This is a genomic window from Streptomyces sp. NPDC104226, from assembly GCF_055584085.1.
Genome location: NZ_JBVJMS010000016.1, coordinates 1 through 172788, shown reverse-complemented (window position 1 = coordinate 172788; position 172788 = coordinate 1). Strand labels below are relative to the sequence as shown.

Annotated in this window: 163 protein-coding genes, 1 pseudogene and 1 riboswitch; of the genes and pseudogenes, 65 read left to right on the top strand and 99 right to left on the bottom strand. The window is 72.2% G+C overall.

The features are described 5' to 3' along the window. Positions 1-236 (bottom strand): hypothetical protein (locus tag ACZ60J_RS37375; protein ID WP_469688635.1); only part of this gene is annotated, 236 nt, incomplete at its 3' end. Positions 237-412: 176 nt separating this feature from the next. Next, complete coding sequence (locus ACZ60J_RS37370) at positions 413-1054, bottom strand: DNA-3-methyladenine glycosylase (protein WP_469688634.1); 642 nt, start codon at positions 1052-1054, stop codon at positions 413-415. Between the two features lie 143 nt (positions 1055-1197). Here ACZ60J_RS37370 and ACZ60J_RS37365 point away from each other — a divergent pair, with 143 nt between their 5' ends. From ACZ60J_RS37365 to ACZ60J_RS37355, 3 genes are all read left to right on the top strand, one after another. Beyond that, positions 1198-1980, top strand: a complete 783-nt coding sequence (locus tag ACZ60J_RS37365) for a sporulation protein (RefSeq protein WP_274552572.1) — start codon at positions 1198-1200, stop codon at positions 1978-1980. 85 nt (positions 1981-2065) lie between these two features. Further along, positions 2066-2599: a YbhB/YbcL family Raf kinase inhibitor-like protein gene (locus ACZ60J_RS37360; protein WP_469688633.1), complete on the top strand. Its 534-nt coding sequence runs from the start codon at positions 2066-2068 to the stop codon at positions 2597-2599. A gap of 162 nt (positions 2600-2761) precedes the next feature. Continuing rightward, a complete protein-coding gene (locus ACZ60J_RS37355) occupies positions 2762-3265 on the top strand; it encodes an HNH endonuclease (protein WP_254387938.1) in 504 nt (167 codons plus the stop codon). Between the two features lie 79 nt (positions 3266-3344). Here ACZ60J_RS37355 and ACZ60J_RS37350 read toward each other — a convergent pair whose 3' ends face one another. From ACZ60J_RS37350 to ACZ60J_RS37335, 4 genes are all read right to left on the bottom strand, one after another. Then, positions 3345-4115 carry a sulfite exporter TauE/SafE family protein gene (locus ACZ60J_RS37350; protein WP_469688632.1) on the bottom strand — a complete coding sequence of 257 codons (771 nt, stop codon included), beginning with the start codon at positions 4113-4115 and terminating at the stop codon, positions 3345-3347. Between the two features lie 154 nt (positions 4116-4269). Beyond that, positions 4270-5268 (bottom strand): SPFH domain-containing protein, encoded by a 999-nt coding sequence (locus ACZ60J_RS37345; RefSeq protein ID WP_469688631.1) that lies wholly within the window; start codon positions 5266-5268, stop codon positions 4270-4272. 144 nt (positions 5269-5412) lie between these two features. Continuing rightward, complete coding sequence (locus ACZ60J_RS37340) at positions 5413-5844, bottom strand: NfeD family protein (RefSeq protein ID WP_469688630.1); 432 nt, start codon at positions 5842-5844, stop codon at positions 5413-5415. Between the two features lie 65 nt (positions 5845-5909). Then, complete coding sequence (locus ACZ60J_RS37335) at positions 5910-6704, bottom strand: ABC transporter ATP-binding protein (protein WP_469688629.1); 795 nt, start codon at positions 6702-6704, stop codon at positions 5910-5912. Between the two features lie 144 nt (positions 6705-6848). Between ACZ60J_RS37335 and ACZ60J_RS37330 the strand changes: the two genes are divergently transcribed. Then, positions 6849-7628: a hypothetical protein gene (locus tag ACZ60J_RS37330; protein WP_469688628.1), complete on the top strand. Its 780-nt coding sequence runs from the start codon at positions 6849-6851 to the stop codon at positions 7626-7628. 287 nt (positions 7629-7915) lie between these two features. On the opposite strand, the gene ACZ60J_RS37325 is transcribed toward ACZ60J_RS37330, so the two are convergent. The 3 genes from ACZ60J_RS37325 to ACZ60J_RS37315 all read right to left on the bottom strand — a co-directional run bounded on the left by ACZ60J_RS37325 (position 7916) and on the right by ACZ60J_RS37315 (position 10108). Beyond that, positions 7916-8161, bottom strand: coding sequence for a chaplin (locus tag ACZ60J_RS37325; protein ID WP_250742336.1), 246 nt, complete (start codon positions 8159-8161; stop codon positions 7916-7918). A gap of 128 nt (positions 8162-8289) precedes the next feature. Continuing rightward, positions 8290-8958 (bottom strand): response regulator, encoded by a 669-nt coding sequence (locus ACZ60J_RS37320; RefSeq protein ID WP_469688627.1) that lies wholly within the window; start codon positions 8956-8958, stop codon positions 8290-8292. Beyond that, positions 8951-10108, bottom strand: a complete 1158-nt coding sequence (locus ACZ60J_RS37315; RefSeq protein ID WP_469688626.1) for a GAF domain-containing sensor histidine kinase — start codon at positions 10106-10108, stop codon at positions 8951-8953. Before ACZ60J_RS37315 ends, ACZ60J_RS37320 begins: the two co-directional genes overlap by 8 nt. A 1276-nt stretch (positions 10109-11384) precedes the next feature. Between ACZ60J_RS37315 and ACZ60J_RS37310 the strand changes: the two genes are divergently transcribed. Next, the gene (locus ACZ60J_RS37310; RefSeq protein ID WP_469688625.1) at positions 11385-12083 is read left to right on the top strand and encodes a transglycosylase SLT domain-containing protein; all 699 of its coding nucleotides are present in this window, start codon (positions 11385-11387) and stop codon (positions 12081-12083) included. A gap of 113 nt (positions 12084-12196) precedes the next feature. Here ACZ60J_RS37310 and ACZ60J_RS37305 read toward each other — a convergent pair whose 3' ends face one another. Next, positions 12197-14758 carry an ABC transporter ATP-binding protein/permease gene (locus ACZ60J_RS37305; protein WP_469688624.1) on the bottom strand — a complete coding sequence of 854 codons (2562 nt, stop codon included), beginning with the start codon at positions 14756-14758 and terminating at the stop codon, positions 12197-12199. A gap of 464 nt (positions 14759-15222) precedes the next feature. Between ACZ60J_RS37305 and serB the strand changes: the two genes are divergently transcribed. Then, the gene (gene serB, locus ACZ60J_RS37300) at positions 15223-16422 is read left to right on the top strand and encodes a phosphoserine phosphatase SerB (RefSeq protein ID WP_469688623.1); all 1200 of its coding nucleotides are present in this window, start codon (positions 15223-15225) and stop codon (positions 16420-16422) included. A 95-nt stretch (positions 16423-16517) separates the two neighbouring features. Here the strand turns inward: serB and ACZ60J_RS37295 are convergent, their stop codons facing one another. The 4 genes from ACZ60J_RS37295 to ACZ60J_RS37280 all read right to left on the bottom strand — a co-directional run bounded on the left by ACZ60J_RS37295 (position 16518) and on the right by ACZ60J_RS37280 (position 18952). Continuing rightward, entirely contained in the window at positions 16518-17036 is a 519-nt protein-coding gene (locus ACZ60J_RS37295; RefSeq protein ID WP_469688622.1) for a SixA phosphatase family protein, read from the bottom strand. A gap of 130 nt (positions 17037-17166) precedes the next feature. Next, the gene (locus tag ACZ60J_RS37290; protein WP_469688621.1) at positions 17167-17382 is read right to left on the bottom strand and encodes a hypothetical protein; all 216 of its coding nucleotides are present in this window, start codon (positions 17380-17382) and stop codon (positions 17167-17169) included. 149 nt (positions 17383-17531) lie between these two features. Beyond that, entirely contained in the window at positions 17532-17651 is a 120-nt protein-coding gene (locus tag ACZ60J_RS37285; protein WP_469688620.1) for an SGM_5486 family transporter-associated protein, read from the bottom strand. Between the two features lie 5 nt (positions 17652-17656). Continuing rightward, complete coding sequence (locus ACZ60J_RS37280) at positions 17657-18952, bottom strand: CynX/NimT family MFS transporter (protein WP_469688619.1); 1296 nt, start codon at positions 18950-18952, stop codon at positions 17657-17659. 99 nt (positions 18953-19051) lie between these two features. On the opposite strand from ACZ60J_RS37280, the gene ACZ60J_RS37275 reads away from it, so the two are divergent. After that, complete coding sequence (locus tag ACZ60J_RS37275) at positions 19052-19765, top strand: FadR/GntR family transcriptional regulator (RefSeq protein WP_469688618.1); 714 nt, start codon at positions 19052-19054, stop codon at positions 19763-19765. Here ACZ60J_RS37275 and ACZ60J_RS37270 read toward each other — a convergent pair. From ACZ60J_RS37270 to fabG, 3 genes are all read right to left on the bottom strand, one after another. Continuing rightward, a complete protein-coding gene (locus ACZ60J_RS37270) occupies positions 19746-20177 on the bottom strand; it encodes a hypothetical protein (RefSeq protein WP_469688617.1) in 432 nt (143 codons plus the stop codon). The two genes, ACZ60J_RS37275 and ACZ60J_RS37270, sit on opposite strands and share 20 nt — an antisense overlap. 212 nt (positions 20178-20389) lie before the next feature. Further along, complete coding sequence (gene fabI / locus ACZ60J_RS37265) at positions 20390-21163, bottom strand: enoyl-ACP reductase FabI (RefSeq protein ID WP_469688616.1); 774 nt, start codon at positions 21161-21163, stop codon at positions 20390-20392. Positions 21164-21168: 5 nt separating this feature from the next. Further along, positions 21169-21888 (bottom strand): 3-oxoacyl-[acyl-carrier-protein] reductase, encoded by a 720-nt coding sequence (fabG, locus tag ACZ60J_RS37260; RefSeq protein WP_469688615.1) that lies wholly within the window; start codon positions 21886-21888, stop codon positions 21169-21171. Positions 21889-22074: 186 nt separating this feature from the next. Between fabG and ACZ60J_RS37255 the strand changes: the two genes are divergently transcribed. From ACZ60J_RS37255 to tyrS, 3 genes are all read left to right on the top strand, one after another. Next, entirely contained in the window at positions 22075-23598 is a 1524-nt protein-coding gene (locus tag ACZ60J_RS37255; RefSeq protein ID WP_469688614.1) for a TldD/PmbA family protein, read from the top strand. Then, positions 23595-24995 carry a metallopeptidase TldD-related protein gene (locus tag ACZ60J_RS37250; protein ID WP_469688613.1) on the top strand — a complete coding sequence of 467 codons (1401 nt, stop codon included), beginning with the start codon at positions 23595-23597 and terminating at the stop codon, positions 24993-24995. Before ACZ60J_RS37255 ends, ACZ60J_RS37250 begins: the two co-directional genes overlap by 4 nt. Before the next feature lie 94 nt (positions 24996-25089). Next, the gene (gene tyrS / locus ACZ60J_RS37245; RefSeq protein ID WP_469688612.1) at positions 25090-26355 is read left to right on the top strand and encodes a tyrosine--tRNA ligase; all 1266 of its coding nucleotides are present in this window, start codon (positions 25090-25092) and stop codon (positions 26353-26355) included. Positions 26356-26460: 105 nt separating this feature from the next. Here tyrS and ACZ60J_RS37240 read toward each other — a convergent pair whose 3' ends face one another. Then, a complete protein-coding gene (locus ACZ60J_RS37240; RefSeq protein ID WP_469688611.1) occupies positions 26461-26739 on the bottom strand; it encodes a GlsB/YeaQ/YmgE family stress response membrane protein in 279 nt (92 codons plus the stop codon). Between the two features lie 232 nt (positions 26740-26971). Between ACZ60J_RS37240 and ACZ60J_RS37235 the strand changes: the two genes are divergently transcribed. Then, positions 26972-27250: a DUF3099 domain-containing protein gene (locus ACZ60J_RS37235; RefSeq protein WP_469688643.1), complete on the top strand. Its 279-nt coding sequence runs from the start codon at positions 26972-26974 to the stop codon at positions 27248-27250. A 168-nt stretch (positions 27251-27418) separates the two neighbouring features. Then, positions 27419-27658: a hypothetical protein gene (locus ACZ60J_RS37230; RefSeq protein ID WP_469688642.1), complete on the top strand. Its 240-nt coding sequence runs from the start codon at positions 27419-27421 to the stop codon at positions 27656-27658. A 48-nt stretch (positions 27659-27706) separates the two neighbouring features. Here ACZ60J_RS37230 and moaA read toward each other — a convergent pair whose 3' ends face one another. The 3 genes from moaA to ACZ60J_RS37215 all read right to left on the bottom strand — a co-directional run bounded on the left by moaA (position 27707) and on the right by ACZ60J_RS37215 (position 30910). Beyond that, positions 27707-28696, bottom strand: coding sequence for a GTP 3',8-cyclase MoaA (gene moaA / locus ACZ60J_RS37225; protein WP_469688610.1), 990 nt, complete (start codon positions 28694-28696; stop codon positions 27707-27709). A gap of 196 nt (positions 28697-28892) precedes the next feature. Then, entirely contained in the window at positions 28893-30548 is a 1656-nt protein-coding gene (locus ACZ60J_RS37220) for a solute symporter family protein (protein ID WP_469688609.1), read from the bottom strand. Next, a complete protein-coding gene (locus ACZ60J_RS37215) occupies positions 30545-30910 on the bottom strand; it encodes a DUF485 domain-containing protein (RefSeq protein ID WP_469688608.1) in 366 nt (121 codons plus the stop codon). Before ACZ60J_RS37215 ends, ACZ60J_RS37220 begins: the two co-directional genes overlap by 4 nt. A 254-nt stretch (positions 30911-31164) precedes the next feature. Here ACZ60J_RS37215 and ACZ60J_RS37210 point away from each other — a divergent pair, with 254 nt between their 5' ends. Beyond that, complete coding sequence (locus ACZ60J_RS37210) at positions 31165-32715, top strand: S8 family serine peptidase (RefSeq protein WP_469688607.1); 1551 nt, start codon at positions 31165-31167, stop codon at positions 32713-32715. A gap of 104 nt (positions 32716-32819) precedes the next feature. Here ACZ60J_RS37210 and ACZ60J_RS37205 read toward each other — a convergent pair whose 3' ends face one another. Genes ACZ60J_RS37205 through ACZ60J_RS37195 form a run of 3 tightly spaced genes read right to left on the bottom strand, consistent with a single transcriptional unit; the run spans position 32820 to position 35518 of the window. Next, positions 32820-33863: a zinc-dependent alcohol dehydrogenase family protein gene (locus tag ACZ60J_RS37205; RefSeq protein ID WP_469688606.1), complete on the bottom strand. Its 1044-nt coding sequence runs from the start codon at positions 33861-33863 to the stop codon at positions 32820-32822. Between the two features lie 18 nt (positions 33864-33881). Further along, on the bottom strand, positions 33882-34607 hold the full coding sequence (locus tag ACZ60J_RS37200; protein WP_469688605.1) for a lysoplasmalogenase: 726 nt from the start codon (positions 34605-34607) through the stop codon (positions 33882-33884). Further along, a complete protein-coding gene (locus ACZ60J_RS37195) occupies positions 34604-35518 on the bottom strand; it encodes a sterol desaturase family protein (RefSeq protein ID WP_469688604.1) in 915 nt (304 codons plus the stop codon). The genes ACZ60J_RS37200 and ACZ60J_RS37195 overlap by 4 nt, the downstream gene beginning before the upstream one ends. Positions 35519-35645: 127 nt before the next feature. Here ACZ60J_RS37195 and ACZ60J_RS37190 point away from each other — a divergent pair, with 127 nt between their 5' ends. Then, positions 35646-38663, top strand: coding sequence for an NACHT domain-containing protein (locus ACZ60J_RS37190; protein ID WP_469688603.1), 3018 nt, complete (start codon positions 35646-35648; stop codon positions 38661-38663). A 112-nt stretch (positions 38664-38775) separates the two neighbouring features. On the opposite strand, the gene ACZ60J_RS37185 is transcribed toward ACZ60J_RS37190, so the two are convergent. Genes ACZ60J_RS37185 through ACZ60J_RS37170 form a run of 4 tightly spaced genes read right to left on the bottom strand, consistent with a single transcriptional unit; the run spans position 38776 to position 42994 of the window. Continuing rightward, positions 38776-40017, bottom strand: a complete 1242-nt coding sequence (locus ACZ60J_RS37185) for an amidohydrolase family protein (RefSeq protein WP_469688602.1) — start codon at positions 40015-40017, stop codon at positions 38776-38778. Continuing rightward, positions 40014-41300, bottom strand: a complete 1287-nt coding sequence (locus tag ACZ60J_RS37180; protein ID WP_469688601.1) for an amidohydrolase family protein — start codon at positions 41298-41300, stop codon at positions 40014-40016. The genes ACZ60J_RS37185 and ACZ60J_RS37180 overlap by 4 nt, the downstream gene beginning before the upstream one ends. 12 nt (positions 41301-41312) lie before the next feature. Further along, the gene (locus ACZ60J_RS37175; RefSeq protein WP_469688600.1) at positions 41313-42197 is read right to left on the bottom strand and encodes an SDR family NAD(P)-dependent oxidoreductase; all 885 of its coding nucleotides are present in this window, start codon (positions 42195-42197) and stop codon (positions 41313-41315) included. Next, positions 42197-42994: an acetoacetate decarboxylase family protein gene (locus ACZ60J_RS37170; protein WP_469688599.1), complete on the bottom strand. Its 798-nt coding sequence runs from the start codon at positions 42992-42994 to the stop codon at positions 42197-42199. Before ACZ60J_RS37170 ends, ACZ60J_RS37175 begins: the two co-directional genes overlap by 1 nt. Before the next feature lie 126 nt (positions 42995-43120). Here ACZ60J_RS37170 and ACZ60J_RS37165 point away from each other — a divergent pair, with 126 nt between their 5' ends. The 6 genes from ACZ60J_RS37165 to ACZ60J_RS37140 all read left to right on the top strand — a co-directional run bounded on the left by ACZ60J_RS37165 (position 43121) and on the right by ACZ60J_RS37140 (position 49616). Next, entirely contained in the window at positions 43121-43747 is a 627-nt protein-coding gene (locus tag ACZ60J_RS37165; RefSeq protein WP_469688598.1) for a TetR/AcrR family transcriptional regulator, read from the top strand. 141 nt (positions 43748-43888) lie between these two features. Next, positions 43889-46525 carry an MXAN_6230/SCO0854 family RING domain-containing protein gene (locus tag ACZ60J_RS37160; RefSeq protein WP_469688597.1) on the top strand — a complete coding sequence of 879 codons (2637 nt, stop codon included), beginning with the start codon at positions 43889-43891 and terminating at the stop codon, positions 46523-46525. Positions 46526-46578: 53 nt separating this feature from the next. Further along, positions 46579-47568: a DEDDh family exonuclease gene (locus tag ACZ60J_RS37155; protein WP_469688596.1), complete on the top strand. Its 990-nt coding sequence runs from the start codon at positions 46579-46581 to the stop codon at positions 47566-47568. Between the two features lie 133 nt (positions 47569-47701). Continuing rightward, positions 47702-47935 (top strand): hypothetical protein, encoded by a 234-nt coding sequence (locus tag ACZ60J_RS37150; protein ID WP_266577931.1) that lies wholly within the window; start codon positions 47702-47704, stop codon positions 47933-47935. A gap of 117 nt (positions 47936-48052) precedes the next feature. Next, positions 48053-48850, top strand: a complete 798-nt coding sequence (locus ACZ60J_RS37145; RefSeq protein ID WP_469688595.1) for an SURF1 family cytochrome oxidase biogenesis protein — start codon at positions 48053-48055, stop codon at positions 48848-48850. Positions 48851-48860: 10 nt separating this feature from the next. Beyond that, positions 48861-49616 (top strand): SDR family oxidoreductase, encoded by a 756-nt coding sequence (locus ACZ60J_RS37140; protein ID WP_469688594.1) that lies wholly within the window; start codon positions 48861-48863, stop codon positions 49614-49616. Positions 49617-49637: 21 nt separating this feature from the next. On the opposite strand, the gene ACZ60J_RS37135 is transcribed toward ACZ60J_RS37140, so the two are convergent. From ACZ60J_RS37135 to ACZ60J_RS37100, 8 genes are all read right to left on the bottom strand, one after another. Further along, positions 49638-50186, bottom strand: a complete 549-nt coding sequence (locus ACZ60J_RS37135; protein WP_469688593.1) for an Asp23/Gls24 family envelope stress response protein — start codon at positions 50184-50186, stop codon at positions 49638-49640. Further along, positions 50183-50713 carry a DUF6286 domain-containing protein gene (locus ACZ60J_RS37130; protein WP_469688592.1) on the bottom strand — a complete coding sequence of 177 codons (531 nt, stop codon included), beginning with the start codon at positions 50711-50713 and terminating at the stop codon, positions 50183-50185. The genes ACZ60J_RS37135 and ACZ60J_RS37130 overlap by 4 nt, the downstream gene beginning before the upstream one ends. Beyond that, a complete protein-coding gene (locus ACZ60J_RS37125) occupies positions 50710-51072 on the bottom strand; it encodes an Asp23/Gls24 family envelope stress response protein (RefSeq protein ID WP_469688591.1) in 363 nt (120 codons plus the stop codon). The genes ACZ60J_RS37130 and ACZ60J_RS37125 overlap by 4 nt, the downstream gene beginning before the upstream one ends. Then, positions 51069-51281: a hypothetical protein gene (locus tag ACZ60J_RS37120; RefSeq protein ID WP_469688590.1), complete on the bottom strand. Its 213-nt coding sequence runs from the start codon at positions 51279-51281 to the stop codon at positions 51069-51071. The genes ACZ60J_RS37125 and ACZ60J_RS37120 overlap by 4 nt, the downstream gene beginning before the upstream one ends. 10 nt (positions 51282-51291) lie before the next feature. After that, positions 51292-51732, bottom strand: coding sequence for an Asp23/Gls24 family envelope stress response protein (locus tag ACZ60J_RS37115; protein ID WP_469688589.1), 441 nt, complete (start codon positions 51730-51732; stop codon positions 51292-51294). 197 nt (positions 51733-51929) lie between these two features. Continuing rightward, positions 51930-52709: an enoyl-CoA hydratase/isomerase family protein gene (locus ACZ60J_RS37110; RefSeq protein ID WP_469688588.1), complete on the bottom strand. Its 780-nt coding sequence runs from the start codon at positions 52707-52709 to the stop codon at positions 51930-51932. Positions 52710-52879: 170 nt separating this feature from the next. Beyond that, positions 52880-53101, bottom strand: a complete 222-nt coding sequence (locus ACZ60J_RS37105; RefSeq protein ID WP_469688587.1) for a helix-turn-helix domain-containing protein — start codon at positions 53099-53101, stop codon at positions 52880-52882. Between the two features lie 351 nt (positions 53102-53452). Next, positions 53453-55051, bottom strand: a complete 1599-nt coding sequence (locus ACZ60J_RS37100) for an ABC-F family ATP-binding cassette domain-containing protein (RefSeq protein WP_469688586.1) — start codon at positions 55049-55051, stop codon at positions 53453-53455. Positions 55052-55349: 298 nt separating this feature from the next. On the opposite strand from ACZ60J_RS37100, the gene ypfJ reads away from it, so the two are divergent. Further along, positions 55350-56240, top strand: a complete 891-nt coding sequence (gene ypfJ / locus ACZ60J_RS37095; protein ID WP_469688585.1) for a KPN_02809 family neutral zinc metallopeptidase — start codon at positions 55350-55352, stop codon at positions 56238-56240. A gap of 70 nt (positions 56241-56310) precedes the next feature. After that, entirely contained in the window at positions 56311-56706 is a 396-nt protein-coding gene (locus ACZ60J_RS37090) for a VOC family protein (protein WP_469688584.1), read from the top strand. Between the two features lie 28 nt (positions 56707-56734). Here ACZ60J_RS37090 and ACZ60J_RS37085 read toward each other — a convergent pair whose 3' ends face one another. Together ACZ60J_RS37085 and ACZ60J_RS37080 are read right to left on the bottom strand one after the other, a co-directional pair. Next, positions 56735-58174: a hypothetical protein gene (locus tag ACZ60J_RS37085; protein ID WP_469688583.1), complete on the bottom strand. Its 1440-nt coding sequence runs from the start codon at positions 58172-58174 to the stop codon at positions 56735-56737. Between the two features lie 165 nt (positions 58175-58339). Next, positions 58340-59491 carry an alpha/beta hydrolase family protein gene (locus ACZ60J_RS37080; protein WP_469688582.1) on the bottom strand — a complete coding sequence of 384 codons (1152 nt, stop codon included), beginning with the start codon at positions 59489-59491 and terminating at the stop codon, positions 58340-58342. A 321-nt stretch (positions 59492-59812) separates the two neighbouring features. On the opposite strand from ACZ60J_RS37080, the gene ACZ60J_RS37075 reads away from it, so the two are divergent. The 7 genes from ACZ60J_RS37075 to ACZ60J_RS37045 all read left to right on the top strand — a co-directional run bounded on the left by ACZ60J_RS37075 (position 59813) and on the right by ACZ60J_RS37045 (position 68591). After that, positions 59813-61090: an inorganic phosphate transporter gene (locus ACZ60J_RS37075; RefSeq protein WP_469688581.1), complete on the top strand. Its 1278-nt coding sequence runs from the start codon at positions 59813-59815 to the stop codon at positions 61088-61090. A 28-nt stretch (positions 61091-61118) separates the two neighbouring features. Next, positions 61119-61340, top strand: coding sequence for a hypothetical protein (locus ACZ60J_RS37070; RefSeq protein ID WP_469688580.1), 222 nt, complete (start codon positions 61119-61121; stop codon positions 61338-61340). A gap of 166 nt (positions 61341-61506) precedes the next feature. Continuing rightward, a riboswitch (cobalamin riboswitch) is annotated at positions 61507-61595 on the top strand. Between the two features lie 59 nt (positions 61596-61654). After that, positions 61655-62632, top strand: a complete 978-nt coding sequence (locus ACZ60J_RS37065; protein WP_469688579.1) for a cobalamin biosynthesis protein — start codon at positions 61655-61657, stop codon at positions 62630-62632. Continuing rightward, positions 62629-64191: a cobyric acid synthase gene (locus ACZ60J_RS37060; protein WP_469688578.1), complete on the top strand. Its 1563-nt coding sequence runs from the start codon at positions 62629-62631 to the stop codon at positions 64189-64191. The genes ACZ60J_RS37065 and ACZ60J_RS37060 overlap by 4 nt, the downstream gene beginning before the upstream one ends. A gap of 283 nt (positions 64192-64474) precedes the next feature. After that, positions 64475-66574, top strand: a complete 2100-nt coding sequence (locus tag ACZ60J_RS37055) for a putative cobaltochelatase (protein ID WP_469688577.1) — start codon at positions 64475-64477, stop codon at positions 66572-66574. Next, positions 66574-67173 carry a cob(I)yrinic acid a,c-diamide adenosyltransferase gene (cobO, locus tag ACZ60J_RS37050; protein WP_469688576.1) on the top strand — a complete coding sequence of 200 codons (600 nt, stop codon included), beginning with the start codon at positions 66574-66576 and terminating at the stop codon, positions 67171-67173. Before ACZ60J_RS37055 ends, cobO begins: the two co-directional genes overlap by 1 nt. Beyond that, complete coding sequence (locus ACZ60J_RS37045; protein ID WP_469688575.1) at positions 67167-68591, top strand: cobyrinate a,c-diamide synthase; 1425 nt, start codon at positions 67167-67169, stop codon at positions 68589-68591. The genes cobO and ACZ60J_RS37045 overlap by 7 nt, the downstream gene beginning before the upstream one ends. A 26-nt stretch (positions 68592-68617) precedes the next feature. Here ACZ60J_RS37045 and ACZ60J_RS37040 read toward each other — a convergent pair whose 3' ends face one another. Next, a complete protein-coding gene (locus ACZ60J_RS37040) occupies positions 68618-69364 on the bottom strand; it encodes a ZIP family metal transporter (RefSeq protein ID WP_469688574.1) in 747 nt (248 codons plus the stop codon). A gap of 134 nt (positions 69365-69498) precedes the next feature. On the opposite strand from ACZ60J_RS37040, the gene cobC reads away from it, so the two are divergent. Then, positions 69499-70923 carry an Rv2231c family pyridoxal phosphate-dependent protein CobC gene (gene cobC, locus ACZ60J_RS37035; protein ID WP_469688573.1) on the top strand — a complete coding sequence of 475 codons (1425 nt, stop codon included), beginning with the start codon at positions 69499-69501 and terminating at the stop codon, positions 70921-70923. 113 nt (positions 70924-71036) lie between these two features. Next, a complete protein-coding gene (locus ACZ60J_RS37030; protein WP_469688572.1) occupies positions 71037-72272 on the top strand; it encodes a CapA family protein in 1236 nt (411 codons plus the stop codon). Between the two features lie 21 nt (positions 72273-72293). Here the strand turns inward: ACZ60J_RS37030 and ACZ60J_RS37025 are convergent, their stop codons facing one another. Together ACZ60J_RS37025 and ACZ60J_RS37020 are read right to left on the bottom strand one after the other, a co-directional pair. Then, a complete protein-coding gene (locus tag ACZ60J_RS37025) occupies positions 72294-73217 on the bottom strand; it encodes an SCO1860 family LAETG-anchored protein (protein WP_469688571.1) in 924 nt (307 codons plus the stop codon). A gap of 306 nt (positions 73218-73523) precedes the next feature. After that, positions 73524-74639: an amidohydrolase family protein gene (locus tag ACZ60J_RS37020; protein ID WP_469688570.1), complete on the bottom strand. Its 1116-nt coding sequence runs from the start codon at positions 74637-74639 to the stop codon at positions 73524-73526. Positions 74640-74736: 97 nt separating this feature from the next. On the opposite strand from ACZ60J_RS37020, the gene ACZ60J_RS37015 reads away from it, so the two are divergent. Next, positions 74737-75825: a pyridoxal-phosphate-dependent aminotransferase family protein gene (locus ACZ60J_RS37015; RefSeq protein ID WP_469688569.1), complete on the top strand. Its 1089-nt coding sequence runs from the start codon at positions 74737-74739 to the stop codon at positions 75823-75825. Between the two features lie 163 nt (positions 75826-75988). Here ACZ60J_RS37015 and ACZ60J_RS37010 read toward each other — a convergent pair whose 3' ends face one another. From ACZ60J_RS37010 to ACZ60J_RS36975, 8 genes are all read right to left on the bottom strand, one after another. Further along, positions 75989-77047, bottom strand: coding sequence for an aminotransferase class V-fold PLP-dependent enzyme (locus ACZ60J_RS37010; RefSeq protein ID WP_469688568.1), 1059 nt, complete (start codon positions 77045-77047; stop codon positions 75989-75991). An 83-nt stretch (positions 77048-77130) separates the two neighbouring features. Continuing rightward, positions 77131-77841: a DsbA family oxidoreductase gene (locus ACZ60J_RS37005; protein ID WP_469688567.1), complete on the bottom strand. Its 711-nt coding sequence runs from the start codon at positions 77839-77841 to the stop codon at positions 77131-77133. Positions 77842-77931: 90 nt separating this feature from the next. Beyond that, complete coding sequence (locus ACZ60J_RS37000) at positions 77932-78426, bottom strand: GNAT family N-acetyltransferase (protein ID WP_469688566.1); 495 nt, start codon at positions 78424-78426, stop codon at positions 77932-77934. 64 nt (positions 78427-78490) lie between these two features. Then, complete coding sequence (locus ACZ60J_RS36995; RefSeq protein ID WP_469688565.1) at positions 78491-79945, bottom strand: penicillin-binding transpeptidase domain-containing protein; 1455 nt, start codon at positions 79943-79945, stop codon at positions 78491-78493. A gap of 62 nt (positions 79946-80007) precedes the next feature. Beyond that, positions 80008-80703, bottom strand: a complete 696-nt coding sequence (locus ACZ60J_RS36990) for a response regulator transcription factor (RefSeq protein ID WP_469688564.1) — start codon at positions 80701-80703, stop codon at positions 80008-80010. A 32-nt stretch (positions 80704-80735) separates the two neighbouring features. Next, the gene (locus tag ACZ60J_RS36985; protein WP_469688563.1) at positions 80736-82010 is read right to left on the bottom strand and encodes a sensor histidine kinase; all 1275 of its coding nucleotides are present in this window, start codon (positions 82008-82010) and stop codon (positions 80736-80738) included. Between the two features lie 13 nt (positions 82011-82023). Continuing rightward, positions 82024-83076: a hypothetical protein gene (locus ACZ60J_RS36980; protein WP_469688562.1), complete on the bottom strand. Its 1053-nt coding sequence runs from the start codon at positions 83074-83076 to the stop codon at positions 82024-82026. A gap of 148 nt (positions 83077-83224) precedes the next feature. Further along, positions 83225-84010 (bottom strand): IclR family transcriptional regulator, encoded by a 786-nt coding sequence (locus ACZ60J_RS36975; RefSeq protein ID WP_274552515.1) that lies wholly within the window; start codon positions 84008-84010, stop codon positions 83225-83227. Between the two features lie 157 nt (positions 84011-84167). Here ACZ60J_RS36975 and ACZ60J_RS36970 point away from each other — a divergent pair, with 157 nt between their 5' ends. Further along, positions 84168-85691, top strand: a complete 1524-nt coding sequence (locus ACZ60J_RS36970; RefSeq protein ID WP_469688561.1) for an aldehyde dehydrogenase (NADP(+)) — start codon at positions 84168-84170, stop codon at positions 85689-85691. 78 nt (positions 85692-85769) lie between these two features. On the opposite strand, the gene ACZ60J_RS36965 is transcribed toward ACZ60J_RS36970, so the two are convergent. After that, positions 85770-86123, bottom strand: coding sequence for an SHOCT domain-containing protein (locus tag ACZ60J_RS36965; RefSeq protein ID WP_469688560.1), 354 nt, complete (start codon positions 86121-86123; stop codon positions 85770-85772). A 12-nt stretch (positions 86124-86135) separates the two neighbouring features. Then, a complete protein-coding gene (locus tag ACZ60J_RS36960; RefSeq protein ID WP_469688559.1) occupies positions 86136-86582 on the bottom strand; it encodes a DUF6325 family protein in 447 nt (148 codons plus the stop codon). 126 nt (positions 86583-86708) lie between these two features. Here ACZ60J_RS36960 and ACZ60J_RS36955 point away from each other — a divergent pair, with 126 nt between their 5' ends. The 3 genes from ACZ60J_RS36955 to ACZ60J_RS36945 all read left to right on the top strand — a co-directional run bounded on the left by ACZ60J_RS36955 (position 86709) and on the right by ACZ60J_RS36945 (position 88599). Further along, positions 86709-86936 (top strand): hypothetical protein, encoded by a 228-nt coding sequence (locus tag ACZ60J_RS36955; protein ID WP_469688558.1) that lies wholly within the window; start codon positions 86709-86711, stop codon positions 86934-86936. Between the two features lie 138 nt (positions 86937-87074). Beyond that, positions 87075-88328, top strand: coding sequence for a TerD family protein (locus tag ACZ60J_RS36950; RefSeq protein ID WP_469688557.1), 1254 nt, complete (start codon positions 87075-87077; stop codon positions 88326-88328). A gap of 103 nt (positions 88329-88431) precedes the next feature. After that, the gene (locus ACZ60J_RS36945; protein WP_243338429.1) at positions 88432-88599 is read left to right on the top strand and encodes a hypothetical protein; all 168 of its coding nucleotides are present in this window, start codon (positions 88432-88434) and stop codon (positions 88597-88599) included. A 110-nt stretch (positions 88600-88709) separates the two neighbouring features. On the opposite strand, the gene ACZ60J_RS36940 is transcribed toward ACZ60J_RS36945, so the two are convergent. Both ACZ60J_RS36940 and ACZ60J_RS36935 read right to left on the bottom strand, forming a co-directional pair. Further along, a complete protein-coding gene (locus tag ACZ60J_RS36940; protein WP_469688556.1) occupies positions 88710-90170 on the bottom strand; it encodes an alkaline phosphatase PhoX in 1461 nt (486 codons plus the stop codon). A gap of 166 nt (positions 90171-90336) precedes the next feature. After that, a complete protein-coding gene (locus ACZ60J_RS36935; protein WP_469688555.1) occupies positions 90337-91869 on the bottom strand; it encodes a hypothetical protein in 1533 nt (510 codons plus the stop codon). 239 nt (positions 91870-92108) lie between these two features. On the opposite strand from ACZ60J_RS36935, the gene ACZ60J_RS36930 reads away from it, so the two are divergent. From ACZ60J_RS36930 to ACZ60J_RS36920, 3 genes are all read left to right on the top strand, one after another. After that, positions 92109-93950: an endonuclease/exonuclease/phosphatase family protein gene (locus ACZ60J_RS36930; RefSeq protein WP_469688641.1), complete on the top strand. Its 1842-nt coding sequence runs from the start codon at positions 92109-92111 to the stop codon at positions 93948-93950. Between the two features lie 92 nt (positions 93951-94042). Further along, complete coding sequence (locus ACZ60J_RS36925; protein WP_469688554.1) at positions 94043-94504, top strand: GNAT family N-acetyltransferase; 462 nt, start codon at positions 94043-94045, stop codon at positions 94502-94504. Between the two features lie 155 nt (positions 94505-94659). Continuing rightward, entirely contained in the window at positions 94660-94914 is a 255-nt protein-coding gene (locus tag ACZ60J_RS36920) for a hypothetical protein (RefSeq protein ID WP_250742297.1), read from the top strand. A gap of 153 nt (positions 94915-95067) precedes the next feature. Here the strand turns inward: ACZ60J_RS36920 and dapD are convergent, their stop codons facing one another. Together dapD and ACZ60J_RS36910 are read right to left on the bottom strand one after the other, a co-directional pair. Next, the gene (gene dapD, locus ACZ60J_RS36915; protein ID WP_112449505.1) at positions 95068-96048 is read right to left on the bottom strand and encodes a 2,3,4,5-tetrahydropyridine-2,6-dicarboxylate N-succinyltransferase; all 981 of its coding nucleotides are present in this window, start codon (positions 96046-96048) and stop codon (positions 95068-95070) included. Between the two features lie 9 nt (positions 96049-96057). Next, a complete protein-coding gene (locus ACZ60J_RS36910) occupies positions 96058-97287 on the bottom strand; it encodes an MFS transporter (RefSeq protein ID WP_469688640.1) in 1230 nt (409 codons plus the stop codon). A 95-nt stretch (positions 97288-97382) separates the two neighbouring features. Between ACZ60J_RS36910 and ACZ60J_RS36905 the strand changes: the two genes are divergently transcribed. After that, positions 97383-98258 carry a winged helix-turn-helix transcriptional regulator gene (locus ACZ60J_RS36905; protein WP_469688553.1) on the top strand — a complete coding sequence of 292 codons (876 nt, stop codon included), beginning with the start codon at positions 97383-97385 and terminating at the stop codon, positions 98256-98258. Positions 98259-98285: 27 nt separating this feature from the next. On the opposite strand, the gene ACZ60J_RS36900 is transcribed toward ACZ60J_RS36905, so the two are convergent. Next, the gene (locus tag ACZ60J_RS36900; protein ID WP_469688639.1) at positions 98286-98834 is read right to left on the bottom strand and encodes a TetR/AcrR family transcriptional regulator; all 549 of its coding nucleotides are present in this window, start codon (positions 98832-98834) and stop codon (positions 98286-98288) included. A 203-nt stretch (positions 98835-99037) separates the two neighbouring features. Here ACZ60J_RS36900 and ACZ60J_RS36895 point away from each other — a divergent pair, with 203 nt between their 5' ends. Continuing rightward, complete coding sequence (locus ACZ60J_RS36895; protein WP_469688552.1) at positions 99038-100702, top strand: hypothetical protein; 1665 nt, start codon at positions 99038-99040, stop codon at positions 100700-100702. A gap of 58 nt (positions 100703-100760) precedes the next feature. Here the strand turns inward: ACZ60J_RS36895 and ACZ60J_RS36890 are convergent, their stop codons facing one another. Beyond that, positions 100761-101084, bottom strand: coding sequence for a DMT family transporter (locus ACZ60J_RS36890; protein ID WP_469688551.1), 324 nt, complete (start codon positions 101082-101084; stop codon positions 100761-100763). Between the two features lie 121 nt (positions 101085-101205). Here ACZ60J_RS36890 and ACZ60J_RS36885 point away from each other — a divergent pair, with 121 nt between their 5' ends. Next, on the top strand, positions 101206-102102 hold the full coding sequence (locus ACZ60J_RS36885; RefSeq protein ID WP_469688550.1) for a hypothetical protein: 897 nt from the start codon (positions 101206-101208) through the stop codon (positions 102100-102102). On the opposite strand, the gene ACZ60J_RS36880 is transcribed toward ACZ60J_RS36885, so the two are convergent. The 11 genes from ACZ60J_RS36880 to ACZ60J_RS36830 all read right to left on the bottom strand — a co-directional run bounded on the left by ACZ60J_RS36880 (position 102089) and on the right by ACZ60J_RS36830 (position 112656). Further along, complete coding sequence (locus ACZ60J_RS36880; RefSeq protein WP_469688638.1) at positions 102089-103396, bottom strand: DUF3616 domain-containing protein; 1308 nt, start codon at positions 103394-103396, stop codon at positions 102089-102091. The genes ACZ60J_RS36885 and ACZ60J_RS36880 overlap by 14 nt on opposite strands. 122 nt (positions 103397-103518) lie before the next feature. Then, positions 103519-104943: a hypothetical protein gene (locus tag ACZ60J_RS36875; protein ID WP_469688549.1), complete on the bottom strand. Its 1425-nt coding sequence runs from the start codon at positions 104941-104943 to the stop codon at positions 103519-103521. Positions 104944-105135: 192 nt separating this feature from the next. After that, positions 105136-105480 (bottom strand): metal-sulfur cluster assembly factor, encoded by a 345-nt coding sequence (locus ACZ60J_RS36870; protein WP_030009139.1) that lies wholly within the window; start codon positions 105478-105480, stop codon positions 105136-105138. Next, positions 105477-105938, bottom strand: a complete 462-nt coding sequence (sufU, locus tag ACZ60J_RS36865) for a Fe-S cluster assembly sulfur transfer protein SufU (RefSeq protein ID WP_469688548.1) — start codon at positions 105936-105938, stop codon at positions 105477-105479. Before sufU ends, ACZ60J_RS36870 begins: the two co-directional genes overlap by 4 nt. A gap of 29 nt (positions 105939-105967) precedes the next feature. Next, positions 105968-107224, bottom strand: coding sequence for a cysteine desulfurase (locus ACZ60J_RS36860; protein ID WP_469688547.1), 1257 nt, complete (start codon positions 107222-107224; stop codon positions 105968-105970). Beyond that, the gene (sufC, locus tag ACZ60J_RS36855; protein WP_250742307.1) at positions 107221-107988 is read right to left on the bottom strand and encodes a Fe-S cluster assembly ATPase SufC; all 768 of its coding nucleotides are present in this window, start codon (positions 107986-107988) and stop codon (positions 107221-107223) included. Before sufC ends, ACZ60J_RS36860 begins: the two co-directional genes overlap by 4 nt. A gap of 7 nt (positions 107989-107995) precedes the next feature. Further along, positions 107996-108325, bottom strand: a complete 330-nt coding sequence (locus ACZ60J_RS36850) for a bifunctional 3-phenylpropionate/cinnamic acid dioxygenase ferredoxin subunit (protein WP_469688546.1) — start codon at positions 108323-108325, stop codon at positions 107996-107998. Further along, positions 108325-109503 (bottom strand): Fe-S cluster assembly protein SufD, encoded by a 1179-nt coding sequence (gene sufD / locus ACZ60J_RS36845; protein ID WP_469688545.1) that lies wholly within the window; start codon positions 109501-109503, stop codon positions 108325-108327. Before sufD ends, ACZ60J_RS36850 begins: the two co-directional genes overlap by 1 nt. Before the next feature lie 59 nt (positions 109504-109562). After that, positions 109563-110978, bottom strand: coding sequence for a Fe-S cluster assembly protein SufB (sufB, locus tag ACZ60J_RS36840; RefSeq protein WP_469688544.1), 1416 nt, complete (start codon positions 110976-110978; stop codon positions 109563-109565). Further along, complete coding sequence (locus ACZ60J_RS36835; RefSeq protein ID WP_469688543.1) at positions 110975-111745, bottom strand: helix-turn-helix transcriptional regulator; 771 nt, start codon at positions 111743-111745, stop codon at positions 110975-110977. Before ACZ60J_RS36835 ends, sufB begins: the two co-directional genes overlap by 4 nt. A gap of 119 nt (positions 111746-111864) precedes the next feature. Then, on the bottom strand, positions 111865-112656 hold the full coding sequence (locus ACZ60J_RS36830) for a formate/nitrite transporter family protein (RefSeq protein WP_469688542.1): 792 nt from the start codon (positions 112654-112656) through the stop codon (positions 111865-111867). Positions 112657-112789: 133 nt separating this feature from the next. Between ACZ60J_RS36830 and ACZ60J_RS36825 the strand changes: the two genes are divergently transcribed. The 4 genes from ACZ60J_RS36825 to ACZ60J_RS36810 all read left to right on the top strand — a co-directional run bounded on the left by ACZ60J_RS36825 (position 112790) and on the right by ACZ60J_RS36810 (position 116690). Next, positions 112790-113716 carry an ABC transporter ATP-binding protein gene (locus ACZ60J_RS36825; RefSeq protein ID WP_469688541.1) on the top strand — a complete coding sequence of 309 codons (927 nt, stop codon included), beginning with the start codon at positions 112790-112792 and terminating at the stop codon, positions 113714-113716. Continuing rightward, entirely contained in the window at positions 113713-114480 is a 768-nt protein-coding gene (locus ACZ60J_RS36820; RefSeq protein ID WP_469688540.1) for an ABC transporter permease, read from the top strand. The genes ACZ60J_RS36825 and ACZ60J_RS36820 overlap by 4 nt, the downstream gene beginning before the upstream one ends. Before the next feature lie 79 nt (positions 114481-114559). Then, positions 114560-115696, top strand: coding sequence for a hypothetical protein (locus tag ACZ60J_RS36815; protein ID WP_469688539.1), 1137 nt, complete (start codon positions 114560-114562; stop codon positions 115694-115696). A 4-nt stretch (positions 115697-115700) separates the two neighbouring features. Further along, positions 115701-116690: a COX15/CtaA family protein gene (locus tag ACZ60J_RS36810; RefSeq protein ID WP_469688538.1), complete on the top strand. Its 990-nt coding sequence runs from the start codon at positions 115701-115703 to the stop codon at positions 116688-116690. Between the two features lie 94 nt (positions 116691-116784). On the opposite strand, the gene ACZ60J_RS36805 is transcribed toward ACZ60J_RS36810, so the two are convergent. The 3 genes from ACZ60J_RS36805 to ACZ60J_RS36795 all read right to left on the bottom strand — a co-directional run bounded on the left by ACZ60J_RS36805 (position 116785) and on the right by ACZ60J_RS36795 (position 119414). Next, the gene (locus ACZ60J_RS36805) at positions 116785-117894 is read right to left on the bottom strand and encodes an amidohydrolase family protein (protein WP_469688537.1); all 1110 of its coding nucleotides are present in this window, start codon (positions 117892-117894) and stop codon (positions 116785-116787) included. A gap of 141 nt (positions 117895-118035) precedes the next feature. Further along, positions 118036-118386, bottom strand: a complete 351-nt coding sequence (locus ACZ60J_RS36800; RefSeq protein ID WP_469688536.1) for a hypothetical protein — start codon at positions 118384-118386, stop codon at positions 118036-118038. Between the two features lie 80 nt (positions 118387-118466). Next, entirely contained in the window at positions 118467-119414 is a 948-nt protein-coding gene (locus ACZ60J_RS36795; protein ID WP_469688637.1) for a heme o synthase, read from the bottom strand. A gap of 268 nt (positions 119415-119682) precedes the next feature. Between ACZ60J_RS36795 and tkt the strand changes: the two genes are divergently transcribed. From tkt to pgl, 5 genes are all read left to right on the top strand, one after another. Further along, positions 119683-121770 carry a transketolase gene (tkt, locus tag ACZ60J_RS36790; RefSeq protein ID WP_469688535.1) on the top strand — a complete coding sequence of 696 codons (2088 nt, stop codon included), beginning with the start codon at positions 119683-119685 and terminating at the stop codon, positions 121768-121770. 35 nt (positions 121771-121805) lie between these two features. Beyond that, on the top strand, positions 121806-122924 hold the full coding sequence (gene tal, locus ACZ60J_RS36785; RefSeq protein ID WP_469688534.1) for a transaldolase: 1119 nt from the start codon (positions 121806-121808) through the stop codon (positions 122922-122924). 5 nt (positions 122925-122929) lie between these two features. Further along, positions 122930-124459: a glucose-6-phosphate dehydrogenase gene (zwf, locus tag ACZ60J_RS36780; protein ID WP_469688533.1), complete on the top strand. Its 1530-nt coding sequence runs from the start codon at positions 122930-122932 to the stop codon at positions 124457-124459. Next, a complete protein-coding gene (gene opcA, locus ACZ60J_RS36775; protein ID WP_469688532.1) occupies positions 124456-125499 on the top strand; it encodes a glucose-6-phosphate dehydrogenase assembly protein OpcA in 1044 nt (347 codons plus the stop codon). Before zwf ends, opcA begins: the two co-directional genes overlap by 4 nt. A gap of 237 nt (positions 125500-125736) precedes the next feature. Further along, complete coding sequence (gene pgl, locus ACZ60J_RS36770) at positions 125737-126519, top strand: 6-phosphogluconolactonase (RefSeq protein ID WP_469688531.1); 783 nt, start codon at positions 125737-125739, stop codon at positions 126517-126519. Between the two features lie 73 nt (positions 126520-126592). Here pgl and pgi read toward each other — a convergent pair whose 3' ends face one another. From pgi to ACZ60J_RS36705, 13 genes are all read right to left on the bottom strand, one after another. Next, complete coding sequence (gene pgi / locus ACZ60J_RS36765) at positions 126593-128245, bottom strand: glucose-6-phosphate isomerase (RefSeq protein WP_469688636.1); 1653 nt, start codon at positions 128243-128245, stop codon at positions 126593-126595. A gap of 164 nt (positions 128246-128409) precedes the next feature. Then, positions 128410-128745: an RNA polymerase-binding protein RbpA gene (locus ACZ60J_RS36760; protein ID WP_007263454.1), complete on the bottom strand. Its 336-nt coding sequence runs from the start codon at positions 128743-128745 to the stop codon at positions 128410-128412. A gap of 178 nt (positions 128746-128923) precedes the next feature. Further along, positions 128924-129154, bottom strand: a complete 231-nt coding sequence (gene secG, locus ACZ60J_RS36755) for a preprotein translocase subunit SecG (protein ID WP_327309495.1) — start codon at positions 129152-129154, stop codon at positions 128924-128926. A 148-nt stretch (positions 129155-129302) separates the two neighbouring features. After that, a complete protein-coding gene (tpiA, locus tag ACZ60J_RS36750) occupies positions 129303-130091 on the bottom strand; it encodes a triose-phosphate isomerase (protein ID WP_243338366.1) in 789 nt (262 codons plus the stop codon). Between the two features lie 6 nt (positions 130092-130097). Then, positions 130098-131309, bottom strand: coding sequence for a phosphoglycerate kinase (locus ACZ60J_RS36745; RefSeq protein WP_469688530.1), 1212 nt, complete (start codon positions 131307-131309; stop codon positions 130098-130100). Between the two features lie 140 nt (positions 131310-131449). Then, positions 131450-132454, bottom strand: a complete 1005-nt coding sequence (gene gap / locus ACZ60J_RS36740; RefSeq protein ID WP_469688529.1) for a type I glyceraldehyde-3-phosphate dehydrogenase — start codon at positions 132452-132454, stop codon at positions 131450-131452. A 208-nt stretch (positions 132455-132662) separates the two neighbouring features. Then, positions 132663-135620, bottom strand: a complete 2958-nt coding sequence (locus tag ACZ60J_RS36735; RefSeq protein ID WP_469688528.1) for a M14 family metallopeptidase — start codon at positions 135618-135620, stop codon at positions 132663-132665. A gap of 153 nt (positions 135621-135773) precedes the next feature. Then, complete coding sequence (gene whiA, locus ACZ60J_RS36730; protein ID WP_112449750.1) at positions 135774-136775, bottom strand: DNA-binding protein WhiA; 1002 nt, start codon at positions 136773-136775, stop codon at positions 135774-135776. Continuing rightward, entirely contained in the window at positions 136766-137821 is a 1056-nt protein-coding gene (locus tag ACZ60J_RS36725; protein ID WP_469688527.1) for a gluconeogenesis factor YvcK family protein, read from the bottom strand. The genes whiA and ACZ60J_RS36725 overlap by 10 nt, the downstream gene beginning before the upstream one ends. Continuing rightward, positions 137818-138813, bottom strand: coding sequence for an RNase adapter RapZ (rapZ, locus tag ACZ60J_RS36720; protein WP_469688526.1), 996 nt, complete (start codon positions 138811-138813; stop codon positions 137818-137820). The genes ACZ60J_RS36725 and rapZ overlap by 4 nt, the downstream gene beginning before the upstream one ends. Beyond that, positions 138810-140861 (bottom strand): excinuclease ABC subunit UvrC, encoded by a 2052-nt coding sequence (gene uvrC / locus ACZ60J_RS36715; RefSeq protein ID WP_469688525.1) that lies wholly within the window; start codon positions 140859-140861, stop codon positions 138810-138812. Before uvrC ends, rapZ begins: the two co-directional genes overlap by 4 nt. Positions 140862-141020: 159 nt before the next feature. After that, positions 141021-141851, bottom strand: a complete 831-nt coding sequence (locus ACZ60J_RS36710; protein ID WP_469688524.1) for a hypothetical protein — start codon at positions 141849-141851, stop codon at positions 141021-141023. A gap of 4 nt (positions 141852-141855) precedes the next feature. Beyond that, positions 141856-142503: a papain-like cysteine protease family protein gene (locus ACZ60J_RS36705; protein WP_469688523.1), complete on the bottom strand. Its 648-nt coding sequence runs from the start codon at positions 142501-142503 to the stop codon at positions 141856-141858. A gap of 249 nt (positions 142504-142752) precedes the next feature. On the opposite strand from ACZ60J_RS36705, the gene ACZ60J_RS36700 reads away from it, so the two are divergent. Continuing rightward, positions 142753-143751: a hypothetical protein gene (locus ACZ60J_RS36700; RefSeq protein WP_469688522.1), complete on the top strand. Its 999-nt coding sequence runs from the start codon at positions 142753-142755 to the stop codon at positions 143749-143751. Positions 143752-143799: 48 nt separating this feature from the next. Here the strand turns inward: ACZ60J_RS36700 and ACZ60J_RS36695 are convergent, their stop codons facing one another. Continuing rightward, a complete protein-coding gene (locus ACZ60J_RS36695; protein WP_469688521.1) occupies positions 143800-144231 on the bottom strand; it encodes a Rieske (2Fe-2S) protein in 432 nt (143 codons plus the stop codon). 74 nt (positions 144232-144305) lie between these two features. Here ACZ60J_RS36695 and ACZ60J_RS36690 point away from each other — a divergent pair, with 74 nt between their 5' ends. Next, entirely contained in the window at positions 144306-145205 is a 900-nt protein-coding gene (locus ACZ60J_RS36690) for a carbohydrate kinase family protein (RefSeq protein ID WP_469688520.1), read from the top strand. A 97-nt stretch (positions 145206-145302) separates the two neighbouring features. Beyond that, positions 145303-146043: a hypothetical protein gene (locus ACZ60J_RS36685; RefSeq protein ID WP_469688519.1), complete on the top strand. Its 741-nt coding sequence runs from the start codon at positions 145303-145305 to the stop codon at positions 146041-146043. Between the two features lie 89 nt (positions 146044-146132). Here the strand turns inward: ACZ60J_RS36685 and uvrA are convergent, their stop codons facing one another. Next, positions 146133-149126, bottom strand: coding sequence for an excinuclease ABC subunit UvrA (gene uvrA, locus ACZ60J_RS36680; RefSeq protein WP_469688518.1), 2994 nt, complete (start codon positions 149124-149126; stop codon positions 146133-146135). A gap of 187 nt (positions 149127-149313) precedes the next feature. Here uvrA and ACZ60J_RS36675 point away from each other — a divergent pair, with 187 nt between their 5' ends. From ACZ60J_RS36675 to ACZ60J_RS36665, 3 genes are all read left to right on the top strand, one after another. Beyond that, entirely contained in the window at positions 149314-150009 is a 696-nt protein-coding gene (locus ACZ60J_RS36675) for a maleylpyruvate isomerase family mycothiol-dependent enzyme (protein ID WP_469688517.1), read from the top strand. A 9-nt stretch (positions 150010-150018) separates the two neighbouring features. Next, on the top strand, positions 150019-150675 hold the full coding sequence (locus ACZ60J_RS36670; protein ID WP_469688516.1) for an MBL fold metallo-hydrolase: 657 nt from the start codon (positions 150019-150021) through the stop codon (positions 150673-150675). 161 nt (positions 150676-150836) lie between these two features. Beyond that, positions 150837-152168, top strand: coding sequence for an MFS transporter (locus tag ACZ60J_RS36665; RefSeq protein WP_469688515.1), 1332 nt, complete (start codon positions 150837-150839; stop codon positions 152166-152168). 10 nt (positions 152169-152178) lie between these two features. Here the strand turns inward: ACZ60J_RS36665 and ACZ60J_RS36660 are convergent, their stop codons facing one another. The 5 genes from ACZ60J_RS36660 to uvrB all read right to left on the bottom strand — a co-directional run bounded on the left by ACZ60J_RS36660 (position 152179) and on the right by uvrB (position 159612). Next, entirely contained in the window at positions 152179-153402 is a 1224-nt protein-coding gene (locus ACZ60J_RS36660) for a serine hydrolase domain-containing protein (RefSeq protein ID WP_469688514.1), read from the bottom strand. A gap of 140 nt (positions 153403-153542) precedes the next feature. Beyond that, positions 153543-154526 (bottom strand): TerC family protein, encoded by a 984-nt coding sequence (locus tag ACZ60J_RS36655; protein WP_469688513.1) that lies wholly within the window; start codon positions 154524-154526, stop codon positions 153543-153545. Between the two features lie 265 nt (positions 154527-154791). Continuing rightward, complete coding sequence (locus ACZ60J_RS36650) at positions 154792-156723, bottom strand: TerD family protein (protein WP_469688512.1); 1932 nt, start codon at positions 156721-156723, stop codon at positions 154792-154794. 76 nt (positions 156724-156799) lie between these two features. Next, the gene (locus tag ACZ60J_RS36645) at positions 156800-157378 is read right to left on the bottom strand and encodes a TerD family protein (protein ID WP_469688511.1); all 579 of its coding nucleotides are present in this window, start codon (positions 157376-157378) and stop codon (positions 156800-156802) included. Positions 157379-157464: 86 nt separating this feature from the next. Then, positions 157465-159612 (bottom strand): excinuclease ABC subunit UvrB, encoded by a 2148-nt coding sequence (uvrB, locus tag ACZ60J_RS36640; RefSeq protein WP_469688510.1) that lies wholly within the window; start codon positions 159610-159612, stop codon positions 157465-157467. A gap of 243 nt (positions 159613-159855) precedes the next feature. Here uvrB and ACZ60J_RS36635 point away from each other — a divergent pair, with 243 nt between their 5' ends. The 3 genes from ACZ60J_RS36635 to ACZ60J_RS36625 all read left to right on the top strand — a co-directional run bounded on the left by ACZ60J_RS36635 (position 159856) and on the right by ACZ60J_RS36625 (position 162833). Next, positions 159856-160740 (top strand): glycerophosphodiester phosphodiesterase, encoded by an 885-nt coding sequence (locus tag ACZ60J_RS36635; RefSeq protein WP_469688509.1) that lies wholly within the window; start codon positions 159856-159858, stop codon positions 160738-160740. Positions 160741-160813: 73 nt separating this feature from the next. Continuing rightward, complete coding sequence (locus ACZ60J_RS36630; protein ID WP_469688508.1) at positions 160814-161383, top strand: methylated-DNA--[protein]-cysteine S-methyltransferase; 570 nt, start codon at positions 160814-160816, stop codon at positions 161381-161383. A 142-nt stretch (positions 161384-161525) separates the two neighbouring features. Beyond that, the gene (locus ACZ60J_RS36625) at positions 161526-162833 is read left to right on the top strand and encodes an MFS transporter (RefSeq protein WP_469688507.1); all 1308 of its coding nucleotides are present in this window, start codon (positions 161526-161528) and stop codon (positions 162831-162833) included. On the opposite strand, the gene ACZ60J_RS36620 is transcribed toward ACZ60J_RS36625, so the two are convergent. After that, positions 162827-163204: a cupin domain-containing protein gene (locus ACZ60J_RS36620; protein WP_469688506.1), complete on the bottom strand. Its 378-nt coding sequence runs from the start codon at positions 163202-163204 to the stop codon at positions 162827-162829. The genes ACZ60J_RS36625 and ACZ60J_RS36620 overlap by 7 nt on opposite strands. Before the next feature lie 586 nt (positions 163205-163790). Between ACZ60J_RS36620 and ACZ60J_RS36615 the strand changes: the two genes are divergently transcribed. Then, positions 163791-164735 carry a pseudouridine-5'-phosphate glycosidase gene (locus tag ACZ60J_RS36615; protein WP_469688505.1) on the top strand — a complete coding sequence of 315 codons (945 nt, stop codon included), beginning with the start codon at positions 163791-163793 and terminating at the stop codon, positions 164733-164735. Continuing rightward, a complete protein-coding gene (locus tag ACZ60J_RS36610) occupies positions 164732-165673 on the top strand; it encodes a carbohydrate kinase family protein (RefSeq protein WP_469688504.1) in 942 nt (313 codons plus the stop codon). Before ACZ60J_RS36615 ends, ACZ60J_RS36610 begins: the two co-directional genes overlap by 4 nt. A 20-nt stretch (positions 165674-165693) precedes the next feature. Here ACZ60J_RS36610 and ACZ60J_RS36605 read toward each other — a convergent pair whose 3' ends face one another. Together ACZ60J_RS36605 and ACZ60J_RS36600 are read right to left on the bottom strand one after the other, a co-directional pair. Then, on the bottom strand, positions 165694-166332 hold the full coding sequence (locus ACZ60J_RS36605; protein ID WP_469688503.1) for a hypothetical protein: 639 nt from the start codon (positions 166330-166332) through the stop codon (positions 165694-165696). A gap of 189 nt (positions 166333-166521) precedes the next feature. Next, complete coding sequence (locus ACZ60J_RS36600; protein ID WP_469688502.1) at positions 166522-167220, bottom strand: nucleoside/nucleotide kinase family protein; 699 nt, start codon at positions 167218-167220, stop codon at positions 166522-166524. A gap of 92 nt (positions 167221-167312) precedes the next feature. Between ACZ60J_RS36600 and ACZ60J_RS36595 the strand changes: the two genes are divergently transcribed. Then, positions 167313-168758 carry a WGR domain-containing protein gene (locus ACZ60J_RS36595; protein ID WP_469688501.1) on the top strand — a complete coding sequence of 482 codons (1446 nt, stop codon included), beginning with the start codon at positions 167313-167315 and terminating at the stop codon, positions 168756-168758. Here ACZ60J_RS36595 and ACZ60J_RS36590 read toward each other — a convergent pair. Further along, positions 168722-169129, bottom strand: a complete 408-nt coding sequence (locus ACZ60J_RS36590; RefSeq protein ID WP_469688500.1) for a cupin domain-containing protein — start codon at positions 169127-169129, stop codon at positions 168722-168724. The genes ACZ60J_RS36595 and ACZ60J_RS36590 overlap by 37 nt on opposite strands. 140 nt (positions 169130-169269) lie before the next feature. Between ACZ60J_RS36590 and ACZ60J_RS36585 the strand changes: the two genes are divergently transcribed. Continuing rightward, complete coding sequence (locus ACZ60J_RS36585; RefSeq protein WP_469688499.1) at positions 169270-169953, top strand: DUF2293 domain-containing protein; 684 nt, start codon at positions 169270-169272, stop codon at positions 169951-169953. Here ACZ60J_RS36585 and ACZ60J_RS36580 read toward each other — a convergent pair. Both ACZ60J_RS36580 and ACZ60J_RS36575 read right to left on the bottom strand, forming a co-directional pair. After that, entirely contained in the window at positions 169946-170203 is a 258-nt protein-coding gene (locus tag ACZ60J_RS36580) for an LPXTG cell wall anchor domain-containing protein (RefSeq protein ID WP_469688498.1), read from the bottom strand. The two genes, ACZ60J_RS36585 and ACZ60J_RS36580, sit on opposite strands and share 8 nt — an antisense overlap. Beyond that, positions 170200-170607 (bottom strand): chaplin, encoded by a 408-nt coding sequence (locus tag ACZ60J_RS36575; RefSeq protein WP_469688497.1) that lies wholly within the window; start codon positions 170605-170607, stop codon positions 170200-170202. The genes ACZ60J_RS36580 and ACZ60J_RS36575 overlap by 4 nt, the downstream gene beginning before the upstream one ends. A gap of 205 nt (positions 170608-170812) precedes the next feature. Between ACZ60J_RS36575 and ACZ60J_RS36570 the strand changes: the two genes are divergently transcribed. Continuing rightward, entirely contained in the window at positions 170813-171358 is a 546-nt protein-coding gene (locus ACZ60J_RS36570) for a hypothetical protein (RefSeq protein WP_469688496.1), read from the top strand. Here the strand turns inward: ACZ60J_RS36570 and ACZ60J_RS36565 are convergent. Further along, positions 171339-172547 carry an SWIM zinc finger family protein gene (locus ACZ60J_RS36565; protein WP_469688495.1) on the bottom strand — a complete coding sequence of 403 codons (1209 nt, stop codon included), beginning with the start codon at positions 172545-172547 and terminating at the stop codon, positions 171339-171341. The two genes, ACZ60J_RS36570 and ACZ60J_RS36565, sit on opposite strands and share 20 nt — an antisense overlap. Continuing rightward, positions 172544-172788 (bottom strand): annotated as a pseudogene (locus tag ACZ60J_RS36560) (DEAD/DEAH box helicase); the annotation flags it as partial. The gene ACZ60J_RS36565 and the pseudogene ACZ60J_RS36560, both read right to left, overlap by 4 nt.

The following is a 172788-nucleotide window of genomic DNA, read 5'->3' as shown; positions in this document are numbered from 1 at the left end:
AGGTCTTTTTTCAAAGGAACCTCATCCACCGAAGTGGACGGGGTATCAACTTTTTGGCGTTGATTTTTGGCACGCTGTTGAGTTCTCAAGGAACGATCGCTTCCTTTGTTCCTGTTTCCAGGCCCTCCGGGCGCTTCCTTCGTTTCCAACTCTACCAGATCATTTCCGCTGTCGTTTCCGACCTGGATTTGAATTCGGTGACCGTTGGGGGTCTTTGCCTTTCGGCGCTCCACCACATTAGCGCTTATCCCGTGCGGCGCATAATCGGCCGTTCGGAATCGAATTCGGGCATGCCGAATAAGACCCCGCCAGGGGTAAGTCGTAGGTAGTGGGTTGGCCGCTCCGGGGGTCTGCTGATAGCAGTGCCCCGTTCAAGCGGCTCGGGCTACGTTAGGCGTCCGCCGGCGCCGAGTCAAGTTGAGCGGCGGCGCGGCGCGTGGGCCCGGTACGGGCTCACGGTCTGGTCGTGGGTGATCCAGTAGCGGTACGGGTGGGCCGCCCCGGCGCCGCCCACTCCGGTGCGGGGGCCGTGGCTCCGCAGGTCGGGAGAGGTGGGGGTGCCCGTCAGGAGGGACAAGGGGGAATCCGGTCCCGCGCAGAGGTCCGTACCGTCCAGGGAGCGGTCCACGTCCAGGGCGGTGGCCAGACGGGCCGGCCCCTTGGCCAGTTCGCGGTCGTTTCTGGCTGAAACCCGGCGTTTGCGGGCCAGCTCCGCGCCCACGGTGACCTCCCCCGCCCGGAGCAGGACACCGCTCGCGTGGCCCGGGGGGCCGCAGACCAGGTTGAGGCTGAACCACATGCCGTAGATGAAGTAGACGTACGCGTGTCCGGGCGGACCGAACATCGACGCGTTGCGCGCCGTGCGGCCGCGGTAGGCGTGGGAGCCCGGATCGGCTTCTCCCTCGTACGCCTCCACCTCCGTGATGCGCAGTTCCATGGGGCCGTCCGGGGTGCGGCGGACCAGGGTGCGGCCGAGGAGGTCCGGGGCCACGGTGAGGACCGGGCGGTCGAAGAAGGACCGGGGCAGGGGCGTACGGTCGGGGCGCGCGCTCATCCGGTCGAGCGTAGTGGACTGGGCACTCCTGCAACCGGGGCCTAAGGTTCCGCGTTTGTAGGGGTAGTACCGCGCCGAGTCGCGCGCGTCTTGCCGAGCAGGACTTTTTCGAGCACGTCGTAGTCGTATAGGGGAGTCAGAGCATGGGGTTCAGGAAGCTGTTCGCGAGCCTGGGTGCCGGTGGTGCTTCGGTCGACACCGTCATCACCGAGCCGAACGTCGTGCCGGGCGGGATCGTCCAGGGCGAGGTCCGGATCCAGGGCGGATCCGTGGAGCAGCAGATCGAGGGGCTGTCCGTCGGACTCCAGGCGCGGGTGGAGGTGGAGGGCAACGACCAGGAGTACAAGCAGGACGTCGTCTTCACCAAGCAGCGTCTCGGCGGTGCCTTCCAGGTACAGGCGGGCGCCCTGCACGTGGTGCCGTTCGGGCTGGAGATCCCCTGGGAGACGCCGATCACCCACTTCGGCGGGCGTCATCTGCACGGCATGAACATCGGAGTCAGCACGGAGCTGGAGATCGCGCGCGCGGTGGACGCCGGCGACCTCGACGCGATCAACGTGCACCCGGTGCCGGCGCAGCAGGCAATCCTCGACGCCTTCGCCCAGCTGGGCTTCACCTTCCGCAGCGCGGACATGGAGCGCGGGCACATCCGGGGGACGCGGCAGACGCTGCCCTTCTACCAGGAGATCGAGTTCCTGCCGCCGTCGCAGTACCGGGGGCTGAACCAGGTCGAGCTGACCTTCGTCTCCGACGGGCGCGAGATGGACGTCGTCCTGGAGATGGACAAGAAGCCGGGTCTGTTCAGCGAGGGCAGCGACACCTTCCGCTGCTTCCAGGTGGGGCTGCAGTCCTACCAGGGCACCGACTGGGCGGCCTACCTGAACCAGTGGATCTCGTCGGTGGGTTCGCAGCGCAACTGGTTCTGAGCCGCTCTAGGCTCGGTGCCGGTGCCGGTGCCGTAAGGGCGCCGGCACCGGTCAGCGTCGACTCGATCCAGCAGGAGGTTCCGCAGTGGCCGAGCAGAGCAGGGCGCCGCTCCCCCACGATTTCCATCCGGCGGTGCACGCGTTCACCGTGACCAGCACGGACCTGGAGCCCGGGGCGGACCTGGGGTCCGACCAGGTGCTGTCCGGCGGGAACCTGTCGCCGCAGCTGCGGTGGGAGGGGTACCCGGAGGGGACGAAGAGCTTCGCCGTGACCTGCTTCGACCCGGATGCCCCGACGGGCAGCGGGTTCTGGCACTGGGTGCTCTTCGATCTGCCGGTCTCCGTCACCGAGCTGCCGGCCGGGGCGGGCAGCGGGAAGTTCGAGGGGCTGCCCGCCGGGGCCGTGCACGTGCGCAACGACTACGGCACGCAGGACTTCGGCGGGGCGGCTCCCCCCGCGGGTGAGCGGCACCGTTACGTGTTCACCGTGTACGCGGTGGACCAGGAGAAGCTCGGCCCCGGTGCGGACGTGTCGCCGGCCGTCGTCGGGTTCAATCTGCGTTTCCACGCGCTGGGGCGTGCGCAGCTCGTCGGCGAGTACGAGGCTCCCGCGGGCTGAGCGTTTACGCACTTCGTTCTCCGAGCGTTTGCCCGGTCCTGGTCTAAAGACGGCCAGGACCGGGCATTTTTATTGCGTTGTCCCGCGTGGCGCGCGCGACCAGAGTGGTTGCGGGCCCTGCCGCCAGGGTGGTCGCGGGCCTGCACACGGGAGGTGGGCGAGATGCGGGACACGCTGGTGCTGAACGCGAGCTTCGAGCCGCTGTCGACGGTGACGATGAACCGAGCCGTGGTCCTGGTTCTCCAGGACAAGGCCGTGGTCGAACAGGCGCATCCCGAGTTCCGTGTGCGCGCGGCCACGATGGAGCTTCCGCTGCCGCGGGTGATCAGACTCTGCAGGTACGTCCGGGTGCCCTTCCGGAGACACGCTCCCTGGTCACGGAGGGGGGTGTTGATCCGGGACCAACACCGCTGCGCCTACTGCGGGAAGCGCGCGACGACCGTGGACCACGTACTTCCGCGGGCTCAGGGCGGTGGGGACACCTGGCTGAACACGGTGGCCTCCTGCTCCGAGGACAACCACCGCAAGGCGGCCCGGACTCCGGAGGAGGCGGGGATGCCGCTCCTCCGGAAGCCCTTCGTTCCCTCGCCGGCCGACGCCATGCTGCTCGCGCTGGGGGTGGGCGGGCGGGAGGCGCTGCCGGAGTGGCTGGAGCGTTCCGCCTAGGGCTGCCCGTGATCGCGTAGGGCGGGTTCGTCCCGCCGGGTAGACGGATCCGCTGGGCGACGTACGTCTTCTACGTCGCTCAGCGAAGCAGCAACTGGACGATCGCGATGATCCCGACGGTCACGATGACGGCCCGCAGAGCGGTGGGAGGCAGTCGGCGGCCGACTTTGGCGCCGAGCTGGCCGCCGATGGTGGAGCCGACGGCGATGAGCAGGACGGCCGTCCAGTCGAACTCCGCGACGAAGAGGAAGACGACGGCCGCGATGCCGTTCACCATCGCCGCGACGACGTTCTTCACCGCGTTGATCCGCTGGAGGTCCTCGCGGAGCAACAGGCCCATCAGGCCGAGGTAGAGCACGCCCTGGGCGGCGCCGAAGTAGCCCCCGTACGCGCTGGAGAAGAGCATGCCCGTCAGCAGCAGCGGGCCGCCGTCGGGGTGGCCGGTGTCGCCTCCCGCGGCCTCCTGACGCCTGCGCAGGGCCGCGGCGAGCCGGGGCTGGAAGACGACGAGCACGAGGGCCAGGCCGATCAGGACGGGCACGATCGTGTCGAAGGAGTCCGACGGCAGGGTGAGGAGCAGGATCGCGCCGGCGATGCCGCCGACGAGGGAGACGGCGCCGAGCCGGATGACGCGGGCGCGCTGGCCCTGGAGCTCCTTGCGGTAGCCGATGGCTCCGCTGATGGAACCGGGCACGAGGCCCAGGGTGTTGGAGACGTTGGCCGTGACCGGTGGCAGGCCGGTGGCCAGCAGCACCGGGAAGGTGATCAGCGTGCCGGAACCGACGATGGTGTTGATGGTGCCGGCGCCGATGCCGGCCGCGAAGACCGCGAGTGATTCCCAGACGGACATGGGAGGGGTCGTCCCCTTTGCATGAGTGAGTCGCCTCCCCGCCATGAAGGTCGGGGGGCCTCACTGATCATGCCGGAGGGGACGGCCCCTTCGGACCGGTCAGGCTGCTTTGACCGCTCAGCCCGCTCAAGCCCGCTCAGACTCCTGCGACCGCTCAGTCGATGGTCGGCTGTTCGCGGCGGTCCGCGGCGTCCTTGTCCCTGGCGGCGGGGATCCCGCCGGCGTCCTTGGCCCCGTCCTTGCCCCCGGGCTGCGGGTTGAAGCCCGAAGCGGCGCCCATCGGGCCGAAGTTGCCCATCGCTCCGGAGAGGCCCTTGAGGGCGTCGCCGATCTCGCTCGGGACGATCCAGAGCTTGTTGGCATCGCCTTCGGCGAGCTTCGGGAGCATCTGGAGGTACTGGTAGGCGAGGAGCTTCTGGTCGGCGTCGCCGGCGTGGATGGACTCGAAGACCGTACGGATGGCCTGGGCCTCGCCCTCGGCGCGCAGGGCCGCGGCCTTGGCGTCACCTTCGGCGCGCAGGATGGAGGACTGCTTCTCGCCCTCGGCGCGCAGGATCTCGGACTGGCGGACACCTTCGGCCTGGAGGATCGCGGCGCGCTTGTCGCGGTCGGCACGCATCTGCTTCTCCATCGAGTCCTGGATGGAGGTCGGCGGCTCGATGGCCTTGAGCTCGACGCGGTTGACGCGGATGCCCCACTTGCCGGTGGCCTCGTCGAGGACTCCGCGCAGGGCCGCGTTGATCTCCTCGCGGGAGGTCAGGGTCCGCTCCAGGTCCATGCCGCCGATGATGTTGCGGAGCGTGGTGACGGTGAGCTGCTCGATGGCCTGGATGTAGCTGGCCACCTCGTACGTCGCGGCGCGGGCGTCGGTCACCTGGTAGTAGATCACCGTGTCGATGTTGACGACCAGGTTGTCCTGGGTGATGACGGGCTGCGGCGGGAAGGGGACGACCTGCTCGCGGAGGTCGATCCGGTTGCGGATCGAGTCGATGAACGGGACGACGATGTTGAGGCCCGCGTTGAGGGTGCGGGTGTAGCGCCCGAACCGTTCGACGATAGCGGCGCTGGCCTGCGGGATCACCTGGATCGTCTTGACCAGTGCGATGAAGACCAGAACCACCAGAATGATCAGAACGATGATGATCGGTTGCATGCGGTTCCCCGTGCCCTTCCGGCTGTCTGTGCTGCCCCGTTCAGCGGAGTCTCGCAGACCCCGGGGCCGCGGGTCGGCTGCTTGCCCACATGCGGTGTGCACGCGGTGGGTTGCTCACGTGCTGGTCCGTCACGTGACGTCGCGTCACATGACGACGGCGGTCGCCCCGTCGATCTCCACGACGTCGACGGACTGACCCGGTTCGAAGGTGCTGTCCGCGTCCAGGGAGCGCGCCGACCAGATCTCTCCGGCCAGCTTGATCCGGCCGCCGCCACCCGCGTCCACGCGTTCGAGCACGACGGCGCTCCGGCCCCTCAACGCGTCGATTCCACTGCGGTGTTGGGGTTTTTGGCTGCGGTGCCGGTTGGCGATCGGGCGGACGACCGCGAGGAGCGCGACCGACACGACCACGAAGACCAGGATCTGGGCGACCACTCCCCCGCCGAGGGCCGCCGTGACGGCCGCCGCCACCGCTCCGGCGGCGAACATGCCGAACTCGGGCATCGCGGTGAGGACCAGGGGAATGCCCAGTCCGACCGCGCCTATGAGCCACCACACCCACGCGTCGATGTCCACATGGTCATGGTAGGTCGGGTGGGCGCGGTCCGGACAGGGTGCGGGAGGTCCGGCCGGTGCCCGGACTACCGCAGGGGCAGGCCCTGGGCGGTCCAGCGGTCGCTGCCGTTGCGCTCGACGACGAGCGGCAGGCCGAAGCAGAGGGAGAGGTTGCGGGAGGTCAGTTCGAGGTCGATGGGGCCGGCCGCGATCACCTTGCCCTGACGGATCATCAGGACGTGCGTGAAGCCGGGGGCGATCTCCTCGACGTGGTGCGTGACCATGATCATCGACGGGGCGAGCGGATCGCGGGCGAGCCGGCCGAGGCGTCGTACGAGGTCCTCGCGGCCGCCGAGGTCGAGACCGGCGGCGGGCTCGTCGAGCAGCAGCAGCTCGGGGTCGGTCATCAGCGCACGGGCGATCAGGGTGCGCTTGCGCTCGCCCTCGGAGAGCGTGCCGAACTTCCGGTCGAGGTAGGGCGTCATGCCGAGGCGGTCGAGGAAGGCGCGGGCGCGCTGCTCGTCGATCTCCTCGTACTCCTCCTGCCAGGTGGCCGTCATCCCGTACGCGGCGGTGAGGACGGTCTCCAGGACGGTCTGGCGCTTGGGCAGCTTGTCGGCCATCGCGATGCCGGCCATGCCGATGCGGGGGCGCAGCTCGAAGACGTCCACCTTGCCGAGGGTGCTGCCGAGGATGGTGGCGGAACCCTTGGTGGGGAAGAGGTAGCTGGAGGCGAGGTTCAGCAGCGTGGTCTTGCCGGCGCCGTTGGGGCCGAGGATCACCCAGCGCTCCCCCTCCTTGACCGACCAGGAGACCTGGTCCACCAGAGCCCGGCCCTCGCGGACCACGGATACGTCCACCAGCTCCAGAACATCGCTCATGAGCGTGTCGTCTCCCCTTGCAGTCTCGGTTCGTCTGTGCGCCGCCCCGTGTCGGTGGGCGCAGCCCCAGGGGAAAACCTACGCCACTCGGGGAGCGGTCCGGTCCCGGGCCCGGGTCCGGGGGGCCGTCCGTAAAGTAGGGGGATGCTTTTCGAACCACGTTCAGGGCGGCTGGCCGCCTGGGGGAACGCTCTGCTGGCCGGTCTCGTCTCGCCCGACGAGGCCGTGTTGTCGATCGTGGGCGAGGACGCCGTGCACCGGGTGGAGGGGCTGCCCGGGGAATCCGGCCCGGTGGGTCTCACCCTGGCGCTGGGCCGGCTGCGGGTGCTGGGCGTGACCGGGCTGCGGATCGCGCTGCCCGCGCCGGGACATCCGCTGGGGCTGAGCGGGCCGCCGGAGTTCAACGCGAGGGCGCTCGACGCGCAGGAGGCGGTCGTCGCGGTGGGTGCGGCGCTCGGGCTCGTCCCGGAGGTGCACGAGGCCGGGCCGAAGGGGGACGTACACGTCTCGGTGACCTGGCACTGCCTGCCCGTACGGGAGGCCCCGCCGGCGGACGTGCCGTCGCTCGGCGAGGCGGAACGGGAACTCGCGGAGGCACTGCGCGAGGCCACGGAGGTGCTGACCCGGCTGGACGTGGCGGGATCCGGGCCGGTCGCGGAGGCGGCGCTGTCCGCGTACCGGGCGCGGACGGAGGCCGGGCGGGACGCGCTGGCGCCGGGGTATCCGGCGCGGGCGGTACGGGTCCTCTCGCTGGCGCAGCGGGTGGACCTGATGGTGTCGCTGGCGACCGAGCGGGGGCACGGAGCGGCAGTGGCCGCCTCGGAGATGGCGGCCCGGGCGGAGGCGCTGCGGCCCGTGGAGCGGGTCGCCCGGCGGGCGCTGGTCGCGGCGTACAACTCGGCCGTCGAGGAGCGGATGCGCTAGCCGCTTGGTGCCGGGTGTGGGTGCGGCGACGTTGCGCGAGCGTCCCCGGCTGCGCCGGGCTTTCCGGGGCGCCGCCCCGGACCCCGCGCCTCAAACGCCGGCGAGGCTGATTCTGACGGGATCGGCCCCGCTTCCCAGGGAGAGGGGGGAAGCGGGGCCGAGGTTTCCGGTCGCTGCTCGGGAGCCGCGGCTCGGCGGGCCCGGCTGTCCTGCCGGCCGGAGGCCGGGGCAGCGGGGTGGAGCCTGCGGGGCGGTGCGGGCAGCGCGTGGAAGAGTGCGGGGTGGGGTCAGTTGTTGACGCCCGTGTTGCCCCAGGCGCCGTTGAGCAGGCCGATCACGTTGACCGAGTTGCCCACCACGTTCGCGGGGACGTGGACGGGGAGCTGGAGCTGGTTCCCCGCGGCCACGCCGGGCGAGTTCAGGGCCTCGCCCTCCGCCGACGCACCGCCGTGCGCCGACGAGACACCCGCGCCGGCGGCGAGGAGGCCGCCCGCGATCATGGTGACGGCGGTGGCCTTCTTGAAGTTCTTCACGTTCTCGTCCTCCAGTACGTCTGCCGCGACCAGCCGCCGCGGCACGTCATGAAGAACGCTCATCCGACGAACGGGATACGCCATGTGGGCTACATGCACCCGACCGAATGAATCACCGCCCGTATGAGTCACTGGGCGATGCCGTGTCGTACCGCCCACAGCGCCGCCTGCGTACGGTCGGCGAGGTCCAGCTTCATCAGGATGTTCGAGACGTGCGTCTTCACCGTCTTCTCCGACAGGACGAGCGCGCGGGCGATCTCCCTGTTCGAGCGCCCGTCCGCTATGTGGTGCAGCACCTCGCGCTCGCGGTCCGTCAGGTTGCCGCCGCGGCCGGCTGACGGGCCGGGGCCTTCCTCGGCGAGCAGCGCCCCTGCGACCTCCGGCTGGAGGAGGACGTGGCCCGCGTGCACCGAGCGGATGGCGGCGGCGAGGGCGTCCGGGTCTATGTCCTTGTACACGTAGCCGGCCGCGCCCGCGCGCAGGGCGGGGACCACCGTGCGCTGCTCGGTGAAGCTGGTGACGATCAGCACGCGCGCCGGGTTCGCCAGCGTGCGCAGCCGGCGCAGCGCCTCGATGCCGTCGGTGCCCGGCATCTTGATGTCCATCAGGATGACGTCGGGGCGCAGCTCCTCGGCGCGCTCGATGCCCTCCTCGCCGTCGGCCGCCTCGCCGACCACCTCGATGTCGTCCTGGACCTCGAGGAAGGTGCGCAGGCCCCGCCGGACGACCTGGTGGTCGTCGACGAGCAGTACTTTGATGCGGCTGCCGCCGCCGCTACGGCCCGGCGTGTCAGCCACCGGGTACCTCCAGTTCGATCGTGGTGCCGGCGCCGGGCTCGGACCGTACGGTGAGTCTCCCTCCGACACCGGCGGCGCGGTCCCGCATGGAGACCAGGCCGAGGTGCCGGCCCGCCCGGCGGACGGTGGGTGGGGAGAAGCCGGTTCCGTCGTCGGTCACCCGGAGCAGGGCTCCCCCGGTCTCCCCGCGGGTGAGGGTGACGTCGATCCGGTCGCCCGCGGAGTGCCGCAGGGCGTTGTGCAGGGCCTCCTGGGCCACGCGCAGGACCGCCTCCTCCTGGGCCGCGGGCAGGGCCCGTACGCCGTCGCAGGTGAAGGTGACGTGCGCGGTGTGGGCCCGGTCCAGGACGCGGACCTGGTTGCGCAGGGTGGCGACCAGGCCGTCCTCGTCGAGGGCGGCGGGGCGGAGCTCGGTGACGGCCGCGCGCAGCTCGTCGGCGGCCTCGGCCGCGAGGAGGGCGACCTGCTGGAGCTCGTCCTTGGCGCGGGCCGGGTCGCGGTCCACCAGGGCGGCGGCGGCCTGCGCGGTCAGGCGGAGCGAGAAGAGCTTCTGGCTGACCGCGTCGTGCAGCTCGTGCGCGAGGCGGGAGCGCTCCTCGGCGATGGTCAGCTCGCGGCTGCGCTCGTAGAGGCGGGCGTTGGTGAGGGCGATCGCCGCGTGCTGGGCGAGGAGGGAGAGGAGCTCCTCGTCCTCGTCGGTGAAGCCGTGCCTGCCGCCCGGGGCGCCCCGCTTGTTGGCGAGGAAGAGGGCGCCGAGGGTCTCCTCGCCGTCCCGGATGGGCAGCCCGAGGAAGTCGGACATGTCGGGGTGGGCGGCGGGCCAGCCCTCGAAGCGGGGGTCCTTGCGTACGTCGGCCAGTCGCTCGGGGCCGTCCTGGTGGAGCATCGCGGCGAGGACGCCGTGCTGGCGGGGCAGCGGGCCGATCGCCCGCCACTGAGCCTCGCTGATGCCGTCCACGACGAACTGGGCGAAGCCGCCGTGGTCGTCCGGGACGCCCAGGGCCGCGTACTCGGCGTCGAGCAGTTCGCGGGCCGAGGCGACGATCGTGCGGAGCACGTCGCGGACCTCCAGCCTGCGGCTCATGGCGAGGAGCGCGGTGCTCACGGCGGCCAGGCCGCCGCTGCGGGGGGCTCGGGGTCCGGAGTCCATGGCCTCACGGTACTCGCGGCGCCGGGGGCGGCGGATCGGGCGCGGGGCGTAGGCCGCGGGCGGGCGCGGCGTAGGTCCTCGCCCTAGGGCGAAGGGGCGTGGAGGTGCGGCCGGCGGCCGCGGCGGTGGGGCGGTAAGGGGGGCGGAACCGGGACCCACGGCAAGCGGGGGCGGCCCGGTCGTCGCGGTGGAGGGGCGGTGCGGTGGGTGGGGTACGGGAGAAGGGACTGTATATAAGGGACATTCCGCCGGGTCTTGCGGCCCGGGTTCCCGCTGAGGAGCGGGGTCGGGGCGGGACTCGGTGCGGTTGCGCTCGTCTCGCGGGGCGCCTGCGAGGTGGGGCTGCCGGGCGGGTGGCGCCTCGGACCGGCTGCGGTGGGCGCGGTCCGCGCCGCCGCCGGGGCGTCGGGCCGGGGTCGTACGGGCGGCCGATCCGGTAGCCCTGAGCGGGAGCAGCCGCTCTCGGCGCATCAGGCGGCCTGTGTGGTGCCCCCGGGCCGACGGGACGGTTCGGCGGAGATGCCCAGCGGGGGACGGCCCTTCACCGCGGAGCTGGTGCGCCGGGGGTGCGCTTCGCACACAGGGGCGGCTTAGCAGGAGGCACACGAGCCGCCGCATCCGGAGCGGTAAGAGGAGCCTGGGGCCACGGCTCGGCCGGCGAACGCGGCCAGGTCGTCTCTTTCGGATCTGTCGGCCGAGTCCGCGGCATCTGGTGCCGCGCCTGGGCGTGTGATCTCGGGAGCGCTCGCGTACATGGGCGTACGTGGTCGCCTCGGTAGTGCGGCCAGGCGCGGTGTCAGGCGCCGCGGGCCTGTTCGGCGGGCGGGTGACCGGGGTGGGTGGGCTGCCGATCGGGCCGATGGGGCTGGACGCCGTACTGCTCGGGTATGCCGCAGCCGTAGCGAAGCTGTGCCTCTGGCACGAGTTCGGGGACGTTCATCTGCTACTCAAGGATGAGAACCGTCACTGAATGGATTGCTGACGCAACGGTTGGTGAGATTGATACGTGACCGATGTGAGCCCGCACATAGGACGCACATCACTTACGAAGCTCCCTAGTGGATGAGTAAGGGTGCTGTTAGTGCTGGCTCGCGTGGACCGTGCCCTGAATTCCGGGCCGGAGTCGGGCCCCTGATCCACTAAGCGGGATCGTACGTCACACCTTTGCCACAGGTTTTTGCCACCGCTAAGAATTGCTCTCGCCGCACAGCGCCGCGGATCCCGGATCCGGCAGGCGCTTTCCTGCGGCCCCCGCTATTCGAAGAGGTTGCTACGCATGACCGAGACCAGCACTCCCGGCCACAGTCGTCGTCTGACGATGACGAAGGCGCACAAGCTTTCCATCGCCGGTGTAGCCACCCTGGGCACCGCCGCCCTCGCCTTCTCCCTCGTCCCGGCCTCCGCCGGCGAGACCTCGACCGTCGTGGCCACGGCCCCCGTCGCCTGGTCCAAGGTCGTCGACGGTGCGCAGGCCCAGGCCGTGCAGCAGCACCTCACCGTTCAGCAGGTCATCGCGGGCCAGCAGGCCAAGGTGGCGAAGGACGCGAAGGCCGCCAAGGACGCGGCCGCCAAGGCCAAGGCCGAGGCGGACGCGAAGAAGGACCGCGAGCAGAAGGCGGCCGCCAGCCGTTCCGCGACCCGCACGCCGGTCTTCGCGAACAACCTGGACGGCTGGATCAAGGAAGCCCTCTTCATCATGAAGCGCGAGGGCATTCCGGGCACCTACGCCGGGATCCACAAGAACATCATGCGCGAGTCCAGCGGTAACCCGATGGCGATCAACAACTGGGACATCAACGCCCAGAACGGCATCCCCAGCAAGGGTCTGCTCCAGGTCATCGCCCCGACCTTCAAGGCGTACCACGTCAAGGGCACCAAGTTCGACCAGTACGACCCGGTCGCCAACATCGTCGCGGCCTGCAACTACGCGGCCGACCGCTACGGCTCCATGGACAACGTCAACAGCGCCTACTAGGCCTCCGGCGTCCGCGTCCGCACAGCCCCCCATGCGCCTCAGGGCGGCCCCGGTGATCCGGAGCCGCCCTGAGGCGTTCGTGCGTGCCGCGCGTTGCGTGCGCGGTCCCGCGCTTACTTGCCCGCGCGCATGACCTCGGGCTCGTGGCGGCGGAGCAGGCGCTGCACGGCGAAGCCGCACGCGACGCCGAGGAGCAGCAGGACCGTGATGTTCAGGCTCCACTGGCCGACCGTGGCGTCCCAGAGCGGGTCCGTGTTGGTCGGGTTGTCCTGGTCCCACGGCGGCATGAGCACGCCGAGGTTCAGCGTGGTGCCGGCGGCGGCGATCGCCCAGCGGGACGGCATCAGCCAGGCGAACTGCTCCAGGCCCGGGGAGTCGTAGACCTGGAAGAGGATGCCGGTGAAGACGACCTGGACGATCGCGAACATGACGAGCAGCGGCATGGTCTTCTCGGCGGTCTTCACCAGCGAGGAGATCACCAGGCCGAACATCATGGAGGTGAAGCCGAGCGCGATGACCGACAGGCAGATCTCCACGGCCGGCGGCATCAGCAGGCCCTCGGCGGGCAGGTCGCGCGGGTAGAAGCCGATCGCGCAGATGATCACGCCCTGGACGGCCGTGATGACCCCGAGGACGATCACCTTCGAGGCGAGGTACGCCGACCGGTACAGGCCGGTCGCGCGCTCGCGCTCGTAGATCACGCGTTCCTTGATCAGCTCTCGGACCGAGTTCGCGGCGCCGGAGAAGCACATGCCGACCGCGAGGATCAGCATGATCGTGCCGGCGTCGCCGTTGAAGCGGGACGGCGCCACGGGCGGCGCGAGTCCGAACTTCGCGGGGATGACGACGGAGACCACGCCGAGGACCGCCGGGAGGATCAGCATCAGCCCGATGAAGCCCTTGTCGGACGCGATGACCGACATGTAGCGGCGCATCAGGGTCCAGAGCTGGGAGCCCCAGCCCTGCGGCTTCGGCGGGCGGGTCGACTGCGCGGCGGGCTGCACCGACTGGGGGGCGACCGCGTCGATGTCGGCGGCGTAGAGCTGGTAGTGCTGCGAGCCCTTCCAGCGGCCGGCCCAGTCGTAGTCGCGGTAGCTCTCGAAGGCGGAGAACACGTCGGCCCAGGTGGAGTAGCCGAAGAAGTTCAGCGCCTCGTCCGGCGGGCCGAAGTACGCGACCGAGCCGCCCGGGGCCATGACCAGCAGCTTGTCGCAGATGGACAGCTCGGCCACCGAGTGCGTGACGACGAGGACCGTGCGGCCGTCGTCGGCGAGGCCGCGCAGCAGCTGCATGACATCGCGGTCCATGCCCGGGTCGAGGCCGGAGGTGGGCTCGTCCAGGAAGATCAGCGAGGGCTTGGTCAGCAGCTCCAGGGCCACCGACACGCGCTTGCGCTGGCCGCCCGAGAGGGCGGTGATCTTCTTGTCCTTGTGGATGTCGAGCTTGAGCTCGCGCAGCACCTCGTCGATGCGGGCGGCGCGCTCGGACTCGGCGGTGTCGCCCGGGAAGCGGAGCTTGGCCGCGTACTTGAGGGCGGTGCTGACCTTCAGCTCCTTGTGCAGGATGTCGTCCTGCGGGACCAGGCCGATGCGCTGGCGGAGCTCCGCGAACTGCTTGTACAGGTTGCGGTTGTCGTAGAGGACGTCGCCCTCGTTGGCGGGGCGGTAGCCGGTCAGCGCCTTGAGGAGCGTCGACTTGCCGGAGCCGGAGGGGCCGATGACGCCGATCAGCGACTTCTCGGGGACGCCGAAGGTGACGTCCTTGAGGATCTGCTTGCCGCCGTCGACCGTGACCGTGAGGTGGCGGGCCGAGAAGGAGACGTCACCGGTGTCGACGAACTCCTCGAGGCGGTCGCCGACGATCCGGAACGTCGAGTGGCCGACGCCGACGATGTCGTTCGGGCCGAGCAGCGCGGTACCGGACTTCGCCAGCGCCTGGCCGTTGACGTAGGTGCCGTTGTGGCTGCCGAGGTCGCGGATCTCGAAGCGGCCGCCCGGCATCGAGCGGAACTCGGCGTGGTGGCGGGAGACCTGGAGGTCGGAGACCACCAGCTCGTTCTCCAGCGCACGGCCGATCCGCATGACGTGGCCCAGCGCGAGCTGGTGGAACGTCGTCGGGCTGCGGTGGTCGCCGTAGCCCGGGGTGCCGCCGGCGGCCGGCTGCTGCTGGTGCGGCTGCTGCTGCGGGAAGGGCTGCGCCTGGTGCGGCGACTGGGCCTGCTGGGCCTGCTGCTGCGGGAACGGCGGGGCCTGCTGGACCTGCTGCTCCCAGGGCTGCCGGCCCTGCTGCTGCGGCGCCTGCTGCTGGGCCTGCGGCTGCTGCGCGTACGCCTGGGCGGGCGACTGCTGCGCCACGGCCGGCTGCGGCGCAGCGGCGGCGCCCGCGCCCGCGACGGGATTCAGCCTCGGCCCGTCGGTGGCGTTGCCGAGGTGCACCGGCGTGCCGGGTACGAGCTCGGCCTGCTGGACCCTGGCCCCGCGCACGTACGTGCCGTTGGTGCTTCCGTGGTCCTCGATTCCCCAACCTCGCCCGTTCCAGGCGATGGTGGCGTGCCGCCACGACACCCGGGCGTCATCGATCACCACGTCTCCCTGGGGGTCGCGCCCCAGCGAGTACGACCTGGACGGATCGAGCGTCCAGGTCCTTCCATTCAATTCCAGTACGAGTTCCGGCACTCCAGCCCCACTTAAGTCCCCCGAGAATCCCCCATGACGTCTGGGAGTCTAGGGATGGCGAACATCCGGGGGAACTATTTCAGGCGCACGGCCACAAGGGGAATCCGGGCCACTCGGCAGCCTCCTCGGAGGCCGGCCGAGGGGGGCGAAAGCATCCCCGAAGGTGCTTTTCGGGGCACTCCCGCACCCCTCCGGCCGGGCCGGGGCACCGCCTTCCCCCGTCGGGCGGGCCCGTGGCCGGTCCTCGCCCCGTGTTCCGCGCGGGGCCCGCGGCCGGCCGGCGCCGTCCCGTCCCGGGATCTCCACGCACCCGCCCCGGGGCCCGTGCACGACCATCGCATGGCCATTGCACGACCTCCACACGTCCGCAGTGCGGCTCTCGCACGTCCGTACGGAGCGAAACGGTTCCGCCAGGTGGGACGGGGCTCCGTGCGCACAGGCCGGGGAGATACGGTGAAGGCACCATGAGCGCTTCGCAGACCTCCGACGTCCCCACCCTCCTCGTCAAGATCTTCGGCAAGGACCGTCCCGGGATCACCGCCGGGCTGTTCGACACCCTCGCCGCCTACTCCGTCGACGTCGTCGACATCGAGCAGGTCGTCACCCGAGGCCGCATCGTCCTGTGCGCCCTCGTCACCCATCCGACCGCCGGCACCGAGGGCGAGCTGCGGGCCACCGTCCACAGCTGGGCCGAATCCCTCAAACTGCAGGCCGAGATCCTCTCCGGCACCGGTGACAACCGGCCGCGCGGCAGTGGCCGTTCGCACGTCACCGTGCTCGGGCACCCGCTCACCGCCGAGTCCACCGCCGCCATCGCCGCGCGGATCACCGCGACCGGCGGCAACATCGACCGCATCTTCCGGCTCGCGAAGTATCCGGTGACGGCCGTGGAGTTCGCCGTCTCCGGCACCGCGACCGAGCCGCTGCGCACCGCGCTGGCCACCGCCGCCGCGCAGATCGGCGTCGACGTGGCCGTGGTCTCCTCCGGGCTGCACCGGCGGGCCCAGCGCCTCGTCGTCATGGACGTGGACTCGACCCTGATCCAGGACGAGGTCATCGAGCTCTTCGCCGCCCACGCCGGCTGTGAGGCCGAGGTCGCCGAGGTGACCGAGCGGGCCATGCGCGGGGAGCTGGACTTCGAGCAGTCGCTGCACGCCCGGGTCGCGCTGCTGGCCGGGCTGGACGCCTCCGTGGTGGACAAGGTCCGCTCCGAGGTGCGCCTCACCCCGGGCGCCCGGACGCTGATCCGCACCCTCAAGCGCCTCGGGTACCAGGTGGGCGTGGTCTCCGGCGGGTTCACGCAGGTGACGGACGATCTGCGGGAGAAGCTCGGGCTGGACTTCGCCTCGGCCAACACCCTGGAGATCGTCGACGGGAAGCTGACGGGCAAGGTCACCGGCGAGATCGTGGACCGGGCCGGCAAGGCCCGGCTGCTGCGCCGCTTCGCCGCGGAGGCCGGCGTACCGCTGGCCCAGACGGTGGCCATCGGTGACGGTGCCAACGATCTGGACATGCTGAACGCGGCCGGGCTGGGCGTGGCCTTCTGTGCCAAGCCGGTGGTCCGCCAGGCCGCGCACACCGCGGTGAACGTGCCCTTCCTGGATGCCGTGCTCTACCTGCTCGGGATCACCCGCGAAGAGGTCGAGGCCGCCGACCTGGCGTGACGAAGACGTCCGTCTCCCTACGACGCAGCGGGCCCCGGCACTGTCGAAGTGCCGGGGCCCGCTGCGTCGGTGGAGTGGCGGAGTCGTCCGGGGCGTCAGCTGTGCGGGGTCCAGAAGTCCAGCAGGGTGCCCACGCCGTGCTCCACGGACTTCCACGAGCCGGTGAAGGAGACGACGGCGATCCCGGAGGTCGGGAAGCCGCTGCGGTTCATCCGGGCGAGCACGTCGCCCTGCGCGCTGCCCGCGAGGGCGTCGGCCAGTGCGTGCATGCCGGGGTTGTGGCCGATGACCAGGAGGTTCCCGACCTCGTCGGAGGTCTCGTTGACCAGGGCGATGAGCTCGCCCAGCGAGGCCTCGTAGAGCCGTTCCTCGTACGTGGTCTTCGGCCGGTGCGGCAGCTCCTGGACGGCCAGCTTCCAGGTCTCCCTGGTCCGGGCCGCGCTGGAGCAGAGGGCCAGGTCGAAGGTGATGCCGGTCTGAGCCAGTTTCTGGCCGGCGGCCGGGGCGTCGTGACGGCCGCGCTCTGCCAGGGGGCGGTCGTGGTCCGTGCCGTCCGACCATTCGGCCTTGGCGTGCCGGAGGAGGACGATCCTGCGGGGTGTGTCGGCGCTCATGGCTCCCAGCTTCGCATGAATCGAGCCACGGGGTGCAGGGTGTTGAGGGGGTCCCCCCGCAGGTGTGGTGGGCAGGGTGCGTCCCCCGGTTCGCGGCCGCGCGGTCGGGTTCCGGATGGCTGGCGGGCCGTCAGCCGACGGCGCTCAGCAGCCGTTCGGTGACCTGGACGAGCGCGGAGCCTTCGCCGGAGGCGGCGTGCGCCTCGCCGGATCCGGCGAGGAGTATGAGCAGGAAGCCGAAGGCGAGGGCGGGCAGGGCCAGCGCCCACCAGGGCAGCCGTGCGTCGGCCCCGGCGGCGCGGGGTGCGGACGGGTGGCCGGGGGCCAGGTGTGTGGGGGCCGACATGGCCGCCTCCGTGGGGTGCGTCGGGCGGGCTCGCTCTTGCTCTTCGAATCTATGGATCCGAGCAGGCGGTTCCCATCCGGGACGCACCCCAGATGTCCCTGAGCCTGACCCCCTAGGGGTTGGGGGGTTAACCCCACCCCCCGGGGCCCCTACGGCGAGGCGAGGGTGGCGAGGACGGCGATGATCACGGTCACCAGCAGCATCGCGCCGAGCACGAGGCCGAGCTTGCGGTGGCCGTTCGGGGGGGTCGGTTCAAGTACGGGCGACATGCCGGTCAGTCTCGCATGCCGCATTCGTCCTCGATCGTGCGGTCCCGGCCCGCCAGCACGCCGAGCGCGATCTGCGGGACGAGCAGGCCGGCCATCAGGGCGAGGGGCAGGTCCCAGCCGCCGGTGTGCTGGTAGAGGGTGCCGATGAGGAGCGGCCCGGGGATGGAGATCAGGTAGCCGGTGCTCTGGGCGAAGGCGGACAGCTTGACGACACCGGCCGGGGACTTGGCGCGCAGTCCGATCATGGTGATGACGAGCGGGAAGGCGCAGTTGGAGACGCCGAGCAGGAGGGCCCAGGCCCACGCACCGCCGGCGGGGGCGAAGTAGAGCCCCAGGTAGCCGACGAGGCCGAAGAGGCCGAGGCCGACGGCGATGGGGCCCTGGTTCTTCATCCGGCCCGCGAGGCCCGGGATGACGAAGGCGAGCGGGACGCCCATGACCATGGTGACGGCGAGCAGGATGCCCGCCGTGGAGGCGGAGACCCCTGCGTCGCGGAAGATCTGCGGGAGCCAGCCCATGGTGATGTACGCACCCGTGGCCTGGAGTCCGAAGTAGCAGGCGAGGGCCCATGCGGTGCGGCTGCGCACCACGCCGGGCCCGGCGTCGGGGCGGGCGGCCGGTACGCCCGTGGCCGCGGCCTTCTCCTTGCGGGCGGCCGTCGCGATGGCCAGCCAGGGCAGGACGGCGGCCAGGGCGAGGAGGGCCCAGATCAGCAGGCCGGTGCGCCAGCTGCCGCCGAGGGCCTCGGTCATCGGCACGGTCGCCGCCGCGGCGAGCGAGGTGCCGGCGGCCAGGGCCATGGAGTAGAGCCCCGTCATGGTGCCGACCCGGTCGGGGAACCAGCGCTTGACGATCACCGGCAGGAGCACGTTGGTCAGGGCTATGCCCGCCAGGGTCAGGGCGCTGGCCGCGAGGAATCCGGCGGCGTTGGTCGCGAAGGGCCGGATCAGCAGGCCCGCGGCGACGGCGGCCATGCCGGCGCAGACGACGGCGGCCGGGCCGAAGCGGCGGGAGAGCCGGGGCGCGGTGACGCCGAAGACGGCGAAGCAGAGGGCGGGTACGGAGGTGATGAGTCCGGCGACGGTCCCGCTCATGCCGAGGCCTTCGCGGGTCTCCTCGAACAGGGCGCCGAGGCTGGTGATGGCGGGCCGCAGGTTGAGGGCGGCCAGCACGATGCCGACGAGGAGCACGGGTCCGAGCCACGCCGGCTGCGGGGTGGCGGCGGGGGCGGAGGGGGGCTGCTGGGATGCCGTGCGCGCGGCCTGGGGCCGGTTCAGGATCTGGACTTCATCGTCGGACATTCGACCATCATAGAATCATGGGATGATTGGCTGTCCACCCCGCGGCCGTATCGTTCCCGTCACGCGCACCGTTTCCGTCCCGAGAGGAATCCCGACCGCATGCCGCTGACCTCGCCCCGGCGATCCGCGCTCGTCGACCAGGTGATCGCCCAGCTCAGGAACCAGATCACCACCGGCGAATGGCCCGTGGGCTCCCGCATCCCCACCGAGCCGGAGCTCGTGGAGCTGATGGGCGTCGCCCGCAACACCGTGCGGGAGGCCGTCCGGGCGCTCGCGCACAACGGCCTCCTCGACATCCGCCAGGGCTCGGGGACGTACGTCATCGCCACCAGCGAGCTGGCCGGGGTCATGCACCGCCGCTTCGCCGGCGCCGATCCCCGGCACATCGCGGAGCTGCGCTCGACGCTGGAGTCCTCGGCGGCCCGGCTCGCGGCGGAGCGGCGGACGGCGCGGGACCTCGTACAGCTGGACGCGCTGCTGGCGCGGCGCGAGGAGGCGTGGGCGGGCAGGGACGCGGAGCCGTTCATCGCGGCGGACGTGGCCCTGCACATGGCGGTGGTGGCGGCCTCGCACAACGACGTGCTCATCGAGCTGTACGCGGACCTCGGCGATCTGGTGGCCGACTGGCTGCGCACCGACGTGGGCACCGAGCTCGACCCGGCCTCACACCTGGACCACGCCCGGCTGATCGAAGCGATCCGGCGCGGGGACGGGGACGCGGCGGCCTCGGAGGCGGCCGGCTATCCGTTCGTCTGCCTGGCCGAGGGGCGGCGGCCCGTGGGGGCCGTCCACGTCACTGCCGCTGGTGGCTGACCCAGGCGGAGCGGACTTCCTTCCAGCAGCGGCCGGAGAGCTCCACCCGGCCCGCCGGGCCGAGGGCCACGGCGGCGCCGTCGCCGTCCACGTCCCACCAGCGGTCGCACTCCACGTGCAGGCGGACCAGGTCGGTCTGGGGATAGGCGTTGTGGCAGAACGCGACCACCTGCGAACCGTTGATCTCGGTGTCGCAGTCGGCCCCGAAGAGCTCCCGGGCGGCGGGCTTCGCGGGCTGTACGGGCGGTTCGGCGGGGATCTGGGCCAGGTCGACCACGGCCGGAGCCTGGACGTCCGTCCCGGGCGCGGGGGCGGGCACCTCGTCCTGCGCGACGGCTCCCGGGAGCAGGAATCCGGTCAGGACCACCGAGGTGACCAGCAGGGATACCGCTCGGCTCCGCCTCGCGCGCACTCCCGTACCTCCTCCCCGCAGGAGCCGGGAAGATCCCGACGGGCCCAGTTTGCAGGGAAATGTCCCGATTCTCGACTCGGGAAGATCCGGTCCGGGGGCGGACATCTGATCGAGTCGCCCCGTACGGTCCCTGCCCCGCGCGCCGAAACGGCGGCGGCCGCGCCTCCCGGAAGGGAAGACGCGGCCGCCGCCGTACGAATGGAACGCGGGGGTCAGGCACCCACCGCGTGCAGGCCGCCGTCGACGTGGACGATCTCGCCGGTGGTCTTCGGGAACCAGTCCGACAGCAGGGCGACGACGCCCTTGGCGGCCGGCTCCGGGTCCGACATGTCCCAGTCCATCGGGGAGCGCTGGTCCCAGATGTTCGCCAGGCCGCTGAATCCCGGGATGGACTTCGCGGCCATCGAGCCGATCGGACCGGCCGAGATCAGGTTGCAGCGGATCTTCTCCTTGCCCAGGTCACGGGCGAGGTAGCGGCTGGTGGCCTCGAGCGCGGCCTTGGCCGGGCCCATCCAGTCGTACTGCGGCCACGCGTACTGCGCGTCGAAGGTGAGGCCGACGACCGAGGCGCCCTCGTTCTCCGGGAACAGCGGCTTGCAGGCCATGGTCAGCGACTTCAGCGAGAACGCCGAGACGTGCATGGCGGTGGCGACCGACTCGAAGGGGGTGTTCAGGAAGTTGCCGCCGAGCGCGTCCTGCGGCGCGAAGCCGATGGAGTGGACGACGCCGTCGAGGCCGCCGAGCTCCGCACGGACGACCTCCTCCACACGGGCCAGGTGCTCGTCGTTGGTGACGTCGAGCTCGATCACCTTGGCGGGCTTGGGCAGCTTGCGGGCGATGCGCTCGGTCAGTGTGGGCCGCGGGAACGCGGTGAGGATGACCTCGGCGCCCTGCTCCTGCGCCAGCTTGGCGACGTGGAAGGCGATGGAGGACTCCATCAGCACCCCGGTGACGAGGATGCGCTTGCCGTCGAGAATTCCACTCATGGTGATCAGTGACCCATGCCCAATCCGCCGTCAACGGGAATGACGGCACCAGTGATGTACGCGGCGTTGTCGGACGCCAGGAAGCTGACCGCGGCCGCGATCTCCTCGGGCTGCGCGTAGCGGCCCAGGGGCACCTGGCCGACGATGCCGGCCCGCTGCTCGTCGTTAAGCACCTTCGTCATGTCGGTGTCCACGAAGCCGGGGGCGACGACGTTGAAGGTGATGTTGCGGGAGCCCAGCTCGCGGGCGAGGGAGCGGGCGAAGCCCACCAGCGCCGCCTTGGAGGCGGCGTAGTTGGCCTGGCCGGCCGAGCCGAGGAGGCCGACGACCGAGGAGATCAGGACGACGCGGCCCTTCTTGGCGCGGAGCATGCCGCGGTTCGCGCGCTTGACCACGCGGAAGGTGCCGGTGAGGTTGGTGTCGAGGACGGAGGAGAAGTCGTCCTCGGACATGCGCATCAGCAGCGTGTCCTTGGTGATGCCGGCGTTGGCCACGAGGACCTCGACCGCACCGTGCGCCTCTTCGACCTGCTTGTACGCCTGGTCGACCTGGTCCGAGTCGGTGATGTCGCAGCGGACCGCCAGCACGCCCAGAGCCGTGAGCTCCGCCGGGGGCTCGCCCGACCGGTACGTGATCGCGACCTTGTCCCCTGCTTCCGCGAAGGCTCGGGCGATGGCGAGGCCGATGCCCCGGTTACCTCCGGTGACGAGAACCGAGCGGCTCAACGGATCACCCTTTCGACTAGCGGTCTGATTACCAAAAACCTATAGGTCAAGTACCTCTTACGGAGAATCCGGCTCCGACAGGGCCGCGGTACGCGCTCTGTCGAGTCCCTACAGAAAGATGTAGGCACCGCGAGCCCCGGCGCGACATGATCGTGCCAGCTGCCCCAACCCCCCGGGAGGACCTCCGTGCCCCATTCCATCGACGCGGCCTTCACCGCGCTGCCCTTGCGGGCGCTCGCCGACGCGGCGCTCGCGCGGGCCCGCGCGCTGGGCTCCGACCATGCCGATTTCCGCCTGGAGCGCATCCGCAGCGCCTCCTGGCGACTGCGTGACGCCAAGCCCTCGGGCGGGTCCGACACCACCGACCTCGGCTACGCGGTCCGCGTCGTGCACGGGGGCAGCTGGGGGTTCGCCTCCGGAGTGGACCTGACCATGGACGGTGCCGCCAAGGTGGCCTCGCAGGCCGTGGCCATGGCGAAGCTCTCCGCCCAGGTGATCAAGGCGGCGGGTTCGGACGAGTGGGTCGAGCTCGCCGACGAACCCGTGCACGCCGACAAGACCTGGATCTCCGCCTACGACGTGAACCCCTTCGAGGTCCCGGACGCCGAGAAGGCCGCGCTGCTCGCCGACTTCAGCGCGCGCCTCCTGGCGGCCGACGGGGTGGCCCACGTGGACGCCTCGCTGCTCGCCGTCCACGAGAACAAGTTCTACGCGGACACCGCGGGCACCTCCACCACGCAGCAGCGGGTCCGCATCCACCCGGAGATCACCGCCGTCGCGGTGAACGCCACCACCGGCGAGTTCGACTCGATGCGCACCATCGCCCCGCCGGCCGGGCGCGGCTGGGAGTACCTGACCGGCACCGGCTGGGACTGGAACGCCGAGCTGGAGGCGATCCCCGGGCTGCTCGCCGAGAAGATGCGGGCGCCGAGCGTGGAGGCCGGGCGCTACGACCTGGTCGTGGACCCCTCGAACCTGTGGCTCACCATCCACGAGTCCATCGGCCACGCCACCGAGCTGGACCGGGCGCTGGGCTACGAGGCGGCGTACGCCGGGACCTCCTTCGCCACCTTCGACCAGCTGGGCAAGCTCGCCTACGGCTCCCCGGTCATGAACGTCACGGGCGACCGGACGGCCGAGCACGGACTGGCCACCATCGGGTACGACGACGAGGGTGTCGAGGCGCAGAGCTGGGACCTGGTCAAGGACGGCACCCTGGCCGGCTACCAGACCGACCGGCGGATCGCGAAGCTGACCGGGCTCGGCCGCTCCAACGGCTGCGCCTACGCCGACTCCCCCGGGCACGTGCCCGTCCAGCGCATGGCCAACGTCTCGCTCCAGCCGGATCCGGGCGGTCTGTCCACCGAGGACCTGATCGGCGGGGTGGAGCGCGGGATCTACGTGGTCGGCGACCGTTCCTGGTCGATCGACATGCAGCGCTACAACTTCCAGTTCACCGGGCAGCGCTTCTTCCGCATCGAGAACGGCAAGCTCGCCGGTCAGCTCCGCGACGTCGCCTACCAGGCCACGACCACGGAGTTCTGGGGCTCGATGGAGAAGGTCGGCGGTCCGCAGACCTACGTCCTGGGCGGCGCCTTCAACTGCGGCAAGGCCCAGCCGGGCCAGGTCGCGGCGGTCTCGCACGGCTGCCCGTCCGCGCTGTTCCGCGACGTGAACATCCTGAACACCACGCAGGAGGCCGGACGATGACCTCGTCGAGTCGTACCACCAAGCCCCACGAGATCGTCGAGCGGGCGCTGGAGCTGTCCACCGCGGACGGCTGCGTCGTCATCGCCGACGAGCAGTCGAGCGCGAACCTGCGCTGGGCGGGCAACGCCCTGACCACCAACGGGGTCACCCGCGGCCGGACCCTCACGGTCATCGCCACCGTCGACGGCAAGGAGGGCACGGCCTCGGGGGTCGTCTCGCGCTCCGCCGTCACGGCCGCGGAGCTGGAGCCGCTGGTCCGGGCCGCCGAGGCGGCCGCCCGCGGCGCCGGACCGGCGGAGGACGCCCGGCCGCTGGTCACCGGCACCCCGTCCTCGCCGGACTTCACCGACGCCCCGGTCGAGACCTCCTCGGCGGTGTTCGCGGACTTCGCCCCGGCCCTCGGCGAGGCCTTCGCGCGGGCCCGCGCGGGCGGCCGCGAGCTGTACGGATTCGCCAACCACGAGCTGGTCTCCACGTACGTCGGCACCTCTACGGGGCTGCGCCTGCGCCACGACCAGCCCAACGGCACCCTGGAGGTGAACGCGAAGTCCCCGGACCGGCAGCGTTCCGCGTGGGCGGGCCGTGCGACGCGGGACTTCAAGGACGTGGACCCGACCGCGCTGGACGCGGAGCTGGCCGTACGGCTCGGCTGGGCGGAGCGGAAGATCGACCTGCCGGCCGGGCGGTACGAGACGCTGCTGCCTCCCACGGCGGTGGCCGACCTGCTGATCTACCAGATGTGGTCGGCGTCGGCCCGGGACGCGGCGGAGGGCCGGACCGTCTTCTCCAAGCCCGGCGGCGGCACCCGGCTCGGCGAGCGGCTCTCCCCGCTGCCGCTGAACCTGCGCAGCGACCCGAACGCGCCGGGCCTGGAGTCCGCGCCGTTCGTGATCGCGCACAGCTCCGGCGACGACGCGTCCGTCTTCGACAACGGCCTGCCGGTCCCGGCGACCGACTGGATCAAGGACGGCGAGCTGGCCCGGCTGACCACGACCCGGCACACCGCGGAACTGACCGGGCTGCCGGTCACCCCGTCCTTCGGGAACCTGATCCTGGACGCCGGCGGTGAGAAGTCTCTGGAGGAGATGGTGGCGGCCACCGAGCGCGGGCTGCTGCTGACCTGCCTCTGGTACATCCGCGAGGTGGACCCGGCGACGCTGCTGCTCACCGGGCTGACCCGGGACGGGGTCTACCTGGTGGAGGGCGGCCAGGTCGTCGGCGAGGTCAACAACTTCCGGTTCAACGAGTCCCCCGTGGACCTGCTGTCGCGGGCCACGGAGGCCGGCCGGACCGAGAAGACCCTGCCGCGCGAGTGGAACGACTGGTTCACCAGGACCTCGATGCCGGCCCTGCGCATCCCGGACTTCAACATGAGTTCGGTGAGCAAGGGAGTTTGATCAACAAATCGTCAGAGGTGCCGGGGTTCCCCGCCTAGACTGGCGGGGAACCCCTCAGCTTCGTGTTCCACCTCGTTCAAGGAGACCCAGAACCGTGACGGACATCGTCGACGAACTGAAGTGGCGCGGGCTCTTCGCCCAGTCCACCGATGAAGAAGCGCTGCGCAAGGCCTTCGCGGACGGTCCCGTCACGTTCTATTGCGGCTTCGACCCGACCGCGGCCTCGCTGCACGTGGGGCACCTGGTGCAGGTCCTCACCGTGCGCCGGCTCCAGCAGGCGGGCCACCGCCCGCTGGCGCTGGTCGGCGGTGCCACGGGTCAGATCGGTGACCCGCGGCCGACCGCCGAGCGCACCCTGAACGACCCGGAGACCGTCGCGAACTGGGTGGCGCGCCTGCGCACCCAGATCGAGCCGTTCCTGTCCTTCGAGGGCGAGAACGCGGCGCTCATGGTGAACAACCTGGACTGGACGGCGGGCATGTCCGCCATCGAGTTCCTCCGGGACATCGGCAAGCACTTCCGCGTGAACAAGATGCTGACGAAGGACTCGGTCGCCAAGCGCCTGGAGTCCGACCAGGGCATCAGCTACACGGAGTTCAGCTACCAGCTGCTCCAGGGCATGGACTTCCTGGAGCTGTACCGCCGGCACGGCTGCGTGCTCCAGCAGGGCGGGTCCGACCAGTGGGGCAACCTGACGGCCGGTCTCGACCTGATCCACCGGGTGGAGCCGGACGCGCACGTCCACGCCATCGCGACCCCGCTGATGGTCAAGGCGGACGGCACCAAGTTCGGCAAGTCCGAGAGCGGCGCCGTCTGGCTCGACCCGGAGATGACCACCCCGTACGCGTTCTACCAGTTCTGGCTGAACGTGGACGACCGGGACGTCTCCACCTACATGCGCATCCTGTCCTTCCAGAGCCGCGAGGAGCTGGAAGTGCTGGAGGCGCAGACCGCCGAGCGGCCGCAGGCGCGCGCCGCCCAGCGGGCGCTGGCGGAGGAGCTGACCACGCTGGTGCACGGCGCGGACCAGTGCGCCGCCGTGATCGCGGCGTCCAAGGCGCTGTTCGGCCAGGGCGAGCTGGCGGACCTGGACGAGGCCACCCTGGCCGCGGCCCTGTCCGAGCTGCCGCAGGCGCAGGTGGCGGAGCCGGGGCTGGTCGTCGACCTGCTGGCGGAGACCGGGCTGGTCGCGAGCAAGTCGGCCGCCCGCCGGACCGTGAAGGAGGGCGGCGCCTACGTGAACAACGTGAAGGTCACCGCCGAGGACGCGGTCCCCGCCAAGGAGGACCTGATCCACGGGCGCTGGCTGGTGCTGCGCCGCGGCAAGAAGAACCTGGCGGCCGTCGAGGTCACCGGCTAGGCGCCGGCTCACAGGCACGACGGAGGGGCCGGTCCGGACGCACTGTCCGGGCCGGCCCCTCCGTCGTGCTCCGTCGTGCTCCGCCGCGCGGCGGAGCGGGAGCCCTCAGGTCATCTGCTTCTTGTTGCCCCGCATCGAGCTGTAGATCATGTCGCCGAGGCCGACGATCACGACGGCTCCGGCGAGCTGCAGCAAGTGCCGGATCCAGTCGATGCCGCGGGTTTCACCGACGCCGATCCACGTGGCCACGGCGTTGCCGAGGACCGCGCCGATGATTCCGAAGATGGTGGTCAGCCAAAGGGGCTGGTGCTGCTTGCCCGGCAGGATCGCCCGGGCAATCAGTCCCAGTACAAAGCCGACGATGATCGCCCACAACCAACCCATGTCGAGCCTCCTCCTGGCGCGTTGTGCGCATGTGGGCCCAGTCTCGACCCGTCCGGCCTACTGCGCATTTCGGACACGGCCATTCGGGGGACACCCCCTCTGCCCGTCCGCGGGCACGCGGCGTACCGTGGAGGAGTCCGGGCCGGGGAGTGTCCGGCGGTCGATCGGGTGGTGGGTTGTGGAGCGGACGAAGCGGAACGGGTCCGAGGTCTTCCGGATCACGGGGGCGCGGATGGGCCTCGCCGAGGACGTACGGGGGCGCCAGCGCCGGTACGTGATCTCGATGTTGATCAGGACCCTGTCGGTCGTCGCGACGATCGTCCTGTGGAACGTGCAGCGGCCCGTGGCCGTCGTGACGCTCGTCGCGGGGGCGCTGCTGCCGTACATCGCGGTGGTCATCGCCAACGCGGGGCGCGAATCGACGCCCTCCCTGCCGTCCCACTTCATGCCGGCGCCCGTGCGCCCCGCGCTGGGTGACGGGAACCTCAAGAAAAGCTCAGATCAATCATGAAGTTCCAGTGCACCGCACCGGGTCCTGCGTGACATACTGCCTACGCGCTCCGCATCCCCCGTCGGAGCGACGGACCGACGCCGGGCAGCTCCCCCCGTGGCTGCTCGGCGTCGCCATTCCGTCTCGGTCCGCCTTAGGGTTTGAGCCGTGACTCCCCTTGACGCACTGATGAACGACGCTTCGGCCGCCGACGTACCCACCTGTTCCGCCAAGGCCTGCCGCGAGGCGGCCGTCTGGGTCCTGGCGTGGAACAACCCGAAGCTGCACACCCCCGAGCGCCGCAAGACCTGGCTGGCGTGCGAGGAGCACCGCGAGCACCTGTCCCAGTTCCTGGGGGTCCGCGGTTTCCTCAAGGACGTGGTGAAGCTCGACGAGTGGGAAGCGCCCGAGGGCTCGCAGCGGCCGTAGCCGCTGCGAGCCCTCGGGGTCGCTCGGAGCCGTTGCCGGCGGTGGAGGTCAGCCGCCGATCGCCGACATCGGGCGGTCGGGCTGCAGGAAGGTCGGGTCGTCGAGGCCGGATCCGGCCTTCTTGCCCCACATCGCCACCTTCCACAGGCGGGCGATCTCCTCGTCCGGGGCGCCCGAGCGCAGGGCGGCGCGCAGGTCGGACTCCTCGGTGGCGAAGAGGCAGGTACGGATCTGGCCGTCGGCCGTGAGGCGCGTACGGTCGCAGGCTCCGCAGAAGGGGCGGGTGACCGAGGCGATGACGCCGACGGTGGCCGGGCCGCCGTCGACGACCCAGCGCTCGGCCGGGGCGGAGCCGCGCTCCTCGGACTCTTCTTCGGTGAGGGTGAAGCGGGTGCGCAGGGATTCCAGGATGTCGCCGGCGGTGATCATGCCGTCGCGCTTCCAGCCGTGCTGCGCGTCGAGGGGCATCTGCTCGATGAAGCGGAGCTCGTACTCGTTCTCGACGGCCCAGGCCAGCAGGTCGGGGGCCTCGTCGTCGTTGAGTCCGGGCATCAGGACCGCGTTGACCTTGACGGGGGTGAGGCCGGCCTCGCGGGCGGCTGCCATGCCCTCGATGACGTCCTTGTGGCGGTCGCGGCGGGTCAGGGTCTTGAAGACCTCGGGCCGCAGGGTGTCCAGCGAAACGTTCACCCGGTCCAGGCCGGCGGCCTTGAGCGCCTGTGCGGTGCGCTTGAGGCCGATGCCGTTGGTGGTCAGCGACATCTTGGGGCGGGGCTCCAGGGCCGCGCACTGCTCGACGATCCCGACGAGGCCGGGGCGCAGCAGCGGCTCGCCGCCGGTGAAGCGGACCTCTTCGATCCCGAGCTGGGTGACCGCGATGCGGATCAGGCGGACGATCTCGTCGTCACTGAGCAGATCCGACTTGCCGAGCCACTGCAGACCCTCCTCGGGCATGCAGTACGTGCAGCGCAGATTGCACCGGTCGGTGAGTGAGACGCGCAGGTCAGTGGCCACGCGGCCGTAAGTGTCGAGAAGCACTGTGAGCCCCCTCCCCTGTCCGGTTTGTAGAGGTTTGCGCCATAGCGGATGAGATTACGAGCGCTACTGACGAGCCTACGCGAAGCCCGTGACGTATAGGGATGCCCGAATGAACGAGACGAGGCGTGGCCGTGTCGTAGGGAAGTACGACACGGCCACGTTGGGTGCTCGGAGGATCTCGCTCAGGTGCTGCGTGTCAGTGCGCGCCGACTCCGGTGAGTGAGCGGACTTCCAGCTCGGCGAACTTCTGCGGGTCGGCCTTCTCCTTGGAGAGGACGGTTCCCAGCCATCCCAGCAGGAAGCCGAGCGGGATGGAGATGATGCCGGGGTTCTCCAGGGGGAACCAGTAGAAGTCGGCGCCCTTGAACATCGAGGTGGGCTTGCCGGAGACCACCGGCGAGAAGAGCACCAGGACGACCGAGGAGATCAGGCCTCCGTAGATGGACCACAGGGCGCCCTGAGTGGTGAAGCGCTTCCAGAAGAGGCTGTAGAGGATCGTCGGCAGGTTGGCGGACGCGGCGACCGCGAAGGCCAGGGCGACGAGGCCGGCCACGTTGAGGTCGCGGGCCAGGGCGCCGAGCCCGATGGCCACGGCTCCGATGACCACGGTCGACCAGCGGGCCGCCCGTACCTCTTCCTTCTCGGTGGCCTTGCCCTTGCGGATCACGTTGACGTAGATGTCGTGCGCGAAGGACGAGGAGGAGGCCAGCGTCAGGCCCGCGACGACCGCGAGGATCGTGGCGAAGGCCACCGCCGAGATCACGGCGAGCAGGACCGCGCCGCCGGTGGAGCCGGAACCGCCGCCGATCTCCTGGGCGAGCAGCGGGGCCGCGGTGGTGCCGGCCTTGTTGGAGGCGATGATGTCGGCCCGCTTGAGCAGGGCCGCGGCGCCGAAGCCGAGGACGATCGTCATCAGGTAGAAGGCGCCGATGATGCCGATGGCCCAGTTCACGGACTTGCGGGCGGCCTTGGCCGTCGGGACCGTGTAGAAGCGGATCAGGATGTGCGGCAGGCCCGCGGTACCGAGGACCAGGGCGAGGCCCAGCGAGAGGAAGTCCAGCTTGGAGAGCGAGTCCTTGCCGTACTTCAGGCCCGGCTCCAGGAACTTCACTCCCTGTCCGCTGTTGTCGGCGGCCTTGCCCAGCAGGTCCGAGATGTTGAAGTTGAACTTGAGCAGCACCAGGAAGGTGATCAGCAGCGTGCCCGCGATCAGCAGCACGGCCTTGATCATCTGGACCCAGGTGGTGCCCTTCATCCCGCCGATGGTGACGTAGAGGATCATCAGGACGCCGACCAGGGAGACGATCACGACCTTGCCGAAGTCGCTGGTGATACCGAGGAGCAGCGAGACGAGCACGCCGGCGCCGGCCATCTGGGCGAGCAGGTAGAAGATCGAGACCACGATGGTGGAGGTGCCCGCGGCGGTGCGTACGGGGCGCTGGCGCATCCGGTACGCGAGCACGTCGCCCATCGTGTAGCGGCCGGAGTTGCGCAGCGGCTCGGCGACCAGGAGCAGGGCCACCAGCCAGGCGACGAGGAAGCCGATCGAGTAGAGGAAGCCGTCGTAGCCGAAGAGCGCGATGGCTCCGGCGATGCCGAGGAAGGACGCGGCGGACATGTAGTCGCCGGAGATGGCCAGGCCGTTCTGGAATCCGGTGAACTGGCGGCCGCCCGCGTAGAAGTCGGCGGCGTCCTTGGTCTGGCGTCCGGCCCAGACCGTGATGGCCAGGGTGGCGACGACGAACAGCCCGAACAGGGTGATGATCAGCGGGCGGTGCTCGGAGGCGCCGGCGGCGGTGGTCGTACCCGCCGTGGCCGCCCCGGCGACCGCCACGTACAGCGGGGCGCTCATTCGCCCGCCTCCATCCTTGCCTTGATGGCCGAGGCCTTGGGGTCGAGCTTGGCCGCCGCGTGACGCGAGTACAGCCAGGCGATGAGGAAGGTCGTCGCGAACTGGCCGAGGCCCAGGACGAGTGCGACGTTGATGTTGCCGAAGAGCTTCGTCCCCATGAAGCCGCCCGCGTAGTTGGAGAGCAGCACGTAGAGCAGGTACCAGGCGATGAACGCCACGGTGAGCGGGAAGGCGAACGAGCGGTGGGCGCGGCGCAGTTCGGCGAACTCCGGGCTCTGCTGGACGCGTACGAACTCTTCGGCCGCGGGGGCCGCCGGCGGCGCTCCCGGACTGCCCGGAGGCGGCGCTGCTTCGGTGGTCACGGGGGACTCTCCTTGTGACGCGGGGGCGGTGGGGACGACGGACAAAACAACCTCCGTGGGGGGATGGTGGTGCCGATCCCCCTGTCAACGGCACGTCCGGCGCGTCGGGGTGGTTCAACACCTGTTGGTTTCGGCGGGAACTGATTCCTCGAACTGATGGCGCGAAGTCGAACGTCGGCACTAGGTTCACGTGACATGAACCCGTCGGGCGCGACCGCGCCCGCGCGGCTTTTTCACGATGATGTGGAGAACCCATGGCTCATCTGGGAACCGGTAACCGGCGGCGCGCTCTCGCCGTTCCGGTCGGCCTGGCCCTCACCGCCTCGCTCGCCTTCCTGCCCACGGTCGCGGCCTCCGCCGCTCCGCTCGGCGTGACGGCGGACGCCTCGGCCACCGCCAAGCCCGACACCTCCGGCCCCAAGCTCTCGTACGTGGCGAACGTGACCTCGCACGGAAGCGTGAAGCAGGCGAAGAAGGCGATCGAGCGGGCCGGTGGCACCGTGGTGATCGCATATGAGCAGATCGGCGTGGTCGTAGCCCACTCGCAGAACCCGGAGTTCGCCAAGCAGCTGCGCGCCCAGCGCAGTCTGTTCGTCTCGGTGGGCGCCACCCGTACCGCCCCGCTCTCGGTGGTGCAGACCACCGAGGAGGGCACGACGCAGCGGCTGAGCGACTCCGACGCCGCCAAGGCGGCGGCGCAGGCCGAGCCGGGTCAGGAGCCCCTGGAAGCGAACCAGTGGGATCTGCGGGCGATCAAGGCCGATCAGGCTCACAAGATCAACGATGGCAGCCGCAACGTCACGGTGGGCGTCATCGACACGGGCGTGGACGACACCCACCCCGATCTGGCCCCGAACTTCTCCGCCGGCCAGTCCGCGAACTGCGTCGGCGGGGTCGCCGACACCACCGCGGGCGCGTGGCGTCCGTACGCGGACGGCAGCGACCACGGCACCCACGTGGCGGGCACCATCGCGGCCGCGCGCAACGGCGTGGGCATCAGCGGCGTGGCACCCGGCGTCAAGGTCGCGGCGATCAAGGTCAGCGAGCCCGCGACCAGCCTCTTCTTCACCGAGGCGGTCGTCTGCGCCTTCATGTTCGCCGCCGAGAAGGGGATCGAGGTGACCAACAACAGCTACTACGTCGACCCGTGGCTCTACAACTGCAAGTCGGACGACGACCAGAAGGCGCTGGTGGAGGCCCTCAGCCGGGCGACGCAGTACTCCGAGCGCAAGGGCGTGCTCAGCGTGGCCTCGGCCGGCAACTCCAACCACGACCTGGCGTCCGACGCCATCGTGGACGACACCAGCCCGGACGACGTGGAGACCCCGGTCACCCGCACCATCGACCCGCACGTCTGCCTGGACCTGCCCACGCAGCTCCCGGGAGTGGTCACGGTGAGCGCGACCGGCAACCAGGGCTTCAAGTCCTACTACTCCAGCTACGGCCTGGGCGTCGTCGACGTCGCGGCCCCGGGCGGCGACAAGTGGCAGATACCCGCCACCCCGGACGCCAACGGGCGCGTGCTGTCCACCCTCCCGGGCGGCGGCTACGGCTACAAGCAGGGCACCTCGATGGCCGGCCCGCACGTCGCCGGCGTCGCGGCCCTGCTCAAGAGCCGGCACCCGTGGGCGAGCCCGGCGCAGCTCCAGCTGCTCCTCAAGGTCCAGGCCACGAAGACGGCCTGCCCCGAGAAGGTCTACGACGCCACGGGCGCGCTGGTCGACGCCGCCACCTGCAACAGCAGGTGGGGCCAGAACGGCTACGACGGCTACGGCGTGGTCGACGCGCTCAAGGCCGTGAAGTAGGGCCGTGGAGCAAGGCCGTGAAGGCGTAGCGGCCGGGACCTGACGTACGGAGGGGCCGGCCCGGGGATCGTCCCGGGCCGGCCCCTCCTGCGGGTCGTGGACCCCTACGGCTTGATCATGACCTTCAGCGCGCTGCGGTCGTCCATCGCCCGGTAGCCGTCCGGGACCTCGTCCAGGGTGACGGCCCGGTCGAAGACGGGCGACGGGTCGATCGCACCGCTGAGCACGTCCTCGAGCAGCTCGGGGATGTACGCGCGGACCGGCGCGACACCGCCGCGCAGGCTGATGTTGCGGTCGAACATGACACCGAGGTCGAGTCCGGTGCCGCTGCCGTGCGGGACGCCGACGTAGCCGACGGAACCGCCGTCGCGGGTGATGTTCACGGCGGTGCGCATGGACATCTCGGTGCCGACCGCCTCGATGACCGAGTGGGCGCCCTGGCCGCCGGTGAGCTCGCGCACGGCCGTCTCGGCGGCCTCTCCGCGCTCGGCGACGACGTCGGTGGCCCCGAAGAGCTTCGCTATGTCCGTACGGACGGTGTGCCGGCCCAGTGCGATGATCCGCTCGGCGCCCAGGCGCTTGGCGGCGAGGACGCCGCACAGGCCGACCGCGCCGTCGCCGACGACGGCGACCGTGGAGCCCTTGCGGACGCCCGCGCCGAGCGCGGCGTGGTGGCCGGTGCCCATGACGTCGGACAGTGCGAGGAGCGCGGTCAGCAGGTGGTCGTCGGAGACGGCGTCGGCGGGCAGCTTCACGAGGGTGCCGTCGGCGTGCGGCACGCGGACGGCCTCGCCCTGGCCGCCGTCGTGGCCGACCGAGCCCCAGAAGCCGCCGTGCTCGCAGGAGGTGTACAGGCCCTCGGTGCAGTAGGCGCAGGTGCCGTCGGACCACATGAAGGGGGCCACGACGAGGTCGCCGGCGCGCAGGCCGGAGACGGCGGAGCCGGTCTCCTCGACGACGCCGAGGAACTCGTGGCCGATCCGCTGGCCCGGCTGGCGCTTGGCCACGCCCTGGTAGGCCCAGAGGTCGCTGCCGCAGATGCAGGCGCGCAGGACGCGGACGACGGCGTCCTCGGGGCGCTGGATCGCAGCGTCGGGCACCTCCTCCACGCGGATGTCGTGCGGGGCGTGGATGACGGTGGCGCGCATGGTGGTGCAGTCCTCCGGCTAGGAAATGGTTGAGCCCTGTAGGGCCTCCCTACCGTACGCCCGCCGCGGCGCGAGTGCTCCCGTGGCCAGCAGGTACTGGGCCGCCACGTACGTCGCCATGACCCAGAAGTCGGGGCGGGGCAGCTGGGGCCACTCGGCGACCCCGGTGGCGATGAGCGTGTCGGAGAGCAGGAACAGCGCCCCGCCGAGCCCGGCCCGCCGCCCCAGGGCGCTGGAGCGGTAGGCCATGGCGGTGAGCAGCAGGCTGTACCCGGCGACCGGGATCCGCAGCTCCGCGGGCAGGTCGCCCCAGAGCAGCGTGACGGTGGACAGGAGCGCGGCGGCGTACGCGGCCCCGAGCAGGGGGCCCGTCCGGCGACGGCCGAAGAGCACCAGATAACAGACGTGCCCGGCGGCGAAGGAGCCCATGCCGATCAGGAAGGCGGGATCGGCGTCGAAGAGCAGGGCCAGGTCCCCGCCCCAGCCGAACAGCAGGGCAGCGATCAGCAGGCGGGGGGCGCGGCGGGTGATCACGTAGGCGACGAGCAGCGGCATCAGCAGCGGCTTGGCGACGAGGTGCCCGGTGTGCCAGCCCGCCAGCAGGGATCCGAGGTCCACGGCGGTGGCGGCCGCGAAGGCGACGAGCAGTGCCCGGGTGGCGGGGCCGGAGCCCGGGGGGAGGGCGGGGCGCGCCCAGGACGGCGTACGGGACTGCGCGCGGTCGGTGGAGCCGGCGGCGCTCACGCGGCGTGCTCCGGGGCGGGCGCGGAGGCCTCGGCGGGGGCCGCCTGCGCGGCTTGTCCGGCCTGGGCGGGCTGGGCCGGCTGGGCCGGCTGCCAGCCGGGGCCGCCGAAGACGCGTCCGGCGCGCTCGCGCCAGGTGGTGGCCCCGCGTACGTCCCGGGCGATGGAGGCGTACTCGTGGGTGGCGACGCGCAGCGGGTTGTAGGTCTCGATGTTCTTGGTGAGGCCGAAGACGGGCCTGTCGGTCTCCCCCACCCAGGAGCCGAACATCCGGTCCCAGAGGATCAGGATGCCGCCGAAGTTCCGGTCCAGGTAGCCGCCCTGGGAGGCGTGGTGGACGCGGTGGTGGGAGGGCGAGTTGAAGACGAACTCGATGGGCCGGGGCAGCTTGTCGATGCGCTCGGTGTGGATCCAGAACTGGTAGACGAGGTTGACCGAGTAGCAGAACGCGATGGCGGCCGGGTGCACGCCGAGCGCGATCATCGGGAGGTAGAACGGCCAGGAGGTGGCGCTCGTCCAGGGCTGGCGCAGGGCGGTGGTGAGGTTGAACTTGCGGCTGCTGTGGTGGACGACGTGGCAGGCCCACAGGATCCGGATGACGTGGTGGCCGCGGTGCTGCCAGTAGTAGAGGAAGTCCTGGGCGAGCAGCATCAGCGGAACGGTCCACCACAGGACGGGGACGCGCAGCGGGGTGAGCTCGTAGACCGCGGTGTAGATCGCGACGATCGGGATCTTCCAGAGGAAGTCGAAGCCGAGGCTGCCGATTCCCATGCCGAGGCTGGTGACGGCGTCCTTGGTCTCGTACCCGGCGGCGTCCTCGTCGGGATGGATGCGGTAACTCACCAGCTCTATGACGGTGAGCAGGACGAAGGCGGGTATGGACCACAGCACGACATCGGGCAGGTTCGGCATGTCCGCACCATAGAGGCGGGTTCGGGGGCTCGGCTAGGGGTTGTTACCGATCGGTATCCATCGATGTTACCGACGGTTCACGAGATGCTTCCGGGTGCGGGCGTCCGGGCAGGGGGAGGGCATGGGGATGACGGACTCAGGGGCGGGATTCGGGGCCGCGGTCTTAAGGACGGCCGAGGCGGTGGCGCTGGCCCTGGCGAGGTCCCGGCCCGGTCCGGCGCGCCGGCTCAGGCCGGCGAGGCCGGGCGACGCCGCGGTACGACGCCTCGCGCACGAGCTGGCGGGCCGGCTGGCCGGGGCGGCCGCCGGGCTCGACGAGGCCGACCGGCTGGCGGCGGTGACCGCCGTCGGCGAGGTGTTCGCCGCGCTGGGCCCGCGGGAGGCCCGGGCCCTCTTCGCCGCGGACCCCGGCCCGGCATCCGCGGCGGCGCCCCCGCCGGACGCCCCCCTCGGCCCGGCGGCGGCCACCGCCTACCGGGAGCTGTTCGCCCTGTGCCGCGCGGCCGGCGGGAGCCCGGCCGGCGCGAGCACGCCGGGCGCGGGCGACGGAGGGGACGAGGCCGCGGCCGACCGGGCGGCCCGGTTCGAGGAGGAGTACGCCCACCACGTGACCCGGGCCCAGGCACGGATCCAGCTCTTCGGGCTGACCTTCAGCCGGGACCGCCAGGACTGGCCCCTGGACCTCGCCTACATCAGCCTCGCCGTCAGCGGCGCACAGCTCCTGGAGGAGCCCGGCCTGCGGACCCCGGTCAAGGTCGAGGTGGCCCTGAACGCCTCGGAGCGGGTCCTGCTGCGCGGCCCCGCCGGCTCGGGCAAGAGCACCCTCGTCCAGTGGCTGGCCCTGAACGCCGCCCGCCGCAGTTTCGGCCCCCAGCTGCCCGACTGGAACACGCTGGTCCCCTTCGTCCTGCCGCTGCGCTCCTTCAACTCACCCGCCGGGCTGCCCAGGCCCGGGGACTGGCTGACCGCGACCGGGGTCCCGCTGACGGCCCCGGAGGGCTGGGTCGAGCAGCTCCTGTCCGCCGGGCGCGCACTGGTCCTGGTCGACGGGGTGGACGAGGTGCCACCCCGCCTGCGCAGCCGGACCGAGTCCTGGCTGCGGGAGCTGCTCACCGCCTACCCGGCGGCCCGCTTCGTGGTCACCACCCGCCCGTCGGCCGTACCGGAGGACTGGCTCACCGCCCAGGGCTTCTCCTCGCTCGCGCTGCTGCCGATGGAACGCGACGACGTCGGCGCCTACATCACGCACTGGCACGACTCCGCCCGCGCGGAAGCCGGCGGCGAGGGCGCCGGTCTGGAGCGGGAACGCGCACTGCTCGACCGGTACGAGAAGGCGCTCCTGCAGGCCGTCGGCACCCGCCGGGACCTGGGCCGGCTCGCGACGAACCCGCTGATGTGCGCCCTGCTGTGCGCGCTGAACCGGGACCGCCGGATGCACCTGCCGCGGGCCCGCAAGGAGCTGTACGACGCGGCACTGGACATGCTGTTGATCCGCCGCGACATCGAACGGGACATCTCCGGGGTCGAGGGCGTCTACCTCAGCCGGGACGAGCAGACCCTGCTGCTCCAGCGGCTCGCGTACTGGCTGATCCGCAACGGGCAGGTGGAGGCCTCCGCCGAGGAGGCGATCGGGATGATCGCCGAATCGCTCGACGCCATGCCGCAGGTCAAGGCGCAGGGCACCGCGCAGACGGTGTTCCGGCACCTGCTCATCCGCAGCGGGCTGCTCCGGGAACCGGTGCCGGGCTCGGTGATGTTCGTCCACCGCACCTTCCAGGACTACCTCGGCGCCAAGGCGGCGGTGGAGGCCAGGGACTTCGGCGTGCTGGTCCGCAACGCCCACGAGGACACCTGGGACCACGTGGTCAGGATGGCCGTGGGGCACGCCCGTCCGGACGAACGCGCCTCGCTGCTGCGGCAGCTGCTGCGCCGCGCCGACCAGGCCGAAGCCGACCGGAGCCGGCTGGTCCTGCTCGCGGCCGCCTGTCTGGAGCACGCGCCGGAGCTGGACCCGGAGGTCTGGCGCGAGGTGGAGGAGCGCACGGCCCGGCTGCTGCCGCCGCGCTCCCCCAGCCAGGCCGGGGAGTTGGCCAAGGCGGGCGAGCTGGTCCTGGAGCTGCTGCCGGAGCCGGCCGGGCTGACCGAGGAGGAGGCCGCCGCGACGATCCGTACCGCGGCGCTGGTCGGCGGGGACCGGGCCCTCCAGGTGATCGCGGGCTTCCGGACCGACGACCGCTACGAGGTGGGCCGCGAACTGTCCGACGCCTGGGGGCGGTTCCCCGTGGACGCCTACGTGGACACGGTGCTCGCGGACGCCCCCATGCGCACGGCCCACCTGCACGTGCGCACCGCCGGACAGCTCCGGGCCCTGCACCGGCTGCCGCACGTCCACCGGCTGCACGTCACCTGGGACGGCCCGGTGCCGCGGGAGATCTCGGAGCGGCGGGACCTGGAATCGCTGATCCTGCACCGCAACGCACGGCTGGCCGACCTGTCCCCGCTGGCCGGCCGGACGACGCTGCGGCACCTGGGCGTCCTGGACTGCCCGAAGGTCACCGGGATCGACGTGGTCGGCGAACTGCGGGCGGACAGCCTCGCCTTCGGCTACCTGCGCGACGACCTCTCGCTCGCCCCGCTGGCGGGCGCGGCCGGCCTGCGCTCGCTGGTCATCGGCTTCGAGCCGGAGCAGCGGCGGATCGGGGACGTCCCCGCCGCGGACACGCTGACCGCGCTGCACCTGTGGCAGGGCGCCCGCCGCATGACGCTCGACGGGATCGAGCGCTGGCCGCGGGTGGAGACGCTGACGGTCGCCGGGAGCGGTCAGTACCGGCACCTGGTGCGCTCCCTGCCGCTCAGGGGACTGACCGGCCTGCAGATCCGGCACGCCGCACCCGTCTCGGCCGGCGCCCTCCTGCCGTACGAGCGCCTCGACCGGCTCGTCCTGATCCGGTGCGCGCTGGAGGGCACCCTGGAGGCGCTGCGCGATGTCCCGGCGCTGCGCCGACTGGTGCTGAGCGAATGCCTGGGGACCGTGGACCTGTCGCCGCTGGCCCCCTTGGAGGAGCTGGTGATCGAGCTGCGCGGCGGCACGCACGTCACCGGGGCGGAGCTGATCCCGCCGGAGCGGCTCGTCCGCAGGGACTGAGCCGCTCCACCGGGAGCCCGGAGCACGCGGAGCCAGGAGCACGCGGAGCCCGGAGCGCCGGGACCGCTTGGTCAGGCGGCCCCGGTACTACGGGGCGTCCGCGCGCTCCCGGTCACCAGACCCGGACCGAGCCCCCGCGGGCGAAGGCCGGGCTGGTGGCTCCCGCCGGGACCTCCGTCAGGGGCTGCGCGACCTCCGAGACGAGGGGGCCGTGCTTGGCGGCGACCGCGTCCAGGAGGGCGAGGTCGAAGCCGTACACCCGGGCGGCGTTGCCGCCGACCATGGCGGCGACCTCCTCGCGGGGCAGGCCCGCGTAGGCGATCCGCAGGCCCTCGCGGGAGTAGGGCGTGGTGCCCTCGTCGTGGGGGTAGTCGCTGCCCCACATGATCTTGTCGAGGCCGATCCGGCCGCGCAGCGGGACCTCGTGGGGGCGCATGAAGCTCGCTCCCACGAAGCAGTTCTCCCGCCAGACCTCGCTCGGCCCCTTGCCCATGGACTCCGCCAGCCCGGCCCCGAACTTGGCCTCGGCGGTGGCCGAGGCGGCGACCAGGCGGCCGTGGTAGTAGTCCAGCATGTCCATCACCCCGGGGATCCAGCCGGAGCCCTGCTCGGTGAGGACCAGCTTCAGCCCGGGGTTGCGCCGGAAGGCCCCGCCGAAGATGAGGTGCCACAGGGCCCGGTGGGAGAACCAGGTGGTCTCCACCATGAAGACGGCCCGCGCCGCCGGCTCGTCGCCCAGCGGTGGCGAGGCGGAGCCGCCGTGGTGGTTGACCGGGACGTCCAGCTCGTCGCAGACGGCCCAGATCGGGTCGTAGACCTCCGAGTAGAGCTCGGGGATCGAGGAGCCGGGCGGGACCCCGGGCAGCAGGATGCCGCCGGTGAGGCCCGCCTCCCTGGTGCGGCGGATCTCGCGCACCGCCTCGTCCACGTCGTTCAGCAGGATCTGGACCACGCCCGCACGCCGTCCGGGGGCGTCGTCGCAGAAGTCGGACAGCCACCGGTTGTGGGCCTGGAGACCCGCCCAGCGCAGGGCGAACTCCTCACGGGTCGGGGGCTGGGCCATCAGCGAGGACTTCGGGAAGAACGGCGGGATGGTGTTGGGGAAGAGGACTTCCGCGACGATCCCGTCGGCCTCCAGGTCGGCCAGCCGGCGCTGGGAGTTCCAGTTGGCGTCCGCCGTGTCCGCGAGGAGGTCCTCGTACGGGTTGACGTAGGTGGCGGCCCAGGCGTCGAAGGCCTCGTGGTGCTTCTTCTCCAGGTAGGGCCGGTAGTCCAGAAGGTCGGCGCCCGCGTGGCAGTCGGCGGAGATGACCGTGTAGCGGTCCTCCCCCGCGGCCGGGGTGTCGGGACTCACGGGTTCACCCCCAGCACCGGGAAGTCGTTGTCGGTCAGCCAGTGCCGGCCCACGTCGCGCGAGCGCGCCCAGGAGGCTTCGACGGCCGCCTGGTCCTCGCTCTGGCCGAGCTCGGCCGGGGTGGGGCCGATGCGGCGGGCGATCGGCGCCAGCTTCTCGGTGTCGAAGCCGAAGACCTCGGCCGCGGCCAGGCCCAGCATCCGGCGGGTCTCCTCGACGGGGATGTCGTGGAAGGTGTTCTTCAGCCAGGTGCGGGTGTTGGGCCAGGTCCCCTCGGGGTGCGGGAAGTCCGAGCCCCACAGGATGTTGTCCACGCCGATCTCGTAGCGCTGGGCCAGCTCGCGCCGCTTGGTGTTGGTCGCGCAGACGAACACCTGCCGGTCCAGGTACTCGCTCGGCGGCCGCTTCAGCTCCTCGAAGGGCGAGAGCTTCTTGCCGCCGTGGGCGCCGAGGTAGAGCCGGTCCATGAACCAGAGCTGGTTCGGCAGCCACCAGCAGCCGGACTCGGCGACGCCGAACTTCAGGCCCGGGTGCCGCTCGAAGACCCCGGACCAGAGCAGGAACCAGAGCGGGCGGGCCGGCCACCAGGTGACCTCGGAGACGAAGATGCCCAGGTGGTCCCCGTACTCGTGGCGCGGCGAGGAGCCGGAGTGGGTGACGATCGGCATCTGCGTCTCGGCCGCCGCGGCCCACACCGGGTCGTAACGGCGGTCGTGGTAGGGGGCCTTGTCCACCCACATGGCCGGGATCATCAGGGCGCCGAGCCCCGATGCCTTGGCCCGGTATATCTCGGCGACGACCTTGTCGGGGTCGCCGGTGATGGGCAGCAGGGCCACCCCGCAGTGCCGCTCGGGGTTCTCCGAGACGAACTCGGCGAGCCACCGGTTGTGCGCCTGGGCGCCGGCCATGCCGAGCTCGGGGTCCTGGTCCCCGGAGAGGCCGAGGCCCACTCCGAAGGGGGCGGCCGTCTGGCTGTCCACCGCGTCGGCGTCGGGGAAGACGACTTCGGCGGCCACGCCGTCGCCGTCGAGTTCCTTCAGCCGCTGCGTGACGTCCCAGCCGCCCTTGAGGCCTTCCTCGTGGTCGTGGAACCACTTCTCGGCGAAGGCCTCGTTGCGCACGCCGAGCTTGGTGGCCTCGGCGCGGCGGGCGTCGCGCTGGCCGAGGAACTCGTCGAACTGCGGGTGGAAGGCGCTGTCCAGGTAGGGGCGGTACTGCTCGGTGGGCAGCCCCGCGTGGCAGTCGGAGGAGATGATCAGGTACGGGTCTTCGTACGCACTCACGATTGAGGCTCCTCAGTCGAGGATGAAACTTTCCAGGTAGCCGGGGTTGGCGCGGTCGAGCATCGACTGCGACCGGGCGCGGATCTGCCGGTCGCTGTGCTCGCTGTCGGGCAGCATCCAGAAGCGGTCGGCGCGGATGCCGTCCACGACGTGGTCGGCGACGTCCTCGACCGGGGTGAAGGCGACCTCGTGCCCGGCCTCCTTCATCGCGGCCTCGAACTGGGCGATGCTGCGGTACGGGGACTTGCGCGGGCGCTCCTTGGCGTACCGGTCGGGCCGGTTGCGGTGCGACTCCCACAGGCCGGTGCGCAGCATGTGCGGCCCGGGGAAGAGCACGGAGGCGCCGATGGCCGCGCCCTCCGCCTTGAGGTGGGCGTAGAGCGACTCGGTCATGGTGACCACGGCCGCCTTGGTCACCGCGTAGACGGAGGCGGTGGGCAGCGGGGCGATGCCGCCGTCGCCGGAGGAGGTGTTGACGATGTGGCCGGGTCCGCCGCCCGCGATCATGCGGGGGACGAAGGCCTGGATGCCGTGGAAGACGCCCCAGACGTTGACGGAGAAGGCCCATTTCCAGTCGTTGGGCTCGTGCTCCCACATGCGGCCCTCGGCTCCGGAGCCGACGCCGGCGTTGTTGCAGAGGACGTGCACGGCGCCGAAGGTCTCGTAGGCGGCGTCGGCCAGCGAGATCACGGAGTCGCGGTCGCTGACGTCGACGAGTTTGGCGAGCACCTCGGCGCCGTCGGCGGCGAGCTCGTCGGCGGCCTTGCGCAGGGCGCCCTCCTCCACGTCGGCGAGGACCACCTTCAGCCCCTCGGCGGCGAAGCGGCGGGCCATGGCGAGGCCGATGCCGCTGGCGGCTCCGGTGACCACGGCCACCTGTCCCGGTTCGAGTCGCATCAGACGCTCCCCTCGGGCGGTCCGTCGAGGATCTGCATCGGGTCGTCGTAGCGCTGGTGGATGTACGGGAGCAGGGCCTGGGCGCTGACCCGCTCGACGACCTTGCCCCGCTGGTCGGTGGTCTTCTCGCCGATGGTGAGCTCGACGAGCCGGCGGACGGGGAGATCGGCGATCGGATCGAACATCGACTCGCGGAGCACCACGTCGCCGGTGATGTGCTCCAGCTTGCGGACCTTCTCGTTGCGGGTGCAGTGCACCAGCACCGGATCGGCGTCGAAGCCGGAACCGTCCACGGCGGGGAGGAACTTGAAGTAGAAGTCGGTCTTCACGGTGGGCTCGGGCAGCGGCAGCTCGCGGTCCACCGCGCCGCGCACCTCCACGAAGGCGATCCCGTGCCGGGCGAGCGCGGCCCGGACCACCAGGCCCTCGCGCTCGACGGTGATCTCGCCGAGCTTCTTCGGCTCGCCGAAGACCTCGCGGCCTCCGACCAGGGCACGCTCCATGCTCATCGGCATGACCAGCGGGTACCAGCCCTCGACCCCGTCGTGCTGGGCGGCCACGGCCACCGAGCCGGCACCGAGCGGGTAGCCGGGCAGGTCCACCTTGCTGATGTTGGCCCGTACGAGGGGCCGCTCCGTGGGCTTCAGCGGCGGCGGCAGGACCGCCGCCACCACGTCCGGGTCGGTCTCCCAGACGGCCACCACGCCGGTGGACCAGATGTCGGGGAGCTTGGAACTCTTCTCTCGCGAAGCGGCGATCTCGGCCTCGGTGCGCGCTCCGTACCGTACGCGTGCCATCTCTCGCACCATCCTTCGTCTAGGACGCAGTCGGTTCTGTAACACAGTTACACCGGGACCGATGAAGGGTAAAGACCCCTGCACGTACCTGATCTGACGGATCGACAGATAGTTGGGACGGTCACCATGGCCAGAACCACGCTGACGCGCGACGAGGTGCTGGACGCCGCCGCCTCCCTCGTCAAACAGCACGGCCCGGCCGCCCTCACCATGCGCAAGCTCGCCGCCGAGCTGGGCACCGCGGTGACCTCCATCTACTGGCACGTCGGCAACCGCGAATCCCTGCTCGACGCCCTCGTGGAGCGGACCGTGGAGGAGGTGGGCGCCATCCGGCCGGCCGGCCGCACCCCGGGCGACCGCATCCTCTCGGTCGCCCGCATCCTGCGCCGCGAGCTGCGCGAGCGCCCGCACCTGATCGCGATGGTCCACGAACGCGGCCTCACCGAACGGATGTTCCTGCCCGCCCAGCAGGCCCTGGTCCACGAGGTGCACGCGGCGGGGCTGCGCGGGACCCGGGCCGCGGACGCGGTGCGCGCGATCCAGTTCCAGATCATCGGCTTCGTCCTGGTCGAGCGCAATCGCGAACGCTCCCCCGCCCAGTCCCCCGCCGAAAGCGAGCTCTGGGACCCGGCCGACGCCCCGCACGACCCGCCGCTGGCCCGCGCGCTGGCCCGCCCGGTCGATCCGGAGCGGCTGTTCCAGCTGACGCTGAAGGCCCTGGTACGGGCCCTGCTGGCGCCACCGGCCAGGTAACCGGCTTGCCGCCGCGCGGCCGCCCGTGATGGGATCGGCTCCACGGGGGCGGCTCCCCGGCGCGCATCCTCTCCCTTTCACGGAAAGTCCGCGCGACCTCTCTCCGCCCCCGTTTTTTGTTCGCGGAGGGAAACAAGGACCGTGCCCGTCACCCGATCCGCCGATGAGCTCATGCTGCGCCGGCTCCGGACCGTCTACCTCGACCGGCCGCCCGCCGCCGCCTCACCCGGCACCACGGGGGTCCGCCCGCTGGAGGGCGAACTCCTCGAACGCGGCTGGACCATGAGCCGGGAGCTGTACGCCGCCCTGGCCGTCCTCGCACCGACCGACCTCGCCGAGGAGCGCTCGCGCCTGCTGGCGCTGACCGACGGCCTCACGGGCACCGAGCGGGGGCCCCGGCCGGCCTTCCGCCGCTTCCCCTTCTCCGTCCCGCACGACACCGAACGCTGGTACGCCGCTCGCGTCCTCACCCTGCTGCGCCTCGCCCCCTCCCGGCCGTGCGCCCTCTGCGGCCGGACCCGCCCGGTACACGCCCTCGACCCGTGCGCCCATCTCGTCTGCGGCTCCTGCCGGGACGGCGCCGACCCCACCGTCTGCCTGGTCTGCCTGCATCCCCTCGACCCGGCCGCTCCCTTCCTCTCCGCGGACTCCCCCGCTACGGAGCACCCCGCGCCGGACGGCGACGGGAGCGGGATCCCGCCCGGCCCGCTCCGGCTGCTGCGGCTCGGCACCGATCCCGCGGCCGACGCAGCCCGGGTGCTGGCCCCGCTGCTCGCCGGGCCGGCGCCGCTGTCCCCCGAGGACCACGCCGACCTGCCGACGCTGCTCGCGCTCGCCCCGGCCGGGCTCGACTGGCTGCCCGCACGGATCCCCGTACCGCGGACCCGAGCGCTGGTCCTGGCCGGCCTGCTGACCGGAACCGCCCCGCGGGACGCCGTACTGCCGCTGCTCGCCGGGTGGTTGACCAGCGCCACCGACGTGCTGCGCCTCCTCACCGCACTGTCCGGCGGGGACCCGGAGCCGCTCGCTCCCGGGCCGTCCCGGTTCCGCTCCCCCGACCGGCCGCTGCGCCGCGCGCTGCTCGGCGCACTCGACGCGCTGCCCGTCGCCGGCCTCGTCGAGGAGCTGCTGCGGTATCCGACCGCCTGGAAGCGGGCCGCCGAGACCCTGCACCCCTTCGAACGGTCCGCCCGCCATCCCCGGGCGGCCCTGGCCTTCGCCGCGCTGCGGGGCACGTCCTCGTCCGGCGCGCTGGGAGCGGCCCTGCGCGAGACGGCCGCCGCCCATCCGGACGCCGTACGGGTCGAGGGCGGCCGGATCCGGCCCTTGACCTGGGCCGGGCGACTGGAACGGGCACTGGCCGAGGGCGACCCCGGGGCCGCCGCCGAGGTGGCCGGGGAGCGCCCGGAGGAGCTCGTCCTGCGCCTCGACCACCTGCTGCGCCTGCACACCGGCGACCAGCCGGCCCCCGGGGTCGCACGGGAGCTGGCCCGCGCGCTCCCCTCCGTCGGCGCCGGCCCACTGCTGGCCGCGCTCGGCGCGCTGCGCGGGCGCGCGGCGGACCGGACCGGCTCGCCGCGCGTGTTCTTCCCCAAGGGCCCGGCCGGCCACGTCCGGTCCGTGACGGAGGACCGCCCACCGCTGCCGGGCCCGCTCGTCGCGGCGGCCACGGCCCTGCTGGAGGCGGAGGTGCTGCGCAGGTTCGCGTTGCGCGAGGGGGAACCGTACGAACTGGCCGTCTTGGACTCCGGGCTCGCGGAACTGCCCGTACCCTCCGGCGGGACCGACGGCGCTGTGCCCCGGGGCAGCTTTCCGGCGCTGCCCGCAGGCTCGGAGCTCCGGCTGTTCCTGCACTGGAGGGAGGCCCCGGAGCAAGTGGCGCTGCTGAACCTGGCGGTGGCCTTCTTCGACGCCGACTGGCGGTTCACCGGCCTGTGCGACCGCGAGCGTCCGGCCCACGGGAGGCCCGGGGCGGGCGCCGTGCATGCGGGCGGCCACGGCTGGGCGCCCGTACCGCGATCCGTGCCGGAAGGGGAGACCGAGTACGTCGACCTGGACCTCGCGGGGCTCGCCGGGAGCGGGGACGCGTTCGCGGTGGTGCTGGTGTCCGGCTACGCCGGGGTGCCGTTCGAGGAGCTGGCGCGGGCCTTCACGGGGTTCACGTCCCGGCCGGCGGACGGCACGGGGGCTGAGGGCCCGGTGGTGGACGGCCGGCACTTCGGGCTGACCGGCCCCGCGACGCGGGCCCGGGTGGCGGTGGTCGTGGACCTCGCAGCGCGGCGGGCGCTGTGGGCGGACCTGCGACTGCCGCCGTCGGGCGCCTTCGAGAGCGTCACCCCGCGCGGCGACCGGGTCGCGGCGCTGGCCTCGGCCGCATGGGCGCACTTCGCCTCCGGCACCCGCACCACCCTGTGGGACCTCACCGTGTGGCGGGCGGCGGCGCGTACCCGGGAGGTGGTGGTGATCCGGCGGGGCGACGAGAGTTCGGACACCGACGAGGTGTGGGTCTACCGGGCCGCGGAGGGCGAGAGCGCGACCGCCTTCGCCGCCCGGATCGGCGCCTTGGCGCCGCCCGAGGAGCGCCGGCCCCGCGCCGACGCCGACGCGGAGGCCGCCGAACTGGCCGCCGGCAAGCGCGCGTTCCTGGCGCTGACCAGCGCGAGCGTGGCCCCCGACGGGGGTTCGGGGACGGCCTACCGGCTCTTCCCCGGACCCGCCGAAGTACCCGGGTCCTTCGACCGGGTGACGGCCGGGGACCTCGTCGCGGAGCTGGGCTGAGCCGGGCTGAAGGGCCGTAAGGCTCCGGGTGTCGGCGCGGGCCGATATCCTCTGTGACCATGCTCGCCGACCGTACGACCGCAGAGACGACGTGGCCGACCGCGTACCCACAGGGGTACGCGGTCGTCGACGTGGAGACCACCGGGCTCGCTCGCGACGACCGGATAATCTCCGCCGCCGTCTACCGGCTCGACGCTCAGGGCAACGTCGAGGACCACTGGTACACGCTGGTCAACCCGCTGCGGGACCCCGGGCCCGTGTGGATCCACGGTCTGACCAGCGACATGCTCCAGGACGCGCCGCTCTTCAAGGACATCGCCGGGGAGTTCGCGGACCGGCTCGCCGACCGGGTCCTGGTCGCGCACAACGCGATCTTCGACTGGCAGATGATCGCCCGTGAGTACGCGCGGGCCGAGGTCACGGCGCCGGTGCGCCAGCGGCTGTGCACCATCGCCCTGTCGAAGGAACTGAACCTCCCGCTGCCCAACCACAAGCTGGAGTCGCTCGCCGCGCACTTCGGCGTGGTCCAGCAGCGCGCCCACCACGCGCTCGACGACGCCCGGGTCCTCGCGGAGGCCTTCCGTCCGTCCCTGCACGCGGCCGCGCGGGACAACGTACGGCTGCCCCTGCTGGAATGCCGGCCGCTGACGGAGTGGTCGGACACCCCCGCCGCCCCGCGCGTCGGGTACCAGGCCTCGTACGGGGCGGGCGGCGCCGGGTCGAGCTGGCGGCCCTCGCGCAAGCGGCCGCCGTGCCCGTACCCGAACCCGGGTCGGTGGACGGACGGCACCCCGCTCAAGCAGGGCATGCGGATCGCGTTCTCCGGCGACACCTCGGTGGACCGGGAGCTGCTGGAGGACCGCGCCGTGGAGGCCGGCCTGCACGTCGCGACGAGCCTGTCCCGGCTCACGAGCCTGCTCGTGACGAACGACCCGGACTCCTCCACCTCCAAGACGGTGAAGGCGAAGTCCTTCGGAACCCCCGTCGTCGACGAGGCGGCCTTCACCCAGCTGCTGCGGGACGTGGCTCCGGCGCAGGACTGACCCCGGGGCGGATCGCGGGCCTGGGGCCGAAGGGCCTGGGGCCGGGCCGGATGTTGGGCCGGCCGGGTGCACGCTCGGCGACTCACCCCGGTGGATCTTGTTCCGGCGGTCCGCCCTGCGCAGCATGCCGCGCATGGCACGTTGCGAAGTCTGCGGGAACGATTACGGCATGTCCTTCGAAGTACACGCACAGGGTGCTGTGCACGTCTTCGACTGCTTCTCCTGCGCCATCCACCGCATGGCGCCCATCTGCGAGCACTGCCGGGTCCAGATCATCGGGCAGGGCGTCGAGGTCCAAGGACAGTGGTTCTGCGGAGGGCACTGCGCCCGCGCGGAGGGGAAGGTGGGCATCACCGACCGCGTCTGATTCCCGTCCCGTCCTCCCGCCCGGATCCCCCCTCCTCCCCCTCCCTTTCCCTCCGCCACGACCCCGGACGGCCACCCGGCCGCCGGGGTCCTCGCCGCTGGGGGTACCGTCGTGGGCGTGTACCGCTTTGTGCTGACCCGGCAGTGGGTGTGCCTCACCCTCATCGGCCTCGCCCTGATCCCCGCGATGATCAAGCTGGGGTTCTGGCAGTTCCACCGTCACGAGCACCGTGTCGCGCAGAACCAGCTGATCGAGGCGAACCTGCGGGCGAAGCCGGTCCCCATGACCGAGGTCACCTCCCCCGGCCACGTGGTCCCGCGCTCCGACTACTGGCGCGCCGTGACCGCCACCGGCACCTACGACTCCGCGCACGAGGTCGTCGTACGGATGCGCACCGACAACGACGACAAGGTCGGCTTCCACGTCCTGACCCCGCTGGTCCTCCCCGACGGCCGGGTGGTCCTGGTCAACCGGGGCTGGGTGCAGGGCGGCGACGACCCGCGCGCCTACCCGCCGGTGCCGGCCGCGCCCACCGGCGAGGTCACGGTCACCGGGCGGCTGAAGGCCGACGAGACCAGCGGCGGCAGCGGCATCAAGGACCGCAAGGGCCTGCCGGACCGCCAGGTGATGCTGATCAACAGCGAACGGCAGGCGCAGTACCTGGGCAAGCCCGTCCTCGGCGGCTACCTGGAGCTCACCTCCCCGGTCCCGGCCGACGGCAAGCCCGAGGTGGTCGCCGAGCCCGACCACGACTCGATCGGGGCGCACATGGCGTACGCGGTGCAGTGGTGGCTGTTCGCCTCCGCCGTGCCGGTGGGCTGGATCGTGCTCGTACGGCGCGAGAAGCGCGACCGCGAGGCGGCGGCAGCCGCCTCGGCCGCCGCTTCCGAGCGGGAGCCGGTGGCGACCGCGTAGCGTGTCGGGCATGGATCTTGGACTGAAGGACCGTGTCTACGTAGTCACCGGCGCCACCAGGGGCCTCGGCTACGCATCCGCCCGCGAACTCACCGCCGACGGCGCGAAGGTGGTGCTCACCGGCCGGGACGCCGCCCGCGCCGAGGCCGCGGCCAAGGCGCTGGGCCCGAACGCGGTCGGCGTGGCAGCCGACAACTCCGACCCCGGGGCCGCCCCGCGGCTCGTCGCCGCGGCCCGTGAACACTTCGGCCGCCTCGACGGCATCCTCATCAGCGTCGGCGGCCCCGCGCCCGGTTCGGCGGCGGACAACACCGACGAGCAGTGGGCGGCGGCCTTCGAGTCGGTCTTCCTCGGCGCGGTCCGCCTCGCGCGGGCAGCCGCCGCCGAGCTCTCCGACGGCGGGGTCATCGGCTTCGTCCTGTCGGGCTCCGTGCACGAGCCGATCCCGGGCCTCACCATCTCCAACGGACTGCGCCCGGGCCTCGCCGGCTTCGCGAAGTCCCTCTCCGTGGAACTGGGCCCGCGCGGCATCCGCGTGGTCGGCCTGCTGCCCGCCCGCATCGACACCGACCGGGTCCGCGAGCTCGACGCCCTGTCCGGGGACGCGGACCTCGCGCGCACCCGCAACGAGGCGGGGATCCCGCTGCGGCGTTACGGCACCCCGGAGGAGTTCGGCCGCTCGGCGGCGTTCCTGCTGTCCCCGGCGGCCTCCTACCTGACCGGCATCATGCTCCCGGTGGACGGCGGCTCCCGGCACGGCTTCTGAGCCGTCGCCCGGGTCTCCGCCTCACGTCACCCGCCGCGCCCGGCGCGGAGTGACGTGGAGGCGGGCCTCCGCCGGGAGGGCCGGGAGCGCCGCCGAGGTGCGGGCCCGGCCCAGTACCGGTCCGGCGAGGGCCGCCAGTGCGTCGGCCGGCACCGCGTGCGGCTCCAGTTCCAGGGCGACCCGCAGGGCCGGGGCCCCGCGCCGCCCGCACAGGGTGACCCGGCACCGCGCCACGCCCTCCACGGCCTCCCGGACATCGGCCTCGACGGCCTCCTCCAGCGCCCGCCCGCGCAGCACGGCGAAGGCCCCGTCCCCGGTGTCCACGAGCACCGCCGCGAGCCGGGGACGCCGCAGTTGGGACAGCAGCCACCACAGCGCCAGCACGACGCACACCCCGAGCGCGGCGAGCACCGCCCACCAGGGCCCGAACCGGCCCGGACCCTGCGGGGACAGCAGGGGTTCGTCGCGGCCTTCGAACGGTCCGGACGCGGTCAGCACCGACGCCCCCGCCGCCAGCAGGGCAAGGCCGAGCAGCGCGAGCAGGATCCGGTTCACCGTCCCGAGGGTCACCGGCGGTTCACCCGTACCCTCGGCCGTACCGTGTGGGCCAGGCCCAGTTCGTCGACGCCGACGGCCAGCACCGCGTCCAGGTCGGCCCGTACGTCGTCCAGTTCGCGGAAGTGGGACACGGCCCGGACCCCGATGCGGGACCGGCCCACCCTGACCCGCACCGACCGCACCCCGGACACCTCCATGACCCGGTCGCGCAGTACCTGCGCGGCGGCCCTGCGTTCCAGTCCGCCCCGGACCTCCGGGTGCCCGGAGGCCATCGGGAGGATTCCGCGCAGGCCCGGGGTGAGGGCGTACAGGAGCAGCGCGGCCCCGGCCGCGGCCAGGATCCCGCCGCCGATCAGCACGCCGGGGTCGGCCGGGGTGTGCCGTTCCAGTGCGCGGGAGAGCTCGTCGCGCCAGCGCATGCCCGGGCGGTGCGCCCGTACGGCGGCCAGGTCGTACAGGAACAGCCCCGCAACACCCAGGACGGCGAACGCCCCCACGGCTGCCGGGAGCCGCCGGGGCGACCGGAAGCGGGCGCTCACCGGACCCGCCGGTCCCGCCCGGCGGCGGCCCGTGCGGGGCGCAGGTGCTCGATGTCGACGTCCACCTCGGGTACGGCCATCTCCGCGTACTCCTCGACGCGCCGGGCGACGCCGCGGCGCACGGCCGCGCACTGGGCGGCGAGGTCCGAGGGGTAGGGGAGCTCCAGGACCACCCGTACGCGGGCGATGTCGTGGTGCACGGTGACCGTGGCGTGCGGTGGGGCCGCGTCCGGAGCGGGCCGGGTCAGGGCCTCCCGGGCGGCCCGGGCCGCGATCTTCGCGACGACCCGGTCGGCGATCCGGGTGGCGCCCCGCTCGGCGGCGGGCACCCGGGGCGGGGTGGCCCGGGGCGTGCTCATCGGTCCCGGTCCCGGTCCCGGGTCCGGTCGCCGGGGTGGCCCCGGGGGCGGAAGAAGTCCCCGGGGTCCAGGTCCCCGTCGAAGAACCGGCCCACGACGAAGCCGATGGCCCCGAGGGCGGCCACCAGCAGGAAGGCCCCGAACCCGCCGAAGTACCCGGCGAACCCCAGTGCCATGCCGGCCACCAGGCCGACCACCGCCATGCTCATGCGGGCTCCTCTACTGCAGTCGGGACTCCGGCTCCTCGTCGTCCTCGTCCGGCAGTTTGACGTCGCTGACCGCAATGTTGACCTCGACGACCTCGAGGCCGGTCATCCGCTCCACCGCCGAGACGACGTTCTCACGGACGGCCCGGGCCACGTCCCTGATCGACACGCCGTAATCCACGACGATCTCCAGGTCGAGGGCGGTCTGCACCTCGCCGACCTCCGCCTTCACGCCCCGGCTGACGGTGGACTTGGCCCCGCCGGGGACGCGGTCGCGGACGGCCCCGAAGGTACGGGAGAGGCCGCTGCCGCTGCCCATGGCGTGGACGCCGGACACCTCGCGGGCGGCGAGACCGGCGATCTTCTCGACCACGCCGTCGGCGATGCTCGTGCGGCCGCGGTCGGCGGGGGGCTTGGCGGTGCCGGTGCCGCCGGCGGGGGCGGATTCGGTCATGGCGGATCCCTTCGCGATGGGCTCCCGACCACGGTAAGTCGGGACCGCTCCCGCTGCGCGGGGAGAGAGTCCCCTACCCGCCCTTCGCCCGGACCCCTTCTGGGGCTCCGCCCAGACCCCGGTCCTCAAACGCCGGACGGCTGGAGTTGCCGCTGCGCGGCAGTCCAGCCAGTCCGGTGTTTGCCGTGGCGGCGGGGCTAGTCGGAGAGGCCGGCCAGGTCGCGGAGGCGGCGGGCCTGCGCGGCGCGCTCGGCCGCGCGCTGCTCGTCGTACGGACGCGACACCGCACCGCGCAGCAGCGCCTTCGTCTCGACCACCGCATCCCGCGGCGGTGCCAGCAGCGCGGTGGTGAGGTCCTGGACGGCCGCGTCGAGCTCACCCGCGGGGACGACCAGGTTGGCGAGGCCGATCCGTTCGGCCTCCTCGGCGTGGACGAAGCGTCCCGTCGCGCAGATCTCGAGCGCGCGGGCGTAGCCGACCGCCGAGGTCAGCGGCTGGGTGCCGCCGAGGTCGGGCACCAGCCCCAGCCCGGTCTCGCGCATGGCGAACTGCACGTCGTCCGCGACGACGCGCAGATCGCACGCGAGGGCAAGCTGGAAACCGGCACCGATCGCGTGCCCCTGAACGGCGGCGACGGAGATGATGTCGTTGCGCCGCCACCAGGTGAACGCCTCCTGGTACTCGGCGATGGTGGAGTCGAGCAGTTCCTCCGAACCGCGCGCCAGGTCGAGGAATGACGGCTCGCCCTCGAAGCCTTCGGGGGTGAACGCCTGCCGGTCGAGCCCTGCGGAGAAGGACTGCCCTTCGCCGCGCAGCACGACGACACGGACGGTGCCCGGCAACGACCTTCCTGCCTCCGTCAACGCCCGCCAGAGCGCGGGGGATTGAGCGTTTCGTTTGGCCGGATTGGTCAGTGTCACCGTGGCGACCGTGTCGTCGACGGTGAGCCGTACGCCGTCCTTGTCGAGCAGAGCCATCTGTGTGCCTCCGGTGGTTGTGCCGTCGTTCGGCCGCGATCTCGGCCTAAGTGACTGCACAGTAACCACCCAGCCGGCCACGGAGCCGACCGGGGGGTCACCGAAGGACGGTGGAAATGGAACCGTGAAGCTGATTACGGAAAACCGTTGGAACCGAAGGAACCAAATGGTCAGGCCGTAGCCGCCTTCTTGCCGCGCGTCGCGCCACCGCGACCACGCAGCGTGACTCCGGACTCACTGAGCATCCGATGAACGAATCCGTAGGACCGGCCGGTTGATTCGGCCAGCGCCCGGATACTCGCACCGGAGTCGTACTGCCTCTTCAGGTCTGCCGCGAGCTTGTCACGCGCGGCGCCGGTTACCCGGCTGCCCTTCTTCAGAGTTTCGGCCACCCGTGCCTCCTCATGGAAGTGCGCTCTGGACTTCTCATGATCACCCCTCCCCGCCTTCCTGGCCACCCATTCAGCAAGGTCGGTACGGCGGCATTTCTCCGGCCGTGGACACACGAGCAGAACGGAATCTCCTCTTCCGCTGCATGACCTCCGTCACATTTCCGCTCCCCCGGTGTGAATCACCAGGTCAGGGGCTGGAGCCCACAAACGGAAGGCCCCGGCCGCACATCCTGGGAGGTGCGGCCGGGGCCTTCGTCGAGCGCGGAACGGTATGAGACCGTCTCACTCAGATGATGGATCACGTCTCGGCCGAATGATCCATAAGCGGAGGATCACGGAAGCGGAAGCGCCTCAGGCGAGCGCCACCAGGTCGCGGTAGTCCGGACCCCAGAGGTCCTCGACGCCGTCCGGGAGCAGGATGATCCGCTCCGGCTCCAGCGCCTCGACCGCGCCCTCGTCGTGGGTGACGAGGATGACGGCGCCCTTGTACGTGCGCAGGGCGCCCAGGATCTCCTCGCGGCTGGCCGGGTCGAGGTTGTTGGTGGGCTCGTCGAGCAGCAGCACGTTGGCCGAGGAGACGACCAGCGTCGCCAGGGCGAGACGGGTCTTCTCGCCGCCGGACAGGACGCCCGCGGGCTTGTCCACGTCGTCGCCGGAGAAGAGGAACGAGCCCAGCGTCTTGCGTACGGAGACCAGGTCCAGGTCGGGCGCCGAGGAGCGCATGTTCTCCAGGACCGAGCGCTCCGGGTCCAGGGTCTCGTGCTCCTGGGCGTAGTAGCCGAGCTTGAGGCCGTGGCCGGGGACGACCGTGCCGGTGTCGGGCTTCTCGGTGCCCGAGAGCAGGCGCAGCAGCGTGGTCTTGCCCGCGCCGTTGAGGCCGAGGATGACCACGCGGGAGCCCTTGTCGATGGCCAGGTCGACGTCGGTGAAGATCTCCAGCGAGCCGTAGGACTTCGACAGGCCCTCGGCGGTCAGCGGGGTCTTGCCGCAGGGCGCCGGGTCCGGGAAGCGCAGCTTGGCGACCTTGTCGGAGGCGCGGACGGCCTCCAGGCCCGCGAGCAGCCGGTCGGCCCGCTTGGCCATGTTCTGGGCGGCGACCGTCTTGGTGGCCTTGGCGCGCATCTTGTCGGCCTGCGAGTTCAGCGCCGCGGCCTTCTTCTCGGCGTTCTGGCGCTCGCGCTTGCGGCGCTTCTCGTCGGCCTCGCGCTGCTGCTGGTAGAGCTTCCAGCCCATGTTGTAGACGTCGATCTGGGAGCGGTTGGCGTCCAGGTAGAACACCTTGTTGACGACCGTCTCGACCAGGTCCACGTCGTGGGAGATGACGATGAAGCCGCCGCGGTAGGTCTTCAGGTAGTCGCGCAGCCAGACGATCGAGTCGGCGTCGAGGTGGTTGGTCGGCTCGTCGAGGAGCAGGGTGTCGGCGTCCGAGAAGAGGATCCGGGCGAGCTCGACGCGACGGCGCTGACCGCCGGAGAGGGTGTGCAGCGGCTGGCCGAGGACCCGGTCGGGCAGGCCGAGGGCGGCGGAGATGGTCGCGGCCTCGGACTCGGCGGCGTACCCGCCCTTGGTGAGGAACTCGGTCTCCTGGCGCTCGTACTGGCGCAGGGCCTTCTCGCGGGTGGCGCCGGAGCCGGAGGAGATGCGCTCCTCGTTGGCCCGCATCTTCTTGAGCAGGACGTCGAGGCCGCGCGCGGACAGGATCCGGTCGCTGGCCAGCACGTCGAGGTCGCCGGTGCGCGGGTCCTGCGGGAGGTAGCCGACCTCGCCCGAGCGGGCGATGCTGCCGGCGGCCGGCTGGCCCTCGCCCGCGAGGCACTTGGTGAGAGTGGTCTTGCCTGCTCCGTTGCGGCCGACGAGGCCGATGCGGTCGCCCTTGGCGACGCGGAAGGAGGCGTTCTCGATGAGGATGCGGGCGCCGGCGCGCAGCTCGATGCCGGTGGCGGTGATCACGGAAATACTCCAGGGCGGGTCGGGACGGCGGAAGGGGGGCAGGACGCGATGCTTCGACGCCGCTAATCCGCGAGGAGATTTGCCATGGGAGTCATTCTACCGGGGGTGCGCAACTACTTTCGGGCCCGCCCGCCCCGCCCGGGACCCGTGGCGCCCGCACCGCCGCGTCCCCCGTTCGGCCCAGGGAACACACCTCCCGGCCGCAGGGCGTATGAGGATGAACGGGTTGATACTCGCCACAGAGGCGGACACGTACACGTCCCTCCGCCGGCCGGGCAGGAATGGAGGGCGGTGCGGGATGCAGTTCGACGACAACGCCAATCTGGACACTTCCGAGGTCAAGGACGTACGCGGCAGCCGCATCCCGGGCGGGAGGGCCACGGTCGGCGGCGGCATCATCGGGATCATCGCGCTGATCATGGGTCTGCTGTTCGGGGTGGGCCCGGAGCAGCTGGGCCTGTCCGACGGAAGTCCCGAGCCCGCGGCGACCTCCTCCTCCGCCGCCCAGGTGCAGCAGAGCTGCAAGACCGGGCAGGACGCGAACACCAAGGAGGACTGCCGGCTGGTGGCGGTGATCAACAGCACCCAGGACTTCTGGAAGCAGGAGTTCGCCAGGCGCGGCTCCCAGTACACCCCGGCGCAGACGGTGTTCTTCACCGGCAAGGTGGGCACCGCCTGCGGGGCGGCCACCTCGGCGGTCGGCCCGTTCTACTGCCCCGGTGACCGGCAGGTCTATCTGGACCTGGGCTTCTTCAACGAGCTCCGCACCAAGTTCGGCGCGAGCGGCGGTCCGTTCGCCCAGGCGTACGTGGTGGCCCACGAGTACGGCCACCACATCCAGAACCTGACCGGCACCCTGCAGAAGGCCCAGGACGGCCGGCAGGGCGCGAACAGCAACGCGGTACGGGTCGAGCTGCAGGCCGACTGCTACGCCGGCGTCTGGGCCCACAACGCGACGAAGACCCCGGACGAGTCCACGGGCAAGCCCCTGATCACGAGCCTCACCGACCAGGACATCCGGGACGGCCTGGACGCGGCGGCCGCGGTCGGCGACGACCGGATCCAGGAGAAGTTCCAGGGCCGGGTCTCCCCGGAGTCCTGGACGCACGGCTCGGCCGAGCAGCGCCAGCAGTGGTTCTACCAGGGCTACCGCACGGGCGACATGGCCCAGTGCAACACCTTCCGCTGACTGTCGGTGGCGCCTGTCATGCTGTGACGTGGATCACCATCCATCCACGGCACGAGAGGGAGTGATCGTCATGGCAGGCGTTCCGTCCATCTGTCCGACCCTGCTGTACACCGATGCCAAGGCCGCCATCCAACTGCTCACGGAAGCCTTCGGTTTCACCCAGGTCGCGGCGTACGAGGGTGAGGACGGTGCGGTGGCGCACGCCGAGCTGTCCTACGGGAACGGCATGGTGATGCTCGGCAGCAAGGGCACCGGCAGCGCCTTCGACAAGGCGATGGAGTCGGCCGGCCCGACCGGGGTCTACGTACTGGTCGACGACGTGGACGCGCACCACCGCCGGGCCGCCGAGCACGGCGTGGAGATCCTGGTGGAGCCGACCGACCAGGACTACGGCTCGCGGGACTACATGGCCCGCGACGCCGAGGGCAACGTGTGGAGCTTCGGGACGTACGCGCCGCAGGTCTGACCGAAGCCCCGGCGGCGCGTACGGGGTGCTACGCGCCGCCGGTGTGCACCTGGAAGGCGGCCCGGCGCACCGCCTTCGCCAGGGCGGGGTCGGGATGGGCGGCGGCGAGCGCGACCAGCACCTGCACGGTGCGGGGGTGCCCGACCGCGCGGACCTCGTCCAGCAGCCGCGGAACCGTGGTGCGCACCGCCGAGTCCAGGTGGCGTGCGAGCAGCTCGGCCTCGCCGTGGTCGGCGATGGCGGCCGCGGTGTCCACCCAGAGCCAGGTCTGCTCCTCGCCGGTGAGCACGTCCTGCGCCTCGTCGGGGTCGACCCCGTCGTGCTCGGCGAGCCAGAGCAGGGCGTAGGGGCGCAGGGCGGCCTCCCGGGTGGCCTTGCGCACCTCGGGCTCGGCGGGGGCTCCGACCACGCGCAGGGCCTCGAAGGCGAGCCCGCGCAGCAGGGCGTCCTCGCCGCGGGCCGCGAGCAGCAGCTCGGAGACCGCGTGGCCGACGGGCCGTGCGGCCAGCCAGGCCTGGTACTCGGCGCGGGCCGGGCCGGGGGTGAGCCGTGCGCAGCCGTGGAGCATGGCGGCGGCGGACTGCTCGATGTTCCCGGCGGGGCTCTGCGCGGCGACGCAGATCTGCTCCAGCTTGACCCAGACGGCCCAGCTCCCGAGCGGGGTGAGGGTGGCCCGGGCGGGGCCGAGGGTGACGGCGTCCACGGCGGCGAGCCCCCCGAGCGCCCAGCGCAGCAGCCGGGCGAGCGGGACGGGCGGCGCGGAGTCCGCCGGCGCGGAGGCCGTCGGGCCCGCGGAGGGGGTCTCCGCCTGCGCCGTGGACTCGTAGGGGACCTCGCACCGCTCGTCGCGCAGTTCCTCGACGCGCTGCCGGAGCAGGTCCAGCAGATCGGGGACGGTCACGGGCCCGGCGGAGAGCTGGAGCAGGGAGAGGAGTTGGGGCATGGCCTCGACCACCTCGGCGACGACCGCGGGGGCGATGTCGGCGGGGGCCGGGTGCACCAGCGACCACGCGTCGAAGAGCGCGACCCAGCCGCGCAGGACCGCGGTGTCGTCCCGGTCCCAGGCGCGCAGCCGCCAGCCCGGACGGGCGTGCCCGCCGTGCATCTCGATGAGGCCGGCGAGCCGGGCCCGGTCCCAGCCGACGCGGATCTGGCCCGGTGTCAGGCTCAGCTGTGCGGCGGCGCGTTCGGTGTCGGCGGCGGGCAGGGCGCCCGCCGGGGCGGGCCCGGACCCGTCCGCGGCGCCGAGGTGGAGCTCGGCCCAGCGGGCGAGCCGCACGGCGTCGGCGAGGGAGGCGCGGGCCCTGTTCGCGAGGTCGGCCGTGGCGGGCGTACCCGCCGGAGGCCGCGGGGCGGTCCGGGTGCGCCGGTCGGTCACCGCCTTGCGGGCCGTGGCCACGGACCGCGGGGCGACGAGTCGGAGTCTGGAGTCGCGAGCCAACTGCTCATCAGGCTTTCGGGACGTCACGTGAGCAGTCTCGCCCGTCACTGGCCGAAAGCCCAAACGGAACCAGCCATTGCCACAAGGCACCCCGGGGACAGAACGGGACAACCCACCCTCCCCGCCCCGCCCGCCCCGCACTCTTCGGACAGCCCGTCCGACGGTCCGTCACGCGGCGCTTCACATCGGAGGTCACATGAGAGGGGTTAGGAAGCGGCGCAGCGCCTCTTCGTAGCCGACCGGGTCCGCGTTCCACATGGCTCCGTGGGCCGCGTCGGAAACGGAGTGCAGGGTGACGAGGTCGGGGCGGGCCGCGGCGAGCCGGCGGGAGGGCTCCCAGGGGGCGAGCGCGTCGTCGGGGCCGTGGAAGATCAGGACGGGGACCTTCAGCGCCGCCGGATCCGACCCCGGAGCCCGCCGGTCGGCGCGCAGGCCGGCCCGGCCCTCGGCCGCCTTGACGGCGAACGGGAGCAGGGGCGCCGGGGTGCGGCGCGCGGCGGCGAGGGCGCGCAGGGTGGTGTGCCAGTCCAGTACCGGCGAGTCGAGGACCAGCCCGGAGATCCGGTCGGCCAGCGCCGAGCGCTCGACGGCGTGCAGGGCCATGGTGGCGCCGGTCGACCAGCCGTGCAGGACCACGCGGCGGGCGCCGTAGCGCAGGGCGTAGCGGATGGCGGCGTCGAGATCGCGCCATTCGGACTCGCCGAGGTGGCCGAGGCCGTCCGGTGACCCGGGGGCGCCGAGGTCGCCCCGGTACCCGAGGTCCAGGACGGGGAACTTGTTGCGGTGGAGGAAGGGCATGACCACCATCGGGTGCTCCCGGGTGGCCCCGAGCCCGTGGACGGTGATCACCCAGGTGTCGCGGGCCCCGGGCAGGAACCAGGCGGGCAGCGCGCCGAGCTCGCCGGGGACGTCCACGTCGGCGTGGTCCAGCCCGAGGGCGGTGCCGGGGTTGCCCAGGTGGACCTGGGGGGTGAGGGCGACGCGGGTTCCGGGGTCGAGGCTGCCGTGGGTGACGGCCACGAGCCGGCGCACCACGGTGTCGGGGCCGTGCGGGGCGTCGGGGAGGACGGGCCCGACGACGGCGTGCACTCCGGGGGCGGTGAGCCCGTAGGTGCCGGGGCGCAGGGAGGCGAGCGAGCGGGTCAGCTCGACCCGGCCGGCCGCGGTGGAGTGGACGGTGAGGCGGGGGCTGCCCGGGAGCGGGCGGCCGGGCTCGGTCCGCAGGGCCGCGTCGGCGGCGTACCGGCCGGCGAGCGCGGCGGCCGTGACGGCGGTGACGGCCGCCACGCCGGCGCCGAGCAGGGTCGTGGTGACGGCGGCTGCCGTCGCGGTAGCGGTGCGCACCGCTCCAGTGTCGAGGCGGAGGGGGCGGCGGGCCACCGGAGGGAATCGTTCCGACCGAGGCCGGGAGCGGTGGAAGGGAAGGTGATCTAGGTCTCTTCGGGGGTCCCGCGCGCGCGGGAGCGCCTACCGGAAGTCCTTCCCGGAAATGTGCGGACACCCTGCCGTGACATGCATTAATCGACATATCAACGTGCCTCCCGGGGCGAAGGTCCCGGTCGGATGCCGCGCCGGTACACCACATGAACCCTGGCAGTTCACCTTCCGTTCATCCAGGTTGCCTACGGTCCACGAACCACTGACGTCAAACAGAAGCCTGGGTAAATGGAGCACATAACGCTTCTCCTCGGGATCGTGATCATCACCGCTCTCGTGTTCGATTTCACGAACGGTTTTCACGACACGGCCAACGCGATGGCCACCACCATCTCGACCGGCGCCCTCAAGCCCAAGACCGCGGTGGCGATGTCCGCCGTGCTCAACCTCGTCGGCGCTTTCATGTCCGTGGAGGTCGCCAAGACGATCTCCAAGGGACTCGTCAACGAGGAAGGCATCCAGCCGGAGGTCATCTTCGCCGCCTTGGTCGGCGCGATCCTCTGGAACCTCGTCACCTGGCTGGTCGGACTGCCCTCCAGCTCCTCGCACGCCCTGATGGGCGGCCTGATCGGTGCGGCCGTGGCCTCCGCCGGCATGGGCGCCGTCAACGGCAGCGTCGTCGTCACCAAGGTGCTGATCCCCGCGATCGCCGCGCCGCTGGTCGCCGGCTTCGCCGCGTACCTGGCCACGAAGGTCACGTACAAGGTCGGCAAGGGCATGGGCGAGAAGACCTCGGCCAAGGGCTACCGCGCCGGCCAGATCGCCTCCGCCGGTCTCGTCTCGCTGGCCCACGGCACCAACGACGCGCAGAAGACGATGGGCATCATCACCCTGGCGCTCGTCGCCGGTGGCGCCATCGCCCCCGGCTCCAACCCGCCGGTCTGGGTCATCGTCTCCGCCGGTCTGGCCATCGCGATGGGCACCTACCTGGGCGGCTGGCGCATCATCCGCACCATGGGCAGCGGCCTGACCGACCTGCAGCCGCAGCAGGGCTTCGCCGCCCAGACCTCGGCCGCCAGCGTCATCCTGGCCTCCTCCCACCTGGGCTTCTCCCTCTCCACCACCCACGCGTGCTCCGGCGCCGTCATGGGTTCGGGTCTGGGCCGCAAGGGCGGCGTGGTCCGCTGGTCCACCGCCTCCCGGATGTTCATGGCCTGGGGCCTCACCCTCCCGGCCGCGGCCCTGGTCTCCGCCGGTGCCGAGCGGGTCATGCGCATCGGTGACGTCGGCGTCGTCGCCGTCACGGTCTTCCTCGTCGGCTCCTGCGTCGCGATCTGGCTGATCTCGCGCCGCCAGGTCGTCGACCACACCAACGTCAACGAGGTCGCCACGGCCGACGCCGAGGAGCCGGGCGTGGTCACCACGGCCATCGCCGCCGTCAGCGTCCCGCCGACCGGTCTCGTGGGAGCCGCCGCCGGCAGCACCGCCGCGGTGACGGACGAGGAACTGAAGGCGACCATCCCGGCCGCGACGACGACTCCCGCGGCTCCGGCCGCGGCCGTCTGACCCCGAGAACGACAGAGGATTCAGCGGTATGAAGATCGACTGGGCAGCACTCGGCTCCGTCTTCGGGGTCAGCCTCTCCGCCACCGTCGTCCTGGTGACCCTGTTCACCCTGGGCCTGATGGGGCTCTCCAAGCACGAGACCGCCACCGAGCAGGGCGGCGCCGCCACCCTGGCCCGCAGCGGTGCCTACGCCTGCTTCGCGCTCTGCGCGGCGGCCGTGGCCTACGGGATCTACCTGATCGTCGCCTAGGCGGCGGACACCACGCCCGTACGAAAGCTCCCTCCGGGTTCGTCCCGGAGGGAGCTTTCGCATGCCCGGAGCCCCTTTTCCCCGCCACCCCGTCGCAGGTCAACGGCAAGTTGACGGGCCTTCGCGCTGCGTGGTGGACTGCCCGAGCCAATACGGCGGCATGGAGAGGAAGTCCGGTGCGAATCCGGCGCGGTCCCGCCACTGTCACCGGCGCGCTCGGCCCTCCGGCCGGGGTGCGGCCGGGAGCCAGGAACTCTCGCCGCCGGACACGTCGAACCAGGGCGCGGACCCTGAGTGAGGACATACCTGCCACCATGCGTGCCGATCGCGTCTTCGCGTACGGCGTCACGGCGGGCCTGATCGGCGACCGGATCCTCGGGGATCCGCGCCGAGGGCACCCCGTGGCCGCCTTCGGACGAGCCGCCGCCGCCGTCGAACGTGCCCTGTGGCGCGACGACCGCGGGCGGGGCGCCCTGCACACCCTGCTGTGCGCCGGAGGCGCCGCCGCCGTGGGCGCGCTGGGCGCCCGCGCCGTGCGCTCCCGGCCCGCGGCCGCCCGTATCGCCCTCACCGCCGCCACCACCTGGGCCGTCGTGGGCGGCACCTCGCTGGGCCGGGAGGCCCGCGCCATCGGCGGCGCGCTCGCCGCCGGGGACGCCGAGGTGGCCCGCGAGCGGCTGCCCCACCTGTGCGGGCGCGACCCGCAGGCCCTGGACGAGCAGCAGATGGCCCGCGCGGTCGTCGAATCGGTCGCCGAGAACACTTCCGACGCCGTGGTCGGGGCCCTCGTGTGGGGCGCCGTGGCGGGCGTCCCGGGGCTGCTGGCCTTCCGCGCCGTGAACACCCTGGACGCGATGGTCGGCCACAAGTCGCCCCGCCACCTGCGCTACGGCTGGGCCTCGGCCCGGCTCGACGACGTGGCCGGCTGGCCGGGCGCCCGGCTGACGGCCCTGGCCGCCGTACTCGCCGGGCCCGACCGGCGGGGAGCCGTACGGGCCTGGCGCGCGGACGCCGCCAAGCACCCGAGCCCCAACGCGGGCCCCGTGGAGTCCTCCTTCGCCGGGGCGCTCGGCGTACGCCTGGGCGGGACCCTGGCGTACGCGGGCCGGGTCGAGCACCGGGCCGTGCTCAACGGTGCGGCGGGCCGGCCCGTGGAGGTCGCGGACATCGAACGGGCGGTGCGGCTGTCGCGCCGGGTGACCTGGCTGGCGCTCGGGGCCTGTGTGGCCGCCCGGACTCTGGTGGCCCGGGCACTGGATTCCCGTACTACGGAGAAGGGGCGGCGCGCATGAGCGGCGGCGCGAAGCGCGGCGGGGGCCTCCTCGTCGCCGGTACGACCTCGGACGCGGGCAAGAGCGTGGTCACGGCGGGCATCTGCCGGTGGCTGGCCCGGCAGGGCGTGAAGGTGGCCCCGTTCAAGGCCCAGAACATGTCCCTGAACTCCTTCGTGACGAGGGAGGGCGCCGAGATCGGCCGCGCACAGGCCATGCAGGCCCAGGCGGCCCGCGTGGAGCCCACCGCGCTGATGAACCCTGTGCTGCTCAAGCCCGGCAGCGACCGGAGCAGCCAGGTGGTGCTGCTGGGCAAGCCGGTGGGCGAGATGAGCGCGCGCGGGTTCTTCGGGGGGTCCGGGGGATCGTCCCCCGGGAAGGCGCTGCACGGGGGGCGCCAGGAGCAGTTGCTCGGCATCGTCACGGACTGCCTGGAGCAGTTGCGGGGCACGTATGACGCCGTGATCTGCGAGGGGGCGGGCAGCCCGGCCGAGATCAACCTGCGCCGGACCGACATCGTCAACATGGGCATCGCGCGGGCCGCGCGCTTCCCGGTGGTCGTCGTCGGCGACATCGACCGGGGCGGGGTCTTCGCGTCCTTCTTCGGTACGACGGCGCTGCTGTCGGCGGAGGACCAGTCCCTGATCGCCGGCTACCTGGTCAACAAGTTCCGCGGCGACGTCACCCTGCTGGAACCGGGCATGGAGATGCTGCGCGGCCTGACCGGGCGCGCGACGTACGGGGTGCTCCCCTTCCAGCACGGGCTGGGCATCGACGAGGAGGACGGCCTGCGGGTCTCCCTGCGGGGTGCGGTACGCGAATCCGTGGTCGCCCCGCCCGTGGGCGAGGACGTGCTGCGGGTCGCGGTCTGCGCGGTGCCGCTGATGTCCAACTTCACGGACGTCGACGCGCTCGCGGCGGAACCGGGCGTGGTCGTGCGGTTCGTGGACCGGGCCGAGGAGCTGGCCGACGCGGACCTGGTCGTCGTCCCCGGTACCCGCGGCACGGTCAAGGCCCTGGCCTGGCTGCGCGAGCGGGGTCTCGCGGACGCGCTGGTCCGGCGGGCCGCCGAGGGCCAGCCGGTGCTGGGCATCTGCGGTGGGTTCCAGGTGCTCGGCGAGCACATCGAGGACGAGGTCGAGTCGAAGGCCGGCTCCGTGCCGGGGCTCGGGCTGCTGCCCGTCCGGGTCCGCTTCGAGCGGGAGAAGACCCTGGCGCGGCCGGTGGGCTCGGCGCTGGGCGAGCCCGTGGAGGGCTACGAGATCCACCACGGCGTGGCCGAAGTCCTGGGCGGTACCCCCTTCCTGGACGGGTGCCGGGTCGGGGAGGTGTGGGGCACCCACTGGCACGGCTCGCTGGAGTCGGACGGCTTCCGGCGGGCGTTCCTCCGCGAGGTCGCGGCTGCGGCGGGGCGGCGCTTCGTCCCCTCCCCCGACACCTCCTTCGCCTCCCTGCGGGAGGAGCAGCTCGACCTGCTCGGCGACCTGATCGAGGAGCACGCGGACACGGATGCGCTGCTGCGGCTGATCGAGGGCGGTGCCCCGGCGGGGCTGCCCTTCCTCCCCCCGGGCGCGCCATGACGCCCCCGTCCCTGCGGGGCCAGTCCCCTACCCACCCTTCCGCCGTTCCCCGGAGCTCCGCCCCGGACCCGGGGGAGGAACTTCCAGCCCCGCCGGCGTTTGAGACGCGGGGTCTGGGGCGGAGCCCCAGGAGGGGTCCGGGCACAGCCCGGGGAACGGTGGAAGGGCGGGTAGGGGACTCCGCCCCGCGCAGCGGCAAAGGTCGCCGCGGGGAACTCCGCCCCGCCGTCCACGACCGCCCGCGCACGCGAATCCGTAACCACGCCCAAGGAGGGGCCACCGCATGAGCACGCCCTACCCGTTCACCGCCCTGGTCGGCCAGACCGACCTGCGCCTCGCGCTGCTGCTCAACGCCGTGAGCCCCGCGGTCGGCGGTGTTCTGGTGCGCGGTGAGAAGGGGACCGCCAAGTCCACCGCCGTCCGCGCGCTGTCCGCGCTGCTGCCGCAGGTGGACGTCGTCACCGGCTGCCGGTTCAGCTGCGCGCCCGCCGCCCCGGACCCCGCCTGCCCCGACGGCCCGCACGAGCCCGGCGAGGGCACCGCGCGGCCCGCCCGGATGGTGGAGCTGCCCGTCGGTGCCTCCGAGGACCGGCTCGTCGGCGCCCTCGACATCGAACGCGCCCTGTCCGAGGGCGTGAAGGCCTTCGAGCCCGGACTGCTCGCCGACGCGCACCGCGGGATCCTGTACGTCGACGAGGTCAACCTGCTCCACGACCACCTCATCGACCTGCTCCTCGACGCCGCCGCCATGGGCGCCTCCTACGTCGAGCGCGAGGGCGTCTCGGTCCGGCACGCCGCCCGTTTCCTCCTCGTCGGCACGATGAACCCCGAGGAGGGCGAGCTCCGCCCGCAGCTGCTCGACCGGTTCGGGCTGACCGTCGAGGTCGCCGCCTCCCGCGAGCCGCTCCAGCGGGTCGAGGTGGTGCGCCGCCGGCTCGCCTACGAGGACGACCCCGCGGGGTTCGCCGGCAGCTGGTCCGCGGACGAGGAGGAGGTCCGCGCCCGGGTGGTGGCCGCACGGGCACTGCTGCCGCAGGTGCGGCTCGGCGACACCTCGCTGCTGCAGATCGCGGCGACCTGCGCCGGTTTCGAGGTCGACGGCATGCGCGCCGACATCGTGATGGCCCGTACCGCGACCGCGCTCGCCGCCTGGGCCGGGCGGACCGAGGTGCGCAAGGAGGACGTGCGGCAGGCCGCCCTGCTGGCACTCCCCCACCGGCGCCGACGCAACCCCTTCGACGCACCCGGTCTCGACGAGGAGAAGCTGGACCGGATCCTCGACGGGTTCCCCGACGACGAACCGGAGCCCGAGCCGGAGCCGGAGCCGGAGGGTCCGGGCGAGGGCCCGGAGGACGACGGCCCGGACGGCGGCGGCCCCGACGGCGGGGGCGGCGTACCCCCGCAGGGCTCGGGACCGGACGCCCCGGAGGCCGAACCGCAGGCCCCGGCCGAGCCCGAGGCGCAGCCCGAGCAGCGGCCCGAGGCGCAGCCCTCGGGGCAGGACGAGGCGCCGGCCCCGGCCGAGCAGGCGGCCGTACGGGCCTCCGAGCCGTTCCGCACCAAGATGCTCAGTGTCCCGGGCCTCGGCGAGGGCGCCTCGGGCCGGCGCTCGCGCGCCCGCACCGCGCACGGCCGCACCACCGGCGCCCAGCGACCCCGGGGCCAGCTGACCAAACTGCACCTGGCGGCGACCGTGCACGCCGCCGCCCCGCACCAGAAGGCGCGCGGGCGCACCGGGCGCGGCCTGGTCGTCCGCAAGGACGACCTGCGGCAGGCGACCCGCGAGGGCCGCGAGGGCAACCTCGTCCTGTTCCTCGTCGACGCCTCCGGCTCCATGGCGGCCCGGCAGCGCATGAGCGCGGTCAAGGGGGCGGTGCTGTCCCTGCTGCTCGACGCCTACCAGCGCCGGGACAAGGTCGGCCTGATCACCTTCCGGGGTTCCTCGGCCGAGCTCGCCCTGCCGCCCACCTCCTCCGTCGACGCCGCCGCGGCCCGGCTGGAGCACCTGCCGACCGGCGGCCGGACCCCGCTCGGCGCCGGCCTGCTCAAGGCCCACGAGGTGCTGCGGATCGAGCGGCTGCGGGACCCGAGCCGGCGCCCGCTGCTCGTGGTCGTCACCGACGGACGGGCCACCTCGGCCGGGTCCGTGGGCGGTGACCCGCGCGAGCTCTCGGCGCGCAGTGCCCGGCTGCTGGCGGCCGGCGGGGTCGCCTCCGTGGTCGTGGACTGCGAGTCGGGGCCGGTCCGGCTCGGGCTGGCCGGGGCGCTGGCCGCCGATCTGGGCGGCCCGGCCGTCACCCTCGACGGGCTGCGGGCCGATTCGCTGGCCGGGCTCGTGAACACCGTACGTACCCCATCCCCGACCCTCAGGAGGGCCGCGTAATGCCGCAGGGACAGCCGTCCGTCGTTCCGGACGACGGACTCACGACGCGTCAGCGCCGCAACCGCCCGCTCGTCTTCGTGCACACCGGACCGGGCAAGGGCAAGTCGACGGCGGCCTTCGGTCTGGCGCTGCGCGCCTGGAACCAGGGCTGGCCGATAGGGGTGTTCCAGTTCGTCAAGTCGGCGAAGTGGAAGGTCGGCGAGGAGAACGCGCTGAAGGTGCTCGGCGCCTCCGGCGAGGGCGGCACCGTCGTCTGGCACAAGATGGGCGAGGGCTGGTCCTGGGTCCAGCGCGACGCCCAGCTCGACAACGAGCAGGCGGCCAAGGAGGGCTGGGAGCAGGTCAAGCGCGATCTGGCCGCCGAGACGCACAAGCTGTACGTGCTGGACGAGTTCGCGTACCCGATGCACTGGGGCTGGATCGACGTCGACGAGGTCGTCGAGGTGCTCCGCAACCGTCCCGGGACGCAGCACGTGGTGATCACCGGGCGCAACGCACCGGAGAAGCTGGTGGAGTTCGCGGACCTCGTCACCGAGATGACCAAGGTCAAGCACCCGATGGACACCGGCCAGAAGGGCCAGAAGGGCATCGAGTGGTGACCTCGTTCAACGTACCGAGACTGGTCATCGCCGCTCCCTCCTCCGGCAGCGGCAAGACCACCGTGGCCACGGGCCTGATGGCGGCCTTCTCGGAGCGCGGCCTCGCCGTGTCCCCGCACAAGGCCGGGCCCGACTACATCGACCCGGGCTACCACGCGCTGGCCACGGGCCGGCCCGGGCGCAACCTGGACGCCTTCATGTGCGGGCCGGAGCTGGTGGCTCCGCTGTTCGCGCACGGGGCGGCCGGCGCCGACCTGGCGGTCATCGAGGGCGTGATGGGGCTCTACGACGGGGCCGCGGGGCGGGGCGAACTGGCGTCGACCGCGCAGGTCGCGAAGTTGCTCCGGGCTCCGGTGGTGCTGGTCGTCGACGCCTCCTCGCAGTCGCGGTCGGTGGCGGCCCTGGTGCACGGCTTCGCCTCCTTCGACCCGCAGGTGCGCCTCGGCGGCGTGATCCTGAACAAGGTCGGCTCCGACCGGCACGAGGTGATGCTGCGGGAGGCGCTGGAGGAAGCGGGGATGCCGGTGCTCGGTGTCCTGCGGCGGGCTCCGCAGGTGGCTGCGCCCTCGCGGCACCTGGGGCTGGTGCCGGTCGCCGAGCGGCGGCGGGATGCCCTCGACTCCGTGACGGCCCTGGCCGACCAGGTCCGCCAGGGCTGTGACCTGGAGGCGCTGATGGCCCTGGCCCGGACGGCCCCGGCGTTGGACTGCGAAGCCTGGGCTCCGGAACAGGCCCTGTTCCCCGAGCAGCGGCAGAATCCGGCCTCGCCGGCGCTTGAGGCGCGGGGTACGGGGCGGAGCCCCGGCGGCGGCGCACCCGTCATCGCCGTGGCCGGAGGGGCCGCCTTCACGTTCTCGTACGCCGAGCACGCAGAGCTGCTCACCGCTGCCGGAGCGGAGGTCGTCACCTTTGATCCGCTGCGGGACGAGGCGCTGCCCGACGGAACCACCGGCCTGGTGATAGGCGGCGGCTTCCCCGAGGTGTACGCCCCGGAGCTGTCGGCCAACGACCCGCTCCGCAAGGCCGTCGCGGACTTCGCCGCCGCGGGCGGCCCGGTCGCGGCGGAGTGCGCGGGCCTGCTCTACCTGGCCCGCTCCCTCGACGGGAAGCCGATGTGCGGGGTGCTCGACGCCGACGCGCGGATGTCGGAGCGGCTCACGCTCGGCTACCGCGAGGCGGTCGCGGTCTCGGACAGCCCGCTCGCGGTGGCCGGTACCCGGCTGCGGGGCCACGAGTTCCACCGGACCGTGGTCGAGCCGGGCGCGGGGGCCGCGCCGGCCTGGGGGTTCACGCATCCCGAGCGCCGCGTCGAGGGCTTCGTACAGGGGGGTGTGCACGCCAGCTACCTGCACACGCACTGGGCGGCGGAGCCTTCCGTGGCCCTGCGGTTCGCCGAGGCCGCGGCAGCGCATCGGTGAACCGGAGACGCCCGGGGCCGGCCGCGTCACTCCGCCAGCCCCACCACCAGCCAGATCCCCGCCACCCCGCCCACGGTGCACATCAGGGTGGACAGTGCGGGGTGCTTGTGGTGGGCCTCGGGCAGGATCTCGGCGGCGGCCAGGTACAGCAGGACGCCTCCGAAGAATCCGAGGTAGGCCCCGAGCGGTTCCTCCGGAAGGGTGAACAGCAGAGTGGACGCCGCTCCCACGACGGGGGCGGCCGCGTCCGCGAAGAGCATGAACAGGGCCTTGCGGCGGGCGTTGCCGTACAGCCGGGTGAGCGTGTACGTGTTGAACCCGTCGGCGAAGTCGTGGGTGATGACGGCCAGCGCCACGGCCACGCCCATGCCCCCGCCGACCTGGAACGCGGCGCCCAGGGCCACCCCGTCGGCGAGGCTGTGGCCGACCATGGCGGCGGCCGCCGTCAGACCGACCTGGGGGACCCGCTCCCCGTGGCCCGCGTGCCCGCCGCCGTTCACGGCCCCGTGGGAGGCCTGGCGGACCGCCAGGAGGCGTTCCACGCAGTGCGCGGCGAGGAACCCTCCGACGAACAGCAGCAGGGCCAGCGGGACGCCGAACAACTCGTCACCGGCGGCGTGCATGGCCTCCGGGAGCAGGTCGAGCCCCACGACGCCGAGCATCAGCCCGCCGGCCAGGCCCAGCACGAGGTGGCGGCGGTCGGTGACGCGCTGCGCCGTCCATCCGCCTGCCAGGGTCATCAGGAACGCACCCAACGCCACGATCACGGCCATGTGCCCCTGCATACCGACTCCGGGCCGCCCGCGCACTTCCGCGCCCGGGTGGCGGACCACGGCCGGTTGACGGTCCGGCCGCGCGCGGGGTCCCCGCACACGAGCAGCACCACGAAGACGACGACGGAGAACGGGTGAACCTGGTGGGCGAGTACGCGACGCAACTGGTCGTCGGGGTCGGTGGCCGCGCGGGCGTGTCCGTGGCGGAGGTCTGCGCCCTGGTGGAGGAGACCCTGCGCGGTGCGGGACTGGCGTCCGGTGCGGTGACGGCCCTGGCCACCGTGGAGGCGAAGGTCCTGGAGGCGGGGATCGCGGGTGCGGCGGAACGTTTCGGCGTCCCGCTGCTCAGCTACCCCGCCGAGCGCTTGGCCGCGATCCCGGTACCGCACCCCTCGGACGCGGCCCAGGAGGCCGCCGGCACCGCGTCGGTGGCGGAGGCGGCCGCGCTCGCCGGAGGCGGGGAACTCCTCGTGCCCAAGCGCCGGTCGGTGGCGGCGACCTGCGCCGTCGCCACGGCCCACACCCACGACCTGCGCCACCACGGGGACGCCGAGGTCGCCGACGCGGGCGCGGGGCTGGTCGATCTCGCGGTGAACGTACGGTCCCACACGCCGCCGCAGTGGCTGAAGGAGCGGATCGCGGCCTCGCTCGACGTCCTGTCCGCGTACCCCGACGGCCGCCCCGCCCGCGCGGCCGTGGCCCTGCGCCACGGGCTGCCGGTCGAGCGGGTCCTGCTGACCGCGGGGGCCGCGGAGGCGTTCGTACTGATCGCGCGGGCACTGGGCGCCGTACGGCCCGTGGTGGTGCATCCGCAGTTCACCGAGCCGGAGGCGGCCCTGCGCGACGCGGGCCGCCGGGTGGAACGGGTGGTGCTGCGGGCCGAGGACGGCTTCCGGCTGGACCCGGCGGCGGTACCGGAGGAGGCCGACCTGGTGGTGGTCGGGAACCCCACCAACCCGACCTCGGTGCTGCACCCGGCGGCGACCCTGGCCGCGCTGGCCCGGCCCGGGCGGATCCTGGTGGTCGACGAGGCCTTCATGGACGCGGTCCCCGGCGAACGCGAGGCGCTGGCCGGCCGGACGGACCTGCCGGGCCTGGTCGTGCTGCGCAGCCTGACCAAGACCTGGGGGCTGGCCGGGCTGCGCATCGGGTACGTGCTGGCCGAGCCCGGGGTGATCGCGAAGCTGGCGGCGGCGCAGCCGCTGTGGCCGGTGTCCACGCCCGCGCTGGTGGCGGCCGAGGCCTGCGTGGCCCCGGCGGCGCTGGCCGAGGCGGAGGAGGCGGCCCGGCAGATCGCGGTGGACCGGGAGCACCTCCTGGCGGGGCTCGCGGAGTTCGAGGAGATCTCGGTGGCGGGTACGGCGGACGGGCCGTTCGTACTGATCCGGGTCGAGGGCGCGGCGGAGATCCGCACCCGGCTGCGCGCCCTGGGCTTCGCGGTGCGCCGCGGCGACACCTTCCCGGGGCTGGACCGTTCCTGGCTCCGGCTGGCGGTCCGCGACCGCGCGACGACGGGCCGCCTCCTCCAGGCGCTCGATCAGGCCCTGGCAACGCGCTGACCACGCGCCGACGTCACTCCGATGGCCCGTTTGCGCGGGTCGCGATCGCGGTGCCCGTACCGGTGCGCGATCATTTCCGCAGGTAGTGACCATGCAGAGCCGGGGGTACGGGGATGAAGACGGTCGGCAAGATAGGTGCGGCCGTGGCCGGACTGGCCGTGGTGGGGGGCGCTGTTTACGGCGTGACGCTGGCGGCCGGCGAGGACGGCGGGGCGGCGGCGGAGCAACGGCTGGGGGTGAAGCCGGGGGCGGCCGCGAGTCCGAGCCGTGACGCCGCGTCCGGGGCCACGGCCTCGGCCGTGCCGGGCGCGAAGCCGTTCACGCTCGTCGGCACCGGCGACATCATCCCGTACCCGTCGATCATCCAGCGGGCCGCCGACGACTCCGCGGAGAAGGGCGGCTACGACTTCCGGAAGATACTCGCCGGGGTCAAACCCGTCGTCTCCGCCGCCGACCTGGCGATATGCCACCACGAGATACCGTACGGCCGGCCCGGCGGCCCCTACACCGGATATCCCCTCTTCAAGGCCCCGCACCAGCTGGCCGACGCCCTCAAGGACGCCGGTTACGACAGCTGCTCGACCGCCTCGAACCACACCCTGGACGACGGGTACGACGGCCTCGTCCGCGTCCTCGACCACCTCGACCGCGTCGGCATCCGCCACGTCGGATCGGCCCGCGGCGCCGAGGAGGCCAAGGCCCCGGCCGTGGTCGAGGCCGGCGGGGCCAAGGTCGCCCAGCTCGACTACACGTACGGGACGAACGGCGTCCCGCTCCCCGACGGCAAGCCCTGGGCCGTGAACCTGATCGACCCGGTGCGGATCGTGGCCGACGCCCGCGCCGCGCGCGCGGCCGGCGCGCACGTCGTCGTCCTCAGCGTCCACTGGGGTTCCGAGTGGCAGACCGCCCCGGACAAGCAGCAGCTGGAGCTGGCCCAGGCACTGACCGCCTCGCACGGGGCGGACGGCCTCCCCGACATAGACCTGATCCTCGGCACCCACAACCACGTGCCGCAGCCGTACGAGAAGGTCAACGGCACCTGGGTGGTCTACGGCATGGGCGACCAGGTCGCCAGCTTCTACGAGGCCGAGAAGGCCCGCGGCAACATGTCCTCGATCCCCCGCTTCACCTTCGCCCCGGCGGCCGCCCACCCGGGCCGCTGGGAGGTGGTGAAGGCCGAGTACCTCACGCAGTTCTCGGACATGCGGCCGCCGTTCCGCGTCGTCTGCACCTCCTGCGAGGCCACCGGCTCCTCCGACGGCACGTACGCCGCCGCCGACCGCGAGGTGACGAAGGCCGTGATGTCGCGCGGCGCCGGGGAGCAGGGACTGACGCGCGCGACGCGGTAGGACCGGGGAACGGCCCGAGCCCTACGAGGCCCTGCCGCGCCGGGTGACGACCAGCGCGGCGGCGCCGAAGCCGAGGAGGATCAGCGCACCGCCGGTCACGTACGGGGTGAGCGAGCCGCCTCCGGTCTCGGCGAGGTCGGCCTGGGACCCGGAGCCGCCCGTGGTGGCCGTCTGGGGCTTGACGTCGGGCAGCTTCGAGGCACTGGCGGAGGGGGCGGGGGCGGCCGGGGACTCGCAGCGGGCCTCGGCGAGCACGATCTCCCCGTCGACCTCGGCGACGTTCAGGTCGAGCGGGTTCACCGACACCTTGAGCCGCAGCGCGGTCGCGGCGGCCGTGCTGGAGGTGGTCTGCGTGGTGGAGAGCTCCAGGGCCACCAGGCCGACCTTGGGGACCTCCACCTTGGTGGGGCCGTTCGCCGTGAGGGTGACCTTCTTGCCCAGGACGGTCACGGCGCCCGGGACGGCGGAGCTCGCGACCGGCTTCTCGCCCGCCTCGCAGACGGCCTTGGAGGTGACCTTCTCCACCTCGATCAGGGACAGCAGGGGCAGACCCGGGACGTGGATCCTGGCCTTCGCGAGGTTCGCCTCCGCCGCGGCGCGGTCGGCGTCGGCGGTGGCCTTGGAGGTGGCGACGTCGGCGCGCAGGACGCTCACCGGCTGCCCGCCCTCGACGCCGTCGACGGTGACGGTCAGCGCCGTCTTCGTGGCGTTCGCGGGGGCGCTGACCTCGTTGAGGGTCGCGTTCAGCGGGACGTGCACGGTCTTGTTGAGCAGGCCGACGTCCAGCGTGGTGCGCAGGACCACGGCGCTCGCCCTGCCCGCCCCCGGGTGGGATCCGGTGGAACCGGCCGAGCCGGTGGCGAAGGCGGGCGGGGCGGCGAGCAGGGCTACCGCTCCCGTGGCGACGAGCGCGGCCACGGGCATGCGGAAGGTGTTGCTGTTCAAGGTGGTGGAACCCCCAGGGAGATGGGAGCCGTCGCGCCGCCAATGGGGGACATTGCGCGCGCCGACGGCCTCGACCCGGGAATCTTTACGCACGGAGAGTGAACGGGGGTGAACCCGGAGCGAGTTCACCCCAAAGGGTGGTTTCCACGCATAGGTTCGAATACATGCGCCTCACCCGGAACGGGAGTTCCCTCCCATCCCGGGAATCTCGGCCACCAGGGCCCGCACCGGGCGTACACAACGACCGCGCCGCCGCCGACGTCACGCCCCGTCAACTCCCCGCCCACCCCCGCATCCCTGCGGACCTCAGGCCACGACCGCCCCGTTCACCACGACCCGCAGCGGATCCGCCAGCGCCCGTACGTCGGCCCGCGGATCGGCCTCGTAGACCACGAGGTCGGCCGGGGCGCCCTCGGTCAGGCCGGGCCTGCCGAGCCACTCGCGCGCGCCCCAGGCCGTCGCCGAGAGGGCCTGCAGCGGCGGGATCCCCGCCTTGACGAGCTCGCCGACCTCGGCCGCGACCAGGCCGTGCGGGAGGGAACCCCCCGCGTCCGTGCCGACGTAGACCCCGATGCCCGCGTCGTAGGCGGCGCGGACGGTGTCGTAGCGCCGCTCGTGCAGTCTGCGCATGTGCGCCGACCAGCGCGGGAACTTGGCCTCGCCGCCCGCGGCCATCTTCGGGAAGGTCGCGATGTTCACGAGGGTCGGGACGATGGCCACCCCGCGCTCCGCGAAGAGCGGGACGGTGTCCTCGGTGAGCCCCGTGGCGTGCTCGATGCAGTCGATGCCCGCCTCGACCAGGTCCCGCAGGGAGTCCTCGGCGAAGCAGTGCGCGGTGACGCGCGCCCCGAGGCGGTGGGCCTCGGCGATGGCCGCCTCGACCTCGGCGCGCGGCCAGCAGGCGGTCAGGTCCCCGACCTCGCGGTCGATCCAGTCCCCGACCAGCTTGACCCAGCCGTCGCCGCGCTGCGCCTCCCGGGCCACGTACGCGACGAGGTCCTCGGGCTCGATCTCGTGGGCGAAGTTGCGGATGTAGCGGCGGGAGCGGGCGATGTGCCGGCCCGCCCGGATGATCTTCGGCAGGTCCTCGCGGTCGTCGATCCAGCGGGTGTCGGAGGGGGATCCGGCATCGCGGATGAGGAGGGTGCCGGCGTCCCGGTCGGTCAGGGCCTGCCGTTCGGCGGTGTCCGCGTCCACCGGCCCGTGGGCGTCGAGCCCCACGTGGCAGTGCGCGTCGACCAGCCCGGGCAGCACCCACCCGGTGACCTCGGTGACCTCCCCGGCGCCGCGCGGGCGCTCGTAGGAGATCCGCCCGCCGATCACCCAGAGCTCGTCGCGGACCTCCTCGGGCCCGACCAGCACCCGCCCCTTCACGTGCAGTACCGCCCGGCCCACGTTGTCTCCATTGACCTCGTCGCTCATGGCGGCACTCTATGTGCGGGCTCGGTAGGCTCTCCAGGCCGGTCCGGACGTATCCGGACGAACGAGACCAGACCGCGAGAATGAAGAGAGCCGCACCGTGACCCACCCCCTCCTGGACCTTCCGCCCCTGACCGCCGCGCGCTTCGCGTCGATCGAGCGGGGGGTCGCGGAGCTGCTCGGCACCCGGGCCGACGTGGTGATCACCCAGGGCGAGGCGCTGCTGCCGCTGGAGGGATGCATCCGCTCGGGCGCACGGCCCGGTTCGACCGCGCTGAACGTGGTGACCGGCCCCTACGGGACCACCTTCGGCAACTGGCTGCGCGACTGCGGGGCGCAGGTCGTGGACCTGGAGGTCCCCTTCGACACCGCCGTGTCCGCCGAGCAGGTGGCCCGGGCCCTGGCGGAGCACCCGGAGATCGACTTCGTCTCCCTGGTCCACGCGGAGGCGGCCACCGGGAACACCAACCCGGTGGCGGAGATCGGCGAGGCCGTACGGGCCCACGGGGCGCTGTTCATGCTGGACGCGGTGGCCTCGGTGGGCGCGGAACCGCTGCTGCCGGACGCGTGGGGCGTGGACCTGTGCGTGATCGGCGCGCAGAAGGCGATGGGCGGACCGGCGGGGGTCTCGGCGGTGTCCGTCTCCGACCGCGCGTGGGCCCGCTTCGCGGAGAACGCCTCGGCGCCGCGCCGCTCGTACCTCTCCCTGCTGGACTGGAAGGAGCGCTGGATCGACGGCGGGCGCACCGCGCTGCCGCACGCTCCCGCGCAGCTGGAGATGCTGGCGCTGGAAGCCTGCCTGGACCGCATCGCGGCCGAGGGCCTGGCGGCGGTGGAGGCCCGCCACGCGGCCGCCGCGGCGGCGACCCGGGCGGGTGCGGCGGCGCTGGGCATCGCCCCGTACGTCGGCCGGGACGCGGCGGCGGCCCCGGTGGCCACCACCCTGCGGGTCCCGGAGGCCTCCACCGTGGTGGCGAAGGCCCTCGCGGCGGATCCGGCGGCCCCCCTCGCGGCGGGCGGCGGGGCACTGGCCCGGGAGATGGTCCGGGTCAACCACTACGGCACGGCGGCCTCCCCGGACGCCGTCGGAGCCGGCCTGACGGCCCTGGCCGGTGCGCTGTCGGTGGACCCGGCCGCGGCCCTCGCGGCGGCGGGCTCGGCCTGGTCGGCGGCGCTGCCCTCGGCCTGAGCCGGCCTGAGCGATGCGGTGGTCCGGGCGCCTTGCCGGTGAGGCGGTTGGGCCGTCGGGCCGCCCTGCCGGTGAGGCGGTTGGGCAGCCCGGCCGCCCTGCCGGTGCGGGGGTCCGGCCGACAGCCGGCCGCCGGTCCGCCCGACTGCCCGCCCGCCCGGGTTCAGCCCTCCAGGCGGTTCAGCAGCCGGTCCACGTCCGCCTCGGTGTTGTAGAGGTGGAAGGAGGCCCGCAGGCTTCCCGCCCGGGCGGACGCGGAGATGCCCGCGGCGAGCAGGGCGGCCTGACGGTGGGCCAGTCCCGGTACCGAGACGATCGGGGATCCGCCCGGGACGGGCTCGTGGCCCAGCCGGGCCAGACCGGCGCGGTAGCGGGCGGCCAGGGCGGTGTCGTGGGCGTGGACGGCGTCGATGCCGATCCGTTCCAGCAGGGCCAGCGCGGGCTCGGCGGCGTGGTAGGCCAGGAAGGCCGGTGATTCGTCGAAGCGCCGGGCCCCGGGGGCGAGTTCGCGCAGCGGGCCATAGATGGCGTCCCACATGTCGGCGAGTGCCACCCAGCCGGCGTGCAGCGGGGTCAGGGCGTCCTGGGCCTCCTCCGAGACCGTGAGGTAGGAGACCCCGCGCGAGGCGAGCAGCCACTTGTAGCCGGCGGTGACCGTGTAGTCGTAGGGGCTCGCGTCGAAGGGCAGCCAGCCGGCCGCCTGCGAGGCGTCGACCAGCATCCGCGCCCCGTGCGCGGTGGTCGCGGCGCGGACGGCCGCCAGGTCCGCCGTACGCCCGTCGGCGGACTGTACGGCGCTCAGCGCGACCAGTGCGGTGTCCGGGCCGACGGCTTCGGCGAGGGACTCCAGCGGGGCGAAGCGGACCTTGAGGTCGTCGCGCACCGCGAAGGGGTTGATGTCGGAGGCGAACTCACCCTGCGGGCAGAGGACTTCGGATCCGGGCGGCAGGGAGGCGGAGACCAGGCCGACATGGGTGGAGACGGCCGAGCCGACGGCCACGCGGTCCGCGGGGACCCCGACGAGGCGGGCGAACGACTCCCGGACCCGCTCGACGCGGTCGAAGTCGCCGAAGCCCTCCGGGAGTCCGGCCCCGGCCGCCTCCGCGAGCCGCCGCACCTCGGTGACGGCGGCTCGCGGGAGGATCCCGCAGGTGGCGGTGTTGAGATAGGTGAGGGAGGGCGCGAACTCGTCGCGGACGATCCCGGGCGCAGAGAGGTCCATGACCTTCACTCTGCGCCAGGACCATCCCAAAGTCCATTGCCGAACTTCCCTCACCACACCAAAGGACTACTTATAGCGGGGCCTTACGGGCTCGGCACCGCGCACGCACCGTCGGGCTCGCACGCCTCGCCCTCGGGGGCCGCGGGCGCGAGGACCTCGCGGCCGGCCCAGGCCTGCTCCAGCGCCCGCGTGAACACCTCGGCGGGCTGGCCGCCGGAGATCCCGTAGCGGCGGTCCAGCACGAAGAACGGCACGGCGTTCGCGCCCAGCTCGGCCGCTTCGCGCTCGTCGGCCCGCACCTCGGCGGCGTACGCGGACTCGTCGGCGAGCACCGCGCGGGCCTCCGCCTCGTCCAGTCCCGCCTCGACGGCGAGCGTGACGAGCACCTCGGAGTCGAAGACGGAGCGCTCCTCGCCGAAGTTGGCGCGGTAGGCGAGGTCGAGCAGCTCCTCCTGGCGGCCCCGGTCGGCGGCGAGGTGCAGCAGGCGGTGGATGTCGAAGGTGTTGCCGTGGTCACGGCCCTCGGTGCGGTACGTCAGCCCCTCGGCGCGGGCGCTCTCGGCGACGTGCTCCTCCATGCCGCGGGCCTCCTCCAGGGTGCGGCCGTACTTCTTGGCCAGCATCTCCAGGACGGGCGCCACCTGGCCCTTGGGGCCGTTCGGGTCGAGCTCGAAGGAGCGGTAGACCACCTCGACCTCCTCGCGGTGTGCGAAGTCGGCCAGCCCCTTGGCGAACCGGGCCTTGCCGATGTAGCACCACGGGCAGGCGATGTCGCTCCAGATCTCGACGCGCATGTTCCTTCTTCCCTCCACGGAATCAACTGTTCCGTGTTCAACCATCTGCCGCCGCGTCTCATTCCCCGGACGGACCGGTCCCCGGGCGGGTCACTCCCCGGCCGTGTCCCCCACGGTGAGCCACAGGATGCGGTGCGAGCCCGCGACCCGGGCTCCGGTGGGATCCGGGCGCCAGCCGTGGGTGGCGTAGAAGGCCTGGGCGCGCAGGTTGTGCTCGTAGACCTCCAGGCGGACCCTGCGGACGCCGGCGCGGCGCCAGGCGTCGAGGCAGGCGGCGTGCAGGGCCGCCCCCGTGCCGCGGCGCCAGTGGTCGGGGTCCACGTGCAGCTGGGTGAGGGTGGTCTCGCCGTCGGCGGTACGGAACGCCGCCACCCCGGTGAGCTCGCCGCCGCTCTCGGCGCACAGCACCCCGCCGTCCGCCCCGGCACGGGCCACCGCCCGGGACCAGCCCTCGCGGGCGCGCGCCAGCTCGGCGGCGCCGCCGTAGGCCTCCTCGGGTATCCGGCCCCGGTAATAGGTGGACCGGGCCCGGGTGTGGAGGGCGGCGATGGCGTCGAGGTCTTCGGGCTGCGCGGTCCGGATCATGGGAAGGAGAACGCGCCGGGAACCTGGTCGGTTCCCGGCGCGGCCGCCCCTTCGGCCGGGGCCGCTACTTCTTCAGCCAGGCCTGCATCATCTTCTGCGCGACCGGCGCGGCCAGCTTGCCGCCGCCGATCTCCGACCGGTCGGTGTCCGAGCGCTCGACCACCACAGCGACCACGATCTGCTTGCCGCCCATCTTCCCGTACGAGGTGAACCAGGCGAGCGGCGCCAGGCTGTTGTTCACACCGCGCTGGGCGGTACCGGTCTTGGCCCCGACCTCGGCGCCCGTGACCAGCGCGGGCTTGCCGCCGCCCTCGGTGGCGACCGTCCGCATCGCGTCCCGGATCATCGAGGCGGTCTTCTCGCTCATCACCTGCTGGGACTTGGGGTCCTTGAAGCTCTGCAGCACGTTGCCGTTGGAATCGGTGACCTCGGAGACCTCGTGCGGGGCGACCAGCTTGCCGCCGTTCTCGATCGCGGCCGTCACCATCGCCATCTGGAGCGGCGTGGCCTGGACGTCGAACTGGCCGATACCGGTCTGTGCGACCTGGTCGACCGACATCTTCTTCGTCGGGTACTTGCTGGCCGGGCGGGCCGCGACGGGGATCTCCTGCTCCACGTTGAAGCCGAGCTTCTCCGCCATGGCCTTCATCTTGTCCTGGCCGAGCTTGTGGGCGAACTCCGCGAAGACGTTGTTGCAGGACAGCCGCAGTGCGGTCCGGGGAGAGACGTTGTTGCAGCCCGCGTCACCCGCCTCGCTGGGCAGCTTGGTCCGCGTGCCGGGGATCGTGTAGTCGCCCGGGATCCCGGTCGGCGTGTCGATGTTCGTGACCAGGCCGTTCTCGATGGCCGCCGCCAGGGTGACCAGCTTGAAGGTGGAACCGGGCGCCTGCGGCTTGCGCAGCGCCGTGTTCTCCAGGGCCTTGCCCTTGTCGGCGTTGAGCACGTCCCAGGCCTTCTGGTCCGCCTCGCCCGCCCCCGCGATGCTGCCCGGGTCGAAGGACGGGTTGTTCACGACGGCGAGGATCTCTCCGGTCGTCGGATCGATCGCCACGGCCGAGCCCTGCATGCCGTTGAGCGCGTCGTAGCCGGCCTTCTGGACGTCCTTGTCGATCGTGGTCAGCACGTTGCCCGGGGCTGCCCGCTTGTTGGTGAGCGTGTCCATGACGCTCTTGAGCCGGTTGTCGGTGCCGTTGAGGACGTCCCTGTAGACGCCCTCCAGCATGCTCGCCCCGAAGGCCTGGGAGCTGTAGCCGGTGATCGGGGCGTACAGCGGCCCGTCGGTGTAGGTCCGCTTGTACCGGAAGTCCTTGCCGCCCGTGTCGGCGGAGCCGGTGATCGCCTCCCCGCCCACGATGATGTTCCCCAACGGGTTCTCGTACTTCCCGATGAGGTTGCGCCGGTTGTTCTTGTCGTCTGCGAGGGCCTGGCCTTGGTACGCCTGCACCCACGTGACCCGCACCAACAGGGCCAGCACCAGAAGCAGACAGAAGACCGACGCACGCCTGATCGTCTTGTTCATCCCCCAGAAGGACGACCCAGCCGTCCCAGCCGTTCCGCTCTGCCCCGATTGTGGCGGAGTTCTCAGCCTTTCTTCATGAGGAAGCCGCCCTCGTACGCCGCGATGACCGCCTGGGTCCGGTCCCGGGAACCGGTCTTGGCCAGCACCGCGGCCACGTGCGTCTTGACCGTCTGCGGGCCGACTCCGAGCCGCTCGCTCACCTCGTGGTTGGAGAGCCCGGCGGCCATCAGCCGCAGCACGTCGGCCTCCCGGTCCGTGAGCCGGGCGACCCAGGGGGCGGCGGCCGGGACGCCCCCGGGCGGGGTGTGGGCGGCGGCCAGGGAGCGGACGGCCGCCGGGAAGAGCAGCGAGTCCCCGCGCGCCACGAGCCGGACCGCGGCGGTCAGCTCGTCGGGGTCGGCCCGCTTGAGGAGGAACCCGGCGGCTCCCGCGCGCAGCGCGTCGTACACGTAGGCGTCGTTCTCGAAGGTGGTCACCACCACGATCCGGGGCGGCTCGGCCATGGTGGCGAGGATCCGCTCGGTGGCCCGGATGCCGTCGATCTCCGGCATCCGCACGTCCATCAGCACCACGTCCGGGGCGAGCGCCCGGACCACCGCCACGGCCTCGGCTCCGGTGGCCGCCTCCCCGACCACCTCCAGGTCGGGCTCGGCATCGAGGATGACCCGCAGGGCGGTACGGACCATCCGCTCGTCGTCGGCCACGACCAGCCGCAGCGGCGGCCGGGCCGACGGTGGCGCCGGGATCGGCGTCGTCATCGGCGCAGGCGGCGTCGGCACAGTCGGCGTCGTCACCGGACGCCCCCACCAATCGGGAGGGCGGCCCGCAGCCGCCACCGGCCCTCGTGCGGCCCGGCCTCGACCTGTCCGCCGAGCAGCGCGGCCCGCTCGGCGGCTCCTTGCAGACCCCGGCCCCCGCTGGTGCGGGCCCCCGGAGCGGCCGCGGCCGCCGGATCGTTCGTCATGGTGATCTCCAGTTCTTCGTCTCCACCGCGCACCCGTACGAGGATCCGCAGATCGACCGGGCCCGTCCCGTGCCGCAGTGCGTTGCTCAGCCCCTCCTGCACGATCCGGTACGCCTCCCGGGAGGCGATCGCCGGAAGCCGCCCCCAGTCGCCGGCCGGTCCCGGGTCCTGGCGGGCGGTGATCGGGATCCCGGAGGCCCGGCTGCGGGCCAGCAGCCCGTCGAGGTCGGCGGCGAGCGTCGGAGCGGCGGGCAGCCCGCCACCCCCGGCGCCCGCTCCGTCGTCCTCGCGCAGCAGGCCGAGGACGGCGTCCAGCTCCCCCACCGTGCGCCGGGTGGTGTCCTCGATCGCGGCCAGCGCCTCCCGGACGAAGCCGGGGTCGCTGTCGAGCACCCGCCGGGCGGCGCTCGCCTGGAGGGCGACCGCGCTCAGGGCGTGCCCGACGGCGTCGTGCAGCTCCCGCGCGAGCCGGTTGCGGACCGCCAGGTCCGCGGCGCGCTCCTCGGCGGCCGCCAGCCGGTCCGCCGCCGTCGGCCCCAGCAGTACGGGCGCCAGCCGTGCCAGCAGCGCCCCCGCACCGGCGGCGCACAGTACGAGCCCGGCCAGCAGCGCGATCCCGAGCAAGGGGGCCGCGTACCGATGGGCCTGTACGTCGAACGGGCCGATCCCGACCGGCAGCTCCCGCAGCGCGCTCACGAACGGCAGGGCGAGCAGCACCACCGCCATGGGCGGCACCGCCAGGCTCACCCCGCTGACCAGGGCACCTACCCCCAGGTGCAGGGTCCACCAGGCCGCGGCCCTCCCCCGGGCCGCCCAGCTCCGGGCCGGCCCCTCGGCGAACCGCTCCCCCGGCACCCCGCACAGGGCCCGGGCGGCGGCCACCGACATCGGCCGGACCAGCCGGAGCAGCCCGGTGACGGCGACGAGCGGGAGGGCGGCGGCGTAGGCGGCGAGGCTGAGCGGGAGGGAGGCCGTTGCGTTGGCCCCGCCTGCGAGGAAGCCGACCACCACCTCCGTGAGCAGGAAGTACGGCATCAGCAGGGCCCCGCCGAGGATCAGATGGATCCAGCGCAGGGGTCTCCACCTCGGCCGCCGCTCCACTCCCGCCCCTCCCTCAGACCGCGCGGCGGCCGGCGAGGAACCGCCCCAGGACTGCGGTCGCGAGGAGGGCTGTGATCATCTGACCACCGTAGATCACATAGCTCGCGGTGGTGGTCCGTTCGCCGGGAGCCGGGTCGCCGCTGGTGAAGGCCGCCAGCATCCACATCCCCCAGCACAGGGTCGCCGCCGCCCCGGTCCACGCCACGGCCAGGGGCCATCCCGCCCGCCGGGTCCCGCCCCTGGCCAGCAGCAGCGCTCCCACGGCCGCGGTCAGCGCGCATATCCCGTGGACCGCGGAGCCCACGGCGGTGTCCGAGGAGTACTGCGCGATCTGCGACGCGTTGCGCCCGGCCGTGCCGCCCAGTGCCCAGTAGAAGTGCGCCGCCGCGACCGCCGCCCCGAGTGCTACCGCGGCTCCCGCCACCACCCCCGTGGGTGACGGGAGCCGCGTGCCGAGGGGGCCCTGCCAGAGCCGGCCCCAGCGCTCCCGCGCATAGGGGACGAAGAGGCCTGCCAGGGCTATCGCTTGGACGATGAAGCCCGTGTAGACGACGTGGAAGACCCAGTCGTCGAGGAAGGGCCTGCCCGCGGCCCGCTCGACCGCGTCCGGTCCCAGGCCCAGGCCCCGCAGGAGCAGTTGGCCGGGGAACCCGATCACTATGGGCGTGAGCAGGCCTGTGGCGACGAAGCTCGGAACGACCAGCAGCCAGGCCGGAACCCGTTTGCCCCAGGGTCTGATGAGCACCAGCACGAGCAGGATCACGGCCGCGTCCATCAGCACCGTGACGGCATTCGCCACGGTGAGGAACAGCCGGGGCTCCAGCAGCACGCTGCCGGGAGGTATCCCGAGGTGACTCCCGGTCAGCCAGGCGGCCTTCAGCGTCAGGTAGGGGAGGGTGGCGGCGACGGCCACCGCTGCCAGGACCTTGCGCCCGACCCCGACCCCGGTCCCGACCCCGGTCCGGGGCCCGCCCGGCGCAGAGGCGGAGGTCACGGAAGCTGAGGTCGGTACGGAGTCGTGGGCCGGTCGGGATGCGGGCTGCGGCTGCGCGGTTCGTGTGGTCATGGCTCAACGGTCCCGCGTCCGTCGCCCCGCCACCTCCCCCTTGAAGGGGAACCGCCTCCCCCGCCCGGGGGAGGAACCGGGCCCTCCGCAGCGCCGCCCGGCAGCAACCCCGCGCGCAGCCCGCGGCAGCCCCGCAGCGACTCCGCCGCTACATGCGCCGCGTCACCACCGACAGCCGGTCGCGCGCCGCGAACAGTGCCGCCTTGATGCCCCGTTCGTGCCCGGGCGTCAGCCGCGCCACCGGCACCGAGCAGCTCACCGCGTCCCGCGCCGGCGTCCGGTACGGCACGGCCACGCCGAAGCAGCGCAGTCCCAGCGTGTTCTCCTCCCGGTCCACCGCGTACCCCTGCTCCCGCACCAGGGCCAGCTCCTCGATGAGCCGGTCCCGGTCGGTGATGGTGTGCTCGGTGACGGCTTCGAGGCGCCGCGGCAGCAGGGCGCGTACCTCCTCGTCCGTGTGCGTGGCCAGCAGCGCCTTGCCGAGGGCCGTCGAGTGCACCGGCAGCCGCCGCCCGACGCGGGTGAAGGGACGCAGGTAGTGCTGGGACTGCCGGGTCGCCAGGTAGACCACGCTCGTCCCGTCCATGCGGGCCAGGTGGATGGTCTCCGTCGTGTCGTCGGAGAGCCGGTCCAGCGTGGGCCGCGCCGCCGCCACCACCTCGTCCCCGTCGATGTAGGAGCTGCCGACGAGCAGGGCCCGTACGCCGATGCCGTACCGCGTGCCCGTCGCGTCCGTCTCCACCCAGCCCAGGTTCACCAGGGTGCGCAGCAGCATGTAGAGGCTGGATTTGGGCAGGGAGAGGTCGCTCTGGATGTCGGCAAGGCTGTGCAGCCCCGGCCGGGACGCGAAGTGCTCCAGCAACTGGACCGTGCGTACCGCCGACTTGACGGCCGCCGGTGCGCCCGAGCCCCCCGACTCAGCTGTGGTGGTCATCCGCCTTCGCGCCCCTCTGTTCTCTTGCTGTCTCTTGTCAACCCGGAAGACACGGAAATAGAGTCCACGGTGGATGTGATCATTCATCCAACTGAACAGCGTTCACAATACTGAACGCGTCCGCGCGGGTCAGCGTAGATCCAGGAGGCAGTTCGCCATGGCAGCAACACCAGTCTGGAGTGTGGACCCCCGCACCGGGAAGCACCGCGAGCAGGTTGCGGTGGAGGCCACACCCCGGGAGGTGGACGCGGCCGTGCGTGCGGCCCACGCCGCCCGCGGCTCGCTGGCCGATGCCGGGAGGCGCGCCGCCTTCCTGCGCACCGCCGCCGACCTGCTCGACGAGGCGGCCTCCCACGTCGTCGAGGCCGCCGACGCCGAGACCGCGCTCGGGCCCGTCCGGCTCACCGGCGAGCTGGCCCGCACCACGGGCCAGTTCCGCGCCTTCGCCGACGCCGTGGACGAGGGCTCCTACCTCGACATCCGCATCGACCGCGCCGATCCCACCACCGCTCCGCCCCGCCCCGAGCTGCGCCGCTACAAGGTGCCGCTGGGCGTGGTCGCGGTCTACGCCGCCTCCAACTTTCCCCTCGCCTTCTCCGTGCCCGGCGGCGACACCGCCAGCGCGCTGGCCGCGGGCTGCCCGGTCGTGGTCAAGGCGCACCCCGACCACCCGGCCACCTCCGAGCTGTGCGCCTCGCTGCTGCGCCGGGCCGCCGTCGCCTCCGGGCTGCCCGCCGAGGTCGTCGCCGTGGTCCACGGCTTCGACGCGGGCCTGGAGCTGATCCGGCACCCGCTGGTCTCCGCCGCCGGGTTCACCGGGTCCATCCGGGGCGGGCGGGCCCTGTTCGACGCGGCCGCCGCGCGGCCCGTGCCGATCCCCTTCCACGGGGAACTGGGCTCCCTGAACCCGGTCGTGGTCACCGCGGCGGCCGCCGCGGAACGCGCCGAGGAGATCGGCGGCGGGCTGGCCGGCTCGGTCACGCTCGGCGTCGGCCAGTTCTGCGTCAAGCCGGGCCTGGTCCTCGTCCCCGAGGGCGCGGACGGGGACCGGCTCGCGGGCGCCCTGTCCAAGGCGCTCGGCGAGACCGGGCCCGGGGTGCTCCTCGACCACCGGATGCGGGAGAACTTCGTCGCCGGGGTCAGCGAACGCGCCGCGCTGCCCGGGGTCGACGCGCCCGTCACGCCCGGCGCGGGCGGCGAGCACACCGTCGGCGCGGGCTACCTGAGCGTGCCGGTGCGGACCCTGCTGGAGGGCGGACCCTACGAGGTGCTCCTGGAGGAGTGCTTCGGCCCGGTCACCGTGCTGGCCCGGTACGCCGGCCAGGACGAGGCCGCCGCCCTGCTCGGGCGGCTCCCCGGCAACCTCACCGCGACCCTGCAGCTGTCGGCCGCCGAGGCGGACGGCGGCCCGGGTCCGGCGGCGGAGCTGATCTCCCAGGTCACGGCGCTGGCGGGCCGGGTCGTGGTCAACGGCTGGCCGACCGGTGTGGCGGTGGCCCCGGCCCAGCACCACGGAGGCCCCTACCCGGCGGCGACCTCCCACTCCACCTCGGTCGGCGGCACGGCGATCGAGCGCTGGCTGCGCCCGGTGGCCTACCAGTCGGTGCCGGACGCCCTGCTCCCGGCGGAACTCCGCGAGGCCAACCCCCTGAACCTCCCGCGCCGGGTCACGGGAGGCTAGGCCGTCTCTTTCTGATCTTGTCGGCCGACGCGGGCCCGGCACGATCCGAAAGAGACGGCCCAGGCCGTGGAGGCCCGGTCAGCCGTTCAGGACCCGGGCCTTCTCCGCAGCGAACTCCTCGTCGGTGAGCAGGCCCTGGGCCTTCAGTTCGGCCAGCGCGGTGAGCTGGCCGACCCTGTCGACCGGCGCCGCGGCGGGCGGGGGCGGCGGCGCCTGCTGCGACTGCTGCCAGGCCTGCTGCTGCGCGGCCGCCTGGGCCGCCGCCTGGTCGACCAGGGCCTGCTGCTCGGCGTCCGCCGAGTACTGCCGCTGCGCGGCGCGCTCCGCCTGGTTGCGCTGCACCCGGCCGGAGACCGCGGTGGCCGTACCCGCCACGACCGCGGTGCGCGCCATCGCGCCCAGCAGACCCGGGCGCCCGAAACGTCGAGGCATGACCGTCCTCCCCTACTTCTCGTCCAGTGCGGCGACGGCGCGTTCCACGCTGTCCCGCGGAATGCGTTCCATGAAGAGCACCTCTCCCCCGGACCCCCGCAGCGCCGAGGCCAGGCGGGTGGCCCAGGAGTTCTCCCAGACCACCACGAGGGCCGAGGACTCCGGGGCGAGGCCCTGCGCGACGGTCTCCAGGTCCTCGTCGCTCAGCAGGTCGAACTCCTCGCCGAGGACCCGCTCGAACTGACCGGCCACCTCGGAGTCGGCGAGCTCCACCACGGACACCGCGCCGTCCCGCTCCTTGCGGACGAAGGTGAGGTCCAGGATGCGCACCACTCCGCTCTCCTGGAGCTCGCGCAGGGCGGGGGCCACGTCGCCGTTGAACCGGTTGCCGTCGAAGGCGACCACGGCGACGTCCACCGGTCCGATCGATTCGACTGTGAGAGCTGCACCAGCAGGCATGAGCAAGACCTCTTCCGTAGCGCATGAAATCACCGCAAAAAGGATCTTACTCGGCACGGCTGGGACCGCACGGCGGGGCACATATTGCGTTGCGGTCCGCCGCCCGGGGACGGCACGCTCGGCCCCATGCCAAGACCTCACGGATTCACGTACGAACAACGGGGCGACCAGAGCGTCGTCATCACCCACCAGGGCCGGTCCGCCGCCACCCTCCGGGGCGGGCGGGCCGCCGCCTTCCTGGCCGAGGTCGAAGCGGGTGACGCCCAGCTCGTGATGGCGCGCTGGACCGGCTCGTACAAGTTCGGCAACGAGCGGACGGCCAGGAACCACCCCCGGAACCAGGGCCGCGTCTGAGACGCGGGCGGGACGGGGGGGTGGGGCGTGGATGGGGCACGGGTGGAGCACGGGTGGGACGCGGGTGAAGAAGCGGGAAACCGGGTGAAAGTAAGGGAACGGCAAAGCCACCTCGGTCGTTCTCCCGGCATGACCGCTATGACCCCTGGTTCCAACCTGCCGCTCAATGCCGTCCGCGTGACGGTGGACGTGGCTGCCCCGGTGCGGCTCGACGTGTCCGCGCTGCTGCTGGCCGCCGACGGCAAGGTGCGTTCCGACGCCGATTTCATCTTCTTCAACCAGCCGTCCGGCCCCGGCGTCACCTACCGCTCGGGCGGCGGCACGGCACCGGACTCGATCACCGTGGACACCGGTGCGGTCCCGCCCGGCATCGAGCGGATCGTCGTCACCGCCAGCCCGGACGCCGCGGGCCAGACCTTCCAGGGCATCGAGCCCACCGCCACCGTGCGGGACGCCGGAGGCGGAGCGGTGATCTCCACCTTCACCCCGCCGCAGCTCGGCACGGAGACCGCCCTGGTGGTCGTCGAGATCTACCAGCGCGGCGGCGTGTGGAAGGTGCGCGCGGTCGGCCAGGGGTACGCGAACGGCCTCGCCGGAATCGCCACCGACTTCGGGGTCTCGGTGGACGAGGAGCCGGCTCCGGCCGCCGCCCCGGCCCCGGTCGCCCCGCCCGTCCCGCCGGCGCCCCCGGCTCCCCCCACCTACGCGGCCTCCCCCTGGCTCACCACCGGCGCCCCCGGGGCCACCCCGGCGCCCGCGCCGGTCGCCCCCGCACCGGTCGCGGCTCCGGCCGCCGCTGCCGCCCCCGGTACCGGGAAGATCAACCTCGACAAGGGCCGGGTCAGCCTCCAGAAGAACCAGACCGTGTCCCTCGTCAAGGGCGGCCGGCCGCTGCTCTCCCAGGTCAAGATGGGCCTCGGCTGGGAGCCCGCGTTCCGCGGCCGGGACATCGACCTGGACGCCTCGGTCATCGCGTACGGCCCGCAGCGCAACCACATCGACAGCTGCTACTTCGGCAAGCTCTCCATCCTGGGCGGCTCCATCAAGCACTCCGGGGACAACCTCACCGGTGAGGGCGCGGGCGACGACGAGGTGATCGTCGTCGACCTCGGGCGGCTGCCCGCGGACGCGACGGGGCTCGTCTTCACCGTCAACTCCTTCTCGGGGCAGAAGTTCACCGAGGTGGCCAAGGCCTACTGCCGCCTCATCGACGCCGCGACCAACGAGGAACTGGTCCGCTTCGACCTCACCAGTGCCGAGCCGCAGACCGGCGTGATGATGGCCAAGCTGATCAGGCAGTTCTCGGGCGAATGGGAGATGACGGCCATGGGCGAGTTTGTGAAGTCGCGCACAGTGCGGGGCATGGTCAAGCCGGCCGCACAGGCACTCTGAGCAGGTGAGCGGGCACATGGAGCGACGGACGCCTGCTCCGGGGTGATCTGTTCCACGCTTAATACGGAGGTCGCTGTCAGTGCCCGCCCGTAGCCTTGGAGGCATGCACCAGACACTCCAGCCCGCGGGCCCCGCGCGCCCGTCCGCCGCCGAGGCGAACGAGGCGATCCGGCAGCTCGTCGAGAGCCGGGTGGACGGCGAGTGGCCCTCCGAGGCGTACGAGTTCCTCCTCGAAGAGTGGGCCGCGGCCAGCCGCGCCGAAGCTCAGTAGACGACCAGACGGACAGAAGACCAGCAGCACAGCAGCACGGACGAGACGACGAGAAGAGCCGCCGGGGCCGAAGCCCCGGCGGCTCTTCTCATGTCCGCCGCCCGCGGCGCTCAGCAGCCGCGCCGCCACGGTCCCGTGATGGCCAGCATGATGCCCGGGTCCTGGATGTTGGCGAACAGGGTCCGCCCGTCCGGCGAGAAGCAGACCCCCGTGAACTCCGAGTACTCGGGCTCCTCGTCCGTCCCCATGTTCATCTCGTTGCGGGCCAGCGGGTACGTGCGCCCCGACTCCGTGGCGCCGAAGAGGTGCTGCAGACCCGAGCCGTCCTCGGCGATGACGAGGCCGCCGTACGGGGAGACCGTGATGTTGTCCGGTCCGTCGTACCCGCCGTCCACCGACGGGTCGGCGTTCACCCCGAGCAGGACCTGCAGCCGCACCGTGCGCCGCTTGGGGTCGTAGAACCACACCTGGCCGTCGTGGGCCGCGCCGGGGCTCTCCTCACGGGCGTAGGAGGAGACGAAGTACGCCCCGCCGTCGGCCCACCACATGCCCTCCAGCTTGCGCGCGCGGGTCACGGCCGACTCCCCGAACTGCTTGCGCACCGCCACGGTGCGCGCGTCGCGGTCCGGGACCGGCGCCCAGTCCACCCCGTAGGTGGTGCCGATCTTCGTCGCGCGCGAGAGGTCGTCGACGAACCGCCCGGCGCTGTCGAAGCACTTGGCGGCCGCCAGCACACCGGCGTCGTCGGCGAGCGTACGGAGCTTGCCGCGCCCGTGCCGGAAGCCGCTCGGCGGGGTCCAGCGGAAGAGCAGCCCGTTGGGGTTGGAGGCGTCCTCGGTGAGGTAGGCGTGGCCCGTCCGCGGGTCGATGACCACGGCCTCGTGGTCGTAGCGCCCGAACGCCTTGACCGGCTTCGGCCCGAGGTTGGCGCGGCGGTCGTGCGGGTCCACCTCGAAGACGTAGCCGTGGTCCTTGGTCATGCCGTTCTTGCCGGCGAGGTCCGAGTTCTCCTCGCAGGTCAGCCAGGTGCCCCAGGGGGTCGAGCCGCCCGCGCAGTTGGTCGACGTACCGGAGATGCCCACCCACTCGGCGACCTCGCCGCCGCGCCGGACCTCGACGACCGTGCAGCCACCGGCCGCGGCCGGGTCGTAGACGAGGCCCTCGGTGATCGGGACGGGGTGCTTCCAGTTCGCGCGGGGGCCCTTCAGCTCGTGGTTGTTGACGAGGAGGGTGACGCCCCGGTGGCCCTCGAAGGCGGCCGTGCCGTCGTGGTTGGACGGGGTGATCTCGCCCGAGTCGAGCTTGGTGACACCGCTGTGGGTGATCACGCGGTACGTGAACCCCGCGGGGAGGGCAAGGATGCCGGCCGGGTCGGGGACGAGCGGGCCGTAGCCGGGGCGGCGGCCGGGACCGTGGTCCTGCCCCCGGTCCAGGCCGACGCCCTGCCCCGCCCCGCCGTCCGCGGCGAGGGCCCCGGGGGCGGTGGCCAGTGCGCCGACCGTTCCGGTGAGGGCGACTCCCGCACCCGCGAGTGCGGTGCGGGCGGTGAAGTCTCTACGGCTGAGCGGCATCGGGTCTCCAGGGGTGGGGAGGTGGTGCGCCTGTCGTGCGGTCGTCGGCGCACACGCTCCCGCCCGCACGTGAACGCCGACTGAACTACCCGGGAAGACGAGTCGACCCCTTCACCGGCGTCCCCGTTGGCCGAGTCCCTTGCGGGAACGGCCGGTTACCAACGCCTCACACGCCCCGGGAACGCGCCTTGAACGCGGCCTTCCGCGCCTCCTTGGCCGCCTTCTTGTCGGGGTGCAGCCGCCCCATCGCCTCCAGCACGTAGGCCGTCGCCGGGTGCTCCACCCGCCAGGCCTGCTCGAAGAACCCGGCGTGATGGGCGGTCAGCGACTCGATCAGGAGCGGCAGCTCCGCCTCCGAGCCCTCCCCGCCGTCGGCCCCACCCGCTCCCCCACCGCTCGCGAGCTGCGCCGCGATCGTGTCGACGGTCAGCCAGAACACCATCTCCTCGTCCGGCGCCGGTACGTCGGTCACCCCGCGCTCGGCGAGCCAGACGCGGGCGAGCCCGCCGAGCTCCGCGTCGTCCAGTACCGCGCGGACCGCCTGCTCGGCCTCCGCTCCGGTCGGAGCGAGGGCCTGCTGGCAGCGCAGCCGGCGCAGCGGGCCGCCCGGGTCGGCGCCGCGGGCGGCGGCGAGCAGCTCCGTGACGGCTTCGGGTACGGGGCGGCCGGCCAGCCAGTGTTCGATCTCGGCCTGCGCGGCGGCCTCGGAGTAGTGGGAGACCACGTCGAGCAGGACGTCCGCGCCCTTGCCGGCCAGTTCGCCGACGGCCGGGGCCTCGACGCCCGCCTCCAGCATGCGCGCCCGGATCCCGTACAGCCCGAGGGGGGTCAGGCGCACCAGCCCGTACCGGGAGACGTCCTCCTCTTCGGCGGCGCCGCCGGGGCCCGCGGCCGTGAGGAACTCCTCGTCCTCCGCCTCCGCCATCAGCGCCTCGTCGACGGGACGGAACTCGACCAGCCCGATCGGCTCCAGCTGCCGGAACTGGTCGTCGAGGCGCATCATCGCGTCCGAGACCTGCTCCAGTACGGCGTCGGTGGGGTCGCCCATGTCGTCCGGCACCACCATCGAGGCGGCGAGCACCGGGAGCGGCACCGGGCCGTCGGCCGTGCCGCCTTCGGCCACGGCGAGCAGGTAGAGGTTGGCGAGGACCCCGTCGAGGAAGTCGGCCTCGCGGCTCGGGTTCCAGTCGAGCTGGTCGAAGTCGATCTCGCCGCCCGCGTCGAGGGCGTCGACGAGGTCGTCCAGGGCCGGTACCGCCGCGTCCGCGAGGACGGTGTCCAGGGCCGCCAGCCACAGGTCGAGCACGTCGCCGGGGGTTCCGCCGGTCACCAGCGCCAGGTCCTCGCCGGGTTCGGCGGTGCCGAACTCCCGGTCCTCGCCGGACGCTTCCCCGGAGGCGGAGCCGTCCTCCTCCGGTTCGGTGACGTCGACGAGGCCGGAGTCGACGGCCACCCGCCAGGCCTGGCTCGCATGGGCCGCGGAGTCCTCGTCGGCGGGATCGAGGCCCAGCAGGGCCACGGCCTCGGGCAGCTGTCCGGCGACGAGTTCGCCACCGGTGTCCACGCGGGTGTCCGGTCCGGCCCAGCGGGCGAGGCGCACGGCGCGGGCGAACAGCGGGGCGGCCAGGGCTTCGCGGGCCAGTTCCGCGTCGGGGAGCAGCCGTACCGGCGGCAGCGTGGGGTGCGAGTCTGCGGACATGGGGCGGTTCTCCTCGCGGGCACGGGTTGTTCGGGTACGGGTGATTCGGGTGGTTCGGCAACGGTCGTACGGCGCCCCAGAGTAGACGCATTTCGGGCGCGTCCGACTGCCCCTCCCCTTTGGTTCATCCCACAGTCAACCTCCGTATCCCCTGTAGGGCTTGACAACTTTGCCGGCCACGAAGGAAATTGACGCGCGTAGATATCTGCTTCCTCCTCCACACACCGGAGTTCCCGCCCATGCGCTCCTCGCATCCCCGTTCCGCCGCCGTCGCGGCCCTCGTCGCCACCGCGCTGGCCACCGGCCTGCTCGCGGGCACCGCCGACGCGGCCGAAGGCGCCGTGTCCGCCGATCCGATACGCATCCACGACATCCAGGGCACCACCCGGATATCCCCGCTGGTCGGCAAGCAGGTCGCCGACGTGGCGGGCGTCGTCACGGGCGTTCGTACGTACGGTTCGCGCGGCTTCTGGATCCAGGATCCGGACGCCGACGACGACGACGCCACCAGCGAGGGCGTGTTCGTCTTCACCAACGCGGTCCCGACCGTCGCGGTCGGCGATGCGGTCAAGGTCTCCGGCCTGGTCGGCGAGTACATCCCCGGCGGCGTCTCCTCCGGCAACCAGTCGGTCACCCAGATCTCCAAGCCCGTCGTGACCGTGGTCTCCTCCGGCAACGCGGTGCCCACGGCCACCGCCGTCAACGAGTACTCGGTGCCCTGCGCCTACGCCCCGGAGGGCGACCCGGCCGCCGCCGGCAGCATCAACGGCCTGACCCTGGACCCCTCGCGCTACGCCCTGGACTACTACGAGTCCCTGGAAGGCATGAACATCGCGATCGGCAACTCGCGCGTGGTCGGCGCCACCGACCCGTACGCCGAGCTGTGGGTCACGGTGAAGGGCTGGGAGAACAACACCAAGCGCGGTGGCACGCTCTACGGTTCGTACGACTCCCAGAACACCGGCCGCCTCCAGATCCAGCAGCTCGCGCCCCTCGCGCAGCAGCCGTTCCCGGTGGCCAACGTCGGCGACAAGCTGACCGGCCGCACCGAAGGCCCGCTGGACTTCAACCAGTTCGGCGGCTACACCCTGGTGGCCCGCACCCTCGGCACGGTCAAGCCGGGCACCCTCGCCCCGGAGAAGGCCAAGCCGCAGGCCGAGAAGGAACTCTCGGTGGCCACGTACAACGTGGAGAACCTCGACCCGACCGACCCGCAGGAGAAGTTCGACAACCTGGCGAAGGCCGTCGTCGAGAACCTCGCCTCCCCCGACGTCCTCGCCCTGGAGGAGATCCAGGACGACAACGGCGCCAAGGACGACGGCACCGTCTCGGCCGAGGCCACCCTGACGAAGTTCACCGAGGCCATCAAGGCCGCGGGCGGCCCGGCCTACCAGTGGCGGAGCGTCAACCCGGAGAACAAGAAGGACGGCGGCGAGCCCGGCGGCAACATCCGCCAGGTGTTCCTCTTCAACCCGGAGCGGGTCTCCTTCACGGAGCGCGCCCCCGGCGACGCCGTGACGGCGACCGGTGTGGTGAAGGAGAAGGGCAAGGCGGCCCTGACCCACTCCCCCGGCCGGATCGACCCGGCGAACCCGGCGTGGGCGGACAGCCGCAAGCCGCTGGCCGGCGAGTTCGTCTTCCGCGGCAAGACGGTCTTCGTGATCGCCAACCACTTCGGCTCGAAGGGCGGCGACCAGGGCCTGACCTCCGCGACCCAGCCGCCCGTGCGTTCCTCCGAGGCCAAGCGGCTGCTGCAGGCACAGGCCGTGAACGGCTTCGTGAAGGACATCCTGGCGGTGGAGAAGAAGGCCGCGGTCCTCGTGGTCGGCGACATCAACGACTTCGAGTTCTCCGACACGACCAAGGCGCTGGAGGACGGCGGGGCGCTGTACTCGGCGATCAAGTCCCTGCCGCGGTCGGAGCGGTACTCGTACGTCTACCAGGGCAACGCGCAGGTCCTCGACCAGATCCTGACGAGCCCCGGCATCAAGCAGTTCACCTACGACAGCGTGCACATCAACGCCGAGTTCGCGAACCAGAACAGCGACCACGACCCGCAGGTCGTGCGCTTCCGCCCGTAGCGGCGGCGCCGAAGGGGCCGGGCCGCACCGCCGCCCGGCCCCTTCGGCATGCGGGCCCGTCGGCGCATGGGCCTCTTTGGCATGATCGCGGCATGATCTTCCGTACCGCAACGCGTCAGGACCTGCCCGCCGTACTCGCCCTGCTCGCCCAGGACGACGAGCCGGCCGCGGCGGACACCGGCGCTCCGGCCCCGGAGCCGGTCTCCGAGGCGCACGAGCGGGCCTTCGCCGCGATCGCGGCGGACCCGCGCAACGAGATGCTGGTCCTGGAGGCGGACGGGGACCTCGTCGGCTGCCTGCAGCTGACGTACGTCCCGGGTCTCGGCCAGGGCGGACGGGAGCGGGCCCTGGTGGAGGCCGTACGGATCCGCGCGGACCGGCGGGGCGGTGGGCTCGGGGCCCGCCTGATGGAGCTGGCGGCGGACCGGGCCCGCGAGCGCGGCTGCGGCCTGATGCAGCTCACCAGCAACAAGCGGCGCACCGCCGCGCACCGGTTCTACGAGCGGCTGGGCTACGCCCGGAGCCACGAGGGCTTCAAGCTGCCGCTGACCTAGGGATACCGCGGGCCGAGGGCCGTCGCCGACCCAGGAAGGGACCTTTGGCCCTGGCGTGACGCTCAGCACATCCCTACCCATTCGGGCGGTTCTGGTGTTGAGTGTCCCCACGCCCGATCTTGTATCTCATTCCAGCCACTCCCTTGGAGGACCGCGTGTTCCCCTCCATTTCCCTCGCGCAGGAAATCGGCATCGCCGTCCTGCTCGTGGCCGCCGTCGTCTGGCTGATCGGCCTCGGCCACATGCTGTGGGACAGCCGTTTCCACCACCCGGAGCCAGGCGCCTTCGAAGGCCTCTCGGTCATCCCCGCCCAGCGCGGCACCTCCGTCCACCCGATGGAGTCGGTGGAACTGACCGAGGCGGAACAGCAGGCCTTCGCCGGCCTGGTCCGCACGATCCCCCTGCACTGACCTGCACCGACCTGCACCGACCTGCACCGACACCGTGCACGCGAAGCCCCTCCCCCGCTCGGGGCGGGAGGAGCTCACCACGCACGAGCGCCCTCCCACCCCGACGGGTGGGAGGGCGCTCGTGTACGTGGGCCCGGACCTGACCGGTGCCGGTCAGTTGTGGCTGTGCAGGACCTCGTTCAGGCCGCCCCAGGCCGCCTTGTACGGGCGGGCCTCGACGGCGCCGGAGACCGAGTTGCGGCGGAAGAGGATGTTGTTGGCGCCCGAGAGCTCCAGGGCCTTGACGATCTGGCCGTCCGGCAGGGTGACGCGGGTGCCCGCGGTCACGTACAGGCCGGCCTCGACGACGCACTCGTCGCCCAGCGCGATGCCGACGCCCGCCTCGGCGCCGATCAGGGTGCGCTCGCCGATCGAGATGATCTGCTTGCCGCCGCCCGACAGGGTGCCCATGGTGGACGCGCCGCCGCCGATGTCGGAGCCGTCGCCGACGACGACGCCCGCGGAGATCCGGCCCTCGACCATGGAGGTGCCCAGGGTGCCGGCGTTGAAGTTGACGAAGCCCTCGTGCATGACGGTGGTGCCCTCGGCGAGGTGCGCGCCCAGGCGGACCCGGTCCGCGTCGGCGATGCGCACGCCCTTGGGGGCGACGTAGTCCGTCATCCGCGGGAACTTGTCGATCGAGGTGACCTGGAGGTGCAGGCCCTCGGCGCGGGCGTTCAGGCGGACCGTCTCGACCTGGTCGATCGCGACGGGGCCGAGCGAGGTCCAGGCGACGTTGGCCAGCAGGCCGAAGACGCCGTCCAGGTTCTGGCCGTGCGGCTTGACCAGGCGGTGGCTGAGCAGGTGCAGGCGCAGGTACGCGTCGTGCGCGTCCAGCGGCTTGTCCTCCAGGGAGGCGATCACGGTGCGGACGGCTACGACCTCGACGCCGCGGACCGCGTCCTGGCGGATCGCCTTGGGCGCGGTGGCCCCCAGCAGCTCCACGGCCTGCTCGGCGGTGAGGCGCTCGGTGCCGGCCGGGCCGGGCTCGGCGACCAGCTGGGGGGCGGGGAACCAGGTGTCGAGGACGGTGCCGTCGGCGGTGATGGTGGCAAGTCCGGCGGCGACGGCGCCGGTGGTACGCGTAGCAGTCATGCCCGAAACCTAACCGGCGACGGCCTGCGGTCGCGAACCGGTCTCATGTGCCGGTCGCGCGCGTCGCCGCGCCTCCCGCGCACCCACGGCCAGGACGGCCCCGCCCGCGGCCGTGCCGAGGACCGCGCACAGCGGCCACAGGAGGCCGGGCGCAGCGTCGTACAGGGCCCCGCCGAGGGGTCCGGCGAGGACGACACCGCTGACGGAGACCCCCGCGTACAGGCTCTGGAACCGGCCGACGGCGTGCTCGGGCGACTCGTCCGCGACGTACGCCGTGGCTGTGGTCTTGTAGAGGATCTCGCCGAGGGTGAGCAGCACCATCATGGCGGCGGCGGTCGCGACGCCCACTCCGAGCATCAGCATCGCGTAGCCGCCGCCCACCAGCACCAGCCCCGTGCCGATGATGTGCAGCGGGGAACGCCGGCGCAGGGCGAGGGCCGCGGGGATCTCCAGGAGCATGATCACACCGCCGTTGATCGCGATGAGCAGTCCGTAGGCGCGGGTGTCGAGGCCGTGGTCGGCGAGGAAGACCGGGAAGGTCGTGTAGTGCTGGCGGTAGACGACGTCGATGACGACGATCGCGCCGAGCAGGACGAGGACGGCCGGCCGTGCGCGCAGCTCGCGCCACAGCCCTCCGCGGCCCAGACCCCCGTCCGGGGCCGCGGAAGGGGCTGTGGCGGCCCGGGCCGGGACGACCCGGGCGGTCCACAGGGCGAAGAAGAGCGTGCCGAGGCCGTCCGCGACGAAGAGCCAGTCGTAGGAGAGTCCGGTCGCGACGAAGGCTCCGATCGGTGAGCCCACCGCGAAGCCCGCGTTGGACGTGAAGCGGGTGACGGCGAAGGCCTGGCGCCGGGAGCCCTCCGGCACGGTGACGGCGACCAGCGCGGAGTTGGCGGCGCGGATCACCCCGGAGGCGTACTGGGCGAGCGGCAGGAGGAGGGTCAGCAGGCCGGTGGAGGCGGCCGGCAGGAGGACGAGGGCGGAGCCTGCGAGCAGGGAAGCGGTGATCAGCACCCGGCGGTGGCCGAAGCGGTCGCCGTACCAGCCCCCGGTGAAGTTCCCGGCGACCAGCCCGACCCCGCCGATGCCGACGATCAGGCCCGCCTGGGCAGCGCCGAGGCCGCGCGGGCCGGTCAGGTAGAGGAAGACGAAGACGAACGTGAAGCTGACGACGGCGTTGACGAAGATCCCCGCAGCCAGCAGCCACACGACCCTCGGTACGTCCTTGAACCCCTGCAGCACACCCGTGTCCCCCGCATCCAGAAGTGAGTTCCCTTTGGGAACGGACTATGTCAGCATGACAACCTCGGGTCAACGGACATAAAGGAGTGCCCATGGCCCAGCGCACGCACCTCGACGACGCGGACTGCTCCATCGCCCAGGCCCTCGACGTCGTGGGCGACTGGTGGACGCTGCTGATCGTGCGCGACGCGGCACGCGGCGTGCACCGCTTCGACGAGTTCCAGCGCGAACTGGGCATGTCCCGCAAGGTCCTGACGGAACGGCTGAAACTCCTCGTCGAGGCCGGCGTGCTGACGCGCGAGCCGTACCAGGACCGCCCGGTGCGCCACGCGTACCGGCTGACCCCGCGCGGACGCGGGCTGCTGCCGGTGCTGGTCGCCCTCCAGGACTGGGGGGACACCTGGATCCTGGGAGAGGGAGAGATGACGGCGACGACGGACGAGACCTCGCGCGAGGCGGTACGGGTCCACGCCCTGCGGGGCACCCGGCTGCCCGAGCTGACGCTGCCGGACCGTTTCGGCGAACTCCGCGACCCGGTGGCGGACACGCCCTTCACCGTCCTGTACTGCTTCCCGGGCGCGTTCGCCCGGTCCGAGTCCTATCCGCCGGGGTGGGCCGGGATCCCCGGGGCACGGGGCTGCACCCTCGAATCGTGCACCTACCGGGACCAGCTCGCGGAGTTCACGGCGGCGGGCGCGACGGTGCACGGGGTGTCGACCCAGCGTCCGGACGAGCAGCGGGAGTTCGCCGAGGCCGAGGGGCTCCGCTTCCCCCTCCTCTCCGACGCGGAACTCGGACTCGTGACGGCGCTGCGGCTGCCGACGTTCCGGGCCGGGGGCATCAGCCGGCTGAAGCGCCTGACGCTGGTCGTGGACCGCGACCGGACCGTCCGCGAGGTCTTCTACCCGGTCCGGGACATCGAGGCGGGCGTGGCCGCCGCACTGAGCGCCGTCCGGGCCGCGGGGTAGCCCGACGGGTGGTGCCCGGCGGCGCCGTCAGCCGCGCAGGACCCGTCCGAGGAGGTCGCGCGCGTACGGCTCGTCGTACGGGCTGCCGGTCAGCAGCACCTGGAGGCAGATGCCGTCCATGACCGCCACCAGCGCGCGGGCCGTCACCGTGTCGGTGCGCGCGGCCAGCGCCTCCCCCACGGCCTCGCACCACTCGGCCGCCACCGGCCGCAGTGCGGGGCGACGCAGGGCGGCCAGGTAGAGCTCGTACTCCAGCTCCGCCCGCGCCCGGTCCGCCCCCAGGAACTCGCCCAGCAGGACGGCGAGCACCCCCGCCAGGTCCGCCTCCGGATCGGCCAGCGCCGAGGAGTCCGCGACCGCCCGGGCGAAGCCCTCGTTGGCCTGGCGCAGGGCCGCGACCAGCAGGTCGTCCAGGGTCTTGAAGTGGTACGTCGTGGACCCGAGCGGTACGTCGGCCTCCGCGGCCACGCTGCGGTGGCTGAGCCCCGCGATGCCGCGGGCGCCCACCACCCGGATCGCCGCGGCGATGATCCGCTCCCGCCGGTCCGGGTCGTAGCGGCGCACCGAGCCGGCCATCAGCGGCCGGTCCCCGTCACGGTGGCGGCGGGCACTGCGGCTACGGGCGGCGGACAAGGCATGCGTACGACAGTACACAGACCCGCACACACCGCCGGACACGCGCGGCAGGACCCGGCAAGATCGCCGTACAACCCTTTGCCCGGCATGCGGGTCTCAACTCCGAATCCTGACAGCCGAGTCGAGTTACCGGAGGACAACACATGAGGAAGCGCAGCCTGGCTGCCCTGTGCACGGCCACGGCGCTCGGGGGCGTCCTCGTGATTCCCACGGCTGCCCTCGCGGCGGACCCGCACCCGTCCGGCTTCCGGGCCTGGACCGACAGCACGCGGATCCACCTGGACTTCGGCACCTCCAAGCGGCCGCAGCACCTCAAGGTGAACCTGCGCAAGGCGGGAAGCGCCACCCCGGTGGCGACGATCACCTCGTTCGAGGACACGCCGGACGAGGACCCGTGCAGCCCGTCCTGCCAGGACGACACCGACCTCGGGACCGGCATCCGTTCAGCGCCCCTGCGCCTGGCGGACCTGGGCACGTACAGCGTGGACGTGCTGTACGACGGCACCGCGGGCGAACCGGTCGTGCACAAGGACAAGGCCACCCTCGCGTACGGCCTGATCCCCCGGGTCACCGGCCTCGACGTGGTCGGGACGCCGGACCTCAACCACCGGACGGTCACCGTCAAGGGCGATGCGGTGGGCCTCGACCCCCGCAACGACACCGAGCAGCCGCTGCCCAACGGCACGCTGATGCTGGAGACGACGGCCGGCTCCACCCCCGTGCGCACCGACGCCGCGGGGCACGTCGAGACGCCGTTCACCTTCACCGGCACCGAGACGAACGCCCCGGGGACGAACGGGACGGGGGTCATCGTGACCCTCCGGCCGGAGAAGGAGGCGGCGAACAGCCCGCGCAGCGCGAGCCGCACGGTCCGGACCTCCGCCCGGAGCTCCAGGATCACCCTGGACACCGCCACGGTGAAGGCGCCGGACGGCACCACGGCTCCGATCGGCGGACACCTCGCCTTCAGGGGCGCCGACGGCACCTGGAAGCCGGCGCCCGCGGGCGCCTGGGTCCGCTCCAGGGACGGGGGCTCGGCCCAGACCGGTGCGGACGGCCGGTTCGCCACGAAGGTCCTGGTCAACGGCAGGATCTCCGGGCTGATCACGCTCACCGGATCGGCCTGGCTGACGAGCACCTACGCGACCGTGGCCGTGGACCCTTCGACCAGCGCCGGTTTCCACGGGGGACTGAGCTCGACCCTCACCGCGGACCGGAAGGTCTCGCTCACCGGCAAGCTCTCCGCGTACGACCTCCCGGCGCCCGCCAAGCTGAAGGTCCTGGTCGAGTTCCTGCCCGTGGGCTCGCAGGAGTGGATCACCAAGGCGACCCGGTACAGCACCGCCCCGGCCGGGGACAGCACGCGCACCGTCACGGCGGCGGGGCTGCCCTATCCGGGACCCGGCGGCTGGCGGCTGCGGTACGTCGCCGCCTCCGGGATCCCCGCCGGACCCGCGGGGCTCTCCTGGCTCCTGGCCCGGGTGGACACGGCGATCCCGGAGTTCAACGCCGCCCCGGAGCCGGTCAAGGCCGGCAAGCCGATCGGCATCACCGGCAGGCTCAACCACACCCGGTACTCCAACGAGACCACCTGGAGCGGGTACGGCGGCCAGCCCGTCCGCATCTACTTCCGCGCGACCGGCGCGACGGCGTGGACGCTGGCGGGCACCACCACGACGGCGGCCGACGGCACGTTCAGGACGTTCTTCACGGCCGCCAAGGACGGGGCCTGGCAGGCCCGCTACGACCAGGCCGCTCCCGACCACTTCGCCGCCACGAGCCGCGAGGACCTCGTCGACGTGCAGTGACGGCGAGGAGCGGAACCTCTTGATGCCCCTGATGCCCCGCCGGCATGCCGGCGGGGCATCAGTGCGTCGTCCCCCCGAGGTTCAGCAGCACGACCCCGGCGATCACCAGCACGATGCCGCCGATCTTCGCGGCCGTCGCGGCCTCCCCCATGAAGACCATGCCGATCGCGGCGATCGCGGCCGTGCCGACACCGGCCCAGATCGCGTACGCCGTCCCGACCGACATCGACTTCAGCGTCTGCGCGAGCAGCGTGAAGGCGACGACGTAGCCCACCAGCGTGATCAGTGAGGGCCACAGCTTGGTGAAGCCCTCGCTGAACTTCATGGCGGTGGTACCGGCGACCTCGGCGGCTATGGCGGCGGCAAGCAGGAGATAGGGCATGCGTACGACCGTACACAACGATGCGTACACCCGTACACACGTCGGTTCTGCGCAGCTACGGGACTTCCCGCGCGCCCGCGGTTACGGTGTGCGCCCTCGAACGGCACGGGAGGAGATCCACATGGACGGGCAGTGGACCCACTGGGGCGGCGGCTGGCTTCCGCCACGGCCACCCCGCCCCGGGGTGACATCCCTGCGGCCGCTCACACCCGGCGAGATACTCGGCGGCGCCTGCGCCGCCCTCGCCCGGTACTGGGTGCCGCTGACCGGCGCCATGCTCCTCGGCCAGCTCGCCGCACTGCTGCTGCTCGCCGCCACCGCCCTGGCCGCCCTCGCCCTGCACGTCCGGCCCGTCGACGCCCTGGTTCCCGCCGCGGCTCTGGCAACCCTGCTGACCTGCGCCCTGGCCTCCGCCCTGACGGGCGCCGCGCTCCGCCCGGCGCTCCTCGGCCGCCCCGCCACCGCCCGTACGCTGCTGCGCGCCGCCCGCCCCCGCTTCGGGGCCGTCCTCGGCACCCAGCTCCTGGTCCTCGGCGCCGTGGCCGGACCGGGCGCAGCCGCCCTGGCCGCCGGGCTGCCCCCGCTGGTGGCGGCGGCCACCCTGCCGCCCGCACTCGGACTCGGGGTGCTGTGCGCGCTCGCGCCCACGGTCGCCGCCTGCGAGGGCCGCGGCCCGCTCGGCGCCCTGCGCCGCTCGGCCCGCCTGGTGCGCGGGGCCTGGTGGCGCACCCTCGGCCTCACCGGACTCGCCGCCGCGCTCGCGCTCGCAGCGGCGTACGCCGTCCAGCTGCCCTTCGCCCCGGCCGGGGCGCTCAGCCTGATCCCGGCGGTGGACGGCGGCTACGTGCACACGATCCTCACGGCACTCGGCGCGATGGTCGCCCAGACGCTGCTGCTCTGCTTCCCGCAGCTCACCGCCGGCCTGCTCTACGCGGACCGGCGGATCCGCCGCGAGGACCTGGCGGCGGAGCTCACCAGGCAGCTCACCGGCCCTTCCGGGGAGCTCAGTTCAGCGTGAACCAGGCCGCGCGGGACTTCTTCCACTCCGGGTGGGTGAGGTCCTTGGCCTCGGTGCCGTCCCCGTACAGGTCGGCGGAGCCGCTGTCGGTGATCAGCTGCACCCGCGCGCCCGCGACCGACAGGTCGGGGACCGCCACGATGGCCTCCCAGCCGCCCGGGTCGGCGGTCGGCAGGTCGGCCCGCTTGACCGGGGCGTGGCCCGCGATCCCGTCCCACTGGTAGAGGGCGTACGGGTCCGAGTTGTCGTCCGCCGCCCAGGAACCGGCCAGGATCAGGTACTGGTCGGCGGCGTTCTTGCGGATGTCACGGATCGCGAGCCCGCCGAGGTCGAGCTCGATGCCCGCGCCGAAGGTGGCCTTGGTCCCGTTGGAGATCACCTTGTCGAAGTTGGTCACCGGCACGACCAGCGCCTTGCCGCCGGGCACCGCCGGGGCGAGCGGGGCGCGGAAGCCCAGGTAGGCGGTGGTGGTGGAACCCGGGGCGAACTCCAGCCCCTCCACGTTGAACCCGTCGATCTGCTTCGGCGCCTCACCGGCGGCCGTACCGGCGGCGAAGCCGTAGCGGTTCCCGTTCGCCTTGTCCCAGGCCACCAGGTCGTCGCGGAGCTTCTTGTACGAACGCCCGTACGCGAGCTGCGCGGTGGATCCGGAGCCGGTCAGCGTGGTGGTGAACACCGTGTTGCGGGGCGCCTTGTACTCGCCGTCCTTGTTGTTGCCGAGCGAGCCCGTCCAGTAGATGGTGTTGCCGATCAGGGTCGCGCCCTCGATGTCCACCTCCTTGGTGACACCGAGCTGCGAGCTGAAGTCCCAGGTCCGGACCGGGGCCGCCGAGTTGGCGCGGTCGTACAGGCGCAGCACGTTGCTCTCGTCGTCGGCCACGACCGTGTAGCCGCCGCCGACGTCCACGGCGGCCGAGGAGTCGGAGGCGCCGGTGAAGTAGCGCGCGTCGGCCGGGTTCTGCACCGCGGAGGAGGCGGCGTAGTACAGCGTCTTGGTGGCGGTCTTGCCGCCCAGCCCGGTCACCTTGACGGTGAGGTTGGTGTAGCCGCGGCCGCGGGCGGCGACCGCCAGCGTGCGGACCGCGCCCGCCCCGGTGACGCTCACGTCGCCGGTCCCGGCGACCGTGGCCTTGCTGGAGGCCGAGGCGCTGACGGTGAGCGCGGACACGTCCGCACCGCTCTGCGCCACGGTCACGTTCACCGTCGGGTCGCCGACCCCGCCGACGGCGCCGGACAGGTAGGAGGCGGACAGAGAGATGGTGGGCGTGCCGTACGTGACCGCCTGCGCGGGCATCGTCGTGGCGGCGAGGAGCAGCGCGGCGATGCCGGCGGCCCCGAGGTACGTCGTCTTCGTCGTCGTCTTCTTCATCGCCGTCTTCTTCGTCGTCGTCATCGTCTGCTGCTGCATCTGCTGGTTCATCGGGATCCCCCACGGACCGGGCCGAGCACGAACCATCCCGACCGGGACTTCTTCCACTCCGGGTGGTCGAGGTCCTTGGCCTCGGTGCCGTCGCCGTACAGGTCGGCGGAGCCGCTGTCGGTGATCAGCTGGACCGGGGCGCCGGGCAGCCGCAGGTCCGGTACGGAGACCACGGCTTCCCAGCCGCCGGGGTCTGTGGTCGGCAGGTCGGCCCGCTTGACCGGGGCGTGGGCCGGGACGCCGTCCCACTGGTAGAGGGCGTAGGGGTCGGAGTTGTCGTCCGCCGCCCAGGAACCGGCCAGGATCAGGTACTGGTTCGCGGCGTTCTTGCGGATGTCACGGATCGCGAGCCCGCCCAGGTCCATCTCGACGGCCTCGCCGAAGACCGGCTTGGCGGCACCGGCCACCACCTGGTCGATGTTGGTGACGGGCACGACCAGTGCCTTTCCGCCGGGCACGGCGGGCGCCAGCGGAGCGCGGAAGCCCAGGTAGGCGGTGGTGGTCGAGCCCGGGGCGAACTCCAGCCCCTCTACGTTGAACCCGTCGATGCTCTTCGGGATCTTGCCGGCCGCGGTACCCGCCGCGAAGCCGTAGCGGTTCCCGTTGGCCGTGTCCCAGGCGATCAGGTCCTCGCGCAGGCCCTTGTAGGCGGAGCCGAAGACGATCTCCGTGTCGGCGCCCGTCCCGGTGAGCCGGGTGGTGAAGACCGTGTTGCGCTCGGCCTTGTACTTGCCGTCCTTGTTGTTGCCGAGGGAGCCCGTCCAGTAGACGGTGTCGCCGACGCGGGCGGCCGCCTCGATGTCGGCTTCCTTCTTGAGGCCGAGCGCGGGGCCGAGGTCCCAGGTCTTCACGGGGGCGCCCGAGCGGAATCGGTCGTACAGGCGCAGCACGTTGGTCTCGTCGTCGGCGACCAGCGCGTAGCCGCCGCCGACGTCCACGGCGGCCGAGGAGTCGGCGGAGCCGGTGAGGTAGCGGCTGGTGAGGGCGCCGCTGCCCAGCCGCGCCGAAGCGGCGTAGGAGAGGGTGGCCGTGGCCGTCTTGCCGCCGCGGCCGGTCACCCGGACCGTCAGGTCGGTGTAGCCCTGGGCCCGCGGGCGGACGGTGAGTTCGCGGTCGCCCTGCCAGGTCCGCGCGATGTGCACGTCACCGGTCCCGGCGACGGCCGGGTTGCTGGAGGAGAGGACGTCGACCTTGAGGAAGGCGGCGGGTATCCCTTCCTGCGCGATGTCCACGGTGACGCCCGGGTCGCCGATCGCGCCGACGGCACCGGAGAGGTGACCGGCGGAGAGCACGATGGTCGGTTCGGCGGCGGCTTGCTGCGCGGCGTGGGCGGGCGCGGCCAGTCCTGCGGCGAGCAGGGCGGCGGCCCCGGCGGCTCCCACGGCACCGAGGCGGCGTGCCGGCGAAGGGCGAACGGTCAACGGAGGTCCTCTCGTCTGCGCCGTCAGTTGTGACGGGCCGTCGAGAAGATTCGGCCACCGTGGCCAACTCCCGGTGCACGCCGACCGTCGTCCGGGAAAACAGACGACCCCCGGCACGGGTGTGCCGGGGGTCGTTCGTTCACTCGGCCGTCGGACGGCCGTCGTGCGGGTCGTGCAGGGGGCGGGCGTCGATCAGACGTTGAACCCGAGCGCGCGCAGCTGCTCGCGGCCGTCGTCCGTGATCTTGTCCGGGCCCCACGGCGGCATCCAGACCCAGTTGATGCGCAGTTCGCTGACGATGCCGTCCGTGGCCGACTTCGCCTGGTCCTCGATGACGTCCGTCAGCGGGCAGGCCGCCGAGGTGAGGGTCATGTCGAGGGTCGCGATGTTCGCGTCGTCGATGTGGATGCCGTAGATCAGGCCCAGGTTGACGACGTCGATGCCCAGCTCGGGGTCGACCACGTCGTAGAGGGCCTCGCGGACCTCTTCCTCGGTGGCCGGCTTGATGGACGCCTCGGGCGTCGCGTTCTCGGTCATGCCGTCTTCCTCTCGGCGTCGCCCAGTGCCTGGGCGGTCGCGTCCTTCCACGCCATCCAGCTCAGCAGAGCACACTTCACCCGGGCCGGATACTTGGAGACGCCGGCGAACGCGATCGCGTCCTCCAGCACCTCCTCCATGGCCTCGTCGGGCTCCAGCTTGCCCTTGGACTGCATCAGCTCCAGGAACACTTCCTGGATCTTCCGCGCCTCGCCCAGCTCCTTGCCGACGAGCAGCTCGTTCAGTATCGACGCGCCGGCCTGGCTGATGGAGCAGCCCTGGCCTTCGTACGAGATGTCCGCGAGGGTCTCGCCGTCGTACTTCACGCGCAGGGTGATCTCGTCACCGCACGTCGGGTTGACGTGGTGCACCTCGGCGTCGCCGTCGCGCAGGCCTCGCCCGCGCGGGTGCTTGTAGTGGTCCAGGATCAGTTCCTGGTACATCGATTCCAGCTTCACTGCGCCCTCGTCGCCCTCGTCGCTTCGTCTTATCCGAAGAAGTTCCGTACGTGCTCCAGCCCGTCGATCAGTGCGTCGACGTCGGCCGGAGAGGAGTACAGATAGAAAGACGCTCGCGTCGTCGCCGGAATTCCGTACCGGAGGCAGACCGGGCGGGCGCAGTGGTGTCCCACGCGGACCGCGATGCCCTGCTCGTCCAGTACCTGGCCGACGTCGTGCGGGTGGATGTCACCGAGCGTGAACGAGATCGCGGCACCGCGGTCCTCGGCCGTGGTCGGGCCGATGATGCGCAGGTCCGGGACCTCCGAGAGCCGCTTGATCGCGTACTCGGTGATCGCGTGCTCGTGCGCGGCGATCTTGTCCATGCCGATCGAGGTCAGGTAGTCCACGGCCGCGCCGAGGCCGACGGCCTGGGCGATCGGGGGCGTACCGGCCTCGAACTTGTGGGGGGCCGGGGCGTAGGTCGAGGAGTGCATCGAGACGGTTTCGATCATCTCGCCGCCGCCCAGGAAGGGCGGCAGGTCCTCGAGCAGCTCCTGGCGGCCCCAGAGGACGCCGATGCCGGTCGGGGCGCACATCTTGTGACCGGTGAAGGCCACGAAGTCGGCGCCGAGCGCCTGTACGTCGAGCGGCATGTGCGGTGCGGCCTGCGAGGCGTCGATCAGCACCAGCGCGCCGACCTCCTGCGCCCGCCGGACGATCGCCTCGGTCGGGTTGACCGTGCCCATGATGTTGGAGACCAGCGTGAAGGAGACGATCTTCGTCTTCTCCGTGATGACCTCTTCGATGTTGGACAGGTCGAGCCGGCCGTCGTCGGTGAGGCCGAACCACTTCAGCTTCGCGCCGGTGCGCTGCGAGAGCAGCTGCCACGGCACGATGTTGGAGTGGTGCTCCATCTCCGTGATGGCGATCTCGGTGTCGCGGTCGACCCGGTAGGGCTCCTCCGCCCAGCCGAGCATGTTCGCGACCAGGTTGAGCGACTCCGAGGCGTTCTTGGTGAAGATCACCTCGTTGCGGCTCGGAGCGTTGATGAAGGCGGCGACCTTGTCGCGGGCGCCCTCGTACAGCGCCGTGGCCTCCTCGGCGAGCACGTGCACGCCGCGGTGGACGTTGGCGTTGTGCTGCTCGTAGTACTCGTTCAGCGCGTCGAGCACCTGGCGCGGCTTCTGCGAAGTCGCCGCGTTGTCCAGATAAACGATCTTCTTCCCGTCGTGGACCACACGATCCAGAAGGGGGAAGTCCTTGCGGATCGCCTCGATGTCGAGGAGGCCAGGCAACTGTGTCACGCGGTCGCGCCACCCTTCGTGCTGTACGACTCGTAGCCTTCGGCCTCCAGCTTGTCGGCGAGCTCGGCGCCACCGGACTCGACGATGCGGCCCTCGGAGAAGACGTGGACGAAGTCGGGCTTGATGTAGCGGAGGATCCGCGTGTAGTGCGTGATCAGCAGGGTGCCGACCTCGCCCGTGTCGCGGACGCGGTTGACGCCCTCGGAGACCTGGCGCAGGGCGTCCACGTCGAGGCCGGAGTCGGTCTCGTCGAGGATCGCGATCTTCGGCTTCAGGAGCTCCAGCTGGAGGATCTCGTGGCGCTTCTTCTCACCGCCGGAGAAGCCCTCGTTGACGTTGCGCTCGGCGAAGGCCGGGTCCATCTGGAGCTGCTCCATCGCGGACTTGACCTCCTTCACCCAGGTACGCAGCTTCGGGGCCTCGCCGCGGATGGCGGTGGCCGAGGTGCGCAGGAAGTTGGAGACCGAGACGCCGGGGATCTCCACCGGGTACTGCATGGCGAGGAAGACGCCGGCGCGGGCGCGCTCGTCGACGGACATCTCCAGGACGTCTTCGCCGTCGAGGGTCACGGTGCCGCTGGTGATGGTGTACTTCGGGTGACCGGCGAGCGCGTACGCGAGGGTGGACTTGCCGGAGCCGTTCGGACCCATGATGGCGTGCGTCTCACCCTGCTTGATGGTGAGGTTGACGCCCTTGAGGATCTCGCGGGCGCCCTGCTCGGCCTCGACGGAGACGTGCAGGTCGTGGATTTCAAGCGTTGCCATGGATACCTCAGGACTCCTGGGTGAGGGAGGCGCGTACGTCGACAAGGACGTTGCCTCCTTCGATCTTTACGGGGTATACGGGGACGGGGCGCGTAGCGGGCAGGCCGGACGGCTTGCCGGTGCGCAGGTCGAAGGCCGAGCCGTGCAGCCAGCATTCGATCATGCAGTCTTCGACCTCGCCCTCCGAGAGGGAGACGTTCGCGTGCGAGCAGATGTCGTTGATCGCGAACACCTCCCCGTCGGTGGAGACGATGGACACCGGCGTGCCGTCGAGTTCCACCCGCTTGGGGGTGTTCTCTTCCAGCTCGCTCAGCGCGCAGGCCTTGACGTAGGTCATCAGACGGACGCCTGCAGCTCGGTCTCGATCTTCGCGAGCAGGCGCTCCTCGATGTCGGGGACACCGATCTGCTGCACGAGCTCGCCGAAGAAGCCGCGCACGACCAGGCGGCGGGCCTCGTCGGCCGGGATGCCGCGCGCCTGGAGGTAGAAGAGCTGCTCGTCGTCGAAACGACCGGTCGCGGAGGCGTGGCCGGCGCCGACGATCTCGCCGGTCTCGATCTCGAGGTTCGGCACCGAGTCGACCCGCGCGCCGTCCGTGAGGACGAGGTTGCGGTTCATCTCGTAGGTGTCGGTGCCCTCGGCGGTCTTCTCGATGAGCACGTCACCGATCCAGACGGCGTGGGCGTCCTGGCCCTGGAGCGCGCCCTTGTAGACCACGTTCGACTTGCAGTGCGGGGCCTTGTGGTCGACCAGGAGGCGGTGCTCCTGGTGCTGACCGGCGTCCGTGAAGTACAGGCCGAGCAGGTCGGCCTCGCCGCCGGGGCCCGCGTAGCTGATGCGCGGGTGCAGGCGGACCAGGTCGCCGCCGAAGGTGACGACCACGGACTTGAAGCTCGCGTCGCGGCCGATGAGGGCGTTGTGCTGCGAGGTGTGGACCGCGGTGTCGTCCCAGTCCTGGACCGAAACGAAGGTCACCTTCGCGCCGTCGCCGACCAGGATGTCGACGTTGGCGGCGCGGACGCCGTCACCGGTGTGGTCGATCACGATGATCGCCTCGGCGAACGGCTTGATGTCGAAGACGGTGTGACCGAAGGTCGTACCGCCCTCACCGTGCAGCGCGACGCGGATCGGCTCTTCGAGCACGGTCTCCTTGGGCACGGTGACGACCGTGGCCTTGGCGAACGAGGAGAAGGCCTGGGCGGAGACCCGGTCGACCGGCGTGCCGGCCTTGCCGATCCGCTCGTCGCCGCGCTCGACCGACTCGACCGTCACGCCCTCGGGGGCGTCGATCTGGGCCTTCATGGTTCCGTTGGCGACCGCGGTGCCGTCGTGCAGACCCTTGAGGCGGGCCAGCGGGGTGAACCGCCACTCCTCCTCGCGGCCGTGCGGGACCGGGAAGTCCGCCACGTCGAAGGACGGGGGGGCACTCATCCGGGTGGCGACGGTGGACTCGGCGGCCACCGCGATCGCGCCGGCGGTGGTGGACCCCGCCGGGATGTTCTGAGCCTCAGCCATGGCTGTCGTGTTGCTCTCTTCCTTAAGAAATCTACTGCGGGACGTCTGGCGGGCCGGGACTAACCGACCGAGCCTTCCATCTGCAGCTCGATCAGCCGGTTGAGCTCCAGCGCGTACTCCATCGGCAGCTCCTTCGCGATCGGCTCGACGAAGCCGCGCACGATCATCGCCATGGCCTCGAACTCCGTCAGACCGCGGCTCATCAGGTAGAAGAGCTGGTCGTCGGAGACCTTGGAGACGGTCGCCTCGTGGCCCATCGACACGTCGTCCTCGCGGACGTCCACGTAGGGGTAGGTGTCCGAGCGGGAGATGGTGTCGACCAGGAGCGCGTCGCACAGCACGTTGGACTTGGAGCCGTGGGCGCCTTCGCCGATCTCGACCAGACCGCGGTACGAGGTGCGGCCGCCACCACGGGCCACCGACTTCGAGACGATGTTGGAGGAGGTGTGCGGCGCCATGTGGACCATCTTGGAGCCGGCGTCCTGGTGCTGGCCCTCGCCCGCGAAGGCGATGGAGAGGGTCTCGCCCTTGGCGTGCTCGCCCATCAGGTAGACGGCCGGGTACTTCATGGTGACCTTGGAACCGATGTTGCCGTCGATCCACTCCATGGTCGCGCCCTCGTACGCCACGGCGCGCTTGGTGACCAGGTTGTAGACGTTGTTCGACCAGTTCTGGATCGTCGTGTAGCGGCAGCGGCCGCCCTTCTTCACGATGATCTCGACCACGGCGCTGTGCAGCGAGTCCGAGGAGTAGATCGGGGCGGTGCAGCCCTCGACGTAGTGGACGTAGGCGTCCTCGTCGACGATGATCAGCGTCCGCTCGAACTGGCCCATGTTCTCCGTGTTGATACGGAAGTAGGCCTGGAGCGGGATGTCCACCTTGACGCCCTTGGGGACGTAGATGAACGAGCCGCCCGACCACACGGCGGTGTTCAGCGAGGCGAACTTGTTGTCGCCGACCGGGATGACCGTGCCGAAGTACTCCTGGAAGAGCTCCGGGTGCTCCTTGAGCGCGGTGTCCGTGTCGAGGAAGATGACGCCCTGCTCCTCCAGGTCCTCGCGGATCTGGTGGTAGACGACCTCGGACTCGTACTGGGCGGCGACACCGGCGACGAGGCGCTGCTTCTCCGCCTCCGGGATGCCGAGCTTGTCGTACGTGTTCTTGATGTCCTCCGGCAGGTCCTCCCAGGAAGCGGCCTGCTTCTCGGTGGAACGCACGAAGTACTTGATGTTGTCGAAGTCGATGCCCGAGAGGTCGGAACCCCAGTTGGGCATGGGCTTCTTGTCGAACAGCTTGAGGCCCTTGAGGCGGAGGTTCAGCATCCACTCCGGCTCGGACTTCTTCGCCGAGATGTCGCGGACGACCTCTTCGGACAGACCCCGCTTGGCAGCCGCACCGGCCGCGTCGGAGTCGGCCCAGCCGTATTCGTAGGTGCCCAGGCCATCGAGCTCAGGGTGAGCAGTCTCCGTGGTCATGCGGGGTTCCTCCCGGCCGTACTTGCAGATACTGATGTGTCGGTCTGTGTGGCGTCTGTGGCACCGACGCCGATTCCGCCGCTTCCACTGCGCGGAATGAACGTCGTGCACACCCCGTCGCCGTGGGCGATCGTGGCGAGACGCTGCACGTGCGTCCCGAGCAATCGGGAGAAGACCTCGGTCTCCGCCTCACAAAGCTGCGGGAACTGCTCGGCGACGTGTGCGACCGGGCAGTGGTGCTGGCAGAGCTGTTCACCGCTGTGCGGACCGGGAGCGCTCTTCGCCGTAGCAGCGTACCCGTCTCCGGTCAACGCCCTGGCAAGGGCCTCGGTGCGCTCCGCCGGGTCGGCCGCTTCCACGGCTTCGCGGTAGGTCTCGGCCTGCGCCGTGAGCCTGGCCTTCGCGAAGGCGGCCACGGCCGCCTCGCCCTGCTCCCCGCCCCCGGCGGCCTGCGCGATCCAGCGCATGGCGTCGGCGGCGAGCGAGTCGTAGGACTGGTCGAAGGCGTCACGACCGCAGTCGGTCAGCGCGAAGACCTTGGCGGGCCGGCCCCGGGTCCGCGCACCGTACACACGCTGCTCACGGGGTTCGACGACGTCGTCGGCGACGAGCGTGTCGAGGTGGCGGCGAACGGCGGCCTGGGTGAGGCCGAGGCGCTGGGCGAGGTCGGCGACGGTGGAGGGACCGTGGTCCAGGATCGACCGCGCGACCCGGTTGCGGGTTGACCGCTCCCCGGTCGCGAGTTCGCCCTGGGGGGCCTCGCTCATCCGTTCGCCGTATTTCACAACGCCATTGTTGCGTAATTAGTCGCGCCCCGACAAGCCGTGATGGAGGCCACCTCTGGTGGCCTCCATCACTAAGGGTTACCTTATTTATCTACGGAGCGTTATGCGGAAGTCGACGCTCCGCCTTCTCGCAGGGCCCCGGCCGTGAACCAGTAAACGGCTCCGACCAGCAATCCCCCGCCCACGACGTTCCCCGGCACGGTGAACATCAGATTCCGGAAAAGATCACCGAATCCGGCTGAGCCATCCAGGATCGCGAGGCTGAAAACAGCCATGTTCGCCACGCAGTGTTCGAATCCGACCGCGACGAAAACGGCCACCGGCAGCCACAGGACGAAAATCTTGGCGGCATCGCCGCGGGCCCGGGTGAACATCCAGATGGCCAGGCAGACCAGCATGTTGCAGAGCACCGCGCGCCAGAACAGCTGGCCGCCGCTCAGCGCCATCTTCCCGTGCACCATCTCGGTGAGCATGGACCGCGCCGAGGCCGAGGACGCCACCCCCGAGGCGTGCACCATGGCCCCGAAGGTGAAGGCGCCGACCAGGTTCCCGGCCAGGGAGAGCGTCCAGGACAGGATCAGGTCCCTGGGGCCGGTCCGCCCGGACAGCGCGCCGACCAGCATGACCATCACGTTGCTGGTGAAGAGCTGGGCGCCGGCGAACATCACGATGGTCAGGGCGATCGGGAAGACCGCGCCCTCCAGCAGTTTCACGGCCGGCGAGCCCTTGGCCACGAACGGCGAGATCGCGACCAGGAGCAGCACCTCGCCGACGGCGATGTAGGCGCCCGCAAGCATCGCCGAGACGAAGTAGCGCGGCGGATGCCCGAGGTCATGGGCCTTGTGCTCGGCCTGCCCCGAGGTGGCTTCGACGTTCTGAGCGATGCTGTTCACCATTCGACGTTAGGCTCCGGCCCCGCCCCCGAACGGACGAAAAAGTCACGAACGCGCAGGTCGGTGACCCCTCGGGGGCAGGACCTACGACCCCGCCCCGGTCACCTCCCACGGCTCCGTAGACTCATTCCCCATGAGCAACGACCCCGCCGTGGAAATCCGCGGACTGGTGAAGCGGTACGGCCCCAAAACCGCGGTGGACGGCCTGGACCTCACCGTCCGGAGGGCCTCGGTCACCGCAGTCCTTGGTCCCAACGGCGCGGGCAAGACGACCACTGTGGAAACCTGCGAGGGCTACCGCCGCCCCGACGCCGGCTCCGTCCGCGTCCTCGGCCTCGACCCCGTCGCGCAGGCCGAGTCCCTGCGCCCGCGCATCGGCGTGATGCTCCAGTCCGGCGGCGTCTACTCCGGCGCCCGGGCCGTCGAGATGCTGCGCCACATGGCCAAGCTCTACGCCGACCCCCTGGACGTCGACACCCTGGTGGAGCGCCTCGGCCTCGGCGGCTGCGGCCGCACCGCCTACCGCCGGCTCTCCGGCGGCCAGCAGCAGCGCCTGGCCCTGGCCATGGCCGTCGTCGGCCGCCCCGAGCTGGTCTTCCTGGACGAGCCGACCGCCGGCCTCGACCCGCAGGCCCGCCGCGCGACCTGGGACCTCGTACGGGAACTGCGCGCCGACGGGGTCTCCGTCGTGCTCACCACCCACCACATGGACGAGGCCGAGCAGCTCGCGGACGAGGTCGCCATCGTCGACGCCGGCCGGGTCATCGCCCACGGCACCCCCGAGGCACTGTGCCGCGGCGGCGCCGAGAACACCCTGCGCTTCACCGGCCGCCCCTCCCTCGACCTCGCCTCGCTGCTGAAGGCCCTTCCCGACGGCACCCAGGCCGCCGAGCTGCTGCCCGGCGTCTACCGGGTCACCGGCGACGTCGACCCCCAGCTCCTGGCCACCGTCGCCTCCTGGTGCGCCCAGCACGGGGTCATGCCCGACAGCCTCTCGGTGGAGCGGCACACCCTCGAAGACGTTTTCCTGGAGCTCACCGGTAAGGAGCTGCGCGCATGAGCGCCGGTACGTTCACCCCCCGGCCGGGGGCCGCGCCCGTGTCCCGCATGATCCTGGCGCAGACCGCGCTGGAGACCCGGATGCTGCTGCGCAACGGGGAGCAGCTGCTGCTGACCGTGATCATCCCGGCCCTGCTGCTGGTGCTCTTCTCGGCGGTCGACATCATCGACGTCGGCGCCGGGAAGTCGGTGGACTTCCTCGCCCCCGGCATCCTGGCGCTGGCCGTGATGTCCACCGCCTTCACCGGCCAGGCCATCGCCACCGGCTTCGACCGGCGCTACGGGGTCCTCAAGCGGCTCGGGGCCTCCCCGCTGCCGCGCTGGGCGCTGATGGCCGCGAAGACACTGTCCGTGCTGGTCACCGAGGTGCTGCAGATCGCCCTGCTGACGGTGATCGCCTTCGCCCTGGGCTGGTCCCCGCACGGGAACCCGCTCTCCGTCGCCCTCCTGGTCCTGCTCGGCACCGCCGCCTTCTCCGGGCTCGGCCTGCTGATGGCCGGCACCCTGCGCGCGGAGGCCACCCTGGCCGCCGCCAACCTGGTCTTCCTGCTGCTCCTGGTCGGCGGCGGGGTGATCGTGCCGATGGACAAGTTCCCCGGCGCGGTCCAGTCCGTCCTCGGCCTGCTCCCGATCTCCGCCCTCTCCGACGGGCTGCGCGAGGTGCTCCAGCACGGGGCCGCGCTGCCCTGGGGCGACGCCGCGATCCTGGCCGTCTGGGCGGTACTCGGTCTGGGGGCCGCGGCGCGCTGGTTCCGCTGGGAGTGAATCCCTTCCCCCGGGCGTTGCCCCCGCAGGAGGATGGTCGCCTCCACAGGGGAGCGCACCACAGACGCCGGGGGGCGGCATGGCGCAGCGGGAGGCCGTTCTGCGGCTGGACGAACAGTGGGCACGGATCCGGTCGGGCGCGGCGCACGCGGAGCCCGCGGAGGCCGGCGCCCTGCTGGCCGAGCTGATCGGAGCCCTGCGCGAGCCGGCCCGCACCGACGCCGAGTGCGCGGCCCGGCTGGGTCTGCGCCTCGGCGACCTGGCGGCCCGGCGGTTCGCCGACGGGGACCGGGCCGGGGCCCTGGCCGCCATCGAGGAGGGGCTGCGGTTCTCGCAGCAGGCGGCCGGGCACGCGGCCGAGTACGCCCGCTGGTACGCCCGGGGCCTGATCAACCAGGGGGTCTGGCTGTCCTGGCCGCTCAGCGACGCGGAGCGGCTGCCGAAGCACCCGCTGGGCTCCGGCTCCGAGAGCGGCCCGAGCGCCATGGAGCGGGCCGCCGGCGAGCGGGCCCGGGACCTGACGCTCGGCGCCGTGGAGGTCTGGGCGGCCCTGGACCAGGAGGATCCGGTCAACCAACGGGGCCTCGCGCAGGCGAAGGTGTTCCTCGGCGACCGGCTCGCGGAGCTGGGCCTGGCCGAGGAGTCCGTGGCCTGGGCGGTCGACGCGGAGGGCTCCTTCCGGCGGCTGCTGCTCGCCGATCCCGGCTCCGAGGAGTCCCAGGAGGCCGAGGAGGCCCTGGACCACATCGGCCGCCAGCTCGAACTGCGGCTGCGCTTCCTGTCCTTCGCCTCCCTGTCCGGCCTGCGCACGCGCGGGCTGCTGCCCGAACGGCTGCTGCCCCAGGCCGTGGTGGCCGCCCGCATCCAGGGCGTGCCCGAGGCGGAGATCGCCGCCCGGCTGGGGCTGGAGGCCGACCAGGTCCACACGATGCTGGAGGTGACCCCCTGGGTCGCGGTGTGGCGCGTCGAGGTCCGCGGCTCCGACGGACTGTGGAACACAAAGCCGCATCCCTGGCACAGCGGGGCAGAAGTGAGGAACAGGACGGCTGAGGAGGTAGGGGGCGAATTGGTACGCGGCTTCGCGGCCTCGGCCGACTACCCGGGCGACGGCGCGCGTTGGCGCGTCCACGTGTGGTGGCACGCGGAAGGCGACCCGGCGGGGGCCCGGTTCCGCCTCGCCTTCGGCCCCGGCGGAGCGGCCGCCACCCCCTCGTGAAACTTTGCACAAGTGTCCGCGTACGATAAACGCCGTGTTGACCCCCCTCGCATATCTCGCCCGCCGCTGGACGCCGTCACCCCGGACCGTCCAGCGGGCCGCGCTCGCAGCGGTGCTCATGAGCGTCGTCATCGTCGTCACCGGCGGCGCGGTACGGCTGACCGGATCCGGTCTCGGCTGCGACACGTGGCCCAAGTGCACCGACGACAGCCTGATCGTGACCCAGGAACAGGGCTTCCACGGCGCCATCGAGTTCGGCAACCGCATGCTGACGTACGTGCTCTGCGCGGCCGTTGGCTGGGCGATCACCGCCGCCCGCTGCGCCGCGCCGTGGCGCCGCTCGCTGACCCGGCTCGGCTGGCTCCAGTTCGCCATCGTGATGGGCAATGCGGTCCTCGGCGGCATCACCGTCCTGACGGGCCTCAACCCCTACAGCGTGGCCGGGCACTTCATGCTCGCCACCTCGCTGATCACCGTGACGACGATCACCTGGCAGCGCACCCGCGAGGGTGACGGTCCCGCGAAGCCGCGGGTGCCCGCTCCGGTGCGCAAGCTCTCCTGGGCGCTGCTCGCGGCCACCGTGGTGCTGATCGCGGCGGGCACGGTGGTCACCGGTTCCGGCCCGCACGCCGGCGACAGCAGCGAGATCCACCGCATGCCGTTCGACTGGGCGACCACCGCCCACGTGCACGCGGTCTCCGCCTGGGTGGTCTGCGCGCTCGCCGTGGCGATGTGGCTGGTGCTGCGCGTGGTCGACGCCCCCGTGGACACCCGGGCCCGCGCCCGGGACCTGCTGGTCGTGCTGCTCGCCCAGGGCGCCATCGGCTACGTCCAGTACTTCACCGACGTGCCCGAGGCCCTCGTGGCGGCCCACATGCTCGGCTCCTGCCTGGTGTGGATCTCGGTGGTCCGGGTGGCGCTGAGCCTGCGCGAGCGTCCGGTGGAGCAGGCCGGCATCCCGGCGCAGGACGACGCGCGGCTCGCGACCGTCTGACCCCGCAGGGGGTCTCCCGGAGCCTCCGGGAGACCCCTTCCTTCGGAGCCTCCGGGATCTTTTCGGAGCCTCCGAGGGGGACGCCCTCGGGCCGTCAGCCGCGCTCGTCCAGGCGGTAGACCCGCCGGGCGTTGCCCGCCGCGACCATCGCCGCCACCCGCTCCGCGTCCCGCCAGGACCAGGAGCCGTCGGCGACCCAGCCGCCGAGCACCCGGCCGAGCGACTCCCGGAAGACCAGCGCCCCCACCGCGTGCAGTTCGGGCAGGTGCCGGCCGCCGCCGGAGAACATCAGCTTGCCGAAGGGCGCGGTCTCCAGGCATTCCGCCAGCACGGCGGCCGCCCGCGCCCCCGTGGATCCCAGCGCCGCGCCGAGGTCGGCATGGACGTGCGGGAACGCCGCGGCCAGCCGTGCGGCCTGCCGGTGGTGGGGGTACCCGCCGACCAGGACCAGCCGCGCCCCCAGGCCCTCGGTCGCCCGCAGGAACCCGGTCAGCCGCTCCGGCTCCCCCGCTTCCCCGCCCGTGTGCAGCTGGAGCGGCAGCCCCGAGGACACCGCGCTCCACGCCAGGTGCCGCAGGAGTACGGGATCCCGTACGGGCCCGCCCTTGGCCCGCGCGGCCAGCCAGCGCCCGGCCGCGCCCCGCACTTCGCCCGGACCGGGCGGCTCGGGCGCGGATTCGAGCGCCGCCGTCCAGGCGCGGCCCCCCTCCCCGGCTCCGCAGGTGAAGGCCACGGCCCCGGCTGCGGCCTGGTGGACCGCCCCCGCGAGGCCGGCCAGGAAGTCGGCCACGGTCCCCGAGGTGTCCGCGGCCTGCTCGGCCAGCGGCTCCGGGCGCACCAGCTCGAAGGCCTCCGCACCGCCCGCCAGGGCCAGTTCCTTGGGCCCGGTGAGGTCCCCGGGCAGGCCGGTGTCGACGAGCCGGGCGCCGACCCCGCAGCCGCGCAGCAGTCGGCGGGCCGACTCGGCGGCGCCCAGCTCGCGCCGCCGGGCGAGGTAGTGGACGGGGGCGCAGTGCGGTTCGAGCCCGAGCAGCGGCGGGCACCAGCGGCGCACGGCGAAGCCGGTCTGGGTGTCGAAGAAGGTGGTGCCGGCGGCGGGCGGGCCGGCCGAGGGGATCAGCTGGGCCTCGAAGGTGGCGAGGCCCAGCTCCGTGCGGAGCACTCCCTGGCAGTACTGGTCCACCAGGGGCGGCGTTTCGATCATCCGGGCATCCCGTTGCGGACGTGAGGAAGGGGCTTCCACACGTCCTAACGGGTGAGCGGGGTGTGAGGTGTTGCTCGCGCTGTTGACCGAGCGGATGACACCGAACCGATCAAGCCAATGATCAAGCCAAGATCGAACGGGTCAGGCCGCCGGATTCGCGGTTCCGCCGAGCTGGATGCCGGCCATCCGGGACCACTCGTACGGCCCCGTCCGCACCCGCGCGGCGAACTCGCCGTCGAACTCCTCGTGGAGGGTCAGCCCGGCCTTCTCGGTCGCGAGCCGCGCGGTGTCGTACGCCGGGGCCACCAGGTCGCCCCACTCGCCGTCGGTGCCCACGAGGACGATCCGGGTGCCCGCCTGGCCGATGTGCGCGAGGTGGCCCTCGGCGCCGCCGTGCTGCCTGGCGAACGCGCCGATCTGCTTGGCCAGCTTCGCGGCCGTACGGTCCTGCTTCTTGTCCGCCGTGGCGGCGGTCTCCTCGGTGTCTGCCATGAAGGGCATGCTACCGGCCGGTAGCGAGCGGAGGAAGGTTCTCCCGCCGAGGATCACCGTGGGGCATCAGCAGTGGGCGGTCAGCGGAGGAAAGGGTCCACCGCGACGGCGACGAACAGCAGCGACACGTAGGTGATCGACCAGTGGAACAGCCGCATCTCCTTGAGCTTCGCGCCGGTCACGCCCGACTTGGCGCGCGCGTTGAGCCCGTGCGCCTCCCACAGCCACCAGCCGCCGGCCACCAGGGCGACCGAGGTGTAGAACCAGCCGGTGTACCCCAGCGGGGTCAGCAGCAGCGAGACCCCGACCATCACCCAGCTGTAGAGGACGATCTGCTTGGCCACGGCCTTGTTGCCCGCCACGACCGGCAGCATCGGCACGCCGACCCGCGCGTAGTCGTCCTTCACCTTCATCGACAGCGGCCAGTAGTGCGGCGGCGTCCAGAAGAAGATGACGAGGAAGAGGATGACGGCGGCCCAGGAGACCTCGTTCTTCACGGCCGACCAGCCGATGAGCACCGGCATGCAGCCGGCGATGCCGCCCCAGACGATGTTCTGAGAGGTGCGCCGCTTCAACAGCATCGTGTAGACGACGACATAGAAGAGGAGCGCGCCGAGCGCGAGCGCGGCCGACAGCCAGTTGATCAGCAGCCCGAAGAACAGGGTGGACCCGATCCCGAGGGTGATGCCGAAGGCCAGGCACTCCCGCGGGCTGACCATGCCGGTCACCAGCGGGCGTCCCGAGGTCCGGTCCATCAACGCGTCGATGTCGCGGTCGATGTACATGTTCAGCGCGTTGGCGCCACCCGCGGACAGGTAGCCGCCGAAGCAGGTGGCGAGGACCAGCCACAGCGAAGGCACGCCCTGCTCGGCGAGGAACATCACCGGCACGGTCGTGATGAGCAGAAGCTCGATGATCCGCGGCTTGGTCAGCGCCACGAAAGCCATGGCCCGGGCCCCGAACGGCCGGTGGTTGGGGCTCGTCCCGAGCACCCCCGCTGGACGGGATTCGACGGCCGTCACGCACACCCCTGACAGAGAATCCAGCAAGCTCCGACGTGAACCTTTTAAACATGAAGGTCCCGTAAAGGCTTGCGCGTACCACGCCACTCTAGACGTAGCCATTGGCTCGTCCCGCGCGGGGGTCGCCCCGTGTTGGTCCGATCGGCGCTCAGACGTCACGCGTGGACCGCGGGTACTCGAATAGCTGCACGCTGTGGCGGGGGTAGGCTCGGAATCGCGCCGGTGCACCGTTCGTCACCGGGACTAGACATGTGGAGAGGAGCCCTGACCCACGGTGAGCACCAAGCCGACGACCACAGAGCTCGACTGGACCGAACTGGACCAGCGTGCTGTCGACACCGCCCGGATCCTGGCCGCCGACGCGGTCCAGAAGGTCGGTAACGGCCACCCCGGTACGGCGATGAGCCTGGCCCCCGCCGCTTACACCCTCTTCCAGAAGGTGATGCGGCACGACCCGGCGGACCCGGAGTGGGTCGGCCGCGACCGTTTCGTGCTCTCGGCGGGCCACTCCTCGCTGACCCTCTACACCCAGCTGTACCTCGGCGGGTTCGGGCTCGAGCTGGACGACCTGAAGGCCTTCCGCACCTGGGGTTCGAAGACCCCCGGCCACCCGGAGTACGGCCACACCGCGGGCGTCGAGACCACCACCGGCCCGCTGGGCCAGGGCATCGCCAACGCGGTGGGCATGGCCATGGCCGCCCGCTACGAGCGCGGCCTGTTCGACCCCGAGGCCCCCGCGGGCGCCTCCCCGTTCGACCACATGATCTACGCGATCGCGGGCGACGGCTGCCTCCAGGAGGGCATCTCCCACGAGGCGTCCGCGCTGGCCGGCCACCAGAAGCTCGGCAACCTGGTGCTGCTGTGGGACGACAACCACATCTCCATCGAGGGCGACACGGAGACGGCCGTCTCCGAGGACACCCTCAAGCGCTACGAGGCCTACGGCTGGCACGTCCAGCGCGTCGCGCAGCAGGAGAACGGCGACCTCGACCCGAAGGCGCTGTTCGCCGCCCTGCAGGCCGCCAAGGCCGAGACGGAGCGCCCCTCCTTCATCGCGGCCCGCTCGATCATCGCCTGGCCGGCCCCGCACGCCCAGGGCACCGAGGCCTCGCACGGCTCGGCCCTCGGCAACGACGAGGTCGCCGCCACCAAGCGCGTGCTCGGCTTCGACCCGGAGCAGACCTTCGAGGTCTCCGACGAGGTCATCGCGCACACCCGCGCCCTGGGCGAGCGCGGCCGCGAGGCCCGCGCCGCGTGGGAGAAGGAGTTCTCCGCCTGGCGCACCGCCAACCCGGAGCGCGCCGCCGAGTTCGACCGCATCAACGCCAACGAGCTGCCCGCGGGCTGGGAGGACAAGCTCCCCGTCTTCGAGGCCGGCAAGGGCGTCGCCACCCGCGCCGCCTCCGGCAAGGTGCTCGAGGCGCTCGGCGCGGTCATCCCGGAGCTGTGGGGCGGCTCGGCCGACCTGGCCGGCTCCAACAACACCACCATCGACAAGAACTCCTCGTTCCTGCCGATCGGCAACCCGCTGCCGGAGGCCGACCCGTACGGTCGCACCATCCACTACGGCATCCGCGAGCACGCCATGGCCGCGGCCATGAACGGCATCGCGCTGCACGGCCACACCCGCATCTACGGCGGCACCTTCCTGGTGTTCTCCGACTACATGCGCAACGCCGTGCGCCTCTCCGCCCTGATGCACGTGCCGGTCACCTACGTGTGGACGCACGACTCCATCGGCCTCGGCGAGGACGGCCCGACCCACCAGCCGGTCGAGCACGTCGCCTCGCTGCGCGCCATCCCGGGCCTGAACGTGGTCCGCCCGGCGGACGCCAACGAGACCGCCGTCGCCTGGCGCGAGATCCTCAAGCGCCACACGAAGGTGTTCGGCAAGGGCGCCCCGCACGGTCTGGCGCTGACCCGCCAGGGCGTGCCGACCTACGAGCGCAACGAGGACGCCGCCAAGGGCGGGTACGTGCTCTTCGAGGCCGACGGCGGCGACGCCCAGGTCGTCCTCATCGGCACCGGCTCCGAGGTCCAGCTCGCCGTCGCCGCGCGCGAGGCGCTGCAGGCCGAGGGCGTTCCGGCCCGGGTCGTCTCGATGCCCTCCGTCGAGTGGTTCGAGGAGCAGTCCCAGGAGTACAAGGACAGCGTCCTGCCGCCTTCGGTCAAGGCGCGTGTCGCGGTCGAGGCCGGCATCGGCCTGACCTGGCACCGCTACGTCGGCGACGCGGGCCGGATCGTCTCGCTGGAGCACTTCGGTGCCTCGGCCGACGGCGCCGTCCTGTACCGCGAGTTCGGTCTCACCGCCGAAGCCGTGACCGCCGCCGCTCGCGAATCGCTCGCCGCCGCCGCGCGCTGATTCCCGCACCCAGACCAGTAGGAGATGCAATTCCCATGACAGACGCACTGAAGCGCCTTTCCGACGAGGGCGTGGCGATCTGGCTGGACGACCTGTCCCGCAAGCGGATCACGTCCGGCAACCTGGCCGAGCTCATCGACCAGCAGCACGTGGTCGGTGTCACCACCAACCCGGCGATCTTCCAGAAGGCGATCAGCGGCGGCGAGGGGTACGGGCAGCAGCTCGCCGACCTGGCCGCCCGCAAGGTCACCGTCGACGAGGCCATCCGCATGATCACCACGGCGGACGTCCGCGACGCCGCCGACATCCTGCGCCCGGTCTACGACTCCACCGAGGGCCAGGACGGCCGGGTCTCGATCGAGGTCGACCCCCGTCTGGCCCACAACACCCCGGCGACCATCGCCGAGGCGAAGCAGCTCGCGTGGCTGGTGGACCGTCCGAACACGCTCATCAAGATCCCGGCGACCAAGGCCGGCCTGCCGGCGATCACCGAGGTCATCGGCAAGGGCATCAGCGTCAACGTCACGCTGATCTTCTCGCTGGAGCGCTACCGCGAGGTCATGGACGCCTACCTGGCGGGCCTGGAGAAGGCGAAGGCCGCGGGCCTGGACCTCTCCAAGATCCACTCGGTCGCCTCCTTCTTCGTGTCCCGCGTGGACTCCGAGATCGACAAGCGCCTCGACGGCATCGGCACCGACGAGGCCAAGGCCCTCAAGGGCAAGGCGGCGCTCGCGAACGCCCGTCTGGCCTACGAGGCCTACGAGGAGGTCTTCTCCACCGAGCGCTGGGCCGCCCTGGACAAGGCGCACGCCAACAAGCAGCGCCCGCTCTGGGCCTCGACCGGCGTCAAGGACCCGGCGTACAAGGACACCCTGTACGTGGTGGACCTGGTCGCCCCCGGCACCGTGAACACCATGCCGGAGGCCACCCTGGAGGCCACCGCCGACCACGGCGTGGTCGAGGGCGACACCATCTCCGGCACGTACGAGCAGGCGCGCGCCGAGCTCGCCGCGGTCGCGAAGCTGGGCATTTCGTACGACGATGTGGTGCAGCTGCTCGAAGAAGAGGGCGTCGAGAAGTTCGCGGTGTCCTGGAACGACCTGCTGAAGTCGACCGAGGCGGAGCTTGAGCGCCTCGCCCCCACGGAGGCCTGAACACTTTGTCTGTAAACGGAGCGAACCCGCTTCGTGACGCACAGGACCGGCGGCTCCCGCGCATCGCGGGGCCGTCCGGCCTGGTCATTTTCGGCGTTACGGGTGACCTGTCGCGCAAGAAGCTGATGCCTGCCGTCTACGACCTCGCCAACCGCGGGCTGCTCCCGCCGGGCTTCTCGCTCATCGGCTTCGCCCGACGCGAGTGGCAGGACGAGGACTTCGCGCAGGAGGTCCACGACGCGGTCAAGCAGCACTCCCGGACCCCCTTCCGCGAAGAGGTCTGGCAGCAGCTGGTGCAGGGCTGCCGCTTCGTCCAGGGCGACTTCGACGACGACCAGGCGTTCGAGACGCTGAAGTCGACGATCGAGGAGCTGGACAAGGCGCAGGGCACCGGCGGCAACTTCGCCTTCTACCTGTCCGTCCCGCCGAAGTTCTTCCCCAAGGTCGTCGCCCAGCTCAAGAAGCACGGGCTGGCGGACCAGAAGGAGGGCTCCTGGCGGCGCGCGGTCATCGAGAAGCCGTTCGGCCACGACCTGGCCAGTGCACAGGAGCTCAACCAGCTCGTGCACGACGTCTTCCCGCCCAACGAGGTCTTCCGTATCGACCACTACCTGGGCAAGGAGACCGTCCAGAACATCCTGGCGCTCCGCTTCGCCAACACGATGTTCGAGCCGATCTGGAACCGGTCGTACGTGGACCACGTGCAGATCACCATGGCCGAGGACATCGGCATCGGCGGCCGGGCCGGCTACTACGACGGCATCGGCGCGGCCCGCGACGTCATCCAGAACCACCTGCTCCAGCTCCTGGCGCTGACCGCGATGGAGGAGCCCGGCTCCTTCCACCCCAAGGCGCTGGTGGCCGAGAAGCTCAAGGTCCTCACGGCCGTGGAGCTCCCCGAGGACCTGGGCAAGCACACCGTGCGCGGCCAGTACTCGGCGGCGTGGCAGGGCGGCGAGAAGGTCGTCGGGTACCTCGAAGAGGACGGCATCGACCCCAAGTCGAAGACCGACACCTACGCGGCCATCCGCCTGGAGATCAACAACCGCCGCTGGGCGGGCGTCCCGTTCTACCTGCGGACCGGCAAGCGCCTGGGCCGCCGGGTGACCGAGATCGCGGTCGTCTTCAAGCGGGCCCCGTACCTGCCGTTCGAGTCGGGCGCGACCGAGGAGCTGGGGCAGAACGCCCTGGTCATCCGGGTCCAGCCGGACGAGGGCGTCACGGTGCGCTTCGGTTCCAAGGTTCCGGGCACCTCCATGGAGGTCCGGGACGTGACGATGGACTTCGCCTACGGCGAGTCCTTCACGGAGTCGAGCCCCGAGGCCTACGAGCGGCTGATCCTCGACGTGCTGCTGGGTGACGCGAACCTGTTCCCGCGCCACCAGGAGGTCGAGCTGTCCTGGAACATCCTCGACCCGATCGAGAAGTACTGGGACACGCACGGCAAGCCCGCGCAGTACCCGTCGGGCACCTGGGGGCCGGTCGAGGCGGACGAGATGCTCGCACGAGACGGACGGAGCTGGCGCCGGCCATGAAGATCGATCTCACGGAGACCAACTCCAGCAAGATCAACGCCTCGTTGGTGCAGGCGCGCCGGGATATCGGCACGCCTGCCATCGGGATGGTGCTCACGCTGGTGATCGTGACCGACGAGGAGAACGCGTACGACGCGCTCAAGTCGGCGAACGACGCGTCCCGCGAACACCCTTCGCGGATCGTCGTCGTCATCAAGCGGGTCAGCCGCTCGCCGCGCAGCCGCCGCGACGCCCGTCTCGACGCGGAAGTCCGCGTGGGGACGGACTCCGGCACCGGCGAAACGGTTGTCCTGCGCCTGCACGGCGAACTGGTCGACCACGCCCAGTCGGTGGTTCTCCCGCTCCTCCTCCCGGACGCGCCCGTCGTCGTCTGGTGGCCGGAGGGTGCTCCGCAGGACCTGGCGGGCGACCCCCTGGGCTCGCTCGGCCAGCGCCGGATCACGGACACCTACTCCGCCGAGGATCCGATCGAGGCGCTCGGCAGCCGGGCGACGGCGTACGCACCCGGGGACACGGACCTGTCCTGGACCCGGATCACCCCGTGGCGCTCCATGCTGGCGGCGGCGCTCGACCAGCAGGTCCACTCGGTGTCCTCGGCGACGGTCGAGGGCGAGGACGACAACCCGAGCTGCGAGCTGCTGGCGATGTGGCTCGCGGACCGGCTCCAGGTCCCCGTCAAGCGCACCTCCTCGGCGGGCCCCGGGCTCACCGCGGTGCGTCTGGAGACCAAGGACGGGGAGATCGTCCTGGACCGGGCGGACGGGGCGCTGGCCACGCTGTGCATGCCGGGGCAGCCCGACCGTGCGGTGGCGCTGAAGCGCCGCGACACGTCCGAGCTGCTGGCGGAGGAGCTCCGCCGCCTGGACCCGGACAACACCTACGAGGCCTCGCTGAAGTTCGGCGTGGCCCGCCTGCACCCCGCGGGCGAGCCGGTCCCGACGCCCGCGAAGGCGGCCCCGGCGAAGGCTGCTCCGGCGAAGGCCGAGGCTCCGGCCAAGGCCGCTCCGGCGAAGCCGGCCAAGAAGGCCGCGGCGAAGTAGCCCGGACAGCGCCGCTGCGCGGGGCCGTCCCCTACCCGCCCTTCCACCGTTCCCCGGGCTCCGCCCGGACCCGCGCCTCAAACGCCGACGAGGCTGATCGTTTCAGCCCGTCCGGCGTTTGAGGACCGGGGTCCGGGGCGGAGCCCCGGTTTCGGGAAGGGGCGGGGTGGGGGAAGCTCCGCGCAGCGGCGTCCGGACCCGCACACAGAACCGACAAGAAGGCGGCAGCACATGGGTATGACGACTCCCCAGGTCGTCGTCCACCGGGACAAGGAGCTGATGGCCCAGGCCGCGGCGGCCCGGCTGATCACGAAGATCGTGGACGCACAGGCGGCCCGCGGCACCGCGTCCGTGGTCCTCACCGGCGGCCGCAACGGCAACGGCCTCCTCGCCGCGCTGGCCACGGCCCCCGCCCGGGACGCCGTCGACTGGTCGCGGATCGACCTGTGGTGGGGCGACGAGCGCTACGTGCCCGCCGCCGACCCCGAGCGCAACCACGTACAGGCCCGTGAGGCCCTGCTGGACGCCGTCCCGGTGGATCCCGCCCGGGTCCATGCCATGCCCGCCTCCGACGGCCCGTACGGGGACGACGTGGACGCGGCGGCCGCCTCCTACGCGGAGGAGCTCCGCAAGGCCTCCCGCCCCGAGGACCACGGCCCGGTCCCCCGCTTCGACGTCCTGATGCTGGGCGTGGGCCCGGACACGCACGTGGCCTCGCTCTTCCCCGAGCACCCGGCGTCCCGCGAGAGCGAGCGCACCGTCGTCGGCGTCCACGGCGCGCCCAAGCCGCCGCCGACCCGCATCTCGCTCACCCTCCCGGCGATCCGCGCGGCCCGCGAGGTCTGGCTGCTGGCGGCCGGCGAGGACAAGGCCGGAGCGGTGGCGATCGCGCTGGGCGGCGCGGGCGAGGTCCAGGCGCCGGCTGCCGCCGCGTACGGCCGCTCCCGCACCCTGTGGCTCCTCGACCGCGCGGCGGCCGCGAAGCTCCCGTCGTCGATGTACCCGCCGGCCTCCGCCTGACCCCGTACGACACACGACAGGGCCCGCCCTCCGCACGGAGAGCGGGCCCTGTCGGCGCTTGCGGGCGTGTGCGTCAGCGGCCGCGCAGCGAGCGGTACGCGGCCACCAGCGCGCGCGTCGACGCGTCCAGGCCCGGTACCTCCGTGCCGTCGGTGAGCGCCGGCTCGATCCGCTTGGCCAGTACCTTCCCGAGCTCCACGCCCCACTGGTCGAAGGAGTCGATGTTCCACACCGCGCCCTGGACGAACACCTTGTGCTCGTAGAGCGCGATCAGCTGGCCCAGGACCGACGGAGTGAGCTCGGTCGCCAGGATCGTGGTCGTCGGGTGGTTGCCCGCGAAGGTCTTGTGCGGGACCAGCGGTTCGGCGACGCCCTCCGCCCGGACCTCGTCCGCCGTCTTGCCGAAGGCCAGCGCCTGGGTCTGCGCGAAGAAGTTCGCCATCAGCAGGTCGTGCTGGGCCGCCAGCGTCGGCGACAGCTCGCCCACGGGCCGCGCGAAGCCGATGAAGTCCGCCGGGATCACCTTGGTGCCCTGGTGGATCAACTGGTAGTAGGCGTGCTGGCCGTTGGTGCCGGGCGTGCCCCACACCACCGGCCCGGTCTGCCAGTCCACCGGATTGCCCTCGCGGTCCACCGACTTGCCGTTGGACTCCATGTCCAGCTGCTGCAAGTACGCGGTGAACCGGGAGAGGTAGTGGCTGTACGGGAGCACCGCGTGCGACTGCGCGTCGAAGAAGGCCCCGTACCAGATCCCCAACAGCCCCATCAGCAGCGGGGCGTTCTCCTCGGGGGGCGCGGTGCGGAAGTGCTCGTCCATGGCGTGGAAACCGCCGAGCAGCTCCCGGAAGGCGTCCGGGCCGATCGCGATCATCAGGGACAGCCCGATCGCGGAGTCGAAGGAGTAGCGCCCGCCGACCCAGTCCCAGAACTCGAACATGTTGGCCGTGTCGATGCCGAATCCGGCGACCTTCTCCTCGTTGGTGGAGAGCGCCACGAAGTGCCGTGCCACGGCCGCCTCGTCGCCACCGACACCCGCGAGCAGCCATTCCCGGGCCGAGGTGGCGTTGGTGATGGTCTCGATCGTCGTGAAGGTCTTCGACGCGATGATGAACAGCGTCTCGGCCGGGTCCAGGTCGCGTACGGCCTCGTGGAGGTCGGCGCCGTCCACGTTGGAGACGAAGCGGACCGTCAGAGCGCGGTCCGAGAAGGCGCGCAGCGCCTCGTACGCCATCGCCGGACCGAGGTCGGAGCCGCCGATGCCCACGTTGACGACGTTCTTGATGCGCTTGCCGGTGGAGCCGGTCCACTCCCCCGACCGGACCCGGTCGGCGAAGGCCGCCATCTTGTCGAGGACCGCGTGGACTCCGGGGACCACGTCCTCCCCGTCCACCTCGACGACCGCACCGGCCGGTGCGCGCAGCGCCGTGTGCAGGACCGCCCGGTCCTCGGTCGTGTTGATCTTGTCGCCGCGGAACATGGCCTCGCGCAGCTCGGCCACGCCGGTCGCCGCGGCCAGTTCGCGCAGCAGTGTCAGCGTCTCGTCGTTGACGAGGTGCTTCGAGTAGTCGATGTGCAGGTCTCCGACCCGCAAGGTGTAGCCGGTGCCCCGGCCCGGATCCGCCGCGAACAGCTCCCGCAGATGCGTCTGCCCCAGGGCCTCCCGGTGCTTGCCGAGTGCGGCCCACTCGGGCGTCCGGTTGAGCCTCGTACGGCTGTCTGCGTTCATCTCGGACATCAACCCACTTTCTGTCCTGTCGTGCCCCGCCGGTTCCAACCTAAGGGATGGGAAGGGGTACAACCGACACAAAGCGGCCCGGCCCGCAGGAGAGAAGACTCCTGCGGGCCGGGCCGGATGCCATATCGGTCGGGCTGTCGTTCGGCGGGAACGCGTCAGATCTCGCCGCGCAGTTTGGCGAGCGCCTCGGCGAGGATCGCCTCGCCGTCGGCGTCGGTGCGCCGCTCGCGCACGTACGCCAGGTGCGTCTTGTACGGCTCGGTGCGCGGTGGTGCGGGAGGGTTGTCCCGGTCCTGGCCGGCCGGGAACCCGCAGCGCGGGCAGTCCCAGGTGTCCGGCACCTGCGCGTCGCTGGCGAAGCTCGGCTGCGTCTCGTGCCCGTTCGAGCACCAGAAGGAGATGCGCAGGCGGGGCGCGGACTCGCCGCGCTCGGCCTCACCCATCGGCCCCGCTCCGACCCGACTACCACGGATCGCGTTGCCACTTGCCACGGTCGTAACTCCCTGCGTGATGGTGCCGCGAAACGTGAGTGGATTCCGTCGCGGGCGCCCAAGTCTACGTAAGGCCCAACGCCCGTCCAGGAATGGAGTTACCCATTCCAGACAAGAACGCCGGACCTCATGATAGGCCGGGGAGAGCCGACCGGACCGGCGGAATGGCCAGAACGGTTCAGCTGCTGGTCTTCATGAGCAGACCGAGCGCGACGATGCACGCGAACCAGAGCAGACCGATCACCACGGTGATGCGGTCGAGGTTGCGCTCCGCGACCGAGGAGCCGCCGACCGACGACTGCATGCCGCCGCCGAACATGTCGGAAAGACCGCCGCCCTTGCCCTTGTGCATCAGCACGAGCAGCATCAGCAGGGCGCTGAAGACGACCAGGGCGATCTCGAACCCCATAATCACGGCTGATTCCTACTTTCTGGGCTTACTGGCTTTCCGGCTTTCCCGCAGTGCCGAGGACGAGCGCGGGGGCCGGCAGCTGCTCAGCTGGCCGGCCCCCGCAAGGGTACGACGGATCCGCCCTACCGCATACTCACGATGAGCGTCACTGGTCGCGGAAACGGACGATCTTGACGAACTCGTCCGCGTCCAGGGCCGCGCCGCCGATCAGGGCGCCGTCGACGTCGGGCTGGGCCATGATCGCGGCGATGTTGCCGGACTTGACCGAGCCGCCGTACTGGATGCGGACCTTGTCGGCCAGCTCCTGCGAGTACAGCTCCGCGAGACGGCCGCGGATGGCACCGCAGACCTCCTGCGCGTCCTCGGGGGTGGCGACTTCGCCGGTCCCGATGGCCCAGACGGGCTCGTACGCGATCACGATGGACTCGACCTGCTCGGCCGGGATGTCCTTGAGGCCGCCGTCGAGCTGGTTCAGCGTGTACTGCACCTGCTGGCCGGCCTTGCGGATGTCCAGGCCCTCGCCGACGCACAGGATCGGCGTGATGCCGTGCTTGTAGGCGGCCTTGACCTTGGCGTTGCAGATCTCGTCGCTCTCGCCGTGGTACTGGCGGCGCTCGCTGTGGCCGACGGCCACGAACGTGCACTTCAGCTTCGAGAGCATCGGGCCGGAGATCTCGCCGGTGTAGGCGCCCGAGTCGTGGGCCGAGATGTCCTGGGCGCCGTACTTGATCTTCAGCTTGTCGCCGTCGACCAGGGTCTGGACCGAACGGAGGTCGACGAAGGGCGGCAGGACCGCGACCTCGACGAAGTCGTAGTCCTTGTCGGCCAGGGCGAAGGCGAGCTTCTGGACGTGGGCGATGGCCTCGAGGTGGTTGAGGTTCATCTTCCAGTTGCCCGCCATCAGCGGGGTACGGCCGGCGGTGTTCTCAGTCATCTGGGTTCAGACCTCCAGTGCGGCGAGGCCGGGGAGCGTCTTGCCCTCGAGGTACTCGAGGGAGGCGCCGCCACCGGTCGAAATGTGGCCGAAAGCGTTCTCGTCGAAGCCGAGGATGCGGACGGCGGCGGCCGAGTCGCCACCACCGACGACGGTGAAGGCGCTGCTGTCGACGAGGGCCTGCGCGATGGCCTTGGTGCCGTTCGCGTAGTCCGGGTGCTCGAAGACGCCCACGGGACCGTTCCAGAACACGGTCTCCGCGTCGGCGATCTTCGAGGCGTACAGCTCGCGGGTCTTGGGACCGATGTCCAGACCCTCCTGGTCGGCGGGGATCTTGTCCGCGTCCACGGTGATGAAGTCGGCCGGAGCCTTGGTCTTCAGGTCCGGGAAGTCCTTGGAGGCGAGGATGTCGACCGGGAGGACCAGCTCGACACCGTTCTTCTCGGCGCGCGCCATGTACTCCTTGACGACGTCCACCTGGTCCTTCTGGAGCAGGGAGATGCCGACCTCGTAGCCCTTGGCGTAGAGGAAGGTGTACGCCATGCCGCCGCCGATGAGGAGGCGGTCGGCCTTGCCGAGCAGCTCGTCGATGACGGCGAGCTTGTCGGAGACCTTGGCGCCGCCCAGGATGACCACGTACGGGCGCTTGACCTCGGCGGTCAGCTTCTTCAGGACGCCGACCTCGGTGGCGATGAGGTAGCCGGCCGCGTGCGGGAGGCGCGCGGGGAGGTCGAAGACCGAGGCGTGCTTGCGGTGGACAGCGCCGAAGCCGTCGCCGACGTAGACGTCGGCCAGCTCGGCGAGCTGGTCCGCGAAGGCGCCGCGCTCGGCGTCGTCCTTGGCGGTCTCACCGGCGTTGAAGCGCAGGTTCTCGATGACGGCGACCTGGCCGTCGGCGAGGGCGGCGACGGTCTCCTTGGCGGAGGCGCCGACGGTGTCGGTGGCGAACGCGACGTCCGCGCCGAGCAGCTCGCCGAGGCGGGCGGCGGCGAGAGCCAGCGAGAAGGCCGGGTCCGGGGCGCCCTTCGGGCGGCCCAGGTGCGAGGCAACGATCACGCGGGCGCCGGCTTCGGCGAGCTTCGCGATGGTCGGCTGCACGGCGCGGATGCGGCCGTCATCGGTGATCTCACCGTTGGCCAGCGGCACGTTCAGGTCGGCGCGTACGAAGACACGCTTGCCGGACACGCCGTCGGCGAGAAGTTCGTCGATCGTCTTCATGCTGTTTTCTACTCCTTTTCCCAGCCCAGGACTCTACCCGTGCGGGGCGAGAGGGGTACGAGGCAAGCAACAGGGCCCGTACAGCGCTTCATCGCGCTGCCCGAGCCCCGGTGCTCACATCGTGGTGCCTGTCTTGGTGCTTAGAGCTGACCGCCGACGAACACGGTCAGGTCGACGAGGCGGTTGGAGTAGCCCCACTCGTTGTCGTACCAGCCGATGACCTTGACGTTCTTGCCCTGGACCATGGTCAGGGAGGAGTCGAAGGTGCAGGAGTACGGCCAGTTCACGATGTCGGAAGAGACGATCGCGTCCTCGGTGTAGTCCAGGATGCCCTTGAGCTGGCCCTGAGAGGCCTTCTGGAAGGCCGAGTTGACCTCGTCCTTGGTGACCTCGCGCTCGAGCTCGATGACCAGGTCGGTCACGGAACCGGTGGGGACCGGGACGCGCATCGCGATGCCGTCGAGCTTGCCCGCCAGCTCGGGGATGACCAGCGCGGTGGCCTTGGCGGCACCGGTGGTGGTCGGGATGATGTTCTCGGCGGCCGCGCGCGCCCGGCGCAGGTCCGAGTGCGGGAAGTCCAGGATGCGCTGGTCGTTCGTGTACGCGTGGACCGTCGTCATCATGCCCTTGACGATGCCGAAGTTCTCCAGGAGGACCTTGGCCATCGGCGCCACGCAGTTGGTGGTGCAGGAGGCGTTGGAGATGACGTGGTGGTTGGCCGCGTCGTACTTGTCCTGGTTGACGCCCATCACGATCGTGATGTCCTCGTCCTTGGCCGGAGCCGAGATGAGGACCTTCTTCGCGCCGGCCGCGATGTGCTTGGCGGCGTCGGCCTTCTTCGTGAAGATGCCGGTCGACTCGATGACGATGTCGGCGCCCAGCTCGCCCCAGGGAAGGTTCGCGGGGTCGCGCTCAGCGAAGGTCTTGAAGGTGTTGCCGCCGACGGTGATGGTGTCGTCGGTGTGGCTGACCTCGGCCTCGAGACGGCCCAGGATCGTGTCGTACTTGAGGAGGTGAACCAGGGTCGCGTTGTCAGTCAGGTCGTTGACACCGACGATCTGAATGTCCGCTCCCTGCTTCAGAAGCGCCCGGAAGTAGTTGCGGCCAATTCGGCCAAAACCATTGATGCCTACGCGGATCGTCACGAACCGATCTCCTCGTTGGTGCGCCGGCCTGTCCGCCAGCGAGCTGTATGGGATGTCCCCGACCGCTTACGACACTACCTCTCCGTGAGCTTTTGAGTGACATCGACGGTCCCCTGACACGCCCCGAAGCCCCGCACTCTCGGACGAGTACGGGACCTCGGGGACCTTGGGCCCGGTCACTCACGGTGAGTGCGAGCGGGGCCTCTGATCAGTGCTTCAGCGAGCGGAGCGCCTTACCGACGAGTACGGCGCGGTCGGCCGCGGCCGGCACGTGCTCCAGGCCGAAGCCGAGGAGCACGGTGTCACGCGTAGTGACGGCGGCATAGGACTTGAACAGCTCGCCCGACCGGGACCAATCGCCCGGAACATCAGGGCTTCCGGCAGGTGCGCCCTGAGCGGTCCAGACGCCGAGCGAGGACTCGAAGCCCTCGGCCGCCTGGTCCGTGCCGCGGGTCGACACGCGGGCCTCGTCCGCGAAGACTCCGCGGCCGCCCGAACCCGGGTCGGTGATGTAGGCGAGGGAGACCTCGACGGTCCTGCCCGCGTACATGCTCAGGTCGAAGGAGACCTGCTTCCAGCCGTTGGAGGAGCCGGTGAAGGAGTTCCACTGGCCGCTGGTGCCCGAGGGGGTGCAGCCGCCGGCGTCGAGGGTGAGGTAGCGGCGCAGGAACGGGTGGTCGTTGATGAAGAAGCCGGCCCCGCACTCCTCCGGGACGGTCGTGGTGCTCTGGCCGTTCAGGTCGGGCAGCGTGGTCCAGTCGTCGCCGCCCGCGGTACGGGCCTCCAGGACCGCGTGGTCGTAGCCCTCCTCGGTGTTCCAGTTGAGCGCCGTCTTGAGCTTCGGCTGGTCGGCCGCGGTGACCTGGGTGAGGTCGATGGTGCGGGTGAGTCGCTTCCAGTCGTCGTCGTCGTGCGTGGCCGAGGCCATCGAGGCGCCTGCGTACGGGGCGTACGGGTTCACGACCCCGGCGTACTGGCCCGCCTGCGCGCTCTTGAACTGCGGGAACTGCGCCGCGGGCAGGGTGTCGGAGGTGACCGTGTAGGAGCCCGGGCGGTCGAGCGGGTTGCCCGTGGCGTCGCCGAGGGCGCCGCCGGCCCCGGTGAGGGAGCCCGCGCCGGTGAAGCCGGTGGGGCCGGTGACCCCCGCGCGGCCGTAGGCGCCGAGGAAGTACTGGCTGAAGTCGTTGGTCACGGCGCGGCCGACCTGGGCGTTGCCGCCCGCCAGCTCGCCGGCCTCGATCAGCTTGCCGCCCTCGTTGAGGAAGTCGCGCACCGCCAGCTGGGTGTCACCGCCCGGGGACTTGGCCCCGGTGTAGTGGACGGCCGTACGGAAGTGGGACAGGGCTCCGAGGTGGTGCGGGGCGCCCTGGACCGCCACGTCCCAGACCGCCGCGCTCTTGCCGTTGGCCTTCAGGGCGTCGACGTAGGCCTGCGCGTGCTGCGCCGGGGCGCCTTCCTCGGCGATCACCAGCACGTCGGCGCGCGGCCGCTCGGCCACCGTGTACGTGAAGTGCTCGCTGGAGACCTTCTTGCCGCCGTCGCGGCCGGTGAACCAGACCTCGACCTTGTCGCCGGGCTTGGCGCCCTCGACCTCGGCCCGGTACTCGTCGAACCAGTTGTTGTCGTCGCCGCCGTAGACCTCGCCGCCCTTCCAGGCCTTCAGGTCCTCGTCGTGGGTGCGGCCCCCGTTGATCCGGTAGTTCAGCTCCTTGTCCTTCAGCGCCTTGCGGGCCGTGACGGCGACCTTCTGGTCCTCGCCGCGGGCCGCGTAGGAGGTGGTGAAGGGGTCGAGGGTGAAGTCCGCGGCGGTCAGCCCCAGCGAGGACTTCGGCCGGTCCGGGTGCTCGGCGCTCTCGGCGACGGAGAGCGCGAAGGGGATGTTCTTGGCGAACTCGGCCTGGATCAGCTTCTCGTCGTCCGGGAAGTTGAAGCCGGAGGCGCAGTCCTCGGGCTTCCACTGGTCGTCCGGGTCGATCGCGGAGGCCGTCTGGCAGGTGGTCATCTCCGGCGTGAACATCATGATGCCGTTGGCGTTGGCCGCCTGGCTGTCCGCTTCGCCGTTGGTGGTGTAGAGCTCGGAGGAGACCTGCGGGTAGTAGCCGGGGACCGCCGGGTTCTCCGGGGTGCCGGCGAGCGCCTTGTAGGCGACGTCGTCCGGGGTGGGGGTGGCCACCTGCCAGCCCACGCCGTAGAGGATCAGCTCGGCGGCGGAGTGGTAGTTGACGGCGTAGTCGAAGCCGACGCGCTTCTGGAAGGTGTCCAGGGCGACGGTCTCGGGCTCCGAGGCGGCCTTGGCGCCGCGGTAGGTCTCGCTCGCCTGGTTGGGCGAAGAACCCTCGTTGTCGTAGCCCCACTTGTAGGCGAAGTTGCGGTTGAGGTCGACGCCGTCGACCGCGGTGATCTTGCCGTCGCCGTTGTTGTCCCGCAGGTTCTTGCGCCACAGCCGCTGGCCGTCGGGGGCGAAGGTGTAGTCGTAGCCGTCGGGGTTGGCGGAGAGCAGGAACCACAGCTCGGTGGAGTCCACCAGCTTGGTGATCCGCGGGTCCTTGCCGTAGTTGTCGAGGGTGTGGTGCATCAGCCGCCGGGTCATCTCGGGGGTGATCCACTCACGGGCGTGCTGGTTCGACATGAACAGCGTGGAGGGCTTGGCGCCGTCCTTGCCCTTCTTGGCGTTCTTGGTGACCTTCAGGGCGAGGATGTCCTTGCCCTGGACGGTCTTGCCGATGGAGACGACCTTGGTGAGGCCCGGGTTCTCCTGGGCGGTGCGCAGGATCTCCTCCTGGAGCCCTCCCTTGCCGCTGTACGGCCGGAAGACCCCGTCGCCGGCCGCCAGCGAGCGTGCCGCGGCCTTGGCCGCGACCTTGCGTTCGGCGAGCTTGATCCCCTGCGCCGCCAGATCCTTGGCCTGACCGCCGGTGAGGAAGAGCTCGACCTTGGCGGTCCCGGTCTCCGGGGCGCGTTCGGAGAGCTCGTGCGCGTCCTGGCCGGCCGCCAGGACCAGCGGGACCTGCTCCTTGGTGATGTCGGCGTCGTAGACCCGCACCTCGTCGGCGGCGGACCGGTCCGCCGCGCCGGGCTGGGCCTGGGCCGCTGCGGGTAGTGCGGCCAGTGTGGTGCCGAAGACGAATGCGCTTGCGGCGAGGATCGATCTCGCGCGGTGCCTCATGTGCCCCCCTGGGCGTCGTCTGCCACGAAAGCTCCCGTCTGCCACGAAAGCTTCGGACGACAGGCTCACGATCAGCCCATGCTCATGTCAATGGGGCCTACCGAAAAGGGGCCCGCACGAGTGATCGTGCGGGCCCCTTCTGCCGTAGTCCCCTCAGCCGGCCATGTTGTCGGCCAGCTCCTCGCTGTCGCTGAGGTCGAGGTTCGACTCGGTGCCCGGGATCCCGAGGTCCTGGGCCCGCTTGTCGGCCATCGCCAGCAGGCGGCGGATCCGGCCCGCGACCGCGTCCTTGGTCAGCGGCGGGTCGGCGAGGGCGCCCAGCTCCTCCAGGGAGGCCTGCTTGTGCTCCATGCGCAGCCGGCCGGCGGCGGCGAGGTGCTCGGGGACCTCCTCGGCGAGGATCTCCAGGGCCCGCTGGACCCGCGCTCCGGCGGCCACCGCGGCCCGCGCCGAGCGGCGCAGGTTGGCGTCGTCGAAGTTGGCCAGGCGGTTGGCGGTGGCGCGCACCTCGCGCCGCATCCGCCGCTCCTCCCAGGCCAGCACCGAGTCGTGGGCGCCGAGCCGGGTCAGCAGGGCGCCGATGGCGTCCCCGTCCCGTACGACGACCCGGTCCACGCCGCGGACCTCGCGGGCCTTCGCCGCGATGGAGAGCCGGCGGGCGGCGCCGACCAGGGCCAGGGCGGCCTCCGGACCGGGGCAGGTGACCTCCAGGGAGGAGGAGCGCCCCGGCTCGGTCAGGGAGCCGTGGGCCAGGAAGGCCCCGCGCCAGGCCGCCTCGGCGTCGCAGGTGGCCCCGGAGACCACCTGCGGGGGGAGACCCCGGATCGGCCGGCCGCGGCCGTCCACGAGGCCGGTCTGGCGGGCCAGCTGGTCGCCGCCGGCGACCACGCGGACCACGTACCGGTTGCCCCGGCGCAGGCCGCCCGGAGCCATGATCACCAGATCCGAGGAGTGCCCGAAGATCTCCAGGATGTCCTTGCGCAGGCGGCGGGCCGCGATCCCCGCGTCCAGTTCCGCCTCGATGACGATCCGCCCGCTCACCAGGTGCAGCCCGCCCGCGAACCGAAGGATCGCCGAGACCTCCGCCTTCCTGCAGCAGGTGCGGGTGACGGGCAGGCGGGCGATCTCATCCTTCACCGCGGGCGTCATCGCCATGGGCCGATCCTTCCATGCATCCGAAAAATACGGTCGTACGCGGCGGCGAGCAGCTCCGGATCATGCTTCGGAGAGCCGTCCTGCCTGGCAACCGGCGCCAGCTCGACCGCGGCGCCGAACCGTTTTGCGGCATCGGCGAGGGACTCGCGATCGGGCACGGCGGCCTGATCGGCCAGCACCACGTCCAGGGCGAGTTTAGGGGCGTGTCGGGCCAAAACCTCCAAATGACGCTGCGGAGAGAAGCCCTCTGTTTCGCCGGGTTGTGGCGCGAGGTTCAGCGAGAGCACCCTGCGGGCCTTCGTCTCGATGAGCGCGTCGAGCAGTTCGGGCACCAGCAGGTGCGGAATCACCGAGGAGAACCAGGACCCCGGACCGAGCACGACCCAGTCCGCGTCGAGCACCGCCGCGACGGCTTCCGGCACCGCCGGCGGGTCGCTCGGCACGACCTGCACGGAGAGCACCTCGCCGGGGGTCAGCGCCACGGTGGCCTGTCCCCGTACGGTGTCCACGTCCTCGGGGCGGGCCGGATCGTGCCCCTTGACCAGGGCCTGGAGCTCCAGCGGGACCGCCGACATCGGCAGCACCCGGCCCTGGGCGCCGAGCAGCTTGCCGACCAGGTCCAGGGCCTGGACGGGGTCGCCGAGCTGTTCCCACAGCGCCACGATCAGCAGGTTGCCGACGGCGTGCTCGTGCAGGTCGCCCTGGGACTGGAAGCGGTGCTGGATGACCCGCGACCAGGTCTGGCCCCAGTCGTCGTCACCGCACAGCGCGGCCAGCGCCTTGCGCAGGTCCCCGGGCGGCAGGACGCCGAGCTCCTCGCGCAGTCGCCCGCTGGAGCCGCCGTCGTCGGCGACGGTGACGACGGCGGTCAGCTCGCCCGTGATCCGGCGCAGGGCGGTCAGCGAGGCCGAGAGGCCCATGCCGCCGCCGAGCGCCACGACCTTGGGCGCGGCATGGGCCTCGCCACGGCGCAGGCCCGTACGGCCCTCGGCCTGGCCGGTGGTGAGCCGGCGCAGGCGGCGGAGCCGCATGGTGCGTCCGGTCACTCGCGCCCCATGTCCCTGTGGACGACGACGGTCTCGACCCCTTCGGAGGCGAGGCGTGCGGCGAGCTTCTCCGACATGGCGACGCTGCGGTGCTTGCCGCCGGTGCAGCCGACCGCGATGGTCACGTACCGCTTGCCCTCGCGCCGGTAGCCGGTGGCGATCAGCTGGAGCAGCTCCGTGTAGCGGTCCAGGAACTCCTTGGCGCCGGGCTGGCTGAAGACGTAGCCCGACACCTCCTCGTTCAGGCCGGTGAAGGGGCGCAGCTCCGGGACCCAGTGCGGGTTGGGGATGAAGCGGCAGTCGACGACGAGGTCGGCGTCGACGGGGAGGCCGTACTTGAAGCCGAAGGACATGACGGTGGCCCGCAGCTCCGGCTCCTCCTCGCCCGCGAACTGGGCGTCCATCTTGGCGCGCAGCTCGTGCACGTTCAGGCTGGAGGTGTCGATGACCAGGTCGGCGTCGCCGCGCAGCTCGCGCAGCAGGTCCCGCTCGGCGGCGATGCCGTCGACGATGCGGCCGTCGCCCTGGAGCGGGTGGGGCCGGCGGACCCCCTCGAAGCGGCGGACGAGGGCCTCGTCCGAGGACTCCAGGAAGACGATCCGCCGGGTGACCCCGCGGGTCTCCAGGTCGGCGAGGGATTCGCGCAGCGCGTCGAAGAACTGGCGGCCGCGGACGTCGACGACGACCGCGATGCGCGCCACGTTGCCCTGCGAGCGGGCACCGAGCTCCACCATGGTGGTGATCAGCGCGGGCGGGAGGTTGTCGACGACGAACCAGCCGAGGTCCTCCAGGCACTTCGCCGCCGTACTGCGGCCGGCCCCGGACATTCCGGAGATGATCACCAGCTCGGGGATGGCCGCCTCGGCGGTCTCTCCGGGCTCCACTGTCGTGCCCGTACTCACCTGTGCTCCGTCTCGGTCGTACTCGGATGCGATGTCGTGCCCGGAATCCTGCTCGGATCCTCGGTCGTGCCGGGTCTCGCGCTCGGTCATTGCTCGGTCCCCCGATCGGATGCTGCTCCCGCGGGCGCGGGGGTCTCATCCTCAATGATCTCCCCGGTCGCCGTATTGACGGCGGGGCCGGCGGGAACCGCCTGGGCGAGGGCCGCGACCACGGTCTCGGCCGTCTTGCGGCCTATGCCCGGGACCTCGCAGATCTGATCGATTGTCGCCTGTCTCAGCTTTTTCACCGAACCGAAGTGTTTGACCAGGGCCAGCCTGCGGCTCTCGCCGAGCCCGGGGACCTCGTCGAGAGGCCCGGCCTTCAGGCGCTTGCCCCGCTTGTTGCGCTGGTACTGGATGGCGAACCGGTGGGCTTCGTCACGGACCCGCTGGAGCAGGTACAGGCCCTCGCTGCTGCGGGGCAGCACCACCGGGTCGTCCTCCCCGGGCAGCCAGACCTCTTCCAGGCGCTTGGCGAGGCCGCACACGGCCACGTCGTCGATCCCGAGCTCTTCCAGGGCCCGCTTGGCGGCGGCCACCTGGGGCTGCCCGCCGTCGACCACCACGAGCTGCGGCGGGTAGGCGAACCGCTTGGGGCGCCCGTCGTCCTCGGCCGCGTCCTGTCCGACTTCGCCGCCCACGGTGCCCGGGGCGCCCGCGGCGCCCGCGGCGTCCTCGGGGGACCACTCCCCCGTCTTCAGCTTCTCCTGGAGGTAGCGGCGGAAGCGCCGGGAGACCACCTCGTGCATGGAGCGGACGTCGTCCTGCCCCTCGAAGGACTTGATCTGGAAGCGCCGGTACTCGCCCTTGCGCGCCAGTCCGTCCTCGAAGACGACCATCGAGGCGACCACGTCGTCGCCCTGGAGGTGGGAGATGTCGAAGCACTCGATGCGCAGCGGCGCGCCGTCCAGCTCCAGCGCCTCGGCGATCTCCTCCAGGGCCCGCGAGCGGGTGGTGAGGTCGGCGGCGCGCTTGGTCTTGTGCAGGGCGAGGGACTGCTGCGCGTTGCGGTGGACGGTCTCCATGAGCGCCTTCTTGTCCCCGCGCTGCGGGATGCGCAGGCTGACCTGCGAACCGCGCCGCTCGGCGAGCCACTGGCTCAGGGCCGGGGTGTCCTCGGGGAGCGCCGGGACCAGCACCTCCTTGGGGACGGCCTCGCCCGTCTCCTCCCCGTAGAGCTGCTGGAGGGCGTGCTCGACGAGCCCGGCGGTGTCGACGGCCTCCACCTTGTCGGTGACCCAGCCGCGCTGGCCCCTGACCCGGCCGCCGCGGACGTGGAAGATCTGCACGGCCGCTTCGAGCTCGTCCTCGGCGACCGCGAACAGGTCGGCGTCGGTGGCGTCGGCGAGCACGACCGCGTTCTTCTCCATCGCGCGGCGCAGGGCCCCTATGTCGTCGCGCAGCCTGGCGGCCTTCTCGTACTCCATCTCCTCCGCGGCCTCGTGCATCTGCTGTTCGAGGCGGGTGAGGTAGGTGCCGGTGCGGCCGGCCATGAAGTCGCAGAAGTCCTCGGCGAGTTCACGGTGCTCCTCCGGGGTGACCCGGCCGACGCAGGGCGCGGAGCACTTGCCGATGTAACCGAGGAGGCAGGGGCGGCCGATCTGGGCGGACCGCTTGAACACCCCGGCGGAGCAGGTGCGGACGGGGAAGACCCGGAGCATCAGGTCGACGGTCTCGCGGATGGCCCAGGCGTGCCCGTACGGGCCGAAGTAGCGCACGCCCTTCTTCTTGGGTCCGCGCATGACCTGGACCCGCGGGTACTCCTCGTTCATGGTGACGGCGAGGGAGGGGTAGCTCTTGTCGTCCCGGTACTTGACGTTGAACCGGGGGTCGAACTCCTTGATCCAGGAGTACTCCAGCTGGAGCGCCTCGACCTCGGTGGAGACCACGGTCCACTCGACGGAGGCGGCCGTGGTCACCATGGTGGCGGTACGGGGGTGCAGCCCGGCGAGGTCCTGGAAGTAACTGGCCAGCCGCTGGCGCAGGCTCTTGGCCTTCCCGACGTAGATCACCCGGCGGTGGTCGTCGCGGAACTTGTAGACCCCCGGGGAGTCGGGAATCTGTCCCGGCTCGGGGCGGTAACTGGAAGGGTCGGCCATGCCAACCACCCTACTGTCGCCCGCCGACAAGCGGGGCGAGGCCGTCGCTTTCGGATCTTGCCGGGCGGCGCGGGCCAGGCAAGATCCGAAAGAGGCGGCCTCGGCCCCGCAGGGTCCGGCCGCCCGGCGGGCTGCCGGGCGGCCGGACCCCTCGGGTGGCTACGCCCGCACCACCCGCTGCCGCCGGGCGCGCCGGGCGGCCACCGCGCCGGCCGCGCCCAGCGCCAGAGCCACGGCTCCGGCGGTCATCGGGAGTCCGGCGGGAGCGGACCCGGGCCGGGCGGCGGAGGCTGAGGTTTCCTGGGCCGCGGCTTCCGTGGGGGCGAAGCCGCCGGCCTTGCCGGACCTGCCGTAGGCGGATCCCGGCAGCTTGTCCCCGTAGGCCTTCACGACCCGCGCCCGGTAGGCGGCCAGGCTCGCGCCCTGCGCGCCCACGGCCGTCGCCGCGTCCTCGTCGAGGGGCAGGACCCGGTCGCCGCCGGCCACGTACCAGGCGTCGATCTGCGGTTCGCGGAACACGGTCCCGCCGGGGAGTTTCGCCGCGCCGAGCCGTGCGTAGCGGAACTCGTCGTCGCCGGTGGCGATGTTCACCACCTGCCAGCCCGCCGCGGTCTGCGCGGTCCACAGGGCGGCCTGCTGTCCGTCCGAGGAGACGGCCTTGCTGGCGAGGAACTCCAGCCGGGCCACGCCGGCGCCCGCCTTCCCCTCGACGAACTCCGGCGAGAGGTAGTGCACCGGGACCGTCTCGCCCTCGATGCGGGGCTGCGCGGCGGCGAGCGAGACCTTGCCCTCGCGGGCGAAGAAGCGGGACAGGGTGGCGAGGGTGTCGGGGGCCGCCGCGGTCCGCGCTGCGGCGGCCAGGTTCTCGGCGGTGGCGGCCTGCGGCTGCGGAACGGGCGCCGCGGACGCCTGGGTGGGGGCCAGGGCCAGTACGGCGGTCGCGGCGACGGCCGCGGCGGCGAGGCGGCCGTTCATGAGGCGGAGAGCCATGGGATCACGCCCCGATCCGGTAGAGCGAGTGGGTCCAGGAGAAGGTGCTGTTGTTCACGTACCAGGCGTGGGAGGCCCAGTTGTAGCGGTCGCTGGAGGGCCACGGGTCTCCCCAGTACACCCAGCTGTTCGCGGTGTCGTAGCCGTAGATCACGTGCATGTGGCCACCGCCGTTGGACCACTGGATCCGGGTCTCCACCGGGCGGTTGGCGTTGATCTCGGTCTGGACGGTGGAGTACTGGAGCCAGCCGTTCACGTAGGAGCCGGAGTTGATGCCGGCCCAGCGCAGGGCGGTCTGCACGTTGGCCAGGTTGGCCTGGTTGTTGGGGCAGTCGTAGCCCTGCTGGCGGTTGAAGGCCGCGTTGCAGAACTGGTTCTGGCTGTAGCTGCGGCCGAACCAGGTGGCGATGGTGTTGCCCGCGGCGGCCCAGCACCAGTTGGTCTTCTGCTGGGCCTGCATGGTGATGTTCAGCCGCTTGGACGCCAGGGCCGAGCTCTCGGCGGGTGCGGCGGCAGCGGAGACGGAGGTGGCGGTCGTCGTGGTGCCCGTACCGGCGGCGGCATCGGCGGCGGTGGCGGCAGCGGTCGGCAGGGTGAGGAGCAGGGCGGTGACGAAGGCGGCGAGGGTGAGCCGCCGGTTTCTGTTGCGCATCGCGTTCCTCCCGAGGTGGGGAGTGGGGGTGGAGGAGCGCGTCCGGACGCTGTGGAGGAGCATCAGGGTGTTGTCGGGAACAGGTCAACACGCTTCAATACGGCGTGACATCGCGGTGTGAACGGTGGGGCCAGAGTGTGAACGTCCGCCGTCACCCCACCCGGACTCACCTGGACCCACCGGGACCACGGGCGTCACCCGCCGGACCGCCCGCGCCCCGCCGCGTGAACGTTCACAGGAGGAACCGCCATGCGGTCGAGCGCGAACGGCACCTTCCCGGAGAACGCCCCCACCGACGGCACCCCCTCGGACAGCGCCCGCGCGGACGGCGCCCGGGACCTGCCCCACCTGCTGCGCACCGGACCCTTCCACCTCGCGCTCCGCGCCGCACTCGCCGCCCGCGGCCTGCCCCTGCACCGGGTGCAGCACCGGCTCGCCGCCCGCGGCATCAAGCTCGGGGTGACCAGCCTCAGTTACTGGCAGCACGGGGCCCGGCGGCCGGGCCGCCCCGAGTCCCTGAAGGCCGTACGGGCCCTGGAGCAGATCCTCGAACTGCCCGAGGGCGCCCTGCTGCGGCTGCTGGCCGCGCCGGATCCCGCCGCCCCCGGGACGGCCCGGCCGCCCGCGCGCTCGTACCGGGCGCTGTTCAGCGCGGGCGGGGCCGTGGAGGCGCTGCTCGCCGGCATGGAGCTGCCCGCCGACGGCGGCCTGCACACCGTCGGCCATCACGAGCGGGTGCGGATCGGACCCGCCGGCGAGCTGCTCGGCCGCGAATCGCAGCACGTCGTACGGGCCCACCGGGACGGGGTCGACCGGTACGTCGCGGTCCACCAGGGCGACCCGGGCTGCGATCCGGAGCGGATCCGGGTGCGGGCCGTCGAGAACTGCCGGACCGGGCGGATCCGCCGCCATCCCGAAGCGGAGCTGGTCGTCGCCGAGCTGCTCTTCGACGCCCGGCTGCGCGCCGGGGACACCTACGTCTTCGGCTACGGCTTCGAGGACGGCACCGCCGGCCGCAGCACCGAGTACGTGCGCGGCTTCAGCTACACGGGCGGGCAGTACGTGCTCCAGGTCCGCTTCGACGAGGCGGCGCTGCCGGTGCGCTGCCGCCGCTTCACGCGCAGCGGGCCGGACGCGCCGCGCGGGCGGCTCGCCGACCTGAACCCGAGCGGACCGCACCGGGCGGTGCACCTGGTGGAGCAGGGGGTGCGGCGGGGGATCCTGGGGATCGGGTGGGACTGGGAGTGACCCGGGCCCCGGCCCGCCCCGGCCCCCGGCCCCGCCCCCGGGCGCCGGTCAGCCCGCGATGAGCTTGCCGCCCTCGGCCTTGACCGGGACCTCCGGCAGCGGGTCGGTCGCCGGGCCCTGCAGGACCTTGCCCGTGGTCACGTCGAAGCGGCTGCCGTGGCAGGGGCAGTTCGCCTCACCCTTGTCGATCTTGTCCAGGACGCAGCCGGCGTGGGTGCACTGGGCGCTGAAGGCCTTGTACTGTCCGGCCTCCTGGCAGCTGACGATCAGCTTCTTCTCCCGGTACAGCTTCGCGCCCCCCACCGGGACCTCGGCCGCCGCGCCCAGCTCCACGGGCTCGGCGGGCACCGCGGGGCTGCCGTTGCCGCTGTTGCCCTCGGTGGAGCAGGCCGTGAGCGCGGCTCCGGCGCCCACGGCCCCGGCGAGCGCGGCCGCGCCCTTGAGCACGGTACGGCGGGCGGCGGACTGCGACGCGGACATGCGGTTCTCCCAGGACGGCGGGCGGGGCGGGTCCACCCGACGATACCGAAGCCCGATGGGGTAGCTTCCCCCGCGTGATCGTCGTCGGTGGAGAAGCCCTGATCGACCTGGTGCCCGTCGAAGGGCCGCCGGGCGCCCTGCTGCCGCGGCCGGGCGGCGGACCGTACAACACCGCGGTCGCGCTGGCCCGGCTCGGTGCGCCCGTGGCCTTCTGCTCCCGCGTCTCGACGGACGGCTTCGGCACCTCGCTGCTCGACGGTCTGCGCACGGCCGGGGTGGACCTCTCCCTGGTCCAGCGCGGACCGGAGCCGACCACGCTGGCGGTGCCCTCGCTGGCCCCGGACGGCTCGGCGGCGTACGGGTTCTACGTCGAGGGCACGGCCGACCGGCTGTTCCGGCTGCCGCCCGCGCTCCCCGAGGGCGTACGGGCCCTCGCGCTCGGCACCTGTTCGCTGGTGCTGGAGCCGGGGGCGAGCGCCTACGAGACCCTCCTGCGCCGGGAGGCCGGGCGCGGGCTGCCGACCTTGCTCGACCCGAACATCCGCCCGGCACTGATCGCCGACCCGGCGGCCTACCGGGCCCGCTTCCTGTCCTGGCTGCCATACGTCGGCGTGCTGAAGCTGTCGGAGGAGGACGCGGCGTGGCTGGGCGGCCGCCCGGCCGACTGGCTGGCGGCGGGGCCCTCGGCGGTGGTGCTCACCCGGGGGGCCGGCGGCCTGAGCGTGTGGACGCGGGAGGGGGCGGAGCACTCGGTGCCCGCGCGCCGGGTCGCGGTGGTGGACACCATCGGCGCGGGCGACACCGTGAACGCCGCCCTGCTGCACCGGCTCACGGCCGGCGCGGGCGCCGCGGGCCCGGTGGACTGGTCCGAGGTGCTGTCCTACGCCGCTGCGGCGGCCGCGCTGACCTGTACCCGGGCCGGCGCGGAGCCCCCGTACGCCTCCGAGCTCGGCGAAGTACGGCCCGCACCGTAGCGGCCGCAGGGTCGGCGCCGGCCCCGTCGCGGCGGGAACCCACCCCTAACGGCGGTCTCCGCATGCGGGGTGCGCCCCTGCCCGGGAGGGTGACGGCATGGGTCACTGGTGGTACCGCAACGTCCTGGAGCCGGGGAAGCTTCCGATGCTCCTCGCGCTGTCGGCGTTCGTCCTCGCCTTCGCCGTGACCCGGGTCATCACCCGGATGATCCGCGCGGGCAAGGGGCCGTTCCGCAACGTCACTCCGGGTGGACTGCACGTCCATCACGCCGTCCCGGGAGTGATCCTGATGACCGTCGGCGGGTTCACGGGCATCGCCGCGGCCGGCCGGTCGGGGTGGGGGGCCTCGGTGGCGGCGGTGCTGTTCGGCATGGGGACGGGGCTGGTCCTGGACGAGTTCGCACTGATCCTGCACCTCAGCGACGTCTACTGGACCAAGCAGGGCACGATCAGCATCGAGGTCGTGATCATGACGGCGGCGCTGGCGGCGCTGCTGCTCTGCGGGTTCCTTCCGCTGGGGGTGGACGGGCTGACGCCCGACGAGGAGCGCAACCGGCTGACGGCCGCCGCCACGGTGGCGGGGAACCTGCTGTTCGCGGTCGCGGCCCTGTTGAAGGGGAAACCCCGGATGGCCGTTCTCGGCGCGGTCATTCCCCTCATCGCGATGGTCGCCGCCGTACGGCTGGCACGCCCGGCGTCCCCGTGGGCCCGGCGCCTCTACCGCGGTCGGCCCAGGACCCGGGCCAGGTCCATCAAACGGGCCTACCACCACGACCGGCGCTGGAACGGCCTGCGGCGGCGGGTGGACTACCTCATCGGTGGCGCCCCCAGCCAGTAGAGGCCCGGGAACCGGCGGAAAACCGGAAGGGGCGGAAAACGGGAAGGAGGCGCCGATCCGTTGCCGGGACCGGCGCCCCCTCCGCAGGGCTACGCCTTGCGCGCCCGGGTGGCCTTCTTCGCGGCCGGGGCGGCCGCCTTCTTCGCCGGCGCCGCCTTCTTGGCCGCCGCCGGGGCCGCCGCCTTCTTGCGCGCGGCCGTCTTCTTCGCCGGAGCCGCCGGGGCGGCGCCCTCCAGGACCCGGTCCGCGCCCAGGATGTCGCGCAGGAACTTGCCCGTGTGGCTGGCGCCCACCGAGGCGACCTGCTCGGGCGTGCCCTCGGCGACGACGAGGCCGCCGCCGTACCCGCCTTCGGGGCCCATGTCCACGACCCAGTCCGCGGTCTTGACGACGTCGAGGTTGTGCTCGATGACGATGACCGTGTTGCCCTTGTCGACCAGCCCCGACAGCACCTTGATCAGCTTCGAGATGTCCTCGAAGTGCAGACCCGTCGTCGGCTCGTCCAGGACGTACACCGTCCGCCCCGTCGACCGCTTCTGGAGCTCCGAGGCCAGCTTCACGCGCTGCGCCTCGCCGCCCGACAGGGTCGGCGCCGACTGGCCGAGGCGGACGTACCCGAGCCCCACCTCGTTGAGCGTCTTCAGGTGCCGCGAGATCGTGGGGACGGCCTCGAAGAAGCCCGCGGCCTCCTCGATCGGCATGTTCAGGACCTCGGCGATGGACTTGCCCTTGTAGTGGACCTCCAGCGTCTCCCGGTTGTACCGGTCGCCGTGGCAGACCTCGCACGGGACGTACACGTCCGGCAGGAAGTTCATCTCGATCTTGATCGTGCCGTCGCCGGAGCAGTTCTCGCACCGGCCGCCCTTCACGTTGAAGGAGAAGCGGCCCGGCAGGTACCCGCGGACCTTCGCCTCCATCGTCTCCGCGAAGAGCTTGCGGACGTGGTCGAAGACGCCGGTGTACGTGGCCGGGTTGGACCGGGGGGTCCGGCCGATCGGCGACTGGTCCACGTGCACGACCTTGTCGACGAGCTCGTCGCCGTCCACCCGGGTGTGCCGTCCCGGCACCGAACGCGCGCCGTTGAGCTCGCGGGCGAGGTGCGTGTACAGGATGTCGTTGACCAGCGTCGACTTGCCCGAGCCCGAGACGCCCGTCACCGCCGTGAGGACGCCCAGCGGGAAGGACACGTCGATGTCCCGCAGGTTGTTCTCCTTGGCGCCGTGGACCGTGAGCCGGCGCGACGGGTCCACGGGACGCCGCACGTCCGGGAGCGGGATGGACCGCTTGCCGGACAGGTACTGGCCGGTGATCGACTCGGGGTTCTTCAGCAGCTCCTTCATCGAGCCGCTGTGCACGACCTTGCCGCCGTGCTCGCCGGCGCCGGGGCCGATGTCCACGACCCAGTCGGCCACCTTGATGGTGTCCTCGTCGTGCTCGACGACGATGAGGGTGTTGCCCATGTCCCGCAGCCGGACGAGGGTCTCGATCAGGCGGTGGTTGTCCCGCTGGTGCAGGCCGATGGAGGGCTCGTCCAGCACGTACAGCACGCCGACCAGGCCGGAGCCGATCTGGGTGGCGAGGCGGATGCGCTGGGCCTCGCCGCCCGAGAGGGTGCCGGCGGCGCGGTTGAGGGAGAGGTAGTCCAGGCCGACGTCGACGAGGAAGCGCAGCCGCTCGTTGACCTCCTTGAGGACCCGCTCGGCGATCTTCTTGTCGCGGGCGTCGAGCTTGAGGAGACCGAGGAAGTCCGCGCACTCGCTGATCGACATCGCGGCGACGTCCGCGATCGAGCGGTCCATCACGGTGACCGCGAGGACGATCGGCTTGAGCCGGGTGCCCTCACAGGTCGGGCAGGGTACCTCGCGCATGTAGCCCTCGAAGCGCTCGCGGCTGGTGTCGCTCTCGGACTCCGCGTGGCGGCGCTTGACGAACGGCACCGCGCCCTCGAAGGCCGTGGTGTAGGCCCGCTCGCGCCCGTACCGGTTGCGGTAGCGGACCTCGATCTGGGTCTTGTGGCCGTAGAGCAGGGCCTTCTTCGCCCGCAGCGGCAGTCCGGCCCACGCGATGTCGGTGCGGAAGCCGAGCTCCCCGGCGAGGGCGCCGATCAGCCGCTGGAAGTAGTCCTTGGTGTGGCCGAGCGCCCACGGCGACACCGCGCCCTCGTCCAGGGACTTGTCCTCGTCCGGGATGATCAGCTCCGGGTCCACCTCCATGCGCGTACCGATGCCGGTGCACTCGGGGCAGGCGCCGAAGGGCGAGTTGAAGGAGAAGGAGCGCGGCTCCAGCTCCTCGAAGGAGAGGTCGTCGTACGGGCAGTAGAGGTGCTCGGAGTACATCCGCTCACGCTCGGGGTCGTCCTCCGCGAGGTCGACGAAGTCCAGGATCACCATGCCGCCCGACAGCCCGAGGGCGGTCTCCACGGAGTCCGTCAGCCGGCGCTTGGCGCTGTCCTTGACGGTGAGGCGGTCGATGACCACCTCGATGGTGTGCTTCTCCTGCTTCTTCAGCGTCGGCGGCTCGGAGAGCTGGATCGTCTGCCCGTCCACCCGGGCGCGGCTGTAGCCCTTGGTCTGGAGGTCGGCGAAGAGGTCGACGAACTCGCCCTTGCGCTCGCGCACCAGCGGCGAGAGCACCTGGAAGCGGCTGCCCTCGGGCAGTGCGAGCACCTTGTCGACGATCGCCTGCGGCGACTGCCGCGAGATCGGCCGGCGGCACTCGGGGCAGTGGGGCTTGCCGATGCGCGCGAAGAGCAGGCGGAGGTAGTCGTAGACCTCGGTGATGGTGCCGACGGTGGAGCGCGGGTTGCGCGAGGTGGACTTCTGGTCGATGGAGACGGCCGGGGAGAGGCCCTCGATGAAGTCGACGTCGGGCTTGTCCATCTGCCCGAGGAACTGGCGGGCGTACGAGGAGAGCGACTCGACGTAGCGGCGCTGGCCCTCGGCGAAGATCGTGTCGAAGGCCAGGGAGGACTTGCCCGATCCGGAGAGTCCGGTGAAGACGATGAGCGAGTCGCGCGGCAGGTCAAGAGAAACGTTCTTGAGGTTGTGCTCGCGAGCGCCACGAACGATGAGACGGTCGGTCACGCCGGTCCGCACCTTTCTTGAGAGAGCGGGGGCACTGGCCCCCGTCCCAGGGTATTGGGGGGCGCCTCTGCGGTGGAGTGGGAGACTGAACTCCGAGCGTATAGCACGTGCATTCGATTTCCGGCACTGTCTAGCCCTCTTCACCCGATCGTGTAACGAGGGCCCTGCGACCACTAGGCTCGGCCGCATGACTGATCATGCGCACGACCTGCGATCCGTTCATGAGGCCACCGATCGGCTGCTGACCGCGGTCGCGAAGCTGGACAACGCGAAGCTCGCCGAAGAGTCACATCTCCCCGGCTGGACCCGCGGCCACGTCCTGGCACACCTGGCCCGGAACGCGGACGCTCTGGTCGAGGTCTTCGAAGGCCGCCCGATGTACGAGAGCGCCACCTCCCGGGAGTCCGACATCGAGCGCGACGCGGGGCGTCCTCTACTGGAACAGCTCGAAGACGTCCGGAATTCCGCGGACCGCTGGTTCGCCGTCGCCGAGCGCCCGCAGGACTGGACCCGCACCGTGGCACTGCGCAACGGGGTCACCGACGTCGCCGCCCGCGTGCCCTTCCGCCGCCTGATCGAGGTCGAGCTGCACCACGTCGACCTCAACATCGGCTATGAGCTCGCGGACCTCCCGGAGGAGTTCACCGCCCGCGAGATCGAGTTCCTCGCCGAGCGCTGGTCCGGACGTCCGGAGGTTCCGCCGGTGACCTTGAAGACGCACCACTCCGGCCACGTCTGGCACACCGGCGGCTCCGAGGGCACCCCGGTCACCGTCGTCGGCACGCCCGGCGAACTCCTCGGCTGGCTGGCCGGTCGCGACCTCCGGGGCGCCCGCCCGACCGTCGAGGCGGGCGACGGCCTCCCCGAGCTCCCCCCGCTCTAGGATCAAGGCATGACGTACACCGGAGAGGTCAAAGTCGGCGGTCCGGCCGACGTGCACGAGCTCGCGGACCTGATGATTTCCAAGGTCGCGGTGGGCTCGATGAACAACAACGCCTACCTGCTGCGCTGCCGGGCCACCGACGAGCAGCTGCTCATCGACGCGGCCGCGGAGCCGCACACCCTGCTGAGCCTGATCGGCGACGGCGGCGTCGCCTCGGTGGTCACCACCCACCAGCACGGCGACCACTGGGGTGCGCTCGCCGAGGTCGTCGCGGCGACCGGCGCCCGCACGTACGCGGGCGCCCACGACGTGGAGGGCATCCCGGTCACCACCGACGTGCCCGTCGCCGACGGGGACACGATCACGGTCGGCCGCGTCACGCTGACCGCCCGCCACCTGGTCGGCCACACGCCCGGTTCGATCGCGCTGGTCTACGACGACCCGCACGGCCACCCGCACGTGTTCACCGGCGACTGCCTCTTCCCGGGCGGCGTCGGGAACACCCACGGCGACCCGAAGGCCTTCGTCCGGCTCCTCGACGACGTGGAGCGCCAGCTCTTCGACCGGCTGCCGGACGAGACCTGGGTCTACCCCGGTCACGGCAACGACACCCTGCTCGGCGCCGAGCGGCCCCACCTGGCCGAATGGCGCGAACGCGGCTGGTGAGCCGTTCCGGCGCGTCAACCGCGCGCCGGATCGCACTTCCTTCCGGTCATTGATGACCGAACGCACGTCCTGAGGGGGCGGGGCGGGGTAATTGCTGCACCATGCAACAAGACCCCTCCCCCGCTCCCCCCTCCTCCCCCGCTCCCCCCACTTCCCCTTCGATGTTCCGGATCGCCGCGGCCTCCCTCGTCGGCACCGCCATCGAGTTCTACGACTTCTTCGTCTACGGCACCGCCGCCGCCCTGGTGCTCGGCCCGCTCTTCTTCCCCTCCTTCTCCCCGCTCGCCGGGACCCTCGCCGCCTTCGGCACCTTCGGCGTCGGCTTCCTCGCCCGGCCCCTCGGCTCCGCCGTCTTCGGCCACATCGGCGACCGGTACGGCCGCCGACCGGTGCTGCTCGCCTCCCTGCTGCTCACCGGCCTGGCCACGGTGGCGGTGGGCTGCGTGCCCTCGTACGCCTCCATCGGGATGGCCGCGCCGGTCCTGCTGGTCCTGCTGCGCTTCCTCCAGGGCCTCGGCCTCGGCGGGGAGTGGGGCGGCGCGGTGCTGCTGACCTCGGAGCACGCCCCCGAGGGGCGGCGCGGACTGTGGTCGAGCTTCCCGCAGATGGGTCCGGCGGTGGGGTTCCTGCTGGCCAACGGCCTGATGCTGACCCTGTCGAGCACCCTGTCCGACGGGCAGTTCGCCGCCTGGGGCTGGCGGGTGCCGTTCTGGGTCGCGGGGCTGCTGGCCCTGACCGGGCTGTGGCTGCGCCGCTCGGTGGAGGAGACCCCGCAGTTCCGTGCGCTGGCCGAGACCGGCCACCGGGCCGACGCACCGCTGCCGGAGGTCCTACGGGGCCACTGGCGCCTGCTCCTGCTGACCGGCGGCGCCCTGGCCGTGGGCTACGCCGTCTTCTACGCGGTCACCACCTGGTCCCTCGCGTACGCCACCGAGCACCTGGGCGTGCACCGCTCCGTAATGCTGGCCTGCATCATGGTCGCCGTCGCCCTCAAGGGGGTGGCGACCCCGGTCGTCGCGGTGCTCGGCGACCGCTACGGCCGGCGCCCGATGTGCCTGGCGGGCTGCGCGGCGTCCGCGCTGTGGATGTTCCCGTTCGTGGCCCTGCTGCGCACCGCGGACCCGCTGCTGATGACCCTGGGGCTGTTCGGCGCCCTGCTCGGCATGGTGACGATGTTCGCGGTGGTGGGCGCGTACCTGCCCGAGCTGTACGCCCCGCGGATCCGCTGCACGGGCGCGGCCGTCGGCTACAACCTCGGCGGGGTGCTGGGCGGTGCGCTGACCCCGATCGTGGCGACGGCGCTGGCGGACGGCTCCGGCCCGCCGTGGGCCGTCGCCGTGTACCTGACGGCGATCGCCCTGGTCTCGCTGGCCTGCTTCGCGCTGCTGCCGGAGACCAACCCGGTGGTCGTCCGGCAGCGGACGGGTGCGTACGCGGACGCGGAGAAGGGGGCGGCGGAGAAGGAGGCGGCCGAGACGGCCGCCCCCGCCTAGCGGTGCTTCGTCAGCTGCTCTTGTCCACGGTCGGCTTGTGTCCCGGGTACACGTGGCCGGGGGTCACGATGCTGGTGACGGCCTCGCCGAAGAGGGTGCTGGGCTCCTGGCCCTTGTAGAGGTCGTCGGTGTTCAGGACGACGACCATGGTGGCCTGTTCCTCGGGCAGGTAGACGGTCAGCGTCTCGTACCCGGGCAGTGAGCCGTTGTGGCCGATCCAGCCCTGGACGTTGAAGATGCCGAGTCCGTAGCCCGCGCCGGGGATGATGCCGATCGGCTGGGTCTTCAGCCGCTGGGCCTGCGTCGCGGGGGTCAGCAGGGTGCCGGTGGCGAGGGTCTTCGCCCAGCTGCGCAGGTCCTCCAGATCGGAGACCATCGCTCCGGCGGCCCAGGCCCAGGACGGGTCGAAGTCGGTCGCGTCCACGATCTTCCCACCGGGCAGGTCGTTGGTGTAGCCGTGCGCGTGCGGCTCGGGGAACTCCCTGCCGACGGGGAAGAGCGTGCGGCTGCTCAGCCCGGCGGGCTTCACCACGTCCTGCCCGATGACCTCCTGGATCGGCCGGCCGGTGATCTTCTCCACCACCAGGCCTAGCAGGATCAGGTTGGTGTTGGAGTATTCGAACTGCGCATCCGGCGCGAAGTTCACCGGGTGCTTGAAGGAGATGTCGAGCAGCTGCTGCGGCGTGAAGGTGGAGGTGATCCGGGCGTCGAAGCCCGGGTCCTCGCTGTAGTTGTAGAGCCCGCTGCGCATGCCGGCCAGTTCGCGCAGGGTGATGCGGTCCCCGTTCGGGACGCCGCTGATGTACTTGCCGATCGGGTCGTCGAGGCCGATCTTTCCCTGGTCGACGAGCTGGAGGAGGGCGGTGACCGTGAACGTCTTGGTCTCGCTGCCGATGCGTACCCCGAGGTCGGGCGTCATCGGCGCGCCGGTGGACTTGTCGGCCACCCCGAAGGACTTCACGTAGCTGCCCTTGCCGGGGGCCCACAGGCCGACGGTCACGCCCGGGACGGCCGCTTCCTCCATGACCTGGCGGACCGCCGCGTCCAGTCGGGCCGCAACGGCCGGGGTGAGCTGCGGGAATTCGGTGTCGCCGTCGGGGGACGGGGCGGCGGACGCCGACGGGGGCGGGACGGTCGCCCCGTACGCGGAGCCCGCGAGGGCCGGGGTGACCAGCAGGCCGGCGGCTGCGACCGCCGCCCAGGCCCTGCGCATCCTGATGCGGGTCGGCCTCATGGGTCGGCCTCCTGTCGTACGACGACGAGGACAACGTCCCACTCAGCCTAGGCCCGTGCCTCCCCGGTCGCGCGGCGACCGGGGAGGCACGGGTTCAGTACGGGTTCGGCACCGGGATCGGTACCGGTCCGAGCAGCGGATCAGGCGTCGATGCGCTCCGGGCCGGCGGCGGCCTCGGCCTCCGCCTGCTTCTTCGAGGCGATCAGGCTGGTGATCGTGGTGATCACCAGGACACCGCAGATGACGCCGAGGGAGACCGGGATGGAGATCTGCGGGACGTGCACGCCCGACTCGTGCAGGGCGTGCAGCACGAGCTTGACGCCGATGAAGCCGAGGATGACGGAGAGCCCGTAGCTGAGGTGGACCAGCTTCTTGAGCAGGCCGCCGATGAGGAAGTACAGCTGGCGCAGACCCATCAGGGCGAAGGCGTTGGCGGTGAAGACGATGTACGGGTCCTGGGTGAGGCCGAAGATCGCGGGGATCGAGTCCAGGGCGAACAGCACGTCGGTGGTGCCGATGGCGAGCATGACGACCATCAGCGGGGTCAGGATCCGCTTGCCGTTCTTCTGGATGAAGAGCTTGGTGCCGTGGTACTGGTCGGCGACGCCGAACTTCTTCTCGATGGACTTGAGGAGACGGTTCTCCTCGAACTCCTCCTCGTCCTCGTCCTTGCGGGCTTCCTGGATCAGCTTCCACGCGGTGTAGATGAGGAAGGCGCCGAAGATGTAGAAGACCCACGAGAAGTTGGCGATGATCGCGGCGCCGGCGGCGATGAAGATGGCGCGCAGGACCAGGGCGATCAGCACGCCGATCAGCAGCACGCGCTGCTGGAGCTGCGAGGGAACCGCGAACTTCGCCATGATCAGGACGAAGACGAAGAGGTTGTCCACGCTGAGCGACTTCTCGGTGATGAAGCCGGCGAAGAACTCCTGCGAGGCCTGGCCGTGGCCGAACACCATCAGGCCGAGTCCGAAGAGCACCGCGAGGACGATCCAGACGACCGTCCAGATGCCCGCCTCCTTGATGGAGACGTCGTGCGGCTTGCGGCCGATGAAGAAATCGGCGCCGATGAGGATGCCCAGACCGAGAATGGTCAGCACCCATAGGGTCAACGAAACGTCCACGTGAACACGCCTCCGGCAGATGGCTCAGAACTTGTCAGCGTCATCGCTGCCGGAGGTCTCTTCCACCCGGACGGCCAGGAGGCCACGGGCCGGCGCCCCGGGACCGATTGCAGTCCGTATTGACGGGCACGCCGTAGCAGGAAAGCAGGAATACTCCCCTCCGCGCTCACCAGGGTACCCGCCGTGGGCGCGCAAGGTAAAGGGGAGACCAAGAACTGGTCAGTTGCCGGTCATCGGGGCCGGGCGGCGGACCGCCCGGCCGCCGCTACCGCGCGCGGCCGCGGGCCGCCGCGACCCGCTCCAGTGCCTGGTCCAGGACCCGGCTGCCCTGCGGGGGCAGGTCCGGCTCGAAGATCCAGGCGTGGTGGACCCAGGGGTCGGCGAGGTGGTTGTCCGGTACGGGCGACAGCCGCATCAGCGAGCGCCACAGCGGGTCCAGCAGCGGCCCGTAGGCCGAGGCCTCGTCACGGTCAGCGACCATCAGGAGGTGCACGCCGACCGCCGGGCCCTCGTCGGCGAGGTAGCGCAAACGGGTGACGGCGCGGTCGTCGAAGCCGTGCGGGAAGTCGTGCACGATCAGCAGTTGGTCGGAGGTGTCCACATCGGGCGGCAGGTCCTCCGGAGCCCCGGCCCGGACGGCCATCTGTACGAGGTCCACCCGGCGGGTCAGCCGCTCCAGGATCTCGGTGACCCCCGCGGCCCCGGCGGCGGGCGGCCCGGCCAGCACTCCGGCCCGCACGAGCGGGGCCAGCGAGGCGGCTCCGGCTCCGGCCGCGTCGATGACGTGGACGGCGAACCGGTCGGCGGGGTGCGCGGCCAGCATCCGGGCCGCGTGCGCGACGGCCATGTCCATGGCGGCCCGGCGCAGCCGGTCGGTGTCCATCGCCATGGCCGCCTCGGAACCGGTGCGGCCGTTGTCGATCCACAGGCCGCGTTCCAGCGGGACCCGGACCAGCATGGGGATGCGCAGACCGGGCCGCTCGGGCAGGTGGAGGTCGCCCAGGCGCAGGGCGAGCGGGGCCTCGGCGGGCACGGAGTGCGCCTGCCAGACAGGGTTGTCCCAGCGCGCGTACGCGGCGGGCAGCGCGGGCTCGACCACCTCGGACTCGGCGGTGAGCTGGACCAGGTCCCGGTCGAGGACCTCCTGCGCCCGCGCGACCAGCTCGTCGCGGCGGCCCCGGGCGGCGTCGCGGGCGGCGTTCCCGGAGCCGCCGAGGCGGTGGCGGGGGTCGGACAGCGCCTCGTCGAGCTCGCGGTCCATCCGGGAGTCGGCGAACTCGACGGCGCCGCGGTAGGCGGCGACGGCGCGAGCCAGGTCCTCGAACATGCCCCAGACCTGGTTGTAGAGCCGCTCCTCCATGGACCAGCCGCTCGCATCCCCGGCAACGGGGCGGGGCTGCTCCCCGGGCCGCGGCGGCGCGGCGGGGCGCGGCGCGGGCTCGGGCGGCTCGGTGCTGGTGCGGCGGCGCGGGTGGGCGTAGCTGATGGTGGGTGTGCCGGACGCCGGGGTCGGGGCCGCCGGAAGCGGCTCCGGGGGCACCGGTGCGGCCGGTACGTCCTGCGGAACGGGGGCCGGGGCCGACGCCCGGAGTCCCTGCGGCAGGGTCGGCTGCGACGGCATCGGCATCACGGCCAGGGTGATGTCGCCGGCGGCCAGCGGGGGCCCGACGACGGCGTCGGCGAGCAGGGCCGCGGTCGGCGCCGGGAGACCCGCGTCGGCCAGGAGCGCGCCGAGGCCGGCCGCGTACCCCTGGCCGACGGCGCGCACCTTCCAGGCGCCCTGGCGCCGGTACAGCTCCAGGGCCACGACGGCGGTCTCGGACTCCAGTCCGGTCAGCGTGTACCCGGCGAGCTCCGCGCCCTCCGGGTCGGCCACGGACACGTAGGAGGCGGGGACCGCGCCGAACTGCCCGGGTCCGCCGGGCGGCAGGACCAGGACGAGGCCGACCCGGTGGACGGCCGGTGCGACCGCGTCGAGGTCGACCGCCATGCGGTGCTGCGCGGCGGCGCCCCCGGGCACTTCCACCCCGGGGAGGGTCCGGGCGCCCGGGTGGGCGACCGCCCCGGGGCCGGCGAGCCGGCCCGTGTCGTCGCCGAGGTGGGCCAGGGCGAGCACGGGTGTGCCCGCCGAGACCCTGATCTCCACCCGGCTGTGGGACAAGGGGTGGTTCTGCCCCCGGACCAGTTCGGCCGTCATCGTGCAGCCCCTCCCCCGTACCCGTTCTCGCTCTGTTCTTCGCCGGACGATGATGCCGGGTGTGCCGGCGGTCCGCTTACAGGTGCGGCAGGATCGCCGGCATCAGGTCCTGGAAGGTACGGCCGTTGGCCGGGTTTCCGAGGGCCGTCATCTGCCAGCCGCTCCCGACGCGCGACACCTTCGCCATGATCTGGGCGGTGTACTGGCCGCCACCGTCCAGCGTGTAGCGGGCCAGCTCCTGGCCGGTGGTCTCGTCGACGATGCGGCAGAAGGCGTTCTCCACCTCCTGGAACGTCTGGCCGGTGAAGGAGTTCACCGTGAAGACGATCTGGTCGATGTGCACCGGCACGCGCTGCAGATCGACGAGGATCGACTCGTCGTCCCCGCCCTGGCCGACGCCGCCGACGAGGTTGTCACCCGTGTGCTTCACCGAGCCGTCGTCGCTCTGCAGGTGCCTGAAGAAGACGACGTCCACGGGCTGCTTGTCGGCGAAGAGCACCGCCGACGCGTCGAGGTCGATCTCCCGGGTCCGCGAGCCGAACAGCCCCCGGCGCTTGGCCGCCTGCCAGCCGAGGCCCATCCGGACCGCGGTCAGCGTGCCTCCGTCCGACTTCTGCAGACTGATGGCCTGACCCTTGGTCATGTTGACCGTCACGCGCTGTCCCCTCTCCATAGCCCTCCCCCGATGGGGGTGCGCAGCGTGTACCTGCGGCTGTGCCAACCCTACTGACCGCCTCCGAGTCAGGCGAGGCCCGCTTCCTTCATCTGTCGCAGCTCCTTCTTCAGCTCGCCCACCTCGTCCCGGATCCGGGCCGCGACCTCGAACTGCAGCTCGGCCGCCGCACCCCGCATCCGCTCGGTCATCTGCTCGATGAGCGAGGCCAGTTCGGCGGCGGGACGGTCGGTCGCCACCGCGGGACCCTTGGCGCCCTTGGCCCCGGCCTTGCCGGCCGACGCGGCCGCCGCCTTGCCGCCCAGCGCCGGGACGGGCGCCTTGAGGGCCTTGCCGTCCTTCGTCTGCCGGTAGCCGGTACCGAGGAGCTCCTCGGTGTCGAGCTCCTCGCGGGCGATCGTGGCCACGATGTCGTTGATCTTCTTGCGCAGCGGCTGCGGGTCGATCCCGTTGGCCGTGTTGTAGGCGACCTGCTTCTCACGGCGCCGGTTCGTCTCGTCGATCGCCTGGGCCATCGCGGGGGTGATGCTGTCCGCGTACATGTGGACCTGGCCGGAGACGTTGCGCGCCGCGCGTCCGATGGTCTGGATCAGCGAGGTCCCCGACCGCAGGAAGCCCTGCTTGTCGGCGTCGAGGATGGCCACCAGGGACACCTCGGGCAGGTCGAGGCCCTCGCGGAGCAGGTTGATGCCGACGAGGACGTCGTACTCGCCGGCCCGCAGCTCGCGCAGCAGTTCGATGCGGCGCAGGGTGTCCACGTCGCTGTGCAGGTAGCGGACCTGGATGCCGAGCTCCAGGAAGTAGTCGGTGAGGTCCTCGGCCATCTTCTTGGTGAGGGTGGTGACCAGGACGCGCTCGTCCTTCTCCACCCGCTGCCGGATCTCGTGCACCAGGTCGTCGATCTGGCCCTCGGTGGGCTTGACCACGACCTCCGGGTCGACGAGCCCGGTCGGGCGGATGATCTGCTCGACGAAGCCGTCGCCGCGCGAGAGCTCGTACTTGCCCGGAGTGGCCGACAGGTAGACGGTCTGGCCGATCCGCTCCTGGAACTCCTCCCACTTCAGCGGCCGGTTGTCGAGGGCCGACGGGAGCCTGAAGCCGTGGTCGACCAGGGTCCGCTTGCGGGAGGCGTCGCCCTCGTACATCGCGCCGATCTGGGGCACGGTGACGTGCGATTCGTCGATGACGAGGAGGAAGTCCTCGGGGAAGTAGTCGATGAGGGTGTTCGGGGCGGAGCCGCGCTCGCGGTCGTCCATGTGGAGCGAGTAGTTCTCGATGCCGGAGCAGGAGCCGATCTGGCGCATCATCTCCAGGTCGTAGGTGGTGCGCATGCGCAGGCGCTGCGCCTCCAGCATCTTGCCCTGCTTCTCCAGCTCGGCGAGGCGCTCGGCGAGCTCGGCCTCGATGCCGCGGACCGCCTTCTCCATGCGCTCGGGGCCGGCGACGTAGTGGCTGGCGGGGAAGACGTAGAGCTCGCGGTCCTCGCTGATCACCTCGCCGGTCAGCGGGTGCAGGGTGGACAGGGCCTCGATCTCGTCGCCGAACATCTCGATGCGGACGGCCAGTTCCTCGTAGACCGGGAAGATCTCGATGGTGTCGCCGCGGACCCGGAAGGTGCCCCGGGTGAAGGCCAGGTCGTTGCGGGTGTACTGGATGTCGACGAAGCGGCGCAGGAGCTGGTCCCGGTCGATCTCCTCGCCGACCTTGAGGGAGACCATCCGGTCGACGTACTCCTGCGGGGTGCCGAGGCCGTAGATGCAGGACACGGAGGCGACGACGATGACGTCGCGCCGGGTGAGGAGGGAATTGGTCGCGGAGTGCCGCAGCCGCTCCACCTCCTCGTTGATGGAGGAGTCCTTCTCGATGTAGGTGTCCGACTGGGGTACGTAGGCCTCGGGCTGGTAGTAGTCGTAGTACGAGACGAAGTACTCGACCGCGTTGTTCGGCAGGAGCTCGCGGAACTCGTTCGCCAGCTGGGCGGCGAGCGTCTTGTTCGGCGCCATCACCAGGGTGGGCCGCTGGAGCTTCTCGATCATCCAGGCCGTCGTCGCCGACTTGCCGGTTCCGGTCGCGCCGAGCAGCACGACATCCTTCTCACCTGCACGGATGCGCTTCTCCAGCTCGGCGATGGCCGCGGGCTGGTCACCGCTGGGCTGGTAGGAGCTGACGACCTCGAAAGGCGCCACCGTGCGTTCGATCTTCGATACGGGCCGCATGGGTCAACCGTACGACCACCCACTGACACTCGACGCCCGCCCGCCCCGTGCCGAGCCGTGCGGGCCTGGTCCGTTTGTCGTAGTTCGGTGGCGGCCCGGTGATCGTCAACCCCATGATCGCCGTACGCGGCCCTCCCTGAAAGTGCGTCGGAAACGCATCGCCGCCAGTGCATCGCCGCAACGAAAGCCGCTCCGCGCCCGTTTGACGGCAGGAGCAGGGCCCATGACCCGAGGAGAACGCGCATGTACGTCCGATCAGCCGCCGCGGCCACCGCCGCCTTCCTGGGACTCGCCCTGAGCGTGTGCGGTGCGGGCTCCGCCTCGGCCGCACCCGGTCCGGACTGGCTGTCCAACCCGATCGTGTACGCCCACCGGGGGGCTTCGGCCTACGCCCCGGAGAACACTCTGGAGGCGATCGACCTCGCCATGGAGATGGGCTTCGACTGGGTGGAGAACGACGTCCAGCGCACCAAGGACGGGGAGCTCGTGGTCATCCACGACGACACCCTGGCCCGGACGACCGACGTCGAGCAGGTGTTCCCCGACCGCAAGCCCTGGCGGGTGAAGGACTTCACCGCGGCGGAGATCGCCCGGCTGGACGCGGGCAGCTGGTTCGGCCGGGAGTTCGCGGGCGCCCGCGTACCGACCCTGCGGCAGTACATGAACCGGGTCCAGCGCAACCAGCAGCGGCTGCTCCTGGAGATCAAGAAGCCTGAGCTCTACCCGGGAATCGAACAGCAGACCCTGGACGTGCTGGGCGAGACCGGCTGGCTCGAGGAGAACCACGTGGCCCGCCGGCTGGTGGTCCAGAGCTTCAGCGCCGCCTCGGTCCGCACCGTGCACGAACTGCGCCCCGACCTGTTCACGGCCTTCCTCGGCACCCCGGCCCTCGCCGACCTGCCGCGGTACGCCGAGTTCACCGACCGGATCAACCCCTGGTACACCACCATCGACGCGGACTGGGTCGCCTCGGTGCACAAGCTGCTCGGCGCCCACGGCAAGGCGCTGGAAGTGGACACCTGGATCGTGGACGACGCCGCGACCGCGCTGAAGGTCCAGGAGATGGGCGTGGACGGGATCATCACCGACAAGCCCGACGTCGTACGGGAAGCGGTCGGCGGCTACTGACGCCGGCGGTGCCGACACTGTCGGCACTGTCAGCGCTGTCGGCACTGTCAGTGGTTCGCCGTACCGTGAAGGGGTGGACACTCCTGAGCCCCGCGGGCCGCACCTCGAATGGACCGTCGTCGACAGCGGCGACCCCGGCATCGGGCCGCTGCTCCTCGCCGCCACCCCGGAGGGCCTGGTCAAGGTCGAGTTCCATGCCGGACCCGACCGGGCCGAGAAGATGATCGCCGCGCTGGTCTCCCGGCTCGGCGCCGACGCCCGGCGCCCGCCGCCGGGCGAGGAGGTCCTGCTGGCCGAGCCGATACGCCAGCTGAAGGCCTACTTCGCCGGTACGCTGCGCCGCTTCGACCTGCCGCTGGACTGGAGGCTCAGCTCCGGCTTCAACCGGCAGGTCCTGCTGGAGCTGGACCGCACCGTGCCCTACGGGGCGGTCGTGGGGTACGGCGAGCTGGCCGCCCGTGCCGGAGCCCCGGGCGCGGCCCAGGCCGTCGGCAACGCCATGGGCTCGAACCCGCTGCCGCTGGTGGTGGCCTGCCACCGGGTCGTGGAGAACGACGGGGGCATCGGCGGCTTCGGCGGCGGCGTGGAGACCAAGCGCCGCCTCCTCGCCCTGGAAGGGGTACTCCCCCAGCCGCTCTTCTGAGGACGTCCGCCGTGCTCCCGATGCACCCCGTGCCCCCGGAAACCCTGTTCCGCCCGCCCTGCGAGGGGTGCGAAACTGCGGCCGTGACCACACCGTGCGCAGCGCCCGCAGCCCCTCCGCATCCGTGTCGGAGGTGGACCGCGTGAGCACCGCGCCCGGCACCGACCGGCCCGCCGTCGCGATAACCGCCGCCGACCTGCCCCGCCTGCGGCGCCGCACCTCCGGGGTGCTGATCGCCGGCCAGGTGCTGGGCGGGATCGGCGTGCCCATCAGCATCGCCCTGGCCCCGGTCCTGGCCACCGAGGTCAGCGGCACGGAGTCGCTCTCCGGCTTCGCCTCGACCGCCTCCGTGATCGGCACCGCGGCCGTCTCCTTGCCGCTCGCCGCGCTGATGACAGCGCGCGGCCGCCGCCCCGGACTGGTCCTGGCCTACGTGATCGGCGCGGCCGGGGCCGCCCTCGTCGTCCTCGCCGCCTCGATCAAGAGCTTCCCGCTGCTGATGCTCGGCATGGCCGCCTTCGGGGCCGCCTCCTCCGCCAACCTCCAGGCCCGCTTCGCCGCCGCCGACCTCGCCGAGCCCGACCACCGGGCACGGGCGATCTCCGTGGTCGTATGGGCCTCCACCATCGGCGCCGTGCTCGGCCCCAACCTCTCCGCCCCGGCCAGCCGCAGCTTCACCGGCACCTCCATACCCCCGATGGCGGGGCCCTTCATATGGGCCGGCGCCATCTTCCTGCTCACCGCCACGCTGATCGGCGTACTCCTGCGACCGGACCCGCTGCTGACGGCCCGCACGCTCGCCCCGGCCGAGGACCAGACGCGCGCCGGGCGTTCGCTGCGCGCCGGCTTCGCCGCCGTCAAGGCCTCCCCCCGGGCCCGGCTCGCGCTCCTCACCATCGCGGTGTCCCACACCGCCATGGTCTCGATCATGGTGATGACCCCGGTCGACCTCGGGCACCACGGAGCGGGGCTCCAGCTCATCGGGCTGGTCATCAGCGGGCACATCGCCGGCATGTTCGGCTTCTCGCCGGTGATGGGCTGGCTCGCCGACCGGATCGGCCGGCTGTCCGTGATCGGGCTCGCCGCAGGGCTGCTGTCCGTCGCCGCCCTGCTCGCCGGCACCGCCGACGGGAACCACACCCAGAGCGGCATCGGCCTCTTCCTGCTCGGGCTGGGCTGGTCCGCCGGCATGGTGTCCGGCTCCGCGCTGCTGACCGACTCGGTGCCGCAGCCCGCGCGGGCCGCCGTACAGGGGCTGGGCGACCTCACCATGAACACGGCCGCCGGAGTCGGCGGCGCCGCCGCCGGTCTGGTCATGTCCCAGGCGGGCTACGGCTGGCTCAACGCGGCCGCCGCCGCCCTGCTGCTGCCGATGGCGGGGCTCGCGCTGTTCACCTCGCGCCGCCGTCCGGTGAAGGCCGCGGACTCCGCCGCCGACGCCGCTCAGTAACTGATGTGGTAGGCCTTGCGGAGGGTCTCGTGCACGGTCCAGGTGGTCCGGTCGCCCTCGCGCAGGACGCACGCGGAGCCGGGGCCCACCTCCAGGGTCTCGCCGCCCTCCACCTCGATGGTGGCCCGGCCGCTGACCACCACGAACAGCTCGTTCGCCTCGGTGTCGGTGACCACGCCCGGGGTGATCTGCCAGATGCCGCGCACCTGCGAGCCGTCCGGCGCCTCCCACAGCACCTTGCCCGTCACGACCGGGTTCCCGGAGACGATCTGCGCGGGGTCGAGCTCGTCCGCTTCCAGCTCGGAGTCGGGGACGTCGGGGAGGGAGACGGCGAAGGAGGCGGGGGCGTCGCGGTGATCACTTGTGCTCATGTCCCGGGAGCCTAATCGGGGGCCCCGCGCGCCGGAGCGACCAGAGCGTCCAGCGCGCGCCCGCCCCACCCGGCACCCTGTCCATCCTTGACCCGGACCTCGGCCGGGTGCGGGTGGTGCAGCCCTGCGGGGCGGAGTCCCCTACCCGCCCTTCCACCGTTCCCCGGGCTCCGCCCGGACCCCGGCCACATCCAGCCTCGCCGGCGTTTGAGGCGCGGGGTCTGGGGCGGAGCCCCAGGGGGTCCGGGGCGCAGCCCCGGGGGGTCCGGGGCACAGCCCCAGGGGGTCCGGGGCGCAGCCCCGGGGGGTCCGGGGCACAGCCCCGGGGGGTCCGGGGCACAGCCCCAGGGGGTCCGGGGCACAGCCCCAGGGGGTCCGGGGCACAGCCCCAGGGGGTCCGGGGCACAGCCCCAGGGGGTCCGGGGCACAGCCCCGGGGGGTCCGGGGCGCAGCCCCGGGGAACGGGCGAAGGGCGGGTAGGGGACCTCGCCCGCGCAGCGGCACACCCGCAGCCGGGCCCGACGGGTTCGCGCCGCTACGGCGGCCCCGTGTTTGGGGTCCCGGATCCCGCGCCAGGGATGGGGACATGTCACAGCACACAGCATCCGAGCACACCGCCCCGGTCCCCGTCCTGTCGCAGGAGGTGCGCGAGGCCCTCGACCGCGGGCAGCCCGTCGTGGCCCTGGAGTCCACGATCCTCGCGCACGGCCTGCCCCGCCCCCGCAATCTGGCGGTCGGCCTGGAACTGGAGGAGCTGGTCCGCGCGGAGGGAGCCGTCCCGGCGACCGTCGCCGTCGTCGACGGAGTGGCGTACGCCGGCCTGGACAAGGCCCGGCTGGAGCGGATCGCGGGCGGCGAGGGCGTCCGCAAGCTGGGCCACCGGGACCTGGCCCCGGCCCTCGCCACGGGGGCGACCGGCGCGACGACGGTCTCGGCCACGGCCTTCCTCGCCGCGCGGGCGGGGCTGCGGGTGTTCGCCACCGGCGGGCTGGGCGGCGTACACCGGGACTGGACCGGGTCGCAGGACGAGTCGGCCGACCTCGCGCTGCTGGCGCGGACCCGGATCACCGTGGTGTGCGCGGGGGTGAAGTCGATCCTGGACGTGCCCGCGACGCTCCAGCGGCTGGAGACGCTGGGGGTGACGGTCCTCGGGTACGGGACGGACCGGTTCCCCGGGTTCTACCTGGCCGATTCCGGCGAGCCGGTGGACTGGACGGTGCACCGCCCGGAGGAGGTGGCGGCCGTGATGGCCGCTCAGGACCTCCTCGGCGGCGCGCAGTCGGCGCTGCTGGTGGCCAACCCGGTGCCGACGGAGCGGCAGCTCGATCCGGAGCTGCACGACCGGGTCCTGGCCGAGGCCCTGGCGGAGTGCCGGGAGCGGGGCATCACGGGACAGGCGGTGACACCGTTCCTGCTGGGGTTCCTGGTGCGCGCGACCGGCGGCGCCTCCCTGGAGGCCAATCTCGCGGCGGTACGGGGCAACGTGCGGCTCGGGGCCCGGATCGCGCGGGCCCGGGCGGCGCGGCCGTGACCGCCGCACCGGCCGCTCCCGCCGGGCCGGGGGCGCTGCTGGTCGTCGGGGACGTGGTGACGGACGTCGTGGCGGTCCATGCGGAACCACTTACTCCGGGCACCGACACCGCGGCACGGATCCGGACCCTGCCGGGCGGCGCGGGGGCCAACGCGGCCTGCTGGGCCGCCCACGCGGGGGCCCCGGAGGTACGCCTCCTCGCGCGGGTCGGCGCCGACTCGGCCGGGTGGCACGAGCGGGCCCTGCTCGGCGCGGGGGTGCAGCCGCGGCTGGTGGTCGATCCCGCCGAGCCGACCGGGACGGTGGTCGCACTGGTCGGGGCGGACGCGGAGCGGACCTTCCTGACCGACAGCGGTGCCTCGCTGCGGCTCTCCCCCGCCGACTGGCAGCCCGGGCTCCTGGACGGGGTCGCGCATCTCCACCTGTCGGGCTACCTGTTCTTCGCGGACGCGAGCCGGGAGCTGGCCCTGGTCGCGCTACGGTCCGCCCGCGCCCGGAACGTTCCGGTGAGCGTGGATCCGGCGTCGGCGGGGTTCCTTGCCGCGCTGGGTCCGCAGCGCTTCCTGGCCGCCGCGGCGGGGGCCGGCGTACTGCTGCCGAACGAGGACGAGGCGCTGCTGCTCGCGGGGGCGCCGGGTCCGGCCGGGCGGTCGGAGCGTGCGGCCGCGGTCGTGCGGGCGGCGGCGGAGCTGAGCCGGCGGGTGCCGTTGGTGGTGGTCACCCGGGGCGGGGCCGGGGCGCTCGTCGCCGAGGACGGCCGGGTGACGGCCGAGGTCGCGGCGGAGAGCGCCGAGGCGGTGGATTCCACGGGCGCCGGTGACGCCTTCACCGGCGCCTTCCTCGCGGCCCTGCTGGCGGGCGCGGGCCCGGCGGGGGCCGCGGGGGCCGGCTGCCGGGCGGCCGCGCTGGCGGTGGCCCGGCTGGGCGGGCGGCCGTAGGGCTGCCCGGGGACGAGAGGTCAGGAGGTGTACTGCTGGTCGAGGGAGTCGATGACGCCCGTGCCGTCCAGGTGGTACCGGAAGACACGGCCCTGGTTCGGGTGGGCGATCAGCCAGTCGATGAGCTGCTGGAGCGTGATGGGCTGGCTCACGGTGCTCGCGACGATGGGGGTGACGGCCGTGATCTTGGCGTCCTCGGCGATGTTGAGGAACGTTTCCTTGCCGGTGGTCTCGAAGGGGGCGGCGTCCTCGCCGGGTGCGGCGCAGCCCCAGTTGCCGTGCTTGATGATCAGGCTGTGGACCCCGCCTTCGGGGGTGTAGCGGTTGACGGCGATCTCGTCGGGCGAGATCGGCATCTTGTGGTCGCAGGTGGAACCGGGCGCCGGCGCCTTCTTCGTACCCGCCGGGGTGACGGTCGAAGGGGCGGTGGGAGTCGCCTTCTTCGACGCGGCCGGGGAAGGCGACGGCGTGGCCGACGGCGAGGCGGCGCCCGTGGCCGCCGCACTGGTGGCGGGGCTCGCGGGGGTTCCCGGCGCGCCGGCCTCGTCGTCGCCGTTGCAGGCCGTGAGGACCAGGGTCCCGCACAGGGCCAGTGCGGCGAGCGCCGCCTGCGTGCGCACCCGTCTCGCGTCCTGAACCGCCCTTCCGTGACCGCTCATTGCCGTCTCCCTCTGCCAAGGCGCCACCGGGGTGGCCGCCGTCGAAGCGTGGCGTCAACGTAGCGCGCGTTTCCGGCCGGAGCGATGGCCGGAACCGATCGTCACCGTGCCGGAATCCCCCTGTTGCCGTTCCCGGACCTCCGTGACGGGGAGGGGTGTACGCAGACGCGGCCGCGGCGGCCCGCCGGGTCAGCCGGAACCTCCTGCGCGCAGGCCCGTCCAGGCCGGATGGCGCGGATCGTCGGCCCTGACCAGGGCGTCGGCCCGGTCCGCCGGGCCGGTCTCGGCCTCGTAGCGCGCGAAGGCGGGGAGGGTCCAGCGGGCGGACTCCTCGGTGCGGCGGGCGAGCGCACCCGGGGAGAGCCCGATGTGGACGCTGAGGTCGAAGGGGAACCAGTGGCCGAGCAGCAGCGGGCCGTGCACGATCAGCACGCCGCCGGGCGGGAGTTCGGCGTAGGGGCTGCGGGTGGCCCGGTCGGTGGCCGGGTCCCAGAGGTCGGGCAGCACCCGGCCGGTGCCGCCGGGGTCGGTCGGGCCGAAGACCTCCCGCCAGAGCGCGGCCGTGTCGTACCAGCCGCCGAGGTAGGAGTCCACGTCCTCGCGGCCGAACTCGAAGCGGAGGGAGGCCGGGCGCAGGAAGCCCTCGGCCGCCACCACCAGGACCGAACGCCCGCGCAGGCGCAGCGCGTCGGCGAGCTCCCCGGCGAGCACGCCGGTGCGGGCGGCGGGCGCCCCGTCGATGCCCACCCGCCACCATCGGCCCTCCTGGCCGCCCCCGCCCCCACCTTCGCCGGCGCCGCCTCCCTCGCCGCTGCCCTGCGCGTCGTCGTCGAGGTGACCGGCGAGCCGCTCGGCCATCCGCTGCCATGTGATCGGTTCCAGCTGCACCAGCCCATTGTCAGTGGTGGCACCTAACGTTTTTCAGGAGGGATCACCGGCGCACAGGGGGTCGGCGGCCCGGCTTTGGGGAGGGGTCTGTCATGGCTCGGGAGACGACGTATCTGGAGCTGTCCCAGGAGGACGGCGGTGCCCACAAGTTCTACGAGGTCACCGTCGACGGGACCTCCGTCTCGGTGCGGTACGGCCGCATCGGCGCGGACGGCCAGCTGCAGAGCTCCTCCTTCCCCACCGCCGAGAAGGCGCGGGCCGCCGCCGCCAAGAAGGTCGGGGAGAAGGTCCGCAAGGGCTACGCCCCCGCCGTACAGGGGGTCCGCGCGGCCCGGTCGGTGACGCGCCGCCAGGTGACCTCGTCCCCGTCCACCGCACGCGCGGTGGCCCCGGTGCTGTGGCGGTTCCGGACGGGGTCCTCCGCCTTCGGCATCCACGTGGACGAGGACCGCTGCTGGGTCGGGAACCAGGCCGGAGACGTCTACACGGTGAGCCACGAGGGTGAGGTGCTCGCCCGGTACTCGCTGCCGGACGGCGTGAAGTGCCTGGTGGCGGACGAGTTCTGGATCTACGCGGGCTGTGACGACGGCACGGTGTACGACCTGTCCTCGAAGGTGCCGTTCGGGGCGTACGACATCGCGGCCGACGTGGACATCTTCTGGCTGGACATCCGCGAGGGCGTGCTGAACGTGTCCGACCGCGACGGCGGACTGACGGTCATCGACCACGAGGACGAGTTCCAGTGGTCGCGGCGCTCGGCCGGGACGAACGCGTGGATGGTGCGCGCGGACGAGCGGGCGGTCTACCACGGCCACGGCAAGGGGGTCACGGCCTACGCCCCGGACGGCGGGCGGGAGTTGTGGCACACGCAGACCGACGGGTCGGTGTTGTTCGGCTGGCAGGAGGACCACGCGGTGTACGCGGGAACCGGCCGCAACACCGTGCAGCGGCTGTCGAAGGCGACGGGCGCTCTGGAGGCCACGTACCGGTGCGACGCCGCGGTCTACTCGTGCGCCACCTCGCCGGACGGCCGGCACGTCTTCGCCGGTGACCTCGCCTCGTCCGTGTACTGCTTCGACGCCGACGGGCGGCGGCTGTGGAAGCTGGGCACCGGCAGCGGGTCCGCGCTGTCCATGCAGTATCTGGACGAGCGGCTGTACCTGGTGACCACGGACGGTTCGCTGGTCTGCGTCGACGCGAGCGAGGCCGCGATCGCGGCCGCCCGGGAGGGGTCGGTGCCGACGGCCGTGGACGTGAAGTCGGCGGCCGCCCTGCCCATCTTCACCCCGGCGGCCACGCCCGCCGCGGTGGCGACGGTGTCGGTGGCCTCGGTGCCCGCGGGCGGCGTGGTCGTGGAGTGCGTGCAGCAGGGCCAGCGGATGCGCGTACAGGTGGTGTCGGGCGGGTTCGAGCCCTCGTGGAACGTGCAGTTCCCGCGCGGGATACGGGAGCCCGGCGCCCGGTACGTGGTGGACGGCCTGCACCCGGCGGCCGGAGGTTTCTACCGCGTGCGCGGGGAGATCCGCCGACTCGTCTGACACGCGCAGGGCGTGGCCCTGGGCGGGGCCTGCGCGGGGAGCGCGAAGGGGTCGCCCTCGGCGAGGGCGGCCGTCACGCAGAGCACGACCCGCTCGGTGCCGAAGTTGCGGCCGACGTGGACGTGGCGCGGCCCGGCGGGTTCGACGAAGCTGGTGCCGGTGTGATGCACCTCGACCGTGCCGTCGCTCAGGATCCGGGTCAGGGTGCCGGACTTGACCACGGCTATCAGCGGCACGCGGTGGTAGTGCCAGCCGGTGCAGCCGCCGGGCTCTATCTCGACCTCTCTCATCACGAGGCCGGAGGCCACCTCCGCTTTCGGGCGCCGGCCCGCGGTCCTCGGGCGCCCGGCCGTCGCCTGCCGTCCAGCCATGTTTCCCTCCTCCACGGACCGGACGCGGCCCACTCGACCCACGCTAGGAGGACATCACGAGGTCGGGGAGGGTTCTGTGAAACCGCAAGTATCCATACCTACAAGGTGATATACGGCCTGAACAGCGGTATCACTTCGGCATGAGCCTGGTCGTATTCGAGTCGACGAAGCAGATTCACTGCGCGGAGTGCAGGCAGGGACCGTTGCGCCGCCTCGTCCGCGAGACCGGCGTGCCCCGCTGCCTGGACTGCGCCGACCTCGGACACCTCGTCTACCTGCCGCGCGGCGACACCGCCCTCACCCGCCGCGCCCACGAAGCCAGTTCGCTGTCCGCCGTCGTGGTCCGCTTCCACCGGCGCCGCCGCCGCTACGAGCGCATGGGGCTCCTCGTCGAGGACGCCGCCCTGGCCCGGGCCGAGCGCGCCTGTCTCGCGGACGCCGAGGCGCGGGCCCGCCGCCGGGAGCGCGACCGGCTGCGCCGGGCGGCCGAGGACACCCGGTTCACGGCGGCCTTCGCCGCCGAGATCCTGCGCCTGTTCCCCGGATGCCCCGCCGACCGGGCCCGGGCCATCGCCGCGCACGCCTCGGTGCGCGGCAGCGGCCGGGTGGGCCGCAGCGCGGCGGGCCGGGCCCTCGACCCGCCGGCCGTGTACGCGGCCGTACGGGCGGCCGTACGGCACCTCGACACCGAGTACGACTCCCTGCTGATGGCGGGCGTGCCCCGGTTCGCGGCCCGGGCCCGGCTGGCGCCCCGGATCGACGCGATCCTGGACGGCTGGCGCACGGCCGCCGGCGGCTCCGAACCGCCCGCGCAGGCTAGTTGAGCCGGAACCGGCGGTAGAGCAGCACTCCGCCGAGCAGCATGGCGCCGCCGCCGGAGAGCAAGTAGCCGGCGCCCTCGGCCCCGGTGTGGGCGAGCGCCGAGGGGTGGCTGCGGGGCGGGGCGGGCGGGGTGACCGGCCGTACGGCGACGGGCGGCCGGACCGGCGGCTGGACGGGCTTGCCGACGACCGGGGGCGTGCCGTTGACCGAGGTGTTGCCCACGGAGGAGTTGCCGACGCCGACGACGCTCACCGAGTTCCGCTGATGTTGACCGGCACCTCGACGGGAAGCTGGAGCCCGTTGCCGGAGAGCAGTCCCGGAGAATCCTTTCCGCGCCCTTCGGCCACCGCTCCCCGTCCGGGCCCGTCGTGCCCGCTCCCGCCGCCGTTCCCCGCACCGTTTCCGGCGCCGGGTTTCGAGGGGTGCGCGGGATCGGACGGCCGCGACCCGGGTTGACCCGGCCCGCCCTGCTTCCCGGCGCCCCGGTCCGCGTTGACGCAGCGGTTCCCAGCGGCCGAGTTGAGTACGCCGACCACGCTCACGGTGTTCCCGCACACGTTCACCGGGGTGTGCACCGGCAGTTGCAGCAGGTTCCCCGACAGCACCCCCGGCGAGCGCACGGCCTCCGCGCCCGCCTCCGCGTCGGCGTAGGCCAAGCCACCCGCACCCGCGACCGCGAGTCCACCCCCCGCAACCACCGCCGCGATCAAGCCATTCCGACGACTGTGACGCATCAGATTTCCTGCCTTCCGGAAGGGTCCACGGGCTGTGCACCCGCACCGGAAACAACGCCGTAACACCATTCGGGTTATAGCGCCGGTAGGCATTTCACTCCATCGTGTACTGGGTAATCCCTACTTCATGACTCGCCCGCTGCTCCTCCTCGACGTGGACGGCCCCCTCAATCCCTTCCAGTCCCGCCTCGCAGGTCTCCGCGGCTACACCAGCCACCGGATGCGTCCGAGCATCTGGCTGTCCTACCGCGCACCGGAATCCCGCAGCGCCAGGCGCGGCCTGCGCGTGCGCCTGCACCCGGCCCACGGCGCCCGGCTGCTGGCCCTGCCCTACGAACTCGCCTGGGCCACCGCCTGGACGCACGAGGCCAACACGCTGATCTCCCCGCGCATCGGACTACCCGCTGATCTTCCCGTCATCGAATGGCCGGAACTCTTCACCCGCGATCCCGACGGCCTCTTCTGGAAGACCCGCCCCCTCCTGGAATGGGCGGCCGGCCGGCCCTTCGCCTGGGTCGACGACCTGATCACGCCCCGGGACCGCGCCTGGGTCGCCGCCCACCACCCGGCCCCGGCCCTGCTCCTGCGCATCCACCCCCGCCACGGCCTGCGCCCGCAGGACTTCACGACCCTCGAACGCTGGGCGGCCGGACTCAGCCCAGCAGAGCCGTGACCGGGTCCGGGGAAGGGGGGCGGCCCGTGGGCCACCAGTCGTCGTCGCCCAGGCGGTTCTCGTAGGAGTACCAGAGGCCGTCCCGGCCGAGCCGGAGCTGCCGGGAGAAGCCCGTGAGCCGGTTGCGGTCGGGGCGGAACAAGCCCTGGCCGGCGGCCAGGAGCGCCGGGCGGGCCCGGTCGAAGGGGCCCGCGGGCGGGTCCCAGGGCTCTTCGAGGGCGAGCAGGGCGGGCAGACCGCCCTGCCGCCAGGCGGCCGCGCCCCGGGCCAGGTCGGTGGTGCTGCGGCCCGTGGCGCGGGCCAGCTCGCGGTAGAGGGTGCGGGCGGCGCCGGTGAGCCCGGCCGTGGGGTGCGCCGAGGCCAGCCGGACGGCGTCCTGCCAGCGGCTCAGCCCTGCCATCGGATCCTCGGCGGTGCGCAGCAGCGCCAGGGCGCGGGCGGCCGCGTCCGCGGCGAGCTGGTCCAGGGCGAGCGGGTCAGGGGCCGCCGGGTCGGCCGGGTACGCGGGCGGCATCCCGGCGGCGGAGGGCGCCGCCAGTGGAGCGGGCAGCGGAGGCAGGACGGTGCGGACGAGCGCGGCACGGGCCGGCACACCGGGGAAGTCCGGTGTCCCGTCGGGCTGTTCGCGCGCGGCGTGGGCGGCGTTGCGCCGGGTGAGCTCCTCCAGCAGCTCCCGCTCACCGCGGCCGCGCAGCAGGAGCAGGACGAAGGGATCGGCGTCCAGGAGGCGGGCCGCGCGGTAGCACAGGGCGGCGGCGTGCTTGCAGGGGGGACGCCCGACGTCCGGGCAGGAGCAGCGCGGCACGAGCTCTCCCGCACCGGGCAGGACCGACTCCGAGAGGGACTCCGGGACCTCCCGCTCCAGCAGCGCGGCGAGCGCCGTCGGGTCGGCCACCACCGATTCCAGCAGCTCGCTCCACTCGGCGTCCGAGAGGGCGGGCAGGGACAGCTCGGTGCGGTACGGCCGCGGCCGGCTGCCCCGTACGTAGGCCACGATCCGGCCCGGGGTGATGGTGACGGCGTCGACGTGGCCCTCGGCGGCGTAGGTCCGCCCCCGGGTCAGGCGGGCTCCGTCGTGGGCCACCGCCTCCAGGGCGGACACCCAGGCCCGGCCCCACCAGCTGACGGCCTCCAGCCCCGGCGGCACGGTCTCGAAGGTGCGGCGGCGGTCGTCGCGCGCGGTGATCATACGGGCCTGCGCAGGGAGACGAGGTCGGCCAGCTCGCGGTCCGTGAGCTCGGTCAGCGCCGTCTCGCCGGAGCCGAGGACGGCGTCGGCCAGCGCCCGCTTCGCCTCCAGCATGTCGCCGATCCGGTCCTCGACGGTGCCTTCGGCGATGATGCGGTGGACCTGGACGGGCTGGGTCTGGCCGATGCGGTAGGCGCGGTCGGTGGCCTGTTCCTCGACGGCGGGGTTCCACCAGCGGTCGT

Bases quoted from the DNA above. Each gene is read 5' to 3' on its own strand.
- ACZ60J_RS37370 (WP_469688634.1), bottom strand. From the start codon at position 1,054: ATGAGCGCGCGCCCCGACCGTACGCCCCTGCCCCGGTCCTTCTTCGAC.
- ACZ60J_RS37365 (WP_274552572.1), top strand. From the start codon at position 1,198: ATGGGGTTCAGGAAGCTGTTCGCGAGCCTGGGTGCCGGTGGTGCTTCG.
- ACZ60J_RS37355 (WP_254387938.1), top strand. From the start codon at position 2,762: ATGCGGGACACGCTGGTGCTGAACGCGAGCTTCGAGCCGCTGTCGACG.
- ACZ60J_RS37350 (WP_469688632.1), bottom strand. From the start codon at position 4,115: ATGTCCGTCTGGGAATCACTCGCGGTCTTCGCGGCCGGCATCGGCGCC.
- ACZ60J_RS37345 (WP_469688631.1), bottom strand. From the start codon at position 5,268: ATGCAACCGATCATCATCGTTCTGATCATTCTGGTGGTTCTGGTCTTC.
- ACZ60J_RS37335 (WP_469688629.1), bottom strand. From the start codon at position 6,704: ATGAGCGATGTTCTGGAGCTGGTGGACGTATCCGTGGTCCGCGAGGGC.
- ACZ60J_RS37330 (WP_469688628.1), top strand. From the start codon at position 6,849: ATGCTTTTCGAACCACGTTCAGGGCGGCTGGCCGCCTGGGGGAACGCT.
- ACZ60J_RS37315 (WP_469688626.1), bottom strand. From the start codon at position 10,108: ATGGACTCCGGACCCCGAGCCCCCCGCAGCGGCGGCCTGGCCGCCGTG.
- ACZ60J_RS37310 (WP_469688625.1), top strand. From the start codon at position 11,385: ATGACCGAGACCAGCACTCCCGGCCACAGTCGTCGTCTGACGATGACG.
- serB (WP_469688623.1), top strand. From the start codon at position 15,223: ATGAGCGCTTCGCAGACCTCCGACGTCCCCACCCTCCTCGTCAAGATC.
- ACZ60J_RS37295 (WP_469688622.1), bottom strand. From the start codon at position 17,036: ATGAGCGCCGACACACCCCGCAGGATCGTCCTCCTCCGGCACGCCAAG.
- ACZ60J_RS37290 (WP_469688621.1), bottom strand. From the start codon at position 17,382: ATGTCGGCCCCCACACACCTGGCCCCCGGCCACCCGTCCGCACCCCGC.
- ACZ60J_RS37285 (WP_469688620.1), bottom strand. From the start codon at position 17,651: ATGTCGCCCGTACTTGAACCGACCCCCCCGAACGGCCACCGCAAGCTC.
- ACZ60J_RS37280 (WP_469688619.1), bottom strand. From the start codon at position 18,952: ATGTCCGACGATGAAGTCCAGATCCTGAACCGGCCCCAGGCCGCGCGC.
- ACZ60J_RS37275 (WP_469688618.1), top strand. From the start codon at position 19,052: ATGCCGCTGACCTCGCCCCGGCGATCCGCGCTCGTCGACCAGGTGATC.
- fabI (WP_469688616.1), bottom strand. From the start codon at position 21,163: ATGAGTGGAATTCTCGACGGCAAGCGCATCCTCGTCACCGGGGTGCTG.
- ACZ60J_RS37250 (WP_469688613.1), top strand. From the start codon at position 23,595: ATGACCTCGTCGAGTCGTACCACCAAGCCCCACGAGATCGTCGAGCGG.
- ACZ60J_RS37240 (WP_469688611.1), bottom strand. From the start codon at position 26,739: ATGGGTTGGTTGTGGGCGATCATCGTCGGCTTTGTACTGGGACTGATT.
- ACZ60J_RS37235 (WP_469688643.1), top strand. From the start codon at position 26,972: ATGGGCCTCGCCGAGGACGTACGGGGGCGCCAGCGCCGGTACGTGATC.
- ACZ60J_RS37230 (WP_469688642.1), top strand. From the start codon at position 27,419: ATGAACGACGCTTCGGCCGCCGACGTACCCACCTGTTCCGCCAAGGCC.
- ACZ60J_RS37220 (WP_469688609.1), bottom strand. From the start codon at position 30,548: ATGAGCGCCCCGCTGTACGTGGCGGTCGCCGGGGCGGCCACGGCGGGT.
- ACZ60J_RS37210 (WP_469688607.1), top strand. From the start codon at position 31,165: ATGGCTCATCTGGGAACCGGTAACCGGCGGCGCGCTCTCGCCGTTCCG.
- ACZ60J_RS37205 (WP_469688606.1), bottom strand. From the start codon at position 33,863: ATGCGCGCCACCGTCATCCACGCCCCGCACGACATCCGCGTGGAGGAG.
- ACZ60J_RS37195 (WP_469688604.1), bottom strand. From the start codon at position 35,518: ATGCCGAACCTGCCCGATGTCGTGCTGTGGTCCATACCCGCCTTCGTC.
- ACZ60J_RS37190 (WP_469688603.1), top strand. From the start codon at position 35,646: ATGACGGACTCAGGGGCGGGATTCGGGGCCGCGGTCTTAAGGACGGCC.
- ACZ60J_RS37175 (WP_469688600.1), bottom strand. From the start codon at position 42,197: ATGCGACTCGAACCGGGACAGGTGGCCGTGGTCACCGGAGCCGCCAGC.
- ACZ60J_RS37170 (WP_469688599.1), bottom strand. From the start codon at position 42,994: ATGGCACGCGTACGGTACGGAGCGCGCACCGAGGCCGAGATCGCCGCT.
- ACZ60J_RS37165 (WP_469688598.1), top strand. From the start codon at position 43,121: ATGGCCAGAACCACGCTGACGCGCGACGAGGTGCTGGACGCCGCCGCC.
- ACZ60J_RS37150 (WP_266577931.1), top strand. From the start codon at position 47,702: ATGGCACGTTGCGAAGTCTGCGGGAACGATTACGGCATGTCCTTCGAA.
- ACZ60J_RS37140 (WP_469688594.1), top strand. From the start codon at position 48,861: ATGGATCTTGGACTGAAGGACCGTGTCTACGTAGTCACCGGCGCCACC.
- ACZ60J_RS37125 (WP_469688591.1), bottom strand. From the start codon at position 51,072: ATGAGCACGCCCCGGGCCACCCCGCCCCGGGTGCCCGCCGCCGAGCGG.
- ACZ60J_RS37120 (WP_469688590.1), bottom strand. From the start codon at position 51,281: ATGAGCATGGCGGTGGTCGGCCTGGTGGCCGGCATGGCACTGGGGTTC.
- ACZ60J_RS37115 (WP_469688589.1), bottom strand. From the start codon at position 51,732: ATGACCGAATCCGCCCCCGCCGGCGGCACCGGCACCGCCAAGCCCCCC.
- ACZ60J_RS37110 (WP_469688588.1), bottom strand. From the start codon at position 52,709: ATGGCTCTGCTCGACAAGGACGGCGTACGGCTCACCGTCGACGACACG.
- ypfJ (WP_469688585.1), top strand. From the start codon at position 55,350: ATGCAGTTCGACGACAACGCCAATCTGGACACTTCCGAGGTCAAGGAC.
- ACZ60J_RS37090 (WP_469688584.1), top strand. From the start codon at position 56,311: ATGGCAGGCGTTCCGTCCATCTGTCCGACCCTGCTGTACACCGATGCC.
- ACZ60J_RS37075 (WP_469688581.1), top strand. From the start codon at position 59,813: ATGGAGCACATAACGCTTCTCCTCGGGATCGTGATCATCACCGCTCTC.
- ACZ60J_RS37070 (WP_469688580.1), top strand. From the start codon at position 61,119: ATGAAGATCGACTGGGCAGCACTCGGCTCCGTCTTCGGGGTCAGCCTC.
- ACZ60J_RS37065 (WP_469688579.1), top strand. From the start codon at position 61,655: ATGCGTGCCGATCGCGTCTTCGCGTACGGCGTCACGGCGGGCCTGATC.
- ACZ60J_RS37060 (WP_469688578.1), top strand. From the start codon at position 62,629: ATGAGCGGCGGCGCGAAGCGCGGCGGGGGCCTCCTCGTCGCCGGTACG.
- ACZ60J_RS37055 (WP_469688577.1), top strand. From the start codon at position 64,475: ATGAGCACGCCCTACCCGTTCACCGCCCTGGTCGGCCAGACCGACCTG.
- cobO (WP_469688576.1), top strand. From the start codon at position 66,574: ATGCCGCAGGGACAGCCGTCCGTCGTTCCGGACGACGGACTCACGACG.
- ACZ60J_RS37040 (WP_469688574.1), bottom strand. From the start codon at position 69,364: ATGGCCGTGATCGTGGCGTTGGGTGCGTTCCTGATGACCCTGGCAGGC.
- ACZ60J_RS37030 (WP_469688572.1), top strand. From the start codon at position 71,037: ATGAAGACGGTCGGCAAGATAGGTGCGGCCGTGGCCGGACTGGCCGTG.
- ACZ60J_RS37020 (WP_469688570.1), bottom strand. From the start codon at position 74,639: ATGAGCGACGAGGTCAATGGAGACAACGTGGGCCGGGCGGTACTGCAC.
- ACZ60J_RS37010 (WP_469688568.1), bottom strand. From the start codon at position 77,047: ATGGACCTCTCTGCGCCCGGGATCGTCCGCGACGAGTTCGCGCCCTCC.
- ACZ60J_RS37005 (WP_469688567.1), bottom strand. From the start codon at position 77,841: ATGCGCGTCGAGATCTGGAGCGACATCGCCTGCCCGTGGTGCTACATC.
- ACZ60J_RS37000 (WP_469688566.1), bottom strand. From the start codon at position 78,426: ATGATCCGGACCGCGCAGCCCGAAGACCTCGACGCCATCGCCGCCCTC.
- ACZ60J_RS36995 (WP_469688565.1), bottom strand. From the start codon at position 79,945: ATGAACAAGACGATCAGGCGTGCGTCGGTCTTCTGTCTGCTTCTGGTG.
- ACZ60J_RS36990 (WP_469688564.1), bottom strand. From the start codon at position 80,703: ATGACGACGCCGATCCCGGCGCCACCGTCGGCCCGGCCGCCGCTGCGG.
- ACZ60J_RS36980 (WP_469688562.1), bottom strand. From the start codon at position 83,076: ATGACCACACGAACCGCGCAGCCGCAGCCCGCATCCCGACCGGCCCAC.
- ACZ60J_RS36975 (WP_274552515.1), bottom strand. From the start codon at position 84,010: ATGACCACCACAGCTGAGTCGGGGGGCTCGGGCGCACCGGCGGCCGTC.
- ACZ60J_RS36970 (WP_469688561.1), top strand. From the start codon at position 84,168: ATGGCAGCAACACCAGTCTGGAGTGTGGACCCCCGCACCGGGAAGCAC.
- ACZ60J_RS36965 (WP_469688560.1), bottom strand. From the start codon at position 86,123: ATGCCTCGACGTTTCGGGCGCCCGGGTCTGCTGGGCGCGATGGCGCGC.
- ACZ60J_RS36960 (WP_469688559.1), bottom strand. From the start codon at position 86,582: ATGCCTGCTGGTGCAGCTCTCACAGTCGAATCGATCGGACCGGTGGAC.
- ACZ60J_RS36955 (WP_469688558.1), top strand. From the start codon at position 86,709: ATGCCAAGACCTCACGGATTCACGTACGAACAACGGGGCGACCAGAGC.
- ACZ60J_RS36950 (WP_469688557.1), top strand. From the start codon at position 87,075: ATGACCCCTGGTTCCAACCTGCCGCTCAATGCCGTCCGCGTGACGGTG.
- ACZ60J_RS36945 (WP_243338429.1), top strand. From the start codon at position 88,432: ATGCACCAGACACTCCAGCCCGCGGGCCCCGCGCGCCCGTCCGCCGCC.
- ACZ60J_RS36940 (WP_469688556.1), bottom strand. From the start codon at position 90,170: ATGCCGCTCAGCCGTAGAGACTTCACCGCCCGCACCGCACTCGCGGGT.
- ACZ60J_RS36935 (WP_469688555.1), bottom strand. From the start codon at position 91,869: ATGTCCGCAGACTCGCACCCCACGCTGCCGCCGGTACGGCTGCTCCCC.
- ACZ60J_RS36930 (WP_469688641.1), top strand. From the start codon at position 92,109: ATGCGCTCCTCGCATCCCCGTTCCGCCGCCGTCGCGGCCCTCGTCGCC.
- ACZ60J_RS36925 (WP_469688554.1), top strand. From the start codon at position 94,043: ATGATCTTCCGTACCGCAACGCGTCAGGACCTGCCCGCCGTACTCGCC.
- dapD (WP_112449505.1), bottom strand. From the start codon at position 96,048: ATGACTGCTACGCGTACCACCGGCGCCGTCGCCGCCGGACTTGCCACC.
- ACZ60J_RS36905 (WP_469688553.1), top strand. From the start codon at position 97,383: ATGGCCCAGCGCACGCACCTCGACGACGCGGACTGCTCCATCGCCCAG.
- ACZ60J_RS36900 (WP_469688639.1), bottom strand. From the start codon at position 98,834: ATGGCCGGCTCGGTGCGCCGCTACGACCCGGACCGGCGGGAGCGGATC.
- ACZ60J_RS36895 (WP_469688552.1), top strand. From the start codon at position 99,038: ATGAGGAAGCGCAGCCTGGCTGCCCTGTGCACGGCCACGGCGCTCGGG.
- ACZ60J_RS36890 (WP_469688551.1), bottom strand. From the start codon at position 101,084: ATGCCCTATCTCCTGCTTGCCGCCGCCATAGCCGCCGAGGTCGCCGGT.
- ACZ60J_RS36885 (WP_469688550.1), top strand. From the start codon at position 101,206: ATGGACGGGCAGTGGACCCACTGGGGCGGCGGCTGGCTTCCGCCACGG.
- ACZ60J_RS36880 (WP_469688638.1), bottom strand. From the start codon at position 103,396: ATGCCCGCGCAGGCGGTCACGTACGGCACGCCCACCATCTCTCTGTCC.
- ACZ60J_RS36870 (WP_030009139.1), bottom strand. From the start codon at position 105,480: ATGACCGAGAACGCGACGCCCGAGGCGTCCATCAAGCCGGCCACCGAG.
- sufC (WP_250742307.1), bottom strand. From the start codon at position 107,988: ATGGCAACGCTTGAAATCCACGACCTGCACGTCTCCGTCGAGGCCGAG.
- ACZ60J_RS36850 (WP_469688546.1), bottom strand. From the start codon at position 108,325: ATGACCTACGTCAAGGCCTGCGCGCTGAGCGAGCTGGAAGAGAACACC.
- sufD (WP_469688545.1), bottom strand. From the start codon at position 109,503: ATGGCTGAGGCTCAGAACATCCCGGCGGGGTCCACCACCGCCGGCGCG.
- sufB (WP_469688544.1), bottom strand. From the start codon at position 110,978: ATGACCACGGAGACTGCTCACCCTGAGCTCGATGGCCTGGGCACCTAC.
- ACZ60J_RS36835 (WP_469688543.1), bottom strand. From the start codon at position 111,745: ATGAGCGAGGCCCCCCAGGGCGAACTCGCGACCGGGGAGCGGTCAACC.
- ACZ60J_RS36825 (WP_469688541.1), top strand. From the start codon at position 112,790: ATGAGCAACGACCCCGCCGTGGAAATCCGCGGACTGGTGAAGCGGTAC.
- ACZ60J_RS36820 (WP_469688540.1), top strand. From the start codon at position 113,713: ATGAGCGCCGGTACGTTCACCCCCCGGCCGGGGGCCGCGCCCGTGTCC.
- ACZ60J_RS36815 (WP_469688539.1), top strand. From the start codon at position 114,560: ATGGCGCAGCGGGAGGCCGTTCTGCGGCTGGACGAACAGTGGGCACGG.
- ACZ60J_RS36805 (WP_469688537.1), bottom strand. From the start codon at position 117,894: ATGATCGAAACGCCGCCCCTGGTGGACCAGTACTGCCAGGGAGTGCTC.
- ACZ60J_RS36800 (WP_469688536.1), bottom strand. From the start codon at position 118,386: ATGGCAGACACCGAGGAGACCGCCGCCACGGCGGACAAGAAGCAGGAC.
- tal (WP_469688534.1), top strand. From the start codon at position 121,806: ATGACAGACGCACTGAAGCGCCTTTCCGACGAGGGCGTGGCGATCTGG.
- opcA (WP_469688532.1), top strand. From the start codon at position 124,456: ATGAAGATCGATCTCACGGAGACCAACTCCAGCAAGATCAACGCCTCG.
- pgl (WP_469688531.1), top strand. From the start codon at position 125,737: ATGACGACTCCCCAGGTCGTCGTCCACCGGGACAAGGAGCTGATGGCC.
- pgi (WP_469688636.1), bottom strand. From the start codon at position 128,245: ATGAACGCAGACAGCCGTACGAGGCTCAACCGGACGCCCGAGTGGGCC.
- secG (WP_327309495.1), bottom strand. From the start codon at position 129,154: ATGGGGTTCGAGATCGCCCTGGTCGTCTTCAGCGCCCTGCTGATGCTG.
- tpiA (WP_243338366.1), bottom strand. From the start codon at position 130,091: ATGACTGAGAACACCGCCGGCCGTACCCCGCTGATGGCGGGCAACTGG.
- ACZ60J_RS36745 (WP_469688530.1), bottom strand. From the start codon at position 131,309: ATGAAGACGATCGACGAACTTCTCGCCGACGGCGTGTCCGGCAAGCGT.
- ACZ60J_RS36735 (WP_469688528.1), bottom strand. From the start codon at position 135,620: ATGAGGCACCGCGCGAGATCGATCCTCGCCGCAAGCGCATTCGTCTTC.
- whiA (WP_112449750.1), bottom strand. From the start codon at position 136,775: ATGGCGATGACGCCCGCGGTGAAGGATGAGATCGCCCGCCTGCCCGTC.
- rapZ (WP_469688526.1), bottom strand. From the start codon at position 138,813: ATGACCGAGCGCGAGACCCGGCACGACCGAGGATCCGAGCAGGATTCC.
- uvrC (WP_469688525.1), bottom strand. From the start codon at position 140,861: ATGGCCGACCCTTCCAGTTACCGCCCCGAGCCGGGACAGATTCCCGAC.
- ACZ60J_RS36710 (WP_469688524.1), bottom strand. From the start codon at position 141,851: ATGGCTCTCCGCCTCATGAACGGCCGCCTCGCCGCCGCGGCCGTCGCC.
- ACZ60J_RS36705 (WP_469688523.1), bottom strand. From the start codon at position 142,503: ATGCGCAACAGAAACCGGCGGCTCACCCTCGCCGCCTTCGTCACCGCC.
- ACZ60J_RS36700 (WP_469688522.1), top strand. From the start codon at position 142,753: ATGCGGTCGAGCGCGAACGGCACCTTCCCGGAGAACGCCCCCACCGAC.
- ACZ60J_RS36695 (WP_469688521.1), bottom strand. From the start codon at position 144,231: ATGTCCGCGTCGCAGTCCGCCGCCCGCCGTACCGTGCTCAAGGGCGCG.
- ACZ60J_RS36685 (WP_469688519.1), top strand. From the start codon at position 145,303: ATGGGTCACTGGTGGTACCGCAACGTCCTGGAGCCGGGGAAGCTTCCG.
- ACZ60J_RS36675 (WP_469688517.1), top strand. From the start codon at position 149,314: ATGACTGATCATGCGCACGACCTGCGATCCGTTCATGAGGCCACCGAT.
- ACZ60J_RS36670 (WP_469688516.1), top strand. From the start codon at position 150,019: ATGACGTACACCGGAGAGGTCAAAGTCGGCGGTCCGGCCGACGTGCAC.
- ACZ60J_RS36665 (WP_469688515.1), top strand. From the start codon at position 150,837: ATGTTCCGGATCGCCGCGGCCTCCCTCGTCGGCACCGCCATCGAGTTC.
- ACZ60J_RS36660 (WP_469688514.1), bottom strand. From the start codon at position 153,402: ATGAGGCCGACCCGCATCAGGATGCGCAGGGCCTGGGCGGCGGTCGCA.
- ACZ60J_RS36650 (WP_469688512.1), bottom strand. From the start codon at position 156,723: ATGACGGCCGAACTGGTCCGGGGGCAGAACCACCCCTTGTCCCACAGC.
- uvrB (WP_469688510.1), bottom strand. From the start codon at position 159,612: ATGCGGCCCGTATCGAAGATCGAACGCACGGTGGCGCCTTTCGAGGTC.
- ACZ60J_RS36635 (WP_469688509.1), top strand. From the start codon at position 159,856: ATGTACGTCCGATCAGCCGCCGCGGCCACCGCCGCCTTCCTGGGACTC.
- ACZ60J_RS36620 (WP_469688506.1), bottom strand. From the start codon at position 163,204: ATGAGCACAAGTGATCACCGCGACGCCCCCGCCTCCTTCGCCGTCTCC.
- ACZ60J_RS36615 (WP_469688505.1), top strand. From the start codon at position 163,791: ATGTCACAGCACACAGCATCCGAGCACACCGCCCCGGTCCCCGTCCTG.
- ACZ60J_RS36605 (WP_469688503.1), bottom strand. From the start codon at position 166,332: ATGAGCGGTCACGGAAGGGCGGTTCAGGACGCGAGACGGGTGCGCACG.
- ACZ60J_RS36595 (WP_469688501.1), top strand. From the start codon at position 167,313: ATGGCTCGGGAGACGACGTATCTGGAGCTGTCCCAGGAGGACGGCGGT.
- ACZ60J_RS36590 (WP_469688500.1), bottom strand. From the start codon at position 169,129: ATGGCTGGACGGCAGGCGACGGCCGGGCGCCCGAGGACCGCGGGCCGG.
- ACZ60J_RS36585 (WP_469688499.1), top strand. From the start codon at position 169,270: ATGAGCCTGGTCGTATTCGAGTCGACGAAGCAGATTCACTGCGCGGAG.
- ACZ60J_RS36570 (WP_469688496.1), top strand. From the start codon at position 170,813: ATGACTCGCCCGCTGCTCCTCCTCGACGTGGACGGCCCCCTCAATCCC.
- ACZ60J_RS36565 (WP_469688495.1), bottom strand. From the start codon at position 172,547: ATGATCACCGCGCGCGACGACCGCCGCCGCACCTTCGAGACCGTGCCG.